Origin of the sequence: Marinobacter sp. CA1, from assembly GCF_020546665.1 — a bacterium.
Taxonomy (GTDB): Bacteria; Pseudomonadota; Gammaproteobacteria; order Pseudomonadales; family Oleiphilaceae; genus Marinobacter; species Marinobacter xestospongiae.
Window position 1 is genome coordinate 1,929,581 of record NZ_CP071785.1, and the last position, 230,686, is coordinate 2,160,266.

The 230,686-nt window shown below is 60.1% G+C and carries 205 protein-coding genes (2 of these 205 cut by a window edge); 96 read left to right on the forward strand and 109 right to left on the reverse strand.

From position 1 onward, the window contains the following. The 6 genes from J2887_RS08905 to ccoN all read right to left on the reverse strand — a co-directional run. Positions 1 to 197, reverse strand: partial view of a FixH family protein gene (locus J2887_RS08905; RefSeq protein ID WP_227175634.1) — the 5' portion only. The gene continues 322 nt to the left of window position 1, outside the view; the window shows 197 of its 519 coding nt (coding positions 1–197); its start codon is at positions 195 to 197; the stop codon falls past the left edge of the window. A gap of 96 nt (positions 198 to 293) precedes the next feature. Beyond that, positions 294 to 1,727 carry a cytochrome c oxidase accessory protein CcoG gene (ccoG, locus tag J2887_RS08910; protein WP_227175636.1) on the reverse strand — a complete coding sequence of 478 codons (1,434 nt, stop codon included), beginning with the start codon at positions 1,725 to 1,727 and terminating at the stop codon, positions 294 to 296. A 148-nt stretch (positions 1,728 to 1,875) separates the two neighbouring features. Continuing rightward, on the reverse strand, positions 1,876 to 2,766 hold the full coding sequence (gene ccoP / locus J2887_RS08915; RefSeq protein WP_227175637.1) for a cytochrome-c oxidase, cbb3-type subunit III: 891 nt from the start codon (positions 2,764 to 2,766) through the stop codon (positions 1,876 to 1,878). Then, positions 2,763 to 2,948: a cbb3-type cytochrome oxidase subunit 3 gene (locus tag J2887_RS08920; protein ID WP_227175639.1), complete on the reverse strand. Its 186-nt coding sequence runs from the start codon at positions 2,946 to 2,948 to the stop codon at positions 2,763 to 2,765. Before J2887_RS08920 ends, ccoP begins: the two co-directional genes overlap by 4 nt. A 5-nt stretch (positions 2,949 to 2,953) precedes the next feature. Then, a complete protein-coding gene (gene ccoO / locus J2887_RS08925) occupies positions 2,954 to 3,562 on the reverse strand; it encodes a cytochrome-c oxidase, cbb3-type subunit II (RefSeq protein ID WP_227175641.1) in 609 nt (202 codons plus the stop codon). Between the two features lie 17 nt (positions 3,563 to 3,579). Continuing rightward, a complete protein-coding gene (ccoN, locus tag J2887_RS08930) occupies positions 3,580 to 5,010 on the reverse strand; it encodes a cytochrome-c oxidase, cbb3-type subunit I (RefSeq protein WP_227175643.1) in 1,431 nt (476 codons plus the stop codon). A gap of 382 nt (positions 5,011 to 5,392) precedes the next feature. Between ccoN and J2887_RS08935 the strand changes: the two genes are divergently transcribed. Then, on the forward strand, positions 5,393 to 6,049 hold the full coding sequence (locus J2887_RS08935; RefSeq protein ID WP_227175645.1) for an alpha/beta fold hydrolase: 657 nt from the start codon (positions 5,393 to 5,395) through the stop codon (positions 6,047 to 6,049). Here the strand turns inward: J2887_RS08935 and J2887_RS08940 are convergent. Continuing rightward, complete coding sequence (locus tag J2887_RS08940) at positions 6,030 to 7,913, reverse strand: sensor domain-containing diguanylate cyclase (RefSeq protein WP_227175647.1); 1,884 nt, start codon at positions 7,911 to 7,913, stop codon at positions 6,030 to 6,032. The genes J2887_RS08935 and J2887_RS08940 overlap by 20 nt on opposite strands. Positions 7,914 to 8,006: 93 nt before the next feature. On the opposite strand from J2887_RS08940, the gene rlmM reads away from it, so the two are divergent. Next, positions 8,007 to 9,083, forward strand: a complete 1,077-nt coding sequence (rlmM, locus tag J2887_RS08945) for a 23S rRNA (cytidine(2498)-2'-O)-methyltransferase RlmM (RefSeq protein ID WP_227175649.1) — start codon at positions 8,007 to 8,009, stop codon at positions 9,081 to 9,083. 40 nt (positions 9,084 to 9,123) lie between these two features. Here rlmM and J2887_RS08950 read toward each other — a convergent pair whose 3' ends face one another. Beyond that, positions 9,124 to 9,408, reverse strand: coding sequence for an antibiotic biosynthesis monooxygenase family protein (locus J2887_RS08950; RefSeq protein WP_227175651.1), 285 nt, complete (start codon positions 9,406 to 9,408; stop codon positions 9,124 to 9,126). A 147-nt stretch (positions 9,409 to 9,555) separates the two neighbouring features. Between J2887_RS08950 and tusA the strand changes: the two genes are divergently transcribed. Then, complete coding sequence (tusA, locus tag J2887_RS08955) at positions 9,556 to 9,795, forward strand: sulfurtransferase TusA (RefSeq protein ID WP_227175652.1); 240 nt, start codon at positions 9,556 to 9,558, stop codon at positions 9,793 to 9,795. Positions 9,796 to 9,822: 27 nt separating this feature from the next. On the opposite strand, the gene dsbD is transcribed toward tusA, so the two are convergent. Further along, entirely contained in the window at positions 9,823 to 11,733 is a 1,911-nt protein-coding gene (gene dsbD, locus J2887_RS08960) for a protein-disulfide reductase DsbD (RefSeq protein WP_227175656.1), read from the reverse strand. Positions 11,734 to 11,939: 206 nt separating this feature from the next. On the opposite strand from dsbD, the gene J2887_RS08965 reads away from it, so the two are divergent. The 3 genes from J2887_RS08965 (at position 11,940) to pdxB (ending at position 15,060) form a co-directional block, all read left to right on the forward strand. Further along, positions 11,940 to 12,467: an elongation factor P hydroxylase gene (locus tag J2887_RS08965; RefSeq protein WP_416381903.1), complete on the forward strand. Its 528-nt coding sequence runs from the start codon at positions 11,940 to 11,942 to the stop codon at positions 12,465 to 12,467. A 77-nt stretch (positions 12,468 to 12,544) separates the two neighbouring features. Beyond that, complete coding sequence (locus J2887_RS08970; protein ID WP_227175658.1) at positions 12,545 to 13,894, forward strand: DEAD/DEAH box helicase; 1,350 nt, start codon at positions 12,545 to 12,547, stop codon at positions 13,892 to 13,894. A gap of 20 nt (positions 13,895 to 13,914) precedes the next feature. Then, positions 13,915 to 15,060 (forward strand): 4-phosphoerythronate dehydrogenase PdxB, encoded by a 1,146-nt coding sequence (pdxB, locus tag J2887_RS08975; RefSeq protein ID WP_227175659.1) that lies wholly within the window; start codon positions 13,915 to 13,917, stop codon positions 15,058 to 15,060. 41 nt (positions 15,061 to 15,101) lie between these two features. On the opposite strand, the gene J2887_RS08980 is transcribed toward pdxB, so the two are convergent. From J2887_RS08980 to J2887_RS08995, 4 genes are all read right to left on the reverse strand, one after another. Continuing rightward, positions 15,102 to 15,284 (reverse strand): PA1571 family protein, encoded by a 183-nt coding sequence (locus tag J2887_RS08980; protein WP_227175660.1) that lies wholly within the window; start codon positions 15,282 to 15,284, stop codon positions 15,102 to 15,104. A gap of 119 nt (positions 15,285 to 15,403) precedes the next feature. Continuing rightward, complete coding sequence (gene htpX, locus J2887_RS08985; protein WP_227176091.1) at positions 15,404 to 16,288, reverse strand: protease HtpX; 885 nt, start codon at positions 16,286 to 16,288, stop codon at positions 15,404 to 15,406. 134 nt (positions 16,289 to 16,422) lie between these two features. Continuing rightward, positions 16,423 to 16,884, reverse strand: coding sequence for a hypothetical protein (locus J2887_RS08990; RefSeq protein ID WP_227175661.1), 462 nt, complete (start codon positions 16,882 to 16,884; stop codon positions 16,423 to 16,425). A 10-nt stretch (positions 16,885 to 16,894) separates the two neighbouring features. Further along, positions 16,895 to 18,109, reverse strand: coding sequence for a pyridoxal phosphate-dependent aminotransferase (locus J2887_RS08995; RefSeq protein ID WP_227175662.1), 1,215 nt, complete (start codon positions 18,107 to 18,109; stop codon positions 16,895 to 16,897). Between the two features lie 252 nt (positions 18,110 to 18,361). Between J2887_RS08995 and J2887_RS09000 the strand changes: the two genes are divergently transcribed. Beyond that, the gene (locus tag J2887_RS09000; protein WP_227175663.1) at positions 18,362 to 18,847 is read left to right on the forward strand and encodes a glutathione peroxidase; all 486 of its coding nucleotides are present in this window, start codon (positions 18,362 to 18,364) and stop codon (positions 18,845 to 18,847) included. Positions 18,848 to 18,939: 92 nt separating this feature from the next. Next, positions 18,940 to 19,338 (forward strand): MarR family winged helix-turn-helix transcriptional regulator, encoded by a 399-nt coding sequence (locus tag J2887_RS09005; protein WP_227176092.1) that lies wholly within the window; start codon positions 18,940 to 18,942, stop codon positions 19,336 to 19,338. Here the strand turns inward: J2887_RS09005 and J2887_RS09010 are convergent. Then, entirely contained in the window at positions 19,298 to 21,604 is a 2,307-nt protein-coding gene (locus J2887_RS09010; RefSeq protein ID WP_227175664.1) for a hybrid sensor histidine kinase/response regulator, read from the reverse strand. The two genes, J2887_RS09005 and J2887_RS09010, sit on opposite strands and share 41 nt — an antisense overlap. A 51-nt stretch (positions 21,605 to 21,655) precedes the next feature. Then, complete coding sequence (locus J2887_RS09015) at positions 21,656 to 22,426, reverse strand: hypothetical protein (RefSeq protein WP_227175665.1); 771 nt, start codon at positions 22,424 to 22,426, stop codon at positions 21,656 to 21,658. A 251-nt stretch (positions 22,427 to 22,677) separates the two neighbouring features. Here J2887_RS09015 and J2887_RS09020 point away from each other — a divergent pair, with 251 nt between their 5' ends. Further along, on the forward strand, positions 22,678 to 23,673 hold the full coding sequence (locus J2887_RS09020) for a LysR family transcriptional regulator (RefSeq protein WP_227175666.1): 996 nt from the start codon (positions 22,678 to 22,680) through the stop codon (positions 23,671 to 23,673). An 18-nt stretch (positions 23,674 to 23,691) separates the two neighbouring features. On the opposite strand, the gene J2887_RS09025 is transcribed toward J2887_RS09020, so the two are convergent. The 8 genes from J2887_RS09025 to J2887_RS21765 all read right to left on the reverse strand — a co-directional run bounded on the left by J2887_RS09025 (position 23,692) and on the right by J2887_RS21765 (position 30,886). Then, a complete protein-coding gene (locus tag J2887_RS09025) occupies positions 23,692 to 24,657 on the reverse strand; it encodes a GNAT family N-acetyltransferase (protein WP_227175667.1) in 966 nt (321 codons plus the stop codon). Then, a complete protein-coding gene (locus J2887_RS09030) occupies positions 24,654 to 25,805 on the reverse strand; it encodes a cupin domain-containing protein (protein ID WP_227175668.1) in 1,152 nt (383 codons plus the stop codon). Before J2887_RS09030 ends, J2887_RS09025 begins: the two co-directional genes overlap by 4 nt. A 3-nt stretch (positions 25,806 to 25,808) precedes the next feature. Continuing rightward, a complete protein-coding gene (purB, locus tag J2887_RS09035) occupies positions 25,809 to 27,176 on the reverse strand; it encodes an adenylosuccinate lyase (protein ID WP_227175669.1) in 1,368 nt (455 codons plus the stop codon). A 79-nt stretch (positions 27,177 to 27,255) separates the two neighbouring features. After that, positions 27,256 to 27,897 carry a high frequency lysogenization protein HflD gene (gene hflD / locus J2887_RS09040; protein ID WP_227175670.1) on the reverse strand — a complete coding sequence of 214 codons (642 nt, stop codon included), beginning with the start codon at positions 27,895 to 27,897 and terminating at the stop codon, positions 27,256 to 27,258. Then, positions 27,894 to 29,036: a tRNA 2-thiouridine(34) synthase MnmA gene (gene mnmA / locus J2887_RS09045; RefSeq protein WP_227175671.1), complete on the reverse strand. Its 1,143-nt coding sequence runs from the start codon at positions 29,034 to 29,036 to the stop codon at positions 27,894 to 27,896. Before mnmA ends, hflD begins: the two co-directional genes overlap by 4 nt. Before the next feature lie 48 nt (positions 29,037 to 29,084). Then, a complete protein-coding gene (locus tag J2887_RS09050; protein ID WP_227175672.1) occupies positions 29,085 to 29,534 on the reverse strand; it encodes an NUDIX hydrolase in 450 nt (149 codons plus the stop codon). Continuing rightward, a complete protein-coding gene (locus J2887_RS09055) occupies positions 29,531 to 30,187 on the reverse strand; it encodes a pseudouridine synthase (RefSeq protein ID WP_227175673.1) in 657 nt (218 codons plus the stop codon). The genes J2887_RS09050 and J2887_RS09055 overlap by 4 nt, the downstream gene beginning before the upstream one ends. Positions 30,188 to 30,586: 399 nt before the next feature. After that, positions 30,587 to 30,886, reverse strand: a complete 300-nt coding sequence (locus tag J2887_RS21765) for a cold shock domain-containing protein (RefSeq protein WP_282450458.1) — start codon at positions 30,884 to 30,886, stop codon at positions 30,587 to 30,589. A 415-nt stretch (positions 30,887 to 31,301) separates the two neighbouring features. Here J2887_RS21765 and clpS point away from each other — a divergent pair, with 415 nt between their 5' ends. The 3 genes from clpS to J2887_RS09075 all read left to right on the forward strand — a co-directional run bounded on the left by clpS (position 31,302) and on the right by J2887_RS09075 (position 35,228). Next, positions 31,302 to 31,661, forward strand: a complete 360-nt coding sequence (gene clpS / locus J2887_RS09065) for an ATP-dependent Clp protease adapter ClpS (protein ID WP_227175674.1) — start codon at positions 31,302 to 31,304, stop codon at positions 31,659 to 31,661. A gap of 18 nt (positions 31,662 to 31,679) precedes the next feature. Further along, complete coding sequence (gene clpA, locus J2887_RS09070) at positions 31,680 to 33,950, forward strand: ATP-dependent Clp protease ATP-binding subunit ClpA (RefSeq protein WP_227175675.1); 2,271 nt, start codon at positions 31,680 to 31,682, stop codon at positions 33,948 to 33,950. Positions 33,951 to 34,196: 246 nt separating this feature from the next. Continuing rightward, the gene (locus tag J2887_RS09075) at positions 34,197 to 35,228 is read left to right on the forward strand and encodes a putative solute-binding protein (RefSeq protein ID WP_227175676.1); all 1,032 of its coding nucleotides are present in this window, start codon (positions 34,197 to 34,199) and stop codon (positions 35,226 to 35,228) included. 87 nt (positions 35,229 to 35,315) lie between these two features. On the opposite strand, the gene infA is transcribed toward J2887_RS09075, so the two are convergent. From infA to J2887_RS09120, 9 genes are all read right to left on the reverse strand, one after another. Then, the gene (gene infA, locus J2887_RS09080; protein WP_014421226.1) at positions 35,316 to 35,534 is read right to left on the reverse strand and encodes a translation initiation factor IF-1; all 219 of its coding nucleotides are present in this window, start codon (positions 35,532 to 35,534) and stop codon (positions 35,316 to 35,318) included. A 155-nt stretch (positions 35,535 to 35,689) separates the two neighbouring features. Further along, the gene (locus J2887_RS09085) at positions 35,690 to 36,406 is read right to left on the reverse strand and encodes an arginyltransferase (protein ID WP_227175677.1); all 717 of its coding nucleotides are present in this window, start codon (positions 36,404 to 36,406) and stop codon (positions 35,690 to 35,692) included. Next, on the reverse strand, positions 36,407 to 37,120 hold the full coding sequence (gene aat / locus J2887_RS09090; protein ID WP_227175678.1) for a leucyl/phenylalanyl-tRNA--protein transferase: 714 nt from the start codon (positions 37,118 to 37,120) through the stop codon (positions 36,407 to 36,409). An 80-nt stretch (positions 37,121 to 37,200) separates the two neighbouring features. Continuing rightward, a complete protein-coding gene (gene trxB / locus J2887_RS09095) occupies positions 37,201 to 38,154 on the reverse strand; it encodes a thioredoxin-disulfide reductase (protein WP_227175679.1) in 954 nt (317 codons plus the stop codon). 193 nt (positions 38,155 to 38,347) lie between these two features. After that, the gene (locus J2887_RS09100) at positions 38,348 to 39,259 is read right to left on the reverse strand and encodes an AAA family ATPase (protein WP_227175680.1); all 912 of its coding nucleotides are present in this window, start codon (positions 39,257 to 39,259) and stop codon (positions 38,348 to 38,350) included. Positions 39,260 to 39,311: 52 nt separating this feature from the next. Further along, positions 39,312 to 40,247 carry a carbon-nitrogen hydrolase gene (locus J2887_RS09105; protein WP_227175681.1) on the reverse strand — a complete coding sequence of 312 codons (936 nt, stop codon included), beginning with the start codon at positions 40,245 to 40,247 and terminating at the stop codon, positions 39,312 to 39,314. A 2-nt stretch (positions 40,248 to 40,249) separates the two neighbouring features. Continuing rightward, positions 40,250 to 41,293 (reverse strand): agmatine deiminase family protein, encoded by a 1,044-nt coding sequence (locus J2887_RS09110; RefSeq protein WP_227176093.1) that lies wholly within the window; start codon positions 41,291 to 41,293, stop codon positions 40,250 to 40,252. A 95-nt stretch (positions 41,294 to 41,388) separates the two neighbouring features. Further along, the gene (locus J2887_RS09115) at positions 41,389 to 41,700 is read right to left on the reverse strand and encodes a hypothetical protein (RefSeq protein WP_227175682.1); all 312 of its coding nucleotides are present in this window, start codon (positions 41,698 to 41,700) and stop codon (positions 41,389 to 41,391) included. Positions 41,701 to 41,734: 34 nt separating this feature from the next. Then, on the reverse strand, positions 41,735 to 42,310 hold the full coding sequence (locus tag J2887_RS09120) for a PilZ domain-containing protein (RefSeq protein ID WP_227175683.1): 576 nt from the start codon (positions 42,308 to 42,310) through the stop codon (positions 41,735 to 41,737). Positions 42,311 to 42,425: 115 nt separating this feature from the next. Between J2887_RS09120 and J2887_RS09125 the strand changes: the two genes are divergently transcribed. Further along, positions 42,426 to 43,667, forward strand: coding sequence for a lipoprotein-releasing ABC transporter permease subunit (locus J2887_RS09125; RefSeq protein WP_227175684.1), 1,242 nt, complete (start codon positions 42,426 to 42,428; stop codon positions 43,665 to 43,667). Further along, the gene (locus J2887_RS09130; RefSeq protein WP_227175685.1) at positions 43,660 to 44,370 is read left to right on the forward strand and encodes an ABC transporter ATP-binding protein; all 711 of its coding nucleotides are present in this window, start codon (positions 43,660 to 43,662) and stop codon (positions 44,368 to 44,370) included. Before J2887_RS09125 ends, J2887_RS09130 begins: the two co-directional genes overlap by 8 nt. A 25-nt stretch (positions 44,371 to 44,395) precedes the next feature. On the opposite strand, the gene J2887_RS09135 is transcribed toward J2887_RS09130, so the two are convergent. Beyond that, complete coding sequence (locus J2887_RS09135; RefSeq protein ID WP_227175686.1) at positions 44,396 to 44,914, reverse strand: DUF2062 domain-containing protein; 519 nt, start codon at positions 44,912 to 44,914, stop codon at positions 44,396 to 44,398. A gap of 106 nt (positions 44,915 to 45,020) precedes the next feature. Here J2887_RS09135 and J2887_RS09140 point away from each other — a divergent pair, with 106 nt between their 5' ends. From J2887_RS09140 to murB, 9 genes are all read left to right on the forward strand, one after another. After that, on the forward strand, positions 45,021 to 47,366 hold the full coding sequence (locus J2887_RS09140; RefSeq protein ID WP_227175687.1) for a DNA internalization-related competence protein ComEC/Rec2: 2,346 nt from the start codon (positions 45,021 to 45,023) through the stop codon (positions 47,364 to 47,366). A gap of 82 nt (positions 47,367 to 47,448) precedes the next feature. Then, positions 47,449 to 48,075 (forward strand): MotA/TolQ/ExbB proton channel family protein, encoded by a 627-nt coding sequence (locus J2887_RS09145; protein ID WP_227175688.1) that lies wholly within the window; start codon positions 47,449 to 47,451, stop codon positions 48,073 to 48,075. A 5-nt stretch (positions 48,076 to 48,080) separates the two neighbouring features. After that, on the forward strand, positions 48,081 to 48,503 hold the full coding sequence (locus J2887_RS09150) for an ExbD/TolR family protein (protein WP_227175689.1): 423 nt from the start codon (positions 48,081 to 48,083) through the stop codon (positions 48,501 to 48,503). Continuing rightward, the gene (gene msbA / locus J2887_RS09155) at positions 48,490 to 50,259 is read left to right on the forward strand and encodes a lipid A export permease/ATP-binding protein MsbA (RefSeq protein WP_227175690.1); all 1,770 of its coding nucleotides are present in this window, start codon (positions 48,490 to 48,492) and stop codon (positions 50,257 to 50,259) included. Before J2887_RS09150 ends, msbA begins: the two co-directional genes overlap by 14 nt. Continuing rightward, on the forward strand, positions 50,256 to 51,281 hold the full coding sequence (lpxK, locus tag J2887_RS09160) for a tetraacyldisaccharide 4'-kinase (RefSeq protein WP_227175691.1): 1,026 nt from the start codon (positions 50,256 to 50,258) through the stop codon (positions 51,279 to 51,281). The genes msbA and lpxK overlap by 4 nt, the downstream gene beginning before the upstream one ends. A 16-nt stretch (positions 51,282 to 51,297) precedes the next feature. Next, positions 51,298 to 51,486: a Trm112 family protein gene (locus J2887_RS09165; protein ID WP_227175692.1), complete on the forward strand. Its 189-nt coding sequence runs from the start codon at positions 51,298 to 51,300 to the stop codon at positions 51,484 to 51,486. Positions 51,487 to 51,517: 31 nt separating this feature from the next. Beyond that, positions 51,518 to 52,279, forward strand: coding sequence for a 3-deoxy-manno-octulosonate cytidylyltransferase (gene kdsB, locus J2887_RS09170; protein ID WP_227175693.1), 762 nt, complete (start codon positions 51,518 to 51,520; stop codon positions 52,277 to 52,279). A 52-nt stretch (positions 52,280 to 52,331) separates the two neighbouring features. Beyond that, positions 52,332 to 52,829 carry a low molecular weight protein-tyrosine-phosphatase gene (locus J2887_RS09175; RefSeq protein WP_227175694.1) on the forward strand — a complete coding sequence of 166 codons (498 nt, stop codon included), beginning with the start codon at positions 52,332 to 52,334 and terminating at the stop codon, positions 52,827 to 52,829. Beyond that, positions 52,826 to 53,857 (forward strand): UDP-N-acetylmuramate dehydrogenase, encoded by a 1,032-nt coding sequence (murB, locus tag J2887_RS09180; protein WP_227175695.1) that lies wholly within the window; start codon positions 52,826 to 52,828, stop codon positions 53,855 to 53,857. Before J2887_RS09175 ends, murB begins: the two co-directional genes overlap by 4 nt. A 90-nt stretch (positions 53,858 to 53,947) precedes the next feature. On the opposite strand, the gene J2887_RS09185 is transcribed toward murB, so the two are convergent. Continuing rightward, the gene (locus J2887_RS09185) at positions 53,948 to 55,684 is read right to left on the reverse strand and encodes a proline--tRNA ligase (RefSeq protein WP_227175696.1); all 1,737 of its coding nucleotides are present in this window, start codon (positions 55,682 to 55,684) and stop codon (positions 53,948 to 53,950) included. A 235-nt stretch (positions 55,685 to 55,919) separates the two neighbouring features. Here J2887_RS09185 and J2887_RS09190 point away from each other — a divergent pair, with 235 nt between their 5' ends. Both J2887_RS09190 and J2887_RS09195 read left to right on the forward strand, forming a co-directional pair. Then, positions 55,920 to 56,351: a PaaI family thioesterase gene (locus tag J2887_RS09190; RefSeq protein WP_228752869.1), complete on the forward strand. Its 432-nt coding sequence runs from the start codon at positions 55,920 to 55,922 to the stop codon at positions 56,349 to 56,351. A 10-nt stretch (positions 56,352 to 56,361) separates the two neighbouring features. Next, complete coding sequence (locus J2887_RS09195; RefSeq protein ID WP_227175698.1) at positions 56,362 to 56,979, forward strand: TetR/AcrR family transcriptional regulator; 618 nt, start codon at positions 56,362 to 56,364, stop codon at positions 56,977 to 56,979. Between the two features lie 36 nt (positions 56,980 to 57,015). Here the strand turns inward: J2887_RS09195 and J2887_RS09200 are convergent, their stop codons facing one another. Next, positions 57,016 to 57,513, reverse strand: a complete 498-nt coding sequence (locus J2887_RS09200) for an Lrp/AsnC family transcriptional regulator (protein ID WP_227175699.1) — start codon at positions 57,511 to 57,513, stop codon at positions 57,016 to 57,018. Positions 57,514 to 57,717: 204 nt separating this feature from the next. On the opposite strand from J2887_RS09200, the gene J2887_RS09205 reads away from it, so the two are divergent. Continuing rightward, positions 57,718 to 59,397 carry a 2-isopropylmalate synthase gene (locus tag J2887_RS09205; protein ID WP_227175700.1) on the forward strand — a complete coding sequence of 560 codons (1,680 nt, stop codon included), beginning with the start codon at positions 57,718 to 57,720 and terminating at the stop codon, positions 59,395 to 59,397. Between the two features lie 170 nt (positions 59,398 to 59,567). Here J2887_RS09205 and J2887_RS09210 read toward each other — a convergent pair whose 3' ends face one another. The 4 genes from J2887_RS09210 to xseA all read right to left on the reverse strand — a co-directional run bounded on the left by J2887_RS09210 (position 59,568) and on the right by xseA (position 65,137). Further along, positions 59,568 to 60,980: an IS1182 family transposase gene (locus J2887_RS09210; RefSeq protein ID WP_227172197.1), complete on the reverse strand. Its 1,413-nt coding sequence runs from the start codon at positions 60,978 to 60,980 to the stop codon at positions 59,568 to 59,570. A 145-nt stretch (positions 60,981 to 61,125) separates the two neighbouring features. After that, positions 61,126 to 61,335, reverse strand: a complete 210-nt coding sequence (locus J2887_RS09215; RefSeq protein WP_227175701.1) for a cold-shock protein — start codon at positions 61,333 to 61,335, stop codon at positions 61,126 to 61,128. A gap of 315 nt (positions 61,336 to 61,650) precedes the next feature. After that, entirely contained in the window at positions 61,651 to 63,525 is a 1,875-nt protein-coding gene (locus J2887_RS09220; protein ID WP_227175702.1) for a propionyl-CoA synthetase, read from the reverse strand. A 250-nt stretch (positions 63,526 to 63,775) separates the two neighbouring features. Further along, positions 63,776 to 65,137 (reverse strand): exodeoxyribonuclease VII large subunit, encoded by a 1,362-nt coding sequence (xseA, locus tag J2887_RS09225; RefSeq protein WP_227175703.1) that lies wholly within the window; start codon positions 65,135 to 65,137, stop codon positions 63,776 to 63,778. A gap of 216 nt (positions 65,138 to 65,353) precedes the next feature. On the opposite strand from xseA, the gene guaB reads away from it, so the two are divergent. The 6 genes from guaB (at position 65,354) to J2887_RS09255 (ending at position 74,181) form a co-directional block, all read left to right on the forward strand. Further along, positions 65,354 to 66,817, forward strand: coding sequence for an IMP dehydrogenase (gene guaB / locus J2887_RS09230; protein ID WP_227175704.1), 1,464 nt, complete (start codon positions 65,354 to 65,356; stop codon positions 66,815 to 66,817). An 80-nt stretch (positions 66,818 to 66,897) separates the two neighbouring features. Further along, a complete protein-coding gene (gene guaA / locus J2887_RS09235) occupies positions 66,898 to 68,475 on the forward strand; it encodes a glutamine-hydrolyzing GMP synthase (RefSeq protein WP_227175705.1) in 1,578 nt (525 codons plus the stop codon). A gap of 140 nt (positions 68,476 to 68,615) precedes the next feature. Then, positions 68,616 to 70,028 carry an IS1182 family transposase gene (locus tag J2887_RS09240; RefSeq protein WP_227175706.1) on the forward strand — a complete coding sequence of 471 codons (1,413 nt, stop codon included), beginning with the start codon at positions 68,616 to 68,618 and terminating at the stop codon, positions 70,026 to 70,028. Between the two features lie 118 nt (positions 70,029 to 70,146). Then, positions 70,147 to 70,614, forward strand: coding sequence for a hypothetical protein (locus tag J2887_RS09245; RefSeq protein ID WP_227175707.1), 468 nt, complete (start codon positions 70,147 to 70,149; stop codon positions 70,612 to 70,614). A gap of 201 nt (positions 70,615 to 70,815) precedes the next feature. After that, entirely contained in the window at positions 70,816 to 72,090 is a 1,275-nt protein-coding gene (locus tag J2887_RS09250) for an ATP-grasp domain-containing protein (RefSeq protein ID WP_227175708.1), read from the forward strand. 75 nt (positions 72,091 to 72,165) lie between these two features. Beyond that, entirely contained in the window at positions 72,166 to 74,181 is a 2,016-nt protein-coding gene (locus J2887_RS09255; protein WP_227175709.1) for a hypothetical protein, read from the forward strand. Between the two features lie 27 nt (positions 74,182 to 74,208). Here J2887_RS09255 and J2887_RS09260 read toward each other — a convergent pair whose 3' ends face one another. Together J2887_RS09260 and J2887_RS09265 are read right to left on the reverse strand one after the other, a co-directional pair. Then, on the reverse strand, positions 74,209 to 75,153 hold the full coding sequence (locus J2887_RS09260; protein ID WP_227175710.1) for a DUF4880 domain-containing protein: 945 nt from the start codon (positions 75,151 to 75,153) through the stop codon (positions 74,209 to 74,211). Then, positions 75,150 to 75,668 (reverse strand): sigma-70 family RNA polymerase sigma factor, encoded by a 519-nt coding sequence (locus J2887_RS09265; protein ID WP_227175711.1) that lies wholly within the window; start codon positions 75,666 to 75,668, stop codon positions 75,150 to 75,152. The genes J2887_RS09260 and J2887_RS09265 overlap by 4 nt, the downstream gene beginning before the upstream one ends. Before the next feature lie 246 nt (positions 75,669 to 75,914). Between J2887_RS09265 and J2887_RS09270 the strand changes: the two genes are divergently transcribed. From J2887_RS09270 to J2887_RS09285, 4 genes are all read left to right on the forward strand, one after another. Next, positions 75,915 to 77,069, forward strand: coding sequence for an efflux RND transporter periplasmic adaptor subunit (locus J2887_RS09270; protein ID WP_227175712.1), 1,155 nt, complete (start codon positions 75,915 to 75,917; stop codon positions 77,067 to 77,069). Further along, the gene (locus J2887_RS09275; RefSeq protein WP_227175713.1) at positions 77,066 to 79,012 is read left to right on the forward strand and encodes a MacB family efflux pump subunit; all 1,947 of its coding nucleotides are present in this window, start codon (positions 77,066 to 77,068) and stop codon (positions 79,010 to 79,012) included. The genes J2887_RS09270 and J2887_RS09275 overlap by 4 nt, the downstream gene beginning before the upstream one ends. Positions 79,013 to 79,015: 3 nt before the next feature. Beyond that, positions 79,016 to 80,413: an efflux transporter outer membrane subunit gene (locus J2887_RS09280; RefSeq protein WP_227175714.1), complete on the forward strand. Its 1,398-nt coding sequence runs from the start codon at positions 79,016 to 79,018 to the stop codon at positions 80,411 to 80,413. A gap of 228 nt (positions 80,414 to 80,641) precedes the next feature. Beyond that, a complete protein-coding gene (locus J2887_RS09285; protein ID WP_227175715.1) occupies positions 80,642 to 81,235 on the forward strand; it encodes a PEP-CTERM sorting domain-containing protein in 594 nt (197 codons plus the stop codon). Between the two features lie 101 nt (positions 81,236 to 81,336). Here J2887_RS09285 and J2887_RS09290 read toward each other — a convergent pair whose 3' ends face one another. Next, positions 81,337 to 83,229, reverse strand: coding sequence for a methyl-accepting chemotaxis protein (locus tag J2887_RS09290; RefSeq protein ID WP_227175716.1), 1,893 nt, complete (start codon positions 83,227 to 83,229; stop codon positions 81,337 to 81,339). Between the two features lie 217 nt (positions 83,230 to 83,446). Continuing rightward, positions 83,447 to 85,405, reverse strand: a complete 1,959-nt coding sequence (locus J2887_RS09295) for a sensor histidine kinase (protein WP_227175717.1) — start codon at positions 85,403 to 85,405, stop codon at positions 83,447 to 83,449. 293 nt (positions 85,406 to 85,698) lie between these two features. Between J2887_RS09295 and J2887_RS09300 the strand changes: the two genes are divergently transcribed. Then, positions 85,699 to 87,948: an EAL domain-containing protein gene (locus tag J2887_RS09300; RefSeq protein WP_227175718.1), complete on the forward strand. Its 2,250-nt coding sequence runs from the start codon at positions 85,699 to 85,701 to the stop codon at positions 87,946 to 87,948. Here the strand turns inward: J2887_RS09300 and J2887_RS09305 are convergent. The 3 genes from J2887_RS09305 to J2887_RS09315 are packed head-to-tail and all read right to left on the reverse strand — an operon-like array spanning position 87,929 to position 92,702. Then, a complete protein-coding gene (locus tag J2887_RS09305) occupies positions 87,929 to 89,491 on the reverse strand; it encodes an FGGY-family carbohydrate kinase (RefSeq protein WP_227175719.1) in 1,563 nt (520 codons plus the stop codon). The genes J2887_RS09300 and J2887_RS09305 overlap by 20 nt on opposite strands. Then, positions 89,488 to 91,092: a glycerol-3-phosphate dehydrogenase/oxidase gene (locus J2887_RS09310; protein WP_227175720.1), complete on the reverse strand. Its 1,605-nt coding sequence runs from the start codon at positions 91,090 to 91,092 to the stop codon at positions 89,488 to 89,490. The genes J2887_RS09305 and J2887_RS09310 overlap by 4 nt, the downstream gene beginning before the upstream one ends. Beyond that, on the reverse strand, positions 91,089 to 92,702 hold the full coding sequence (locus J2887_RS09315; RefSeq protein ID WP_227175721.1) for an FAD-binding oxidoreductase: 1,614 nt from the start codon (positions 92,700 to 92,702) through the stop codon (positions 91,089 to 91,091). Before J2887_RS09315 ends, J2887_RS09310 begins: the two co-directional genes overlap by 4 nt. A 177-nt stretch (positions 92,703 to 92,879) precedes the next feature. On the opposite strand from J2887_RS09315, the gene recC reads away from it, so the two are divergent. From recC to recD, 3 genes are read left to right on the forward strand one after another with little or no spacing between them, the layout of a single operon-like run. Continuing rightward, positions 92,880 to 96,464: an exodeoxyribonuclease V subunit gamma gene (gene recC, locus J2887_RS09320; RefSeq protein ID WP_227175722.1), complete on the forward strand. Its 3,585-nt coding sequence runs from the start codon at positions 92,880 to 92,882 to the stop codon at positions 96,462 to 96,464. Further along, positions 96,461 to 100,198, forward strand: coding sequence for an exodeoxyribonuclease V subunit beta (gene recB, locus J2887_RS09325; RefSeq protein WP_227175723.1), 3,738 nt, complete (start codon positions 96,461 to 96,463; stop codon positions 100,196 to 100,198). The genes recC and recB overlap by 4 nt, the downstream gene beginning before the upstream one ends. Then, the gene (recD, locus tag J2887_RS09330) at positions 100,195 to 102,405 is read left to right on the forward strand and encodes an exodeoxyribonuclease V subunit alpha (protein WP_227175724.1); all 2,211 of its coding nucleotides are present in this window, start codon (positions 100,195 to 100,197) and stop codon (positions 102,403 to 102,405) included. Before recB ends, recD begins: the two co-directional genes overlap by 4 nt. On the opposite strand, the gene J2887_RS09335 is transcribed toward recD, so the two are convergent. Both J2887_RS09335 and J2887_RS09340 read right to left on the reverse strand, forming a co-directional pair. Continuing rightward, positions 102,356 to 103,012, reverse strand: a complete 657-nt coding sequence (locus J2887_RS09335) for a transglutaminase-like cysteine peptidase (RefSeq protein WP_227175725.1) — start codon at positions 103,010 to 103,012, stop codon at positions 102,356 to 102,358. The genes recD and J2887_RS09335 overlap by 50 nt on opposite strands. 9 nt (positions 103,013 to 103,021) lie before the next feature. Next, a complete protein-coding gene (locus tag J2887_RS09340) occupies positions 103,022 to 103,687 on the reverse strand; it encodes a type II secretion system protein N (RefSeq protein WP_227175726.1) in 666 nt (221 codons plus the stop codon). 285 nt (positions 103,688 to 103,972) lie between these two features. On the opposite strand from J2887_RS09340, the gene gspE reads away from it, so the two are divergent. From gspE to gorA, 11 genes are all read left to right on the forward strand, one after another. Next, positions 103,973 to 105,475 (forward strand): type II secretion system ATPase GspE, encoded by a 1,503-nt coding sequence (gene gspE / locus J2887_RS09345; RefSeq protein WP_227175727.1) that lies wholly within the window; start codon positions 103,973 to 103,975, stop codon positions 105,473 to 105,475. Positions 105,476 to 105,481: 6 nt separating this feature from the next. Then, the gene (gspF, locus tag J2887_RS09350) at positions 105,482 to 106,693 is read left to right on the forward strand and encodes a type II secretion system inner membrane protein GspF (RefSeq protein ID WP_227175728.1); all 1,212 of its coding nucleotides are present in this window, start codon (positions 105,482 to 105,484) and stop codon (positions 106,691 to 106,693) included. Positions 106,694 to 106,761: 68 nt separating this feature from the next. Continuing rightward, the gene (gspG, locus tag J2887_RS09355) at positions 106,762 to 107,214 is read left to right on the forward strand and encodes a type II secretion system major pseudopilin GspG (RefSeq protein WP_227175729.1); all 453 of its coding nucleotides are present in this window, start codon (positions 106,762 to 106,764) and stop codon (positions 107,212 to 107,214) included. Between the two features lie 18 nt (positions 107,215 to 107,232). Continuing rightward, on the forward strand, positions 107,233 to 107,814 hold the full coding sequence (gene gspH / locus J2887_RS09360) for a type II secretion system minor pseudopilin GspH (RefSeq protein WP_416381904.1): 582 nt from the start codon (positions 107,233 to 107,235) through the stop codon (positions 107,812 to 107,814). Next, complete coding sequence (gene gspI, locus J2887_RS09365) at positions 107,814 to 108,215, forward strand: type II secretion system minor pseudopilin GspI (RefSeq protein WP_227175731.1); 402 nt, start codon at positions 107,814 to 107,816, stop codon at positions 108,213 to 108,215. The genes gspH and gspI overlap by 1 nt, the downstream gene beginning before the upstream one ends. Next, positions 108,215 to 108,985 (forward strand): type II secretion system minor pseudopilin GspJ, encoded by a 771-nt coding sequence (gspJ, locus tag J2887_RS09370; RefSeq protein ID WP_227175732.1) that lies wholly within the window; start codon positions 108,215 to 108,217, stop codon positions 108,983 to 108,985. Before gspI ends, gspJ begins: the two co-directional genes overlap by 1 nt. Continuing rightward, positions 108,982 to 109,980 (forward strand): type II secretion system minor pseudopilin GspK, encoded by a 999-nt coding sequence (gene gspK / locus J2887_RS09375; protein ID WP_227175733.1) that lies wholly within the window; start codon positions 108,982 to 108,984, stop codon positions 109,978 to 109,980. Before gspJ ends, gspK begins: the two co-directional genes overlap by 4 nt. Before the next feature lie 35 nt (positions 109,981 to 110,015). Next, the gene (gspL, locus tag J2887_RS09380) at positions 110,016 to 111,323 is read left to right on the forward strand and encodes a type II secretion system protein GspL (RefSeq protein ID WP_227175734.1); all 1,308 of its coding nucleotides are present in this window, start codon (positions 110,016 to 110,018) and stop codon (positions 111,321 to 111,323) included. A 3-nt stretch (positions 111,324 to 111,326) separates the two neighbouring features. Beyond that, positions 111,327 to 111,851: a type II secretion system protein GspM gene (gspM, locus tag J2887_RS09385; protein ID WP_227175735.1), complete on the forward strand. Its 525-nt coding sequence runs from the start codon at positions 111,327 to 111,329 to the stop codon at positions 111,849 to 111,851. An 89-nt stretch (positions 111,852 to 111,940) separates the two neighbouring features. Next, entirely contained in the window at positions 111,941 to 112,606 is a 666-nt protein-coding gene (locus J2887_RS09390; protein WP_227175736.1) for a GNAT family N-acetyltransferase, read from the forward strand. Positions 112,607 to 112,652: 46 nt separating this feature from the next. Next, the gene (gene gorA, locus J2887_RS09395) at positions 112,653 to 114,017 is read left to right on the forward strand and encodes a glutathione-disulfide reductase (protein WP_227175737.1); all 1,365 of its coding nucleotides are present in this window, start codon (positions 112,653 to 112,655) and stop codon (positions 114,015 to 114,017) included. Positions 114,018 to 114,024: 7 nt separating this feature from the next. Here the strand turns inward: gorA and J2887_RS09400 are convergent, their stop codons facing one another. The 3 genes from J2887_RS09400 to J2887_RS09410 all read right to left on the reverse strand — a co-directional run bounded on the left by J2887_RS09400 (position 114,025) and on the right by J2887_RS09410 (position 119,128). Continuing rightward, positions 114,025 to 115,974: an ATP-binding protein gene (locus tag J2887_RS09400; protein ID WP_227175738.1), complete on the reverse strand. Its 1,950-nt coding sequence runs from the start codon at positions 115,972 to 115,974 to the stop codon at positions 114,025 to 114,027. Next, the gene (locus tag J2887_RS09405; protein WP_227175739.1) at positions 115,971 to 116,924 is read right to left on the reverse strand and encodes an ABC transporter substrate-binding protein; all 954 of its coding nucleotides are present in this window, start codon (positions 116,922 to 116,924) and stop codon (positions 115,971 to 115,973) included. The genes J2887_RS09400 and J2887_RS09405 overlap by 4 nt, the downstream gene beginning before the upstream one ends. A gap of 95 nt (positions 116,925 to 117,019) precedes the next feature. After that, positions 117,020 to 119,128: a TonB-dependent receptor plug domain-containing protein gene (locus tag J2887_RS09410; RefSeq protein ID WP_227175740.1), complete on the reverse strand. Its 2,109-nt coding sequence runs from the start codon at positions 119,126 to 119,128 to the stop codon at positions 117,020 to 117,022. A 262-nt stretch (positions 119,129 to 119,390) separates the two neighbouring features. Here J2887_RS09410 and J2887_RS09415 point away from each other — a divergent pair, with 262 nt between their 5' ends. Beyond that, positions 119,391 to 120,095: a J domain-containing protein gene (locus tag J2887_RS09415; RefSeq protein WP_227175741.1), complete on the forward strand. Its 705-nt coding sequence runs from the start codon at positions 119,391 to 119,393 to the stop codon at positions 120,093 to 120,095. An 18-nt stretch (positions 120,096 to 120,113) separates the two neighbouring features. Here the strand turns inward: J2887_RS09415 and J2887_RS09420 are convergent, their stop codons facing one another. The 3 genes from J2887_RS09420 to J2887_RS09430 form a co-directional block, all read right to left on the reverse strand. Further along, positions 120,114 to 121,136, reverse strand: a complete 1,023-nt coding sequence (locus tag J2887_RS09420; RefSeq protein WP_227175742.1) for a bile acid:sodium symporter family protein — start codon at positions 121,134 to 121,136, stop codon at positions 120,114 to 120,116. Continuing rightward, the gene (locus J2887_RS09425; protein ID WP_227175743.1) at positions 121,133 to 121,828 is read right to left on the reverse strand and encodes a FadR/GntR family transcriptional regulator; all 696 of its coding nucleotides are present in this window, start codon (positions 121,826 to 121,828) and stop codon (positions 121,133 to 121,135) included. Before J2887_RS09425 ends, J2887_RS09420 begins: the two co-directional genes overlap by 4 nt. 100 nt (positions 121,829 to 121,928) lie before the next feature. Beyond that, entirely contained in the window at positions 121,929 to 122,843 is a 915-nt protein-coding gene (locus J2887_RS09430; RefSeq protein WP_227175744.1) for a pirin family protein, read from the reverse strand. 176 nt (positions 122,844 to 123,019) lie between these two features. Here J2887_RS09430 and J2887_RS09435 point away from each other — a divergent pair, with 176 nt between their 5' ends. After that, entirely contained in the window at positions 123,020 to 123,925 is a 906-nt protein-coding gene (locus J2887_RS09435; protein ID WP_227175745.1) for a pyridoxal-phosphate dependent enzyme, read from the forward strand. Between the two features lie 84 nt (positions 123,926 to 124,009). Here the strand turns inward: J2887_RS09435 and J2887_RS09440 are convergent, their stop codons facing one another. From J2887_RS09440 to J2887_RS09450, 3 genes are all read right to left on the reverse strand, one after another. Further along, positions 124,010 to 125,065 (reverse strand): NAD(P)-dependent alcohol dehydrogenase, encoded by a 1,056-nt coding sequence (locus J2887_RS09440; protein WP_227175746.1) that lies wholly within the window; start codon positions 125,063 to 125,065, stop codon positions 124,010 to 124,012. Between the two features lie 166 nt (positions 125,066 to 125,231). Then, positions 125,232 to 126,200 carry a beta-ketoacyl-ACP synthase III gene (locus J2887_RS09445; protein ID WP_227175747.1) on the reverse strand — a complete coding sequence of 323 codons (969 nt, stop codon included), beginning with the start codon at positions 126,198 to 126,200 and terminating at the stop codon, positions 125,232 to 125,234. A 141-nt stretch (positions 126,201 to 126,341) separates the two neighbouring features. Next, positions 126,342 to 126,818 (reverse strand): CZB domain-containing protein, encoded by a 477-nt coding sequence (locus J2887_RS09450; RefSeq protein ID WP_227175748.1) that lies wholly within the window; start codon positions 126,816 to 126,818, stop codon positions 126,342 to 126,344. 370 nt (positions 126,819 to 127,188) lie between these two features. Between J2887_RS09450 and trpS the strand changes: the two genes are divergently transcribed. Beyond that, positions 127,189 to 128,229 (forward strand): tryptophan--tRNA ligase, encoded by a 1,041-nt coding sequence (gene trpS, locus J2887_RS09455; protein WP_227175749.1) that lies wholly within the window; start codon positions 127,189 to 127,191, stop codon positions 128,227 to 128,229. Between the two features lie 144 nt (positions 128,230 to 128,373). After that, positions 128,374 to 129,069, forward strand: coding sequence for a crotonase/enoyl-CoA hydratase family protein (locus J2887_RS09460; protein WP_227175750.1), 696 nt, complete (start codon positions 128,374 to 128,376; stop codon positions 129,067 to 129,069). Between the two features lie 41 nt (positions 129,070 to 129,110). On the opposite strand, the gene J2887_RS09465 is transcribed toward J2887_RS09460, so the two are convergent. Genes J2887_RS09465 through J2887_RS09475 form a run of 3 tightly spaced genes read right to left on the reverse strand, consistent with a single transcriptional unit; the run spans position 129,111 to position 130,973 of the window. Next, positions 129,111 to 129,347, reverse strand: coding sequence for a cytoplasmic protein (locus J2887_RS09465; RefSeq protein ID WP_227175751.1), 237 nt, complete (start codon positions 129,345 to 129,347; stop codon positions 129,111 to 129,113). A gap of 10 nt (positions 129,348 to 129,357) precedes the next feature. Next, positions 129,358 to 130,101, reverse strand: coding sequence for a glutamine amidotransferase (locus tag J2887_RS09470; RefSeq protein WP_227175752.1), 744 nt, complete (start codon positions 130,099 to 130,101; stop codon positions 129,358 to 129,360). Then, complete coding sequence (locus tag J2887_RS09475) at positions 130,101 to 130,973, reverse strand: YggS family pyridoxal phosphate-dependent enzyme (protein WP_227175753.1); 873 nt, start codon at positions 130,971 to 130,973, stop codon at positions 130,101 to 130,103. Before J2887_RS09475 ends, J2887_RS09470 begins: the two co-directional genes overlap by 1 nt. Positions 130,974 to 131,155: 182 nt before the next feature. Between J2887_RS09475 and J2887_RS09480 the strand changes: the two genes are divergently transcribed. Next, positions 131,156 to 132,604: a PLP-dependent aminotransferase family protein gene (locus tag J2887_RS09480; protein WP_227175754.1), complete on the forward strand. Its 1,449-nt coding sequence runs from the start codon at positions 131,156 to 131,158 to the stop codon at positions 132,602 to 132,604. 21 nt (positions 132,605 to 132,625) lie between these two features. Here the strand turns inward: J2887_RS09480 and J2887_RS09485 are convergent, their stop codons facing one another. Next, positions 132,626 to 134,395, reverse strand: a complete 1,770-nt coding sequence (locus J2887_RS09485) for a monovalent cation:proton antiporter-2 (CPA2) family protein (protein WP_227175755.1) — start codon at positions 134,393 to 134,395, stop codon at positions 132,626 to 132,628. Positions 134,396 to 134,609: 214 nt separating this feature from the next. Between J2887_RS09485 and J2887_RS09490 the strand changes: the two genes are divergently transcribed. Then, positions 134,610 to 134,879, forward strand: a complete 270-nt coding sequence (locus J2887_RS09490) for a hypothetical protein (RefSeq protein ID WP_227175756.1) — start codon at positions 134,610 to 134,612, stop codon at positions 134,877 to 134,879. A 144-nt stretch (positions 134,880 to 135,023) separates the two neighbouring features. On the opposite strand, the gene J2887_RS09495 is transcribed toward J2887_RS09490, so the two are convergent. Continuing rightward, entirely contained in the window at positions 135,024 to 136,052 is a 1,029-nt protein-coding gene (locus tag J2887_RS09495; protein ID WP_227175757.1) for an IS630 family transposase, read from the reverse strand. A 101-nt stretch (positions 136,053 to 136,153) separates the two neighbouring features. Here J2887_RS09495 and J2887_RS09500 point away from each other — a divergent pair, with 101 nt between their 5' ends. Together J2887_RS09500 and J2887_RS09505 are read left to right on the forward strand one after the other, a co-directional pair. Then, a complete protein-coding gene (locus J2887_RS09500) occupies positions 136,154 to 136,648 on the forward strand; it encodes a hypothetical protein (RefSeq protein WP_227175758.1) in 495 nt (164 codons plus the stop codon). A 218-nt stretch (positions 136,649 to 136,866) separates the two neighbouring features. Continuing rightward, positions 136,867 to 137,088, forward strand: a complete 222-nt coding sequence (locus tag J2887_RS09505; protein ID WP_227175759.1) for a hypothetical protein — start codon at positions 136,867 to 136,869, stop codon at positions 137,086 to 137,088. A gap of 174 nt (positions 137,089 to 137,262) precedes the next feature. On the opposite strand, the gene J2887_RS09510 is transcribed toward J2887_RS09505, so the two are convergent. Next, positions 137,263 to 138,276, reverse strand: a complete 1,014-nt coding sequence (locus J2887_RS09510; RefSeq protein WP_227175760.1) for a carbon-nitrogen hydrolase family protein — start codon at positions 138,274 to 138,276, stop codon at positions 137,263 to 137,265. Between the two features lie 578 nt (positions 138,277 to 138,854). On the opposite strand from J2887_RS09510, the gene J2887_RS09515 reads away from it, so the two are divergent. Next, on the forward strand, positions 138,855 to 139,859 hold the full coding sequence (locus J2887_RS09515) for a hypothetical protein (protein ID WP_227175761.1): 1,005 nt from the start codon (positions 138,855 to 138,857) through the stop codon (positions 139,857 to 139,859). A 130-nt stretch (positions 139,860 to 139,989) separates the two neighbouring features. Here J2887_RS09515 and J2887_RS09520 read toward each other — a convergent pair whose 3' ends face one another. Further along, on the reverse strand, positions 139,990 to 140,517 hold the full coding sequence (locus J2887_RS09520) for a hypothetical protein (protein WP_227175762.1): 528 nt from the start codon (positions 140,515 to 140,517) through the stop codon (positions 139,990 to 139,992). Continuing rightward, positions 140,514 to 141,020, reverse strand: coding sequence for a GNAT family N-acetyltransferase (locus J2887_RS09525; protein WP_227175763.1), 507 nt, complete (start codon positions 141,018 to 141,020; stop codon positions 140,514 to 140,516). Before J2887_RS09525 ends, J2887_RS09520 begins: the two co-directional genes overlap by 4 nt. A gap of 194 nt (positions 141,021 to 141,214) precedes the next feature. Between J2887_RS09525 and J2887_RS09530 the strand changes: the two genes are divergently transcribed. The 5 genes from J2887_RS09530 (at position 141,215) to J2887_RS09550 (ending at position 146,537) form a co-directional block, all read left to right on the forward strand. Continuing rightward, positions 141,215 to 142,612 (forward strand): sodium/proline symporter, encoded by a 1,398-nt coding sequence (locus J2887_RS09530; RefSeq protein WP_227175764.1) that lies wholly within the window; start codon positions 141,215 to 141,217, stop codon positions 142,610 to 142,612. A gap of 6 nt (positions 142,613 to 142,618) precedes the next feature. Then, positions 142,619 to 143,077 carry a universal stress protein gene (locus J2887_RS09535; RefSeq protein ID WP_227175765.1) on the forward strand — a complete coding sequence of 153 codons (459 nt, stop codon included), beginning with the start codon at positions 142,619 to 142,621 and terminating at the stop codon, positions 143,075 to 143,077. Positions 143,078 to 143,166: 89 nt separating this feature from the next. Then, the gene (locus J2887_RS09540; protein WP_227175766.1) at positions 143,167 to 145,356 is read left to right on the forward strand and encodes an OsmC domain/YcaO domain-containing protein; all 2,190 of its coding nucleotides are present in this window, start codon (positions 143,167 to 143,169) and stop codon (positions 145,354 to 145,356) included. A 118-nt stretch (positions 145,357 to 145,474) separates the two neighbouring features. Further along, positions 145,475 to 145,888: a hypothetical protein gene (locus tag J2887_RS09545; protein WP_227175767.1), complete on the forward strand. Its 414-nt coding sequence runs from the start codon at positions 145,475 to 145,477 to the stop codon at positions 145,886 to 145,888. A 31-nt stretch (positions 145,889 to 145,919) separates the two neighbouring features. Beyond that, complete coding sequence (locus J2887_RS09550) at positions 145,920 to 146,537, forward strand: class I SAM-dependent methyltransferase (RefSeq protein ID WP_227175768.1); 618 nt, start codon at positions 145,920 to 145,922, stop codon at positions 146,535 to 146,537. Here the strand turns inward: J2887_RS09550 and J2887_RS09555 are convergent. The 8 genes from J2887_RS09555 to J2887_RS09590 form a co-directional block, all read right to left on the reverse strand. Then, positions 146,483 to 147,304 (reverse strand): alpha/beta fold hydrolase, encoded by an 822-nt coding sequence (locus tag J2887_RS09555; RefSeq protein WP_227175769.1) that lies wholly within the window; start codon positions 147,302 to 147,304, stop codon positions 146,483 to 146,485. The two genes, J2887_RS09550 and J2887_RS09555, sit on opposite strands and share 55 nt — an antisense overlap. Next, a complete protein-coding gene (locus J2887_RS09560; RefSeq protein ID WP_416381915.1) occupies positions 147,285 to 148,046 on the reverse strand; it encodes a response regulator in 762 nt (253 codons plus the stop codon). Before J2887_RS09560 ends, J2887_RS09555 begins: the two co-directional genes overlap by 20 nt. 17 nt (positions 148,047 to 148,063) lie before the next feature. After that, entirely contained in the window at positions 148,064 to 150,748 is a 2,685-nt protein-coding gene (locus tag J2887_RS09565) for a sensor histidine kinase (RefSeq protein ID WP_227175771.1), read from the reverse strand. Then, positions 150,745 to 151,347, reverse strand: coding sequence for a potassium-transporting ATPase subunit KdpC (kdpC, locus tag J2887_RS09570; protein WP_227175772.1), 603 nt, complete (start codon positions 151,345 to 151,347; stop codon positions 150,745 to 150,747). The genes J2887_RS09565 and kdpC overlap by 4 nt, the downstream gene beginning before the upstream one ends. A gap of 15 nt (positions 151,348 to 151,362) precedes the next feature. Further along, complete coding sequence (gene kdpB, locus J2887_RS09575; RefSeq protein WP_227175773.1) at positions 151,363 to 153,381, reverse strand: potassium-transporting ATPase subunit KdpB; 2,019 nt, start codon at positions 153,379 to 153,381, stop codon at positions 151,363 to 151,365. A gap of 12 nt (positions 153,382 to 153,393) precedes the next feature. Beyond that, a complete protein-coding gene (gene kdpA, locus J2887_RS09580) occupies positions 153,394 to 155,106 on the reverse strand; it encodes a potassium-transporting ATPase subunit KdpA (RefSeq protein WP_227175774.1) in 1,713 nt (570 codons plus the stop codon). A gap of 79 nt (positions 155,107 to 155,185) precedes the next feature. After that, positions 155,186 to 155,248, reverse strand: coding sequence for a potassium-transporting ATPase subunit F (locus J2887_RS21835; RefSeq protein ID WP_227176094.1), 63 nt, complete (start codon positions 155,246 to 155,248; stop codon positions 155,186 to 155,188). Positions 155,249 to 155,476: 228 nt separating this feature from the next. Further along, on the reverse strand, positions 155,477 to 155,650 hold the full coding sequence (locus J2887_RS09590) for a hypothetical protein (RefSeq protein ID WP_227175775.1): 174 nt from the start codon (positions 155,648 to 155,650) through the stop codon (positions 155,477 to 155,479). Between the two features lie 275 nt (positions 155,651 to 155,925). Between J2887_RS09590 and J2887_RS09595 the strand changes: the two genes are divergently transcribed. From J2887_RS09595 to J2887_RS09610, 4 genes are all read left to right on the forward strand, one after another. Next, positions 155,926 to 156,936 carry a lipid A deacylase LpxR family protein gene (locus tag J2887_RS09595; protein WP_227175776.1) on the forward strand — a complete coding sequence of 337 codons (1,011 nt, stop codon included), beginning with the start codon at positions 155,926 to 155,928 and terminating at the stop codon, positions 156,934 to 156,936. 158 nt (positions 156,937 to 157,094) lie between these two features. Then, positions 157,095 to 157,418 carry a thioredoxin gene (gene trxA, locus J2887_RS09600; RefSeq protein WP_227175777.1) on the forward strand — a complete coding sequence of 108 codons (324 nt, stop codon included), beginning with the start codon at positions 157,095 to 157,097 and terminating at the stop codon, positions 157,416 to 157,418. Positions 157,419 to 157,505: 87 nt separating this feature from the next. Then, positions 157,506 to 158,441, forward strand: coding sequence for a LysR family transcriptional regulator (locus J2887_RS09605; protein WP_227175778.1), 936 nt, complete (start codon positions 157,506 to 157,508; stop codon positions 158,439 to 158,441). A 113-nt stretch (positions 158,442 to 158,554) separates the two neighbouring features. Beyond that, complete coding sequence (locus J2887_RS09610) at positions 158,555 to 160,675, forward strand: TonB-dependent receptor (protein ID WP_227175779.1); 2,121 nt, start codon at positions 158,555 to 158,557, stop codon at positions 160,673 to 160,675. Positions 160,676 to 160,744: 69 nt separating this feature from the next. On the opposite strand, the gene J2887_RS09615 is transcribed toward J2887_RS09610, so the two are convergent. Continuing rightward, positions 160,745 to 162,127, reverse strand: coding sequence for an L-serine ammonia-lyase (locus J2887_RS09615; protein ID WP_227175780.1), 1,383 nt, complete (start codon positions 162,125 to 162,127; stop codon positions 160,745 to 160,747). A gap of 260 nt (positions 162,128 to 162,387) precedes the next feature. On the opposite strand from J2887_RS09615, the gene J2887_RS09620 reads away from it, so the two are divergent. Next, positions 162,388 to 164,343 carry a methyl-accepting chemotaxis protein gene (locus tag J2887_RS09620; RefSeq protein WP_227175781.1) on the forward strand — a complete coding sequence of 652 codons (1,956 nt, stop codon included), beginning with the start codon at positions 162,388 to 162,390 and terminating at the stop codon, positions 164,341 to 164,343. Here the strand turns inward: J2887_RS09620 and J2887_RS09625 are convergent. The 3 genes from J2887_RS09625 to J2887_RS09635 form a co-directional block, all read right to left on the reverse strand. After that, entirely contained in the window at positions 164,327 to 165,523 is a 1,197-nt protein-coding gene (locus tag J2887_RS09625; protein ID WP_227175782.1) for a benzoate/H(+) symporter BenE family transporter, read from the reverse strand. The genes J2887_RS09620 and J2887_RS09625 overlap by 17 nt on opposite strands. 64 nt (positions 165,524 to 165,587) lie before the next feature. Further along, positions 165,588 to 165,785, reverse strand: a complete 198-nt coding sequence (locus tag J2887_RS09630) for a tautomerase family protein (RefSeq protein ID WP_227175783.1) — start codon at positions 165,783 to 165,785, stop codon at positions 165,588 to 165,590. 12 nt (positions 165,786 to 165,797) lie between these two features. Next, entirely contained in the window at positions 165,798 to 166,406 is a 609-nt protein-coding gene (locus J2887_RS09635; protein ID WP_227175784.1) for a glutathione S-transferase family protein, read from the reverse strand. A 209-nt stretch (positions 166,407 to 166,615) separates the two neighbouring features. Between J2887_RS09635 and J2887_RS09640 the strand changes: the two genes are divergently transcribed. Further along, entirely contained in the window at positions 166,616 to 166,969 is a 354-nt protein-coding gene (locus tag J2887_RS09640) for a winged helix-turn-helix transcriptional regulator (RefSeq protein WP_227175785.1), read from the forward strand. 63 nt (positions 166,970 to 167,032) lie between these two features. On the opposite strand, the gene J2887_RS09645 is transcribed toward J2887_RS09640, so the two are convergent. Both J2887_RS09645 and J2887_RS09650 read right to left on the reverse strand, forming a co-directional pair. Further along, positions 167,033 to 168,364, reverse strand: coding sequence for a sensor histidine kinase (locus tag J2887_RS09645; RefSeq protein ID WP_227175786.1), 1,332 nt, complete (start codon positions 168,362 to 168,364; stop codon positions 167,033 to 167,035). Beyond that, positions 168,351 to 169,016, reverse strand: a complete 666-nt coding sequence (locus tag J2887_RS09650; RefSeq protein ID WP_227175787.1) for a response regulator transcription factor — start codon at positions 169,014 to 169,016, stop codon at positions 168,351 to 168,353. The genes J2887_RS09645 and J2887_RS09650 overlap by 14 nt, the downstream gene beginning before the upstream one ends. 161 nt (positions 169,017 to 169,177) lie before the next feature. On the opposite strand from J2887_RS09650, the gene J2887_RS09655 reads away from it, so the two are divergent. From J2887_RS09655 to J2887_RS09665, 3 genes are read left to right on the forward strand one after another with little or no spacing between them, the layout of a single operon-like run. Beyond that, positions 169,178 to 169,705: a cupredoxin domain-containing protein gene (locus J2887_RS09655; protein WP_227175788.1), complete on the forward strand. Its 528-nt coding sequence runs from the start codon at positions 169,178 to 169,180 to the stop codon at positions 169,703 to 169,705. 3 nt (positions 169,706 to 169,708) lie between these two features. After that, positions 169,709 to 171,439 carry a copper resistance system multicopper oxidase gene (locus J2887_RS09660; protein WP_227175789.1) on the forward strand — a complete coding sequence of 577 codons (1,731 nt, stop codon included), beginning with the start codon at positions 169,709 to 169,711 and terminating at the stop codon, positions 171,437 to 171,439. Beyond that, positions 171,436 to 172,176 carry a copper resistance protein B gene (locus J2887_RS09665; protein ID WP_227175790.1) on the forward strand — a complete coding sequence of 247 codons (741 nt, stop codon included), beginning with the start codon at positions 171,436 to 171,438 and terminating at the stop codon, positions 172,174 to 172,176. The genes J2887_RS09660 and J2887_RS09665 overlap by 4 nt, the downstream gene beginning before the upstream one ends. Positions 172,177 to 172,229: 53 nt before the next feature. On the opposite strand, the gene J2887_RS09670 is transcribed toward J2887_RS09665, so the two are convergent. Next, a complete protein-coding gene (locus J2887_RS09670) occupies positions 172,230 to 172,997 on the reverse strand; it encodes an SDR family oxidoreductase (protein ID WP_227175791.1) in 768 nt (255 codons plus the stop codon). A gap of 133 nt (positions 172,998 to 173,130) precedes the next feature. Here J2887_RS09670 and J2887_RS09675 point away from each other — a divergent pair, with 133 nt between their 5' ends. Then, a complete protein-coding gene (locus J2887_RS09675) occupies positions 173,131 to 174,042 on the forward strand; it encodes a LysR family transcriptional regulator (protein ID WP_227175792.1) in 912 nt (303 codons plus the stop codon). Positions 174,043 to 174,156: 114 nt separating this feature from the next. After that, complete coding sequence (locus tag J2887_RS09680; protein ID WP_227175793.1) at positions 174,157 to 175,302, forward strand: alcohol dehydrogenase catalytic domain-containing protein; 1,146 nt, start codon at positions 174,157 to 174,159, stop codon at positions 175,300 to 175,302. A 72-nt stretch (positions 175,303 to 175,374) separates the two neighbouring features. Here the strand turns inward: J2887_RS09680 and J2887_RS09685 are convergent, their stop codons facing one another. The 8 genes from J2887_RS09685 to J2887_RS09720 form a co-directional block, all read right to left on the reverse strand. Further along, positions 175,375 to 176,742 carry a hypothetical protein gene (locus tag J2887_RS09685; protein ID WP_227175794.1) on the reverse strand — a complete coding sequence of 456 codons (1,368 nt, stop codon included), beginning with the start codon at positions 176,740 to 176,742 and terminating at the stop codon, positions 175,375 to 175,377. An 82-nt stretch (positions 176,743 to 176,824) separates the two neighbouring features. Next, positions 176,825 to 177,979, reverse strand: a complete 1,155-nt coding sequence (locus J2887_RS09690; protein WP_228752871.1) for an iron-containing alcohol dehydrogenase — start codon at positions 177,977 to 177,979, stop codon at positions 176,825 to 176,827. 59 nt (positions 177,980 to 178,038) lie between these two features. Further along, a complete protein-coding gene (locus J2887_RS09695) occupies positions 178,039 to 179,481 on the reverse strand; it encodes an NAD-dependent succinate-semialdehyde dehydrogenase (protein WP_416381916.1) in 1,443 nt (480 codons plus the stop codon). 510 nt (positions 179,482 to 179,991) lie between these two features. Next, a complete protein-coding gene (locus tag J2887_RS09700) occupies positions 179,992 to 181,242 on the reverse strand; it encodes an ABC transporter substrate-binding protein (RefSeq protein WP_227175797.1) in 1,251 nt (416 codons plus the stop codon). A 5-nt stretch (positions 181,243 to 181,247) separates the two neighbouring features. After that, positions 181,248 to 182,591, reverse strand: coding sequence for a sigma-54-dependent transcriptional regulator (locus J2887_RS09705; protein ID WP_227175798.1), 1,344 nt, complete (start codon positions 182,589 to 182,591; stop codon positions 181,248 to 181,250). Continuing rightward, entirely contained in the window at positions 182,588 to 184,393 is a 1,806-nt protein-coding gene (locus tag J2887_RS09710) for a sensor histidine kinase (RefSeq protein WP_227175799.1), read from the reverse strand. Before J2887_RS09710 ends, J2887_RS09705 begins: the two co-directional genes overlap by 4 nt. 43 nt (positions 184,394 to 184,436) lie before the next feature. Continuing rightward, entirely contained in the window at positions 184,437 to 187,538 is a 3,102-nt protein-coding gene (locus tag J2887_RS09715; protein WP_227175800.1) for an efflux RND transporter permease subunit, read from the reverse strand. A gap of 10 nt (positions 187,539 to 187,548) precedes the next feature. After that, on the reverse strand, positions 187,549 to 188,685 hold the full coding sequence (locus J2887_RS09720; RefSeq protein ID WP_227175801.1) for an efflux RND transporter periplasmic adaptor subunit: 1,137 nt from the start codon (positions 188,683 to 188,685) through the stop codon (positions 187,549 to 187,551). Positions 188,686 to 188,868: 183 nt separating this feature from the next. Here J2887_RS09720 and J2887_RS09725 point away from each other — a divergent pair, with 183 nt between their 5' ends. Further along, complete coding sequence (locus tag J2887_RS09725; protein WP_227175802.1) at positions 188,869 to 189,525, forward strand: TetR/AcrR family transcriptional regulator; 657 nt, start codon at positions 188,869 to 188,871, stop codon at positions 189,523 to 189,525. Here the strand turns inward: J2887_RS09725 and J2887_RS09730 are convergent. Continuing rightward, positions 189,515 to 190,153, reverse strand: coding sequence for a DUF1826 domain-containing protein (locus tag J2887_RS09730; RefSeq protein ID WP_227175803.1), 639 nt, complete (start codon positions 190,151 to 190,153; stop codon positions 189,515 to 189,517). The genes J2887_RS09725 and J2887_RS09730 overlap by 11 nt on opposite strands. A 237-nt stretch (positions 190,154 to 190,390) precedes the next feature. Here J2887_RS09730 and J2887_RS09735 point away from each other — a divergent pair, with 237 nt between their 5' ends. Further along, the gene (locus tag J2887_RS09735; protein WP_228752852.1) at positions 190,391 to 190,798 is read left to right on the forward strand and encodes a TraR/DksA C4-type zinc finger protein; all 408 of its coding nucleotides are present in this window, start codon (positions 190,391 to 190,393) and stop codon (positions 190,796 to 190,798) included. 100 nt (positions 190,799 to 190,898) lie between these two features. Next, complete coding sequence (locus J2887_RS09740) at positions 190,899 to 192,356, forward strand: malate:quinone oxidoreductase (RefSeq protein ID WP_227175805.1); 1,458 nt, start codon at positions 190,899 to 190,901, stop codon at positions 192,354 to 192,356. 28 nt (positions 192,357 to 192,384) lie between these two features. Here J2887_RS09740 and J2887_RS09745 read toward each other — a convergent pair whose 3' ends face one another. Then, the gene (locus J2887_RS09745) at positions 192,385 to 193,569 is read right to left on the reverse strand and encodes an aromatic ring-hydroxylating oxygenase subunit alpha (RefSeq protein WP_227175806.1); all 1,185 of its coding nucleotides are present in this window, start codon (positions 193,567 to 193,569) and stop codon (positions 192,385 to 192,387) included. A 227-nt stretch (positions 193,570 to 193,796) separates the two neighbouring features. Here J2887_RS09745 and J2887_RS09750 point away from each other — a divergent pair, with 227 nt between their 5' ends. From J2887_RS09750 to J2887_RS09760, 3 genes are read left to right on the forward strand one after another with little or no spacing between them, the layout of a single operon-like run. Next, positions 193,797 to 194,801: an AraC family transcriptional regulator gene (locus J2887_RS09750; protein ID WP_227175807.1), complete on the forward strand. Its 1,005-nt coding sequence runs from the start codon at positions 193,797 to 193,799 to the stop codon at positions 194,799 to 194,801. Positions 194,802 to 194,848: 47 nt separating this feature from the next. Further along, a complete protein-coding gene (locus J2887_RS09755) occupies positions 194,849 to 195,166 on the forward strand; it encodes a hypothetical protein (protein ID WP_227175808.1) in 318 nt (105 codons plus the stop codon). A gap of 11 nt (positions 195,167 to 195,177) precedes the next feature. Continuing rightward, complete coding sequence (locus J2887_RS09760) at positions 195,178 to 196,002, forward strand: CPBP family intramembrane glutamic endopeptidase (RefSeq protein WP_227175809.1); 825 nt, start codon at positions 195,178 to 195,180, stop codon at positions 196,000 to 196,002. 1,153 nt (positions 196,003 to 197,155) lie between these two features. Here the strand turns inward: J2887_RS09760 and J2887_RS09765 are convergent. Beyond that, the gene (locus tag J2887_RS09765) at positions 197,156 to 198,295 is read right to left on the reverse strand and encodes an IS110 family transposase (RefSeq protein WP_227173627.1); all 1,140 of its coding nucleotides are present in this window, start codon (positions 198,293 to 198,295) and stop codon (positions 197,156 to 197,158) included. 127 nt (positions 198,296 to 198,422) lie between these two features. On the opposite strand from J2887_RS09765, the gene J2887_RS09770 reads away from it, so the two are divergent. Then, positions 198,423 to 198,830, forward strand: coding sequence for a hypothetical protein (locus tag J2887_RS09770; RefSeq protein ID WP_227175810.1), 408 nt, complete (start codon positions 198,423 to 198,425; stop codon positions 198,828 to 198,830). 35 nt (positions 198,831 to 198,865) lie between these two features. Here the strand turns inward: J2887_RS09770 and J2887_RS09775 are convergent, their stop codons facing one another. Next, a complete protein-coding gene (locus J2887_RS09775; RefSeq protein ID WP_227175811.1) occupies positions 198,866 to 199,858 on the reverse strand; it encodes an IS30 family transposase in 993 nt (330 codons plus the stop codon). A gap of 301 nt (positions 199,859 to 200,159) precedes the next feature. Between J2887_RS09775 and J2887_RS09780 the strand changes: the two genes are divergently transcribed. Continuing rightward, on the forward strand, positions 200,160 to 200,525 hold the full coding sequence (locus tag J2887_RS09780) for a hypothetical protein (RefSeq protein WP_227175812.1): 366 nt from the start codon (positions 200,160 to 200,162) through the stop codon (positions 200,523 to 200,525). Between the two features lie 568 nt (positions 200,526 to 201,093). Here J2887_RS09780 and J2887_RS09785 read toward each other — a convergent pair. The 4 genes from J2887_RS09785 to J2887_RS09800 form a co-directional block, all read right to left on the reverse strand. Continuing rightward, a complete protein-coding gene (locus J2887_RS09785; RefSeq protein ID WP_227175813.1) occupies positions 201,094 to 202,590 on the reverse strand; it encodes an SEL1-like repeat protein in 1,497 nt (498 codons plus the stop codon). 93 nt (positions 202,591 to 202,683) lie between these two features. Next, positions 202,684 to 204,021, reverse strand: a complete 1,338-nt coding sequence (locus J2887_RS09790; protein ID WP_227175814.1) for a peptidoglycan DD-metalloendopeptidase family protein — start codon at positions 204,019 to 204,021, stop codon at positions 202,684 to 202,686. A gap of 18 nt (positions 204,022 to 204,039) precedes the next feature. Next, positions 204,040 to 204,870, reverse strand: coding sequence for a metal ABC transporter permease (locus tag J2887_RS09795; RefSeq protein ID WP_227175815.1), 831 nt, complete (start codon positions 204,868 to 204,870; stop codon positions 204,040 to 204,042). Then, positions 204,870 to 205,598, reverse strand: a complete 729-nt coding sequence (locus J2887_RS09800; protein ID WP_227175816.1) for a metal ABC transporter ATP-binding protein — start codon at positions 205,596 to 205,598, stop codon at positions 204,870 to 204,872. The genes J2887_RS09795 and J2887_RS09800 overlap by 1 nt, the downstream gene beginning before the upstream one ends. 162 nt (positions 205,599 to 205,760) lie before the next feature. Between J2887_RS09800 and J2887_RS09805 the strand changes: the two genes are divergently transcribed. Then, the gene (locus tag J2887_RS09805) at positions 205,761 to 206,735 is read left to right on the forward strand and encodes a zinc ABC transporter substrate-binding protein (protein ID WP_227175817.1); all 975 of its coding nucleotides are present in this window, start codon (positions 205,761 to 205,763) and stop codon (positions 206,733 to 206,735) included. A 30-nt stretch (positions 206,736 to 206,765) separates the two neighbouring features. On the opposite strand, the gene J2887_RS09810 is transcribed toward J2887_RS09805, so the two are convergent. The 5 genes from J2887_RS09810 to J2887_RS09830 all read right to left on the reverse strand — a co-directional run bounded on the left by J2887_RS09810 (position 206,766) and on the right by J2887_RS09830 (position 213,243). Beyond that, complete coding sequence (locus J2887_RS09810) at positions 206,766 to 208,604, reverse strand: protein kinase domain-containing protein (RefSeq protein WP_227175818.1); 1,839 nt, start codon at positions 208,602 to 208,604, stop codon at positions 206,766 to 206,768. A gap of 9 nt (positions 208,605 to 208,613) precedes the next feature. Next, a complete protein-coding gene (locus J2887_RS09815) occupies positions 208,614 to 210,221 on the reverse strand; it encodes a dihydrolipoyllysine-residue acetyltransferase (RefSeq protein ID WP_227175819.1) in 1,608 nt (535 codons plus the stop codon). A 26-nt stretch (positions 210,222 to 210,247) separates the two neighbouring features. Further along, positions 210,248 to 211,225: an alpha-ketoacid dehydrogenase subunit beta gene (locus J2887_RS09820; RefSeq protein ID WP_227175820.1), complete on the reverse strand. Its 978-nt coding sequence runs from the start codon at positions 211,223 to 211,225 to the stop codon at positions 210,248 to 210,250. Position 211,226: 1 nt separating this feature from the next. Next, positions 211,227 to 212,411: a thiamine pyrophosphate-dependent dehydrogenase E1 component subunit alpha gene (locus J2887_RS09825; protein ID WP_227175821.1), complete on the reverse strand. Its 1,185-nt coding sequence runs from the start codon at positions 212,409 to 212,411 to the stop codon at positions 211,227 to 211,229. A 175-nt stretch (positions 212,412 to 212,586) separates the two neighbouring features. After that, positions 212,587 to 213,243, reverse strand: coding sequence for a TetR/AcrR family transcriptional regulator (locus J2887_RS09830; RefSeq protein ID WP_227175822.1), 657 nt, complete (start codon positions 213,241 to 213,243; stop codon positions 212,587 to 212,589). Between the two features lie 133 nt (positions 213,244 to 213,376). Between J2887_RS09830 and J2887_RS09835 the strand changes: the two genes are divergently transcribed. Continuing rightward, positions 213,377 to 214,231, forward strand: coding sequence for a crotonase/enoyl-CoA hydratase family protein (locus J2887_RS09835; RefSeq protein ID WP_227175823.1), 855 nt, complete (start codon positions 213,377 to 213,379; stop codon positions 214,229 to 214,231). Between the two features lie 203 nt (positions 214,232 to 214,434). Beyond that, a complete protein-coding gene (locus tag J2887_RS09840; RefSeq protein ID WP_227175824.1) occupies positions 214,435 to 215,166 on the forward strand; it encodes a substrate-binding periplasmic protein in 732 nt (243 codons plus the stop codon). Positions 215,167 to 215,359: 193 nt separating this feature from the next. On the opposite strand, the gene J2887_RS09845 is transcribed toward J2887_RS09840, so the two are convergent. Beyond that, positions 215,360 to 215,731, reverse strand: coding sequence for a winged helix-turn-helix transcriptional regulator (locus J2887_RS09845; protein WP_227175825.1), 372 nt, complete (start codon positions 215,729 to 215,731; stop codon positions 215,360 to 215,362). A gap of 104 nt (positions 215,732 to 215,835) precedes the next feature. Between J2887_RS09845 and J2887_RS09850 the strand changes: the two genes are divergently transcribed. From J2887_RS09850 to J2887_RS09870, 5 genes are all read left to right on the forward strand, one after another. Next, positions 215,836 to 216,420, forward strand: coding sequence for an NAD(P)H-dependent oxidoreductase (locus J2887_RS09850; protein ID WP_227175826.1), 585 nt, complete (start codon positions 215,836 to 215,838; stop codon positions 216,418 to 216,420). An 18-nt stretch (positions 216,421 to 216,438) separates the two neighbouring features. Then, positions 216,439 to 216,810: a hypothetical protein gene (locus J2887_RS09855; protein WP_227175827.1), complete on the forward strand. Its 372-nt coding sequence runs from the start codon at positions 216,439 to 216,441 to the stop codon at positions 216,808 to 216,810. A gap of 77 nt (positions 216,811 to 216,887) precedes the next feature. Beyond that, positions 216,888 to 217,445, forward strand: coding sequence for a carboxymuconolactone decarboxylase family protein (locus J2887_RS09860; protein ID WP_227175828.1), 558 nt, complete (start codon positions 216,888 to 216,890; stop codon positions 217,443 to 217,445). 14 nt (positions 217,446 to 217,459) lie between these two features. Beyond that, positions 217,460 to 218,596: a low temperature requirement protein A gene (locus J2887_RS09865; RefSeq protein WP_227175829.1), complete on the forward strand. Its 1,137-nt coding sequence runs from the start codon at positions 217,460 to 217,462 to the stop codon at positions 218,594 to 218,596. A 166-nt stretch (positions 218,597 to 218,762) separates the two neighbouring features. After that, positions 218,763 to 219,434 (forward strand): DsbA family oxidoreductase, encoded by a 672-nt coding sequence (locus J2887_RS09870; protein ID WP_227175830.1) that lies wholly within the window; start codon positions 218,763 to 218,765, stop codon positions 219,432 to 219,434. Positions 219,435 to 219,619: 185 nt separating this feature from the next. On the opposite strand, the gene J2887_RS09875 is transcribed toward J2887_RS09870, so the two are convergent. From J2887_RS09875 to J2887_RS09895, 5 genes are all read right to left on the reverse strand, one after another. After that, positions 219,620 to 220,156: a redoxin domain-containing protein gene (locus tag J2887_RS09875; protein ID WP_227175831.1), complete on the reverse strand. Its 537-nt coding sequence runs from the start codon at positions 220,154 to 220,156 to the stop codon at positions 219,620 to 219,622. Between the two features lie 34 nt (positions 220,157 to 220,190). Then, positions 220,191 to 221,003 (reverse strand): SDR family oxidoreductase, encoded by an 813-nt coding sequence (locus J2887_RS09880; protein WP_227175832.1) that lies wholly within the window; start codon positions 221,001 to 221,003, stop codon positions 220,191 to 220,193. 583 nt (positions 221,004 to 221,586) lie between these two features. Further along, entirely contained in the window at positions 221,587 to 222,363 is a 777-nt protein-coding gene (locus J2887_RS09885) for an oxidoreductase (protein ID WP_227175833.1), read from the reverse strand. Between the two features lie 9 nt (positions 222,364 to 222,372). Further along, on the reverse strand, positions 222,373 to 223,704 hold the full coding sequence (locus tag J2887_RS09890; RefSeq protein WP_227175834.1) for an aldehyde dehydrogenase family protein: 1,332 nt from the start codon (positions 223,702 to 223,704) through the stop codon (positions 222,373 to 222,375). Between the two features lie 7 nt (positions 223,705 to 223,711). Beyond that, positions 223,712 to 224,494, reverse strand: a complete 783-nt coding sequence (locus J2887_RS09895; RefSeq protein ID WP_227175835.1) for a CmcJ/NvfI family oxidoreductase — start codon at positions 224,492 to 224,494, stop codon at positions 223,712 to 223,714. Between the two features lie 97 nt (positions 224,495 to 224,591). Between J2887_RS09895 and J2887_RS09900 the strand changes: the two genes are divergently transcribed. From J2887_RS09900 to J2887_RS09915, 4 genes are all read left to right on the forward strand, one after another. Continuing rightward, positions 224,592 to 225,494 (forward strand): LysR family transcriptional regulator, encoded by a 903-nt coding sequence (locus J2887_RS09900; protein WP_227175836.1) that lies wholly within the window; start codon positions 224,592 to 224,594, stop codon positions 225,492 to 225,494. A 14-nt stretch (positions 225,495 to 225,508) separates the two neighbouring features. Further along, a complete protein-coding gene (locus tag J2887_RS09905) occupies positions 225,509 to 226,228 on the forward strand; it encodes an IclR family transcriptional regulator (RefSeq protein ID WP_227175837.1) in 720 nt (239 codons plus the stop codon). 81 nt (positions 226,229 to 226,309) lie between these two features. Continuing rightward, positions 226,310 to 226,714, forward strand: coding sequence for a GlcG/HbpS family heme-binding protein (locus tag J2887_RS09910; RefSeq protein ID WP_227175838.1), 405 nt, complete (start codon positions 226,310 to 226,312; stop codon positions 226,712 to 226,714). Continuing rightward, on the forward strand, positions 226,711 to 227,919 hold the full coding sequence (locus J2887_RS09915) for an MFS transporter (RefSeq protein ID WP_227175839.1): 1,209 nt from the start codon (positions 226,711 to 226,713) through the stop codon (positions 227,917 to 227,919). The genes J2887_RS09910 and J2887_RS09915 overlap by 4 nt, the downstream gene beginning before the upstream one ends. A gap of 79 nt (positions 227,920 to 227,998) precedes the next feature. On the opposite strand, the gene J2887_RS09920 is transcribed toward J2887_RS09915, so the two are convergent. Both J2887_RS09920 and J2887_RS09925 read right to left on the reverse strand, forming a co-directional pair. Continuing rightward, positions 227,999 to 229,252 carry a sugar phosphate nucleotidyltransferase gene (locus J2887_RS09920; protein ID WP_227175840.1) on the reverse strand — a complete coding sequence of 418 codons (1,254 nt, stop codon included), beginning with the start codon at positions 229,250 to 229,252 and terminating at the stop codon, positions 227,999 to 228,001. Between the two features lie 19 nt (positions 229,253 to 229,271). After that, a protein-coding gene (locus J2887_RS09925) for a WecB/TagA/CpsF family glycosyltransferase (protein WP_227175841.1) crosses the window boundary here: on the reverse strand, positions 229,272 to 230,686 show its 3' portion. Its footprint extends 76 nt past the window's final position; 1,415 of the gene's 1,491 nt are visible here — the last part of the coding sequence; its start codon lies off the right edge, out of view; it ends in the stop codon at positions 229,272 to 229,274.

The window sequence follows — 230,686 nt, forward strand, 5'->3', positions numbered from 1 at the left end:
GCCTTGGTGTCGCGGGCCAGTTCCAGGTTGATGCTTTTTCCCTCCTTCGAGTAGTCATCCGTCACCATGGCGTTTTCGCTGGTAATGGCCATGGTGATCATGAATATGCACCAGATGATGGCGGCGGCGGGGAAAAACAGCAGGAACCAGAGCCAGGGTTGGCGGTACCAGGGGGCGACTGGGGTGTCATTGCTCATAACGAATTCTCTGTAGTGACGCGTTTACCGGTAAAAATCAGGCCGCCGGCACTAAGGCCGGCGGCGGTGTGACCAGGATTCTACCGGAAGGTTCGATTACTGGCTGGGTCCAACGAACCGGCTCTCGGTTTCAATGGTCAGCGATTCGTCCGTGAGCGACCGCATGGTGAATGTGATGGTGCTGTTGGTGTCGTGGATGGATTCAGGGTCCACTTCCACGACCGCAGGCAGCGACAGGTGTTCACCACTGGCGACGTTAACTTGTGCCTTGCTGGTCAAGGTCAGGGTGTCCAGCCCGCTGACCGACAGTTGGTAGGTTTGGGGAACCTCCGACATATTGGCTATTTTCAGGGTATAGGAGTTCTCGATCAAACCCCGGCCGTTGTAATTGAACAGGGCCCCGCGATCACGCAGTACGTCGAGTTCCGCCGGTACCCGTGTGGACAGGGTAAAGATAATGGCGGAAACCATCAGCGAAAGCACAATGCCGTAACCGAAGGTCCGCGGACGGAGCAACTTGGAGGTTTTGCCTTCCAGCTCATTTTCGGTGGTATAACGGATGAGCCCGCGGGGGTAGTTCATTTTGTCCATGACGTTATCACAGGCGTCGATGCACAGGGCGCAGCCGATGCACTCGTACTGCAGGCCGTCGCGGATATCGATGCCAGTGGGACAGACCTGTACGCACAGGCCGCAATCGATGCAGTCGCCAAGCCCCAGTTCCTCTTTGGCCGCAGTTTTCTTGCGGCCGCCGCGGGGCTCGCCCCGGCTCGGATCGTAAGACACGATGCGGGTGTTGGGATCAAACATCACGGACTGGAAACGTGCGTACGGGCACATGTAGAGGCACACCTGCTCCCGCAGCCAGCCGGCGTTGAGGTAGGTGGCGACGGTGAAGAAGGCGACCCAGAAGTAGGCCCAGCCGTTGGCCTGCAGGGTAAACAGGTCTGCAATCAGCTCGCGGATGGGGTAGAAATAGCCCACAAACGTCAGGCCGGTTGCCAGGGCAATCAACAGCCATGCGGTGTGTTTCAGGCTTTTCTTGACCACCTTCTCACGGGAGTTCTCGGACTTGTCCAGCTTCATCCGCTTGTTGCGGCTGCCTTCAATCCGCTCTTCCACCCACATGAAAATGAAGGTCCAGACGGTTTGCGGGCAGGTGTAGCCGCACCAGACCCGGCCAAACAGCGTGGTAATGAAGAACAGCCCAAAGGCGCAGATGATCAGCATTCCCGAGAGCAGGAAGAAATCCTTCGGATAGAAGGTGGCGCCGTAGAGGTGGAACTCGCGGGCGGGCAGGTCGAAGTGGATCAGGGGCTGCCCGTCAATGGTGATCCAGCAGAACAGAAAATACATTCCCATCAACCCCATCAGGCTGAAGAAGCGTATTCGCTGGAACAGGCCCTTTACTTCTTTGACGTAAATTTTCTTACGTTCGGCGTATAAATCGACGGTCTCTGCTTTTTTCTTGTTGTTGTCGGAGGCATCAGTCGAAGGATCGATTTGCTTAACCGGAATCTGACTGCTCATCATGACCTCCCAATCAGGGGCATGCCTCTTTTGGGCATTCTGTGGAATCCTCTCAAGCCTGGGCCTGCGATCGCCGGACTCAGGGTTCAAAAGACTCGGAAGGAGGGGAGGGCGCTGCCCCTGGGATCAGGGACAGCGACCGTTAGCCTTAGTTCGACAGGCTGTAGACGTAAGCGCCCAGAATGTGGATCTGGTCTTCGCTCAGACGTCCTTTCTGGGCCGGCATCTGGTTCTGGCGACCGTAGAGCACGGTCTCCTCAATACGGTCATAGGTGCTACCGTAGAGCCAGGTATTGTCGGTCAGGTTGGGGGCGCCCATGGCCTGCATGCCTTTGGCATCCTGGCCGTGACAGGCGGCACAGGCTTGCATGAAGACCTGCTCGCCAGCCTTGGCGGCTTCCGGATCACGGGCGCGATCACTGAAGCTCAACACGTAGTTGACCACCTGGTCGACCTGCTCGGAGTCCATGTTCGGCATCATGCCCTTCGCTGGCATGGCGCCCTGGCGGCCGTGAGTCAGGGTCTGGACGATGGTGTCAGGATCGCCACCGTACAGCCAGTCGTCGTCGGTCAGGTTGGGGAAACCAACCGCGCCGCGGGCGGCGGAACCGTGACAGACTGCGCAGTTGTTGGCGAACAGACGCTGACCCATCTTCATGGCATCTTCGTTCTGGGCCAGTTCGACGATCGGGGTGCTGCCGTACTGGGCGTAGATCTCGCCGTACTTGGCTTCCGCGACCTGAACTTCCTTCTCCCACTGGTTGTGTTGCGTCCAGCCGAGCAGGCCCTTGAAGTTACCCAGGCCGGGGTAGAGCGCCAGGTAGCCAAGGCTGAAGACACAGGTGCCGACGAACAGGTAGAACCACCACTTCGGCAGAGGGTTGTCGTACTCTTCGATGCCATCGAAAGAATGGCCGGTGGTACGCTCGGTTTCGGTGTCGGTGGTCTGGCTCTTGCGTGTTGCCCAAAGCAGCCACCAGCACCCAAAGATGGTACCGAGCACGATCGCACTGATCCAGATGCTCCAGAAGGTACTCATTGTTTCTTCTCCGTTCTGTCTTTCTCAAGGGTACGGCGATCGATCTCATCATCGTCGAAGGGCAGGTGTGCCGCTTCGTCATTCGACTTCTTGCGGCGGGCGCTGTACGCCCACCAGCAGATGCCGAGGAAAGCGATCAAGACCAGCAACGTATGGATGCCGCGTACCTCGTTAATATCCATCGGGATCACCGTTTGGTTGAAATCACAGTGCCGAGCTGCTGCAGATAGGCGACCAGCGCTTCGATCTCGAACTTGCCTTGCACCTGGTCAGCCGCGTTGGCGATCTGCTCATCGGTGTAGGGCACGCCCAGAGTCTGCATGGTCGTCAGCTTGGCTGCAGTGCCTGTGTGGTCGACCTTGTTCTCAAACAGCCAGGGGAATGCCGGCATGTTGGATTCAGGTACCACGCTGCGCGGATCAAACAGGTGCATCCGCTGCCAGGCGTCGGAGTAACGACCGCCAACCCGGGCCAGGTCCGGACCAGTCCGCTTGGAGCCCCACAGGAAGGGACGCTCGTAGACGAACTCGCCAGCCACGGAGTAGTGGCCATAGCGCTCGGTCTCGGCACGGAACGGACGGATCTGCTGGGTATGGCAGACGTGACAGCCTTCACGGATGTAGATGTCACGGCCTTCCAGTTGCAGCGGCGTCAGCGGTTCCAGGCCAGCCACGGGCTCGTTGGTTTCCTTGAGGAAGAACAGGGGCACAACCTCGACCAGGAAGCCGCCGCTGATCACCAGTACGATCAGCAGGGCCATCAGGCCGACGTTCTTTTCAATAATGTCGTGTCTCATTGGTCTCTCTACTCCTCTCAGGCAACCTGGGCCGCAGCGTTATCCAGGGCAACCGCGTCTTTCTGCTTGATGGTCTTGCGTACGTTGTAGGCCATGACCAGCATGCCAGAGACGAAGATCACACCACCCAGCCAGCGCACGAAGTAACCCGGGTAGGAGGCTTCCAGGGACTCGACGAAGCTGTAAGTCAGAGTGCCGTCGGCGTTTACCGCGCGCCACATCAGACCCTGCATGATGCCGTTGACCCACATGGCAACGATGTACAGAACGGTGCCGACAGTGGCCAGCCAGAAGTGCAGGTTGATCAGGGCGGAGCTGTACATTTCACGAACGCCCCAAAGTTTCGGGATCAGGTGGTACATGGCACCGATACTGATCATCGCAACCCAACCCAGCGCACCGGAGTGTACGTGACCGATGGTCCAGTCAGTGTTGTGGGACAGGGCGTTGACGGTCTTGATAGCCATCATCGGGCCTTCGAAGGTAGACATACCGTAGAAGGACAGGGAAACCACCAGGAAGCGCAGGATCGGATCGGTACGCAGTTTGTGCCAGGCACCGGAGAGGGTCATCATGCCGTTGATCATGCCGCCCCAGCTCGGAGCCAGCAGAATCAGGGACATAACCATGCCTGCGGTCTGTGCCCAGTCAGGCAGGGCGCTGTAGTGCAGGTGGTGACCACCGGCCCAGACGTAAGTGGCAATCAAAGCCCAGAAGTGAACGATGGACAGACGGTAGGAGTAAACCGGACGGTTGGCTTGCTTGGGAACGAAGTAGTACATCATGCCCAGGAAGCCGGCGGTCAGGAAGAAGCCTACCGCATTGTGACCCCACCACCACTGGATCATGGCGTCGGTGACACCCGCGTAAGCGGAGTAAGACTTGAAAGCGCTGACCGGAAGCGCCAGGTTGTTACCAACGTGGAGTACCGCAACCGTGATGATGAAGGCTCCGTAGAACCAGTTGGCCACGTAGATGTGAGGCGCTTTGCGCTTCATCACCGTGCCGAAGAAGACCGCGGCATAGGCCACCCAGACCAGGGTGATCAGGATGTCGATCGGCCATTCCAGTTCGGCGTATTCCTTGGTGGAGGTCAGACCCTGGGGCAGGGTAATAACCGCCGCCACCATAACAGCCTGCCAGCCCCAGAACGTGAACTGTGCAAGGCCATCCGAGAACAGGCGTGCCTGACAGGTCCGCTGGACCACGTAGTAGGAAGTTGCAAACAACGCACAACCACCAAAGCCGTAGATTACAGCGTTGGTATGCAGCGGCCGTAGACGGCCGAAGTGGGTAAAGGGCAGATCCAGGTTAACAGAGGGCCAGACGAGTTGTGCTGCAATCAGCACACCCAGGCTCATCCCGATAATACCCCATACCACTGTCATGATGGCGAACTGTCTCACCACCTTGTAGTTGTATGTCAGGTTTGGATTTACTGTGCTCATAGCCTTACCAATGGGTTTAGAGTGGGGAAGTATGCGGGCGCAAGTATGGAGAAAGCATGACATCATTGCAATGACTCAGGTCAAGTCACGACAGGCTGCCAAAGGTCTCTCAAATCAGCCACATGGCCGAATATTGCCAACCGGTATCGGCAAAAATCCGGACCTGTGAAAGCACCCCCTGTATAGATGCACTACGGATTTAATCCGGTGATCTACAGGTTCGTTCTGGAGCCCATAAAAAAACGGCCCTAAGCCTTTGAAAACACAAAACAGCTCCATCTGGTCGAACCCGGTGGGCCGCCATGGGGCGCGTTTTCAAAAGCGGGGCGTTATTCTTAGGCTCCTTATTAGAACCCACATGATAGTCGCTAATGGAGGTCAGGTGAACTCTACTGAAGCATATACGACCCGCGGCCGTGGCCCGAACTGCCATGGTACGCTGCTGTTGGCTCACGGTGCTGGAGCACCCGCTGACTCCTCTTTTATGACTACGCTGGCTGAGGCGATGGCGGATCAGGGGGTTACCGTCGTGCGGTTCGATTTCCCGTATATGCAACGGCGCAAGGCCGATGGTCGCAAGCGGCCGCCGGATCGGGCAGAGAAGCTGCTGACGTTCTTCAGGGAGCAGGTTGACCTTGCTCGGGAGGTTTCGGAGGGCGGTCCATTGTTTATCGGGGGCAAGTCCATGGGTGGGCGGATGGCCAGCCTGTTGGCCAGCGAATCTGAGATGGAGGGCGCGTTCAGCGGAGCAATCGGTTTTGGCTATCCATTTCATCCTCCGGGCAAGCTGGATCGCTGGCGAACCGATCACTTCCCGGCGCTTTGGACGAAGCTGTGCATCATTCAGGGTACACGGGACCCGTTCGGCAAGTTGGACGAGGTGGTGGAACATCTTGGCCGGAATCTACCGCTGGTGTTGCATTGGCTCGATGGCGGTAACCACGATTTTCAACCGCTCAAGTCGTCCGGGCGAACGCAGCAGCAATTGATCGAAGAGGCAGCGAGCCACGCTGCCCGGTTTATTCGTGGCTGCGATTAGTTGCCCTGTCGATCGATGACGGTGTGTTATCGGCGACCGCCAGTTGGTTTCGGCCGGCAGCCTTGGCCTGGTACAGAGCGTCGTCGGCCCGCTGGAACAGTTGTGCCGGTGTCTCGTCGTCTTGCAGCACGGCGACGCCGGCGCTCAGTGTCAGTTGAATGTGCAAGCCTTCCCGCTGGCCGGCGGGGCAGGATGCCAGACGTTGCAGGAACTGGTTGGTCACCTGCTGAGCGCCGGCAAGGTTGGTGTCGGGAAGCAGCAGCGCGAACTCCTCCCCGCCAAAGCGGGCAACCACATCCTGGGGCCGGTGGACGGCGTGCTTCAGTTCATCTGCAATGTGGCGAAGGCAGAGATCACCCACCGCGTGGCCATAGTGGTCATTGATGCGCTTGAAGTGGTCCGCATCCAGCAGTACCAGTGCCAGGGGGCGATGGTGTCTGCGAGTCTCGCGTATCAGTTCGGCGAGGCGTCCGTCGAGGTAGCGGCGATTGTGCAGGCCGGTAAGACTGTCCCGGGTAGACAATGCTTCCAGTCGCTGATTGGCGGCCTCAAGGTCACGCATGGCTTCCTGCAGTTGGGTTGTTCGTTCGGCAACCTCCCGTTCCAGGCGCATCTTGGCACGGTTTTCCGCAAGCCAAAGGCGTTTTTGCATATCACGCCAGCGCTGCACAATGGCGTAGTTCAGCAGCAGTACCTGGCCGCCTATCGCACTTTGCATGATCATCTCGTGCTGCAGGAAATCCGGGATATAGCCAAACGCCGCGAGGGCATAGGTGAGGGTGCCAAGCACCATCAGCGACCAGGACAACACATACCATTTGGCGTGGCTGTGGCCCTGCCGCCAGCGAATAACGCCGATAAAAAACAGACTGAAGATCAGTGCCAGGGCTGCAACCGTTATAATGGCGATGGCGTGGTTGTAGGGCAGAACCAGAGCCAGCACCAGCAGAGCACAGGCGATGCCGGTCTGGGCGGTCATCAGCCGCGAGGTAAGCGGGCTTTGCCGACGCACCTGCAAAAAGGAGCGCCCGAACAGGTTGATCGCCAGGGCGCACAAAGCCATGGACAGGGGGATGGCGGTATTGGCCAGCCAGGGGCTACCGGGCCACAGGTGCTGGTAAGCAAACCCGCCCATGGCAAACAGGAAAAGCCCCAGGGATGCCATATAAAAGGCGTTGAAAAAGTAGTAGCGGGTACCGGAGCTGATAAACAGCAGCAGGTTAAACAGGGCGAAGATAATCAGGGCGCCGTAGAACAGCCCATGTGTGAGGGTCAGCGTGTTGCTCTGCGCCACCAGTTCGTCGGGGGTAAGTAGTGACAACGGTAGGTTCAGTGCGCCCTGGCTGCTCAGTCGGACGTAGAGCGTAGCGGCTTCGCCCGCGTTGAGGCTGATCGGTACCAGGTAGTAACGGTAGTTGATGCCCCGGGCGTCAAAGGGGCGCTGGTCACCGGTTTCAATGACTGAGCTGCCATTGGCTTTGTGCAGGGTGAAGGAGACATAATCCACCGGTGCATAGTCCAGTGCCAGGTACCAGAAGCCTGGGGTTGGGCCATCATTCCTCAGGTTCAGCCGAATCCAGTATTCCAGTTGTGAGCGGGGGAATGCCAACTGCTCACCATTGGACGCCTGCCACTGCAGTTGGGCGGGGAGTTGGGAGGGAGTGATCTGCCGCCAGTCGCCCAGATCTGTCGGTTGAGACAGATAGCAGGTATGGTACAGCAGCCGATCACGCTGGACAGGGTCGTTGACCGACAGCAGGGGGCAGGGCGTGCTCTGGTTCCCTGTCGATAAAGGGTGATTGCCGGCACTTTGGCCGGATACCAGGCAGAGGCTGAGCAGGACCAGCCCGCGTAGTAGGGTCATAGCGGAAATGCCGTCGAGCAAAAACGCGCAGCGTATCAGGCGACCGTCAGCTTGTTCTGTTGCGCAGTATTCAATTATCAACATAGGTATGTCATGGGCCGCTTAGTATTGTTTTGTCGACCGGGTTTCGAGACCGATGCCGGACGTGAATTGACGGACATGGCCGCCCAGCGCGGTTGTTACGGTTACTTCAGTGTAGGCCCTGCCGGCGGCATCGTGGAGTTCCATCTGTCCGGTGGGGAGCGGGCGTCGGATCTGATGGCGCGGGTGTCGATTGACGAGCTGGTGTTCACCCGGGACTGGATCGAGGTGTTGACCGTGCTGGAGTTGCCGGCGGAGGATCGTGTCGGCGCGGTGATTGAGGCCCTGCGCTTGCCGGATGTGGCACTGCCACCCTGTGGGCGGCTGGAAGTGCGCTTGCCCGAAGGCCACGACGATGGTGATCTGGGGCGGTTTGCCCGCAAGTGGGTGGCGCCGCTGTCCAAAGGGTTGCGTGGTGCCGGCCTGATGCCCGCCGACCAGGACAGTCATGGTGACTACCGTCTGGAGATTCTGCTAACCGGCTTTGACCAGGCATGGGTGGGCATCAGCCGTGCCGCCAATCGGTCCCGCTTTCTCGGCGGTATTCCGCGCCTGCGGTTGCCGGCGTCTGCCCCCAGCCGGTCTGCATTGAAGCTGGAAGAAGCCTGGAAGGTTTTCTTTCCTGAGGAGCAGGCGCTGTTCTACCTGGGGGGAGGCAAGAAAGCGGTGGATCTCGGGGCCGCCCCGGGAGGTTGGAGCTGGCAGCTGGTCCGCCAGGGCATGATGGTGACTGCCGTGGACAATGGTCCGATGCAGGCGGAGTTGATGGCCACCGGCCAGGTTCAACACGTTGAAGCCGACGGCTACACTTGGCGACCTAAGCGGGGTGTGGACTGGATGGTCTGCGACATCGTTGACCATCCACGGCGAACCGCCAAAATGGCCGTTTCCTGGATCGTGGACCGGATGTGCCGTTACACCATCTTCAATCTCAAATTGCCGATGAAGAAGCGCTACGACGAGTGGCTGATCTGCCGTGAGCTGATTGAAGAGGCGTTATCGGAAACCGAGTTGAACTGGTTCTTCAAAGCGAGCCATCTGTATCATGACCGTGAGGAGATCACCTGTTTCATCGAGCGGCGGGACTGATTGCCTGGGTGGCGACGGGGAGGAGCCCCCTGAGGGCTCCCTAGCTTTGCATCAGGATGGTAATCTTTTCGTCCTGATCCATCATCGGGATAATCTCCGCCAGTAGATCCTTGCGTTCGTCGGAGTGGTACCAGCGGTCCCAGTCGGCGACCGAACGCCAGTTGGCCAGGGTGAGGCGATGATTGGGGTCGGTGGCATCGACCAGGGTCTCCCCGGAAATAAAGCCCGAGGCTCCGACGGCGTGTTGCAGGATTCGGCGGGAGCGTTCTTCGTAGGCGTCTTCGAGCGATTCAGCGATGTGGCGTTCAATGATGACTCGTATCATGGGCGTACCTCAGGTCTGGCCAACAAAAAAGAACCTATACCTCTAACTTAGCACGGATTTTCTGCCTCAGCCCGGGAGCTTGGGCCAACCTGCCGGCGGTGGGTTGTGGGCATGACGGCTCGCTGGCAGATCAATGGGAGAACTCACTTGGAAACACCAGCCTTTGCCGCTGAACTCGATGCACGCGGACTGTTCTGTCCTGAGCCGGTCATGATGCTGCACAACCGTATCCTGGACGTCGCTGCCGGCGAGGTTCTGAGGGTAGTGGCCACGGACCCGTCGACCACCCGGGACATACCCCGCTTTTGCCAGTTCCTGAGCCACGAACTGGTGTTGCATCAGGAAGTGGGCGGGGAATATGTCTATTTCATCCGTCGGGGGCAGTAGTTGGTTCCTGATTCCAACCGCTGGCACCTAGCCCTGCCGGGCTAGGCGAACTTTCTGCAGGTGAGCCAGGAACTGGTCCCGGTCCATTTCACCCAGTACCCGCAAGGACTGGGACTCCTCGCCGCTGGCTTCGTAGAACAGGATCGCTGGCGGACCAAACAGCCCCAGTTCGTTCAGCAGAGCTTGCTGTGACGGAGTGTTGTCGGTCAGGTCAATCTGCAGCAGGGTGTAGTCCGCCATGGCGCGATGCACTGCGGGATCGCTGAACACTTCCCGCTCCATGACTTTGCAGGAGATACACCAGTCGGCGTAGAAATCCAGAATCACCGGGCGATCATTGGCTGCGGCCGAGGCCAGCGCCTGACGAATGGCATCGGGGTCTTCCATGCGCTGGAAGCTGGATTCGACCGGAGCTTCGATGGTGGTAGTCGCAGCGCTGGCGGTGAATGGCGACAGCGGCTTCAGGGGATCATGGGCGCCGGCCAAAGCGCCCGCCAGCAGTGCAATGCCATAGCTGAACAGGATCAGGCCGCAGCCTTTCCAGGTGCGCTGCCAACCGGCTTTGGCGCCATCGAAGGCCCCCAGTTGCACGCCTGTTACCGCTGCCAGAGCGCCCCACAGTGTCAACGTCAGCCAGGCTGGCACCAGTCGCTCGACCAGCCAGATGGCAACCGCCAGCAGCATGATGCCATAGAACGACTTCACCACATTCATCCAGGGCCCAGTTCCGGGCAACAGGCGGCGACCGCCGACGGCGACCAGAATCAGTGGCACACCCATGCCCAGGCCCAGCGCGAACAGCGCCAGCCCACCGACCACCGCGTCCTGGGTGGTGCTGATGTAGAGCAGGCTGCCAGCCAGAGGAGCCGATACGCAAGGTGAGACCACCAGGGCCGACAACGCGCCAATACCGAAGATGCTGGCGACCCGGGACCCGGTCAGACGATGGCTGGCCTGATTCAGACGATCGCGGATGACAGCAGGCAATTGCAGGTCGTAGAGGTTGAACATGGACAGTGCAAACAGCACAAACAGAGTGGCGAACACCCCGAGAACCCAAGGCGACTGCAGTTGCGCCTGCAGATTGAAGCTGGCGCCAAGCAGCCCCGTCACCACGCCGGCGGCGGCGTATGTCAGCGCCATCCCCAGCACATAGCTCAGTGACAACAGCAGGGCATGCAGGGTGGTCTGGGTGTTCTGGCTGGAGACCAGTGATGAGATGATCGGCACCATTGGCAGCACGCAGGGCGTGAAGGTCAGCCCCAGTCCCAATAGCAGGAACAGTCCGGCAATGGCCCACAGCGGCTGGTTGGCCAGTACGCTGGCGAGTCCGGCCGCCGATTCGGTATCGCTGGCGCTCGGTTGAGGGGGCGTGGGCACCGCTGTTGAGGCCGCGGTGCTGGTTGCGCCGCCGGGGTAGTAGAGCACGTCCTGTGTTTGCGGAGGATAGCACAGGCCGGCCTCGGCGCAGCCCTGGTAGCTGACCTTGAGGTTGGCTTCCTGCCGGCCCGCCGGCAGCGTGACCGGAACGGTCACCGTAATCGGCTGGTAGAAGACGGTGACCTCGCCGAAATACTCATCCTCGGTGGCGGTACCCGGCAGCGAGTAGCTCGGCTTGCCCAGAATCACACCATCCTCCACCGCCTGGATGCTGATTCGGTCCTTGTACAGATAGTGCTTGGGCGCGATGTCCCATTGCAGGGTGATAGCGCCTCTTTCGCTGGAAAACCCGAACGGCAGCGCTTGATCGACCGGGAGGAAATCCTGGTTGCTGGTTTCGAACAGGGACGAGCCTCCCAGATCCAGCGCCCGAACCGGCAGTGACGCCAGTAAAAGCATAAATGCCAGAGTCAGGGTGCGGGTGAGCGAATGGGTCAGCGTCCGAAAGCCGGTTGCTGTGGCGGTGCCTGTGTTGATTGAAGGAGTTGCCGGGGACATATCAGCTGCTTAGTCTGCCTGTTCCATGAATGTAGGGGCGTCAGGGTGGGCCTGCCCATGGGAATCGACCGGTGGACCCGGTGCCGGTCGGAAAGTTCCGCGCGGGGATTGTTGCGGGTTTCGGTGTTGCTGTCGAGGCACTGGTATTGTGTCGGTTAAAGTCGCACAATAGCCGTCGCATGAATCACCACCCGAACGATCTTATCATGCTGTTCAACGACCTGTTCCGGGAAACTTACCGGACAATCCTGGTCCGGGGCAGCGACGAACCCGAATACCTGCCGGCCACCGGCTCTGATCAGCCGGCCCAGGTTATCTTTGCCCATGGCTACTTCGCCAGTGCGCTCCATGAAATCAGTCACTGGTGTATTGCCGGCGAAGAACGTCGCAGACAGGTTGACTACGGCTACTGGTATTGCCCTGATGGGCGCACTGCCGAACAGCAACAGGCGTTCGAAAAAGTGGAGATCAAACCCCAGGCGCTTGAGTGGCTGTTTTCCGTGGCCGCCGGATTCCGCTTCCACATCAGTGTTGATAATCTGTCAGGAAATGGCGCCGCGGATGAGCTGGGGTTTCAGCGCAATGTAAGGGAACAGGCCAATCGCTACCTGATCCACGGCCTGCCTCGAAGGGGCGCGGCCTTTTTCGACACACTTTTGAACTTCTACGGTACCCGACCGAGGTTTGACGCCGCCTGGGCGGCGGCTCTTCCTGAGCGGTTGCGGGATACCTGAGACCCGACCTCCAACAGGCGCGGCCAACAGGCCGGCGCTGGCCCGGGTTCTCCCGACTGCAAGGTATTAGTACGCATATGACAACATCCAATCCGCAACCGGCCGCTGAGGCCAGTGTTGAACCTGAAACGACAACCCCGGCCAAACCCGGTAGCGATAAAGGCATTGCCTTCAAGGATCTCAAGCTCGATCAGCGCCTGCTGGATGCCATCACCGAAATCGGTTTCTCTCACTGTACCCCGATCCAGGCCGAAACCCTGCCGTTTACCCTGGCCTGTGAAGACCTGATCGGTCAGGCGCAAACCGGCACCGGCAAGACCGCCGCCTTCCTGATTACCGCGATCCAGAGCATGCTGGAAGTGCCCATCGACAAGAAAGATCGCTTCGCCTCCGAGCCCAGGGTGCTGGCGCTGGCACCCACCCGGGAGCTGGCAATGCAGATCGCCAAGGATGCCGAGCAGCTGTGCGCCCATACCGGCCACAATGTGGTGACGGTGGTGGGGGGTATGAACTACGACAAACAGCGGGATCAGCTGCAGAATGAGATCGTCGATATCCTGGTGGCGACGCCGGGACGGTTGATCGACTTTCTGGGGTCTCAGGATGTGTTCCTGGACCAGCTCGACCTGCTGATTCTGGACGAAGCAGACCGCATGCTGGACATGGGGTTCATCCCGGATGTGAAGCGCATCATCCGCAAATGTACGCCGAAGGAAGAGCGCCAGACCCTGCTGTTCAGTGCCACCTTCAACCAGGATGTGCTCAACCTGGCGTCGATGTGGACGCGAAATGCCGAGTTCGTCGAGATTGAGCCGGAGCAGAAGACTGCGGAGCGGGTCAAGCAGACCGTGTACCTGGTGTCGGAAGATGAGAAGCTCACCGTGCTGGTGAATTACTTCAAGCGGGATGGCGTTGACAAAGCCATTGTGTTTGCCAACCGCCGTGACCAGTGCCGGGATCTGGAAGAGAACCTGCGCAATCAGGGTGTGAAAGTGGCGATGATGTCGGGCGAGATTGCCCAGAACAAGCGCCTGAAAACACTGGACCAGTTCAAGCGTGGCGCGATCCAGGTGCTGGTCGCGACCGATGTCGCAGGCCGGGGGATTCACGTCGATGGGGTGACCCACGTGTTCAACTACAACCTGCCGGAGAACGCCGAGGACTACGTCCACCGCATTGGCCGCACGGGGCGGGCGGGGCAACACGGCATCTCCGTCAGTCTGGCGGGGGAGGACGATTCCTTCTCGTTGCCGGCGATTGAAACCTACATCAGTCAGAAGCTGACGGCGACCGTGCCGGAAGAGGATCTGACCACGCCACTGGAGAAGCCGCCGCTGGCGAAACGTCGAGGTCGTCGACCATCCGGAGGTCGCCCCTCGGGCGGGCGCTCGTCCGGTGGCCGTAACTCGCGTCCACGCAGGAACTGAGACCTAGGGAAGACCATCGCATGTTGATCGTAGCCGATGAGAATATTCCGTTACTCGACTCGTTTTTCGCCGAGGTCGGGGAGATCCGCCCGGTGGCCGGTCGGGCCATGACCGCCGACGATGTGCGGGATGCCGACATCCTGCTGGTGCGTTCGGTCACCCAGGTCAATGAGGCATTGCTCGCTGGCAGCCGGGTGAAGTTTGTCGGTACGGCAACCATCGGCACCGATCACGTTGATATTGACTGGTTGGCGTCCCAGGGCATTGCGTTCTGTGCCGCGCCAGGGTGCAACGCCAACAGTGTGGTGGAGTACGTGCTCAGTGTGATTTCCCTTCATGCCGAGCGGCGGGGTATGGCGAACTGGTCTGACCTGAGTGTGGGCATTGTCGGTGTTGGCAATGTTGGCGGTGAGCTGGCCCGCAAGCTGGAACGGCTGGGGTTCTCGGTCAAACGCTGTGATCCGCCCCGGGCGGAACAGGAGGAGGGGGAGTTTGACTCCCTGGAGGAAGCTCTGGCCTGTGATGTGGTGAGTCTCCACACGCCACTGACGGACCAGGGCAAGCACCCGACCTGGAAACTGATTGATCGAGCGCGTTTGAGCCTTCTGGCTGAGCATCAACTGTTGATCAACAGCGGCCGTGGCGAAGTCATTGATGGTGAGGCGTTGCTTGAGTGTCTGGATCGGAGTGAGGCGCCGACCGTGGTTCTGGATGTCTGGCCGAATGAGCCGCGGATTTCCGTTGAGCTTGCCAAGCGCGTATGGCTGGCAACGCCTCACATCGCGGGCTATAGCCTCGAAGGTAAAGTTCAGGGCACCGAGACCATCTACCGGGCTGTCTGCCGTTTCCTGGGTCTGCCTGCCCGCAAGAAAGCGGGGCAGTTCCTGCCCGAGCCGGCCATGAACAAACTGGCTTTCACCAGTTCCGCAGAGGCAGTGCCGGCGGCCTATACCGCGATCCGTGCCTGCTACGATCCACGCCGGGATGATGCCAATCTCCGCCGAGCCCTGGCGTTACCGGAGAGTGAGCGTGCGGTGGCATTCGACAACCTGCGCCGGGACTATCCGGTGCGGCGGGAATTCTCCAGCGTTAAAATCCAGCTCAAAGGCACCAGTAAATCCCTGCAGGACACCTTCAAGGGATTGGGCTTCAAGCTGAAGCTGTGATGGACGTTCCCGATACCGGGAGCGTTTCAGATCCCCGGCCCTCAGGCGCTTTTTCGGGGGCGGTGCAGGGTGGCCTCGGCCGATTGCAGGAGGGTTTCCAGTGCGCGCTGGACCATGCGATCAGTGATGGGCACTTCGCGTCCGTCTGACAACACCAGTGCCGCGCCATTCATCCAGGGTTCCGGATTCTGTTTCTGCTGTATCACCGTTTTGCCCTCTCTCATCGTGGTGTCTACCGACAACCTATCGAGGCAAGATGACGTTGTTATGACGGCATGACTGTTTTGACGGTTATGACGGGCGCCGGGCCGATGCCGCCGGGGCGGCAACGGCTCAGATGAGGTTACAGTTTGGCGTTCTGCAACGCCGCGATGCGTTCCTCCAGTGGCGGGTGCGTCATGAACAGGGCCGAGAGGCCGCCGCGCTGCCCCTTGTTGATGGCAAAGGCCTGGAGCGAATCCGGCATCTGGTCCGGTACTTCGCTGTCGCGTTTCAGCCGGTTGAGGGCGTTGATCATGGCCTGGCGTCCTGCCAGTTGTGCGCCCGCAATATCGGCCCGGAACTCCCGCCGTCTGGAGAACCAGAACACAATGGTGCTGGCGAGAATACCCAGTACCACCTCAGCAATCATGCTAACCACGAAAAAGCCAATACCGTGACCGCCTTCGTTGCGGAACACCACCCGGTCCACCACCGAGCCGATGACCCGGGCGGCGAAGATCACGAAGGTGTTCACCACTCCCTGAATCAGTGCCAGGGTCACCATGTCGCCATTGGCCACGTGGCCAATCTCGTGACCGAGAACGGCGCGAATCTCATCCTGATCCATGCGTTGCAACAAGCCCTGACTTACCGCCACCAAGGCCTGGTTGCGATTCCAGCCAGTGGCAAAGGCGTTGGCCTGACTGGCCGGAAAGATGGCAACTTCCGGCATGCCGATGCCGGCTTTGCGGGATAGCTCGGCGACGGTCTCTACCAGCCAGCGTTCGGCCGGTGAGCGGGGCTGTTCAATCACCTTGGCGCCGGTGCTCCATTTTGCCATGGGCTTTGAGATCAGCAGTGACACGATCGAGCCGGCAAAGCCGAACACGGCCGCAAACGCCAGCAAAGAGCCGTACTGAATGCCGTTGTGGGCCAGGTAGCTGTCGACCCCAAGCAGTTTCAGGGTGATGCTCGCCACCACGATGACCGCCAGGTTGGTCGCCAGGAACAACAGAATTCTCATCAGGATTTCCTCAATAGGACAGATCGTTTCTCTGACCGGATATCGGGGTCCGGGTTTCCGGCTTCAAGGGGCCTTACGGGAATTTAAGTAGTGTTTCGCAAGAGGGACAGGGAGCCGGGGAAGGGCTCCCGGAGGGGCTAGTGGCTGTCCTGGAAAAAAATAGCCTGCATCACCTGGCTGACCTGGGCGGAGTTACCGCCGCGGATGGTTTCGCGAATGATGTGGACGTGGGTGGAAAAATCCTCCCGCACGGACGGGGGGATGGATTCGTCCGCTACCTGTTGCGGGGCAAACCGGTCGATCAACTCGGCACTGGCCTGGGCGCTCAGCCGGGTGAAGGCCCTATGACTGAGTACCGCCTGATCCAGGGCTTCCTGGCGGATGGTGTCGACGTAGCGCACGTAGCCCTCTTCCGCCAACCACAAAAGGCTGCCGAAGCAGGCCATGTGGCGGCGGCTGTGAAGCCCGAATTCATCGGCCTGGTCCGGCCCGGCAATGTCTTCGACAAACAGGTTCACCCGTCGCGGGAAGGCATTGTAGAGCTGGACCAGCGCAATCGCGGTGTCTTTGTAGAATTCCTCGATGTGAATATCTGCCATGCCGAATCCGTTACTGGCTGTATTTGGACAGGAAGTTCGCCAGCCGCGTCATGGCATCTTCCAGCGCATCGGCCCGGGGCAGGAACACGACACGAAGGTGCTGCTTGTCGTCGACATTGAAGGCGGAACCCTGCACCAGCAGGATACGTTCCTGCAGCAGCAGGTCCAGGACCAGCTTCTCATCGTTGGCAATCGGGAACCGCTTCGGGTCCAGTTTCGGGAACAGGTAGAGCGCGCCCATCGGTTTGACGCAGCTGACGCCGGGAATGTCGTTGAGCATGCGCCAGGCGATTTCCCGTTGTTCGTAGAGCCGGCCACCAGGCACCACCAGATCGTTGATCGACTGGTAGCCGCCGAGGGCGGTCTGGATGGCGAGTTGTGCGGGTACGTTCGAACACAGCCGCATGTTGGACAGCATGTCGATGCCTTCGATCAGATCCTTGGCCCGGTGTTTGGCTCCGGAGATGATCATCCAGCCGGAACGATAGCCTGCAGCGCGGTAGTTCTTGGACAGGCCGTTGTAGGTGAAGAACAAGACGTCGTCGGCCAGCGAGGCGGGTGATACATGGACGGCGTCGTCATAGAGGATCTTGTCGTAGATCTCGTCACACAGCACGATCAGGTTGTGCTGGCGGGCCAGCTCGATCACCTGTTCCAGCAGCTCGCGGGAGTAGACCGCCCCGGTAGGGTTGTTGGGGTTGATCAGAACGATTGCCCGGCTGCGGGGAGTGATCTTTTTCTTGATATCGTCGATGTCCGGGAACCAGTTCTGGGACTCATCGCAGTGGTAGTGTACCGGTTTGCCGCTGGACAGGGTCACGGCTGCGGTCCAGAGCGGGTAGTCCGGCGCCGGAATCAGGACCTCATCACCAGTATTGAGCAGCGCCTGCATCGACATCACGATCAGCTCCGACACGCCGTTACCCAGGTAGATATCGTCAATATCGACCTTGTCGATGCCGCGCTGCTGGCAATAGTGCATCACCGCCTTGCGAGCGGAGAACAGCCCTTTGGACTCCACGTAGCCCTGGGCCTGGTGCATGTTGTAGATGACGTCCTGCTGGATTTCCTCCGGTACGTCCAGTTCGAAGGTGGCCGGGTTGCCAATGTTGAGTTTCAGTACCCGGTGGCCTTCTTCTTCCAGTCGACGCGCTTCACGCAGAACCACGCCACGAATTTCATAACAGACATTATCGAGCTTGGCGGATTTCTGGTAGTTCTGCATAGCGATCGGATTCCCGTTGCTGAGAGTGAAAGTATCTATTCTATCGGAGCGGAACAGCCCGGCAATAGGGGGATAGTGATCAATTGTGGCAAAAAAAGTACAGATGCCAGGAAGTTAACCGGAACAGTCGGCAAAACTGGCCCAAAATACATTGTGCGAAATATAATAGTGCATAATATGGGCGTGGAGTTGCCAGGTACCCCGGTTGTCTGTCGGAGCGTCTGACACATCAAAACCAACAAGGAGGCCGCCATGGGCGTCGCATCGATCTACGATATTGAAGTACAGGACATCAAGGGCCAGAGCCATGCCATGTCTGAGTTCGAAGGCAAGGTAATGCTGATCGTCAACACCGCCAGCAAGTGTGGTTTCACGCCCCAGTTTGAGGGACTGCAACAGTTGCATGATGCCCTGGCGGACCGGGGGCTGGTGGTACTGGGCTTTCCCTGCAACCAGTTCCGCAACCAGGACCCCGCCGATAACGACGCCATCAGTCAGTTCTGCAGCCTCAACTACGGTGTCGATTTTCCGATGATGGCGAAGATTGATGTCAATGGACCCGATGCCCACCCGCTGTACCGGTTCCTCAAATCCGAGGCCAAAGGTTTGTTGGGGTCGGAGCAGGTGAAGTGGAACTTCACCAAGTTCCTGGTTGACCGCAAGGGCCGGGTGGTTAACCGTTATGCGCCAACCACCAAGCCGGATGCCATTCGCCAGGACATTGAGAAGCTGCTGTGAGTGAGCCGCCAGTTACGCCCGAGGGGGTCGAGAACACCGTGCTGGCGCTTGATAATCAGCTCTGCTTTGCACTCTACGCCGCCAACCGGGCCATGACCTCGCTCTACCGGCCGCTGCTGGCGGAGCTGGGCCTGACCTACCCGCAATACCTGGTGATGCTGGTGCTTTGGGAGGCGGAAGCGGCAGGGCAGGAGGTGAGTGTCAGCTGGCTGGGCCAGCGTCTGCGGCTCGACAGCGGAACCCTGACGCCCTTGCTGAAACGTCTAGCGGCGGCGGACCTGGTGACCCGCCAGCGTTCCGGGGCGGATGAGCGTGTGGTGACCATTGCCCTGACCACCCAGGGACGAGACCTGAAAGCCCGGGCGAAGGATGTGCCGGTACGACTGCTGTGCCAGTCCGGCATGGCCCCGGAGCGGCTTCAGGCGTTGCGGGAGGAGCTGAAGACGTTACTCAGCCTGATGACGCATGGCGGCGCGTCCAGCGGCGAATGACGGCTTCCAGGTCTTCTCGGTTGTAGGGTTTGGAAATGTAATCGTTCATCCCCGCCGCCAGGCAGTCGTCTCGGTCACCCTGCATCACGTTCGCGGTGACCGCGACAATAGGCAGCTCCCGCCACGCCGGCACTTCCCGGATACGGCGGGTTGCGGTGTAGCCATCCATCACCGGCATCTGACAATCCATCAACACCAGATCAAAGCGTTGGGCTTCCAGGGTGCTCAAAGCGGCCTGGCCATTCTCCGCGACGGTCACCTGGTGCCCCAGCTTCTTGAGAATCGCGCTGGCGACCAGCTGGTTGACCTGGTTGTCCTCCACTAGCAACAACCTGAGTCCATGTCGGGATGGTTGGAGCTCTGGCCTTGCGGCTGGGCGGTGCTGCATCTGGGTGGGTTCACGTAGTCGCTTGCGCAGAACCTCCCGCTGCAGGGGAAGGGTGAGCGTGACCGGGTATTGCGTTGGTGGCAGGTTGCCACTGCGATCAAGCCAGATCACGCCAAGGCCCTCCCAGCTCTGGGCTGTCGCTCGGATGGTGCTGTCTTCCGGAGCGGCGAGAAGAATGCCGGTGCGGTGGACGAAATCATTGTGGACCGGAATGCCCCAGGCCAGCAGCTGGTTCTCAATGGCCGATTGATGGGGGTATCCTTCCGGGATCAGCAGTGTGACGCCCTGTTGGAGCAGATGTTCGGGGAAGTGTGTCTCCGGTTCAGCGGCTTCCTGGGCGGCCAGTGGCAGCTGTACGGTGAAGTGGGTGCCCTGGTTGGGCTCCGATTCCAGCTTGATATGGCCATGCATGCGCTCTACCAGCTGCCGACACAACGTAAGGCCAAGCCCGGTGCCACCGTATAGGCGAGTGGTGTCGTCATCGGCCTGGGAGAAGGGTGAGAAGATCCGGTCCAGGCCCTCGGCGGACATGCCAATCCCGGTGTCGATAATGTCCAGTTGTACTTTGCCTTTGCCCTGATGCGCACTGATGCGTACGCTACCGGTTTCGGTGAACTTGATGGCATTGGACAGCAGGTTGTTGATCACCTGGCGGGTGCGGGTGGGGTCGCCCAGAAACTGCTCGGCCAGCGCCGGCTCGATTTCCGCCACCAGGTCGATACCCTTGCGGCGTGCCTGCTCGGCATGCAGGGTGGCGCATTCCTCAATCAGCCGCCGAAGGTTGAAGGGGATAATCTCCAGGTTCAGCTTGCCGGCTTCGACCTTGGAGATATCGAGGATGTCGTTCAGCAGTCCCAGCAAGCTGGCACCGGCGTTATGGGCGATCTCCAGGCGATCCCGCTGACTGTGCTCCAGCTCTCCTTCCAGCGCCAGGTCCAGCATGCCTAGCACGCCGTTGAGCGGTGTGCGGATTTCGTGGCTCATATTAGCGAGGAAGCTGGCGCGGGACCGGGCCCGGCGGACAGCATCCTCCTTGGCCTTGATCAGCGCCCGGTTGCTGCGCTGGAGTGCTTCGTTCTTCTCGGATATCTCCCGGGTGCGGGCGTCCACTTCGGATTCCAGCTGGCTGGAGTAGTTCTTCATCGCGCTTTCGGCGGCCTTGAGCTGCGCCAGGCTGTGGTCGATGGTGTCCAGATGCTGGTTGATGATTGACACCATCAGACCGATCTCGTCCTCATTGTGCTTAGGCGGTACCGGCAGGCGGACCTTCTCCGGTGAGTCGGTGTCCACGCGCCCCAGGGCATTGACCACCCGCAACATCGGCTTGGTGAGCATGAAATAGAACACGAACAGCAGGATGACCGATAGCACCAGGCTTTTGATAAAACCACTGACCACGGTGTAGCCCGCGCGCTCGAGGAAACCCAGACCGTAGTGGTAGGTGTCGATGGTAATGGCAAGCTGGCCCAGGGGGATTTCGGCCAGTTGGGGAACGCTCAGGTCGCTGGCGTAGAAGCGGCTGGCTTCGAACAGACTGTCACTGAGCCAGCGGTACCCTGAATCCGGGCTGCTGCGGCTGGAGGCGGCCAGGGTGAAGCCTTCCGGGTCGATGATGCGGGCATCGATGATGGCGGGATGCTCCAGCAGGCCATCGAGCAGTTCCTCCGCCAGGCGAACATCCAGATTGTAGGCGATCTGGGAAGCCGGGCTGCGACTGATCTCCAGCAGCGCGCGAATATCCTCATCCATGGCCTCGCGGGCGTTGAAGTAGTCCAGGGTCACATGGGCAAGATTCAGCACCAGCCCCAACGCCATCGCCAGCAACACAGTGTTGCGGGTGAGGCGAAAGGAAAGGCGTTTGGTTAGCTGGGTGCTCAAAACCTGATCATTCCCTGTGCTCGACGTTCCATGGCACTGCGCGGGCCGGTATCAGTCGTAGTCGGTGCGTTTTTTCCAGCTGTCGTCGTCGAGGAAGGAGTCCCACTCTTTGTCCAGGCGGTGCTGCTCCTCGGTGCTTTGTTTGGTTTGACCCTCGGTGGCCATGCTCTCCAGTTCCTTGATCCGGGTGCGCAGGCTCTTGATAACCTTTGCGGCCATGGGGTTGTCTTTGGACTTACCCATCTCGGTACTGGCCATGTGGTACTCGTGGATGGCCTTGCGGAGTTCATTCTGGCGGATGTACTCCCGGGCCCGGAAAATGTGCAGGTCCGCATGGGTCTTGTGCACCAAAAACAGAACGTACTTGAGTTGTTTCTTTGCAATTTTGCCATCGACCTGACCGGCTTTATGCATGATTTCAATCAGTTTGAACAGGTTCTTCAACTGTTCTCTGATCTGCTTGGATTTGTCGGGAGAGTCAATCTTGACCGGTGGGCGCTTGTCCTGATCCGACTGGATTTTGGGCTTGAGCTGTTCCAGTTCCTGCAGCCATTCCTTTACCGGTTTCTCGGACTTCATTGCTACTAGCTGCTTGCAGGCGCTCTCCATCCGCTGCACCAGCAACAGTTTCAGTTCTTTGGTCAGATACTGTCCGGGCAGCTCATGGAACAGGGCATTGGCCCGTTTGTAGCTGTCCTCCAGGGCGGTCATCCTGCGGGCCCGTTCAATCCTCGCCCGTTCGCGCATTTGGGAAATGACGATGGCAACAATGGAAAGCGCGACGACACCGGCCAGGACAATAACGATGGTGGTGGTATCCATGGTGACTGACGATACTCCTGCAGTTGGCAACGTTGGCGGTGTCAGTGAAAGCAGGGCTTTCAAAGCGCCCCTCAACTTACCGGAAGATTAGCAGAAAAGACATTCCCGGTGGGGCTGGTGTCAGAGGATTTCGAAGCCTTATCATTGGCTGTTATCGCCATTCGCCATTTCATTTAGTTTGTGAATGGTTGAATATTGCATGAAATGGGCTGATTGCTCCGGGCCCGGGGCGGAAACCTGAGGTGTGTTAGATGAATATTTCCCGTGTTGACCTGAACCTGCTGGTGTATCTGGATGTGCTGCTGCGGGAGCGAAATGTCACCAAGGCGGCCAATCACCTGGGGATCACCCAGCCGGCGATGAGCAATGGTTTGCGGCGGTTGCGGGATCTGTTTGGTGATCCACTGCTGGTGCGCACCAGCGAAGGCATGACCGCGACGGAACGGGCAACGGAGTTGCAGCCTCTGGTGCGGGCAATACTGTCTGATATCGAGCAGGCGGTGCAGGAAAAGACACCATTCTCGGCGGCGGACAGTCAACGGGTGTTCCGCATCATGGCCAGTGACTACGCCGAGTCCTGCCTGATGCCGCGGGTGTTACGCCGTATCCGTCAGGAAGCGCCCCATGTCACGCTCGATGTGCTGACCCCAAGTGACGTCAGTTTTCTCGATGTCGAGCAAGGGCGGCTCGATATGGCTATTAACCGGTTCGACAAACTGCCTCAGTCGTTCCACCAGAAAACCCTCTGGACTGAACACTTCGCCTGCCTGATGAACGCCCGCAACCCGATCCTGCGGGAGCCGTTCACGTTGTCGACCTATCTCGATGCCAGTCACATCTGGGTCAGCAAGACCGGATTTGGCGTGGGTGTGGGGGTGAACCCGAAGGACGTCCAGCGCCTGGGTTGGGTGGATGAGGCACTGGATCTGATTGGTCACAAGCGCCAAATATCGGTGTTCACCCGTCACTATCAGGTGGCCATGCTGCTGGCCGAGCAGCACGATCTGATCGCCACCCTGCCGTGCCGGGCGGCGTGGCTGCAGAAGGACAACCCCAATCTGGTGGTCAAGGTGCCGCCCTTCGAGATCCCGGCCTTTGAGCTCAAGATGGCCTGGAGTCCGCTATTGCAGCACAACTCCGATCATCAGTGGCTGCGTCGCCTGATCATCGAAGTTGCCCAGGAAGTGGACACCGAATTCGCGCCGTTCGGACGGCAGTTTGAGGCCGAGGAGGAGGCCTCCGGGTAAGCGGAGGCGCTGACAGGGTCAGATTGACAGCTGACGGAATTCTTTGGACGGGGTGGCGTTCTCCCACATCCGCAGGAAGCTCTCGGACAGCAGCTTGTTGCGGCGGGCGCTGGCGAACTGGGCATAACCTTGGGGCTTGTCGAACTCGTGACGGACCAGCACGCCCTGGCGCTCGGCCAGCAGGAACGGGAAGTCTTCGATCGGATAATCCTGGTTGACCAGGCGCAGTTCGATCTTGCTGGGCAGGCGCTTCATCAGTTCGACAATCTGGTGACGTTTCTTGACCAGCGGCCGGTCGTCGTGGACCAGCAGGCGGATGTCACAGTGGCGATGCCCCCGTGCCAGCGCGGACACAATCTCGCGGAATCGCAGGCGGTCGTAGAGATCGTGCTCCAGCTCCCGGTCGTAGAGCCAGAGTTGCTTGCGGGCCTGATTGGCCAGGGTGTCGAGATTGGCCACCAGATCCGCCTCGGTACCGATCAGCCAGCGTTCCTCGTCCTGGCCCAGCACCATCGGTGTGGCGCGCTGACTCAGTTGGTCCGAGACCTGGCGGGGGGCCAGACAGCGCATGTCCACATGGGGGATGCCGACGTCGTCGTAGGGCTCCGAGCACACATGGAAGCCACAGCGCTGATAGAAGGGAATGGCGTACGCCTGCGCCGACAGGTACAGGTCCTGATACTGGTCGGCGGCTTCCTCGACCATGTGCTCCAGCAGGCGGGCGCCGACGCCCTGACCCCGGAATTCCGGCAGCACCGCCATGCGGCCGATGTGGGCGGTATCGGTCACCGACGGAAACAGCCGGGCGACGCCGGCGGGGCGGTTGTCGTGGCTGACCGCGAGGTAGTGATCGGCAATCTCGTCGGTATCATCCCACTCTTCGTCCGCCGGCACGCCCTGTTCGTCAATGAACACCTGCTGGCGTATCTCCCGCACGCTGCTGGGAGCCAGTTGCCAGCTGTATTTACGGACCCGGAAACTCATTCGAAATACAGGCTGCCCTGGTTGTAGAGTACCGTCACCAGATCGGCGAGGGCCTCATCGGCCAACAATCTGATCAGTGCCTCGCTGTCGATACGGGCGCCCTGGCACAACAGGGGTGCCAGGCTCTGGGCATCGCCTTTGAGCAGGTAGCGCTCGCCGTCCACGAACAGGGCGGTCTCGTCGTTGAGGGTATGGAACGCAAACCGTGAGCCTTCATTCCAGCGCAGTGGTGAGCCCTGCTTTAGGGTGGCCAGCACGGTGGCGGTATCCAGCGGCTCTTCCGCGGGCACCACAATGTCCAGGCTTTTTGGCGCTGTGGTGTACTGACCAAACCAGAGTGCCAGTTGACGCCGGTCACCGATGCGTTCGCGAATCAGCTGGTCGAGCTGATCAATAACGGCCGGCTGGATGGCGCCGGGATTGTCCTGGCGCTGAAGGTCCGGGTCAGTCAGGTGCTGGCTGGCATCGGTCTGGCTGCACAGGTGATCGGTGAAGCCGGTGAGAATGTCGTCAACCGTCGGTGCTCGAAAACCGACCGACAGGGTGATGCAGTCATTCCTGGCGACACCGTGATGGCCTACGCCTGGCGGCAGGTAGAGCATGTCGCCGGGCTCCAGCACCACGGTTTCCTCGCCTTCCCAGTGGCTGAGAATGCGCAGCGGTGTGCCTTCAACCCGCGGTGAGGTGTGGTCGCACTGGCCACCGAAGGTCCATTCGCGCTGACCCAGGCCCTGGATCAGGAAGACGTCGTACTGGTCGTAATGGGGACCGACACTGCCGCCCTTGGGGGCGTAACTGGCCATGATGTCATCCAGCCGCCAGTTGGGAATGAAGCGGAACGGCTCAAGCAGATCGGCAATCTCCGGAACCCAGTGGTCCAGACCCTGTACCAGCAGCGTCCAGTCCTGGCCGGGCAGGCTCTGGAAGCGGTCCGGCGCGAAGGGCCCGTTGTAGAGCTGCCAGGGCTTGCCGTCCTCGTTCTCGAGGATGATGCGTGATTCCACCGCTTCCTCGCAGGCCAGCCCCGCCAGTTCATCTGGCGATACCGGGCACTCGAACCCCGGCAGGGCCTGGCGGATCACCAGTGGCTTCTTCTGCCAGTAGTCCCGCAGGAACTCATCGACACTGAGACCGCCTAGTAGGTTCATGGGTCAGATGGCTCCCGCCTGATCGCTGGCATTGCCGATGTAGCTGGCGGGGGTCAGCGCCCGCAGTTCGGCCTTTGCCTGTTCTGGAATATCGAGGGTTTCCACGAACTGCTGGATCACCTCGGGGGTCATTGCCTTGCCGCGGGTCAGCGCCTTGAGCTTCTCGTAGGGCTTCTCGATGTTGTAGCGGCGCATCACTGTCTGGATCGGCTCGGCCAGTACTTCCCAGGCCTGGTTCAGGTCGTCGGCCAGCCGGGCCGGGTTCACTTCCAGCTTGCCGAGGCCTTTGAGGGTGGCCTCGTAGGCGATCAGGCTGTGGGCGAAGCCGACACCCAGGTTACGAAGTACGGTGGAGTCGGTGAGGTCGCGCTGCCAGCGTGAGATCGGCAGTTTGGCCGACAGGTGGCTGAACAGGGCGTTGGCGATGCCAAGGTTGCCCTCGGAGTTTTCAAAGTCGATGGGGTTGACCTTGTGGGGCATGGTGGAGGAGCCCACCTCGCCCTCGACCGTCTTCTGTTTGAAGTAGCCCAGCGAGATATAACCCCATACGTCCCGGTCGAGATCGATCAGGATGGTGTTGAAACGCGCCACGGCGTCGTAGAGTTCGGCGATGTAATCGTGGGGTTCAATCTGGGTGGTATACGGGTTCCAGCTCAGGCCCAGGCTCTCGACGAATTCCTTGGCGTTGGTCGCCCAATCAATGGTGGGGTAGGCGGACAGGTGGGCGTTGTAGTTGCCAACGGCACCGTTGATCTTGCCCAGTAGTTCGACATTCTGGATCTGCTTCAGCTGGCGGCGAAGACGATGCACCACGTTGGCCAGTTCCTTGCCAACCGTGGAGGGCGACGCGGTCTGTCCGTGGGTGCGGGACAGCATTGGCAGGTCAGCATGTTCGCGGGCCAGTTCGGCCAGCTTGTCGATCACCCGCTCAATCGCCGGCAGCAGGCCTTCGTGCAGCCCCTCGCGCAGCATCAGGGCGTGGGACAGGTTGTTGATGTCCTCGGAGGTGCAGGCAAAGTGCACAAACTCGGTGACCGCGTGCAGTTCGGGGACCTCGGCGATCTTTTCCTTGATGAAGTATTCCACCGCCTTGACGTCGTGGTTGGTGGTGCGTTCGATGTCCTTGATGCGTTCGGCGTCGGCGACACTGAACTCGTTCACCAGGGCGTCCAGGAACTGATGTCCCTGCTCGGAAAAGGCGGGGACCTCGTCGATGGCCGGGTGCTCGCTGAGTTTCTGCAGCCAGCGGATTTCGACGGTGACTCGGTTCCTGATCAAGCCGTATTCACTGAAAATGTTACGGAAGACGCTGACTTTGCTGCCATAGCGTCCGTCGACCGGTGAAATGGCGGTCAGGGCATTGAGTTCCATCGAAAACCTCACAAGTGATCAAAGATAACGAAACAGTTTGAATGGGGATGATTCATGGTACACCAGCTGGGGTGATGAATCAGTCGTAAACCGAGCGGTTCGCCTGTTCAGCCAGCAACCGGGCGCTGTGTACGGTCTTCCGCCGCGTGAATATCAGCTGCCAGCGGCGGCCGCCGGTTTGTCGCCACAGCACGGCAGCACGAATGCCGGCCAGCAGCAATGCGCGGATGCGGGCGGCGTTCTCATCCTGCTGCAGGATGGCGGGATCGCCGACCACCTGAATCCGCGGCTTCAGGGTGCTGATGGTGTCGCTGTAAATCGACGCCAGGTTGCTGACCAGGTTGCCGTGGGTGTAACCAAAGTGCTGGGCCGTGTGGCGAGCCTGATCGATTCGGCTGCCGATGATGTCGAGCATGTCGCGGTTGCGGTTCAGCCGGCTCTCAAGGTGAATCAGGTTGAGGGCGTACTTGAGGATCTCCAGATCCTGCGGCTTGCTCTGGTCGTTGAGCACGCTGGCCAGAGTTGCCAGGCCCTCACGAAGATCCTTCAGCTCGCCATAGACCGCCAGAGTGGAATTCGGGTCGGTTGCGAACAGGGAGCGGATGCAGGTCTCAAAGCTGGAGTCGGCGCACCGTCCGCTGTGGGCAATCTGCTGGACCAGGGCGGTGCACTGGAACACGCCGGCTAGTGCCAGGGTTTGATCCTGCCGGGACTGGCTCATTCTGCCGGCTCCGTTTCCGGGGCTTGCTGGTCGTCGCGCCAGGTCTGCTCGATCACGCCGCCGCCAAGGCAGTTGTCATCGATGTAGAACACCACGGATTGGCCCGGGGTCACCGCGCGTTGCGGATCATCGAACACCACGGTCACCCCCCCGTTCCGGTTCACGACAACGTCACAGTCCTGATCGGGCTGGCGATAGCGGGTCTTGGCCTTGCAGCGGAAAGTACCGGCCGGTGGTTCGCCCGCCACCCAGTCGATAGGGCCGCTGACCAGGCCTCGCGAGAACAGCAGCGGGTGGTGCTTGCCCTGTACTGCGATCAGTACGTTGCGGTCCAGATCCTTGCTGGCGACATACCAGGGATCGTCATTGAAATCTTTCAGGCCGCCAATCCCCAGTCCCTGGCGCTGACCGATGGTGTGGTACATCAGCCCCTGATGGCGGCCAATGACCTGACCGTCCGGAGTCTCGATGTTGCCCGGCTGGGCCGGCAGGTATTGCTGCAGGAAGTCCCGGAACTTGCGTTCACCGATGAAGCAGATACCGGTGGAGTCCTTCTTGTCATGGGTGACAAACGCCTGCTCTTCGGCAATGCGACGGACTTCCGGCTTCTCCAGCTCGCCCACGGGGAACAGCGTGCGGTTAATGCGTTCGCCGGAGACCGCATGGAGGAAATAGCTCTGGTCCTTGTTCGGGTCCAGACCCTTCAGCAGTTTTGCCGGCTGGTCATCGCTGGCGGCGGCGCGGCGACAGTAGTGGCCGGTGGCAATGTAGTCGGCCCCCAGGGTAATGGCGTAGTCGAGGAAGGCGCGAAACTTGACTTCCTTGTTGCACAGGATGTCCGGGTTCGGCGTGCGGCCGGCACCATACTCGGAGAGGAAATGCTCGAACACCCGGTCCCAGTACTCCGCCGCAAAACTGGCGGTGTGCAGGGTAATGCCAATCCGGTCGGCGACAGCCTGTGCATCGGCGAGGTCGGTCATGGCCGTGCAATACTCGGTGCCATCGTCCTCGTCCCAGTTTTTCATGAACAGGCCTTCGACCTGGTAGCCCTGGGATTTCAGCAGCCAGGCCGCTACGGACGAGTCTACGCCGCCGGACATGCCGACGATGACGCGGGTGTTTTCAGGTACTTGGGTCATGTCTGTGCCGATTTCGGTAAAGCCCGCCATTCTACCACTGATGCCCGCTTACGTCTGCGCATCGGCAATGATATCAAGCGGGAATCGCCGCCCCTCGCGGTAATCCTCTATGCATTGCAGAACCAGCGGGCTGCGCAGTTGCTGGTGGCGGTGATGGATCTCCTCCAGGCTCAGCCAGTGGGCGGCGATAATGTCGGCATCCAGTTCGTCGGTAAGTTTGCGCAGGCCCTTGGCCGCAAAGCAGAAACGGTAATAGGTCACCTGGTTGGCGGGTGCCTTGTAGACGTAAAACCCGATCAGCGCGGTCAGCTCAACTTCCCAGCCGGTTTCTTCCAGGGCTTCCCGCAGCGCGGCAGCGGGAATGGATTCGCCTTCTTCCACATGGCCTGCGGGCTGGTTGAAGACAATCTCGCCGTGACTGCGCTCCTCTACCAACAAAAACCGGCCCTGGTCATCTTCAACGACGACGGCCACGGTGGCATGGGGTGTCCAGGTCATGATTGTGGGTTTCCTTTCTGGCCGGGCTTTCGGCCCTGATGGCGTTTCTGGCCAAGCGGGTAGCGGCGGTTGTCCGCAGGGGAGGGCCGGCGATTGGGGGTGCTCTGGGGCAGGTGAACCACCTGGCTGTTGGTTTGTCCAGGCCCCAGCCCCTCCAGACTCCACTCGCCAATCCGGACCCGGATCAGTCGCAAGGTGGGGTGCCCCACAGCGGCAGTCATCCTGCGTACCTGTCGATTGCGTCCCTCGGTGAGGGTGAGTTCGAGCCAGGACGTTGGTTGCTGGGCGCGATCGCGAATGGGCGGGGTGCGGGGCCAGACGTCGGGGGAGGCGATGGCCGATACCTTGGCCGGACGGGTCAGCCCGTCCTTCAGGTGGACGCCTTGCGCCAGTTGCTCCAAGGCGTCTGCCGGCGGTTCTCCCTCCACCTGGACCCAGTAGGTCTTTGGCATTTTGTTGCGGGGAGAGGCAATACGGTGTTGCAGTTGTCCGTGATCGGTCAGCAACACCAGTCCCTCGGAGTCGTAATCCAGGCGGCCGGCCGGGTAGACATTGGGTGAATCGACATAATCCGCGAGGGTGGCTCGTCCCTGATCATCGGTAAACTGGCACATTACCTGAAAGGGTTTGTTAAGCAGTATGAGTCTGGCCATGATCCCTTTGCTGCATGTTGCAGCATCCGTGTGGTGCTGCGTGAGGAATGAAAAGCGTGGCGACACTATACCCCAGCTCATTGAATGGTAAAAAGGCGATCATTACGGAGGCTCAAGCGTCATCGCTGGTGCCCGGAGGTTGAATTAGCGGACTGGCCCTGCGCTGTCGGGGGAGGAGATGGAATACCAGAGTATTATGATAAATCGAAAAGTTATATGAAGTGCTGGACGAGCTTTTTGCGGGCCGCGCGAAGTACGCACCCGATGTGTTAGCCGAAAAGGCTGCAAAACCGCCGATCAGTGGGCTGGCTGCAACAGCGCCCATCCGCATTCAGCGCCGGCGAGTGGTCCGGTACCGGTATTGCCAGCAACCACTGCCAGAACCTGGGTCAGCCTTGGTCAGGCGTTGACTGCTCGCGGGTGATGGTGATCGGCGTCCTGATCCTGCGATTCGGATGCGGCCTGAGTCTCGCCATCCGCCTGCTTGGCAGGCTGATCAACCGGTACGATATTGACCGCGTGGATGCCTTTGTCACTTGGCTTCTTGTCGAAGGTGACGGCCTGACCCGCCTTCAGGGTCTTGTAGCCCTCCATCTGCACAGAGGAAAAATGTGCAAACAGATCATCGCTGCAGCCTTCTTCGATAATAAAGCCGTAGCCTTTGGCGTTGTTAAACCACTTCACTTTGCCTTTAGGCATTTTGAACTCCCCTGTTCCGTCATTCTGTGCCGTTATTTTTAGGTACCGCGCACCCGATCCAGCCAGTCCATTTTCCCCCTGAGCGCGTCCTTCGTTCTCTGCGGAAGGCCGGGAATCAGGGGCTCCAGATACCACTGCGGTGCGCAGGTTACATTATTTACTCGGCGTAACATATTTTTACATAGCAGGGGATACTCTCGTCCAATATTCGGTCATAGTCAATAGTCAAGGGGCAGGAATGACTGGTTGCGGAAGGCGTGTCAGCGTTATTATGCGGGTATTGATAACCAGCTCACGCTGTCTTCGAGACCATCATCCGGATCGGCCCGGGTGGCCGTATCTTGGCAGGTCTGCCTTGAAAAGCGCGTGAGGCGAATCCACCTACTATCAAGGCATCGATTTCCGGATACGAATCATGCGGACTATCCAAGATTCTCTACTAGTATTAAATCAGGGGGAGGACGAAGAACCTGGGCGTCAGGATGACCTCAGTGTCGCTCCCGAGAAACCCGCCCTTAAGCGCCCCGCGCGGTTTCGGGTGGTGCTGTTGAACGACGACTACACCCCGATGGACTTTGTGGTGGATGTGTTGATGAAGTTCTTCGGTATGAATGAGGAAAAGGCGACGCAGGTCATGCTGCTCGTCCATACACAGGGAAAGGCGGTGTGCGGGGTCTATACCCGTGACATCGCGGAAACCAAAGCTGCACAGGTGAACCAGTATTCCTCGGAATGCGAGCATCCGCTGCTGTGCGAGATTGAACGTGCGGACTGATAGACCTTGGGGTGGCCCATGCTGAGCAAAGACCTTGAACATACGCTGAATACGGCCTTTAAGAACGCCCGCGACAAGCGCCACGAGTTCATGACTGTGGAGCACCTGTTGCTTGCCCTGCTGGATAACGATTCGGCGGTCAATGTCCTCAAGGCGTGCGGTGCGGACCTGCAGCAGCTGCAGGACGAACTGGTCGAATTCGTCGACTCCACAACACCGCTGATTCCCAGCTCCGACAGTGAGCGGGAGACTCAGCCCACCCTGGGATTCCAGCGCGTGCTCCAGCGCGCGGTCTTCCATGTGCAGTCCTCTGGCAAGAAAGAGGTAACCGGCGCCAATGTGCTGGTGGCCATCTTCAGCGAGCAGGAAAGCCAGGCGGTGTATGTACTGAAGAAGCAGAACATCGCCCGAATCGACGTGGTTAACTACGTGTCCCATGGCATCTCCCGTGTCCAGGGCGCGGAAGACCAGGAGGGAGGTGAGCAGGGAACTCATGAGGAGTCCTCGGAGGAGGGCGGCTCCAACAAGCCTCTGGAGAGCTACGCCACTAACCTCAATGAGCAGGCGCGGCAAGGGCGTATTGATCCGCTCATTGGTCGCGAACATGAGGTGGAGCGGGTGGTCCAGATTCTGGCCCGCCGCCGCAAGAACAACCCGTTGCTGGTGGGTGAGGCTGGGGTTGGCAAGACTGCCATCGCCGAAGGTCTGGCCCGTCGCATCGTTGATGGCCAGGTGCCGGAGATTATCTCCGACGCGGTGGTTTATGCGCTGGACCTGGGGGCACTGCTGGCCGGCACCAAGTATCGGGGCGACTTTGAAAAGCGCCTCAAGGGCCTGCTGGCCGAACTCAAGAAAGAGAGTCACGCCATCCTGTTCATTGACGAGATCCACACCATCATTGGTGCCGGATCAGCGTCTGGCGGGGTTATGGATGCCTCCAACCTGCTCAAGCCAATGCTGAGTTCCGGGGAAATCCGCTGCATCGGTTCCACCACCTTTTCCGAATTCCGCGGCATCTTCGAAAAGGACAGCGCCCTGGCGCGGCGTTTCCAGAAGATCGATGTCAACGAGCCGAGTGTGGAGGATACTTATCAGATCCTCCGCGGCCTGAAGCCGCACTTCGAGAAGCATCACGATCTCAAGTACACCGACAAAGCCCTGCGGGTGGCGGCAGAGCTGGCGGATCGCTACATCAGCGACCGTCACCTGCCGGATAAGGCCATTGATGTAATTGATGAAGCCGGTGCCCGCCAGCGCCTGCAGCCTGCCACCAAGCGCAAGAAAGTGATTGGTGTGTCGGCGATTGAGGATGTGGTGGCGACCATTGCCCGCATTCCGCCGAAGAACGTGTCCACCTCCGACAAGGACCTGCTGCGCAATATGGAGCGGGACCTGAAGATGGTGGTGTTTGGCCAGGATCGGGCGATCGAGTCGCTGTCGACAGCGATCAAGCTGGCCCGTGCCGGCCTCAAGGCGCCGGAGAAGCCTGAAGGGGCGTTCCTGTTCGCCGGCCCGACCGGGGTCGGTAAGACCGAGGTGACCCGTCAGCTGGCCAAGGTGCTGGGCATTGAATTGGTGCGCTTCGACATGTCCGAGTACATGGAGCGGCATACCGTGTCCCGCCTGATCGGTGCGCCTCCCGGCTATGTTGGCTATGACCAGGGTGGTCTGCTGACCGAAGCGGTCAACAAGCATCCACACTGCGTGTTGCTGCTGGACGAGATCGAGAAGGCCCACCCGGAAGTGTTCAACCTGCTGCTGCAGGTGATGGACCACGGCACGCTGACGGACAACAACGGCCGCAAGGCTGACTTCCGTCACGTCATCCTTGTGATGACCACCAACGCCGGGGCGGAGAACATGGCCCGCCGTTCCATCGGTTTCAGTGAGCAGGATCACAGTACCGATGGCATGGAAGTCATCAGCAAAACCTTTACTCCGGAATTCCGCAACCGTTTGGATGGCATCATCCAGTTTGGCGATCTGGAGCAGGACACCATCACCTATGTGGTGGACAAGTTCCTCACCGAGCTGCAGGCCCAGCTCGACGAGAAACACGTGGTTCTGCACGTGGATGACGCAGCGAAGCGCTGGCTGGCAGAGAAAGGCTATGACGTCACCATGGGCGCCCGCCCAATGGCCCGTCTGATCCAGGACAAGATCAAGCGTCCGCTGGCAGAGCAGATCCTGTTTGGCAGCCTTTCCGAGAATGGGGGGGAGGTAAACGTTCACCTGGAAGGGGACGAGCTGGTCTTTGAGTACGAGGACGAGCCCGCCGAAGCCGTCTGATTCAACCTTCAGGCCTGTCAAAGCCGCGCCGGGAAACCGGGGCGGCTTTTTTTATGGCTGCAGCACTGCGGTTTGGCACTGGGGTTCCTTTCCCCCGGGGCTGGTGGTGGCCTGTTGACCGGTCAGCGTCATACGCCGGTTCCTGCTGTCAATTTCTTTCGTCGGACAATCTGCCAATGTGGGATCGATCCTGAGATCCCTTACACAATCCCCGAAACGCCTGACAACAATAAGGAGATAGGTCGAATGAGAGGGTTAATCCTGCTGGTGCTGCTGTTCGCGTGGCCCTCATTCTCAACCCCTGCGCTTGCCGTTGAGCGCAAGGAATTCTGTGTGTTCGACGTGGCTGGTGCCAATGGCTTTGTCTACAAGACCCTGGAAATCTACAAACGCCAGGCGGTAGCCAAAGGCGTACAGCTCCATATGCGCCCCTACAATAATGAGCAGAAGGCGGTTGAGGACTTCGAAGCCGGTGACTGCGACCTGGTCGCGGTCACCGACATGGGGGTGCGCCGCTACAACGATTTTACCGGCTCCATCAGCGCGATCGGTGCAGTTCCCCGGTACGAGGACCTCAAGGTGCTGATGTACATTCTGGCGAGTCCCCGGGTGGCCGACCACCTGGAGACTGAGGCCTATCAAATCCTGGGGGTAGCGCCGATGGGGGCTGCCTACCTGTTCGTCAATGATCGCCAGATCAATCATGTCGACGCCCTGAAAGGCAAGCGAATCACGGTGTTTGATGGTCATCACGACGCCCGCCACATGATCGAGTATGTGGGGGCTGAGCCCGTGGATGCGCGCATCTCCAATTTCCATACCCTGTTCAATCGGGGTGATGCCGACATCAGTTACGCACCAGGAGCGGCTTACGAGGTGCTGGAAATGTTTCGTGGCATGGGCGAGAGCGGTGGCATTGTCCGTTACCCGGTGGGACAGGTGACCATTCAATTGGTGGCCCGTAAGGGCGCGTTCGAGGAACGCTTTGTGCGCCAGTCGCGGCGGTTGATCAGTCGCTTGTACCCTGAAGCCATGCGGGTAATCCGCCAGTACGAAGACGCAATTCCGGAGTCCCGCTGGATCGACATTTCGACCGACGATGTGCGGGCCTACCAGGCCATGCTGCGTGGCGTGCGGCTGGATATGCAGTCATCGGAAGACGCGCAGGTTCAACTCGCAGCCCGCGCCTACAACGATGACATGATGACGATTTTGCGCAAGGTGCGTTGTTACACCAATCCCGGGGCGGACGAGTGTTCGGCCGTTGATAGGGAGTGACTGATCCTGGCCCGGCGATCCGTACTGGTCATCGGGCCAGAAACGTAAAAAGCCCCGCGAGCGGGGCTTTCGGAAGTCACTGAAGGCTTAACGGGCGCGGTAGACGATGCGGCCCTTGCTCAGGTCGTAAGGAGTCAGTTCGACCTTGACCTTGTCGCCGGTGAGGATGCGGATGTAGTTCTTGCGCATTTTGCCGGAGATGTGGGCGGTGACAACGTGACCGTTGCTCAGCTCAACCCGAAACATGGTGTTGGGAAGGGTGTCGATGATAACGCCTTCCATTTCAATGACATCTGACTTCGCCATTCAGTAGAAACCTCGTTTGGATGGACTTTCCGTAATTTGAAAATGGCGCAATTCTGCCTGAATTATAGTCGTTTGGCAAAGTCAGCCGGGACAAATCGATAAAAATAGCCATTTTGGCGTGTGTGGCCGCCGTTTTGAGGGCTTGGCGCGGGATGTTAGCGGGTCTCTGGCAGTTCCTGCCAATGGCCGTCCACCAGCGCCTCAATGGGGCGGAACCGGGTCTTGTAGTTCATCTTGCGGCATGCCTTGATCCAGTAGCCAAGGTAAAGGTAGGCCATGTCGCGGCGACGGACTTCCTCGAGCTGCCAGAGGATCGCAAAGCTGCCCAGGCTGCGCTGGTCCTGGTCTGGATCAAACACCGTGTAGATCGCCGAGAGGCCGTCTTCCAACGCATCAACCACCGCCAGTCCGATCAGTTGGTTGTCCAGTCGCATTTCCAGGAACCAGGTGTCCGTTGCACCTTCCACCAGAAAGGAGGTGAATTGCTCCCGAGAGGGTGGGTACATGTCACCGTCGGAATGACGCAGCCGGATGTAGCGTTCGTAAAGGCCGTAATACTCTTCCGAGTAGCGTCCGGGCACCAGTTCGCACTGCAGGTCGCTGTTGCGCTTCCATACCCGGCGCTGGCTGCGGTCCGCAACGAAACGTTCGGCGTTGAGGCGCACCGGTACACAGGCTGAGCAGGCCTCACAGTGTGGCCGGTAATAGTGGGAGCCGCTGCGGCGGAAGCCCAGGGTGGTGAGTTGGCTGTACAGCCGTTTGCTGATATCCGCCCGGGGGTCAACGAACATCGTCGTTGCCTCCCGGTCAGGCAGATAGCTGCAATCGTGTGGTGGTGTGGCGAAAAACGCCAGGGTTCTGAGATTGGTCATTCACACCTCCGGCCCCGGCCAGCGCCACTGGAAGTTCCAGTCCCCGTGGTCTGGCGGTCTGTCGACACTTGCTCCCAGTATAGATAAAAACGCCTGTCTTGAAATGCAGCGTGCGCCCATTCGTAACAGGTGTCCACTTTCAACCTGACAGTCCATGATCCGGTAGCCCCAGGCGCCGAGCTGATTGGCCAGGTGTACCATCAATACCTTGGAGGCGTTGGTTTGTGCCGAGAACATGGATTCGCCGAAGAAACAGCGCCCCAGGGCGATGCCATACATGCCGCCGGCCAGGTTTCCGTCGCGGTCCCAAGCCTCGATGGAGTGGGCGACGCCGAGGTCGTGCAGGCGCCGGTAGGCCTGGATCATGTCGCTGGTAATCCAAGTGCCTTCGCTGCGGCTGTGGGCGCATTGGCGGATGACAGCGTCAAAGTTGTGGTCGGCTGTGATGGAAAAGCGCTGTTGGTTCAGCGTTCGGCGCAGGCTGCGAGAAACATGAACTTCGTCGGGAAACAGCACGCAGCGCGGGTCCGGTGACCACCACAGGATCGGCTGTTCGTCGCTGTACCAGGGGAAGATGCCATTCCGGTAGGCCAGGATGAGACGCTGCGTGGACAGGTCGCCACCGAGGGCAAGCAGGCCATCGGGGTCATCCAGGGCCTGATCGGCGGGAGGGAACCACAGGTGGTCCGGGTCAATCCAGGGAAGTGAGGCCATCCGGTTCTTCAAGCGGGTTGCGTGGACGGGGCGATCTCAATGACCGGCCCCGTCTGACAGTGTAGTTGTTCCCGGGCGCCCTAGTCCTGCTGATCCAGGAAGCGTTCTGCGTCCAGGGCCGCCATGCAGCCGAAGCCGGCGGAAGTAACCGCCTGACGGTATACGTGGTCAGCCACATCGCCGGCGGCGAACACGCCCGGCACGCTGGTTTCGGTGGCCATGCCTTCAAGCCCGGAGCGAATCTTCAGGTAGCCGTTTTCCATATCGAGCTGATCAGTGAACAGGTCGGTGTTCGGCTTGTGGCCAATGGCAATGAAGACGCCCGCCAGATCGATGTCCTGGGTGCTGTCGTCCTTGGTGCTCTTGATGCGCATACCGGTGACACCGGTGTTGTCGCCAAGGACCTCGTCCAGGGTGTGATCCCAGACAATCTTGACGTTGCCGTTCTTGGCTTTCTCGAACAGTTTGTCCTGGAGGATTTTCTCGGCCCGCAGGGAGTCCCGGCGATGAACCAGAGTGACTTCCTCGGCGATGTTGGAGAGGTACAGCGCCTCTTCAACGGCGGTATTGCCGCCACCGATCACCGCGACTTTCTGTTTGCGGTAGAAGAAACCGTCACAGGTGGCGCAGGCGGATACACCCTGACCCTTAAACGCTTCTTCGGATTCCAGTCCCAGGTACATGGCGGAGGCGCCAGTGGCGATGATCAGGGCATCACAGGTGTACTCACCGCTGTCACCCTTGAGGCGGAAGGGGCGGCTGCGCAGGTCGGCTTCGTTGATGTAGTCATACACTACGTTGGTCTCGAACCGCTCGGCGTGCTTGAGCATGCGCTGCATCAGTTCCGGCCCCTGAACACCATCATTGTCGCCTGGCCAGTTGTCGACGTCGGTGGTGGTGGTGAGCTGGCCGCCCACTTCGATGCCGGTGATCAGGGTCGGGTTCAGGTTGGCGCGCGCGGCGTACACGGCGGCGGTATAGCCGGCCGGGCCGGAGCCCAGAATAATCAGGCGGGAATGCTTGGTTTCACTCATAGCGCATCTCTCGGTAACGGTACGTGCAAAGTCGTTGGTGGTCAGGGAGCCCCTGCATCAAACAGGTTGTGGGGGCGGGCTGACGTATTTAAAGGCGCCAGCCTACCATGTTCCTGTTCGGGCGCCAGTCGAATCCCCCAATCCTGCTGATTGCGGGTGACTATGGTGAGGGCTGTTGCGGTCAGGTTGGGGCCTAATCCAGCACCGACACGCTGGTCAGCAGTTCCCGTACCCGCTCGGTGCCCTTGCCGGCCTCTCCCTGTTCCAGTCGGTGCCCTGCGACCGCGGGGAACACCGCCTGAATGTCATCGGGCAGGACATGATGACGTCCTTCCATCAGTGCCCAGGCTTTGGCGGCACGCAGTAAGCCCAGCCCGGCTCTCGGCGATAGACCGTACATCAGTCCGGGTGTGCGCCGGCTCTGTTCCAGCAGGCGCTGAATGTAGTCCAGCAGCGCCGGGCTGGTGCTGACCCGCTCAACCCCGTCCTGCAGGGTCTTCAGATCGCGTTCGGTAAGGTGTGGGGTCATGCGATCGGTCAATGCACGACGATCCTCACCTTCCAGCAGCTCACGCTCGGCCCGCGGATCGGGATAGCCAAGGTGGAGGCGCATCAGGAAACGGTCAAGCTGGGACTCCGGTAGCGGGTAGGTACCCCCTTGTTCCACCGGATTCTGGGTGGCAATGACAAAGAAGGGCTTTGGCAGCGGCCGGGTTTCCCCTTCAATGGAGACCTGGCGCTCCTCCATGGCTTCCAGCAGTGCGCTCTGGGTGCGTGGCGAGGCGCGGTTGATTTCGTCCGCCAAAACCAGCTGGGCGAACACCGGGCCAGGATGAAACACCAGGGTGCCTGCCTCTTTGTCGTACATCGAAAAGCCCAGTACATCGGCGGGCAGCAGGTCGTTGGTGAACTGGATGCGCTGGTAGCTCAGTCCCAGTGCCTGGGCGAGGGCGTGGGACAGGGTGGTCTTGCCCATCCCGGGAATGTCTTCGATCAGCAGGTGACCACGGGCGAGCAGTCCGCAGAGTGCCAGGCGTACCTGATGCTCCTTGCCCAGCAGGATGTTGTTAAGTTCGCCCACAACACTGTCGATCAGTTTCTTCATGCCTTGAAGGGGTCCTTGTGGCTGGCTGGTTTAAGTGGCGGTGATGCCGGGATCAGTCCCGGACGCGCTTGAGCAGGTCGCCGTAGGCATCAATCCGTCGATCTCGCAGGTACGGCCAGATCCGGCGGATGGCTTCGCTGCGCTGTCGGTTGATGGTGGCGGTCAGAGCGGCCTCGTCGCTGTCCCCGGCACGGGCCAGAACTTCGCCCTGCGGTCCGCAGATGAAACTGTTACCCCAGAAGCGGATGCCGTCGCTGTGACCCGACGGATCGGGTTCAGTTCCCGTTCGGTTTGGCGCGATGACCGGCAGGTTGTTGGCGACCGCGTGTCCCCGTTGCACGGTGACCCAGGCGTCAAGCTGACGGCTGCGCTCGTCGTCATCGTCGGTCATGTCCCAGCCAATGGCGGTGGGGTAGATCAGCAGTTCCGCACCGGCCAGCGCCATCAGGCGGGCTGCTTCGGGGTACCACTGGTCCCAGCACACCAGCACGCCGAGGGTGCCGACGGAGGTGTGGATTGGCGTAAAGCCGTTGCGGCCATCATTGAACTCGGCATCGCCGGGAGTGAAATAGAACTTCTCGTAGAACCCCGGGTCGTCCGGTATGTGCATCTTGCGATACAGGCCGGCCAGACTGCCGTCGCGCTCAAAGACCAGTGCGGTGTTGTGGTAAACCCCGTTCATGCGGCGCTCGAACACCGACCCGACCAATACAATGCCGAGTTCCCGGGCCAGGGCGGACAGCCGCTCACTGGTTGGTCCGGGAATGGGTTCTGCCAACTCGAACACCGCAGTGTCCTCGGTCTGACAGAAGTACAGGGTGGCGTGCAGTTCCTGCAGAACCACCAGTTCCGCGCCGTCGGCAGCGGCCTGGCGGATCAGCCGTTCACTGGTGTCCAGGCTGGTGCTCTTGTCGGCACTGCAGGTCTGTTGGATGGCGGCGACGTGGAGTGATGCAGTGTTCTGGCTCGACGCAGTGGTCTGGATCATTGTCAGGCGACTCCGCCGGACGGCAGGTCGTCCGGAATTTGCATGGTTACGCAGTGCAGGCTGCCGTGCTGCCGGATCAGCGCCCGGCAATCAATCGGGACGACCTCTCGCTGCGGAAACAGGTCCGCCAGGGTCTTGATGGCGGTGCCATCCTGAGGTACGCCGTATACCGGCAGGAGCACCGCGTCATTGATGATCAGGAAGTTGGCGTAGGTCGCCGGCAGCCGGTTGCCGTCCTCGTCGTGAATCGGGTCGGGCCAGGGCAGGGGAGTCAGGCGATAGGGCTCGCCATTGCTCTGACGGAACTCGCGAAGATCTTCCTCCATTGCCTTGAGGGCCGGATAGTGCTCGTCGTCCGGGTCGTTGCAGGCAACGTAGCAAATGCTGTCTGGCGCACAGAACCGGGCCAGGGTATCGACGTGGCTGTCGGTGTCGTCACCGGCCAGATAGCCGTGGTTGAGCCAGAGAATGCGCTTGGCGCCCAGATGCTGACACAGCGCCTCTTCCAGGCCGGTGCGGTCCAGTGAGGGGTTGCGGGTAGGAGTCAGCAGACATTCGCTGGTGGTCAGCAGGGTACCGGCGCCATCCGATTCGATGGACCCGCCTTCCAGTACCAGGTCAATTGGTACCAGCGGCAGGTCGCCAAAGCCGCCGGCTTCGACCAGCCGCTGGTTCAGCTGATCGTCGTTGTGGTAGTCGAATTTGCCGCCCCAGGCGTTGAAGCGGAAATCCAGCAGTCTGGTCTGGCCGTCAACGACAACGGTAATGGGGCCGTGATCCCGCGCCCAGGTATCATCCGCAGGCGCTTCGATCACGGTTACCTTGCCGATCAGACCGTGGTCTGACCCGGCCTGACTCAGCTGATGTCGAAGCTCCTCAGCCCGTTGGCGGTCCTGACAGCTGATCAACAGATCCTGGCGTTGCAGAACAGCTCTGGCGATGGCCAGGAAAACCGAGTCTGCCTCTTCCAGCTGGGTCTGCCAGTCAGTTCCGGAATGGGGCCAGGTCAGCATGACGGCCCGTTGACGGGCCCACTCGGCAGGCATCAGGACAGATGTAGAGCTCAAGGTTTCGCGACCCCCGTGGGTTGTTCGTCAGAAAGTGGCCATTCTAGGCGCGGCGCCCGGCAATTTCATTACTGTTACTTGCTTTTGGGCTTAAGCACGGCGTGAATTACGTGATCGCCCTCAAAGTAGATGACCATGGTTGGATAGTGCCACTGACTGATCGGGGGATTGCCAACCGGGCCCCGTACCTGTCGCGGGTCGCCCAGACGGGAACGGACGTCGGCCTGGCTCTGCCCGGTGCGGGGCAGTTCTGCCTGGGCCCGGTCGGCCTGGTTCATGACCGGGACGACGACCTGATCGGCGGCAGCGCCGGTCGCCAGGGTGAGTCCGAACAGGGCTGAGAGCGCCAATACGGCGGGCCGGAAGGCAAGTGAAGGTTTGGTCATCGCGGTACTCCTTGGGTCAATGATATGTTTCCGTTCAGTTTTTCTGACGTTGTCGAACCTGCCAACGCATGACGTGGCGGGCAATCTGTTGGCGGTCACTGTCGTGGATGCTGGTGAATTCGGCGTGGACCCGCCAGTTGCCTGCGTCATCGGCTTTGGCGTCGACCACCTCGGCGATGGCCTGGGGGCGGAACAGCTCTGGTGGGAGTGTCATACGTACGGCCAGGCGGTCACCACGCTGATAGCTGGCGGTGGGCGTGACGAAGGCGATACCGCCCTCGCTCAGGGTCACCTGCTGCCACTGGTCCTGTTGCAACGGATTTTGTTCAAAGGCCATAATGCGCGCCAGCGTATCGAGCTTCCCATTCAGGGATTTGATCAGGGTTGTCATCAGGCGGTCCCGCTCCGCCAGGCTGGCCAGGTGCAGGCGTATGTCCTGATCCAGCCGTCTTAGCTCGGCTCTCAGGTCGTCCAGATGATCGCCATTGAAGGGATCGTTGGGCGTTGGGGTGTCGGCGTCCAAGCGGCGGATTTCCAGCCCAATCCTGTCTTCGATGCGAAAGTAGTCGCGTCGATCGGGCGGGTTAGCAGATGATGGCTCCAGGGCCATGATGTCTCCGTCAGTCACGTGTTTTTTGTTATGTTACACAAGTTTAGCAGCTTCCTGCCGGTCTGTGAGCCGTCAGCAGGTTTGGCCCACTGAAGGTTTAGGCAGACTCGCCCCCATGTTCAGACCCCTATCGCTCTATATCGGCTTGCGGTACACCGCCGCCAAGCGCCGTAATCACTTTATCTCGTTCATTTCCATGACTTCCATGATCGGCCTCATGCTGGGGGTGGCTGTCCTCATTATTGTGCTGTCGGTCATGAACGGTTTTGACCGGGAACTGAAGCAGCGCATCCTCGGCATGGTTCCCCACGCCGTCATTCGAGGCGATGGCCCGATTGATGACTGGATGGCAGTCGACCGGCAGGTGACGGATCATCCCCACGTGCTGGCTGCTGCGCCGTTCATCCAGGGGCAGGGCATGGTAACCGGCGGCGGCAACGTTCGCGGCGTCATGCTTAACGGTATCCTGCCGGATCAGGAACGGGAAGTCTCCATTATCGAAAACCACATGAAAGTTGGTGCTCTGGAAGACCTTCACAGTGGTGAGTTCGGCATCATTATCGGCCAGTTGATGGCCAGCAGTCTGCGGCTCCAGGTGGGCGACCGGGTCACGGTTGTGTTGCCGGAAGCCTCGGTGACCCCGGCCGGCGTGTTGCCGCGTCTCAAGCGGTTTACCGTTAAGGGGATATTCAGTGTGGGAGCGGAGCTGGATGCCAGTTACACCCTGATCCACATGGACGATGCCGCCAAGCTGATGCGCACCAATGGTCGGGCAGAAGGCGTACGGCTGCTGGTGGACGATCTGTTCAAGGCGCCGAAAGTGGCCGAGGAGGCTGCCATGCAGCTGAACGGCCGCTACTACATTTCCGATTGGACCCGCACCCACGGCAACCTCTTCCAGGCCATTCGCATGGAGAAAACCATGATCGGCCTGCTGCTTATGTTTATCGTGGCGGTCGCCGCGTTCAATATTGTCTCCACCCTGGTGATGGTGGTGACTGACAAGACCTCGGACATTGCCATTCTGCGGACCATGGGAGCCACCCCCGGCCGGATCATGCGGATCTTCATTGTCCAGGGGGCCGTCATCGGCATGGTGGGTACCCTTGTCGGTACTACTCTGGGTGTATTGGGCGCCTGGAACATCAGCGCCTTCATCAGTTGGCTGGAAGGGGTGCTGGGGCACCAGTTCCTGAATGCCAATGTCTATTTCATCAGCTACCTGCCGTCCCAGCTGCAGTGGTCTGACGTATTTGTTATCAGTGGCTGCGGGCTTGCCATGAGCCTGCTGGCAACCATCTATCCGGCATGGCGGGCGTCCCGTGTCGATCCTGCGGAGGCGCTGCGCTATGAGTAATTCGGCCAACGGAAACGGTTCGGCACCGGTCATTTACTGTGAGAAGATTACCCGCACCTACAGTGAGGGACCGACCGAGCTGACCATCTTCTCGGACATCTCGCTCACCGTCGATGCCGGCGAAACCGTCGCCATTGTTGGCAGCAGCGGGGCCGGCAAAACGACCCTGCTGAACCTGCTTGGTGGCCTGGACCGGCCATCTTCCGGGCACATCGCCATTTGTGGTGAGGAGATTCATCGCATGGGGGAAGCGGCCAGGGCCCGTTTCCGCAACCACCATCTGGGGTTTGTCTACCAGTTCCATCACCTGTTGCCGGAGTTCAGTGCCCGCGAAAACGTCATGCTGCCGTGTACCCTCGGCGGGCTGTCGGTAAAGCAGGCGGCCGCCAAGGCGGATGCATTGCTGGAACGGGTGGGCCTGAAGGAGCGGTTGGGGCACAAGCCCGGGGAGCTGTCTGGCGGTGAGCGTCAGCGCGTTGCCATCGCGCGGGCGCTGGTCAACGAGCCAAACTGTGTACTGATGGACGAGCCTACCGGTAACCTGGATGAGCAGACCGCCGGCGGCGTGCGGGAGCTGATCGAATCTCTGCGGGACCAGTTGGGAATTGCCTTTGTGATGGTCACCCACGACATGGGCATGGCGCGGAGTCTGGGGCGGGTCCTGCGGTTGGAGCAGGGTCGCCTGCATCCGGAGGCTGGCTAGGACGCGCCCGCCTTTGGCGCTGGCGTCAGCTGCTGCGTTCGAGTTGCCGCTGGCGCCAGCTGATCCGTACCCGGCGCCGCCACAGGTACTGGATCGCGAGATAGCACAACACGCTGGAAACGGTGGCGACAACCACGGAGCCGAAATACAGCGGAATGCCAATGTCGACCAGGCGCTCGCTGAGCCAGTCGATGGACAGCTGGAACTCGAAATCCAGCACCGGCCGGTCCAGTAACCAGGCCCCCACCTTGTAGTTGAAGTAGAACATGGGCGGCATGGTCAAGGGGTTGCTGATCCACACCAGGGCCACCGACAACGGCAGATTGGCATTCATCCAGATGGCACAGAAGGCAGCGGCCACCATCTGCAGCGGCATCGGAATACAGCACAGGAAAACCCCGACCAGCACTGCCCGGGCGACGCCGTGGCGATTGATGTGCCAGAGGTTGGGTTCATGCAGAATGTCACCCATGAAGTGCAACGCCTTGATAGACCGGATCTTGTCCGGCGTGGGCAGGTGGCGTTTCATGAACTTCTTGGGCATTGGGACGTTCTGCCTGTTGCTGTTTAGAGGCTGATGGAGTCCGGGGCCTGTGGCTGACCGGGCCTTTCAACGTCTGTTACGGACAAGGATTGTCCGGGGAGTCATTGTGCGGGCAGGGATTACCGCTTTTTCATGCGGCGTTATCTTACTGTATAGCGTCGGAACCATTCCAGCGCTTCCATGGCTTGTAAGTGGAATTGCGGTTGTCTGGGGCGTGGCCTGGTTCACATCCCGGGCGCTGATTGCCCGAATCGGGGTGCTGGCCGGCTGGTTGCTGTTGGGGTTGGCCTGGTCCGGTGGCTGGTCCCAGGAGCGTCTGGCGACGGTCCTGCCGGCTGCGCTGGAAGGGCGAGAGCTCACCGTTCTTGGCCATCTCTGCGAGCTACCTGCGCCTGGCAGCTACCACAGCGTACGCTTCAGCCTTTGTGTTCAGCAATGGGGGGCGTCGGTTTCCCCGAAACCTGAGGTGTTACCCAGCCGTCTGCGTCTGGCCTGGTATGGCGACAACGCCACGCTGAGTCTTCCTCACCAACTGCAACTGACGGTCGTACTCAAGCAGCCCCATGGTTCGCTCAATCCGGCCGGGTTTCGCTATCAGTCCTGGTTGTTCCGGCACGGTTATGGCGCAACCGGCACCGTGCGTTCGGTTGCCGCGGCGCCACAGCTCGAGTGCGATCTGAAGTGTCGATTCCACCGCTGGCGTGGCGGCATCGCCCGTGCCCTTGGGGCCGCGCTTGAGCCGGGCGACTATCGACGCCTGGCCAAGGCATTGCTGCTGGGGGATCGGGGTGAGCTGACTCCGGCGGACTGGCAGGTGCTGGAAGCCACCGGCACCATTCACCTGATGGCGATCTCCGGTCTGCATCTGGGCCTGATCGCGGCCGTCGTCGGCCTGCTGGTGCGCTGGTTGCTGCTGGCGCTGCCGCTGCACTGGCTGTCTCCCCGGCAACACCGGCTGCTGGTTGCCGCCTCAGTGGCTTCTGCCAGTCTGGCCTACAGCCTGCTGGCGGGGTTCACCGTACCGACCCGGCGGGCTCTGATCATGGTGCTGGTCGGCTGCTGGTTTCTGGTGCGGGTGCGGCAGACCGGGCTCTGGCTGGCCTGGGTGATCGCCCTGGGGCTGGTGTTGCTGCAGGACCCGTTCTCGCCGCTGGATCGCGGCTTCTGGTTATCCTTTTCGGCCGTAGCGGTGCTGATTCTGGTGTTTGCCCGACGGCAGCGTCCACCCGGGGTGCTGACCGCTTTGGTGCTGGCGCAGGTGGCGGTGTTTTTTATGTTGTGGCCGGTGCTGCTGTGGCTGGGGGAATCGCCGTCGCTGGTCGGCATGGCGGCCAACCTGTTGGCGATTCCCTGGCTGTCTTTGGTGGTGATGCCGGCGTTGTTGTTCTTGGGGCTGGTACTTTGGCTGTTTCCGGTGTCCTCAAGTTGGGCGGTGGCAGGCATTGATGCGGTATTGATGCCGCTCTGGTTGACGCTGGAGAGCATGGCCGCCTGGCCTGTTCCGGAGCTGCCGGAGGTCGGCTGGCCAGGGGCGTTGGGCCTGGCGTCAGTGGTGTTTGTCTGCCTGCTGCTGCCGGTAGGCCGGTTGCGGCTCGTTGGTGGCCTGATCATCGTGGTGTCGGTTGCGGCCGGGGCATGGCCTGGCCCTTCCCACAACCGCGCGGTGGCAACGCCTGAAGTGTGGATCTGGGATGTCGGGCAGGGCTTGTCGGTGCTGGTACGGCACCAGGATCAGGCGCTGTTGTACGACACCGGGCCGGCGACCCCGTCAGGGCTGTCAGCGGTCGATAGTGTGGTGCTGCCCAGTCTGCGCCGGTTGGGTGTTGCTCGATTGGATCGGTTGCTGCTCAGTCATGGTGACAGCGATCACGCCGGCGGGCTGCCTCAGTTGTTTGCGGGCATTGAGGTTGCTTCGGTTTACAGTGGCGAGCCGGCCCGGGTTGCCCGCCGCTTGCCCCCAGCGGCGCCGGCGGTACAGCGCTGTGAGGTGGGTCAGGTGTGGCAGGTCGGCGAGCTGGAAGTCGCATTCTGGCGGGCGCCGGGTGAGGTGGCGGGAAACGATGCATCCTGTGTGGCGACAGTGTCCTGGCAGAGGCAGCAAGTGGTGTTGCCGGGCGACATCACCACAGAGGTTGAGGCTCGTTGGCTGGCAGAAGGTGGTCCGGCGCCGGCCCGGTGGCGCGCGGTGGTGGCTCCTCACCACGGCAGTCGCACGTCTTCCGGCCCGGAATGGGTGAGCGCGCTGGCGCCGGAGCTGTTGGTGTTCAGTGCGGGTTATCGCCACCGCTTTGGCCATCCACATCCTCTGGTTGAGACCCGCTACCGGGAGGCGGGCAGCCGGGTGCTCAATACGGCCCATCACGGCGCCATCACCATACGCTTCTCAGCGTTCGGCCCGACGGTGGAATTCCAGCGGGCAGACGCGCCGTTCTGGCTGCGTCAGCAACTGTAAAATACCGTGACATTCCCGCTGTAGCCCACCTCCCCAGCTATGCTAAAGTAGCGCGGCTTGCAAACAATCAGGGAGATCAAGCGTGTTCGAGCTGTTAAAAGCCGGTGGCATCCTGATGGTGCCGATCGTTGCCTGTTCCATTCTGGCGCTGGCCATCATTCTGGAACGTTTCTGGACGTTGCGGGAGTCGCGCATCGCACCGGAGCACACCATCAACGAACTCTGGCGTTGGATCAAGAAGAAAGAGCTGAATAGCAAAAAGCTCAAGGTCCTGCAGGGATCGTCACCCCTTGGTCGCATCCTTGCGGGCGGCCTGATGAACGCCAAACATGGTCGCGAGATCATGAAGGAAAGCATCGAACACGAAGCCAGCCAGGTGATCCATGAGCTGGAGCGCTTCCTCAACCCACTGGGAACCGTCGCCACCATCACGCCGCTACTGGGTCTGCTGGGAACGGTCATCGGGATGATCAAGGTGTTCGCCGAAATCCAGGTTGCCGGTGTCGGCAATGCCGGCAATCTCGCCGGAGGTATCTCCGAAGCGCTGATCACCACCGCTGCCGGTCTCAGCGTCGCCATTCCCGCGCTGATCTGTCACCGCTACTTTATCCGCCGCGTGGACGCGCTGGTGGTCAATATGGAGCAGGAGGCGATCAAGCTGGTGGAAGTGGTCCACGGTGATCGCGAAATCGACGTCGAAGGAGCCTGAGCGTCGTGAAATTCCAACGTCAGCGCAGCCAGGAAGTCGGGGTCGACCTTACACCGTTGATCGACGTGGTGTTCCTGCTGCTGATCTTCTTCATGGTGTCCACCACCTTTACCCGGGAAAGTCACCTCAAGGTGGAGTTGCCTGAGGCCAACGGTGTAAAGGCGGAATCGGCTGTTGAACAGATTGATGTGGTGATCAATGCCCAGGGGCAATACACCCTGAACGATCGCGCCCTGGTCAACAACCGCCTGGAGACTCTGGAGCGTGCCGTGCGGGAACTGGCAGCCGGCGACAGCAGTCTGCCGTTCGTCATCACCGCGGATGCCAACACCGCCCACCAGTTCGTGGTGCGGGCGATGGATGTCGCGGGCCGTCTCGGCTTTGCCAAACTGAGCATTACCACCGAGCAGAGCAGTGAAGACAACTGATCCGGCGGAGACGTCGCAACCGGAATCGAACTGGCAGACCTACAAGCGGCTGCTGGCGTATGTCAAACCATTCTGGCTGGCATTCTCCATGGCCGTTATTGGTAACGTCATCTACGCGGCCGCCTCTACCGGGATGGCGGCCGCGATGGAATACGTCATCGAGGCCATTGAAAATCCCACCGACCAGAACCGTGTTCTGTTGACCCTGCTGATCGTGGGGGTCTTTGCGTTCCGTGGTCTGGGCACCTTCATGAGTCAGTACTTCATCAGCTATGTGGGGCGGAACGTGATTCACGCCCTGCGTATTGAACTGTTTGATCGTCTGCTGACCCTGCCATCCCGGTATTTCGACGACAACGCCTCCGGGCGCCTGGTGTCGAAGCTGACCTTCAATGTGGAGCAGGTGGCCGAGGCTACCACCAACGCGGTGACCATCACTCTGAGGGAAGGGCTGACCATTGTCGGGCTGCTGGGCTTCATGTTGTACACCAACTGGAAGCTGACCGCGGTGTTCCTGGTTGTCGGCCCGCTCATCGGCGCGGTGGTCAGCTACGCCAGTAAGCGGTTTCGTCGTCTCAGCCAGCGTATCCAGGGTTCGATGGGGGACATTACCCATGTCGCCTCAGAAAGCATCTCCGGGTACCGGGTCGTGCGCACCTTTGGCGGTGAGGATTACGAACGGGACCGGTTTCATCAGGTCAGTCGCCATAACCTGACCCAGAGCCTGAAAATGGCCTCCACCCAGGCCATCAGTGTGCCGGTAATCCAGGTACTGGTTGCCATCGCCATTGCCACCCTGGTGTGGCTGATGCTGGCGCCTGAGATTCGTGGCGCCATGAGCACCGGAGAGCTTATTGCCTTTATCACCGCGGCCACCACCATGGCCAAACCCATTCGGCAGGTGACGTCTGTGCACGCCAAGATCCAGAAAGGGGTGGCGGCGGCGCTGGATGTGTTCAGCACCATGGACGAAGAGACCGAGCGTGACCGGGGCACATTCGTGCCGGAGCGGGTAAAGGGTGACATCCGCTTTGATGGTGTCTGTTTCCGGTATCGCGATCAGCTTGATAACGTCCTGGAGCAGATCTCCCTGAGTATTCCGGCCGGCCAGAGTGTCGCGCTGGTGGGGCGCTCCGGCAGCGGCAAGTCCACACTGGTAAGCCTGTTGCCCCGGTTCTACGACTACCACGACGGCGATATTCTGATTGATGGCCATTCGCTGATGGATTTCCGCCTGGATGCGCTGCGGGCCCAGATCGCGCTGGTCACCCAGAATGTCGTGTTGTTCAACGACACCATTGCGGCCAACATTGCCTATGGCTCCCTCAAGGACTGCAGTCGAGAAGCGATTCGGGAGGCGGCTGCCAAGGCCCACGCCCTGGAATTCATCGACCGCATGCCGGATGGCCTGGACACGGTGATCGGTGACAATGGCGTGATGCTGTCCGGTGGTCAGCGTCAGCGACTGGCGATTGCCCGGGCCTTGCTCAAGGACGCACCGATCCTGATTCTGGACGAGGCCACCTCGGCCCTGGATACCGAATCCGAACGCCATATTCAGGAAGCTCTGGAAACCGTCATGCAGGGCCGGACCACTTTGGTCATCGCCCACCGCCTGTCAACCATCGAGAAGGCTGACCGGATACTGGTGATGGAGGCCGGACAGATCGTGGAATCCGGGGCACACGATGAGCTGCTGGCCGCCGGCGGTGCCTATGCCCAGTTGCATCAGAAACAGTTCAGCGAGGTGGAATGACGGCCCCCGTTGAGCGGCTGTGGTATGGCCAGGGCCGCCCGCTCTGGCCGCTGTGGCCGCTGGCCTGGCTCTATCGCTCCATTGCCCGTCGGCGGCGTCTGAACGCCCGGGGTGAGGGGGCCAATCCCTCCCTGTCGCAGCCGGTGATCGTGGTTGGCAACATCACGGCCGGCGGTACCGGCAAGTCGCCGTTGACGGCGTGGCTGGTGGCGTTCCTTCGTGATCAGGGCTGGTCCCCGGTGATCCTTACCCGCGGCTACGGCGGACGCAGCAAACACCATCCGCTGACGGTTCAGCCTGACAGTGATGTCCAGCTGGTGGGTGATGAGCCGTTGATGCTGGCGCAGCAGTGCGGTTGCCCGGTGGTGGTCGATCCCAAACGGTGCCGTGGCGGGCAATGGGCCATTGATCAGAAGCTCGGCGATATTCTGGTGTGTGACGACGGCCTGCAGCATTACGCCTTGCCCAGGGATCTGGAACTGGCGGTGTTCGATGGTGAGCGGGGTATGGGCAACGGTGCGCCGATTCCGGTCGGGCCGCTGCGGGAGCCGCCGGAGCGGCTGGCCACGGTGGATGCCGTGGTGACCAATGGCCATGCGCCCCTGCAGCTGGACCACCCCCATCAGTACTGCATGACCCTGGCGCCAACCCGGGTGCGTCATCTCCATTCCGGCCAGTGTCACGACGTCGCCTGGCTGGCGGGTAAACGGGTGCGCGCCGTCGCCGGCATTGGCAATCCCGAGCGCTTTTTCAACACCCTTCGCCATCTGGGCGCAAAGGTACGTGGCCAGCCATTTGGCGACCATCACCATTTTCACGCCGGGGATCTGGCGGTTGAGCCGGGCGAGGCTTTGCTGATGACCGCCAAGGACGCCGTCAAGTGCCGCCAGCTGGCGCCGGAGGAAAGCTGGGTGCTGGATGTCGAGGCCCAGTTGCCGGAGGCCTTCGGCGAGTTTCTGCTTCAACGGCTGGCAGGGTTGCAGGCTTGCACCTCTGGCACCAGAATTAACCCTTCCGATTAACCTGTGAGACATCAAGATGGACAAGAAACTGCTGGCGATGTTGGCCTGCCCGGTTTGTAAAGGCGACCTCAAGCTCGACTCCGACAAGCAGGAGCTGATCTGTTACAACGACGCTATGGCCTTTCCCATCCGTGAAGGCATCCCGGTGATGCTGGCGGTGGAGGCTCGTACCCTGACCACCGACGAGCGCCTTCACAAGGCCTGATTACCTGATCCACCACCGCGACGAATAAATCATGTCCTTTACTGTTGTCATTCCTGCCCGCTATGCCTCCACCCGCCTGCCGGGAAAACCGCTGGCGGATATTGCCGGCAAACCGATGATCCGTCACGTCCATGAGCGCGCCTGCGAAAGTGCTGCCGACCGGGTCGTGGTGGCGACTGACGATGATCGCATCCGTCAGGCCTGTGAGGCGTTTGGGGCCGAGGTGGTGATGACCTCCCCGGACCACGCCAGTGGTACCGATCGCCTGGCAGAAGTGGTGGCGACGCTGGGGCTGTCGCGGGAGCACCGGGTGGTGAATGTTCAGGGCGACGAGCCGCTGATTCCCGCCGCCCTGATTGATCAGGTCGCCGCTAATCTCGATGCCCATCCCGAGGCTACCATTGCGACCCTGTGCGAACCGATTGATGACGTCGCCAGTGTCTTCAATCCCAATGTGGTCAAAGTGGTGTTCGACCAAGTGGGCATGGCGGGCTATTTCAGTCGGGCGCCGATTCCCTGGGCCCGGGATCTTTGGGCGGCGGGGCAGGCGGGTGAGGCATTGCCCACAACCACCCGCTATTTCCGCCACATCGGCATCTATGGTTACCGGGTAGGGCTGTTGCAGGACTTTGTTACCTGGCCGCCGGCGCCAGCCGAGCAGACCGAGTCGCTGGAACAGCTGCGGGCACTGCACCATGGTTCCCGCATTCATGTCGAGGAGGCCGTGGAGCCACCGCCGGCGGGTGTTGATACCGAGGCGGATCTGGATCGCCTGCGGCGACAGATGGCGTGACGAACGACATCCGCCGTCAGCAACCAACAGGATAGGGAGCAGCAGAATCGTTATGGCAGCCAACCAGGAAGAAAACAGGGTATCGGTGTTGTTTGTGTGTCTGGGCAACATCTGCCGTTCGCCCACCGCTGAAGGCCTGTTTCGTGCCTGTGTGCAAAGGGCGGGGCTGGAGGACCGGATTGAAATCGACTCCTGTGGTACCGGCGGGTGGCACGTGGGTAAATCGCCGGATGAGCGTGCGACGGCTGCCGCGGCCCGCCGCGGCATCGATCTGACGCCCTTACGGGCCCGCCAGTTTAACGCCGGCGATCTCGATCGGTTCGATTTCATCCTGACCATGGATCGCCAGAATCTCGCGGACATCAAGGACTTCTGGCGCCAGAACGGTGGCACCGAGCCGGCGCTGTTTCTCGACTACGCGCCTGAAGCCTCCGTTCGCGAGGTGCCCGATCCCTACTACGGCGGTGACCAGGGGTTTGAACACGTTCTGGATCTCATTGAGGCGGCAAGCGACGGCTTGTTGGCGACGATCCGGGAGCAGCTCCGGTGAGCCTTTCGCCGGTGATCGAAGAACACGTCGAGTTATCTGCCTACAACACCCTGAAGGTGTCTGCTCGAGCACATCATTACACTGAGGCGGCCAGCGTTGACGAGCTACGGGTGGCCCTTGGCTGGGCGCATAACCAGGGGCTGGATACGCTGGTGCTGGGTGGTGGCAGCAATCTGGTGATTGCCGGTGATGTGTCCGCCCTGGTCATTCGGATGACCATTCGCGAGCGCAGCTGGTGTGATGTGGCGGGTGATGAGGCAACCCTGGTATTGGGCGCCGGAGAGAACTGGCACGAAGCGGTGCTGTACGCCGCCGCTGCCGGCTATCGGGGCATTGAGAATCTGGCGCTGATTCCCGGCACGGCCGGGGCCGCGCCCGTTCAGAACATCGGTGCCTACGGCGTTGAGCTGGCAGATACGCTGGTATCTCTTGCGGCGCTGGATACCCGCACGGAGGAAGTGGTTGAGCTGCAAGCCAGCGATTGCCGCTTCGGTTATCGGGACAGCCTGTTCAAGCAGCAGCCCGGTCGTTATATCATTCTGGAGATTCGTCTGCGGCTTGGTCGCAGTTATCCCTTCTCGTTGGCCTATGGTGAGCTGGCAAACTACTTCCCCGACCAGCCCGGGTCTGAGCCGTTGACACCCCTGGCGGTGGCCCATGGTGTCGAAGCCATTCGCCGTCGCAAGTTGCCTGATCCGTCGCAGCTTCCGAATGCTGGCAGTTTTTTCAAGAACCCCGTGGTTGATCGTGATACCTGGCAGCGCCTGCGGGCGTCTCATCCGCAGTTGGTTGCCTACCCGGCTGGTGATTCGATGAAGCTGGCCGCCGGCTGGCTGATTGATCAGTGCGGCTGGAAAGGGTACCGCAACACCCACGTGGGCGTGCACAATCACCAGGCTCTGGTGCTGGTCAATCATGGCGGCGGTTCCGGGCGTGATGTGCTGGAGCTGGCGGAAAGAATCCGCAGCGATGTGCGGGAGACATTTGGCGTCGATCTGGAAGTGGAGCCGAGGATCGTCTCGGCTTAAGACTCGCGGTGGGTCAGGCTGGTGCGGCCCGCCCGTGACGATGCGATGACTGGAGCAGCCCCCGACTATGCGGGGGCTGCGGTTTTGCGGTCAGTGGCTGTTGCGGGGCGCGGCGTTGGCAAGGAACGGCAGCGCCTCTTCCAGGTTCAGGTCCTGCTTGTCGGCATCGCGACGGCCCTTGTACTCCAACGTGCCGGCGGCGAGGCCGCGGTCGGAGACCACAAACCGGTGCGGGATGCCGGTCAGTTCCATGTCCGCGAACTTCACGCCCGGGCGTTCGTTGCGGTCGTCCAGCAGGACGTCGTAGCCGGCCTGGCGCAGCTGGTCATACAGCGTCTCTGCCGCTTCCATAACGGCGGGGGATTTGTGGGCGTTTAGGGTCACGATGGCCACCTCGAACGGCGCAATCGCTTCCGGCCAGATGATGCCGCGATCGTCGTGATTCTGCTCAATGGCGGCAGCCACGATCCGTGACACGCCAATGCCGTAGCAGCCCATTTCCAGCACCGCTTTCTTGCCATTCTCGTCCAGTACGGTGGCGTCCATCGCCTGGCTGTATTTGTTACCCAGCTTGAAGATGTGGCCGACCTCAATGCCGCGACGGATCTCCAGGGTGCCCTGGCCGTCAGGGCTGGGGTCGCCTTCTTCAACGTTGCGCAGATCTTCGACGCGGGGCAGTGGCAGATCGCGTTCCCAGTTAACGCCAGTCAGGTGGAATCCCTCACGGTTGGCGCCACAGACGAAATCCGCCAGATGGGCCGCGCTGCGATCAACAATCACGGGCAGATCCAGTTTGACCGGACCGATGGAGCCGGCCTTGCAACCAACCGCCTGCTCAATCTCTTCGTCACTGGCCATGGTCAGCGGAGACGCTACCCCGGGCAGGTTCTCGGCCTTGATCTCGTTGAGGGTGTGGTCGCCGCGCAGGACCAGGGCCACCAGGCCGCCGTCTTCACCTTCCTCTGTGGCTTCGGCCTTGACGATCAGCGTCTTGACGGTCTGGCTGGGCGCCAGGCTGAGGAACTGGGCCACGGCATCGATGGTGCGTTGCTCCGGGGTGGCCACTTCGGCCATCTCCGCGCCGGGAGCGGGTCGATCGCCAGTTGGGGCAACCGCTTCGGCCTTCTCGATATTGGCGGCGTAGTTGCTGCCGGTTGAGAATACGATGTCATCCTCACCAGAGGAGGCCAGCACGTGGAACTCGTGGGACGAGCTGCCGCCAATGGAACCGGAATCGGCCTGCACCGGGCGGTAATCCAGGCCCAGGCGATCAAAGATGGCGCAGTAGGTGCGGTGCATGACCTGGTAGGTCTCATCCAGCGACTCGGGTGTGATGTGGAAGGAGTAGGCATCCTTCATCAGGAACTCGCGGGCCCGCATCACGCCGAAACGGGGGCGGCGCTCATCACGGAACTTGGTCTGGATCTGATAGAAGTTCGCCGGCAGTTCCTTGTAGCTTTTCAGCTCATTGCGGACCAGATCGGTGATGACTTCTTCGTGGGTCGGACCAAAGCAGAAATCCCGGCCATGACGATCGTTGAGGCGCAGCAGTTCGCCACCGTATTGCTCCCAGCGGCCGGATTCCTGCCACAGTTCGGCCGGCTGTACCGCTGGCATCAACACTTCCTGGGCGCCACTGCGGTCCATTTCTTCCCGTACAATCCGCTCGACCTTGCGCAGCACGCGCAGCCCCATTGGCAGCCAGGTATACAGGCCCGCGGCCAGTTTGCGGGTCAGGCCGGCCCGTAGCATCAACTGGTGGCTGATAATCTCAGCGTCTGCGGGGGTTTCTTTGAGGGTGGCAATCAGGTAACGGCTTGCTCGCATCGTGTCTTCCGTATGCTTTGTGTTCGGGAAATGTCACCGGGTACCGGTGGAGCCGGTTTGCTTCAGCAGGGCAGCGTGTTGCCAACCCGGGTTGAAGCTATTCGACCAATGGCTAAGAGCCTTGGCAGACGGGGCCTCCAAACCGGTTACTGGTTCCTTTATTTGTCGATTCGTGGGGGGTATTGTACGGAGCCTGCGGGATAAGGTACAGACGACAGGAGTAGTGCCTATGGGATTGTCTGCGAACGAGGTTGAGTGCCTGATTCGTGAAGGTGTGCCAATGGCGGACGACATTGGTTTCAAGGTCGATGAAGTGAGAGATCATTTCGCGCGGACCCGGATTACCTTTACAGATCGTTTTGTACGGCCCGGTGGTACTATCTCGGGTCCTGTCCAGATGGCCCTGGCGGATGCGTCCATGTACGCGGCGGTTTTGGCCTCGTTGGGCAAGGTGGAAATGGCAGTGACCAGTAATCTGTCCATTAACTTCCTGCAAAAGCCCGCGCCCGGAGACTTGAGGGCTGAAGCAGTGGTTCTTCGCTTGGGACGACGTCTCGCTTTCTGCGAAGTTCGACTATTCTCAGGAGGAGGAGACGAAGAAAACAGCGAGGAGCAGCTGGTGGCCCACGTGACTGGCAGTTACGCACTGCCCGCCAAACGTGACTGACAGGTTGAGCATGACCGACGACAATATTGATGTAACACCCCGACGCAAACCCGTTCAGGCCCGGAGCCGCGAGCGGGTCAACAGTATTCTTAAACACGCCGCCGAAATTTTTACCGAAGTCGGGGTCGACAGCACCAGCATGTCGGCGATAGCCCGTCGTTCGGACATGTCCCTGGCGTCGCTGTACCGTTACTTTCCCAACAAGGCCGCGATCGTAAAGGCGATTGCCGAAACTCACGTCGAGAAGATGGAAGACGTGATGCGGGCGCGGCTGGCGGACACCGACATCTACGAAGTCATCGACGTGCTGGTGGACTTCTACTACGACTTCTACCGCAATGAGCCTGGCTATGCCGCCATCTGGAGTGGGGTTGAGGCCATGCCGGAGCTGCGGGAGCTGGATTTCCAGGAGCTTTACCACAACGCCCGCGATGTTGATGCCCGGCTCAAGCAGGTGTTTCCCCATCTTTCGGATACCCGCCGCTGGAATGCCAGTCTGTTGCTGCCCCGGTCCACGGGCTCCATGCTGCGACTGGCAGTCACTTTGCCGGAAACAGAGGCAACTCAGCTGGTTGCCGAGATCAAACGGATGGCCAGGGCATACCTCAAGGAACTGGCGACCGCCTGAGACGGAAGCGCCGAAGCCCCGGGCTGTCCGGGGTTTTCAGGTGGTGCCCAGATACCCCAGGGGTAGGGCGGTGCTGTCCAGCACCCGCCTCAATACGAAGCTGGAGTGGACACCGCTCACACCCTGAATCCGGGTAATCTGATTCAGCAGAAAGTGGTGGTAGTGGTCCATGTCCGGTACCACCACCTTGAGCATGTAGTCGGCATCCTGGCCGGTGATCAGATAACACTCCTGCACCTCGGGGTACCCGATAACCTTCTCTTCAAATGCCGCAAAGCGTTCCGGGGTGTGGCGATCCATACTGATCAGGATGATGGCGGTCAGCGTCAGCCCCAGCTTCTTGTGATCCAGCACCGTCACCCGCCGCAGTATGATACCGGCGTCTTCCAGCGCCTTGACCCGTCGCAGGCAGGGCGACGGTGACAGTCCCACCTGTTCGGCCAGCTGCTGGTTGTTGAGGGTGCCGTTCTGCTGCAGGGCTTCGAGAATGCGGCGGTCGGTGCGGTCAATCTTGACCAGATTCTTTGTATTCATGAGCAATTTTATTCTATCAAGATGCCATTGGCTGGAATATTGTTGCTACATCCTTGGCTAACTGCTGCCAAATAGCAAGCATCTGCCTGCCGCATTGACGTAACATGGTTCTCCTCATGGGAGATCCCCATCCGTCATGGTGTGCGGACTGCTTACCCGGGACCGCGCCCAACGACCGTATAACTGATACAAGGAATCATCGTCATGGCTTTTGATCATCGCAAATACTCAGCGTTTCCGGTTATTCGCAAGACTGACCGCCGCTGGCCGGACCAGGTTATTGAGAAATCGCCGCAATGGTGTGCGGTTGACCTGCGGGACGGCAATCAGGCGCTGGTCAAGCCCATGTCGGTGGCTCAGAAGCAGCGCCTGTTTGATTTGCTGGTCAAGCTCGGATTCAAGCACATTGAAATCGGCTTTCCCGCGGCCAGCCAGCCAGACTTCGATTTTTGCCGCAAGCTGATTGAGGAAGAGCGGATTCCGGAGGATGTGACGGTTCAGGTGCTGACCCAGGCCAGGGCGGAACTCATCGAGCGTACCTACGAGGCCCTCGAGGGCGCCAAGCGGGCGATTGTTCATGTCTACAACTCCACCTCCACTGTACAACGGGAGCAGGTGTTCGGCATGGACCGGGACGGCATCCGTGATATTGCTGTCAACGGTGCTCGTCTGGTGAAAGCGGGTGCGGAGCGGTATCCCGACACCGAGTGGACCTTCCAGTACTCCCCGGAGAGCTTCACTGGCACGGAGCTCGATTTCGCAGTCGAAGTTGTCGATGCAGTTAACGATATCTGGCGTCCGGATCAGGGCCAGCCGGTCATCATCAATTTGCCGGCCACCGTTGAGATGGCGACCCCCAACGTCTTCGCCGACCAGATCGAATGGATGTGTGACAACCTGCGCTATCGTGAGCACATCAGCATCAGCGTTCATACCCACAATGACCGCGGCTGCGGTGTGGCGGCAGCGGAGTTGGCGGTGATGGCAGGCGCTGACCGGGTTGAGGGAACCCTGATGGGCAATGGCGAGCGTACCGGCAACATGGACCTGGTGACCATGGCCATGAACCTGTACTCCCAGGGGATTGACCCTGAGGTGGATCTGTCCTGTATGTCGGAGATCACCGACGTGGTGGAGGCCTGCACCGAGATTGCCACTCACCCCCGCCACCCATACGCCGGCGAGCTGGTGTTTACGGCCTTCTCTGGCAGTCATCAGGACGCGATTCGCAAGTGTCTGGCCCGCCGCAGCGACAGTGATCCCTGGAATGTGGCGTACCTGCCCATTGATCCCAGCGATCTGGGGCGGCGTTATGAGGAAGTGGTGCGGATCAACAGCCAATCCGGCAAGGGTGGTGTGGCGTACGTGCTTGAGCGGGACTATGACATCACGCTGCCGCGCTGGTTGCAGATTGAATTCAGCAAGCTGGTGCAGCGGGAGGCCGAGGTGAACGGCGGTGAAATCGATTCTGACACCATTCACCGGTTGTTCAACGAGCACTACCTGCAGGTCGCGGACCGCTGGCGCCTGCAGTCCTACGATCTGCATCGAGGAGATGACGGCGTTCAGGCCCGTGTTGAGCTGGGGCAGGGCGATACGCTCCAGGGCCATGGTCTGGGCGCTGTGGAAGCCGTGGCTGCCGCCATCCGTCAGCACTATGGCGTTGAAATTGCCGTGGAGGCCTACGACGAGTTCGCGCTGAGTGAAGGCACCAGTGCCAACGCCATGGCCTGTATCCGGGTGTTGGCGGATGGTGAGCATCGCAGCGCAGCGGCGCTGGCAGAAGACACCACCTCGGCGACAATTCAGGCATTGCTGTCGGCGGTTTCCGGCCTTTTGGCCCAGGCAGCGGCGCGGCAGGAGGGTGAGGCGGTGGAAGCCTGAGACAAGGCCTTCTCCGACACCTTTGCAGACAATAAAAAAGCCGGCATCAGCCGGCTTCAGACTGCTGACAAACCCCGGTTTTCCGGGGTTTGTTGCATTTGGTCGTTCTGTTTTCAACCGACGGTCGCTTGAGTCAGCCTTCCTCGTCGATACTTCCTATCAACCAGTTTTTAAGCCCATGCCAGGATAGACGCCTGTAAGACCAGTGCTGCAAGCGATTTCAGCCCCAAAATACGCGCCAGGAGCTGCGCGATCTTCTTCATATTCTGGGCAGTCGCAGCCAACAGACATTGCTCGCGGACCTTTGACAGCCCTCGCAATCGAGCATAGCGATGGCCATGCAACTGCTTGGCATCCGCGAACGAGCGCTCCACCGTCTCTTGCCGTCGTTTGTATAGCGCCTTGCCCCAAGGCGTTAACCGGTTTTGGTCGACTCGTTCTTTGCTGTCCTGCCAAACATGGCGGGTGAGCACCTTGACGTGGTTAGCGCTGCGCGTGCACTGACCAAGTAGCGGGCAGTCTTTGCAGTGAACCGGGTTGGACTTGTACTCCCGGTAGCCCTGCCGGTTGGTGGTGGCGTAGATCAGCAACTGTCCCTCGGGGCAGCGATAGGTATTGGTTTCCGGGTCATAGGTGAAGGCGCGCTTGGGGAGATAGCCCTTGGGCTTGTTGGGGCGTCGGTAGCCCATCACGCCATAGATGCCCCGGTCTTCCAGGCCCTTGCAGAGACCCGCCGTGTAGTACCCCGCATCCAACCCCACACCCCAGACGTCAAAACCGAAGCGTTCTCGCTGGCGGTCCAACCGATCGAGGTAAGGCCGGCTGTCATGGAGATTGGCCGGGGTCGCGTAACTGTCTGTGATGATGGCATGACGCCCATCCACCGTCCGGTGGTCCAGATAGAAGAAGCCCTTGGGTTTCCCTTCCCGCACCATGTAACCGCTGTCCGAGTCGGTACGACTCACCTTGGTGTCCTTCATTTTGGGCGGCTGCTCGGACAACTTCGTTTTCAGCGGCTGCTTGCCATGAGCCTTGCGGTCGCTCTCGATCGCCTGCTCCAAACTCTCCAGGTAATCCACCACCTTCACTTCCGCCTGTGCCAGGTCGTACTTGTTCTTGTTGGCGTTGGCCTTGAGGTGGGTGCTGTCGGTGTAGAGCACTTCGCCACCAACCAGGCCGTACCTCATGGCCTGAAGCACGATCTCATCGAAGATCTCCTGATAGATGTGGCTGTCATGAAAGCGACGACGGCGGTTCTGGCTCAGCGTGGAGGCATCTGGCACCTTGTCGGTCAGGTTGAAACGCAGGAACCAGCGGTAGGCCACATTGACCTGAATCTCCCGCACCAGCTGCCGCTCACTGCGGATACCGAACAGGTAGCCCAGAAACAGCATCTTGAACAACACCACCGGATCAAGGGCCGGGCGGCCGTTGTTTGCGCAATACAGGTGCCGTACACGCTCACGAATGAACTCGAAATCAATGGCGTGATCGATTGAGCGAAGCAGATGGGTTTCAGGAACCAGGGACTCGAGACAGACCATCTCGAGTTCGTGTTGTTGTGGGGAGGGCTCTTTGAGCATGGGGCAGCCTCTGGAAAGTCGCTGACCCAATTACAACAAACCCCCGCTACCATGGCGAGGGTTTGTCAGCAGTCTGAAGCCGGCATCAGCCGGCTTTTTTATTGTCCATTACCCGTGAGGGGCATGGGGCAGAGTGCGCTCATCGTTAAACGACCGTTACGTTCTCTGCCTGGGGACCTTTCGGGCCCTGGGTAACGGTGAACTGCACCTGCTGGCCTTCAGCCAGGGTACGGAACCCGGATGAGTTGATTGCACTGTAATGAACAAATACGTCACTACCGCCTTCCTGTGCGATGAAACCGAAGCCCTTGGCCTCGTTGAACCACTTGACGTGGCCAGTTTTTGTATCTGACATCGATCTTTCCTGTATTTCCGAAATTGTGCCCTCACGGGACCATCCAATATCCCTTGCGGAATATCCTTTGCTGAGAAATCCAGGAGTACCGAGGAAGGAGCAACGCATAGCTGACAAGCGGGACGTTGAAGCGCATTCACACAGACTGCTGCATTTTCACAGCAAATTCAGTATAGACCTTGATCAAGGGGCGTCAACGCCTTTTTTGTCCTTTCTGGCAGGAATTTTAAGGATAAAAAACAAGGTGTTGTAACGCTTTTGTCACGAGCGGCCACCCGCCCGCTTAAATGCGGGCGGGGCCGGCGGTGAGCCACCTCAGGGGCTGAACTGGTGGCTGATCTCCTCCAGTATGGCCGGGTCGTCAATGGTGCTGGGCACCGAGTACTCTTCGCCGTCGGCGATCTGACGAATGACTCGCCGCAGAATCTTGCCGGAGCGGGTTTTGGGCAGGCGATCCACGACCATCGCCTGTTTGAAACAGGCGATGGCACCGATCCGGTCCCGCACCATTTCCACCAGCTCATCTTCCAGTTCTTCGTGGGCGATGGTGGCGCCGTCCTTGACCAGCACCAGGCCGATCGGAATCTGCCCCTTGAGTTCGTCACGGGCGCCTACCACGCAACATTCGGCGACCGCCGGGTGCGAGGCAATGATCTCTTCCATCTCGCCAGTCGAGAGGCGGTGACCGGCCACGTTGATGACGTCGTCGGTGCGGCCCATGATGAACACATAGCCTTCTTCATCGATGTAGCCGCCATCTCCGGAGGTGTAGAAGCCCGGCAGTGGCTCCAGATAGGTACGGCGGAATCGGTCATCATCTCCCCACACCGTGGACAGGCAACCCGGGGGCAGGGGAAGTTTGATGGCAACCTGGCCCTGTGTGCCAGCAGGCTGTGGTCGGCCCTCGGTGTCGACGATCTGAACATCGTAGCCGGGGGAGGGGAAGGTCGCGGAGCCGGGTTTGGTGGCGGCCATCTCGATGCCGGCCGGGTTGCAGCAGATCGCCCAGCCGGTCTCGGTTTGCCACCAGTGATCCAGTACCGGCAGCCGGGTATGTTCCCGCAGCCATTCATAGGTGGGTGGATCGAGCCGTTCCCCCGCCAGGAAGATCCGCTTCAGTGAGCTGATGTCGTAGCGGTTGAGCTGGTCGGCTTCCGGGTCCTCCTTGCGGACGGCTCTGAAGGCGGTGGGTGCGGTGAACAGCAGGTTGACCTTATGCTCCTGGCACACCCGCCAGAAGGCGCCGGCATCGGGGGTTTTCACCGGCTTGCCCTCGTAGAGCACGGTGGTGCAGCCAGCGAACAGGGGCGCATAAACGATGTAGCTGTGGCCGACCACCCAGCCGACATCCGATGCGGCCCAGTAGACGTCACCGGGTTTGGCGTCGTACACCAGTGACATGCTGTAGCGCATGGCGACCGCGTGGCCGCCATTTTCCCGTACCACGCCTTTCGGTTTGCCGGTGGTGCCCGAGGTGTAAAGGATATAGAGCGGATCACCGGAGCCCATGGCAACGGGGTCTGCCGGCGTGGCGCCGGCTTCTGCGGCTTGCCAGTCCAGGTCGCGGCCGGCTTCGAGGCTGGCGGTGGCTTGCGGGCGTTGCAGCACAATGCAGCATTCCGGCTTGTGCCGGGCTTGGCGGATGGCGTTGTCGACCAGCGGCTTGTATTCAATGACCCGGTTGACCTCAATGCCACAGGAGGCGGTAACAATGGCCTTGGGTGTGGCGTCATCAATACGGACGGCGAGTTCATTGGCGGCAAACCCACCAAAGACGACTGAGTGGATGGCGCCGATTCTGGCGCAGGCCAGCATGGCAATGGCGGCTTCCGGTACCATCGGCATGTACACGATGACCCGGTCACCCCTGCCAATTCCCTGGTTGATCAACGCGCCTGCAAACAGCGCCACCCGGTCTCGGAGTTCGGTGTAGGTAAAGGTTGCCCGGGTATCGGTGACCGGAGAATCGTAGATCAGTGCGACCTGATCGCCGCGGCCGGCACGAATATTTGCATCCAGCGCCAGATCGGAGCTGTTGAGCTGGCCATCGGGAAACCATTGGCCGTGGCCCTGTCCCCGGTCTTCCCAGATGATCTCCGGGCTCTTGATCCAGTCGATTTGGCTGGCCTGCTCCCGCCAGAAGTCCTCTCTCTGGCGAATGGAGCGATCAAACTCTGAACGATAGGTCATTCGTCCACCTCTATCCCCAAGCTGTTGTATTTGTTGTTGGCTGTGTTGGAGCGTCTGGACAGTGTCGGCGGTCGCTACAGATGCGACTCCCGCGTCGTGATGATGGGTATTGATGTGCCTGACTGTCTTCAGAGGCTCATTACCAGACTGTAGGCAGTTTCCTGGCGAGAACTACTAGACCATAGGCTAAGCCGGTGCCGGGGCGGGCCCGGAACCGGTTGTCAGGGGTGCGTCAGGGGAGGTCGCCGGGCTACTCCGACGCTTCCGGGGCGTGGGTTGCGGTGACCACGGCTGATACCGAGCCCTGGGCAAGGCGGGCGCGGATCTGATCACCGGGGCTGAGATCTCCGGGATTGCGAACGATCCGCTCCTGCGGGTCCTGGACGATAGCGTAGCCCCGGCCCAGCGTGGCCAGTGGGCTGACCACATGCAGAGTCTGGCCAAGGTGTCCGAGTCGATCCCGGGCGTGGTCCAGGCGCTGTCCAAAGGCCTGTCGCAATCGCTGGTTCAGTTGGTCGACGTCGCGATGCTTCTGGCTGACCTGTTGCAGTGGCGAGCGCCCCTTCAGGCGTTGCCCCAGGTTCTGCAGTCGTATCTGGTCCCGTTCTGCCCGTTGGCGGATGGCGCTCTGAAAGCGCAGTTCGAGTTCGTCCAGTCGCTGGGCCTTGTCTTGCAGTTCCCGCCGAGGGTCTCGCAACCGCGCTGCGAGGTGGGCCAGTTGCTGCCTTTGACGCTGGATGGTGCGACGGGCTGCGTGTTGCAGGCGTTGCTGGTGCTCGTCGAGTCGCATCAGCCACTGCTGCTGGTCGGGTGACACCTTCTCGGCGGCGGCAGATGGCGTCGGTGCTCTCAGGTCGGCGACAAAATCGGCGATGGTGACGTCGACTTCGTGGCCGACCGCACTCACCGTTGGAATCCGGCAGTTGGCCAGGGCACGGGCAACCCGCTCCTCGTTGAAGCACCAGAGATCTTCCAGCGAGCCGCCGCCGCGTCCGACGATCAGGACATCGGCCTGGTTATGGGCCTGGGCGGCGTTCAGGGCGGCGACGATGTCGTCGGTTGCGGCCTGACCCTGGACGGCGGTGGGGTAAAGCGTCACCGGTATTGCCGGGCACCGGCGGGCCAGTACCGTCAGGATGTCATGAATGGCAGCACCGGTGGGCGAGGTCACCACGCCTATGTGGCGGGGCGGAAACGGAATCGGACGTTTGCGGTCGGCGTCGAAGAGGCCTTCCTGGCTGAGCTTTGCCTTGAGGGCTTCAAAAGCCTGCTGCAGTGAGCCCTGGCCGGCCGGCTCCATGTGTTCGACAATGATCTGGAAGTCGCCGCGGTTCTCATACAGGCTGACCTTGCCGCGAAGGCGCACCTGGTCGCCTTCCAGCGGAATCTGCCGCAGTCGCTGGTTGAAGCCGCGGAACATGGCGCAGCGCACCTGGCAGCGACTGTCTTTCAAAGTAAAGTACCAGTGACCCGAGGAGGGGCGCGACAGGCTCGATAGCTCGCCTTCGATCCAGGCCTGCATAAAGCTGGTTTCCAGCAGGTGGCGGACCTGATGATTCAGTTCGCTGACGGTCAGCGCCCGTGGGCGGGTGGTGAGCGGTGGGGTGTCCATGACGGGCCTTATACGTGAATGCCGAAAATACAGGTGGCTAAAACTAACCGAAATTCAAAAAGATGCAATCAAGACTTCAAAGAAGGACGGTTTACTGTCCTCAGGAGCGGCTTTATAATAGATCGATTAAGGATTTTGCTTTGCAACACTGCGGGTGAATCCACCCTGTAGGCGGCAGTAAATCCTCAACTTAGCACGTTCAAAAGGCGGGTCCCAATGCTGCGAATTGCCGAAGAAGCCCTCACGTTTGATGATGTCCTGCTTGTTCCCGGACACTCCGAAGTTTTGCCCAAGGATGTCAGCCTGAAAACCCGGCTGACCAAGGACATTTCCCTCAACATCCCCCTGTTGTCTGCCGCGATGGATACCGTAACCGAGGCCGAACTGGCGATCGCCATGGCTCAGGAAGGCGGCATCGGCATCATGCACAAGAACATGTCTGTTGAGCAACAGGCAGCAGCGGTTCGCAAGGTCAAGAAATTTGAGAGCGGCGTGGTGAAAGACCCGATTACCGTGTCGCCCAGCACCACCGTTCGTGAACTGCTGGACATTACCACCGCCAACAACATCTCCGGGCTGCCGGTGGTGGATGGTCGTGACCTGGTGGGGATCGTCACCGGTCGCGATATCCGCTTCGAGAGCCGTCTCGACACGCCGGTGTCTGACATCATGACGCCGAAGGAAAAACTGGTCACTGTTCAGGAAGGCGGCGATCTTGAGGAAGTGAAAGAACTGCTTCACCGTCACCGTATTGAGAAAGTGTTGGTGGTGAACGACAGCTTCGAACTCCGCGGTCTGATCACCGTCAAGGATATCCAGAAGGCCAAGGACTACCCGCTGGCAGCCAAAGATGAGCAGGGCCGTCTCCGCGTCGGTGCCGCCGTCGGTACCGGTGGCGACACCGAAGCCCGGATCTCTGCGCTGGTGGAAGCCGGTGTTGATGTGATCGTTGTCGATACTGCCCATGGTCATTCCAAGGGCGTTATTGATCGGGTGCGTTGGGTCAAGCAGACCTATCCCCAGGTTCAGGTTATCGGTGGCAACATCGCCACTGCCGAAGCGGCAATTGCCCTTGCTGACGCCGGCGCTGACGCCGTCAAGGTTGGCATCGGTCCTGGCTCCATCTGCACCACCCGCATCGTGGCGGGCATTGGTGTGCCCCAGGTCACCGCAGTATCCAATGTTGCTGAAGCGCTGAAGGATCGCGGTGTACCGCTGATTGCTGATGGCGGTGTACGGTTCTCCGGTGACCTGGCCAAGGCCATCGCCGCCGGCGCGCACTGTGTCATGGTTGGCAGCCTGCTGGCCGGTACCGATGAGGCGCCGGGTGAAGTGGAGCTGTTCCAGGGCCGAAGCTACAAGGCCTACCGCGGTATGGGCTCCATCGGTGCCATGGGACAGGGCTCCAGTGACCGTTACTTCCAGGATGCCAGCGAAGGCGTCGAGAAGCTGGTGCCGGAAGGCATTGAAGGCCGGGTTGCCTGTAAGGGACCGATGCGCAACATCGTTCATCAGCTGATGGGCGGTCTGCGGGCCTCCATGGGCTATACCGGCAGCGCCGACATGGATGAGATGCGCACCAAGCCGCAGTTCGTTCGTATTACCAACGCCGGGATGCGGGAAAGCCACGTCCACGACGTGACCATTACCAAGGAAGCACCCAACTATCGCGTTGGCTGATCGCGACCGCCTAGGGCCGGCCCAGTGGGTCGGCCGTTTTCGTTTAACCGGTCGTTGACTTTACTTGCATTGAGGAACCCATGGCCCAGAACATTCATGACCACCGTATCCTGATTCTTGATTTTGGCTCCCAGTACACCCAGTTGATTGCCCGCCGCGTTCGGGAAATCGGTGTGTACTGTGAAATCCGTCCGTTCGACATTTCCGGTGACGAGCTCAATGAGTTCAATCCCAAGGGAATCATTCTGGCGGGTGGTCCGGAATCGGTCACGGAGCTGGGAGGCCCGCGTGCGCCGGAAGGCCTGTTTGAGCGTGGTATTCCAGTACTGGGCATCTGCTACGGCATGCAGACCATGGCCGAGCAACTCGGTGGCAAAGTGGCCAGCTCCGACAAGCGCGAGTTCGGCTATGCCCAGGTCAAGGTGCGTGCCGAAGGGCCGCTGCTGAAAGACATCAAAGACCACCTGACGGCAACCGGTGACGCCCTGCTGGACGTGTGGATGAGTCATGGCGACAAGGTCGTCACCATGCCTGAAGGCTTTGAGCTGCTGGCGTCCACCGAGAGCGCACCGATTGCCGCGATGCAGGATCTCAGCCGCAACCTGTACGGTGTCCAGTTCCACCCGGAAGTGACTCACACCCTGCAGGGCAAACGCATTCTGGAGCATTTCGCACTGAACATCTGTCAGTGTGAAGCTCTGTGGACTCCGGCCAAGATCGTTGATGATGCCGTTGCGCAGATCAAGCAGCAGGTGGGTGATGACAAGGTGTTGCTGGCACTGTCCGGCGGTGTGGACTCGTCGGTCACCGCGGCGCTGCTGCACAAGGCGATTGGCGACCAGCTGACCTGTGTGTTTGTCGACAATGGTCTGTTGCGCCTGAACGAAGGCGAGCAGGTGATGGACATGTTCGCCCGCAACATGGGTGTGAAAGTCATCAAGGTGGACGCTGAGGACCTGTTCCTGGGCAAGCTCAAGGGCGTGTCTGACCCCGAACAGAAGCGCAAGGTTATCGGCAACACCTTCATCGACGTGTTCGATGACGAAGCCGCCAAGATCACCGATGTGAACTGGCTTGCCCAGGGCACCATCTACCCGGACGTGATCGAGTCCGCCGCCTCCAAGACCGGCAAGGCGCATGTGATCAAATCCCACCACAACGTGGGCGGGCTGCCGGAAACCATGAAGATGAAGCTGGTTGAGCCGCTGCGGGAACTGTTCAAGGACGAAGTTCGCAAGATCGGCCTGGAGCTGGGCCTGCCGTACGACATGGTCTACCGTCACCCGTTCCCGGGACCGGGTCTGGGTGTACGTATCCTCGGTGAGGTGCACAAGGAGTACGCGGATATCCTGCGTCGCGCCGATGCCATCTTCATCGAGGAGCTGCATCGCGCGGACTACTACCACAAAACCAGCCAGGCGTTTGCTGTGTTCCTGCCGGTGAAGTCGGTCGGTGTGGTCGGCGACGCCCGTCGCTACGAGTACGTGGTGGCGCTGCGCGCGGTGGAAACCATCGACTTCATGACCGCTCGCTGGGCGCATCTGCCTTACGACCTGCTGGAGACCGTATCCAACCGCATCATCAACGAGATTAGCGGTGTGTCCCGGGTGACCTACGATGTGTCATCCAAGCCACCGGCAACGATTGAGTGGGAATGATCACACGTTAGGCAGTAGCCGGCAATAATCGCTAAATAGAAAAAGCCCATGTTTTCATGGGCTCAGACTGCTGACAAACCCTCGCCATGGTAGCGGGGGTTTGTTGTAATTGGGGTCAGCGACTTTCCAGAGGCTGCCCCATGCTCAAAGAGCCCTCCCCACAACAACACGAACTCGAGATGGTCTGTCTCGAGTCCCTGGTTCCTGAAACCCATCTGCTTCGCTTAATCGATCACGCCATTGATTTCGAGTTCATTCGTGAGCGTGTACGGCACCTGTATTGCGCGAACAACGGCCGCCCGGCCCTTGATCCGGTGGTGTTGTTCAAGATGCTGTTTCTGGGCTACCTGTTCGGTATCCGCAGTGAGCGGCAGCTGGTGCGGGAGATTCAGGTCAATGTGGCCTACCGCTGGTTCCTGCGTTTCAACCTGACCGACAAGGTGCCAGATGCCTCCACGCTGAGCCAGAACCGCCGTCGTCGCTTTCATGACAGCCACATCTATCAGGAGATCTTCGATGAGATCGTGCTTCAGGCCATGAGGTACGGCCTGGTTGGTGGCGAAGTGCTCTACACCGACAGCACCCACCTCAAGGCCAACGCCAACAAGAACAAGTACGACCTGGCACAGGCGGAAGTGAAGGTGGTGGATTACCTGGAGAGTCTGGAGCAGGCGATCGAGAGCGACCGCAAGGCTCATGGCAAGCAGCCGCTGAAAACGAAGCTGTCCGAGCAGCCGCCCAAAATGAAGGACACCAAGGTGAGTCGTACCGACTCGGACAGCGGTTACATGGTGCGGGAAGGGAAACCCAAGGGCTTCTTCTATCTGGACCACCGGACGGTGGATGGGCGTCATGCCATCATCACAGACAGTTACGCGACCCCGGCCAATCTCCATGACAGCCGGCCTTACCTCGATCGGTTGGACCGCCAGCGAGAACGCTTCGGTTTTGACGTCTGGGGTGTGGGGTTGGATGCGGGGTACTACACGGCGGGTCTCTGCAAGGGCCTGGAAGACCGGGGCATCTATGGCGTGATGGGCTACCGACGCCCCAACAAGCCCAAGGGCTATCTCCCCAAGCGCGCCTTCACCTATGACCCGGAAACCAATACCTATCGCTGCCCCGAGGGACAGTTGCTGATCTACGCCACCACCAACCGGCAGGGCTACCGGGAGTACAAGTCCAACCCGGTTCACTGCAAAGACTGCCCGCTACTTGGTCAGTGCACGCGCAGCGCTAACCACGTCAAGGTGCTCACCCGCCACGTTTGGCAGGACAGCAAAGAACGAGTCGACCAAAACCGGTTAACGCCTTGGGGCAAGGCGCTATACAAACGACGGCAAGAGACGGTGGAGCGCTCGTTCGCGGATGCCAAGCAGTTGCATGGCCATCGCTATGCTCGATTGCGAGGGCTGTCAAAGGTCCGCGAGCAATGTCTGTTGGCTGCGACTGCCCAGAATATGAAGAAGATCGCGCAGCTCCTGGCGCGTATTTTGGGGCTGAAATCGCTTGCAGCACTGGTCTTACAGGCGTCTATCCTGGCATGGGCTTAAAAACTGGTTGATAGGAAGTATCGACGAGGAAGGCTGACTCAAGCGACCGTCGGCTGAAAACAGAACGACCAAATGCAACAAACCCCGGAAAACCGGGGTTTGTCAGCAGTCTGAGCCCATGTTTTCATGGGCTTTTTTGTATCTGGCAGTATCGGGTAACCACTGGCCGTGGGGAGCAGGCCAAGAAGGGCTGTCGCTTGCCCGGTTTGGACCTCACGATATGAGACGGAGCATTCAGGTGAAATGGATAATCGCTTTTTTGTCAGTGTCCTTGATTGGGAGCAACCTGTTCTGGCTTGCTATTGTCGTGGATCAGGGTGTGACGTCGTCTTATCGTGACCAACAGATCCATGAACTGGATGAAACACGCAAGCAACTGATGGCGGCGTTGCCGGAGTTGGCTGGGCATCTCGGTAAGGAGGAGGTAGTCTCGATTTTCGGCAGGCACACTGAAGTGAATATCTATGAGAAATCAGGGTGTACCTGGGCTGGTTGGGTTGGTCTGAAATTCCACGAACGTGGCACGTTGCAGGCCGTCTTGCCGGTTTGGGATTACGGTGGTAACCCCTGCCTTGAAAGCTTTTGATTGGGCGGGGCTTGTCAGAGGCTCCTTAAAAGTTCTCTTATTTCTATAAAATATAAGCATCGCTGCGTGCTCCCTGCAACCCGCATGTTCCTTGGTATTGCGCTCCACAACGGACTGACCAGAATCTGGTTGCGAATTATCCAAACGCTGACTAAGCCTGTAGGGTGGTGTTAACCACAGTCGAAAAGGAGGTTTTGCGTAATGGCTCAGTACCAGGCAACACCAGATTCGCAGGGGGGCAGTCGGCAGCAGCGGCCGCGTGATCCGAGTAAGGGGTACGTTGCCCTGTTGGGATGGTCGTTGAACGCGGTGGAGGCGGCGGACCGTTTTGATCGCCGTTACGTGGTGGTGGCGCCCGAATGGGCGGAAGACTACTGCAAGGAGCACGACATTCCCTACGTGCCCTGGAATTTCGAACGCATCAATGACCGTTCCATGGAGATTGCCCAGACCCTCAAGGAGATGGGGGTGAATGTGGCGATTCCACTGTTCGAGGAAACGGTGGAATGGGCCGGTGCGATCAACTCCGTATTGCTGAACAACCCACGATTGCTGGGGCAGGCGATGCTGTTGCGGGACAAGGCGCTGATGAAACGTCGGGCCCAGTTGGGTGGCATTCGTGTTGGCATTTTCGAGGAAGCCCATGACAAAGAGGACGTGATACGCTTCCTCAAACGGGTTAACCAGACCCTGTTGAAACTCGATGGCGATCCCAATGATCCCATCCATCTCAAGGCCTTCGACAAGGCTGGCTGTCTCGGCCATCGGGTGATCCGCTCACCGGATGAGGTGGATGCCATTCCCGATGAAGAGTTCCCGGTGTTGATGGAGTCCCATCTGGATGGGTGGGAGTTTGCGGTCGAAGCCTGGATTCACCACGGCAAGATCCGCTTCCTGAATATTTCCGAATACGTCACCCTGGGGTATTCGGTGTTTGTGCCGGCATCACCTGAGCTGGAGAAATACCGCGACCAGATCCGTACCCAGATCGAAAAACTGATCAAGACCTTTGATATCGAATTCGGTTTCGTCCACCCGGAGTATTTCGTCACCAGCGATGGCGAAATGTACTTTGGCGAGGTGGCGTACCGTCCGCCCGGCTTCAAGGTGTTTGAGTTGCTGGAGCGGGCGTATGGCTTCAATGCCTACCAGGGTCTGATCCTGGCCTTTGATCCAAAGACCACGGAGGAGGAGATTACCGCGTTCTTTCCCCGCGAGGTGGTGGATGCCAAGGGCTATGCCGGGTGTTTCGGGGTTTACCCGCGGCGACGGGTGGTGAGCCGGCTGGAAATACCGGAAGAGACCGAGGACCACGACTACTTCGAGTCCCATGAGCTTACACCGCCACTTGAGGAAACCGTCACCAAGCGTACGGCGTTCGGTACCCATTGGGGGCTGGTGTACTTCTTCGGTGACGAGCCCCACACCCTGCGGGACCTGCTCAAGCACCAGGAGGACCTGGATTTCTATGTATAATGGCGGTGGCCGTGAGTTCGGCCGCCACTGCTGGCGCTGAGGATCGATCACACCAGCCCCTGTGCAAGGAGTCCAATGAGTACCATTGATACCGGTGATGGCAGTAACGATGCCAAGTTGGCCAAGCTCTCCAGCCAGCTGCTGGATGCCGTCCAGAGCTTGGCGGAGGCGCCTTCGTTCACCCGCGCCGCCAAGCTCCAGCGGTTGCTCGACCTTGGTCGCCGGCTGCTGCTGAACGATGGCGGCTGTGCGGTTCTGGAGCAGTATGCGCCGCAGCTGGAGCAGGCCGGCGTGTTCGCCGGGACCGACTGGGCTTACCCCCAGATCCTCATTCCTGCCCTCAGCGCCTCTTCTCTCAAGAGTGCCAACAGCGACACGGTGGTAATCGAAGCCCTGAGCGACCTGCGTTTGCTGGCGGTGGCGATGGGGGATTACAGCCACGTGTCGGTGTCGTCGGAGCAGGCCCACCATTTCCTGACCCAGGTGCTGGCAGTCAATCTGGACATGCTGTTCAGCCCGCCCACCGAGGCTGAACGCACCCAGCAGGGGCGGATGGCCCTGGCCAGCCGGGCGCTGGTCCGGTACCTGGCTGAGCGGGTTGGCTATGAGCACATCATTGACCGATTGATCGACGAAATCTGGCGCATCCTGCAGCAGCGCCCTATTCAGGTTGACGGCGTCAAACGCATGGTGACCCAGATCGCGGTCTGTCGCGCAGATCCGACGATCAACCTGGGGGCCAGCGGACATGGCGCTGATCGCCTGATCAGCGCTTTGTTTGCCCCGTCGTCAGCCTGCCGCGAGGACCCGGGGCTGGCGGTTTACCAGGAACGGCTGGAGGCAATGGATTCGGCGGCCCTGCAGTCCGAGGCGACCGGGTTCGCCCGTTCCATGCACGATACCGGGCTGGTATCGCCGTACCACGCCACGCTGCTCCGTTTCCTGCTGGATCAGAGCGATTACCTGATTGCCGAGGCCCTGGGGTTGTCCAGTACCGGTCGCGAATGCCTGTTGTGTTACGACCAGCTGGTGCGGGCGATGATCGAGTTCGGTATCTATCCGGAAACCGGGCAGGGGATCTACGGCCTGGCGCTGATGCTGGAACGGGGCATTCTGTATCAGCCTCCGGTGGCGCCCGCGCTGTGGCGGCAGATTGCGCTGCCGATTTCTGACTATTGTCGGCAGCGGCTGAGCCTGGTGTTTGGTAACAGTCCGTCGCCGGAGGTCCGGTTGATGGAAGGTGTGTTGTGTATGCTGGGGCTGCCGTTGGGCGTCGGCCAGGGCAACAACCCCACCTGTCAGTCGGCCCGGGCCCTGTCGATGTGGGCTTACAACGATCCCGATTATCTGTTGCAGATGGTGGTGTGGGCTGCCCGGGATGACGAGATTGTGATGCACTTTGAGGGACAGGCCATTTCTTCGCGGGAGAGTCAGTCCGGCGTGGCGACGGAGATGTCGCTGGATCTTGATCCGGTGTCCCTGGTGGTGGTGCCGCACCTGGACCGGATCTACGCCGAGATGGGACGCCGCTGTGCCGATCGCGAGGGCGATCCCCACCGCTGGATCAACCCGGAATTCCACGGCTGGTGGGCCGGTCGCGGGTTCCGCATCAACGTCGATGTTGCCACCGGCCTGCTGCAGGATCTGGAAGGGTTTCTCAGCCACTTCTATGCCTGCTACCACCCGTTCTACAACGGCAACCAGCCGGTGATCCATCCCCAGCCGGCAGGGATCGCCGTCACCGACAGCGCAGCCCGTTTCATTGGTTGGCATGCCATCACCATTGTGCGGGTGGCCCTCGACCCCGAGGAGCAGATGCGTGTGTACTTCTTCAATCCCAACAATGACAGTGGCCAGAACTGGGGCGATGGCATCCTGGTCAGCACCTCAGGCAAGGGCGAACGTTTCGGCGAGGCGTCACTGACCTTTGAGGAGTTCGCCTCCAGGCTGTACATCTTCCACTACGACCCGCTGGAGCGGGGCGTGCTGGCCAATGTGCCCGCCGAACAGCTACAGGCAGTGATCGACCGGATTCACCGCAGTTGGGGCGACAACCGCCTGCCCGCCAGTGGCTTGCAAGCTCAGGAGTAAATAGCGCTAGCGGCGGACAGACTGTGCTCAAACGGCCTCAATAAACGTCAGCAGTCCAGTCAACTGGCGCACCTGCACCGGCAACGTCTGGGGCAGGGCGGTCAGGGTGTGATCGAGCCGGGCCAGCTGGAAAGCGCCGGAGATCCGCAGGTGGGCAATGCCGGGGGCTAATCGCACATAGCCTCGCCGGTAGCGTTGCAGCTCCGCCACGAACTCGTCCAGCCTCAGGTTATCGGCTACCAGCACCCCACGGGTCCAGGCGTCGGCGTAGGGCTGGACTGGCGCCTGTTGGAGCAAACCGTTGGCGTTGTAGTCGTATCGAACACCCGGATCGGCGCTGATCACCGAGCTGGATTGGCCTGGTGCCAGTGTGGCGGTCCCGGTCAGAATGTTGAGGCGACAGTATTGGCTGTCCACGGCACGAACGTGTAAACGACAGGCGCTCTGTGGCCGAATGCTCCCCTGAGGAGTGGCGATAAGAAAATCTGGTTCGTCGCTGCCGACTGCGGTTTCAACCACAAGTTCCCCGGCCAGCAGCCGCAACTTCGGGGAGGTGCCATGCTCCTCAACCACCGCCCGGGTGTTGGTGTTCAGATGAACCTGAATACCGTTGGGCAGGCGCAGTTGCCGTTGTTCACCGTGGCCTGCGGTGAGGTAGCCCGGCTCCAGGTGGCGCCACCACTCCCGCTCTGTCACCTGGTAACCGAGTCCGCCGGCCGCGGCCATCACGGCGAGCGCCTTGAGAGCATCCCGCCGTTGCAGGCGTGGTCGTCCCAGTGTGGCATGCGCTACCGGTTTGGGCATCAGTCCGAGTTTCTGGCGGACCGCCTCGGCCTTGCTCCAGGCCTGCTCATGCCTGGGGTCGGCCTGGCGCCAACGCAGACAGTCTGCTTCGTCCTGCGCGGTGGCTTCACCGCTGCACAGCAAGCTGAGCCACTGCGCCGCCTCCCGGGCGACATCCCGATCGATCATGCCATCACCATGATGCATTCCTCGAACGCCGTTGCCATATAGCGCTTGACCGTACGCAGGTTGACGTCCAGTTGTTCGGCAATGGCGGCGTAGGTCAGCCCGTCGAGCTGGGACAGCAGGAATGCCTGGCGGACTTTGGGCTTCAGCCGATCAAGGATGGTATCCAGTTCGTACAGGGCCTCGCGAATCAGGTGCTGGGTTTCGGCAGAGGGGTAATGTCGTTCTGGCAGCGCGGCGAGAGCCTCCTGGTAGGCGGTTTCCAGGCTCTGGCGCCGATAATGGTCCTTTACCAGGCGGCCAGCCACCGTGGTGAGGTAGGCCCGGGGTTCGCGGATGTCCAGTGGCTTGTCGTGCCGCTGGCGATGGTTCAGCAGTTTGATGAAGGTGTCCTGGGCAAGGTCTGCCGCCTGCTGACGGCAGCCGAGCTTGTGACGTAGCCAGTTCAGAAGGTAGCCGTGGTGGCCGAGATAGAGTTCACCGATGGCATCGTGTGAGAGGGTGTGAGACGTCGACATACTTCACCATGAATGATAATGCGTATCATTTTATTCATTTACTTGTTACTTTCAACCAGTCGGCACACGGTTGCCGACAAACGTCCCGTCCGGTGTGCGAAGGGTAAATCTTTTGCAAAGCCGCGCGCCTAGACTGTTCCTGAGAACCGCTTTCATTTAGTTTGTAGTCCTGTCCACTGCGACCTGTCTGGCTTCTGGCCGTCGGGTTGTGGCGTCCATAGTTTTACCGGAGGTAGCAGTCACCGCATGTCCCCCACCACAGTCCGCCCCGGTCGTCGGCGGCGTTTACCCCTGTTGTTGATTCTGATAGCGGCTCTGGCCATTGCGTCGGTTGCCGGCTGGTTGTTGGCCGATGACGGCGAGTCCAAACACTCCTTACCCACGGCGAAGGCGGATCGTGGCGATGTCCAGGTGCTGGTCAGCGCCACCGGCGTGCTGGAACCCAACACCTACGTGGATGTCGGCGCGCAGGTGTCTGGCCAGCTGGATGTGATCCATGTGCGGGTCGGGGAGCGGGTAAAAGAAGGGGAGTTACTGGCGGAGATCGACCCAACCATCTACACCGCACGGGTGGATGCCACCCGCGCCCAACTGAGGAATCAGCAGGCCCAGCTGGAGGACCGCAAAGCCAGCCTGAAGCTGGCGCAGATACAGTACCGTCGCCAGGGCAATCTGATGGCGGAGGATGCCACTACCGAGGAAGCCCTGCAGAGTGCCGAGGCGGGCCTAGCGTCGGCGCGAGCTCAGGTGGCCATGTTGGAAGCGCAGATCGAGCAGACATCCTCCACCTTGCGGGCGGAGGAGGCCAACCTTGACTATGCCCGTATCTACGCGCCCATGGATGGCACAGTGGTGTCCATCTCCGCCCGCCAGGGGCAGGCACTGAACGCGGTCCAGCAGGCGCCAGTGTTGATGCGCATCGCCGATCTTCAGACCATGCGGGTGCGGGCCCAGGTGTCTGAGGCGGACATTGGCCGGCTTATGCCTGGCATGGCGGTGTATTTCACCACCCTGGGCAATCCGGACGACCGGATCGAAGGCACTCTGGACTATGTTGAGCCAACGCCAGAGGTCACCAACAACGTCGTGCTCTACAACGCGCTGTTTCGTGTTCCCAACAGCGAAGGCCGGCTGTTGCCGCAGATGACGGCGAAAGTGTTCTTTGTGGTGAAAGAGGCGCTGGATGTGGTGCGGGTTCCGGCGACGGCGATCCACAACGGCGAAGTGCAGCTCGCGACCGCAGCGGGCAGTGAGCCTCGCAAGGTCGAAGTCGGCATCAGCAACCGGGTCCACACTGAGGTTCGCCAGGGCCTGGCAGCGGGCGACGAGGTGCTGCTGAAAACACCGGGCCAGGCTGGAGCAGATGGGGATCGGCCCAGGTTCCGGGGAGTCTTGCGGTGACTGCGCCAGTACCATTGATCCGGCTGGAGGGCATCACCCGCACCTTTGGCGAAGGCGAACTGGCGGTGCCGGTGCTCAAGGGCATTGACCTGACCATTCACCCTGGTGAGTTCGTCGCCATCATGGGGCCTTCCGGTTCGGGAAAATCCACCCTGATGAACATCCTGGGATGCCTGGATGTGGCAGACAGCGGCACTTACACCTTCGATGGCCGGGATGTGTCCGCCATGGATCGGGACGAGCTTGCCCATCTGCGCCGGGAAGCCTTTGGCTTCGTGTTCCAGAGCTATCATCTGTTGCCCGGTGTGAGTGCGGTGGGCAACGTGGAAGTGCCGGCCATATACGCTGGTGTGGCGCCGGATCAGCGTCGGGCCCGGGCGGTTCACCTGCTTGAGGAACTGGGGCTGGCGGAGCGCTTGGCCAATACGCCGTCACAGTTGTCCGGCGGGCAACAACAACGGGTGTCGATTGCCCGGGCTTTGATGAACGGTGGCCAGATCATCCTCGCGGACGAGCCCACCGGTGCCCTGGACAGTGCCAGCGGGCGGGATGTGATGCGGTTACTGGCATCGCTGTCGGAGCGGGGCCACACGGTGATCCTGATTACCCATGATCCCGACGTAGCAGCGGTTGCCCATCGCCAGATCACCATTGCCGATGGCGAGATCACCGGCGACTCTGGCCTCGATGAACCATTACCCACGTCTTCCGCAGCCGGCGCCAAACCGCTCGCCAATCGGCGGACGTCCATGCTGGTGGACTGGCAGGAGGCGTTCCGCAGCGCCTTGCGTTCTCTGCGTTCCAATGTCTTCCGCACCGCGCTGACGCTGCTGGGCATTGTCATCGGGGTTGCCTCGGTGATCACCATGCTGGCGATCGGGGAGGGGGCCAAGAAGGATGTGGTGGATCGCATCAGCGCCATGGGCAGCAACCTGCTGCTGGTGCGACCCGGTGGCCCGGAGCAACGCCATGGTCGCTGGAATGTGACCACGTTGGTGCCTGGCGATTTCAAAGCAATCAACGAATTACCAGGGATTCTTGCTGCAGTACCTGAAGTAACGGGTACCCAGGTGATGCGGTACGGCAATCTCGATCATCAGGCCGAGATCAACGCCACCTCGCACCAGTTTGTGCAGGCCCGGCAGTGGCAGGTGGCCCGGGGCAGCTTTTTCACCGAGGCGGATGAGGACCGCTACGCCGCGGTGGCGGTGCTTGGGCAGTCGGTCGCCAAGGCCCTGTTTCCGGATCAGGACCCCCTGGGGCGTTACCTGATGGTGAACAATGTGCTGTTTCAGGTGATCGGGGTGATGACGGAGCGGGGCGCATCCCCGATGGGGCACGACCAGGACGATGTGGTGCTGGTACCGTACACCACCGGCAATCTGCGTATCTTCGGTCAGCAGCACCTGCGTAACGTGACGGTGGCGGTGTCTGACACTGGTCGTATGGACCAGGTCCAGGACAGCGTGCACCAGTTGCTGTTGGCCCGCCATGGCACCGAGGACTTCCAGATCTTCAACATGGCGTCGCTGATTGAGGCAGTGTCCGAGACCCAGAACACGCTCACCTGGCTGCTGGGTTCCATCGCGGCCATTTCCCTGTTGGTGGGTGGCATCGGGGTGATGAACATCATGCTGGTCAGTGTTACCGAGCGTACCCGGGAGATTGGCATCCGCATGGCAACCGGCGCCCGAAGCTGGCATATCCTGCAGCAGTTTCTGACCGAAGCGTGGCTGGTATCGTCCATCGGTGGTTTGATCGGGGTGGGGCTAGGGTTGACCGCGACCCAGGCGGTGGCGTCGTTCGATACGCCGGTGGCGGTCACCTGGGTGCCGGTGGTGCTGGCCTTCAGCTGTGCTTTCGCCACCGGATTGTTTTTCGGGTACCTGCCGGCCCACAAGGCCGCCAAGCTGGACCCGGTTCATGCATTGGCGTCGGAGTAGCCTGTGAAGTCGCTGTTGTCTGTTGTCGTGGTGTCCGCCGCGTTGGCATTGCCCGGGTGTGCCACCTTTGAACCCGAATCCGTCGAACCGCCGTTGCCCCTGCCGGAGCAGTGGCACCTCGGCGAAACTGACGCCACCCCTGCCATGGACACCCGGTGGTGGCAGGCGTTTGGTGACCCGGTCCTGGTATCGCTGGTGGAGCAGGCGCTGGAGCATAATCCCGATCTTGCGGCGACCGCCGAGGCGGTGATCCAGGCAGATCTGCAACTGCGCAATGCCGGGGCGTCGCTGCTGCCGGAGGTTGGAGGCAGTGGCAGCACGGGTAAGCAGATCAGCCGTCGGGATGGTACGACCAGCAATGCCGGCTCGACCCGGCTTGGGCTCGACATCAGCTATGAAGTGGACCTGTGGGGGCGATTAAGGGCCAGCGAGGCATCCGCCACGGCGACACTGGCGGCGACGCGCTATGACCTGTCTGGCGCCCGGCTGACGCTGGTGGCGTCGGTGGCTTCTATCTGGTTTCAGCTGCTGGACGCGCGGGAGCGGCTGCAGGTGGCGGAGCGCAATCTGGACATCGCCCGCCGCACCCTGACGCTGGTGGCCGCGCGCCATCGCCTGGGGGCCGCGGACCGGTCGGAGTTGGCCCGTCAGCGTACCGAAGTGCTGAGCCGGGAAAACGCCATCCCGCCCCTGCAGTACCAGGTCCAGGCCCGTGAGGCTGCGTTGCAGGTGCTGACAGGGCGAATGCCTTATCAGCAGGCCCTGCCGGAGGCCGGGTTGATGGCGGTGTCGGTGCCGGCCATTGCCAGTGGCCTGCCTGCCGAGGTGATTCGGCAGCGGCCCGACATTGCCGCTGTGGAGGCACGGCTGCAGGCGGCGTCTGCGGACGTCGCAGTGGCTCGCGCTGCCCTGTTGCCATCGCTGTCATTAAGCGGTGCGGTGACGTTGACCAACACCAGCCTGCTGAGCCTGGCGGACCCGGTAACGGGCGCCAATGGTCTGTTGAGCCTGGCCCAGACCCTGTTCGATGGAGGCCGCCGGGAGAATGCGGTGGCGTTGTCCCGGTCCCGCCAGGTGGCGTTACTGGCCCAGTATCGCAGTGCCTTGCTGACGGCGGTGCAGGAGGTGGGTGATGCTCAGGAGCGGGTGGCGCTGTATCAGGGGCAGGAACTGCGGCTGGAGGGCATTCGCGAACAGGCAGAAGAGGCCCTCCGGCTGACCGAGGTGCGCTATCGGGAGGGCGCCGATGATCTGCTGACGCTGTTGTCGGCCCAGGAATCGGTGTTCAGCGTTCGCAGCCAGCTCAGCCAGGCGCGCCTCGAGCGGTTGCAGGCGGCGGTGGATCTGTACAAAGCGCTGGGACGCTGGCCAGAGGCTCCAGAGGTGATAGCGGGAGGTTAGGGCGCCTGGAGCCGCGGGTTGCCTGTCGGCGTTGTACCCTCGTCGACGGGCTTTACAGTTTGATGAAACACACACCGTCGTGGCGCCTGTGAATCGCCGGTTTTATTGGCGTTTTTAGTGATTGGTCGTTTTCTTGCTGTGTTCGGGGCAACGCCTTGCCCAGGGACTGGAGGCATTGCAGGGCGGACACCCCATTCAGGTAGAAAGGGACTCACCATGGAAACAATAATGAAACGGGCACTGGGCGCACTGCTCCTGATCTCGGCATGTATAACAATCAACGCAGCCCAGGCTGCAGCCATCGATTTTCGTGATGGAGGCTGGAGTGGTGCCAACAACCAGTCCGGCCACACCTCCGGGGGCGTTAGCGCCAGCGCCCAGAAGCTTTTCCAGACATCGCTGCTGGGGGTTGGCATCAGCACGCTCAGTTGGTGGGCCGATGGTTCCGAACCTCCGGGATTTGAGCGCCTGACAATTGATCTGGGCGCCCAGCGCCAGGTCGACAGTTTTATCCTCAGCAATTTTTTCTCTGGCGAAACCAGCACTTTATGCGGCTGTACCTACGACGATCAGGTGTTTTTCCGTCTCGACAACGGGGCCTGGCAGAGTGTTACGGCGGATGATGCCCTGACCGGATTGTTCGATGTGACGGTTGCCCAGAGTTTCCGGGAAATCGAGTTGTATTCCCCGTATCACGAGTTCTCGGTGCAGCAGATATTGCTGGCGGAGGTGCCTGAACCGGCGGCGTTGATGCTGTTGTCCCTCGGCTTGATTGGCATGGGGCTTCGGCGTCGGAGAAAGCAGCTAGGGCAACTGTTATAAGTCGATAGACCTCCCTTGCGAAGTGATACAACGCCGTTGCGGTGATGCTGCAACGGCGTCAGTTTCTTTTACATGCCAATCAGGGTTCCTTAACGACCCTGCTATTGCTTGCTGATCTGTTCCAGCCGGTGAGCCTGTTCGGTGGATGCCGAGCTCATGTCTTTCAGCTCCGAGGCGTCCTGGGCGTTCTGTTCCGAGATGGTCCGGATACGTTCCGCCAGCTGGCTGATCTCCTCGGTCACGCTGGCCTGTTCCTCTGAGGCCGCGGCGATGCTGACCGTGCGCTCCTTGATGTTGTCAAACGCCGCCACGATTCCCTCGAAGCTCTCGCGAACTTTCTGGGCCCGCTCAACGGAGGACTCCGAGAGCCGGTGGCTGGATTCAATCACCTGGACACCCTGACGGGCAGCGTCCTGGAGCTGCTGGATCATGCCGTCGATCTCATTGGCGGATTCCTGGGTCTTGGCGGCCAGGGAGCGCACCTCGTCGGCGACCACAGCAAAACCCCGACCCTGTTCACCGGCCCGTGCCGCTTCAATTGCCGCGTTCAGGGCCAGCAGGTTGGTCTGTTCCGAAATGGCTTTGATCACCTCCAGTACCGACCCCACCTGCTGGGAATCCGAAGCCAGTTTGTCGATCACCGAGGAGGCTTCGCGAAGCGCCTCGGCCAACTGGGCGATTGCCTCACCGTTCTCGCTGACCGCGACCTGGCCTTCCTGTACCAGCTGCGACGCGTCCTCTGCCGTATCCGCTGCGTTGTTGGTGTTGCTCGCCACTTCCGAGGCGCTGGCGGACATCTGATTGATAGCGGAGGCCAGGGTGAGGTTTTCCTTCATCTGATCGCTGGCGCGGTCATTCAGGGTATGGCTCAGGGCCTGAAGGTTGTCCGCCCCATTTTTGACGCTGCTGGCCTCGGTGGCGACCCGGGCCAGGATGCTTTCCAGATGGGTGCCGTAGTCGTTGACCGCCGTTCTCAGCTCGCCCACTTCATCGGCGCGGGCGATGGTCAGCTTGCTGCCGTGCTGGCCCTCACTGAGGGCATCGATCTGCCGGGTTGTCTCCTGAATGCTCTTGATCAGGCTGCGGCCGAACAGCAGCACCACGGCGGCGAAGAGGGTAACAAGCGGCAGCAGGGTCAGGTAGAGGCCGGAACTGACACGCTGTAATGCCGACAACGCGGTCGATTCAGGAAGAATCATGGCCACTGTCCAGCCCTGCTGTTCCAGTTCGGACTGCACCAGCACCGCGCGATCCGAGCCGGTTACCTCGTCTGGCAGATAGGACGGTTCTGGCTCGCGCAGTGCGGTTTTGAGAGATGCCAGTCCGGGGTGCGACCGGATCGCATCGTCCAGAGTCTGCATGTTCAGGTTTTCTGAGCGAATGCCTGGAAACGAGACAATACGTCCGGTTTGATCGATGACCAGGCTGTAACCGCCGGTCATGTCGTTCTGGGTGGTCATCAGGTCATTGAGCCCGGACAGCATCAGATCAATGGTGGCAACACCCCAGAATTCGCCCTGTCGCCGGATTGCCGCAGTACAAGTGACCATCGGGGTGCCCGACACCGCATCTTCATAGGCTTCCGACCAGGCGCACTGGCCCGGTGCCAGGCTCCGTCCTGCGGTGTACCAGCCTTCGTTGTGGTAGCCGCTGCCCTGAGGGTCGTTGTAATCATCCAGCAGGTCCAGGCCTCCCTGGCCATTGCGGGCCCAGAACAGCGAATCCCGGCTTTTACCCGGTGTCAGCTTGCCCGGCTCCGGCCAGATGCCGCCACCGGCGATGGCGGCGTTGCCGTAGTGGTCGACCACCGGCGCCAATTCGCTGATGAATCGCTGTTTTTCCAGGGGGAGCGTTTCGGCCAGGGCGGCCAGGGTGCTTGTCAGTACCGCTGCTTCCGTGAGCGTCTTCTCGATTTCGCTTCGGCTGTTCTCCACGGCCTGGCCGGCATTGGCGATTGCCTGCTCCTCCAACTCGGGGTGAGCCACAAACGTCATAACCAGATAGATCGTCAGAAAAGAACCGGCAAGAAGGCTAATGCCCAATACTTTGATTTTTTGATTCAACGTCAAAATTTACATCCTCAAAATATTTGTACAGCGTAGACCTCCACGCCAGTATAGATACGAATCCGCCGCTTCGCTCAAGGTGCTTTGCTCAGTATTCTCCCTCTGAGCGCTGCTCGCCTTATGACTCTTGCTTATGGACTCCCGCTTACGACTCGTCCCGGTTCGGTGCGTTGACCGGTAGCGTGACGGTGAAGCAGCTTCCGCTTCCGGGGGGGCTGCTGATGTCAATCCGGCCGCCAAGCATGCCGGTCACCAGATTGAAGGTGATGTGCAGGCCGAGTCCGGATCCTCCCTGACCCAGCCGCGTTGTGTAGAACGGATCAAAAATGCGTTTCTGCAGCTCTTTCGGAATGCCGCAGCCATCGTCGCTTACACTCAGCGACAGCCAACCCGGTACTGCCGCCCGGGCGATGATTCGAATGGTTCCCGGGTCATCTTCGTTGAAGGCGTGAATCACCGCGTTGTTGATCAGGTTGATCAGCACCTGTGACAGTGAGCCCGGGTAGCTGTCCAACGAAAGCGAGGCCGGCACATCGATCTCGAGCCGATAGGGGGTGCGTTGCAGGGTGGGGCGCATCGACAGGTGCACTTCGTTGACCAGCTCCTGAAGCTCGAATACACGTCGATTGGAACTGGCCTGATCGACGGCGAGCTGTTTGAAGGCGCCGATCAGTTCCGCGGCCCGAGTCATGTTCCGTTCAATGATCTGAGCACCCTCATCAACGTCCTCGATGAAATGCTCCATGTCGCTGCGGGTGAGTTGTCCGGCCAGTTTTCTGGTGAAGTCCTGCTTCGCGTCCAGGATGGCCGTCGAGGACATCAGCGCGTTGCCGACCGGCGTATTGAGTTCATGGGCAATGCCGGACACCAGTGAGCCCAGGGACGCCAGCTTCTCACTTTGCACCAGTTCGTCCTGAACCTCCTCCAGATGTTTAAGCAGCGATTTCAGCTTGTCACCATAGGCGTTGACCGCCAGTCGCAGTTCGCCAATCTCGTTGAGCGGGCCGGTATCGAGTACGCGGGTGCTTTCACCTTCCGCCAGCTCCTGGACCTGCCCGGTGGTTTGCTGAATCTTCTGTAGCAGTTTACGCAGGCTGATAGCCGCCACGGTCCCCACCGCCGATAGCAGAGCGCCGATGGCCAGCATCAGGTACAGACCGGTGCTCTTGGCCGCTGCTGTCATCCGGCTTTTGGGAACCACTAGGCCGATGGCCCAGCCGGTTTGCGGGACGCTGATGAGGTGGACATAGGCGGCCTCTCCAAGGATGTCGTCGTTTGGCAGTTCGACCATATCGGTGTCCTGGAGGACGGTTGCACGCTCAAACGTTGCTTTGAGCCATGGGAGTTGTTGGCCAACGGCCGTTGTCGTCATCAGTGAGGTCGCTCTGTCATCCGACTGGATTACCGTGGGCGGGAAGCTGATCATTCGTCCGGCGTTGTCGATGGCAAACGCGTAGCCTTCGTTCTCTGCGCCGTACTGGGACAGGATGTCGGTGATGCCATCCAACCGCATGTCCACGGTGGCGACGCCAACGAAGCGGTCGTCGTACATGGGGATGGTGCAGGTGATCATCGGGGTGAGGGTGAAGGGATCGGTGTAGGCATTCGACCATTGGCAACGATCGGCGGGGGCGTCGCGTCCGGCCAGGTACCACACCCGGTTATGATAGCCGGCGCCATCGGGGTCGTTGTAGTCGTCTACAAACCGCATGGCGCCATTTGCACGACCCCAGAAAAAGCTCCGACGGGTGACTCCTTCTGCAAAGGTGCCCGGTTCCGGCCAGATACCACCACCGGCGATGGTGGCGTCACCGTGGTTGTCGATCACCCGGGGAAAGAGCTCTTTGAACAGGGCCTCATCCTTCGGCAACCGGGTGGCGGCAATGGCCAGGGTGCTGGTGAGAAACTCCGTCTGGCTCAGCTTGGCGCCAAGAAGTTCCACAATGCCCGCCTGGTTCAGCGCTATCTGTTGTTGTTGCTGTTGGGTCAGCTTGGGTTTCACGATCAATTCGACGACCATGAATATGAGGAGCAGGGCCATGACGAACACGAGGGAGAAACCAAGGTTTATCTTGTGGCGAATCATGAGTCGAGGCGTGGCCATTGGTTCCCCTGGCAGTGTCTTTATCGAACCGGTAAGGATTCCTGTTGTTCAGATTTTTCAGGGTCTTCACCAGCCGCTGGCTGAAGAATAGTCAAACCGGCGTCGGCCTGCTACGTTGACGTCCCAGGCCCGATCTGATGCCGGTTTCCGCCCTGCCAGCCCAGGTGTGCGGCCGTCGTAGCGGCCAGCCAGCGCCCTTGTAAAGGTGTTCATCTGACCTATGCTTAAAAGGGAGATGCTGTGTTAGGCTTAGGCTTTTCAGTGTGTTATCAGGGTCGTCGAGGATGTGAGGTATGGCAGAGAGTGGCGATGATCTGATGGTGTTTGCTGACGAAATAAAGTCAGAAGACACTAGGGCGTCAAAGCCATGGAAGATACTTGTTGTTGACGATGATCCCGATGTTCATGCAGCGACCAGGTTGGCGCTCAAAGGACTGACAGTCGAGGGCCGTTCACTCGACGTGATTGATGCCTATTCCGCATCTGAGGCACTTGCGATCCTGAAGCAGGATGGAGACTATTCCGTCGCCCTGATTGATGTCGTCATGGAAAGCGACGATGCCGGTCTCGGATTGGTTCAGGAAATACGAAACACCTTAAACAACCACAGTATTCGGCTGATCTTACGTACGGGGCAACCGGGCTTTGCGCCCGAGAGCGAAACCATACGCCGGTATGATATTAACGACTACAAGACCAAGTCAGAACTCACCAGGGTTCGGTTGTTTACCAGTATTGCGATCGCCATTCGCTCTTACTCCCAGATAAAGCAACTCGAAGCCAACCAGGATGGGCTGGAGCGGATTCTGGCAGCTGCTTCGGAGCTGGGACGGCTATCGGATATGGACCGATTCGCCGCAAGCCTGATCCGGCAGCTGTGCGATCTGTTGAAAGAGCCCCGGTCCGGCTTCGTTGTCTCCTGTTCCGGGGCAAAGGGCGCCGAGGCTTTTATTGTGTCCGCCGCCGGGCGATTCCACGACACCAAAGGTGGCTTGCTGGAGGACTTGCCAGACACCGGGGTGCGTCAGCAGGTCCAGCAGGTTCTCAGGGAGAAGCAGCCCCTGTTCCAGGCCGGGCTTGGTGTCTATTTTCCCGGCACCGACGGTCAGGCCATTGTCGCTTATGTGGATATTGACCACGCCCTTTCCACCGAAGAACAACGCCTGCTGGAGGTGTTTTGCAGCAACGTGGCGGTCGCTTTCGAAAACCTCCAGCTGTACCACTCCATTGAGCAGCTCGCCTACCAGGACCCACTGATTGGCCTGCCCAATCGCAACGGGTTTGTCGCCGAGATCGAGCAGCGAATCAGCCTGAATGCGCTGCAGCCCCAGGCGGTGGTGCTGGTGGACCTGGATAACTTTTCGTACATGAACAGCGTGCTGGACGAGGCGTTTGGCGACGACATCCTGCGAGCAGTTGTACAACGCATGCGGTCTCAGCTCGATCACAGTGATTTCATTGCCCGGGTGGGTGGGGATGTGTTCGGTGTGGTCGGCAATGCCTGCGATCTGACCCCGGAACGCATCGCCGGCATCTTTGCCGAACCTTTCACGCTGCATCAGAACGAACCGCTGCGGATTTCTGCCACCAGCGGCCTGATTCTCCTGAAGAGCGAGTTTCGCTGCGCCACCGAGATTCTCAAGAACGTCGGCGTGGCGCTGAAACACGCCAAGCATTTCTACCGCGGAAAAACCGTTCTGTTTGCCACCGAACTGGCGGATGCTGCCCGTGATCGCATGCATCTGCTAAGCCGGTTGCGAACGGCCTTTTCAAGAGAGCATCTGAAGCTGCATTTCCAGCCTTTTATCCGTTTGCGTGACGGTGCCGCCGTGGGAGCTGAGTGCCTGTTGCGCTGGGAGGTTGAACCGGGGCAGTTTATCTCACCGGATCAGTTTATCCCGCTGGCGGAGCAGGCGGGCATGATGGTCGCCCTGGGAGACTGGGTGACCAGCGGCGCGCTGCGCTGGCGCGCCGGCCTGCAGGGGCAGGTGGCGGATGACTTCCGGGTTGCCATCAATATGTCACTGATGCAGCTGCGGGAAGCGGATTTTGTGGAGAACTTGATTGGCAACGTTCAGCAGCATGGACTGAAAGGGCAGCACGTCGAGATCGAGTTAACCGAATCCATCGCTGCAGACGACGTGGACGGTATCATCCAGAAACTCACACAACTTCGGGATTTCGGCATCAGCATTGCCATGGACGATTTCGGGACCGGCTATTCATCCCTCAGCATCCTGAACCGGCTGCCGATTGACCGGCTCAAGATCGACCGCAGTTTTGTCAGCGGCGCGGCGGCCAGTCAGCCCCGATTCGATATGGCCCACACCATTATGGAAATCGCCGACAATTTCCAGATGAAGGTCATCGCCGAAGGGGTGGAAACCGAACACCAGCGGGATGTACTGAACGGCATGGGCTGTCAGGAAGGTCAGGGATTCCTGTTCTCCCAGGCCCTTGATGAGGTAGCGTTCAGCGACTGGCTGCTGTCAAAGACGCCGGCCCGGTCGGTTGCCGGACACATCACCGGGGGTAACCGGTGATGTCCTTGATCCGGTGGTACAGGGGCTGGAGCTGGCGATACATGTCCAGATAGACCTCGCGGTAGAGCCGGTCATACAGCTGGCTGGTTTCGGCGGCAGGCTCGAACACATCGCCGACCCGGGTCATTGCGGCAACGGCAGTCTCGAAATCCGGATGCAGTCCCAGGCCCACGGCCGCATCGATGGCGGCGCCGAGGCCGGACGTCTCGTAGGTGTGGGGGCGCTCTGCGGGCAGGCCGAACACGTCTGCCGTCAACTGCATGGCGGCATCACTCTGGGAGCCGCCGCCGGCAACTCGCAGTCGTCGAATCGCGACACCACTGCGTTTCTCGATACGTTCCTTGCCCTCACGTAAGGCGTAGGCCAGCCCCTCCAGGATTGCCCGGTAGATGTGCGCGCGGGTATGGACATCGCCAAAGCCGATGATGGAGCCTTTGGCCTCCGGACCCGGGTTGCGAACACCGGGAGACCAGTAGGGTTGCAGCATCAGCCCCATGGAACCGGCGGGAACGGAGCGCACCAGTTCGTCAAACAGGGCCTCTGGCTCGACGCCCTGCTGCTCGGCGATCTTCTGCTCACGCAGCCCGAACTCCCGCTTGAACCAGCTCACCATCCAGAAGCCGCGATAGATCATCACTTCCGTGGAGTAGTGTCCGGGCAACGCCGACGGGTAGGGAGGCATGAAGCGGATGGGCTCAACGTAACGCTGGCTGGTGGTGTTGATGGTAGCGGTGGTGCCGTAACTCATGCAGCCGATGTCCGGGGTCAGCCCGCCGGAGCCCAGAATCTCACAGGCCTTATCGGAGGCCGCCGCTACCACCGGTAGTCCCACCGGTACACCCAGGTGATAACCCGCTTCCGGTGTCAGGTGGCCAATGGGGGTGCCCGGTGGCACCAGTTCCGGCAGCATTGATCGGGTGATCGGCATGGTCTGCCACTTGAAGTCCCGGGGGGCGGCCCAGGTATGGCGCTTGTAGTCGAACGGCAGGTAGCCGACCTGGCTGCCGATGGAATCCTTGAATTCGCCGGTCAGCCGATAGTTGAGGTAACCGGAGAGCAGCAGATAGTGGGCCGTATCCTGCCAGATTTCGGGCTGGTTCTGGGCGATCCAATTGGCCTGGGTTTTCTCCCGGAAACGATCGATGGTGTCTTCCAGTCTCAACAGTTTGAACAGCCAGCCCCAGGGGCCAGTTACCGGTCCGTCGACCCGGGCGTGGCGCTGGTCCAGCCAGATGATGGCCGGTCTCAGGGGCTGCCCCTGGCGATCCAGGTTGACCACGGTGCCCCGTTGGGTGGTCACGGTGACTCCGGCGACTTGAGAGGGCGACACCTCGGTGCTGTCCCACAGCTGTTGGCAGGCCTTGCCGAGGTTGTCCCAGAAATACTCGGGTTGCTGCTCCGCCCAACCGGGCTGTTGGGAAAAGTAGGGTTCGATCTCCTGTTTGCCCTTGGCCACCAGGTTGCCCGCCAGATCAAACAGCAGCGCCCGCACGCTTTGGGTGCCGTTGTCGATCGCAAGAATGAGCGGATCGTTGTGGTTCATGGGGTCTGGCTCCGTTGCGCAGGCAGGGCATAGGCGTTTCTCCAGAGCGCAAGGTAGCGCTGAACCTCGGTGTTCCAGGTGTCGTCGTCCCAGCCAAGGCCGCCTGCGCAGTGTTCACGAATGGCTGGCAGCCAGGCCTGGGCCCCGTCGGGCAGGATCTGGCCGAGCCGGCTGCGGCGCAGCAACAGGTCATCCAGGTGGACTACATCGGCCTGAGCAGCAGCCCAGGTCAGTTCGCACCACAGGGTGTCGGTGTCGGCAATGTGGGTTGTTGCTCCGGCATCCAGAACCCCAGCCAGGGCAGGGCCATAGCTTCCGGTCAGTCGGCGCCAGGTCTGATGGCCGATGTGATCCGGTCGAGCCAGGGTTGGGGCCGGGCGAAACAGCGGAGCTGAGGCTGGGCGCCACTGCACGGCAGGCAGGTAGTCTTTGCCGTGGTTCAGGGTCTCGCGGGCAATCAGCCGGAAGGTGGTGAGCTTGCCGCCGGCCACGGTGACCAGGCCCTGCTGATCCCAGATGGCGTGCTCACGGTTTTCCTGGGATGCGGATTTGCCTTCACTGCGGCTGACCACCGGCCGCACACCGGCCCAGGTGGACAGGATGTCTGCTTCTTCAATGGCCCGACCCGGGAAAAGCTCATCAACGATCCGCAGCAGGTAGTCCACTTCCGCCTGGCTGATACCCGGCTCCTCGGTAAGCGGCGTCTCGTGGTCCAGGTCCGTGGTGCCCAGCACGGTGGCGCCCTGCCACGGGAAGGCAAACACCGGGCGGCGGTCCTGCGGGTGCAACAGCGATACGGAACAGGTCACCGGCAGGCGCGACCAGGGCACCACCAGGTGGCTGCCCCGCAGGGGGCGGATGCGCATAGGGGTTCCGTCGTTCCGTTGCAGCTCTCCCGCCCAGGCGCCGGTGGCGCTGATCACCAGCGGTGCCGAGATGGTGAGGACGGAGGCATCCTTGTTGTCGGCGCTGTTATCGCGGACCGTCAGGCCGGTCACCCGGCCGTCCTGATCCCGTAAAACCTGTTCGGCTCGCACGTAGTTGAGGCAGTGGGCGCCGGCGTGGCGAGCCTCGTCAATCACCCGTAACACCAGACGGGCATCGTCGGTCACGGCGTCGGTGAAGCCGCTGGCGGCCACCAGGGATTGCGGGTTGAGCCCTGGCACCCAGTTCAAGGTATCGGCCGGCGTGAGGCGACGGCGGGAGCGCACCCCCGCAATGCGGTCGTAGGCTCGCAGCAGCATGCCGAACAGCCGTGGACCGGGGAACTGGCGGCGGTAATGGGGCATGATGAACTGCAACGGCTCGATCAGCCCGGGTAATTCCGCCATCAGGCGCTGGCGTTCGTTGACCGCATCCCGGGTCAGTCCCAGCTGGCCGCTGCCAAGGTAACGGAGACCACCGTGTACCATTTTCGACGACCGTGAGGAGGTGCCCCAGGCAAAGTCCTGCTGCTCTATCAATAGCACCTTGAGTCCACTACCGGCCGCCTCTGCAGCGATGCCAGCACCGGTAATGCCGCCGCCGACCACCACCAGATCGTAGGCCGGGGTGTCGCTGGCAAACCGCGACAGCCAGTCCGCACGTTGCTGAGTATTCATTCCACTGAGTCCGTATCGGTGGCCAGCAAGGTGCCCGGGTTCAGCCGCTGTTGCGGATCGAAGGTGTGACACAGCCCCTGAATGGCCCGCATCCCCAGTGCCCCTTTTTCAACCGGCAGGTAAGGCGCGTGGTCTTTGCCAACGCCGTGCTGGTGACTGATGGTGCCGCGATTCTCGACGATCAGCTTGGAGGTGCTGTGCTTGAGGGCGTGCCAGCGGGCCAGGGTACCGGCGTAGTCGGTATCTGTGCGGAACACGTAGGTGGTGTAGATGCTGCAGCCCTGCGGGTAGAAATGGGACAGATGGGTGAACACATGAACCCGTTCGCCCAACTCCGCCAGGCCGCCGCGCAGGTTGTTCTCAATGGTCGCCAGCAGGTGGTCGACGTTGTCCCAGTCGGTGGCGGTTTCCAGGGTATCGACGGCGTACCCCATCTGCCACAGTGCTTCTCGCAGGTAAGGCATGGTGAAGCGTTTTTCGGCCCATTTGCCGCCCAGGTAGGTACCGGTGTAAACGCCCTCATGCTCGCCGCAGATCCGCCGGGTTTCCTTCAGCGCGGTGCGGCACTGTGGACGGGTGCCGGTGAGGCCGAAGGTCATCATGCATTTGCCGTCGCGGGCACCACGGAAAGACAGAAACGATTCCAGCATGCGGATCTGAGTCGGATGGCCGGCCAAAGCCAGCTGGGTTTCGGTTTCGGTGGCGTTGCTCAGCCGCAGCATCGACAGCTGGGTGCGGTTCTGTACCAGACTGCGGGCGGCAGTTCGGGCCTGTTCCCAGCTGGGGAAGAACACCACATGGAAGCTTTCCTGCGCCGGCAGCGGTGTCACCCGTACCTTCACCTCGGTGATGATGCCCAGCCGGCCCTCCGATCCCAGCACCATCTCGCGGATGTCCGGACCGGCACTGGAGGCGGGCAGGGTTGGCAGTGACAGGGTGCCTTGCAGCGTCTCCACTGAGCCGCCGGCAAACAGCTGTTCAATGCGCCCGTAACGCAGGGACTGCTGGCCACTGGACCGGCTGGCAACCCAGCCGCCGATGGTGGACAGCTCGAACGACTGCGGGAAGTGGCCGAGGGTGTAGCCCTTGGCCCGAAGCTGGGATTCCACCAGGGGGCCCGGGGTGCCGGCACCGAATGTAGCAATCTGGCTGTCAGGGTCCAGATCCAGCAGGCGGTCCATCTGTGCCAGACTGATGGTCAACACCGGGCGTTTGCCCGCTTGGGGGTTGATGTGGCCAGCGACGCTGGTGCCGCCACCATAGGGGATCACATCGATATCGTGCTGGTCGGCGTAGGCCAACAGGCTGCGGACGTCCTCGGGGCTGGTTGGGCAGGCGACGCCATCGGGAAAGCGTCCGAAGTCGCCACTGCGCATGGCCAGCCAGTCCGGCAGGCTCTGGCCTCGGGCATGGCGGACCCGGATGTCGGCGTCGGTGGCTACCAGTGGATGGTCGGGCAGGTGGCTGTCCGGCACCTGCTGGCAGACCGAGGCCAGGTCGGCGTCCGTCAGTGGCTCGGCAGCGCCAATGCGCTGTGAGAGAAAGTCGGTGCCCTGTGCGGGCAGCTCCAGGCTGAACTGATCGTCGCCCCATCCGTTCCATCGTCTCATGTTCGGTGACTCCGTGGTTGGCTTTGCTGCTGGCTCCCGTGTCTGTCATTACGGCAAGGCACGGATTCCCGGGGAAAAGATTGGATAGCAGGGATTGTAAAGGTATTCTCAGGGGACACATTATCGAATCGCGACAACCCCACTGGCCTTTTGCGTCACCCTGCCACAGGTATCTCCATGCTCGAACCATCCCGTCCCGCCGCGCCGGACGTTCCCACAGGTTTTCAGGTGATCCATGCCAACCGCCTCGAAGACCTGCGGGCCCTGGTGGTGGAGGTGCTGCGACGTTACCCGTTGGCACCGTTGGCGCAGGAAGTGTTTCTGGTGCATTCCAATGGCATCGCCCAGTGGCTCAAGCTGGCGCTGGCACGGGACCCGGACGACCCGCAGCTGCCAGGGCTGGGAATTGCGGCGGCGATGGACTTTCTGCTGCCGTCGCGATTCCTGTGGCAGGTGTACCGTGCCGTGCTGGGGTCGGATGCGGTTGCCACCCGTTCGTTCTACGACAAGGACCAGCTCACCTGGCGACTGTTCCGGCTGTTGCCGGTGTTGAAAGACGAGCCGGTGTTCGCACCGCTGGGCCGTTTCCTGGCTGGAGCTGAGCCGGAGCGTCGGCGTTTCCAGCTGGCCGAGCGAGTGGCGGATCTGTTCGACCAGTACCAGGTCTACCGCGCCGACTGGCTGGACTTGTGGCGTCAGGGGCGCGACGAGATTCTGGTGCGGGGGCAGCAGGTGAGGGAACTGGCGGACGATCAGCGCTGGCAGCCGGAACTCTGGCGCCGTCTGATGGCTGACATTGCCGATCAGGCTGAGTTCAGCACTGGGCTGGATGTCAGTCGGGCGGACGTCCACACCCGTTTTCTGGCCGCCGCGGAGTCGCTGACCCCGGCCACCCGACCCGCCGGAGTGCCCGCGCGGCTGGTGGTGTTTGGTGTGTCCTCGTTGCCACAGCAGACCCTCGAGGTGCTCAGCCGTCTGGGGCAGTGCAGCCAGGTGCTGCTGTGCATCCACAATCCCTGCCAGTTCTACTGGGCCGACATCATCGAAGACCGCGAGCTGCTACGGGCCCGTCACCACCGGGGTCAGCTGCGCCAGGGGATGCCGGCGGAGATGGACGACCACAACCTGCACCTGCACGCCCACCCGCTGCTGGCGGCCTGGGGCAAACAGGGGCGGGATTACATCCGGCTGCTCGACGAGTACGACGACCAGACCGGTTACCGCCAGTGGTTTGATCGCATTGACCTGTTTGAAAGCCCCATCGACAGCGCCGGTAATACCCTGCTGGCACAGCTGCAGGACGATATCTTTCAGCTCCGCCCGGTCCATGAGGCCACCCGTTCGGTGACGCCAGAGCAGGCACAGGACGGTTCCATCGTGTTTCACTGCGCACACAGTCCCCAGCGGGAAGTGGAGGTGCTTCACGACCAGTTGCTGGCGGCCTTCAGTGCCGATCCCGGCCTGAACCCCCAGGATGTGTTGGTGATGGTGCCGGACATCGACGCCTACGCGCCCCACATCCAGGCCGTGTTTGGCCAGCTGCCCCAGGACGACGACCGCTTCGTACCGTTTACCATTTCTGACCAGGGTCAGCGCCACCAGCTGCCAGCGCTGATTGCCCTGGAGCAGCTGCTGTCGCTGCCGGAAGCCCGCCTCGGGGTGAGCGACATACTGGATCTTCTGGACGTGCCGGCCCTGCGCCACCGTTTTGGCCTGCAGGAATCGGACCTGCCCCAGCTGCATGCCTGGATTCGCGGCGCCAACATACGCTGGGGGCTGGATGGCGGCCAGCGACAGGCCCTGGACCTGCCTGCGGGTATGGATCACAACACCTGGAGTTTCGGCCTACGGCGCATGTTGCTGGGATACGCCGTCGGCGATGGCGAGGCCTGGCAGGGTATAGAGCCCTACGGCGAGGTGGGTGGCCTGGAGAGCCGCCTTGCGGGCCAGCTTGATGCCTTGCTGGCGCAGTTGGACGGGCTTTGGCATGCGTTGGCCGAGGCTCACACTCCGTCAGCCTGGGCGCACCTGCTGCACGATCTGCGGAGCCGGTTTTTTGAGGACCTGGAGGAAGAGGACGCCCTGGTATTCGGCCGTTTGGACCAGGTGGTGGAAGACTGGGTGACCGCCTGTGACGATGCCGGCCTGACGGAGACGCCATTGCCGTTGGCCATCGTCCGTGAGGTGTGGCTTGGCGGCCTCGAGCAGGGCGGTCTGAGCCAGCGCTTTCTGGCCGGCAAGGTCAATTTCGCCACCCTGATGCCGATGCGGGCGATCCCGTTCCGCCATATCTGCTTGCTGGGAATGAACGATGGCGATTACCCCCGCAGTCAGCCGCCGATGGATTTCGACCTGATGGCGGAGGACTACCGCCCCGGCGACCGGTCGCGGCGGGAGGACGACCGCTACCTGTTCCTGGAAGCCATGCTGTCGGCCCGCGAGCGGCTGTATCTGAGCTGGGTGGGCCGCAGTGTCAACGACAACAGCGAGCGGCCGCCGTCGGTCCTGCTGGCCCAGCTGCGGGACCATCTGGATGCCATCCGGGTGTTGCAGGATGATGAAGGCCATCCCCTTGACGGACCTGGTCTGAGTGCAAGGCTGACCACCGAGCATCCGTTACAGCCGTTCAGTCGCCGCTACTTTCCTGCCGGGGGTGATGACGAGGCTGGTCTGTTCACCTTTGCCAGGGAATGGCACCAGGCGCACGGCGAGGAAGGGCAGGCAGAACCGGTCGACGAGGTCCCCCCGGGCCTGCCTCAGGGGCTGCTGGATGACCCCATCGACCTGGCCACCCTGGGGCGATTCCTCAAGGCGCCGGTGGATGGCTTCTTTCGCCACCGGCTGGGGGTGAACTTCAGCGAACTGGCGGAGGCGCCGCCGGATGAGGAACCCTTCGTGTTGGATGGGCTTGGTAACTGGGCCCTGAGCAATGAGCTGATCCAGCAGGTGGTGGCTGAGCCCTTGCCACCGGACATGGCAGAGCCGGAGGTTGAAGCCTGGTTGGCCGCTAACTTGGAGGCCTGTATCGCCCGCCAGACCGCCCGTGGTGACTACCCGGCCGGTGGCGTGGGTGAGCTTCTGCGCCAGCGTATCCAGGCCGATCTGCCAGCCCTTCACCGGCGCTACCATCAGCAGCTGGCGGGGTTTCCTGACGACGTCGAGCTGCAACCTGTTGCCGAACACTACGTGCTGGAAACGCCGGATGGCGAGGTCACCGTGGCGCTGGAGGACTGGGTTCAGGGGTTGCGGGCCGCGGATGCTCACAGCTGGGCCCGGGTAGCGTTGTCCAGCTCCAACCTGACGGACCGTCGCAAGCGCTATCGCTGGCAGCATTTCCTGCAGCCCTGGGTGCAGCATCTGTCTGTGAATCAACTTGAAGATGTAATGGTAACAACATGTTTATTAAGTAAAGCTGGCGACATCAATCTGATGCCTATGGCGGCAAGTGAGGCCCGCGGCTATCTGCAGTCCCTGGTTCGGGCGTGGCTGGCGTCGTTGCAGGCGCCGTTGCCGGTGGCGCCAATGACCGCGTTTGCCTGGCTCACCGGGCAACAGAAATCCGATGACAAGGCGCTGGCGGATGCCCGGGCCGCCTACGAAGGCAGTTTCGGCCAGTCGGGGGAAGTGGAGCGCTCGCCAGCGTTGCAGCGCGCCTACCCGAGTTTTGAGGCCCTGCTGGCCGACGGTCAGTTCCAGGGCTGGACGGAGACCCTGTACCGTCCCCTATGGCAGGCCATCAAACAGCCGGAGGGCCGCACATGAGCACGGCTCCTGCCACTGCCAAGATCACCGCGCTGGACCCGCTGGCGTTGCCGCTGTCGGGCAGCCGGCTGATAGAGGCCAGCGCCGGTACAGGTAAAACCTTCACCATCGCTCTGTTGTACGTGCGGGCGGTGCTCGGCCACGGTGAAGGCCCTGCGGAAAGCCGTCCGCTGACGCCCCGGGAACTGCTGGTTGTGACCTTCACCGAGGCCGCCACCAAGGAACTGCGCGACCGGATTCGGGCCCGACTGGCGGAGGCTGCGGATGTATTTCGCCAGCCAGAGCAGGCAGAGCCGTCGGCCGATCCGCTGTATCAGCTCCGGGCCAGCTACCCCGATCCGGAGCGCTGGCCGGCTCTGGCGCGGCGGCTGCAACTGGCGGCGGAAGCGATGGATGAAGCGTCAGTGCACACCATCCATGGCTGGTGTAACCGCATGCTCAAGGAGCACGCCTTCGACAGTGGCGGTCTGTTTAACCAGAACCTGGAGACCGATCAGAGCGAGCTGCTGGCGGAGGTGGCCAGGGACTACTGGCGCAGCTTTGTGAACGCGTTGTCCGCCGAGTCTGCGGCCATGTGGCTGCAGGTGGTGCCGTCCCCCGATGACCTCGCCAACGAATTGCTGGGATTGCTGCCCCTTAGGGACCAATTGCCCGAAATTGAGGATGGGCCCCAGAGTCTGCTGGATCAGGAGGTGGCGGCCCGCCGTGAGGTGTTCGACGCCGTGCGTCCCGGACTGGAAGAGGTTTGTGACCGGTTCCTGGCGCTGCTGGAAGACGCAAAGAAAACCAAGGCCTTTAATGGCACCAAGCTGCGACTGGCCAACGTCGGCAAATGGCTGGACGAGCTCAAGGACTGGGCCGGGCAGGGCGAGCTGGTGCCGCCTGCGCTCACCGAGGCGGCCTGGAACCGGCTGACGCCGGACGGGCTGGCGGATGCCTGGAAGCAGGGCCCGGTGCCGGATGATCACGAACTGGTGCGCCGGATTGGCCGGCTGGCTGAGGTGCGGGAGCGGCCGATTCCGGCCCGGGCACTGCTGTTGCATGCGTGCCACTGGGTGGCCGGTCGTCTTGAGCGGGAAAAGCAGCGGCGGGCGGAGATGGGATTTGACGACCTGCTGCACCGGCTGGACCGGGCGCTGCAGGGTGAGGGCGGCGCACGGCTGGCCGAGACCATCCGGCGCCAGTTCCCGTTGGCGATGATTGACGAGTTCCAGGACACCGACCCGGTACAGTATCGCATTTTCGATGCCGTCTACCGGATTGCGGACAACCATCCGGAAACCGGATTCCTGATGATTGGTGACCCCAAGCAGGCGATCTATGCCTTCCGTGGCGCCGATATCTTCACTTACCTGCGGGCGCGGCAGGCGACGGCAGGGCGCCATGTCACCCTGCCCAGGAACTTCCGCTCCGCGGTGGCGATGGTGACGGCGGCCAATCGGGTTTTTGATTACGCCGAAGCCCAGCATCCCCGAGGCGCCTTCCTGTTCCGCCAGGGTGACAGCAATCCGGTCCCGTTCCTGCCGGTAACCGCCCGGGGGCGGGAAGAAGTCCTGGAAATTGACGGAAAACCTGCCCCGACAATGACGTTCTGGACACGAGACGGTGACGACAACAAGGGCGATGCCCTGGCCGAGACTGCTGAAGCCTGTGCCTCGGAAATGGTACGCCTGCTCAACCTGGGCCGCCAGGGCCGGGCGGGCTTTCGGTCCGAGAACGACGCCCTGATTCCCCTGTGTTCCTCGGACATGGCGGTGCTGGTCAATACCGGCCGTGAGGCCACTCTGGTGCGCGACGCCCTGGACGCTCGTGGGGTCAAGAGCGTCTACCTGTCGGATCGGGCGTCGGTGCTGGAAACGCCCCAGGCGCGTGACCTGCTTTACTGGCTGGAAGCCTGTGCCGAGCCGGAACGGGATGCACTGGTGCGGGCGGCCCTGGCCACCGCCACCCTGGATCTGCCGTGGGCCACCCTGGACCAGTTGCGCAACAACGAGCTGGCGTGGGAGGCGGAGATTGAACACTTTCGTGAGCTGCACCGGATCTGGCGTCGCCAGGGCGTATTGCCAATGCTGCGGCGTCTGTTGAGCCGGTTCGGTGTGCCGTCGCGATGGCTGGCCAGAGCGGAGGGCGAACGGGTGTTGACGGACGTGCTGCATCTGGCGGAACTGCTGCAGCAGGAAAGCCAGCAGGTGGATGGCGAGCAGTCGCTGATCCGCCGTTACAGAGAGATGCTGGCGGGCCACCAACGCCGGGCCGAGGCCTTGCAGGTACGGCTGGAGAGCGATGCCGATCTGGTACAGGTGGTGACCGTGCACAAATCCAAGGGGCTGGAATACCCGCTGGTGTTCCTGCCGTTTGCCACCGCCTGTCGGCCCGCCAAGGGCGATCGCCTGCCGCTGCAGTGGCACGATGACCAGGGCCGGCGCCAGTTGTCGTTCGATGTCGACGACGAGCTGTTGCAGCGGGTGGACCAGGAGCGTCTGGGGGAAGACATCCGCAAACTCTACGTCGCCCTGACCCGGGCTCGTCACGCCACCTGGGTCGGCGCGCCGGCATTGAAGGGCGAAGAGAATCGTTCTGCGCTGGCCTACCTGGCGGGGCAAGCGGCGGGCGGGGATCTGGCCGCCGCCTTAAACGCCATGGCCCGGGACTGCCCGGAGATGGCCGTGGGCGCACTGCCAGCCATCGCCAACGACCATTACCAACCACCGCCGCCATCGCCGCTGGGGCCGCCGCGACATCCCACCCGACTGGCGCGGGAAGACTGGTGGATTGCCTCCTATTCCGCCATCCGCTACCGCGCCGGTGAGCGCCCGGGTGATGACCGGTTGCCACCGCTGCCGGAATCGGAAACCCCCCAGGCCGAGCGCCTGCGCGAAGATGCCGAGCCGGAGAACCAGACGCTGCCGCCACCGATCCGACAGCCCCGGGCGGACACCGACCGGCTGCACGGATTCTATCGGGGGGCCGGCCCCGGCACCTTCCTCCACGGACTGCTGGAGTGGTGCGCCCGGGAAGGGTTTGCCAATGCCGTGGCTGATGATGAGGGCCGTCGCCAGATGATTGACCGCCGTTGTCAGGCCCGCGACTGGCAGGCCTGGGCCGAGCCCCTGGATCGCTGGCTGGTTGACCTGCTGCAATCGCCGTTGCCGGTCGCCGTGGACGGTGACGATGCCGAGGTGCGCTTGAGTGACCTGGGTACCGCGATTCCGGAAATGGAATTCTGGTTTGCCAGTGACGATGTGGATGCTGCCGTCCTGGATCAGACTGTGCGACAGCACACCTTGCTGGGCGTGGCCCAGAACATCCGCCAACAGCGTCCGGCAGCGGACCACCTGCGCCTCAATGGCATGCTGAAGGGCTTCATCGATCTGGTGTTTGAGCACAATGGTCGGTTCTACGTGGCGGACTACAAATCCAACGTTCTTGGTATTGGCGATGCCGCCTACACCCGGGAGGCGATGGCCCTGGCGGTTGCGGAAAAGCGTTATGACCTGCAGTACACCCTGTACCTGCTGGCGCTGCATCGGCTACTCCAGCTCCGGTTGCCGGATTACGATTACGATCGCCACATTGGTGGCGCGGTCTACCTGTTCCTGCGGGGGAACCGGTCTGACAGCCGCGGGGTGTTTACCGAGCGGCCACCACGGCTGCTGATCGAGTCGCTGGACCGGATGTTCCGCCCGGCCAGGCCCTGCACCGATGGCGTCATGCGACAGGAGAGCCTGCTATGAGCGAGCAACGGATCGACGCCCGGGCTGTCCTCGGCCAGACCGAATCCCTGATGGCGGTGCTCGAGCAGTGGGTGGCCCTGGGTTGGCTACGTCCGCTGGATTCAGCCCTGGCGCGCTTTCTTGATGATGAGGCCAGCGCCGCCGGTCAGCCGGCATCGCCCCTGCTGTTACTGGCGGCGGCCCTGACCTCGCACCAGTTGGGCCGTGGTCACGTCTGTCTGGATCTGGCCCTGATGGCCCGAGAGGGCTTCAACGATGCCCTGTCGCTGCCGCCGGAAGACGATGACAATCCCCACCGACACTGGCTGCCTTCCGAGCTGCTGGCCGGCATTGGCGACCGCGACTGGGCCCAGGCGCTGGATCATCCATTGCTGGTGTCGGTGGATGACCAGGCCGACGGCCAGCGACCGCTGGTGCACCATGGCAGCCGTCTGTACCTGAAACGCTATTGGGATTACGAGCAGGGGGTATTCCAGCAACTGGCCACCCGGCTTCGCCCGCTGGCGACGCTGGAGGACCCCAACGGCTCCGGCGCCAGAGTGCTGGCGCAGGCGCTTGCGGCGCTGTTCCCGGGTACAGCGGCGGCGGTGGACTGGCAGCGGGTGGCCTGTGGCAATGCCGCCCGCCAGGGCTTCAGTGTCATTACCGGCGGTCCCGGCACCGGCAAGACCACCACCGTCGTCAAACTGCTGGCGGCGCTGCAGGCCGTAGCCATTGCCGGCGCGGATGGCAACGCTGCCGGTCGCGCCCTGCGCATCCGGTTGGCGGCGCCAACAGGCAAGGCCGCCGCCCGGCTCAACGAATCCATTGCCGGTGCGGTGTCAGGTCTGGACCTGACGGGGCTGCCCGAGGGCGAGGCGGTGCGGGAGACGATTCCCTCCGAGGTGACGACGCTGCATCGGTTGTTGGGCAGCATTCCCGGTTCGCGCAAGTTCCGGCACCATCGCGACAACCCGCTGTTGGTGGATGTGCTGGTGGTGGATGAGGCCTCCATGGTGGATCTGGAAATGATGGCCCGCACCCTGGAGGCACTGCCTGCTGGCGGTCGCCTGATCCTGCTCGGCGACAAGGATCAGCTGGCGTCGGTGGATGCCGGGGCGGTGCTGGGCGAGCTGTGTCAGCGGGCTCGGCAGGCCCGCTACACCCCGGCGACCGTGGCCTGGCTGCAGGCGGTGACTGGGGATCGGGTAGATCACGCATTGGTGGATGACAGCGGTTGCCGGCTGGATCAGGCCATTACCCTGTTGCGGCACAGTTACCGCTTCGATGCTGCCAGTGGTATTGGCCAGCTGGCGCGGGTGGTGAATGACCCGGAGCCGGGCAGCCCCGCCATGGCTCAGGCCCGACGCATACTGGATGCCGGCTATGCCGACCTGGCGTGGGTGCCCCTGGGCCAGGACACTGACGAAAGGATGGCACGGCACTGCATCAATGGTGGTGCCGAGCAGTTTCCCAACGACGGCCAGGGGCGGCCACAGCGCGATCAGCCGATGCCGCCACCGGATGGCTACCGCTACTACCTGGAGGTCATGCGCGACCAACAGCCGGCGGCTGAGGCGGGAATCACCGCCTGGGATGATTGGGCTGCCGGCGTGTTGGCGGCGTATGGTCGGTTCCAGCTGCTGTGCGCGCTCCGGCGAGGCCCTTTCGGAGTAGAGGGGCTCAACCCGTTGATCGCCAATGGCCTGCGGCAGGCCGGGTTGATCCGCTCCGCGGAAGGCTGGTTCCCCGGCCGGCCGGTACTGGTCACCCGCAACGATTACAGCCTGGGGCTGATGAACGGGGATATCGGTATTGCCCTGGAACTGCCGGCACGGCAGTGGGTTGCGGGCGAGGAACGGGTCGATCCGGCTCACCTGGTCACCCGGGTGGCGTTTCCGGCGATGGATGGCGGCGTTCGCTGGGTGCTGCCAAGCCGTCTGCAGGAGGTGGAAACCGTGTTTGCGATGACGGTGCACAAGTCCCAGGGCTCGGAGTTTGAGCACACCTGCCTGGTGTTGCCCGACCGGCTCAACCCGGTATTGACCCGGGAGCTGGTCTACACCGGCATCACCCGGGCCCGCAGTTGGTTCAGCCTGTTGCTGCCGGATCAGCAGGTGCTGGCCGAGGCCCTTGAGCGCCGGGTAACCCGCACCTCCGGGTTGGGTGAGTGGCTGCTCAGCGCATCGCGTCTAACAGACGTTCGTTCAGGTCCTGCCAGCGACTGAGGCGGCCGGCGTCGCCGATGCGCTGGTTGTCGCCGCCCATACGGTTCAGCCAAAGGCCTTCACCGTTGAAGCTGTAGACCGGCTCCAGGTCGGGCCGCTGGGAAGCCGGCCGGATGTCGTTGATCAGGTTGTCGAGAATCATCGGATCGGCATCCGGGGTCGGGTACCAGGCCAGCACCATATGGGCCTGGTTCAGTTCAAGAGCCTTGACGTAGGTGATGCGGAGCTGGTCGTCTGGCACCCCCATGGATTTGAGGGTGAGGTACTTGGCGATGGAGAAGTCTTCACAGTCGCCGCCGTTGGTCGCCAGCATCTCGATGGGGGTGGCCCAGTAGTCCTCCTCGCCCCAGTGCTTGATGTCGTTGACGAAACGGACCCGGTTGAAGAAGGAGTTGACCAGCTTGAGCTGGCGCTCAACCGAGCCGGACTGGGCCATGTCCTGTAGTCCCTGCCAGGTTTCCAGGCGGCCCCGGGCCTCGTCGCCGAATTCCTGCTGGACGTATTCCAGCACCCGGTTGCTGACCTCGAAGGCCGCCACGCTGGAGACCAGGACAAGCACGGGGAGCAGGGCGGTACGACTGGCTGTTGGCCTGATCCCTGTCCCCATGGCGTGACCTCAGTTGCTGTTGTTGCGCAGCCGTTGGCGAAGTTCTTCCAGACGCTGGCGGATCTCTGTTCGCCGCTGCTCCGATGCTGCCGGCGTGGTCACCACCGGTGGAGATGATGATGGCCCACTGGCTGTAGGGTAGCTGCTTGTCGGTGCTGAGTCCTGGCTGTCGCCGTTGTCGGAGGCGGTAACGTCCAGGCCTTCACTCTCGGTCAGTTCGGGAAACTTGAGGTTCTCCAGCCGGCCGGAACGATCAATGATGACACGGTTGGGGTGTACCGATCGCAAGGTAACGTTGCCGGGCAGTTCGCTGCCCACCAGGTAAGCGTCGGTATCGCCGCTGGCGTCTTCGATCAGGGCGCTGCCGGGGAAGTCGCCGTCGGCTGCCATCACACCGCGAAGCACCAGGCGCAGATTGGTGTCAGGCAGGTTCTCCGTTTCCTGCTCCCGGGGCTGGGCGGCGGGATTGGCGCTGCCAAACAGCTCGATCTCTGCCACACTGATATCAGGAATCTGGCTGACCGGTTCGCTGGCGACCGGGGCGCCCGCCGCCGTGCTCAGCGGCTGTTGCTCCTGTTGCCAGGTTTGGTAGCCCTGCCAGCCGAGGGCGGCCACCATGGCAATGGCCAGTAGCAACGTCAGCAGAAGTGGCAGGCGGGATGAAAGAGCAGACATTGGTATCCTTATCCGGTTTGCGCATGGGTGGCCGTGGCCAACGGGTGAGCTGGTCTCCTTAAACAGCAATCCCGGGCATTGGCGTCCCGCTCCGTGCGGGCACTCAGTAGAGTGTGACAGACATGCCAGAGATTTAATCCCAGGGTCACCAATTCGCAGTATAGTGTATAGAGTTATTCAGCGGTTCCATAACCTGTGTTAGCCTTTCTGAATTAATTGAATCGAAAGGAAAACTTCCAGGGAGCCGTTGAATGGGGACGTTTTCTACAGGCAGCGAGGAACATCTTGAACACTGATCTTGCCGATCCGGTCCACGAGGAACCTTTGGGTCGTCTTCCCTTTGCCTTCGCCAAACGCAATGGCGTTATCCTGACACGGGACGATCAGGGCGCGCCGCTGATTCTGGTGCGACCGGATGCCGTCCACTCCGCGGTTGCCGAAGCCAACCGCATCAGCGGTGGTTCCGCCCGTTTTCAGCCCATCGAGTCGGATCGCTTCGATGCCGCCCTGAACGCCGCCTACCAGAACGATTCTGCCGAAGCCATGCAGATGGTGGAAGGCATCGGCGACGACATGGATCTGGCTTCGCTGGCCGATTCTGTGCCGGAAACGGAAGACCTGCTGGAGCAGGAAGACGACGCGCCGATCATCCGCCTGATCAATGCCATCCTTACCGAGGCGGTCAAGACCAACGCCTCGGACGTGCACATCGAGACCTATGAGAAACGGCTGGTGGTGCGTTTCCGGGTGGATGGCGTACTGCGGGAAGTGGTCCAGCCCAAGCGGGCCCTGGCGCCGCTGCTAGTCTCCCGGATCAAGGTCATGTCGAAAATGGACATTGCCGAGAAACGGGTGCCCCAGGATGGCCGTATCGCCCTGCGGGTCGCCGGCCGAGAGGTGGATCTGCGGGTGTCGACCATGCCATCGGCCAACGGCGAGCGGGTGGTTCTGCGTCTGCTCGACAAGCAGGCGGGCAACATCAAGCTGGAATCCCTGGGGATGGCAGCTGGCGACTTGCAGACCCTGCGAAAGCTCATTTACCGACCCTACGGCATCATGCTGGTGACTGGGCCGACCGGTTCCGGTAAATCCACCAGCCTGTATGCCTCGCTGCTGGAGATCAACGACCGTAGCCGCAACATTCTTACGGTGGAAGACCCCATCGAATACAACCTGCCCGGTATCGGCCAGACTCAGGTCAACCAGAAGGTGGACATGACCTTCGCTCGCGGCCTGCGGGCAATCCTCCGTCAGGACCCGGATGTGGTGATGATCGGTGAGATCCGTGACCTGGAAACCGCCGAGATCTCCGTGCAGGCCAGTTTGACCGGTCACATGGTGCTGTCGACGTTGCATACCAACACCGCCGTTGGCGCCATCACCCGGTTGATGGATATGGGCATTGAGCCGTTCCTGATTTCCTCAAGTCTGGTGGGCATTGTCGCCCAGCGCCTGGTGCGGGTGCTGTGTGACTGCAAAGAGCCCACGGTGGCCACCGCCGAGCATTGTGAGTTCATGCAGCAGGACCCGGCGAATCCGCCCACCATCTATCGGCCCAAAGGCTGCGAGCACTGCAATCAGTTGGGTTATCGGGGCCGGATTGGTATCTACGAGGTGGTGGAAGTCACCGAGGAAATCCGCGGCCTGATCCACAAGCGCGCCGGCGAACTCGACCTGGAGCGCGAAGCCCGCAGAAACAGCCCCAGTATTCATGCCGATGGTGTCGACAAGATTCTCCGCGGCGTGACCTCGGTGGAAGAGGTACTTCGTGTGACCCATCGGAGCTGATGACCCATGCCAGCATTCGATTACAAGGCACTCGACGCCCGTGGCAAGCAGAAACAGGGCGTGCTGGAGGCAGACAGTGCCCGCGCGGTACGTCAGCAACTGCGCGAAAAAGGCATGGCGCCGCTGGAGGTGTCACCGGCTACCGAGAAGCAGACCAAGAGCAACCCCCTGAGCAGCCGGGGTGGCCTCAGTGCGGCGGATCTGGCCCTGGTGACGCGACAGCTGGCAACACTGATCCAGTCTGGTATCCCTATTGAGCAGGCGCTGAACGCCGCTGCCCAACAATCCCAGAAACCGCGCCTGAAAAGCATGATGATCGCCATCCGCGCCAAGGTGATGGAGGGCTATTCTCTGGCGGACAGCCTGGGCGAGTTTCCCCGGGCGTTTCCGCGGCTGTACCGCTCCACCGTTGCTGCCGGCGAGCACGCGGGCCACCTGGATCTGGTGCTGAACCGGTTGGCGGATCACACTGAGAGCCGTCAGGAGGCCCGTCAGAAGATTCAGTTGGCGGCGATCTACCCGATCATCCTCAGTTTTGTCGCCATCGGCATCGTGGTGTTCCTGCTGACCTACGTGGTGCCGGACATCATTGAAGTGTTCCTTAAACAGGGCCAGGAACTGCCGGCACTGACCCAGGTGATGCTGACGGTGTCCGAGTTCCTGTCCAGTTATGGCCTGTTTCTGGGCGTGGCGTTGGCGTTGGCTTTCGTGGGGTTCCGGCTGGCGCTGCGCAAGCCGGCAACCCGGATGCGTTTTCACCGCTCGCTGCTGAACATGCCGTTGCTGTCTGGCATGGTGCGAGGGGTGAATACGGCTCAGTACGCCAGTACCCTGAGCATTCTCACCACCAGTGGCGTGCCGCTGGTGGAGGCCATGCGGATTGCCGGCGAGGTGCTGTCCAACGACTTTCTGCGACAGGAACTGCGCGGTGCTGCCCAGAAAGTCAGCGAGGGCGGCTCCCTGCACCGGTCGCTGGACCAGACCGGCTATTTTCCGCCGATGATGCTGCACATGATCGCCAGTGGTGAGGCCAGTGGTGAACTCGACAGCATGCTGGAGCGGACCGCACGAATGCAGGAAAACACCCTGCAGGCGAAGATCGCCGCCATTGTTGGCCTGTTTGAGCCAATGATGCTGCTGGTGATGGGGGTGGTGGTGTTGATCATTGTATTGGCCATCATGCTGCCCATCCTCAATATGAGTAATCTGGTGGGCTAGTCCCGTCATCATCGGGACTCCGGACCCTTCTGAAGAACCCATCAATCCGACCTAAAGAGACTTGGAAAATGAACACACAGGTAACAGCAAAAGGACACGCCCAGGCGGGTTTTACCCTCATCGAGATCATGGTGGTGATGGTTATCCTCGGGTTGCTGGTGGCCATCGTCGCGCCCAATATCATGGGTCGCAGTGACCAGGCCAAGGTCACCGTCGCCGAGACCCAGTTGAGCAATATTGCCAACGCGCTCGATCTCTACCGCCTCGACAATAGCCACTACCCGTCTACCCAGCAGGGGCTGGAAGCACTGGTGAGCAAGCCCACGGGTAACCCGGAGCCGAAGAACTGGAACCCGGATGGTTACCTCAAGAGCACCCCGGAAGACCCTTGGGGCAATGACTATCAGTACATCAGTCCGGGCGTCGAAGGCCCCTATGACCTGTTCTCCTACGGCTCCGACGGCCAGGAAGGTGGTGACGGCGATGCCGCTGATATCAGCGTCTGGGCCAGTAAAGACTAAGGTTCTGGATCGCCTGGCATGGTACGGACACTGCCTGGACAATCGGCCGAGCCATCTGGCGCGAAGCTGACGGTATCCCGCCCGGCGTGCGCTCGGGGCTTCACCATGATTGAAATACTGGTGGTGCTGGTGGTTGTCGGTCTGCTGGCAGCGCTGGCCATCGTGAATCTTGGTGGTGGCAGTCAGTTGCGGGAGCTGAAAAATGAGGTCCAGGAACTGTACCTGCTGATGCAGACCGCCAGCGAACAGGCGGTGCTGAGCAACCAGGAGCTGGGTTTGGTCATGGAAGAGGAGGGCTACCGCTTTGTCCTCTACGACGACCTTAATGGTGAGTGGGTCGGCCAGCCAGAGCGGCTGTTCCGCCCCCGGCAGTGGCCTGAATGGCTGGTGGCCACCCTGCAGGCGGAAGGCGATGCCCCCAGGCTTGCCAGTGACGAGGACAAACTGAGGCCCGACCTGGTGTTTTTCTCCAGCGGAGAAACCACCCCGTTCGAGGCCGAGTTCACCCTGGGGAGCGACACCGACCACCGTCACCGCATTGAGTCCGATGGCCTCAATGGCCTCGACTGGCGGGCACCGGGTGATGAGGACGAACTTTGATGGGACCGTCTCCACCCCAGTCCCGGCCGCGGGTATCCGGTTTCACCCTGATTGAAGTGCTGGTGGCGTTGCTGGTCTTTGCGCTGATTGGCACGGCAGCCTCCCAGGTTGGCAGTCAGTACATTTCCAGTTACGAAACCGTTCGCGACCGTACCCTGGCAACCTGGGTGGCGGACAACCGCATGAATGAGCTGCGCCTGGAAGAAAGCTTTCCCGAGGTGTCTGAAAACACCGACGAACTGGATTTTGGTCCCTATCGCTGGCAGGTGCTGACGGCGGTTAAGGGTACCGCTGAGCCGAGTATCCGTCGGGTTGACATAACGGTGTCCCGCTTCAACCAGATCGAGAACGATTTCCGCTCCGTGCATACCCTGTCCGGATTCCTCTGGGAGCCGCAGTAATGGCCATTGTGCAATCGCCACGGCCGCGTCAGCCCGGGCAGGGCGGCTTTACCCTGATGGAAGTGCTGATTGCGGTGTCGATCACGGCGGTGATCGGCCTTGGCATCTGGCAGGTGCTGTCCGGCGTCATTACCTCTCGTGATCGGGTGGATGCGGTGGCGGACGAGTTTGATGGTCTGCAGCGTGCCCTGCTGCTGATGGAGCGGGACATCACCCAGGCGGTCAATCGGACCAGTCGCAATATCTACGGCGACACTGAACCGGCGCTGACCAGCCGCAACGAGCAGTTTGATCTGATTCTGACCCGCCAGGGCTGGCGTAACCCGCTGGGTACCCGGCGCTCGGAGTTGCAGCGGGTGGCCTATGAATACACCGGTGAGGAGTTGCGGCGGCGATTCTGGCTGACGGTTGACCTGGGCCAGGAAGACAACAGCCGTGACCAGTTGCTGCTGGAACAGGTCAAACAGGCGGAATTCGAGTTTCTCGACAGCAATAACAACTGGGTTGAGTCCTGGCCAACCCAGGAGATGCTCAACAACGCCATGACATCGGGGATGGCGGCGCTGTCGCTGCCTCGCGCCATCCGCATTCGCCTGGAGCACGAGCGTTTTGGCGACATTGAACGGCTGTTTGTGCTGCCGGAGTTTGATCAGGTGGCGGTGCAGCGGTTTATCCGCGATAGCCAGTCCTTCGGCGATGATGACGACGGTGACGACGGCGACGACGACGGCCGGGGCGATGACGGTACAGCCGCCGAGGGGGCGCAATGAGCCTGAACCGTCGATCCCAGCGGGGCATGGCCCTGATCATGGTGCTGCTGGCGATGGCGTTGGTGGTGATGCTGGCGGCGGGCATGACCCAGAAACAGAGTGTGCGGGTGTATCGGGCGACCCATTACCTGGCCCAGAACCAGGGGTTCAGTATTGCCCTGGGGGCGGAAGAGTTCGCCAAGCAGATTCTGTACAGGGACTACGAGCAGGACAAGGAAGACAGCCTGTTGGTGGACTCGCCGGACGAGGTCTGGGCCAAGCATTCCGCGATTTTACCGGTGGACGATATTGGTCTGGTGGAAGTGCAGATCGATGACCTTGGCGGTCGTATCAACCTGAACGATCTGGTTGAGGGCGGTGAGCAGGTCAATGACCTCACCCGTAAGCGATTGGAGCGGCTGTTGCAGGTGCTGGATATCCGCAACGTATCGGTGGATGCCCTGGTGGACTGGATCGACAGCAACGATCAGACCGTCTCCGCCCGCGGTGCGGAAGACGGTCATTATCTGGTGGCAAGTCCATCGTATCGGGCGGCAAATCAGCCCTTTACCAATGTCAGCGAATTGCGGTTGATCGATGGCATGACCGAAGAGGACTACCGTAAACTCCGGCCCCATGTGACGGCGTTGCCGGTGAGCGGGTTGGGTATCAATGTCAATCTGGCAACGGCGCCGGTGCTGCAGTCGCTTGATGAGCGCCTGACGCAGGCCCAGGCGGAGGCTATTCTTGCCAGAGTGGAAGAAGAAAGGTTCGAGGACATCAAGAACTTCCTCGCCTTGGATGAATTTGCCGGGATGGGGCTGAAATCGGACGGTCTGGGCCTCACTACCCGTTTCTTCGACGTTGCGGCGCGGATCACTTACGATGACCGGGAAGTCAATCTGGTCAGCACACTCTATCGTGGCCCGGATGGCAGAATGCAGGTGGTTCGCCGTGACAGTGGCCAGAAAAACCGAATCACAAAAGAGCCGTTCACCGTACCGGACGGCGGATAACACACCGTGCAGCGGGATTAAGGACAACCAACACCATGAGCTATCGTCTTTACGTGCAGCCACTGTGGCCCACGGAAACGCCTGAGGGTGAACTGCCCGAGCGGGTGTTCCATTGGGCGCTGCTGGATGCCGGCGGTGAGATTCAGGCCCGCGGCCAGGGTGATCGCCGGGAGACCATTGAGCAGACCCTGTCTCAGAATGCCCTTGAGAACGTTAACATGGTCGGGGTGGTGCCGGGCGATGAGGTGTTGTTCTGCGTTGCCGACATTCCTGCCAAACAGGCCCGGTATATTCGCCAGGCCCTGCCATTCGCCGTGGAGGAACAACTGGCGCAGGATGTTGACTCGATGCATCTGGCGCTCGGCGAGAACTCGGAACGGGGGTATCAGGTTGCGGCCATTGACCGCCATGCCATGACCAACTGGCAGGCCCTGTTCCGCGGCTGGGCCCACACCCGACTTACGGCGATCTATGCCGATGCGGCCATGCTGCCGGTGGAGAATGAGGGCGGCTGGACCATCTGCCTGGATGGCGATCGCGCCATGGTGGCCAACAACAGCGGCGAGTGGCTGCGCATCCATGCGGCCAACCTGGCGATGTTTATCCAGACCCTGGCATTGCCGAGGGAGGACGAGGTGATCTCGGAGGTTGCCGTTACCCTGTACGGGTCGCCTGCGGACCTGGAGCAGCACCAGGCGCTGGAGGGCGCGGTGGCTTCACAGGGCGCCATCAGCCTGCGCCAGGAAGTGCTGGAGATCTCACCGATCGAGCTGTTGGCCCATGCCCATATCCGCCATCGCTGCCGGCCCATCAATCTTTGTGAAGGCGCCTTCTCCCTTAACGGCGGCAGCTCCGGGGCCCTCAAGCCCTGGCGCCCGCTGATTGCCGTGGCCTGCACCTGGTTTGTGCTGCAGGTGGGGCTGGAAGTGGGGCTGGGAATCTACAAGCAGCAGCAGGCTGATAAATTGCAGGACCAGGCGATGGCGGTCTATCGGGAGGCCTTCCCCCAGGATCGTCGGACCACCGCGAACAATGTCCGACGAGTGATTCAGGGGCAGCTGAGACAGCGGGATTCCCAGGGGCAGGCGCTGGATTTCCTGGCCCTGGTGAAACACGCCGGTCATCAGTACGCCACCTTGCCGGGACGGAGTCAGGTGTCTTTCAGTGCCATGAACTACACCGAATCCCGGGGTGAGCTGGTGGTGGATCTGCGGGCCGACAGCTTCGACAAGCTCAACGCGCTGCGCAGTGGACTGGTCCAGCGGGGCCTGGAGGCCGACATCGGTTCGGTGGTGAACGAAGCCAGCGGTGCCCGTGGCCGCCTGACGATTTCTGGAGGCTAAGTGGTGTTGCAGAAACTGAAACGAAACCCCGCCATCGGCAAGTTGGTGGCGCAGTACGACCAGCTGCCGAAGCGGGATCAGCAGGCGTTGCTGGTGATGAGTGTGGCAATCCTGCTGGCAGTACTGTATTTCGCCATCTGGCGACCGGCGGTCGGCTTTCACCAGCGGGCGGAGTCGTCCCGCGAGAATGCCGCGGAACTGCTGGCCTGGATGAATGCCAACCGCACGTCTATTCAGGCCCTGGCCGAGGGCGGCGGTGGCGGTACCACAGCATCGTCGATTACCGATGGGCGGGCGCTGATGTCTACGGTCACCCGCAGTGCCGGCGAGAGCGGGCTGTCGCTGAACCGATTTGAGCCCAGTGGCGATAGCGCTATCCGGGTGTGGCTGGAGAATGTGTCGTTTCAGAAAGTGGCGGCCTGGCTGGAGCAGTTGTCGGGCCAGCATGGCATTATTGTGGATCAGGCCTCATTCGACCGGGAAGACGCTCCCGGTATGGTCTCGGTACGTCTGACGTTGAAGATATAGTGGAGCCGATCGCAGGGCCTTGCGAATGCCAGGGCCTGTGAATACTCCGGGGGAGCAACGGATAATTACGGCGGTGAGGGGAGAGAGTGATGGCAACGGCCACTCAGGATAACAAGAACAACCCGCAACCGGTGGTAGTCAGGCTGGACGCAACGGCACTCAATGAGGCCAAGTCGATCCTGTTTCAGGCCTATCGCCATGAACCCACGTTCCAGTATCTGTTCGATCATCGTCGCCCGGGTTATGAACAACGGGTGCGGGCCACCGTACGTGAGCTGATCGGTCTTTATTTCGATCTGGACCAGGAAGCCATCGGCGTGATGGTCAATGAAACCTTGGTGGCGGTGGCGTTCATCGGTGAGCCGGAGTTGCGGCTGAATCTGGCCAATCAACTGAGCTGGCGACTGCGGATGGTGCTGACCACCGGTTTTGCCTGTACCCGCCGCTACCTGGATTACCATGACCGCATTCGCCAGTTGCTACCCCAACCTCAGGCCCATCAGTTGCCCCTGATGGGCGTGCATCCCAAATACCAGAACCGCGGCTACGGTCGGCTGCTGCTGGAAACCGTCCAGCGCCTGTGTGCCGATAACCCCCGTGGTAGCGGCTTGGTGCTGGATACCGGCAACAGCAAATATCTGCATTTCTACGAATCTGAAGGTTTCCGCAGTCTTGGCAAGATCCAGCTGGGGAACTTTGAGGATCACGTCCTGTATCGTGATGTGGATGGGCACTCTGCCGCTCACCCTGTTTGATCCCAATCACTGAACAGCGGTCCGCTTGCCGCTTTGAGGAGAGGTTGTGTCTGAGCTCCAGGAATTCGATCTGATCATCATTGGTGCCGGGTCCGGCGGTGTTCGCCTGGCTCGCATGTCGGCCCAGCGTGGCGCCCGGGTGGCGGTGGTGGAAGCCCGCTACCTTGGTGGCACCTGTGTGAACGTCGGCTGTGTTCCCAAGAAATTGTTTGTCTATGGCTCCCATGTCCATGAAGACCTGGAAGACGCCGCGGGTTATGGCTGGTCTGTCCCCTCCGATCAGGTCAGCTTCGACTGGCCGACCCTGGTGGCCAACAAAAATACGGAAATTGAGCGGCTCAATGGCATTTACGGTCGTATGCTCGATAACGCCGGCGTCACCGTTATCCAGGGGACCGCTTCCATGGTGGACGCCCACACGGTAGCGGTGGGGGATGACCGCTATCGCGCCAGACACATCACCATTGCCACTGGCAGCTGGCCGGTGGTGCCCGACATTCCCGGCAAGGAATGCATCCTCACCTCCAATGAGATGTTCTACCTGCCACAATTGCCGCGACAGGCGGTGGTCTGGGGTGGCGGTTACATCGCGGTTGAGTTTGCCGGCATTCTCGCCGGCCTGGGCGTGGAAACCACACTGCTGTACCGGGGCGAGCTGTTCCTGCGGGGGTTTGATGACGACGTCCGCAAGTTCACCGCCACCGAAATGCGCAAGAAAGGTATCCAGCTCAGGTTTGGTGCCACCATCGAGTCGGTGGAATCGGAAGGTGCCCATTACAACGTGCGCCTGTCCGACGGTTCGACCATGACCACCGGCCTGGTGATGGCGGCTACAGGGCGTCGGGCCCTGACCGATGGTCTGGGGCTGGAAGCGCTGGGGGTAGCGATGACGCCGTCTGGCCACATTGAGGTGGACGACCACTTCCAGACGTCAGTGCCAAGCATTACCGCCCTGGGCGACGTGATCGGCACCCCCCAGTTGACCCCGGTGGCCCTGGCCCAGGGGATGGTGCTGTCCCGCCGCTTGTTCGGTGACGGCGGTGGTGAGATGGACTATGCTGCTATTCCCACGGCGGTGTTCTGTCAGCCCAACATTGGTACCGTTGGTCTGACGGAAGCGGAAGCCCGCGAACAGGGCCAGGACGTGAAGATCTTCCGTTCAGAGTTTCGCCCGATGAAGCATACCCTGAGTGGCCGTGACGAACGCTGCCTGATGAAGCTGGTGGTGGATGCCGACAACGACGTGGTCCTCGGCGCCCACATGGTCGGGCCGGACGCCGGCGAGATCACCCAGGGCATCGCGGTAGCGATCAAGGCCGGGGCGACCAAGGCTCAATTCGATGCCACCATCGGCATTCACCCAACCTCGGCCGAAGAGTTCGTCACCATGCGCGAGCCAGTCGCTTCCTAGCAAATCCCTAGAACCGAATCCACCGGCTCAGTACTGTCCGCAGTTTGTCCTTGCGAACCGGTTTGGACAGGTAATCGTTCATTCCGGCCTCGCGGCAGGCGCTCTCGGTTCCTGGCAGGGCGTCTGCGGTCAGCGCAATGATTGGAATGGCGAGCTGACCGCTGTCCCTCTCCCAGTCACGAATGGTGCGGGTGGCTTCAAAGCCATCCATCACCGGCATGTGGCAATCCATCAGGATCACTTCGTAGTCGAACTGGGAGGAGCGTACCCGGTCCAGAGCATCCTTGCCGTTGCTGACGGCGTCAGTCTCAAAGCCCAGACGGGTCAACAGCGCCGTGGCAACCCGCTGGTTAACCGGGTTGTCTTCCACCACCAGGGCACGGGTACTGCGATTGGGTGAGCCAGGGTCCGCGGGCTTGGGTTCTGGCCGCCTGTCCTGATCGTCGGTGACCTCTTCACGGAGTTCAAATGGCACCTCGAAGGAAAATGACGAGCCGGTGCCCAGGTCAGTTTCTACCTTGACGTGCCCACCCATCAGTTCCACCAGCTTCTGCACCAGGGCCAGACCGATGCCGGTACCGCCGTGTGTGCGGCTGTGGGAATTGTCCAGCTGCTCAAAGGTCTTGAAGATCTCTTTCATGCGGTCGGTGGGGATGCCGGAGCCGGAATCCCGAACGGTGCATTGCAGCACCATGCACTGTTCCTCCAGGTAGTGCCATTCCGCAATGACGGTAATGGAGCCCTGGTCGGTGAACTTGATGGCGTTGTCCAACAAGCCGGCCAGTACCTGCCGAAGGCGGGGGGCGTCACCCTTGACCTGGGACCGCCCGGGCCAGTTACCGGTCAGTTGCAGGGACAGCTGCAGGCCTTGCTGCTCCGAGGCGTGGCGGTAGGTGGCCACGCAGTTTTCGATCACTTGGCGGAGGTCAAAATCGTGATAGTCCAGGGCCAGTTTGCCCCGATCCATTCGCGAGATATCGAGGATGTCACTGATGATGGTCAGCAGGTCTTCGGTGGCATGGCGAGCGGTGCCAAGATAGTCCTGTTGCCGTGGGTTGAGTTCGTCCTCGGCAATCAGTTCAATCATCCCCAGTACGCCATTGAGGGGCGTCCGCAGCTCGTGGCTCATGGTGGCCAGGAACTCGGACTTGGCCCGGTTGGCGCTTTCGGCCCGTTCCCGTGCCGTTTCCGAGACTTCCAGGGTCTGGTCCCGGGAAGCCTTGAGTGATGCCATATGGCGAGCCAGGGCGTTGAGGTTCTGCTCCAGTTCCAGCACATCGCTGGTCTGGTTGGCGCGATCCACCGGGGCTTCCCGGTAGTCTCCGGTCATCAGTGTGTTGATGCGTTCGGCCATCAGGTGAATCGGGTGCACCAGGCTGTGCAGGGTGCGTCTGACCAGTAACAGCGTAAAGGCGAGCAGTGACAGGCCGACAATCACCGAGGACCATACGATGTCCTTCTGGCGGGCGACCAGAGCCTGCTCGGAGACGCCGACCTCCACGGTGCCCAGGCGGATCACTCCGGAGGTGAAGCCGTAGACGGGTTCAAACCAGTCGGCGTCGTCGTCTTCCTTCATGTCGAGGGGGCGCTGGAGAATGTCGGCAGTGAACACGTCGTTGGTGGCGCCGACACCCTCTGCCGGCGAGTCACCAACCTCGCCGACCACCCGGTCGGTTACGTCGGTCACCCGAATCCATTTGACGTGGCTGCGTTTGAACGTCTGGGTGAGGATCTGCTCCAGCAGCTGGGTGTTGCCGGACACCACCGCGTACTCTACTGCCGGCGCCAGATTGTCCGCGAGGATTTGGCTGCTGTTGTAAAGCTCCTTGCGGGCATCATCCAGCCGTGCCGACGTGAAAAACACCAACAGTACCAGGAACATCACCAGGGCCGGCATGACGCCAAGCACCATCAGCCGGTGGGTCAGGGATTTTGGGGTGCCTTTGCGGAAATTCATGGATTGTCGCTCCCTGCGTCGTTCTGCAACAGAGCGTTGATTCCCTGCGCCAGTTCATCGGTGTCCGGTACCGGTATGTTCAAAGAGCGGGCCACTTGGCGGTTGACGTCGATCTCGAACCGTTCGGGGTGCCCCGGTGGTGCCAGGGAACCGTCGTCCAGAAACTGCCGCACCCGCTCTGCGGCGATCGCGGTGACGGTCTCCAGTGAGGTGTAGCTGGACGCCAGAACCCCGGCACGGACAAAGGCCCGTCCTGGGCCGATGACGATCCGGTTGCGACGGTACGCCGTCAACAGGATGTGTTTGATGGTGCGGGCGTTATAGATTGCCGAGTCTGGCACCGCCAGCAGAAAATCACCGAACGACAGCGCACGGGCGAGAGTGGCGATCAGGGCGTCTTCGCCCTGCACCGGGAACACCCGGGCTTCCAGCTCGAAACGCGCCAGTTCTTCCAGCAACGGATCGTAGCGTGCCTCTTCGCCGGCCTGAACCAGCAGGGCCACCTGGTTGCCCTGGGGCAGGATCAGCTTACCTAGCAGTGCCTGGCGGATCAGGGGCGGGTTGTGATAGATCGCCGACAGGGTGGTGTGTTCACGCCCCAGATAAGCCGCGACTTGGTTCTCATCCACCATCAGGGCCAGAGTGGCAGGCCGTGGCGACTGTTGCTGGACCTGGGACAGGGCATTGCTGCCCAGAGCGACCACCAGCAGATCGGGGTGGGACAGGCTGAACGCTTCTGTGTAGGTGCGCACCTTGACCCGGCTGCCCAACTGGTTCTGCAGCAGGTCCATGAACCGGAGGTTGAAGGCGGTGTTGTCGGAACCTGCGACCAGAACCGTACGGAAGAACTGCGCTGACGGCTCTGGCGCCTGGGCCCGTGCGGCTGACGACAACCCCAGCACGCTGGCCACCAGCAGAAGACAGAACAGCGTAACCAGCCTGCCTGTCACGGCAGAAAACCATCCCGGTATTTGGTTGTTGCTATTACTCATCACCTACCCTGGTAAACTGCCTGCCCCAATCCGGCTGCCGGCATGAATACAACCTAGAATCGCACTCCGGCTTCCACAAACACCTGATGATCGTTACTCAGAATGTTGTTTCGGCTCAGTGGGGGAATGCCGTGCAGATAGTGCTGAAAAATCACGGCTACATCGTAGTTGATTCTAGGGGTATATACGTTTTTTACCAGACGCAGATCGACTCGCTGGAAGTCGCCCCGGCGTAACTGGTCTGCCATGTAGAACGCCAGCGCCGAGGAGATGTCGAAACCAAAACGCTGTACCCAGACAAAACTGCCGGAGTGTTCGGCGGTCAGTCGGCTTTCCAGATCAATGAAACGCTGGGCATCACTGGCGACAACCGGCCCGCCGGTGTACTCACCGTCCTGATCCATGTAGGCGTACGTCAGGCGGAACTGGGTGTCCGGGTACTCCAGTGAGGCTTCCAGCTCAACCCCTTGCTGATCCAGCGCCACGTTGTTGGCGAGGTTCCAGTCATCCACGCTGATGTCGCCGCTGATGATGTCCCGAAGGTGGTCGTAGAAGTACTTGATCTCGGTGGACAGCAGCCCGCCGCCAGCACGGAACTGGCCAAAGTAGCTGATCTCCCGGGAAATAATTCGCTCTTCCCGTAAGGTGCCGGAAGCCTGCAGCTGAGGGCCAACCCGGGTCCCCTCGAGGGCCGAGGCAGCATCGGGGGTGACGTGGCTGACCCGGTAGCCCCAGTCGGCATCCTGTTCGAACGCATCGGGTGAACGCACCGCCTTGGAGTAGACGAACCGCAGGGTCTGGTCGTCTGCCAGCTGGAAGTTGGCGGCAATCCGGGGGGAGAACACGTCATCTTCCAGGGTGGTGGAATCTTCCCAGTTGCCCCCGACGTTGAAGGTCAGCCAGTTGACCGGGGTGTATTCAATGTTGGCGAACACCCGCGACTGGTAGTTGGCACCTTCGCCGTTGAAGTAGGTGTCGGAGTCGAAACTGTCCTTGCGGTAGCCCAGGCCGGACACCATGCGCAGGTCCGGCGACAGCATCAGGGTATCCTGCAGCTCGAACTCCTGGCGCGATTCAAAGATGTCCTGATTGACGTCGGCGCAGAAACCGGCGCCAGGGGGACAGGCGCGCCAGCGCTGCCGGCGGTTGTAGTCCTGGTAGCTGGCCTGGATATGAAGGAAATGACGATCCGACTGAATATAGTTCCAGCGCGCCTGCAGGTAATAGTCGCGGACATCAATGTCCGGGTGCTGTTGGGCGCCGAATTCATCGCCGATGCGGCGGATGTCTTCCTCATCCTCGCCGTCGGTGGCTCCGGCACGCAGCTCCAGAGAGTGGCGGGCGCTCAACGAGGCGTGGGCGTCGTAGTTGAAGAAGTCCAGGTTGTAGCCATCATGGAACGGCACGACCCGCAGGCTGTCATTGTCGATCTGGCTATCGTAGCCATCCTCTTCCGCTCGCTGATAGGACAGGCGCCAATTGTAGCGGTCGCTGCTATGGCCTACCGAGCCGAAGACCTTGCGGTGGCCGCGACTGCCGTAGCTGGTGCGGATATTGACGCCCTGGGTGTCTTCCGGAGAGCGGGTAATGATGTTGATGGTGCCCAGGAAGGCGTTGATGCCGTACGCGGCGGCATTGGGGCCGCGGCTGATCTCGATCCGTTCAATGTTCTCCAATGCCACCGGCATGGTGTTCCAGTCGACCCCGGCCAGGTTGGGCTGGTAGGCGGTCCGGCCATCGATCTGTACCTGCAGGCGGCGCTGATCGTAAGCGACGGTCCCGTGGTAACTGGCAACCGGGCTGTTGCTGCCGACATGGCCCATGGTCATGCCGGGCACCAGCCGGAATACTTCCACCAGATTGAGGATGCCCAGATCGCGAATCAGCTCTCCCTGAATGATGGTGGTGGTGCCCGGAACCCGTGACTTGGGCTGGCGCAGTTTGGTGGTGGTAAGCACCTGGGGCACGGGTTCTTCCAGCAGAAAACCATAGTCGGGCTGGAAGGTATCGGAGACGTCCAGTGCGGCGACTATTCGTTCCGGTGGCAGGGCGCTGTCCTGGGCTCTCTCATCCACCGCATGGGCGGGGTAGGGGAGGGCGGTGATGACCAGGCCAGCGATCAGGCCAGGTTGTTTTCGGGCGGTGCTTGTAAGGGATATCATAGGCGTTCTTTTTTTAACCGCAGTTTTACAGGGCATCTGAGGGACAGTCTGAACCGGGCAGCGAATGTCCGACGGATGAATCGGGAGCTTACTGGGTGTTATTCTGTGACGCTGTTATAACTGGTTGATGAACAATGCCTGGAACCGGCACGTCATGCTCTGATCGTTTCGGTTATAAAGGTTACGTGATTGTTAGGTGCGATGATAAGCCACCGTACCTTGGCTTGTCTTCCTTTGCTCATTTTTTCAGGAGTGGTCGTTGATGAATTGTTGGGACGTGCTTGGTATTGAACCGACCCGGGACCCCGGCCAGATTCAGGCAGCCTATAGCCAGCAGGCCAAGTTTGCCTCCCGTCAGGATATGGAGAGTCTGGAGCAGGCCCGTCGCGACGCCTTGGCTCAGGCCGGTGTGGCGCCAGACACGATGCAGGCATCGGAACAATCTGACCAGTCCGCACCGGGTGCGGCGACAGACAATACGCGGCCGGTCCCGGAAACAACGCCATCCGGAATGAGCGAGGGACTGTCGGCGTCTGATCACCAGGTGGTTCGGGAAGTGGTTATCCAGATCAAGGCGCTGCTCAACGACAGTGGCCGTAGCCAGGATGCGGCTATCTGGAAAGCGGTATTGGCGGAACCTCCAGCCGATCGCCAGGCACTGCGGGATGAGATCGCCCGTCAACTGGAATCGCAACTGCGGCCCATGGCTGGTCAGGGCGGGCTGGCATTGCCGGTGGCGGAATTCCTTGGTCGCTGGTTCGGGTGGTCGGAGCTGGAAGAGCTGCGGAACCCGGCGGAGCCGGAACCGGGAATGACAGACAATCCGGCTTATGCTCGCCCGGAGGACGCCGAGGCCGGCGAATCCTCCGGGGGGCAACCCACCACCAGTTTCTGGCCGGCGGTGATTGGCTGGGTCGTGGGGCTGGTGGTGCTGACCAGCCTGTTCAGTCAACTGACCGGCTCCTGAATCGGCTCGACTGAACACTCAGGCACGGGAGCCGTCGGCGGGACGGCTGTCTGGACAGAGTGACTCCGCTGCCTGAGCCGCCTCGATCCGGCGTCGGTAACGTTCGGCCAGAATAGCGCCGACAATGACCTGGATCTGGTTGTAACACATGATCGGCAGCACGATCATGCCAAAACCGGGATGGCCGGAGAACAGCACCTTGGCCATTGGCAGTCCCGACGCCAGGCTCTTTTTGGACCCGCAGAACACCACCGCCGCTTCGTCTTCCAGGCTCAGTCCGCACAGCTTTACCACTCGTCTTGCCACCACGATCAGCAGCCCAAGCAGACCCAGGCAGAAGCCGATGGTGAGCAGGATGGCGGTCAGCGGAAGCTGTTGCCAGAGCCCGCTGACCACAGAATGGGAGAACGCCGAGTAGACGATCAGCCAGATCACGCACTGATCATAGCGAGCCGTCAGGTGCTCGTGGCGGGCCAGCAGGCCTCCCAGCCAGGGCCGCAGGGCATGGCCGATGGCGAACGGCGCCAGCAGTTGCAGCACAATGTCCTGCAGCGCCTGCCAGACCGAAAATCCGCCGGCACTGGTGGTGCTCACCAACACGATCAGCAGGAACGGCGTCAGCATCATGCCGAAGACGTTAGAGGCCGCGGCGCTGCATATCGCGGCCGGGACATTGCCACGAGCCATGGCGGTGTAGGCAATGGACGACGATACCGCTGACGGCAGCACCCCCAGGTACAGAAAGCCCAGGCCCAGGTCCGCCGGAATCCAGGTGGGGGCCAGGGCATTGATGGGCAACACCGCCAGCGGAAAGAACACGAACGTCAGGCTGGTGATCAGCAGGTGCAATCGCCAGTGACTGGCGCCGGCAATAACCTGCTCCCTCGACAGCGCGGCGCCGTGCAGAAAGAACAGCAGCGCCACCGCGAGGGTGCCGGCGGTGGCCAGTACGCTGGCGGCATCGCCGCGAACCGGTACCACCGTGGCCAGCACAATGGCGCCCAGCAACAGCAGGGTGAAGCGGTCAATGGGCAGTTTCATGGCACGTTCTCTCCGTTGGTGCTGGCCAGGGCATCCAGGCTGGGCTGCAGCAGGGCTCTGGCCCGTGCTGCGGCTTGTTCAGGGTCCTGACGTCGAACCGCTGCGAGTAGCAGTTCGTGGGCTTCCTGGGAGGGTTCGGGCAGGGTCTTGTCCAGTTCGGTCTGTTGGATTGTGCGGCTGATGGCGTGGGCAAAGTAGCCGTACAGTTCTGTCAGGGCGGAGTTATGGGATGCCTCGGCAAGCGCATGATGAAACCGCTCGTCGTGATGGATTCGCGCGTCCAGGTTGTCGCCGGCGGCGGCCCGCTGATCCAGGGTTTCGGATAGCAGTTTCAGTTCGTCGCCGGTACGGCGCAGGGCGGCCAGACGGGCAGCCTCGGTTTCCAGCATCAGACGAACTTCCAGTTGGTCCCTGAGCTGAGCGCGGTCTATGCGTCGGAGGGTTTCTCCGGCATCGCGATTCGCCCGCACGTAGGTGCCGTCGCCCTGGCGGGTTTCCAGCATGCCTACATGAACCAGAACCCGCACCGCCTCCCGCACGGTGTTACGGCTGATGCCCAGGGACTCGGACAGTTCCGATTCCACCGGCAGCCGGTCTCCGACCTGCCACTCACCCTGTTCAATGGCGCCACGCAGGGTTTCAATGGCGTGATCCACCAGGGACCCGCGCCGGATTCTGGTGAGGTTGGTCATGATTGGTCATCCTTTAATCGGTTGATCCAATCATCCTATGAATTTGCGTTGGTCGCAACCCTGCGCCGACTGCGGTCGTCCAGCGTGGGTTACGAGGGTCTCAATCTGGCAGGGGAATACTCTCCTTGTCATCGCCAGGGACTTTGGGGAAGCGCCCCTCGCGCCAGTCTTCGCGGGCCTGTTGAATGCGTTCAGGGCGGCTGGAGACAAAGTTCCAGTCGATGTAGCGCCGCTCAAAGCGCTCCCCGCCAATGATGGCGATGCGGGTGTCCGTTGTTGCTTCAACTTCCAGTCCGGCCCGACCATCAAAACAGGCCATGGCAAACTCGGGGATCACGGTTTCCCGTGCTTTCAGGCCGCCTCGGGCGACGTACACTGCGCGTTCCTCGGCATCTGGCAACGTCAGCACCTGGCCCTTGAGCAGGTGAGCTTCAACGTAGAGTGTTTCGGCGAAGGTCTTGACTGGCGAAGTGGCGCCATAGGCGGTTCCCATCATCACTCGCACCGGAACCCCATTGACCGTCAGCGCGGGTACTTCGTCGTCGGTGTAGTGATAGAAAGCCGGCGCCATTTCCTCCAGATGCTCGGGCAGTGCCAGCCACAGTTGCAGGCCATGGAGACGGTGTGCGGACGCGGTGATCTGCGGGCGCTCCCGCTCGGAATGGACAATCCCGTGGCCAGCGACCATCAGGTTGATATCGCCCGGGCGGATGGCCTGCAGGCTGCCCAGGGAATCCCGGTGCAGGATCTCGCCGGAGAACAGGTAGGTCACAGTGGCAATGCCGATGTGAGGGTGAGGGCGGACATTGAGGCCTTCGCCCGCCGGAAAGCTGGCAGGTCCCATATGGTCAAAGAATACCCAGGGCCCAACCATCTTGCGTTTGGCGCTGGGGAGTACCCGTCGTACCGAAAAGCCTCCAAGGTCCCGTTCGCGGGGCTCGATCATCAGTTCCACCGCGTCACAGGCCTCAACAAAATCGCATTCGTGCTCGCACTGACTGCTCAGGTTGCTCATGGATTGTCCTCGACTGGATGGTTGTCCCGCTGCTACAACAATCGATCAACCGCAGGAAATGGCTTGTATCAAGAGCTTGAGGGTATGATTGGCAGTTTCCTAAAAGCTTAGTCCATTCTGAAAAGAACAAAGAATCTGCGTGCCCGTCCGGCGCCCCAGGGAAAGGAGTAAAAAACATGTACACCGATCCAGCTCACCCGATTGCATTACGTACCCCGTTGGTTCCCAGTTTCCCCATGTCCTCGCCGCAGGGGCCCCGAATCTGGCTGAAGCTCGAAGCATTGCAGCCGTCGGGCTCGTTCAAGCTGCGGGGAATGGCGCGCAAGGCGGTTCGGGCCAAGGCCCAGGGCGCGACCCTGTTTGTCAGTTCCTCCGGCGGCAATGCCGGCCTGGCGGTGGCCTTTGCCGGCCAGCAGCTCGGGGTGGCGGTCTCGGTGTTCGTGCCCGAGACGACGCCGGCGGCAACGGTGGCGCGGTTGCGTGGCTACGGTGCCGACGTCACGGTAACGGGGCAGTTCTGGCATGACGCTCACGCCAAGGCCCAGGTGGCCGCCGATCAACCGGGGGCGGTGATGTTTCACCCGTTCGATGACCCGGAGATCTGGCCCGGCTACGGCGATATCCTTGCAGAGACTCTGGCCGACGGTGTTACTCCGGATCTGGTGATCTGCAGCGTGGGCGGCGGTGGGCTGATGTCCGGACTGCTGGAAGGGCTGGAGCGGACCGGATTGCAGGACGTGCCGCTGCTGGCGGTTGAGACCGTCGGTGCTGATGCCCTGCACCAGTCAAGATTGGCGGGTGAACAGGTCACCCTGCCCAGTATTACCTCGCGGGCCAAGTCACTGGCTGCACCGCGAGTGTGTGATCGGGCCTATCAAGCCCTGTCGGAACGCCTGGTGTTTACTGCCACGGTGACGGACGAACAGGCGGAAAGCGCCTGCCAGCGCTTTCTCAATGAGCATCGACTGAAAGTCGAGATGGCCTGCGGTGCGGCCCTGGCGGCGGTTTACGATCAGGCCCATGAGCAGATTGCTGCCAGCAAGGACATTCTGGTGGTGGTGTGCGGTGGCGTGAATGATTGATGATTGTTGAGGGCGTCGCGGTAACTGATGTGGTAGTCGAACAGGGGCCCGCGACGGCGCCCCTGTTATCTCAGACGGCTCTATTCAAGCGTCGTTGAGTGACTTCATGTCGATCACAAAACGGTACTTCACGTCGCCTCGTTTCATCCGTTCGTAGGCTTCGTGGATGTTCGCCATGTCCAGCATCTCAATGTCGCAACGGATGTCGTGCTCGGCACAGAAATCCAGAACTTCCTGGGTTTCCGGCATGCCACCGATCAGCGATCCGGCCAGGACCCGGCGTTTGCCCACCAGGTGGGCGGCGTGGATGGCGTGGTCGATCGGTTCCAGCAAGCCCACGATGATGTGAGTGCCGTCGAACTTGAGGCACTGCAGGTAGGGGTTGAAGTCGTGCTGCACGGGGATGGTGTCGAGCATGAAATCGAACTGTTCCCGGGCGGCTTTCATCTGCGCCGGATCGGTGGAGATGATGACATGATCAGCGCCCTGTTTCCGGGCTTCCTCCACCTTGCCGGCGGAGCGGGTAAACAGGGTCACTTCAGCACCCAGGGCCTTGGCAAACTTGACCCCCATATGACCCAGGCCGCCCATGCCGATAACGCCCACCCGGTCGCCGGCTTTGACGCCGTAATGCCGCAGGGGTGAATAGGTGGTGATGCCAGCGCAGAGAATCGGTGCGGCATTCGCCGGGTCCAGGGTGTCGGGGATTCTCACCACGAAGCGCTCACTTGCCACCACGCGGTTCGAATAGCCGCCAAAGGTGACGGTGCCGTCGTGACGGTCGATGCCGTTGTAGGTGCCGGTGGAACCTTCCAGGCAGTACTGTTCCATGCCCGATTCGCAGGCCTCGCACTGGCGGCAGGAATCCACCAGGCAACCAACCCCCACGATGTCGCCGGGTTGATACTGGCGGACGTCCGCGCCGACGGCGGTGACCCGGCCAACAATCTCGTGGCCCGGCACGACCGGGTAGCGGGTGATGCCCCAGTCGTTCTCAACGAAGTGGATATCGCTGTGGCAGACGCCGCAATAGTCGATCTCAATGGCGACGTCATCAGGCCGCAGTTCGCGGCGCTCGAAATCGATGGGGGACAGCCCGGAGGTGGGGCTGTGGGCGGCGTAACCTCGTGCTTGTGCCATGGAGAGACTTCCTCGAATCAGAAACGGATGAATGGTGGACTCGGTACACAGTGTGCGACGAATTGGCCGTTGGAACCATTCATTTTACGAACCATCGGGAGCGATGGCGCAGTCCGGAGGGACGCGGACGTTCTGTTCGGGGAAGCCTGTTGTCAGCGTAGCCTTGCTATAGCCGCAGCAGCGCTGCGCCCCAGGTAAAGCCACCGCCGAAGGCCTCCAGCAGCACCACGTCGTTGCGCTGGATTCGGCCATCGCGCACAGCGGCATCCAGGGCCAGGGGGATGGATGCCGCGGAGGTATTGCCATGCTGGTCAACCGTGACAACGACCCGGTCCATCGTCATGTTGAGCTTGCGGGCGGTGGCGGAGATGATGCGGAGGTTGGCCTGGTGCGGTACCAGCCAGTCGATCTCCGATTTGTCCATGTTGTTGGCTGCCAGGGTCTCATCGACAATCTGGCCGAGGGTGTTGACGGCGATCTTGAAGACCTCGTTGCCCTTCATTTCCACGTAGCCATGACCGGCCTTGAACTGGTCTGTGCCATCGGCAATGCCACAGGGAACGTGCAGCAGTTCTTCGTACTGGCCATCGGCGTGCAGGTGGGTGGAGAGAATGCCGGTCTCTTCACTGGCTTCCAGCACCACGGCACCGGCACCATCGCCAAACAGCACGCAGGTGCCCCGGTCTTCCCAGTTGATGATCCGCGAGAACACCTCGGAGCCGACCACCAGTGCACGTTTGCTGGTACCGGTGGCGACGAACTTCTCGGCGGTGGCCAGGGCATAGACGAAACCGCTGCATACCGCCTGGATGTCAAAGGCGGGACAGCCGTGAATGTCCAGCCGACGCTGGAGGATGCAGGCACTGCTGGGGAAAATCTTGTCTGGCGTTGAGGTGGCGAACACGATCAGATCAATATCGTCTGGTGTCAGACCGGCTGCCTCAATGGCGCGCCGGGCGGCGTGTTCCGCCAGGTCCACCGTGGTCTGGCCGGGCAGGGCAATGTGGCGCTGTTCGATGCCGGTGCGCTCGCGAATCCACTGGTCGGTGGTGTCGACGGTGCGTTCCAGGTCCTTGTTGGTTACCACATTGTCCGGCAGGTAGGACCCCGTGCCGGTAATACGTGCGTAGGTCATGCAAGCGTGATCCGGGATGGCAATGAATGGGTGTTGCGGGACGCATTGCGTGGTGCTGGTTAGCGTCCCTATGTATTTCCCCATCCTATACCGGCGGCTTGCTGGACCGTTATTAGCTCTTTGTTGTAAGCGGGCGGCTCCTTAGGCCTCGGCGGTGTAGAACAGGCGCTCGATTTCGGCATCCGACAGCGCCAGCACATCCGACTCGAGCTGCTCCAGATGCTTGAGGATCACCTGGGAGACTGCCTCGAGATCGGCAAAGCGGGCGCGGGCCTTTTCGGTGCGGGCGTTCTTCTGGGTTGAGCTGCGCCCCAGCAGGCGGCCAAAGAAGCCCGGGCTGGCCTGGTTGTCATCGTCAAACAGCAGTTTGAAGATCTCCATATACATGTCGTGGAGGTCCAGGTGAGGCTGCTCAATGTTTCGGTAGCTCTCAAGCCCTGACAACGCGGCGCCGGCGCCGTAGTACCAGCGACCGAACCGGCAGTCGGTGCCAACGACGGGTACGTGATCTTTCAGCACCTCCATGCCGGAGATCAGGGCACTGGCGTATCGTACCCAGCGGATGTGGCCCTGGCGGGCAGCCCTCAGCTCCTGGACGATGACGGTTTTCTGGCTCATGGAGTGATCCTTTTGTTGTAAAGCGGCAAGCCGGTTCAAACGGCTCCGGCAATCTATCGACGGACTGTGTCAGCCTCAAGACAGCGGAACAGGAAGCCACAAAAAAGTAATAATCAGTTACGTTTAGTCGCCGTTATTGGATCGTTGTTGAGATTAGCTGAGGGGAGGCTGGGAGCGTTGTCTTTCAGGCAAAAGGTGGTACTATCTGCCGCCATGAATACACGGACCCCATTCGTTTCTTCCCAGTTTTCGTGGTGGCGCGGCTCTCTCCCAGGGCGGTGCTGAATCCTTGTGTTCGAACCGCCGGCAGGCGGTCCTCTGAATCTGATCAGCGATTGCCTCCGGCGAAACCCAGTTTCAGGAGGCAACCATGCAGGAAAATCCCACCCCGGCTGACAGCAGCCAGCGCCAGACCGTTCTTACCGGCGATCGTCCCACCGGCCAGCTTCACCTCGGCCACTTCATCGGGTCTCTGCGTCAGCGGGTCCGGCTTCAGGACGAGTGCAACCAGACCATCCTGGTGGCCAACCTTCAGGGTCTGACCGATAACGCCAATGATCCCGGCAAGATCGCCTCCAACATCCTGGAAGTGGTTGCGGATTACCTGGCGGTGGGCATCGACCCGGCCAAGACCACCATCTGCCTGCAGTCCGAACTGCCGGCGTTGGCGGAGCTGACCATGTACTACTCCAATCTGGTGACCATCAGCCGGCTTGAGCGCAATCCCACGGTGAAGAGTGAGATCCAGAGCCGGGCCTTCGGCCGGTCCATTCCGGCGGGTTTCCTGACCTATCCCATCAGCCAGGCGGCCGACATCACCGCGTTCGACGCCACCCTGGTGCCCGTGGGGGATGACCAGCTGCCGATGATCGAGCAGACCAACGAAGTGGTGCGCAAGGTCAACAGTGTGGCCGGCAAAGATGTGCTGTTGGAATGCAAACCGCTGCTGAGCAACGTGTCCCGCCTGCCGAGCGTGGATGGCAAGGGCAAGATGTCCAAGTCCGCCGGCAACACCATCATGCTGGATTCCACCGACAAGGAGATCAGCAAGGCGGTGAAAGCCATGTACACCGATCCCAACCACCTCACCATCGACTCGCCAGGGCAGGTTGAGGGCAACGTGGTCTTTACCTATCTGGACGCGTTTCACCCAGACCCGGCCTACATAACCGAACTCAAGGCGCACTATCAGCGTGGTGGTCTCGGCGATGGCCATACCAAGAAGATCCTGGAGGAGTGTCTGCAGGAGCTGATTCGTCCGATTCGTGAACAACGCCAGATCTACGCAGCTGACAAGGCCCAGTTGCTGGCCATTCTCAAAGAGGGCACCGAGCGGGCCCGGGAGGTCACGGGGCGGACGCTGGATCGGGTTAAAGCAGGCTTCGGTCTGGACCTGTTTCAGCGCGGATAAAACCGGTCCTGATGCGGCAAGATCCCGGAAAATCGGTGATTTTGCCGTTATCTGACGGTAGACTGTGGCCTCCGCCGGCCCTGCCCGGCGGCCCACTTCACAGGCCGTAGGCCGATAAAAGGCATGACAAGGGGAGAGAACCCGGTGACACAACTCGTTGACTACCAGCTGGCGGACGGCATCGCCACCATCACCATCACCAACGGCAAGGCGAACGCCCTCAGCCACGAGGTGTTTGAGGCACTGAACCAGGCGCTGGATCAGGCGGAGCAGGACAAGGCCGTGGTGATCCTGGCCGGTCAGGCTGGCATTTTCTCCGGCGGTTATGACCTCAAGGAAATGCAGAAGGGCCCCAAGGAGGCCGCCGCCCTGGTGAACGTTGGGTCCACGTTCACTCGCCGTCTGTCAGCGTTCCCGCTGCCAGTGATCGCGGCCTGCGGTGGCCATGCCATTGCCAAGGGTGCCTTTATCCTGTTGTCGGTGGACTATCGGCTGGGTGTGGAAGGCCCGTTCAAGCTGGGTCTGAACGAAGTGGCCATTGGCATGACCATGCACCACGCCGGCATTGAGATTGCCCGCCATCGCCTGACTCCGGCGCATTTCCACCGTTCGGTGATGAATGCGGAGATTTTCGATCCACAAGGCGCTGTACAAGCCGGCTTCCTGGACCGGGTGGTTCCGGCGGATCAATTGATGGAGCAGGCCCTGGCAACCGCTGCCCAGTTCCGCCAACTGAACCTCAAGGCCCATGGCCAGACCAAACTCAAGGCCCGAGCTGGCTACCTGGAAACTCTGGACAACGCCATCGCCCAGGACAACAAACATCTTGGCCTGATGTAAGCCCGCAACGCGTCGGGCACTAGGCTAGTTGCCCGACTTCCCTACAGCGAGTCGATGGCGTAGAACACCGGCTCGCTGCTGATGACCTTGACCCCCTTCGGTCCGGTGCTCAGCAGCCGCTGTTCGTCCTGGGCCTGCTCCAGTTGCCAGCGCATGCTGCCGGCCTGCTCCAGGCATTGAACTATATGTCTGACCGCCTCCCGGGCGGCCGGGGTATCGGTCTGAAAGTGTCCTAGAAAGACCTCGTTGTGCCAGATCGCCAGGCGATAATGGTGCATATTCTCCCTCCTAGACGGCAGTGGTGGTTCTGGGTAACGGCGTGTGGCGGACCGTCGCTGGTTCCAGCTGGTCAAGCCAGTCCCCGATAACCTGGCGACCCGCCGCTGGCAGCGCATGAACTGCCTTGTGCGCCTGGCGGCGCAGGCTGCACGGATCGATTCCGGCACTGGCCAGCTCGGCACAATGGCCCACCAGCCAGCGCTCCATCAGCCCGACATCTGCCTCCAGATGGAATTGCAGCCCTAACACCTGCCGTCCAATCGCGAAGGCCTGGTTGATGGCCGTGCGAGTGTGGGCCAGCCGGGTACCGCCGGGTGGAATGTCGAACTGGTCGCCGTGCCAGTGCAGTACCGGTAGGCCCTCCAGTGCTGCCAGTGGGGAGCGTCGGCCCTGGCGGGTAAGGGTCAGGGTGGCGAACCCAATCTCTTTCTCTGGCATGGCGTACACGCTGCTTCCCAGCGCCCGGGCAATAAGCTGCGCGCCCAGGCAGATACCGAGGAGGGGCTTGCCCAGGGCCAGGCGCCGGCGGATCAGTGCCAGCTCGTCACACAGAAATGGGTACTGGTGATCGTCCATGGCGCCGACCGGCCCGCCCAGCACGACCAGCAGGTCTGCCGCTGCGGGATCAACCTGTGTCAGATCGTCGGTGGTGGCGTCCAGGTACTCGACGCGGTAACCATAATCCGCAAACAGCGGTTCCAGGACACCGAGATCCTCAAACGCCAGGTGTTGCAATGCGAGTAGTGTTTTCATCAATGGCATTCCTTTTTAACGGCTGGAGTGGGGGAGAGGGTTGGCCACTTGGCGGATGTCGCGATGGCTTGGGCAGAGTCTGAGCTCGGCCAGTAATAGGCGTCGGGCAGGTGGCGGGCACCAAAGATCGCCTGGCCAACCCGAACCACAGTGGCACCTTCTTCAATGGCCAGCTCATAGTCACCGGACATCCCCATGGACAGCTCATCCAGAGCCACATTGGCGGAGGCGTCCTGTCGGAGCTGATCCCGCAGTTGCCTCAATCGGGCGAAGCAGGGGCGTACCCGGGCAGAGTCATCACTGAAGATGGCCAGTGTCATCAGCCCCCGCACCCTGAGGGCGCTGTAGCTGGAGAGGGCTCGGATGAAGGCAGCGGTGTCCTGTGGCGGCAGGCCGTACTTGCTGTCTTCGCCAGAGCTATTGACCTGGACGAACACATCGAGTCCGCGACCTTCCAGTTGCAGACGCCGATCCAGCACTTCGGCCAGTCGCAGACTGTCGAGCGCCTGGAACTCGGTTGCAAAGCGGGCGACGTGCTTGGCCTTGTTGGTCTGCAGATGGCCAATAACGGACCATTGCAGATCCGGCAGGTCTGACAGGATTTGCGTCTTTCCCAGGGCTTCCTGCACCTTGTTTTCACCAAGCAGACGACAGCCCGCCTGGTACGCCAACCGAATCCGGGCCTCATCCACCGTTTTGCTCACCGGCAACAGGCGAACGCTGCCAGGGTCGCGACCACTGCGTGCACAGGCGCTGGCCATGCGCTGGCGGACCTGGTCCAGGTTGTAGCGCATTTGCACCAGGGTTTTTGCCTTGGGGTATGGCTCGGTGTCAGGAGCTGGCTGGCTCCTTTGGGTACATCGTACGGTCATGGCGGCGTGTTTCCTGCTTGATCTGGGATCTGAGGCGGTTTGACTTTTAAACTGCAAACCCTTAACCGCCGACAGAGTACCTCTGTATCTGGACCATAATTAACATCCAGTTTTAATATCCTTCATGGTCCAGATAGCGAATCAGAGTCATAATTGAGGCTCTCTCCACAGGACATCCGCTCATGCTCCGACCCTGGAACGCCCAGCTTTGGCTGGAACACACGCCGGGACGCTCTCTCCACGCACGGTTGGTGAACCAGATTGTTCGCGATATTCAGGCCGGACGGTTGCTGCCAGGCAGCTCCATGCCGGGCAGTCGGGCGCTGGCCAGTCAGTTGGGGGTGAACCGGAAAACCGTGCAGCTGGTGTACGAAGAGCTGGAAGCCCAGGGCTGGCTGTATTCCCAGCCAAGACGGGGGACCTTCGTGGCGGCGGTGCTGCCGGAGCATGGGCTGTCGGAGCAGGATCAGGTCCTGGTGCTCGATAACAGTAGAAAGGGCCGCCCTGCCCGGGGTCTGGCCACCCGGGCATCACATGGGGTGCAGCACACAGAAGTGGTGCACAGGTACGCCAACGATGGCACCCCCGACGTGCGGCTGCTGCCGTTTGAGCCGCTGTCCAGGGCTTACCGACGAGCGCTGCTGAGAGCTATCCGCCAGGACTACCTGGACTACGGCGACCCGAGAGGGACGCCGGAACTGCGGCAGGCCATCCTGGGCATGCTGGCGATGGATCGTTTTATGCCAGTGGTGCCGGAGGAAATCTGCGTAGTGCGGGGTAGCCAGATGGGCATCTTCCTCAGTGCCCGGGCGCTGGACCCCGCCAAAGGCGTGATTGTGGTCGAGGCGTTGTGCTACCCACCGGCCCGGGCGGCGTTTGCATCGACAGGCTTTGAGGTCGTGGCCTGTCCGATCGATGAACACGGGCTGGATACCACGGCACTGGAGCGTCTGCTGTCCCGTTACCCGGTCGCGGCTGTGTTTACCACGCCCCACCACCAGTATCCCACTACGGTCACCCTGTCGATGGAGCGTCGACTTGCTCTGCTGCAGTTGTCCCGTCAGCACCGGTTTGCGGTGATCGAAGACGACTATGACCACGAGTTCCACTACGAAAGCCGTCCGATTCCTCCCCTTGCGAGCCTGCCGGGATCGGAGAACGTGATCCACATTGGTTCCCTGTCCAAGGTGTTTGCGCCTGGCCTGCGGCTGGGTTATCTGGTGGCGGATTCGGCGTTTGTCGACCGGGTGGCGGAGGAGATCCTGCTGGTGGACCGGCAGGGAAATGCGGTAACGGAGCTGGCACTGGCGGATCTGATGGAGGGCGGCGAGGTCCGCAAGCACATCCGTAAGGCGCGGCGGCAGTATCGGCAGCGTCGGGATTGCGCCGCGGAGGGCCTGACGCGGCAGTTTGGGGGGCAGATTGCGTTTGCTCTACCGGCAGGCGGTATGGCCCTGTGGGTGAACGTCGGGTCGTTGGTTACCTCAACGGCGATACCGAGACTGCAGGCGGCCGGCTTTCATGCCGCTGCCGGGGCTGACGGTATGGTGCATATTCGCTTTGGATTTGGTGCTCTTTCTGAGGCCGAAATCTCCCAGGCTATCGCGGCATTGGCTCGGGAGATTACCTGAATGACGAACCTGAAGGCTCCCTCAATCTGGCTTTCCCTGGTCTCCAGACAACAGCGACACCAGTGCGGCCCGGCCGCGGCTATTGGTTTCGATAAGCTTCTCCCGATCATGCCGGTGCTCCACCTGTTCTTCCAGCAGGGCTTCGTCGAATGCCCGGAAATTACGTGTAAGCTCAAGCGCGGTTGACTCTGGAATTCCTAGTTGGGTCAGTGTCATAGCGGCTCCTTTTAATGCTGAGTCAAAGGTTTCACGAATCACCAGAGTGACGCCTTTGGCCCTCAGTTCGTAGGCATGGTAACGGTCCCGGGCGCGAGCAATGATCTGCACATCCGGAAAATGCTGTTGCACCAGCTCCACCACCCGCAATGAGTCCTCGGCCTGGTCAATCGCCAATACCAGAACTTGAGCGTGGTCGAGACCGGCGGTTCGCAACAGGTCCAGGCGGGTCACATCCCCAAAAAACACATCGTTGCCGTAGCGCCGAAGCAGGTTGATCTCATCCGGGTTGGAGTCCAGCGCCGTGAAGGGGATCTGACGACCCACCAGAATCCGCGCGGTAATCTGGCCAAAGCGACCGAGACCGGCGATAACCACCTTGGGGGGCTGATCTTCCGAGGGCGCCTCGCCTTCGACCGCGGTGACGCCCGGCCCCGCGGACGGAAACAGCTTCTTGGCCAGCTTCAGCAACAGCGGCGTGGTGGCCATGGACAAGGCTACCACCAGATTCAGTTGGCCAATCACCGGTGCCGACAGCAGCCCCAGGGCACCCGCCTGAGTGAGCAGGACAAACGCAAACTCGCCGCCCTGGCTAAGCAGAATGCCAAAGCGGACAGTGCCGGCCCAGGGCACCTTGCGGAGTCGGCTGATCAGGACCAGTACCAGGCTCTTGGCGGCGAGGAGGGCGATCAGGTACAGCGCGATGGTACCGGGTGCCGCTATCAGCAGACGAAGATCCATCGTCATGCCGATAGCCAGGAAGAACAGCCCCAGCAGGAGGCCCTTGAAGGGCTGGATGTCCGTCTCAAGCTGCTCCCGATAAGGCGAGTTGGCGAGCAGAACGCCGGCAACGAAGGCTCCCAGTCCCATGGACAGCCCCAGGTATCCCATCAGCCCTGCGGAGCCCAGCACCAGTAGCAGGGCGCTGGCCGTCATTACATCGCGATTGCGAAGCCGAGCCAGCCATCCCAGCCATGGATTGAGCAGGAAACGGCCTGCAAAAGCCATCGCAATCAGGGCGGCAATACCGGCCAACAGTTGGGGACTGTTTTCGGCATCCTGGCTGCCTGCCAGTACCGGCAGCAGGAGGATGATTGGAATTACCGCCAGGTCCTGAAACAGTAGAATCGAGAATGCAGCGCGACCCTGAGGCGTGCCCAGTTGATTGGTTTCAACCAGCATCTGCACTACGAAAGCCGTGGACGACAGTGCCAGGATGGCTCCTATGGCCAAGCCCTCGCGCTCGCTGAAGCCCATCAGCCAGAACGCGAGCGCCAACACCGCCGCACTGAGGAGCACCTGGGAGGCCCCGAGACCTAGCAGTCGACGGCGCTGGGCCCAGAGATGTGCCGGCTCAAGCTCCAGACCCACCAGAAACAGCATAAGGACGACCCCAAGCTCCGAAAAGTGCAACACCGACTCCGCTCCGCTGATCCAGCCAAACCCCAGTGGCCCCACCAGGATGCCGGCTGCGAGGTAGCCCAGCACGCTGCCCAGACCAAGGCGTTGAAACAGGGGCAACAACACCAGGGCGGCGGCGAGTAGAATCAGGGCTTGGGCAAAGATCGTCTCCATCAACGTCTCCAGTAACGGCGGTTTTCAGATATGGGCGGGCAAAGGTGGCTGAAAAAAGCTTAGTGGTTCCAAGGAGCTTTGACGATTGGAGGATGTGCATACCCGGTGTCCCGGGAGGCAACAAGCAGGTACGCTTAAGCTTTTCTGCCAGACCGGCTGATTTGGCCGGAGGCCAACCGGATGGCAGGGCCTCAGAAATACAGGGAGTGTTGCATTGATCGAACTAGGCCTTATTGCATTGGCGGCTTTGATGTACAGCGAGCTGGCCGCGATCCGACGAAGACAGCGCTGGATACTGAAGAAAATTGACCGCCTGCTCGATACCAGCGGTGTGGATCAGGATGAACTGCTTTCCCCGGAACTGCGGACAGCGATGGCGTCGGGGCGCCGATTGAAAGCGATCAAACGGTATCGGGAAGAAACCGGTGCATCGCTAACGGAAGCCAAGGTGTTTATTGATCGGTATGGCAAGTTTCGGGAGTGAGGTTTGGTTGGCCATGCGACAGGTGGATCGGGCAGAGCAGTACCGGCGTGACTCCGCCCGGTGCGGGATTTTATGGAGTTGGCAGCGGAATGGCAGGTAGGCCTCTCTAATGCCATTACTAATCCGAAACAAAGTAAGCGAACATCACGCAGAGATATAAGCCAGCTCCGGATGCCCGAAAAATGACTTCAAGAGCTTTGGTAATTTCTGCAATCGCCGTAGTTGCCGATAAACGATAGCTCGGAGTTGCTCCTTGTTGTTGATGACTTTCTTGCCCACATGGTGATACTTGATGTAGCCCCAGACAGACTCGTCCGGGTTCAGTTCGGGGGAGTAAGGCGGCAAGAAAAACAACCTGAGCCTGCCATCAAGATTGTCCACGTACTCTCTGACCTTGCGGGCATGATGGACTGGGTGGTTGTCCAAAATCAGGAACACGGGCCTGTCAGCATCCCGAACCAAAGCTTTGAGAAAACCGATAAACACCTCGGCATTCATGGTGCCCTGCAGCGTTTTAAAGCGCAGCTCTCCACGAGGCGAAATGGCAGAAATCAGGTTTAGGCTGAAGCGGCTTCCAGTCCCTCGTATGAGGGGAGTTTCGCCCGCAGGGGCCCAGGTTGTGCCACTGTGATAATCAGAGCGAATGGTGGCCTCATCTCCGAAGAAGATGGTGGCTCCTGCCTCCTTGGCCTCTTTTTGAATCTCTGGATAGGTTTCTTTCTTCCATTGTTCCACTGCTTTCGGATTTTGCTGGTAGGCCCTATGCAGCGGTTTCTGAGGTGTCAAACCGAGGTTCCGGAGTAGGCGTCCAACAGACACATCGCTCAGGCGTACATTGAACTCCCGGCGGATCAGTTCACGCACGCGAGCCCGGGTCCACAAGGCAAACTCGAACTTCAACTGATCCGGCGTGAACGAGGTGATCCAGGTGTAGAGTTCACGAATTTGGTCTCCGGTCAGCTTCTTTGGTCGGCCTGAAATCTGCTTCGCCTTGAGGGCGTCAAAGCCACCTTCACGATAGGCCGCCAGCCACTCATAGATCCGCGCCCGGCTCATGCCCAGAGCCTTGATGACCACTTCAGGGCTCTCTCCATCCATCACACGTTGAACGGCGCGAATGCGGAGGGCTTCCAGTGTCTTGTGGTCGAGTTTACGGCCGTCGTCGTGGCGCATGATAGGAGATATCCGATAAGCTTGGCGAATAGGGACTGCATTATAAATGATGTTCGCTTACTTTCGTACTCATTAGTAATATTACTTGAAGGAATAGGTTGATGGATACTGATGGACTGAAGCGTTTTCTTGGCCGGCCTGTAACTGACAATGAGATGGAAAGCTACCTGTTTGCTCAGGGTATTGACGTCAGTAAAGAGCTAATACTGAAATCTGGTGATTATACTGCCCACATAGAAAGGCCGAAAAAGGGGTTTTCGCTGGTCTTTACTGATGAAGCAATGTTTTTTAATAAAGAAAATCAGCCTATCGGGGAAGGGCCTCTCTACTTAGAAGGAATGTTTTTATATGCTGAAGGAAAGGGTGGATACTCTCAGTATAAAGGTGAGTTGCCAGGTGGTATTAAATTCCGTGATCATAGGAGCGATGTATTAACTAAACTGGGAGAGCCGAATTGGCAGAGAAAGCGCCGTGTTGATGATAGCATTGTCGCAGAGAAGTGGGGATTATCAGGCTTAATCGTTCATGTTACGTACTCGAGAGATAGTCATTGTCCAGTTGTTGTTTATTTAGGGGTTCCGAGTATAAAATCATGATATACCTGTGGTGACATGGCCCGCTATAGATCAGTGTATCATGAATTTTCTGGTGAGTTTCTTGGGAGTTTTGTTAGGAAACTTAAAAGTCCGAAATTTACTAATTTGCTTATTGAGTATTTTGCACTTCAGTAGCCTAGTAGTACTGTTATTGAAATTCGGGATTTTCGTTTGAATGTCTGTTTTGCTTTTTGATCTGTCTGGTTGGAGATAGTTTTTTGAATTATCTAGCTATCATTGGATTTTTTATTTCTGGATTAGGGTTGCTTGTAGTAACGGTTAAAGCCTTTAAAACCAGTGTGGCTTGGGGGTTAGGGTGTCTTTTGGTTCCGCCGGTCATATTTCCTTACATGCTTGTTCATCCCAAAGAAAGTGTAAAGCCATTTCTTTTAATTTCCTTTGGTATGGCGTTGATTGTGTTATCTGGATCGAGCTCTTGAGGCCATGCCGGGAATCAGGTATAGAAGCCTTGTTCGTAAATAAATTTTTAGCAAACCAATGATTCTCGCCAAGCCCTAGAAACAAATGTAAAGCCGACGTTATTATCCAAAGACTGCTGAAAATCGATTGATTGTAATTTGAAATGTGAGCCACGCTTGGCATTTTTGCGGTTTTTAGCTGAGATCTTTAACGTTCTTCTGGTACCAGCGTCTGCCGAAGAAGCCGTCCAGGTGCCACGATAATGTGGGGAGTAAGCCCCGCGGCCGAAGCCAGAACCGTTGCGGTACAGGCAATTGGCTGCCGACATAGCCCGGAGTAATCCTGGCTGTGATGATACCCTCGCCCTCATCCTTGCTCAGGTGCGCCAGCAGTTGTCCGTGCCCGTCGACAATGGCGGTGTGGCCTTCCAGGATGCCGTGGTAGGTGAGCCAGGGTATTCCCGGAAAGCGGGATTGGATTCGGTTGCAGTGAGAGGCGTGGATCACTGGGGCGCCGATGAGCTGGGCGGTCAACTGCACACTGGCAAGCAGGTTCTCTGCGTTTTTGGCTTCCATCCTGCGAGTCAGCCACGTCGGCCAATCATTGGGCAGGCTCCACCAGTGTGATCCGCCGATCAGCACATCCACCTTGCCTTGCAGGCGACGAGCTGTCTGGCTGCGCATGAATTCCCAGCAAACAGCGGTGCCCACCCGGACATCACCAATGCGTCCGAGTTCGCCGTTGTCATCTGAATCCCCGGCTTCATAGAACGCGTTCTCCCACATGGTGGGCAAATCTTTGTCATGTTTGCCCAGTCGTTCGCCGTTGCTGAAACACACGTAACGATTGCGGACACCGCCCCGGGCCACTCGGCACATAAAGGAACCGCCAATCACCACGGCATGGCGTGTGGAGAACTCCCGCAGGAACCTGGCCGACGGACCGTCTTCGCTTTCGATTGCGGCCACCAACCCTGGATCAAAGCACACGCCGGTATTGAAGAACTCCGGCAGGGCAATCCACTGGGCACCCTGTTTGACCGCCTGTTCTGCCAGGCGCTGGCAGGCTTCTAGGTTGTGTTGCGTATCACCTACGCGGGTATCCAACTGAATGGCGGCAGCGGTGATAGTTGGTGGTGTCGAATTTGCCCTGTTTTTTACTGTCATCATGGTCATTGCGAACCGCCTTTGTATACGGGCCCCTGCCATAGAGCAAACTCGAATGTCACCCGGTTCGGCGTCAATGTTACGAATGCGGGGGTTTCCAATGCTTCGAGTTCGTTAATCAGAGGCTCCATAAAATTCTGAGAATATCCAAGACTAACGCAAATAAGTGTCAGGTTACCTTACAGATAAAAAAAATTCTGTGACTCTCTGTTCATTAATTTCCATGTAAAACATGGCGTTATGATCTTGGGTCCATAAATTGCTTGTAGGATATAGGGTGCGTTTATCGAACCTCTTGGTCATATAACTTAGATAAATGCCGGTTTCACAATTACGGAAGATGACTTATGCATGGAGCGTCGCTGGCACCTGCCATGAAATTTTCCTATCCGGTACCAGGATTTTTACCTGATCTAGATATTAATCTGTTGTGTGCTGGGTGAATAATATTAAATAATTATTTAATTGTAGTGATTTAGATTTGGTTTTCATTTTTAACTGCTGCATTTTGTTTTATTGGTGAGGCCGGCTTTCTGTTTTTAATGCTGAATATTTTTAATTGGAAAGAATTATGAAATTGCCGTCTATGCGGTGATATATCATATCAACGAAGGGGCGAAATGAAGATGACACTTTTGTTCAGAATGTTGCTGTGTGTTTTGGTGATCTCGCTGACTGCCTGTGGTGGTGGAAGTGGCAGCAATAGTGATACCGATGGCGGCAGTGGGGGAGACGACGGCACCGGTGCCAGCGATGGCGGCGATCAGGGTGATGGCGGTTCAACGCCTGTACAGGGCAGTACCATGATCACCCTGGGCGGAGCAGACACCAGTTCACTGGGGAGCACCGCTGAAGTCAGTTTCTATGCATTCCGAGAGAATCTCGCCGGTTCCAATCTCTTTCTTTCTGCCACCAGCAGCGGGAGCGCTATGAACTTCGTGCGGCTTGGCTTGGGAGAACTGTCGGCGTCGGACGTGGACCCGAATGCGTTTGCAGCAGATCAGGCGAATGCCGTGGTGTTTAATATCACAGACATTGGGGTTTCTATACGCATAAATATAAACAGTGTGGCCTATCTGTATAGTGCTACCTGTCTTTCAGGATGTACCGGCGTTGACTTTGATACAGCATCTCGGACGTTAGAGTTGGATAATGTCGTACTCGCTCCCACCATAGGCGGGGATTCGAACAGCCAGGCGACCAGCGATCTAACGTTGGACGGAACGATTGTTTGGACCGAGGCTGACGAAGATCCTACAGCACCAGCCTTTGATTCCGATCTTGGCGGGGCCCCTGATCGTACTTCCGATTTGACTCTGGCTGATATTACTGGTGTTTGGGATAGCGGTGCGGGAAATGATGAGGTCTATACGGTATTCAAAGGTGATGGCACGTATGTATCCTATGACTATATGGGTGATGCGGTCGATATGGGTTCGAATTGCTATGAAATAGAAAGCGACACCCTTACCGATCTGGGTAACGGTCAGTTCCGTCTTGGTGATAGCAGGTTTGGTACCTTCTACTTTTCCGGAGATGCACTCGCTTTCGAGGCGCCTGAAGGGACCTATTTCCTGGAAAGAACGACGCTACTCGAATCGGACTTCTCGCCGCTCTGCAATTAACTAAACGCGACTACTAACAGGACTACAGGGTAACGAGTGAGAGCCTGCCATCCTCCAGCAGCCAATTGTTTGGGGGATGGCCCCTTGGTGTCATCCAATCCGGTGAACGCTGTGGACCATCTCGCCTGGGTTAGGGATGGATATCGACTTCGGCATCTTCCAGCAACGGAAAATACGTCTCGCGATCGGACAGTTTAAGCAGGACCGTCAGGGTGACAGTGCTGACCGAATCGGGCAGATCTCCAACGTCTGCATTCACCGTGAAATCGAACCGCTCCGGGGCCTGATGGGCGAGCGTGTCCTGGAGGTGTTGAAAATTGCTGACGGCGTCGTCTGCCAGCTTAAAGGTGTATTCCGTTTGGCCTGGCGTTGGGGAGAACAGCGACTCCCGCGACGGGATTACTGTTTCGGAGAGCAGGTCCAGAGGGAACTGGTACGTAGTGGCGCCTTTGTTTGTATCGATCTTCAGCGCCAGGTCGGTACGATCAACCATCAGTTTCGCCGGCTCTTCAAGCTGGATTCTGGCGCTGATTTCTGTCGGCGCCAACGCCAGGAAGTCCTGTTGATCGAACGTGCCCAGTTTTGCCAGTGTGCCCAGGGGGACGCTGCTGCAACTGCTGATGAGAATGGAGAGAACCGTCAGGAGTACTTTCTTCAACGAGGATTTCCTTCGTGCAGCCGTTTGCCCAAAATGCTGACACTGTACTCTTTGTCGTCCATCTCGGCGACGTCTGGCAGGCATCCCCATTCGGTGAAGCCGCAGGACAGCAACAGTTTGAGGCTCGGAAGGTTGTGGGAGAATACATAACCCACCAGGGTCGACAAGCCAAGCTCGGGAGCCAACGCCAAAGCTGCCTGCACCATTTTTGTGCCAAGCTGTTTGCCCTGACTCTCCGGCGCCAGGTAGATGCTCAGTTCGGCCGTGTGGCGATAGGCCGGCCTGCCATAGAAGTCCTCAAAGCTGATCCAACCCACGATCTGATTGTCTTCCTCATGAACCAGCAGTGGTCGACGGGCGGGGCGATGTGCCTGAAACCATTCCAGTCGCGACGCCACCGTCACTGGCTCGGTATCGGCAGTGGATCGCCGGGAGGCAATGGATGCATTGTAGATTTCGACGATCCTCGGTAGATCCGACTCGTGTGCATGCCTCAGTTCCATTGGGATGTGCTCCTTCTGGTCCGGATTGAACGAATGCTGTTGCTGGTTAGCCCGGATCACCATGCAGGAACAGTACCGTTATTTCAGCCCTGAACTCAGGGCTAACTACATGTCAGGCTTATTGATCTGTAGCAGGGGAAGGTCGGGTGTCATGCACTAGACTGCACAAACAGTCTCTTTGGCAGCCGGTTCCCATGAGCGCAACGGCCTACAGTTTCAGTGTGGTATTGGTGGTGTTCCTGATCATTGGCGTGTCATCGATCCGCAAGAAACACCACGACGTCAATGACTATCTGACCGCTGGCTACAGCACCGCGCCCTGGCTGATTGGCCTGTCCTCCGTGGCCACCAATAACTCCGGTTACATGTTCATTGGCCTGGTGGGCTACACCTGGGTTGCCGGTGTCTCGGCGTTCTGGATCGCGTTGGGCTGGCTGGTGGGGGATTGGTTGGCGTGGCGCGGATTCCATCAGCGTTTGCGACGCTATTCGGAAGATCACCCGGTCAACACCATTCCGGCGCTGACAGCGCTGAACCCGGCCACCGCGTCGAGCCCCCTTCGGGTGGTGTCGGCAGTGATCACCCTGCTGTTCTTGGCGGTCTATGCCGCGGCGCAACTCAAAGCTGGCAGCAAGGCGTTGCATGTGATGTTCAGCTGGCCGGAGTGGTTGGGGGCTATGCTGGGGGCGTTGGTGGTGGTGCTGTACTCCTTTGCGGGCGGCATCCGGGCTTCCATCTGGACAGACGTGGCCCAGTCTTTCGTCATGCTGTTCGGGATGGTGGCGCTGTTTGTGGCTGGCCTTCTCGCCGTTGGTTGGCCCTGGCAATTGGGGGCAGCGCTGACGGCGGTTGATCCGGCACTGACGCGCTGGACGCCGGATGGCCTTTTATTTGGTCTGGTGCCATTTGTGCTGGGCTGGGTGGCAGCGGGCCTGGGCGCGATTGGCCAGCCCCACATTCTGGTACGCACCATCGCGTTGCGCAGTCCGGAGGATGTGCCGGCGGCCCGTCGGGTCTACTTTGCCTGGTATCTGCCGTTTGCGGTGTTGACCGTGACGGTGGGGCTGTACGCCAGGGTTCTGCTGGACGGTTCGCTGATCGATCCGGAAATGACCCTGCCGTTAATGGCCCAGCAGTTTCTGCCAGAGGTGCTCACGGGCATTGTGCTGGCCGCCATCTTCGCAGCCACGCTGTCCACCGCCGATTCGATGCTGCTGTCGTGCTCTGCGGCGATCAGCCAGGACCTGATTCCCCGCTTCGGGCAGTCCTACGTCCGTACCAAGCTCGGTACCCTGGCGGTGACTCTGGTGGTGCTGGCCATCGCGCTGGCCGCACCGGCCAATGTCTTTACCCTGGTGGTCTTCGCCTGGTCGTCTCTGGGGGGTACGCTGGGTCCGGTTATTCTGCTGCGGATTGTACATGCGCCGCTGAATCGGCCGACCGCCATGGCGATGATGGCGGCCAGCATGGTCACCCTGATTACCTGGCAGGCGCTGGGGTATTCCGAGTCCATATACGAGCTGCTGCCGACATTGCTGGTGGCGTTTCTGGTCTACGGGCTGATGTTCCCGTTCCAACGGAAGGAGGCCTGAGCGAGTATGCCGCTGGAAACTGATGGCAAACTGACGGTGATGTACGCCTGCGATCCCTATCGCGACGTGAACACGCTCGATCCCGGAGGCCGCTTCCTCAGTCCGGACAACGCCCGTCTGGTGGTGGTGATGGTGTGCGAGGTGCCGGAGGAGAACCTTTCCTGGTTCCGCAAACGCCTGATGCCACCCCATCAGCTGGTGCGCCAGGTGGCGGCGCAGGAAGGCGAATTGCAGGAGCGGATGTTTCAGGTGGTGTCGCACCTGGAGGCCCAGGGCTACGAGGTGGATTCCAGAGTCCGGCGGGGCCAGGGGATTGGTGAGGTGCTGGTGGCGGTCGCAGAGGAACTGAACGTTGATCTGATTGTTGCTGAACGGCGCCGCCAGAGCGCCTGGCAGCGCATGCTCGTTGGCAGCGTCACCGACTACCTGAACCGGCACGCCCGGCAGTCACTCTTGATCCTGTAATTGGCCAAGACGACGGCCGCCAAAAACTGGATAATGGCGACGGGCCATGCCCATGGCGCGCCACATTTTCCAACCCTGGTACCCTCGGAATGCAGATCAACGTCAACTTTCTGGACAACCTCAGACTTGAAGCCAAGTTTGACGACTTCACCGTTATCACCGACCAGCCCATCCGCTACAAGGGCGACGGCTCGGCACCCAGCCCCTTTGACTACTTCCTGGCGTCCTCGGCGCTGTGTGCGGCGTACTTCGTGCGGGTGTACTGTCTGGCTCGCAACATTCCGACCGACAATATCCGGCTGTCCCAGAACAACATCGTCGATCCGGAGAATCGCTACAACCAGATCTTCAAGATCCAGGTAGAGCTGCCGGAGGACATTTCCGACAAGGATCGCCAGGGCATCCTGCGCTCCATTGATCGCTGTACCGTAAAGAAAGTGGTGCAGACCGGTCCGGCCTTCGAGATCGAAACCGTCGAAAACCTCGATGAAGACGCCCAGGCTCTGCTGATGGCGGCGCCCAAGGCGGGTGAGGGCACCTACATCGAAGGCAAGGACCTGCCGCTGGAAGAGACCATCGCCAACATGACCGGCATCCTCGCGGAGCTGGGCATGAAGATCGAGATTGCCTCCTGGCGCAACATTGTCCCTCACGTCTGGTCGCTGCACATCCGTGATGCGGCCTCGCCCATGTGCTTTACCAACGGCAAGGGAGCCACCAAGGAAAGCGCCCTGTGTTCGGCCCTGGGTGAGTTCATTGAGCGCCTGAACTGCAATTTCTTCTACAACGACCAGTTCTTCGGCGAAGAGATCGCCAACAGCGCGTTCGTGCACTACCCGAACGAACAGTGGTTCCAGCCCGGGCCGGATGACGCTCTGCCTGAGGAGATCCTTGATGACCATTGCCGGGCCATCTACGATCCTGACGGTGATCTGGCTGGCTCTCATCTGATTGATACCAACTCCGGTCGCCGTGACCGCGGCATCTGTTCGTTGCCGTTTGTGCGCCAGTCTGATGGTGAGACCGTGTTCTTTCCCTCCAACCTGATCGAGAACCTGTTCCTCAGCAACGGCATGAGTGCTGGTAATACGCTGTTTGAAGCCCAGGTTCAGTGCCTGTCGGAGATCTTCGAGCGGGCGGTGAAGAAGCAGATCATCGAGGGTGAAATCACCCTGCCAGACGTGCCGCAGGAGGTCCTGGCCAAGTATCCCGACATTCTCGAAGGCATTGAGGCACTGGAGAAGCAGGGCTTCCCGGTGTTGGTGAAGGATGCGTCGCTGGGCGGCCAGTTCCCGGTGATGTGCGTCACCCTGATGAATCCTCGCACCGGTGGTGTGTTTGCCTCTTTTGGGGCGCACCCGAGCTTCGAGGTGGCGCTTGAGCGCAGCCTGACTGAACTGCTGCAGGGCCGCAGTTTTGAAGGTCTGAACGACGTTCCGCCACCAACCTTCAACAGTCTGGCGGTGTCTGAGCCCAACAACTACGTTGAGCACTTTATCGATTCTACCGGCGTGGTGTCGTGGCGCTTCTTCAGTGCCCGGTCTGACTACGAATTCAGTGAATGGGATTTCTCCGGTTCCAATGAGGAAGAGGCCGCCACCCTGTTTGGCATCCTCGAGTCGCTGGAAAAGGAAGTCTATGTGGCGGTCTATCAGGACCTCGGTGCGCCGGTTTGCCGGATTCTGGTGCCGGGTTACTCCGAGGTTTACCCGGTGGAAGACCTGATCATGGACAACACCAACATGGCGCTGGATTACCGGGAGGATATCCTCAACCTCCACTCCCTCAGTGATGATCAGCTGGCCGATCTGGCCGAGCGTCTGGAAGGCAGCCAGTTGGACAACTACATGACGATCATCACCCTGATCGGCGTGGAGTTTGATGAGAACACGGTCTGGGGACAGCTGACCATCCTGGAGCTGAAGCTGCTGATTTGTCTGGCCCTGCAATGGCACGAAGAAGCGCTGGAGTTTGTCGAGACCTTCCTGCAGTTCAATGACAACACCGTGGAACGGGGACTGTTCTATCGAGCGATACAGGCAGTGCTGGAGATTACCCTGGATGAGGAGCTGGAGCTCGACGACTACCGCTACAACCTGGGACGGATGTTCGGTGAGGACACCATGGCGGCGGTGGTCGGTTCTGTGGACGGCAGTGTCCGCTTCCATGGCCTGACCCCGACAAACATGCAGCTCGAAGGTCTGGACAAGCACCTGAGACTGATTGAAAGCTACAAGAAGCTGCACGCGGCCCGCGCCGCAAGGGCCGGATTGGAGTAACTTCCGGCCGGCAGGACTCAGTCGCTTTGGTTCAGCCGACAGGGTGCGGTCGACAAGTGTGGATCGAAAAGGTTGGGCACATTAAGGGTTCAGTGCGATCTCTAGGGAAGGAAAAGGCGTGAAAGCAGTCATACAACAGGAGCCAACAGGCTGCGGTATCGCCGCCAGCGCCGCGCTGGCCGGCGTTACCTATGACGAGGCGAGGGCGGTGGCCAGCAGCCTGGGTATCCGGGCGGCGGATCAGACCCTGTGGTCGGAGACACACCATGTTCGTTGTCTTCTGGATGCAATGGGTATTGCTGTGAGCCCCGTTGAACAGCCGTTCGAATCCTGGGATGCACTGCCCGATCGGGCGCTGTTGTCCATCAAGTGGCGCCGGGAAGCCGGACGTCCGTTCTGGCACTGGGTGGTGTTCGTCAGAGATGAACAGGGCGCCCGAGTGCTTGATTCCAAGAAGGCCTTGGTGAACAACACCCGTCGGGACTTTGGGCGGATGCGGCCGAAATGGTCTATTGCTGTACTCGATCAGTAGGGCTTTCCCGAAACCCCGGAGGGAGGGGCTGATGAAGGAATCCAAAGCGTTCTGGGACAAGGCGGCCGCCCGCTACGCCCGTAGCCCCGTCAAGGATGAGGCCAGCTATCAGAAAAAACTGGCCAAAACCCGGGAGTACCTGCAGCCAGACTGGTCGGTGCTGGAGTTCGGTTGCGGCACGGGGAGTACAGCGCTGGCACACGCTCCCTTTGTTCGTGAGATTGTGGCCACCGATATCTCGGACGCGATGATTGAGATCGCAACCGCAAAGGCCACAGAGGCCGGCATCACCAACGTTCATTTTCAGCAGGGCACGCTCAATCATCCAGACCTGACGCCGAACCGTTTCGATGCCGTACTCGGGCTCAACATTCTGCATCTGCTGGAAGACTTGCCCGGCGTGCTGGCAACGATCCACCGGTTACTCAAATCCGGCGGTGTCTTTGTGTCGAGCACGGCCCTGGTCAGCGAGATCAATCCGGTGTGGCGTCTGGCCATCCCGGTGATGCAGCGTGTGGGGCTGGCGCCTTACGTCAATCGACTGGGCCGCCAGGATCTGCTGCAGGCGCTGGCAACCGCGGGGTTCGAGGTTGACTACGATTGGCAGCCGGGTAAGGAATCGGTGTTTATTGTCGCCAGGAAGGTCTGAATCACATCCAGTACCGCGTCTGGGGCGCTGCGGTGGGGAAAGTGGCCGCAGGCCGGAATGACCCGGGCCTTTGCCTGGGGGGTGTGAGCTTCAAAGCGCTCGGGGTGAAGTGTGGAGCCATACTCATCCGCGTCTCCGTGCAGCGCTAGGGTGGGGCACTGGACCTGTTGCATGGCTGGCGCCAGGTCCCACTGTCGAAACGCGTCCGAGCACCAGGTGTCAACCCAGGCCCGCAGCACCCAGTGAGCCTTGCTGCCGTGGTATTTCCCCAGCCGCTCCATCTGTTCGGCAGCTTCAAAGGCAGCTTCTGAGGCCCGGATACCCTCCCGTGTTCGATCTTCCACACAGGTCAGTGCGGAGATAGCCACCAGCGCCTTGCAGCGCAACGGATACCGGGCGGCGCAGGTGGTGGCCATGGCGCCACCGACGCTGTGGCCCAGGGCAATAAACGCCTCAAGCCCCAGTGTTTCGCTCAGGCATGCAAACGCCGCGTCGGCCTCTCGGTCGATGAAATCCAGTGGCAACACGCCAGGGTGCGGGTCGGATCGGCCAAACCCCAGGCGATCGTAGGCAATCACGGTACGGCCGCTGATGGTGGCCAGTCGATCGGGAAAGTCCCGCCAGAGTTCGACGCAACCAAGGGAGTCGTGGAACAGTACGATCGGAGCGGCGGATGCCTGCGAGCTCCCATCGGGACGCCACTGCTTGTAGTACAACTGGCCGGTATCGCCAAGGTCCAGCCAGTGTTCAGAAATGTTCAGTGCCATCACTGCGGCTCCGAGCCGGTGGGTGGGAGTTGCCATCGTCCATCCTACCGACAAACCGATAACCGACTCCAGGCTCGGTCTGGATATACCGCTGTTCTGTCGGATCGTCGCCGAGTTTCTGTCGCAGTCGGCGAATCACGATCCGCAGGTAATGGGTATCCTGGGTATGGGTTGGTCCCCAGATGTCTTTCAGGAGCTGGGATTGTGTCACGATGCGCCCGGCGGCCAGCAGCAGTACCTTAAGCACCGCGAACTCCTTGGGCGTGAGATGAACATCGTCGCCGGCCAGGGTCAGCGTGCGAAAGGCCAGGTCGATACAGAGATCACCGTCATCGAAGCGGGCCGGCTGGTCCGCGTGAGAGGCATTGGACCGTTCCCGGGTTCGCAACTGACTACGGACCCTGGCGAGCAGCTCCTCAACCCCAAAGGGCTTGGTAACGTAATCGTTGGCGCCCAGATCCAGCGCCTGGACTTTGTCCTGTTCTCGGTCCCGTACTGACAGCACGATCACCGGCACGGTGGACCATTCCCGCAGGGATTGCAGCACGGTGGCTCCATCCACATCTGGCAGCCCAAGATCCAGAATGACCAGATCCGGCGAATGACGGGCACAGAGTCCCAGACCCTCTTCCCCTGTGCAGGCTTCAACAACCTGGTATCCCTCGGTCTTGAGGCTGATGCGGAGGAAGTGGCGGATCTGGGGTTCGTCGTCCACCACCAGGACACGGGGCGGTTCGAACAAACGGGCAGTCTGAATCATCAGATAGGTCCCTGGCTGTTTTCGTCAGCGGGCGATTCTACAACAGGCAAGGCGATATCGATGCGGGTGCCACGTCCATTCAGGCCCTCCAGTGCGGCAATGTCACCGCCATGAGCGGCCACCATGCCGTGGCAGATTGCCAGCCCGAGGCCGCTGCCATATGGCCCCCGATCACCATCGCCGCCGGTAAAAAACATGTCAAAGACCTGGCGACGTTGCGCCGGAGGAATGCCCGGACCTTCGTCCGCGACACTCAGTTTGATGCGCTCACCGGCCTGATCAAGCCAGGCTTTGATGCTGACGGTGGATTGCGGAGGGGCGAACTTCGCGGCGTTTTCGAGGACATTAACGATGGCCTGCTCCAGGAGCGCGGGATGGACGAACAGCAACGGCAGGTCGTCAGCGATCTGTCGTTCGATGTGGAGATTAGGGAACAGATCCCGGGTTCGTCGCAAGGCGGAGGACAGGATGTCGGTCAGAGCGATCCAGTCCCGTTCAATCTTCAGCGTGCCATGCCCCAGCCGGGTCATGTCCAGCAGATTGCGGATGTAGCGGTCGAGCCGTTGGCCTTCCGACAGTATCGATTCCAACAGACTTTGCCGGTCTTCCGGTGCGAGCTTTGCGGACAGGCTCTGCAAGGTGCTTGCGGAGCCAATCATGGTGGCCAGTGGCGTCCGCAGGTCATGGGAGATTGACGACAGCAGCGCGGAGCGAAGTCGTTCGGTTTCCTCTGCGATGCGGGCAGCAGAGAGATTGATTGCCAGCTCGGTTCGGAACCAGGCCAGAGCGATCTGATGGGTGTAGGTTTCCACCGCAAGGCCGCGGTATTGCTCGGCATCAAGGTTTTTGGTGTCGATGCCGAGCACCGCAAACACCTGGCCATCCGCTTCAATCGGTTCAAATCGCCAGTTCAGGCTGCTCAGCGTGTCTGAGAAGGCCCCACTGGGCTGGCCATTGCCAAGACTCCAGGCTGCCGCGGATTTCGCTGCGGTATCGAGTGGTTCTGAATGGTCCCTTTCCGCCACTACCGTTGGCTGGTCCTGGTCAGATTGGCGATGGATGATAATCACGGGCTGTTTCAGCTGTTGCTGAAGGGCGGTGACGGCTTCCAGCTGAACCGATTGAATGTCCGGCGCTGCCGCCAGTCGACGGGTGAAGGCAAGGTGTTCCCGGGCCTGGTCGTTGGACTGTCGCAGCAGCTGTATCTGTTGCTGAAGCCTGGCGGCGAGTTTGCCACCAATCAAGGCAATGATCAGAAAGAACACGACGGTCAGGGACTCATCGGTTTCGGTCATGTTGAAGGTGAGCTGGGGTTCGGTAAAAAAGAAGTTGTAGGTCAGGAAGCTGGTTAGCGCGGTGAACAGCGCCGGACGGGTGCCAGTGCGGGCGGCGACCCAGAGCACGGCCGTCAGGAACACCAGCGACAGGTTGCCCAGCGGTAACAGGTGTTGCAGCGCCAGAGAGACCGCCGTTGCCGATCCAACGCAAAGCAGCGCCCACAGATAGTCCCGCCAGTGTACTGACCTGGCATCGGCACGTCGGACACCGTGTCGCCTTTGCCTGCGTGGTACTGGAACGAAGGTGACCTCGAAGGCTTCGGCCTGCCGGATCAGGCGCCGGCTGGTGGATCGACGAAATCGCCACCACTGGTTATGGGACCGCCCCAGTATCAGAGTTGTCACCTGATGATGACGGGCATAGGCGAGCAGTTCCTCGGCGACATCATGACCCCGAAGTGTCCTGGTTTCGGCGCCGAGTCGAACGGCCAGATCAAACACCCGACCAAGCCGATCCCGCTCATCGACCGTGCGCCGGCCATTGTCGACCGTCACCACCGTCCAGGGAGCTTTGCGACGCTCAGACAGGCGCCGTCCGGCGCGGACCAGTGCTTCGCCCTGACCTGAACCGTCGACGGCCACCAGCATTCGGGCGCGGATGTGCCAGGGTTCTGCAATGCCCCGTGACTGCATGGTATCCCGAAGATCGGCATCCAGTCGCTCGGCCATGGCCTGAACCGCCAATTCCCGCAGTGCCGACAGGTTGGCCGGTGAGAAATAGCCGTCCAGCGCGGCCCTGGCTTGCTCGGGCAGGTAGACCTTGCCCTGCCGGAGCCGGGTGATCAGCTCGGAAGGCGTCAGATCCACCAACACGCAATCCCGCGCCCGGCTCAGAAGAGCGTCGGGCACGGTTTCCCGCATCTGCACGCCGGTAATGCTGGCGACCACATCAGACAGGCTTTCCAGGTGCTGGATGTTGACGGCAGTCCACACCGCAATGCCATTGGCCAGCAGTTCCTCAATATCCTGGTAACGCCAGGAGTGGCGGGTACCGGGAATGTTGCGGTGCGCCAGCTCATCGACGATAAGAACGTCCGGCTGGCGTGCCAGGGCGGCATCCAGATCGAATTCCTCAAAACGCTTGCCGGCATGACTGAGCGTCTGTGGTGGCAGCTGTTCCAGGCCCGCCCGCAGTGCCTCGGTGTCAGAACGTCCGTGGCTTTCAATGGCGCCGAGCACGACGTCCACTCCCTGGCGGCGGAGTTCATGGGCGCTCTGCAACATCTGGTAGGTCTTGCCAACCCCGGGGGCGGCGCCGAGGAAGACCTTCAATCCACCGGAATCGGTCTGGGCCTGGCACCTCAGGAGTGCATCTGGATCGGGGCGATGCTCGGCGCCGCTGCTCATTGCATGGATTTCCTTGCGTCAAGGTCGAGGTTGAACTGAAGAACATGGACCCGGGGTTGACCAAACAGCCACAGCTCAGGGCCTTCGGTGTGCTGTTCGATCAGTGAGTGCACTTCCGCGACCGGCATCTTGCGGGCCTGGGCAATACGCTCTGCCTGGAGGTGGGCGGATTCCGGAGAAATGTGTGGATCAAGGCCGGACCCGGAAGCCGTTAGCATATCCACCGGAATGTCTTTGGCAAGTACGTTGTAACGAGTCTGGAGCGCCTGCGATGCCTGTTCGGCCCGTTCCCGAAGATCGGGATTGCTGACGGCAAGATTGCTGCCTCCGGCGGAGAAGGGGTCATACCCGGCAGCCGAGGGCCTGCCATGGAGGTAATGGTCCGACTGGAACGACTGGCCTGCGAACTTGGAGCCGACCACTGCGCCATTGTCCGTCAGCAGACTGCCGGTGGCCTGTTCAGGGAAAAGCAGATTGCCCAGTGCGGTGACCGTCAGCGGGTAGACTCCGCCGCAAAGGAGGATCATAACCAGAGCCGTCCTGAGTGAGGTCAGTGCTGGCAGAGAGGGTGCGCGTTCAGCCGGGATGGATCGTGACATGATAGAGCTCCTTGTTTACTGGATGGCCGTCAACAGCAGATCGATGGCTTTGATGGCGGGGAAGGGCAGCAATAATCCGCCCAAACCGAACACCAGTAGATTGCGGCGTAACAGCTGGCTGGCGGAGCTCGGCCGGAAACGAACCCCCTTGAGCGCGAATGGAATCAGCGCCGGGATGACCAGGGCGTTGAACAGCGTGGCGGCCAGCACCGCGTTCATCGGGTTGGACAGGTTGAGCAGGTTCAGCGCGCCCAGTGCAGGCAGGGTTCCAACGAACAGCGCCGGCAGGATGGCAAAGTACTTGGCAACATCGTTGGCCAGGGAGAAGGTGGTCAGCGAGCCACGAGTAATCAGGAGTTGCTTGCCGATTTCGACTACCTCCAGCAGTTTGCCGGGGTCTGAATCCAGGTCCACCATATTGCCCGCTTCGCGAGCCGCCTGGGTGCCTGAGTTCATTGCCAGCCCCAGATCCGCCTGGGCGAGGGCGGGTGCGTCATTGGTACCGTCGCCCATCATCGCCACCAAGCGACCCTGCTGTTGCTCCTGTCGAATGATGGCTAGCTTCTGCTCGGGCGTTGCCTCTGCGATGAAGTCATCCACGCCGGCCTCTGCGGCGATGGCGGCGGCGGTGACCGGGTTGTCCCCGGTAATCATCACGGTTCTGACGCCCATTTCACGAAGTGCGGCAAAGCGTTCCCGGATACCGGATTTGACGACGTCCGACAACGCGATTACGCCCAGTACCCGGCCTCCCTCTGCCACCACCAACGGTGTGGCGCCCAGTTTGGCTACCTGTTCGACCAGGTGATCGGTTTCTGCCGGGTAGTCGCCGCCGCCGGCAGTCACAAAGCGCCGAATCGCGTCGGTAGCGCCTTTACGAAGTTGGCGGCCGTTGCCAAGATCAACGCCCGAGATCCGTGTGGTTGCTGAGAACTCGATGTACTGGGCATCCGGTTCAGCGTGGACGGTGCAGCCCTGGGCCCTCGCCAGCGCCACGGTGGATTTGCCCTCGGGTGTGGGGTCGGCCAGGGATGTGAGCAAGGCGGCTTCCCGCAAGGCTTCAGCGCTGACACCCGCGAGCGGTTCGAACGCGGTGGCCTGGCGGTCCCCGAGGGTAATGGTGCCCGTTTTGTCCAGCAGCAAGGTGTCGATGGAACCGGCGACTTCCACGGCTTTACCCGATTTTGCGATGACGTTGGCGCGCATAGCCCGGTCCATGCCGGCGATGCCAATGGCTGGCAGCAAGCCGCCAATCGTGGTCGGGATCAGGCAGACCAGCAGGGCCACCAGGACCGAGAAAGAAGGCTGGGCGCCCAGGAACCCGGCCAGTGGCACCAGGCTCACGACCACAATGAGGAACACCAGGGTCATGGCGGCAAGCAGCACGGAAAGCGCCAGTTCGCTGGGTGTTTTCTGGCGTTGGGCGCCCTCCACCAGAGCGATCATCCGGTCCAGCAGGGAATGTCCCGGATCAACCCGGACCTCGACCACGATTTCGTCAGACAGGACTCGGGTACCGGCACTGACGCCACTGTTGTCGGTGCCGGCCTCCCTCAGTACGGGGGCGGATTCGCCGGTGACCGCGGATTCGTTGATGGTCGCCGCCCCCTCAATGATTTCACCGTCCGCCGGTATCAACGTTTCGGGGGCGACCCGGACGCGGTCTCCCCGTCGCAGGGCGGTGGCGGCAACCAACTCCTCGCCGTGAGCGGTAAGGCGATTGGCCTGAAGATCAGTCCGGGTCGCTTTCAAGGCGCCCGCCTGGGCCTTCCCGCGGGCTTCGGCGACGGATTCAGCGGCATTGGCGAACAGCACGGTAAACAACAGAATGGCGGCGATGACGGCATCCAGAGCGTACGGTTGCCCCTGCACGGCATGGGTTACCGCCAACAGTGCAGTCACCACGGTGCCCAGGGCGACGATCAGCATCACCGGATTGTGGGCCAGGTGACGGGGTGACAGACGCCGTAGCGACTCGGTTATCAGGTAGCCGGCCTCCAGCTTGAGGCCCGCAAATGGGATGTTTTGTGACATGACAGTCTCCAATCAGGACAGGCTGGCGAGGAATTCAGCGATGGGGCCGAGCATCAGCACCGGCAGGAAGCTCAAAAGGGTAAACATCAGGAGGACCGCCAGAGTCATCAGGCCGAATGTGGGTGTATCGATACTCAGGCTGCCACGTCCCTGGGGGGCGCTGCGTTTGGCGGCCAACGATGCGGCAATGGCCAATGGCGCGAGGATCGGCAGGAAGCGGCCCAATGCCAGGTTGATGGCGCAGGTCACGTTCCACCAGACACTGTCGTCTGCCAGTCCTTCAAAACCGGAGCCGTTGTTGGCAAACGCGGAGGTGTACTCATAGATCACCTGGCTGATGCCATGCGGGCCGGGATTGGAGTGCCCGGTCAAAGAGGGGAAGGCAACGGTGATTGCGCTGAAACCCAGCACGAGCAGGGGTTGCAGCAGCAATGTCAGGCAGACGAGCTTGATCTCCCGGGTTTCCAGTGCCCTGCCGGCCAGCTCCGGGGCGCGACCAATCATCAGTGAACCGAGGAAGGCGGCGAGCAACAGGAACAGCAGGAAACCGATCAGACCAACACCCACACCGCCAAAGATCACATTCATGAACATGTTGGCCATGGGCACCATGCCGCCGATGGGGTTGAAGCTGTCGTGCATCCCATTCACCGAGCCGTTGGAGGTTTGGGTCGTCCAACTGGCCCACAGTGCGGTGGCGGGAGCACCGAATCGGACCTCCTTGCCTTCGAGGTTGGGGCCTGGGGCCGCCAGTCCGGAAAGCGCCGGGTTGGGTTGTTGCTCGGACCACACGGCGAGCGCTGTCAGTGAGACCGATAACGCCAGCATCACCATCAGGATCACTCTGGCAAGCCGACGTCGACCGGTCAGGTAACCAAAAGCGATCACTAGGGCAACCGGGATCAGGTACAGGGCGATTGTTTCAATGAGATTGGCGATCGGTGTCGGGTTCTCCAGAGGAACGCTGGCATTGGGCCCGTACCAGCCACCACCATTGGTGCCGAGTTGCTTGATGGCAACCATGGCCGCCACGGGACCCACCGGGATGCGCTGTTCGCTGACGCCGGCAGCCGGGTCCAGCGGTTGCACCGTCTGGGCACCCTTAAACGTGCTGGGTACGCCCTGGGAGACCAGTAGCAGTGCGGTAACGGTGGCCAGCGGCAGCAGTACCCGCACGATTGCCCGGGTGATATCCCGATAGAAGTTACCGACGGATACGGCACCGTCATCTGTCCGCTCCACCGGACGGTCTGGCCGTTGAAACAGGGTGCGGCTGATGGCCATGAGCGCCGCCATTCCTGCCGCGGGGGTGAGCACCTGAAGCGTGACAATACCCAGGGTGTGGGCGAGATAGCTGAGCTGCGCCTGGCCGGCATAGTGTTGCTGGTTGGTGTTGGTGAGAAAGGACACGGCGGTATGCAGCGCCAGGTCCCACTTCATCCCGATTATGTTATCAGGATTGAAGAACAGGCCTCCCTGTGCCAGCAACAGCGCAAATATGAGAAGGCCCAGCAGCAGGTGCAGTCCCAGCAGCGATCGACCGTACCGCTGCCAGCTCATGGGCGTGGTGGGATCGACGCCAAAGAGCCGGTACAGGGTATGCTCGATCGGCCCAAACAGACGATGTCCGGTTCCGCCACCGGGGCCATAGACGCCAGCAATGTATCGCCCCAGTGGCCAGGCCAGCAGGAACGTCAGGACGTAGGTTGCAATCACCAGGGTCATAGCCGTTCCCCCAGTTCGATAAATCCGAAACACAGGGCAAACAGCGCGAGAAGAACCAGAATTCCCAGCAAGGCCATGATCAGAACCTCTCCGGGTAGAGCAAGGCGGTGAGCAGATAGCCGCCGACCGCTATGGATGTCATTAGAAGGAAAAGGGACACGCTCTTTCTCCATCAGTGAGTGTGTCGCCATGGTGAAAGGGCTGGCCGTAAAATATCGATGGCGATAATCGGCGTGGAGCGTAAAAAAAGCGTTAAAGATGCAAGCCGCCCGGGTGGGAAGGTCAACCTTTGAGCTGGTTGATTGGGGCAACTAGGCGGTGGCCCGGGAATGCCGTTCCTGGCATTCCCGGAACTGTGATTGCAGAGGGATCAGGCTTTGTCAGTTCTCACTTCGCCCCGATGGACCACCTGGCCGCTGTAAGGGCTCGGCTGGGGGGCTTCGGTACGGGCCTCGTCTGATTTGCGGTCGGCCAGGCTGGCGTTGGCTTGCAGTGAGGCGATGGACATCAGGGTCATGAGGCTAATCAGGGCAATCTTGCGCATAACGGTTTCTCCAGTCTTTCGGGGGATGAGAGGCTCCCGGTGTGAGTGCCCCTCGAGTTGCAGCCAGTATCCCCATGCCGACGTCGGAGGAATAATTGCCTGTCCGTATGTCTCGTATCATCTCCGGTGATGAGTTGTGGCTCGAGACTCATCATTTTTCATGATGTATTGAATCCTGTCTTTCAATTGGTTCCAGCTATCACCGCTGTTTGAGAATGCTCCCAGCTTTTCGGCGTCCGGCTATCAGGGCGTTGGCTTTCTGGGAGGAACATACGATGAGGTGGATTGCTGTCGCGGGTTTTGTGATGACGGCATGGGGGGCGTCCGCGCTGGCAGTGCCGCCTGCGACGCTTGCCATTTCCACGGACAACGATCTGTTCTCTCCCACAAGCACCGATCGGGATTTCACTGCGGGACTGGCGGTGACCTACTCCAGCCCCAGTGCGCCCGCGTGGGGAAGCATGGCATCGGCGGCTCTGACCGGGCTGGATGGGTTGCTGGCCACCGATCTGGCGGTCAAACCTTTGGCCTATTCCCTGGAGTTGGGCGCTTATGGCTTCACCCCGGAGAAAATCGAGGCCGCCAACATACAGTTTGATGACCGGCCCTACAGCAGCCTGGTTTACGCCTCAATCAGCCACAGTTACCAGCGCCCCGAAAGCCGCGATGGCTGGACCACCTCGCTGACTCTGGGAGCGCTGGGGCTGAATCTGTTCGAAGCTGGCCAGAATGCCATACATCCTATTGTTGGCAGTGATACCGCCGAAGGCTGGGATCACCAGGTTGCGGACGGCGGCGAGCCAACCCTGCGTTATTCGGCGGCCTATCATCACTACCTGGGCTATGCCCCGGACAGCCAGTTCAAACTCACCGGCTATGGCTCGGTTGGCTATCTTACCGAAGCCGGTATTGCGCTGGTGTTTCGTGAGGGGCTGATTTCCTCTCCGGATAATCGTTTCAACCCGGAGTTGAGCACCTATGGCGAGCGTGGCCCGGCCCTGGCAGCCGGTCCTGCCTCAGAGAGCTATTTCTGGGGTGGCCTGGCGCTCAAGGCCCGGGCCTATAACGCCTTCCTCCAGGGGCAGTTCCGCGACAGTGCCCACACTCTGGCTACGGCTGATCTCCATACTGTGCTGGCAGAGGCATGGGCGGGGTACACCTATTCCCTGACGGATGAGCTCAAGCTGAGCTATGTGCTGCGGGTCCAGAGTTCGGAGATCAAGCGGGGGCAGGGGGACCGAACCCTGGCCTGGGGAGGCCTGGTGCTGAGTCGGTCCTTGCGGTAGCGGAACCAGCGGACGGGTCCCGCCTTATTCATCACTACAGGAAATGTACGCCATATCGCCAGGCAATTGGTTCTGACACGACGCAGTGGAGACAATCAGCCTGGGATACAACCACTCACACCCGACAATTCCCCGAAAAACACAAAGGAGAACCAGTCATGACTGCAATCAACGCCGTAACCGATGCCAGCTTTGACCAACAGGTGCTGGCCAGTGACAAACCGGTACTGGTGGACTTCTGGGCGCCCTGGTGTGGCCCCTGCAAGACCATCGCCCCGATGCTGGAAGAGCTGGTGGATGAGTTTGCCGATCAGCTGACCATCGTTAAAGTGAATGTGGACGAGAACCCGGACATTGCAGGGCGCATGGGGATTCGCAGTATTCCCACCCTGTCCCTGTTTGAGGAGGGGGCGGTCATTGCCCAGCAGACCGGCGCCGGCTCGCTGGGGCAGCTTCGGACGTTCATCAAGGGTAACATCTGATCCGCAGTGGCCACGGGAGACCGTGGCCTCAGTGTATGATGTGACCATCATCGCCACCGATCTCCAGACGATACGGGTAATTCGACTTTGAAGAACCAGGAACTGCAGCTGCTGTATATTTTTGACGCCATCATGACCGAGCGCTCCGTCACCCGTGCCGCCGAGCGGCTGTCGATGACTCAACCTGCGGTGTCCAATGCGATCTCGCGGATGCGTCAGATCTGGAATGATCCTCTGTTTGTGCGCAAGGGCCGCAACATCGAGCCCACCTCTCACGCGCTCAGTTTGTGGGACCAGGTCAGTCGGCCGATGCACGACCTTTCCAACGCGGTCAGCGCGACCCAGTTCGACCCGGCTACGGCCAAGCGCAAGTTCCGAATTGCGGTGACGGATGTGTCGGTGGAGTTGATCTGGCGTCAGCTGGTTCGGCGTCTGGAGGAAGAGGCACCCGGAGTGGATCTGCACGCTGTGCCCTATACCCCGGAGCGCTCTCATGATCTGTTGCGGGAAGCCCACGTGGACCTGGCCGTGGGCCTGTTGACCCAGCATGATCACAGCCTGCGCAGCACCTGGTTGTTTGACGGAGGCTTTCGTCTGGCCATGCGGGCCAATCACCCGTTGGCAGGGCGGCCAATCACGTTGCAGGAGTTTCTGGATGCCCGGCACCTGCTGGTGACGATGTCTGGCGAAGCCCACGGCTTTGTCGACAACTACCTCGATCAGAAAGGCCTGAGCCGCCGGATTGCGGCAACCGTCAATCACTTCTCCATCGTGCCCCAGCTGTTGCGGGAGTCGGACCTGATCGTCGCTATTCCGGAACTGATCAGTCAGGATTGCGGCTTCGTCCATGGCCTGTGGATGGGAGAGTTGCCTTTCAATGTCGATCCTTCCAGCCTGTACCTGATCTGGCACGCCCGCCATGATCGGGACCCCGGAGTCACCTGGATGCGGGAACTGGTCGGAAACCTGTTGCGGGAACGCTGGGCGGAAGTGATGGCCACGGAGCCTTGCAGCCACATCTGATAGAGCGGTCACCATCTCCCAATAAATAATAGTGAGTCGCATTTGCAAACATGTATGCGACTCTTTAGCATGCGGGCGGTTTCCCATGCACTCTTCGAACGACGAGAAGCCGTATGAACCGCTCGCAAACCGTTTCCCTGCTGTTGGCCTCCGGGCTCACGGCCATTATGCCTGCCACCGCACTGGCCGATGCAAATGGCCAGAACGCGACCAATGCCCTGGACGCGCTGGTCATCTCCGCCTCTCGCAACCAGGCGAGGGCAGATCAGACGCCCCAGAAAACCACCGTCATTACCCGCCAGCAGCTGCAGCAGCAACTGGCCATCACCAACGATCCGGGCCAGGTGCTGAGCAACCTGATTCCATCGTACTCGCCGGGTCGCCAGAAGCTGTCCAATGCCGGAGAGACGTTCCGGGGGCGTTCCGCCCTGTTTCTGGTAGACGGGGTACCCCAGAGCAACCCGCTGCGGGACAGCGCACGGGACAGTTACACCATTGACCTGAGCATGGTCGAGCGGATTGAGGTGATCCACGGTGCCAGCGCTGAGCACGGTTTGGGAGCGACCGGTGGCATCATCAACTTTGTCACCCGCAAGCCGGAGGGTGGGCGGGTCAATCAGTCGCTCTCCGCCAGTGTAACGACCGACGACGGTGTGGATTCTGATGGCCAGGGCTACAGGCTGAACTATCGGGTCAGTGGCCAGCGTGGGGACTGGGAATACCTGGCCGGAGCAACCCTGCAGGAGCGGGGCGTGTTCTATGATGGCCGGGATGAGATTGTCGGTATTGCCTATCCGGGCGAGGTGCAGAACTCCAGCAGCTACGACCTGCTTGCCAAGGTCGGCTACTGGCTGGATGACGATCAGAACATTGAGTTTTTCGTCAACCGCTTTGAGCTGGAAGGCAATGGCGACTATGTGCCGGTCCAGGGTGATCGCGCCAATGGTGTGCCCACCACAGCCCGGCGAGGCAATCCGGATGGTGATGCCGGTTACAATGAAGTGATGACTGCGCGGCTGTCCTACACCCATGATGACTGGCTCGGCAATCGGGTGGATTCCCAGCTCTACAGCCAGACCTTCCGTGCCCAGTTCGGCACCACACCATACTTTCCGTACCTCGATAGCAATGACCAGCCGCAGCTGGACCAGACCCGGAACGAATCCGATAAGCTCGGCGGCAAGTTCACCCTGGCCCGGGACGGTCTGCTGGAAGACCGCCTGACCCTGACGACTGGTCTGGACCTTTTGCAGGACGAAACCCGCCAGATGCTGGTAGAAACCGGCCGAACCTATGTTCCCAAATCCCGGTTTCGCAACCTGGCGCTGTTCCTGCAGGGCGACCTTGAGGTCACCCGGGGCCTGACCCTGCACGCAGGCGCCCGGCATGAGCGCGCCAAGCTCAAGGTCGACACCTACAGCACCATCGATCGCAGTAACGTTACCCAGGACAAGGTCACCGTGGACGGTGGCAACCCGGATTTCGACGAGACCCTGCTCAATGCCGGGGTGGTCTACCAGATCAACGACTGGGCTCAGGTGTACGGTAACTATTCCGAAGGGTTTGGCATGCCGGATGTTGGCCGGGTACTGCGCGGCATCAGCGAGCCTGGGCAGGACGTGGATTCCCTGCTGCAATTGCAGCCCATCGTCACCGACAATCGGGAGGTCGGCACCCGCTTCAACTGGGATCGCTATCGCCTGGAGATCAGCTACTACGAGTCTGATTCCGACTACGGTGAGCGCCTGACCGAAGTGGACGGTGTCTGGGTCGGAAACCGGGAAAAGACCGAGATCAAGGGGGCGGAAGTCACCGCTGAGGCCGACCTCAATGATGCCCACGCCCTGGCGCTTTCCTACACCTACGCCTCCGGCAAATCGGATACCGATGGCGACGGCTCGGTGGACACCAAACTCACCGGCATCAACATCGCGCCTGAGACCGTCAAACTGCGCTGGTCCGCCCAATGGAGCCAGGTGCTCTCAAGCCAGTTGCAGCTGAGCCACTACCGCGATCGCAACGTTGATGGCGATAACCTGGATTTCGATGGCTACAGCCTGGTGGACGGCGCAGTGACCTATCGAAGCGGCCTCGGCCGCCTGTCGCTGGGTATCGAGAACCTGCTCGATGAGGACTACATCACCTACTACTCCCAGGCCGCCCGCGCCAGTGACGATTACTACTTCACCGGCAGGGGGCGCACCCTCACCCTGGGCTACCAGCTCGACTTCTGAGCGGGTTCTGGCCTGTTCGCGGTGGTGGGTTACCGACAATCCTTTGAATCCAATGGTGGCCGGCGGTCATCAGCACTCGGTGACGTTGACCGCCAGGCCGCCGTGGGCGGTTTCCTTGTACTTGTCGAGCATGTCCGCGCCGGTGTCACGCATGGTGCGGATGACCTTGTCGAGGGACACCACATGGTCGCCATTGCCCCGCAGGGCCAGCAGGGCGGCGTTGATGGCCTGGACCGCACCCACGGCGTTGCGTTCGATGCAGGGGATTTGCACCAGGCCGCCCACAGGATCACAGGTCAGCCCCAGGTGATGCTCCATACCGATCTCCGCGGCGTTCTCGACCTGTCGCGGGCTGCCGCCGGTAACGGCGGCAAGTCCGGCGGCGGCCATGGCGCAGGCCGAGCCGATTTCCCCCTGGCAACCCACTTCCGCGCCGGAGATGGACGCGTTCTCCTTGAACAGGATTGCAATGGCGGCAGCGGTGAGCAGGAAGCGGACCACGCCGTCCTCATCGGCCCCCGGACACCAGTGCCAATAGTAATGCAGCACCGCCGGTACGATGCCGGCGGCGCCATTGGTGGGGGCGGTGACCATGCGTCCACCACCGGCATTTTCTTCGTTGACGGCGAGCGCATAGAGATTGACCCAGTCCAGGGCACTCAGGGACGGTGCAATCAAAGCCTGCTGCTCCAGGGAAGTGAGCTTGGTGTGAAGAGCGGCGGCCCGTCGCTGGATACCCAGTCCGCCGGGTAGGCAGCCCTGCGCGCGAATGCCGTTGTGGACGCAATCCTGCATCACCTGCCAGATCGCCAGAATGCCGTTGCGAATGTGGTCCGGGGCGCGCCAGGTCTGCTCGTTGGCCAGCATGACTTCAGCCATGGACAGCCCGTGGCGCTGGCAGTGTGCCAGCAGCTCTGTCGCGGTGGTGAAGGGGAAAGGCAAGTCGCTGCGGTCGTCCACCAGCCGGTCGTCGCCGGCGGCCTCTTCCTCCACCACAAAGCCACCGCCGATGGAGTAGAGCGTGCGTTGTTCCAGCGGCCGGTGATCGTCGCCGTAGGCGGTGAAGCGCAGTCCGTTGGCGTGAAAGGGCAGGGTTGTTTCCGGACGGAAGTGGAGGTCTCGCGCCCTATCGAATTCGATGGCGACTTCACCATTCAGCTTAAGTTGCCGGTGGTGATCGATCTCTCCGGCCCGCACTGGAACCCGGGCCGGATCGACCGAGTCGGGCAGATGCCCCTCCAGCCCCATCAGCACCGCCGGCCCGGTTCCGTGACCTGGCCCGGTGGCGCCCAGGGAGCCGTAGAGGTCGATGGTGATGCGGCGCACGCCCGAAAGTTGCGCGCTTTGCGCCAGTATCTGAACAAAGCGGTGGGCCGCGGCCATTGGCCCCACGGTGTGGGAGCTGGATGGGCCGATGCCGATTTTCAGCATGTCGAACAGGCTGATTGCCATGGCGGTGCCCCGGTTGGGTTGGTTGGGTGATGGCCATTTTGATGCAGCAGACAGGGCATAGCATAGCGCCCGCGGGCCCGATTTTCGTGCCCCGAGGCGACGCCAACCTGGTGATATGCGACAGAAACGAGACGGATCGGACAGGATTTATGCGCCATCGGGGGGCATGCTCGCCCGGCACCGTCTAAGCTACTTGAAAACGGATGTTCCATAACCTACGGATGGCAAAATTTATTGCACATCGATGGAATACTGAATCCATGACAATCCGAACCCGCTTCCTTGCTGTATTGCTGGCCGGTGTAACATTGCCCACCGTTGTGATTGCCGTGCTGGCGCTCTACCAGTTCCGGGCCAACATCCTCGCCAACTACCAGTCCACCAGTCTGGCTGAGATGAGACAGATCGAGCGGGGGTTCGCCTTCTACCTCGACGGTCTCTCGTCCAGTGCCGAATTCTTTGCCAATACCGACGCCATCCGCCAACTGGACGACACCGTTACCCGCTTCGTTGACTCGGTGGATAACGATGCGGCGCCCGCCAATGTCAGTGCCGTCGAGCAACGGGCGTTCCGTTTGATGGATGACTTCGGACAGTCCCGGGAAGATCTGGCCTACGTGTTCGTGGGGTTGAGCAATGGCAGCTACATCCAATGGCCCGCCGGCGGGGTGCCAGACAACTACGATCCACGGGTACGGCCCTGGTACCAGACTGGTCAGTCCGGAAATGGTGAGCCGGTGCGGGTGCCTGCCTACGCCGACGCCAACACCGGCGCGCCATTGCTGGACTATGTGGTGGAATTTGAGACCGAGAGCGGCCTGACCGGTGTGATGGGGATCGACGTAACCCTGAAGCGGCTGACCGATCTGATCGGCAATGTCCGCCTGGGGGAATCCGGCTATCTGGTGCTGATCGAAGACACCGGTACCGTGCTGGCCGATCCCCGCAACCCGGATAACAACTTCAAGCCCGTTAACAGCCTGGAGACCCTTTACAGCGAGCTGGATACGTCCTCCGGGTTGAAGGAAGTGGAGTGGCAGGGCGAGCACTGGTTCGTCAATCAGTTCACCTCGCCAACCAGCGGCTGGACGTTTGTGGGGGTGGTGCCATCCCGCGAGGTGCTGGGCAAGGTATCGCAGACCCAGCAGTTTATTTTCTGGATCAGCATCGCCCTGGTGGTGCTGTTCGCCGGCCTGGGCTACTGGATCAGCGCGGTGATCTCACGGCCGATCCTGGCAGTGACCGATGGTCTCAATGAGGCGGCCAGCGGCGAAGGGGATCTGACCAAGCGTCTGCGCCAGGACCGAGAGGACGAGACAGGCCAGATGGCGCGGGCGTTCAATGGCTTCTCGACGGTCATTCATGACTTGATTGTGGCAATAAAGGGGCGGGCCAGGGCAGTGGCGGATGAAGCAAAAACTGCCACAGAAGTTTCCCGGCATATTGAGTCCATCGCCTCGGCCCAGTCTGAGTCCCTTGAGCAGATCTCCACCGCCAGTAATGAGATGGTGGCCACCGCCAACGAGGTGGCGCTGAACTGTAACGACACCGCCGAGTCGGCGGACCGTTGCCTCGCCGAGGTGGGCAATGGCACCGAGCAGATCACCCAGACCCAGAACAGTGTGCACCAGCTCGCTGCCACCCTCACGGAAGCCAACAACGCCATGGGGGAGCTGGCGGAGGAGAATAAGAACATCACCACCATCCTGGACACCATTCGCACCATTGCCGAACAGACCAACCTGCTGGCGCTGAATGCCGCCATTGAGTCTGCCCGTGCCGGTGAGCACGGCCGCGGCTTCGCGGTGGTGGCGGATGAGGTCCGCGAGCTGTCTCAGAAAACGGCCCAGTCCACCCAGGAGATTGACACCCTGCTGTCAGCCCTGAACGAACGCACCGTCACTGTATCCAGCAAACTGGCGGGCAGCGCGGAGCATTCCGACGCCACGGTGCGTACCGCCCAGGAAGCTGCCGACACCTTCCTGACCATTCAGGAACAGGTCAGCCGCATCCGCGACATGGCGACGCAGATTGCCGCCGCTACGGAAGAGCAGCATTCGGTGGCAGAGGACATCAGCAAGAACGTGACCGGGGCCTACAACGAGGCCTCCCGCGCCCGCGATGTGGCCGTGAGTGCCAACAAGACGGCGTCGTCGCTGAGTGATCTCTCTGATGAACTGGCGGATCTGGTCCGGCAGTTCAAGACCGCGGAGTAGCTGACAGCGTGTGCTGTTGCGGGCGGGCATTGAGAACCAGCAGAGTCAGGCCTCCGGCTACCATGCCCCAGAACGCAGCGCCCACGCCAAACAGCGTCAGGTCCGATGCGGTCACCAGAAAGGTGATCACCGCCGCGTCCCGGTGGGATACCCGCTCGAGAGCTGTTGCCAGGCTACCGGCAAAGGTACTGACCAGGGCCAGACCGGCAATGGCGAGTATCAGGGCCGTCGGCAGAGCAGCAAACAGGGCCCCGACAGTGGCGCCGAAGATGCCGGTCAGCAGGTAGAAAATCCCGGCCGACACCCCGGCAACATAGCGTTTCCGGGGATCCTCGTGCGCTTCCGGTCCGGAACAGATCGCTGCGGTAATGGTGGCCAGGTTGAGCGCAAAGCATCCAAACGGGGCCAGCACGGTGGTTGTGGCGCCGGTCCAGCCCACCAGGCTCGATACCGGAGGGCGGTAGCCCGCGGTTTTCAGCACCGCCAGGCCCGGGGCGTTCTGCGATGCCATGGTCACCGCAAACAGTGGCAGAGCAATCCCGAAAAAGGCTTCGAGGCTGAACGTGGGTGCCACGAACACCGGCGAGGCCAGCGCCAGGGTTAGGTCATCGGTCGCTATTGTGCCCTTGGCAGAGGCGATCGCCAGGCCAATCAGCAGTGGAGCCAGGGCGGCGTAGCGCGGCAGCAGCCGGCGGGTGATCAGGTAGGCCAGGAACATCCCGAACACCAGGGTGAAGGATGACTCCATGGCGACAAAGGCATCCAACCCAAACTGCAGCAGGATGCCCGCCAGCATGCCGGCGGCGATCGCCATGGGGATTCGGTCCATCAGGCGTTCGAACCAGCCCATAAATCCCGCCAGGGTCATCAGCAGGCCAGAGATCATGAAGGCGCCGATGGCTTCGTTCATGGTGGTGCCGGACGCACTGCTGAGCAACATGGCGGCACCGGAGGTGGACCAGGCGGTGGCAATGGGCATCCGGTAGCGGAGCGACAGGGCGATTCCGGTGACCGCCATGCCGATGCCCAGCGCGAGCATCCACGAGGCGACCTGTTCCGGTGTGGCTCCCAACCCCTGGGCCGCCTGGAACACAATGGCGGCCGAACTGGTGAAACCCACCAGAACCGTAATAAAGCCGGCATTGATGGCCGATAAAGACACGTCCCTGACCTGTCGCATACAGGTTCCTCTTCGTTGCAGGTTGAATAGCGAGCCAGCCGGGCGGCTGGCTCAGTCGTTGGGTTTACTCCGGTTGCCGCCGGGAAACCGGCAGCCCTGCGACGCCCCAGTTGTCAGTGGCAACTTCATCAATCACCACAAACGTTTTTTCCGGAGCCTTGTTCAGTACGTCTTGCAAGAGCTGGGTGGTACCGGCAATCAGTCGGGCTTTCTGCTCGGAGGTGACACCGGTGTCTGTGACACGAATATGGACAAAAGGCATGGGCTTGGCTCCTTATGGGTTGGATGTCGCATTTTCCCGCCGCACGGCTTCTGCGAACGACGGCAGGCTGGTGACGCCTGCAATCATCCGTTCAGCCCGTGGCCCGAGGGGAATGGTGACCGGAAAGTTTGGCCCCCAACTGGCGTACACCGTAAGCAGCAGATCGACGATGTTGGGTTCGTTACCGCCCATGTAGGGGGTATCGGCAAGCCGGTCTTCAACGATCTGCCACAGGTTGGTCAGGGCGGTGGCTGCGCCGTCGAACGCTGTGGCTTTCTGATCCGGCTCGGTGACTGTGGCGTCAATGAAGAACAGGCGACCATAGGCCGGATGCACGGTGGCGTTGGCAAACATCAGATCCTGCAGGAACTGGTAGCGCTGCTTGTGGTCGCCGGGCAGCATCTGGCTCTGATGTTTCTCCAGCAGATACTGGATGATCACGGCGCCTTCGCGGAGCGTCAGGTCGCCATCCACCAGAACCGGCACCTGACCGGTCGGGTTGATGTCGCTGTAACGGTCGACGGTGGTCCTGTCGATGAGCTTGACCGGCTGGTCCAGCTCGATCAGCAGGGTGAGGATGGCCCGTGAGCAGGCGCCTGGCAGGTAGTAAAGAGTATACATGGGGTGACTCCCTGGTTTGGTCTGTGGGTGTGCCAGGGATAATAGAGCTATCGAGTTACCAAAGTATACTAGATATACCAATGTAACATCATTCTGTGGTTACCCCCTGGTAACCTGTTGCGTTATAGTTACCCAAAGTAACTCTTGCATCATGCAGGCTGGTGAGCCCCGGCAAACTGGCAATCTGCGGACCTTTGAGGACAATCCCGATGCTGCCAAGACGAAAAAACCAGGTTGAAGAACCGCCGGAACAGTGTCCGCTTGGCGAATGCCTGAGTGTGATTGGCGGAACCTGGACACCGAACATCATCTGGTACCTGAGCGAGCATCCCAGGCGTTTCAGTGAATTGAAGGACGACATACCCGGCATATCCGCCAAGATGCTGACGTCGCGACTGCGCAAGCTCGAGGCTGACGGCGTGGTTGAGCGGCGGGTGGAACCGACTTCACCGCCCAGCGTGGAATACCGGCTTACCGATCTCGGTCAGGAACTGAAGCCCGCGATTGATGCGATTGTGAGCGTTGGGCACCGATTGAAGGAACGCCGGGCAGAGGGCGACTGACCCGTCTGGTCATTGTGTTGACCGAACGGTCCTTTGAGTGACCTGAGTGCCTGGCAGGGTGGCCTAAGGTGTGCCCGGAAGTTGAATGGCGGCCATCAGGCCGCCGCCAGGTGCAAGTGAGAAAGTGACCTCGCCGGCGTAGCGGGCGACGATGTCGTTGACGATGGCCAGCCCCAGGCCGTGGCCTGGGGTTTGCTCATCCAGCCGCAGGCCTCGGGTTCCCAGGCTGTCCAGGGCGCCAACGCTGACGCCCGGACCATCATCGGCGACGGTGATTAGCAACGATCCGTGGTGGCGAGCCAACGTCAGCTCAACCCCGGTCTGAGCCCATTTGCCGCCGTTGTCCAGCAAGTTACCAATGAGTTCGTTGAGATCCTGTTCTTCGATTTGCCAGCGGTCGTCGTCGCCAAGGGTAGTGGAGAGCTCGAAGCGTTTGTCGGGGTATAGCCGGCCCATCATCCAAAGAAGATCCCGAGACTGTTTGACCGGCAGGGCGCTCTTGCCAACCTGGGGACCGGCAAACCGGCTACGGCGCATTTCACTTTCCAGTTGCCGGTCCAGCTCACTAAGCTTGAAAGCCATCTCCCGGCGAAGGTCGGTATCGAGTGGTCGATCGGTGTCTTCCAGCAGTTGCCGCACCGCGGCTATGGGTGTTTTCAGGCTGTGAGACAGATTGGCGAGGGCTTCCCGGGAACGGGTCAATCGCTGGTCGAGAGAATCCAGTAACTGATTGAGCTGCAGCACCAGTGGTCGGAACTCCTGGGGCGCCGAGCCATCGATCCGCGAGCGTTGTCCTGCCTGGAGCAGCTTCAGTTCAGCCTGAAGCTGGCTGACGGGTCGCATGGACAGGGTAATGCCCAGCCAGATGATGATCGCCAGCAACAGAATCAGCGTAATGGACACAATGGCAGTCCAGGTATGTAACGCTGACTGGCTGTCTTTGAGGGCCGCCATGTCCTCCGCAACGAGAACCGTAATGGCTGCGCCATTGAGCTGGAACGTGCGCCGGAAGGCCAGCAGGTCGACCGGTTCACCATCGGGGCTGAGCCGAATGGCGCCCTGCTGGCGTGACTGCAGTAGCGGCGTGAGTACCGACTGCCAGGAGGTGGGCGAGATCAGGATTTGTGTCGGCGTCTGTATCGCGAACGCGTGGTGGAAGACCTCCTCGAAATAGTCGCCGGTCCGCAGGGCGTCTATGGCACCGTTGACATTGCGGATCTGGTGCTCGAGAAAGGTCACCTCGTCCTGTAGCCGGTTCTCAACAAACTCCCGGGACATCCGGTCCAGTAACAGGCCGTGTATCACCCAGGCCAACGCCATAAGCCCGATGCCCGCAGGCAGCAGCACAGCCAGCAGGGCGCCGCGTATCGAGCGCGGACGTTTAATTCTGGTCATCGAACACATACCCCTGACCGCGGCGGGTGACTATGGCGCCGGCGCCCACCAGCTTTCTCAGGCGCCGGATGTAGGCCTCAATGACGTTCTCGCTGGGACTGTCGCTGAGGTTGTACAACTGCTCCATTAGCTGCTCTTTGGAAAAGACCCGGCCGGGGCGACTCATCAGGCATCGCAGCAGCCGATACTCGGTGCCGGTCAGGCTGTGATTGCTGCCGTCCTGCAAGGTCAGGCTCTGTCGATTCTCATCCAGCTCCAGTCCACCGGCCTTCACCACTGAGAGACCGCGCCCCTCGCTTCGTCGCACGATGGCGTTAAGACGGGCGATCAGTTCCTCGGTCTGGAATGGTTTGGCGAGGTAGTCATCCGCGCCCGCCTTCAGACCATTCACTTTGTCCTGCCAGTCGCCCCGGGCAGTGAGGATCAACACCGGAAAGCCGTCGCCGGCCCGCCGCCAGGCCCGCAGCACGTCCAAACCGTTGCCGTCAGGCAAGCCCAGATCCAGAACCACGACCCGATAGTCCTCCTGTTTGCCCAGTACCAGCGCTTCACGGGCGGTGTGGCTGACATCGACGCTGAACCCCGCACCCTCGAGCTGGCCGGTAAGCCCGTTGGCCAGCAGGGAATCGTCTTCCACAAGCAGCAGTCGCATAAAGGCCCCCATTAGTTCGTTAGCGCAACCAGCCCGACAGTATGGCTGCGGAAGCTGAATCCAGCCTGAACGCAAGCGCAGGGTTGTTTTCAGCAAGAGTTCAGTTTGGTGCGCGATGGTATCGGGGTTGTAACGCAAATGTCCTTCCAGGAGAAGACGGAATGAGAGCAATCACGCTGTTTGCCGCCACGCTGGCGATGTCAATTTCAACCGCCGCCCAGGCGGGCGGTAGCCACGGAGGTGGCCATGGGGCGGCTACGGGACAGCCTGGCCAGGCAGATGCCGTCAGCCGAACGATCAATGTGGTCATGCATGACAACTATTACGAACCGGAGTCAGTCAGCGTCAGTCCCGGCGAGACGGTGAAGTTTGTGGTCGAAAACCGGGGAAGGTTGGTGCACGAGTTCAACCTTGGCACCCCAGCCATGCATGAGGCCCATCAGAAAGAAATGCAGATGATGGTGGCGCATGGCGTGATTCAGGGAGGCTCCATCAACCACGAAAGGATGAATATGGATATGGGGAACGGCCATTCCATGAAGCACGATGACCCCAACAGTGTTCTGCTTGAGCCCGGTGAGAGTGCCGAGGTGATCTGGACGTTTCCGGATGACGTCAGTCTTGAGTTCGCCTGCAATGTGCCTGGGCACTACCAGGCCGGGATGTACGGTGAGGTGACGTCGGAGTAAGCCATGACCAGATTCTCATTGCTGGCAGGGCTGTTTGCCCTGATTGTGCCGCCGCTGGCCTTGGCCGGCGAGTACGACCTGACGGTCGACCGGGTCAAGATCGACACCGGTGAGTTTGTGAAAGAGGGTATCGGCTACAACGGCGCCTCGCCTGGGCCGGTACTGCGATTCAGGGAAGGTGAGGAAGTCACCATCAACGTCACCAATAACCTGGATGAGATGACGTCGATCCATTGGCATGGACTGATCCTGCCTTTTACCCAGGACGGGGTTCCGGGGATCAGTTTTCCGGGTATTCCAGCCGGTGAAACTTTTACCTATCGGTTTCCCGCTGTTCAGAGCGGTACTTACTGGTTCCACAGTCACTCCGGCTTTCAGGAGCCGGATGGGGCCTTTGGTGCGATTGTCATCGAGCCTGAGGCCAGGGAGCCGTTTCGCTATGACCGTGAGTACGTGGTGCAGCTGACCGACAAGCATCCCCACTCCGGAGATCGCATCATGCGCAACCTGAAAACCTCGGCGGATTACTACAATCGCCAGCAGCAGACCGTTGGCGAGTTCTTCTCGGACATCTCTGAACGGGGGTTTATGACGACTCTGCGGGATCGCCTCGCCTGGGGTGATATGCGAATGATGAAAGCCGATGTCGAGGACGTTCAGGGCTTTGTTGGAATGATCAACGGCAAGGGGCCGGAGCAAAACTGGACCGGGCTGTTCGAGCCCGGCGAACGTGTTCGCCTTAGGTTCATTAACTCCTCAGCCATGACCTACTTCGATGTACGCATTCCAGGGTTGGAGATGACGGTGGTGCAGGCTGATGGCAACAACGTTCAGCCGGTGACGGTAGAGGAATTCCGCATTGGGGTTGCCGAGACCTACGACGTTATCGTGCGTCCCCGGGACGCCCAGGCCTACACCATCTTTGCCGAATCCATGGGCCGATCCGGCTACGCCAGAGCCACCCTTGCGCCGGAATCCGGCATGCAGGCGCCAGTGCCGGCCTTGCGTGAGCCAGCCCGCTTGACCATGGCCGACATGGGCGGTTCGCACGATATGAGCCATGGTGATGGCGCCAATATGGCCGACATGGACCATTCGGGCATGGAAGGGATGGACCATGGCAACATGGCGGCCATGGGTCACGGTGAGATGAATCATGGCGAGATGAATCACGGTGACATGGCGATGATGAATGGCAACGCCCGTGATCCTTTCTACGCACCAGGCAGCGGCCTGACACCAACGGCAGCCAGCGGTGGTAAGTTCCTGTCTTATGCTGACCTGCGGGCGCAACAGCCTCTCTACGAAGATCGTGAGCCAACCCGGGAAGTCGAGTTACGACTGACCGGCAACATGGAGCGCTACAGCTGGAGCATCAACGGTGTCAAATACGAAGATGCAGACCCCATTCGTCTGCGGTATGGCGAACGCGTCCGCTTCAAGTTTGTGAACGAGACCATGATGACTCACCCCATGCACCTCCATGGTATGTGGTCGATCCTGGACGTGGGCGCTGATCAGTGGAATCCCGTCAAGCACACCATCAATGTTCAACCGGGCACCACCGTGTATATGGAGACAGAAGTAGACGCCGCTGGCCAATGGGCCTTCCATTGCCACCTGTCGTATCACGCCGCCGCCGGCATGTTCCGTAAGGTCATTGTTGAAGGTGGCCCCGAGTCCATGTCATCAGCGCTAGACAGCGTAAACACTACGGCCGGAGGTGATTCATGAAACGGTTGGTACTGGTAACGCTTCTGGCGAGCAGTGTGCTGTCGCCAGTTGTCTCTGCGCAGCAACTGATGGAAGACACCACCGAACGGAAACAGGCGTTGCGGGTGTGGGGGGCTCAGTTCGAGGAGCTCGAATACCGATACAGCGACGATGATGAAGAGCTGGGCGTCTGGAAGGCGGACCTGTTTTACGGCACCGATGAGCTCAAGGCTCGCTGGCTGTCCAACGGGGAATACGCGATTGATGAGCAGGCCTACCATACCCTCGAGAACCAGTTGGTTGGGCAGGTGCCGGTGTCGGAGTTTTTCGATGCCAAGGCGGGTATCCGATTTGATACCCCTGAGGGGCCAGATCGGACCTACGTCGTTGTTGGGCTATCCGGCTTGGCACCCCAGTGGTTTGAGATCGATGCCAGTCTATACGCCAGTCAGGACGGCGATGTATCGGCGGAGCTCGATGCGGAGTACGAACTGCTGATCACCAACCACTGGATTCTGGTCGCCTCCGTTGACGCTTCTGTCGCCTTCAGTGAGGACCGGGAGATTGGTGTGGGCAAAGGCCTGGTGTCCACAGAGACCGGGCTGAAGCTGAGCTACGATCTGATTGATCGATCCTTCTCGCCCTACATTGGCGTGGTTCATGAACGCAAGTATGGCGATACCGCCGATCTTGCCAGGGACCAGAGCAGCGGCATAGAGGATTGGTTTGCGGTTGTTGGGGCCAGGCTTTCATTTTGATCCGTGGCAGTCCTGGGCCCGTCAGACCTACCGGGCCCAGGTTTTAAAAGACGTTATCGGGTCACAAAGCCTCCGTTGATAAAGAGAATCTGCCCGGTTATCCAGCGAGCCTGCTCCGACACCAGAAATTCGACGGCCGGAACCACGTCGTCAATAGTGCCAAGTCGATTCGCGACGCTGGCAGCGCTCAGGTAGGCCACGGTCTGATCAGACTCCTGATCATGAAAGAATGGCGTGTCGATCGGTCCGGGTGCAACGACGTTGACGGTGATGCCCCGGTGGCCAATTTCTTTGGCCAGCGCCCGGGTAAAGTCCTCGAGGGGGGCTTTGGAGCCTGCATAGACGCCATAGCCGCCTGTGAAGGCGCCGACCAGCGAGGTGCTCATATTGATGATACGACCGTTGTCTGCCAGACATCGGGCAGCTTGCTGCATCACCAGGAATGCCCCTTTGGTATTGGTCCGAAAACACCGGTCAAAGTCCTCCGGGCTATAATCCATAAATGGTTTCTTGATGATCATGCCGGCGTTGTTGATGACGATGTCGAGCCTGCCAAAGGTTTCAACTGTCTGCTCAAACACAGAGTTCACCTGCTCTGGCTCGGCCAGGTCGCCCTGAATGATCAGCGCCCGGGCACCGTTCTGTTTCACCAGTCGCGCGGTTTCGTTGGCGTCACTCGCTGAGTTGTCGCTGTGATAGTGCACGGCAACATCGGCGCCCTGGGCGGAAAGAGCTTCCGCAAAAGCGCGACCCATGTTTCTGGCGGCTCCGGTAATCAGCACGACTTTTCCCTGCAGGCCAGGGTGCTTTGACGATGTCATGATTGGTCTCCTGTATGCGTGAGTGCGCCCCATCAGGGGGATACCGGAGATGTTATTGATTGCGTTATTGTTGAGGTAGCTGGTTTTAAAGCAACGTATGGTTGCGTAATTTGCAATAAGCTGGGAGTGGCGTATGGCCCATGAGCAGGTGTTTCTCCGGGTTGTGGAGGCGGGTAGCCTGAAGGCAGCAGCGGAGCAGTTAAACACTGCGCCGTCGTCCGTCAGTCGTCGGATTGCAGCACTGGAACAGAGCCTTGGTGTCAAGCTTTTGCAACGTTCCACCCGGCGATCAGTGCCGACAGAAGCCGGCCAGCGCTATTATCAGGGATTGCGTTCATTGGTGGCTGAGAAGGAAGCCCTGGAGGCGCAGATTCGCCGGCAGACGGACACCCCCAGCGGCCTGCTAAGAGTCGCTGCACCCCAGGAGTTCGGTGCGACTTTTGTGGTTCCGGTGATTACTGAGCTGCAGAACCGTTACCCGGAACTGGCCGTTGAGTTGATCCTGGGCAGTCGGTTCGAGGATCTGGCCTCCCAGGATATTGATGTCGCTATTCGCGTCGGGCAACTGCCGGATTCCGGGCTGATCTGTCGTCGGCTCGGTGATGTGCCCCGGGTGCTCGTAGCCGCCAGCACCTTTTTCAATGATCGGGCTCTGCCTGTGAGCCCGGATGATCTGAAAGCCCTGGACTTCATCTTCTACGGTCGAGAGTCCGCACGTCGGCCGATTGCACTCACCGGGCCTGAAGGTCGGGTGGATGTTATGGTAAACGGGCGCTTGTGCGTCAATCACCTGGCGACGATTCGGGATCTGGTCTCTGAGGGGCGGGGCGTACATCTCGGGCCGGTCTGGACTTTTCGTGAAGGCCTCAGCAACGGCAGCTTGGTTGCCCTGTTGCCGGACTTCCAGCTCGAGGCGTTTCCCCTTCACGCCCTGTACAAACAGACGCCCTACGTGCCGGCCAAGATTCGCCAGTTCATTGATCGGATGGTGCTTGCCTGTACGCCTGAGGCATTGGGAGACAGCCGCGGCATGGAGCATGGGTGAGCTTCCCTTGGGCGAGTCCCGATCAGGTTTGCTATGGTCTTGAGATCAGGGAGTGTTGCTGATGAACTCCTTGGCCAAACCACCAAGAGAAGGGGCCTCAGGATGGGCAAGCAGATGATTCCGCAAACCATGACAGCGATGGTGCTGACCGGCCACGGCGATGTGGACAAGCTGGTGTACCAGGCCGACGTGCCGACACCGCGTCCGGGCCCTGGTGAGGTGCTGGTGAAGGTGACGGCCACCGCCAAAAACAACACCGACCGCAAGGCCCGGGAGGGGTTGTACCCGACCAAGGACAAGGGGGAGGTTACGTCCTTTGCCATGGGTGGCGAGCCCACGCTGACGTTTCCCCGAATCCAGGGTGCGGACATCGTGGGCCGGGTGGCTGCCGTGGGTGAGGGCGTCGATGAGGCCCGCGTCGGTGAGCGGGGCTTGCTGGATTTCAATATCTACGCCGATGAGCGCCGGGACATCAACCTGACACCGGACTACTACGGTCACGGCGCCGATGGAGGTTTTGCCGAGTATGTGGCGGTGCCGGCGGATCAGTTCCATCACGTCCCCAATCCGGACCTGGATGACGCCGAGCTTGCCGCCATGGGCATGTGTTCCTACCAGACCGCGTATCACATGATGACCTCCGCCCGCATCAAGGCCGGCGAGCGGGTGTTGGTCACCGGCGCCAGCGGTGGTGTGGGCACCGCGCTGATCCAGCTGTGCCGGATTGTGGGCGCGATTCCCTATGCCCTGAGCCAACAGAGCAAGGCTGAAGCGCTCAAGGCCCTGGGGGCCGAAGCGGTGCTGGACCGTTCCGACATGGGCCGGTTTGAGGAACGGGTAAAAGCGATGACCGGCGGGGCGCCCTTGGACGCGGTGATGGATCTGGCTGGCGGTGACATGACCGACCGGTTCATCGATGCGATGATCTTCGATATGAATGCCCGCAGCGACTATCCCCGTCTCAGCATCGCCGGGGCCAGCGCCGGCAACGTTTCTGAGATCATGTGGACGCGGATCTATCTTTACCAGGTGCAGATCTTCGGGGTGTCCCATGGTACCCGGGAAGAAGCGGAACAACTGGTGGCGTGGATTCGCAGCGGCCAGCTCAAACCCGTGCTGCATGCGGCCTTCCGTTTGTCGGAATTGCATGAGGCGGAGCGCTATTTCGTGAATCGCGGTAGCGACTACCTGGGCAAGATTGTGATCGTACCGGATTCAGAATGGGAGGCCCATGGCAAGGCCCATGGGCTGACAGCCTGACACTGTCGTGATCCAGGAAGTCTGAAGAGACAGTGCGCTGGCGGAGTGTGTTCCTGCCAGCGCACCATTGGTTTACGCTTCCTGGTCCTTCACGAACGTGTTGTCGGTTTCTCCCTTGAAGAAATCCCGTCCATACACCAGCAGGCACAACACCACACCCACCGCAAACGCCCAGGTGGCGCCCCGGGTAGCCAATACCGCGGCGACAATACCGGCGATGCCCAGGTCACGCTGGGACCGGGCTTCCATAACCCCGATCCGTACCGATACATAGCCCTGGATCAGCAGAGTCAGCGCCAGGGCGATGCCGAGAATCGGCTGCACCAGGCTGACAATGGGCATGAACAGCAGGCCGGTGTTGGTGCCCCAGCGGAACGAGCCGGCGCCACCAATAATGGAGTACATGGCTTTCTTGCCCTGGGTAAAACGCTCCACGATCACCACGTGCATGGCGGCCCACAGCGGACCGCACATGGTTACGTCCGGGCCGAGGATCGACATGGCTGAGTTGCGGGCGCCAAAGGCCATGTGGGCGCGATCAGGATCGTAGTCGATCTTCTCATCGGGACGCTCATGATCGGCCTCATCGAGGATGGCCTTGCTCTGCAGCACGTCGCCAAACAACACGATGTAGGCCGCCAGAACTGTGGGAATGGCGGTCAGGAACATTTCGATGGGCGGGAAACCCAGACCGAAGACGGTGTACTCCTGCCACAGGGTGACAAAGTCCGGGTTGGAGAAGCCCCACTTGATGTCCGGCCAGGAGGCTTCACCAAAGGTCGGAGCGATAATAATCGCCAGTGCGATGATCGGGAAGATGCCCAGTTTGCCGATCATGCCAAACAGCGCATTCTCCCGTTTCAAACGGGCGAAGTGACGGGAGAAGATTACGTAGAAGGCGATCCCCACGGCCAGTGAGATGGTGATGGGGTAGGTATCAAAGCGGCCATCCACCTTGAACACAGTGATCACTGCGGCAACGCCAGCACCAATGATCACCCCGGACTTGATTGCCTGGGGTATGGCGCCAACCACCCGGTGAGCAAGTCCACTGGCGCCGATGCCAATGGCGAACAGGCCGAGTAGCAGCTGGAATGACACTAGCGCATGTATTCGCTCCGGCCCCTCCGGGAAGGTGGCGCAATAGGCCATCAGCAACGGGATCGCGGGGGTGATCCAGCCGGGAACGACCGGATCGCCAACCAGGTGGTGCAGCAGGTAGAGGATGCCGTTCATGATCACCACAGCCAATGCCACCTCGAAGGGCATGCCCAGCAGTTCGGTCATCAGGGGGATGGCCGCCAGGTCGACAGCGCACATCAGCAGGCCCTGGAAGTAGTCCGGCCACTCAATACGATAGTGAACAAACGGCAGCCGCACCTTGAATGGCCCAACGCCCCAATAGGGCGTTTCCTGCCCGTCTACGCGTGTATATTTCATTGTTGTAACTCTTTTATATTCAGTTAGATAATTTCAGTTTTTAATGCTTTGGATTAACTTATATTCGGCGTGTTCCCGTGAGTCAGTAGGCTTCCCGATAGAGCGCCAGGGCGTCGGCTTCGGTGACCTCCACCGGGTTGTTCATCAGCAGCCGCGTTTGCAGCATCGCGTCCCGTGCCAGGGTCGGTAAGCTGTCCTCAGGCACCGCCACATCCCGTAGCCGTTGCGGCGCGCCAGAGTCGTTCATCAGCTCCTGCATATGGTCGACGAACCTGGTGGCGCGGGCGTTGACGTCCTCGTCCGACGGGCCGAACAGAACGTCCGCCAGTTCCGCATACAGCGGCGCAGCGGCCTTCATGTTGAAGCGCAGTACCGGCCCGAGCATCAGCGCGTTGGTCAGGCCGTGGGGCAGGTGGAAGTGGCCGCCCAGTGGGTAGGCCAGGGCATGAACTGCGGCTACCGGACTGTTGGAGAACGCCTGACCCGCCAGGTTGGACCCCAGCAACATGGCCTCCCTGGCCGAACGGTCGCCGCCCTCCCGGCAGGCGGGTACCAGGTTATTGGCGAGCAGCTTCAGTGCTTCCCGCGCCAGGGCATCGGAGAGCGGGTTCTTGCGGTTAACCGAGGTGTACGCCTCAATGGCGTGGACCATGGCGTCGATCCCGGTGGCGGCGGTGGCGCTGGCCGGCAGTCCTACGGTCAGTTCGGCGTCCAGCAGCACGCGATCAGCGTAGAGTTGCCGGGACACCACGCCCATTTTGGTGGTTTCACCAGTCGTAAGAATGGTGATGTTGGTGACTTCCGAGCCGGTGCCGGAGGTGGTCGGAATCTGTACCAGCGGCGTGCGCGCACCGGTGACGTTGCCAATACCATACATGTCCGCCAGCGGCTGGTCGGAGGTCAGCATGACTGCCACCAGTTTGGCGATGTCCATGGACGAACCGCCGCCAAAGCCCAGCACCACATCGGCGCCTGCCGTCTTGCCGCGTTCGGCGCACTCCGTCACCACGGCTTCGGGCGGATCGGCGACCACGTCGTCGAACACGGTGACCTGGAAGCCCGCATCGGCCAGGGACGCCTTGGCTGGCTCCAGCAGACCGTTCTGGTGGAGAAACTTGTCGGTGACGATCAGCAGATTGCGCTGGGGGAACCAGTCACCCAGAATCTCTCCCAGCCGACCGGCGGCGCCCCATTCCATGTGCATGGCACCCGGTGTGTCGAACGTGAATGGCTTGATACCTTCTGGCATGTTTTTCTCCTGTTTATCCGACGGATTGAGTTGCTCTGTGGGGCGCATCAGAACGCGCTGCAGATGTACTTGAGTTCAAGGTATTCATCGATGCCGTATCTGGAACCTTCACGGCCAAGCCCGGACTGCTTCATGCCGCCGAAAGGCGCGACTTCGTTGGAGATCAGGCCGGTGTTGTGGCCGACCATGCCGTACTCCAGGGCTTCTGCCACCCGCACGGAACGGCCGTGATCGCGGGTGTAGAAATAGGCGGCGAGGCCGAAGATGGTGTCGTTGGCCATGGCGATGGCGTCTTCTTCGGTATCGAACACGAACAGCGGAGCCATCGGGCCAAAGGTCTCTTCCCTGGCGACTTTCATGGCGGGTGTCACGCCGGTCAGGATGGCGGGTGTCAGGAACAGCCCGCCCAGACGTTCGCCGCCATGGAGCAGGGTGGCGCCTTTCTCGACCGCATCGGCGATGTGTTCTTCCACCTTGCGGATGGCTTTCTCTTCGATCATCGGGCCAATGTCGACGCCGTCTTCGGTGCCGTTTCCGACGTTCAGGGCGCGCACCGCGGTGGCTAGCTTGTCGGCAAAGGCGTCATAGACCCCACGCTGTACCAGAATCCGGTTGGCGCACACGCAGGTCTGGCCGGCGTTACGGTATTTGGAGGCGATGGCGCCCTGGACCGCTTTATCCAGATCCGCATCGTCGAAGACGATGAACGGTGCGTTGCCGCCCAGTTCCAGCGACAGTTTTTTGATTGTCGGTGCGCATTGCGCCATCAACAGCCGGCCCACTTCGGTGGAGCCGGTGAATGACAGCTTGGCCACGTTTTCACTGTCGGTGAGTACCTGGCCGATCTTGCTGGCTGGCCCGGTGACGATCTGCAGGACCCCGGCCGGAACGCCCGCCCGCTGGGCCAGTTCGCCAAGGGCCAACGCGGTCAGTGGCGTAAGATCTGCCGGCCGCACAATCATCGAGCAGCCAGCCGCCAGGGCCGGTGCCGCCTTGCGGGTAATCATCGCGGCCGGGAAGTTCCAGGGGGTGATGGCGGCGGTCACCCCGATGGGCTGGCGCAGCACGGTCAGGCGTTGATCGGCATGGGGCGCAGGGATGGTGTCACCGTAAAGGCGCTTGGCTTCCTCGGCAAACCACTCGATGAACGAGGCTGCGTAAGCAATCTCGCCACGGGCTTCAGCCAGTGGCTTGCCCTGTTCGGTGGTCATGATCAGCGCCAGATCGTCGACATGCTCCAGCATCAGTTCAAACCACTGACGCAGAATCGCGGAACGGTCCTTGGCAGTGCGTTTGGCCCACGCCGCCTGCGCAACCCGGGACGCATCGATAATGGCGGGGATTTCATCCGGCCCGAAGCTGGGAACCGTGCCAACAGTGTCGCCATTGGCCGGGTTGATGACGGCAAAGGTTTCCTGGGAGCGGGATTCCAGCCACTGCCCGTTCACCAGGCAGTGGTTCTTGAGTAGCGATGGGTCTTTCAATGGGATCATTGCAGGCTCCTGTTTTTGTATGACAGTTGGGGTGAATGACGATTCGTTGCAGCGATCTGGTACGGCGCTCAGACACGACAGTTAGGCACCGCCTGTGTTCATCGGACCACACAGGCGGGCAGCCTGGTCGCGGCAATGCTCACCACCATGGGCTGCCCGGTGGTGCCTCCGACGATGACAGCGGTGTCAGATTGGCAATAACGGTAGGAAGATCGTTGGCAGTGCTTTCATCGGGAACGGCCTCGTTACGTTGTTGTAGGTGGCTGATAGCGCGCTCAAAGCTCGGTGCATTAGCGGTATAGCAACCGCAGTGCCAGTTCCCTGATATTTCCTAGCTAATTGAAATTAAAGGCGTAACTGTCTTTCTGGAAAGAAAGAAAAATGATGGCGTGAGCGGTATCCGCTCAGGTTGCGCTGCGCATTGAGCGCTTTTCGCTCCGACGGCCATTGGCTGCGAACCGCGCCTTGCAGCTACAGCCCTCAGATCGCGCAGAGGCGATGTCGGAGTTAATCAGAGGTGGGGGAGTTCGATGACGGGTAGTGTATGTACCAGTCGTTCAGCAGCTTGCTGGCCGGAGGCAGGCCATCATCGGCGGTGCTGGTGCCGATAGAGATCACCTGCTGCAGCTGGTGGGTGTCCGGGTCCATGAACGAGGTGAACCCGGGCGGGTCCTCGGGCAGTTTCAGTTGCAGATGCTCAAGCGCCCGCTGAACGTCGGCGTCACTGGCGTCGGTCCCGGCGGTCTGAATGGCCTCGGCAATGGCCAGGATGCCGGCGTAGGCGCCTTCGGCGGCATAAGAGGGGTAACGGCCGCTGAGCTCGTGAAAGCGCTGTACAAACCAGCGGTTGTACGCGGTTTGCGGCCAGTTGTTGTGGTGGCGGGCGGAGAGAATCAGTCCGGAGGGCATGTTCTCACCCAGGGCTGCCAGCACTTCGTAGTTGCCGCCGGTGTCGAAGTTGGCGACCCGTGTGCGGTGGAACAGCGGAGTCTGGTTGGCCTGCTGCACAAAGGCCACCAGATCGCCGCCCCACAGGGCATTCACCACCAGGTCGACCGGCTGTTCGGTGAGCGCGTGAATGTAGGGGGCATAGTTGGGCTCGTACAGCCGTGGCCACAGCACGGTCACGATCTCGAAGTCGACGCCCTGATCTGTCAGGGCGTCCCGGAGGTCCCGCCACATGCGGTAGCCATAGTCGTAATCCGGGCCTAGGTAGGACAGCCGCAGTGGCCGGTTGTCGGGGAGCGGAAAACGATCCCGGATGTAGGCCGCTGCCGCGGTCATGGACTGATGAATGTTGTTGTTGACGCGGAAGTAATAGGGCGACACCGGCGCTTCCGTCAATCTGGTGGAGGCGTGGTCGGTGCCAATGAAGAATGCACGCTCCGACTCTGCGACCTGGGAGACGGCCCAGGCGATGGAGGAATTGACGACACCGCACAGGAAGCGGGCATTGTCCTCACGGACAAACGCCCGTACCAGGCGCACGGCCCGGGAAACCCGGGAGCGGCTGTCTTCCACCATGATGTGCAGACTGGGGTAGGTTGTCTCCTGCTGTTCAAGCCATTCCAGCGCCAGCCGGATGCCGACCAGGCTGTCCTTGCCGTAAAGACCGCCCCGACCGTCGAGCGGAAACAGGCAGCCGACCTGTACGTCGGCCTCAGCAGCGGGGACGCCCAGGGTAACCCGCGCCTCGACTCGGGCACAGACCAGCATCAGAGACAGCAGGACAGCGGACAGAAACCGGGGCAATGCCATGGCGACTAGGCCTCGATGCCCAGGCGCTGAATCCGCCGTTTAAGGGCATGGCGGGAGATGCCCAGACGTTCGGCGGCTTCGCCCTTGCGCCAGTCGGTTTCCCTCAGGGCCTGGAGTATCAGTTCTTTCTCGCGGGCCTCCACCGCGTCGGCGTAACGGGCGGCCGGCGTCGTGGTGGTGTCGTGGTGGTGGAACTCGTCGGGCAGGCGGTCTGGGGTGATTTCGCGGCCAGGGTGCAGGATGGTCATCCGCTCCACCAGGTTGCGCAGCTCCCGTACGTTTCCAGGCCAGTGATAGCCCTGCAGACGGCGAACCACCTCCGGGTGCCAGCGTGGTGGCTCGGACGCCTCCTGGGCCGCAAAGCGCTCGCCGAAGTAGTTCAGCAGCAGGTCGATGTCCTCCGGTCGTCCGGCCAGGCCTGGCGCGTCGATGGGGAGGATGTTGAGGCGGTAGTAGAGATCTGCACGGAAGTTGCCGGCTTCGGACTCGGCTTTGAGGTCCCGATTGGTGGCGGCAATCACCAGCACCTCCGCCTGGAACTCGCGACTGGCCCCGACCGGCCGGTAGCTGCGATTCTCCAGGAAACTGAGCAGCTTTGCCTGCAGTGGCAGCGGCAGTTCACCGATTTCATCCAGGAACAGGGTGCCGCTGTCGGCCAGGGCGATCAGTCCCGCCCGGCTCTGGGTAGCGCCGGTATAGGCACCTTTCTCGGCACCGAACAGCTCAGCTTCAATCAGTTGCTCCGGCAACGCAGCGCAGTTGACTTCGATAAACGGTGCTTCCTGCATCCGGAAGTCGTGCACACTGCGGGCTATCAGCGCCTTGCCGGTACCTGAGGGCCCGGAGATCAACACGGTTCGGGTGTTGCTCTGGCCAACCTGCTCAATGGTGCGCTTGAGCTGCCGGACCGGATCACTGAATCCGACGATCCGGTCGGCGTGTGATTGCCGCTGGCGCAGGTAGGTCAGTTCCCGCTTGATGCGGAAACGCTCACTGGACCGCCGGATCAACAGCACCAACTCGTCCCAGTCGAACGGCTTGGTGATGTAGTCCACCGCGCCATCTTTCACCGCCTTGACGGCAGCCCGGGTGTCGCCGTGGGCGGAGATCATGATCACCGGCAGTTCCGGGTAGTCGGACTTGAGTTCGGCCAGGACTTCCAGGCCGGAGATGTCCGGCAAGCCCAGATCCAGCAACACCACATCCGGGCGCTCGGTGTCGATGGCCTTGATGCCGTCTGCGCCGGTGTGGGCGCCAGCCACGGACATTGCCTGGTCTTCCAGCGCAAACCGGATGCTGCGGACCAGGTTGTGTTCGTCATCTATCACCAGGACGCGGACGGCGCTCATGCTTCCAACTCCATACCTTCACCGATCGGGAATCGAATACTAACAGTTGCTCCCTGGCCTGGCGTGCTCTCAATGGTCAGACGGCCGCCGTTCTTGACGGCCAGGGTGTGGCAGATCGCCAGCCCCAGGCCAGTGCCGGTACTCTTGGTGGTGAAGAACGGCTCGATGACCCGTTGGCGCTGGTGCTCTGGAATACCGGGACCGTTGTCGCGCACCGAGAGCATGAGGCTCTGGTCGATGGCTTCGGCATCCAGCCAGACCTGACCGCCGTGGGGCAGCGCCTGCAGGGCATTGAGCACCAGGTTCATCAGCATCTGGCGTAACTGGCCGGCGTCGGCATGCACCGTAAGGTTGGCCGGGCAGTTTACCGTGAGCGTCACATTCTGGCGGCGGGCGGACGCTGTCACCAGCGCGGTCAGGCCGTCGAACAGTTGCCGTACCAGAATGGGTTCTGCCTGTGGTTCCCTGGGCCGGGCGAAGTTCAGCAGGTTACCGATAACCTCGTTAACCCGTTGAACCTCGTCCTCCAGCATTGCCAGCATCTCACGGTGACTGGCGTTGGGTTCCCGTTTGATCAGGGCCTGCAGGGTCGTCAGCATGGTGGTGAGTGGATTGCGGATGTCGTGAGCCAGTCCGGCGGCCAGCTTGCCAAGGGAGGCCTGTCGATCGACCTCCAGGGTGGAGCGAATGACCTGCTTGAGCTGGTGCCGCATGCGTTCGATGGATTCCGCAAGAGCTTTGACCTCGCGGCTGGAGGATTGCGCCACCGGGGTTTCCAGGTCGCCATTGGCGACGTGTTCAACGCTCTCAATCAGTGCGTCCATCTGCCGTTTCAGCCGGCGGGAGATCACCAGGTGAATGATCAGCAGGAAACTGGCAGTGCCGGTGACCAGCAGGATCAGCACGTAGCGCATGCGCGCGCTGGACGGCTCAACCAGGGCCCGGGTCTGTTCCAGCTCCAGGTGCCAGCCAGGCAGCAGTGGGTAGCTGCCAACGAGGGTTTCCGGGCTGGATACCAGCTGGCCAACGGTGTCGTAGGTGCGGCCATCCGGCAGGCTAAGGCGGGGCCGGATTACACCGTCGACCTGCAAACTGCCGGCGATGGCCGCGAGGGAATTGAACCGCACAATCAGTCCGATTGCAGGCGTGTGGTCGCGGGTGCCGGTGCCGCTTTGATTGACGGTCCCGCCATTGAGCGCAACCGATTGCTTCATCAGCAGTACCGGTGGCCGATCCCAGGACGGGGGCTCCGGTCCGATCAACTGGGCACCCTCGAAATCGATGGCGGGGGTGGCCTTCATCCGGTCATAGCGTTCCCGGGTCAGGGCACCATCGGGAAAGGTCCAGACCAGGTTCTGGTCGGCATCGAAGAACGCCACGCCGTAGAGCGCCTTTTGTTCCGCTTGCAGAATCAGCAGGTCCCGCAGGGTGGGGGATAGCTGGTCACTGCCGCCCTCCGTGAAGATACCCGGGGTATCGAACTGGTCGACCAGCGCCGCCAGTTCGTAGCGTCGTTCGTTCAGGTAGACCTGAAACTCGTTCTTGGTGGCTGCGGTGCGGGTGGCCAGTCGCTCGTCCGTCAGTCGCGAGACCAGTTCAGAAAAGTAGCTGTCGTAAAGCGCCGCAAACGACAGCAATGGCACCAGCGCCGCCAGCAGCGACACCCACAGGTAGCGGGACGACATGGAGTAACGCCGGAACCGGGGCCGTTCCGCCGCCTGGCCCGGGGGCGGAGACTGTAGCGGCGAAGACAGTGGCGGCGCAGACAACGGCGGACCCGGTTGGATGCAGTGTTTGGTCAATGGTGAGGTTTCCTGACGAGGGATTCCTGAAATCGGCGACGGTTTATGACGGCTCGCGATCTGCGTGTCCGGGTATGCGGATACCGAAGAACAGACAGTACAGGGCCGGTGCCACACCCAGGGTCAGAATGGTTCCGACCGCAAGGCCAAATGCCATGCTGGAAGCCATGCCATAGAACAGCACGTCTTTGCCGAGAATCAGTGGCAACAGGCCAACGATGGTGGTGATGGTTGTCATCAGAATGGGCCGCAGACGCCGAACGCTGGCGCTGATAACAATATCAGAATCCGGCCGCCGGCTCTGCCGTCGTTCGATATCGATCCGGTCGATCAGCATGATGGCATTGTTCACGATGATGCCCGCCAGGGCCAGCATTCCGAGAATCACCATGAAACCAAACTGGGCCTGCATGATCCGCAGCCCCATACCAACGCCGATGATTACCAGCGGAATGGTGAGCACGACAATCAGCGGTCGCCGGTAGCCATTGAACTGGGCGACCAGCAGCAGTACCGAAAGCCCAAGGCAGAGTGGAAAGCCGGCAAACAGCGCCGCGCGGCCAACCTGAGAGTCTTTGACGATGCCGTCGAACTCCACCACGTGGCCGGGGGCCAGATGCTGGTTCAGGGTATCGAGTTTGGGCTGCAGTATCGGCGCCATGTCCTCCGGCGAGAGCGTCAGGTTGCGTGCCTCCACCGTCACCGTGCGGACCAGATCCTCCCGATGAATGAATCCGAAACCAGGCTGCGTATTGATGCTGGCAATCTGCGCCAGTGGCACCGCGTCTGCCGAGCCCTGGGGAAACACCGGAGCGGTTTTCAGCCGACCGGGGTCCTGGCGCTCGCCGGCAATCGCCCGGGCGACAATGGCAAACACCTCATCTCCCTCGCGGAACTGTGCCATCGTTCGACCACTGACGTAGCTGGTGAGGGAGTTGCCAATGTCTTCGGACGTAACACCAGCGCGCTGCGCCAGGTGTTGGTCGACCTCCACATTCAACCGTGTAACCGGGTTGTACCAGTTGCTCCAGACATCGATGGTGCCGGGTATCGATGTCAGCATGTCTTCGATGACCTGCGACTGCGCCACGATGTAATCGGCATCCGGACCCTTGACCTGGATCTGGATGACGTTGGGGTCAGACGGCCCCAGGAACATGCCGGAGATTCGTGCCTCGACATCCGCGAATCCATGCCTGAAGTCATCACGAAGACGGGGAATGGCAGCCGAAGCGGCGTCCCGGTTGCGGGCATTGATCACGATAAACCCCGCATTCGCAGCCGGTTCCAATGGTGCCAGCGAGAGCACGAAGCGGGGGCCGCCGAAGCCGGCATAGGCGGCAAAGTCCTCCAGTTCCGGGTAGCGTTCGTTATCGGCAATCAGACGCATCATCGCCTGCAGGCGGTCGTTGGTGGTGCGGGTCGTTACCCCCGCGGGCAGGTTGACGTAGACCAGGATCTGGGCGCGGTCGCTGTCCGGAAAAAACTTGGCTGGGGTGGCCTTTACCAGATAGGCGCCAAGGGGCAACAGGGCAAACATCGCAAGCACAAAGGCCAGCCGGTGCCGGAGAATCCGGGTCAGCACACCGGCGTAGGCCATCTCAACGCGGTTGAACAGGCCCGGGGCCGGCGTTGCTGTTTTCGCCGGGACCTTGATGAACAGGTAACACAGGGTCGGGGTCACGGTCAGCGCCAGTACCCAGGACGACAACAGGGAGATAAGAATGACCAGTGAGATGTTGCGGGTGTACTCGCCGGAGGCGTGTTCCGCCATCATCAGCGGCAGGAACACCAGGATGGTGGTCAGCGACGAGGAGAGCAGGGGCAGGGCCAGTTCACGGCCGGTCTGGGTCAGCGCCTGCTGGCGGTTGCTGCCTTCCATCAGAAGCCGTTTGAAGTGTTCCGCAACGACCACGCCATTGTCCACCAGCAGGCCCAGGGCGATGACCAGTGTCGCCAGGCTCATGCGTTCCAGACTCATTCCAAGGAACGCCATCATTGCCAGCGTGATCAGCATAACGGCGGGAATGATGGCGCCGACGATCAGTCCGGTACGCACGCCAAGGAACAGCACCACAAACGCCAACACGATGGCGAGGGTCTGAACCACGCTGGAGGATACGCCGTAGACCGCGTTCTCCACCTGATCCGCCTGCCAGGTGATGACATCCAGATCCAGGCCAACGGGCAGCGTTGCGGCCAGTTGCTCCAGCAGCACCTGCGCCCGCTCGGAGTAATCCAGTACGCTCTGGTCCGGTTGCATGATGATGGACAGGACCACCGCCGGCTTGCCGTTGAAATAGGCCCGCCGTGGTGCCGGATCGGCATAGCCGCGAGTGACGTTGGCAATTTCCCCGAGGCGGATCACCGAGTCCGCTTCTGTTGCGTCTTCCGGGCTGTCGTCAGGCACCGCAATCAACACCTGCTCAATATCGGCAATCGTCCGGAACTCGCCGCTCGGGACCAGGGAAAAGGCCCGGTCGCCGGAATCCAGCAGCGCGCCGTGCTGGAGGCTGTTGCGGGATTGCAGAGCGTCGGCAATGGCATCCGGTGGAATGCCCAGTTCGGCGAGACGGGCACCGGAGACCTCAATGAAGATGCGCTGCTCAACCGTGCCGATGATCTCGATTTTGCGGGTACCGGTGAGGGTGCGGATCACCTCCCGGCTGTGTTCGGCAAAGTCATGGAGTTCCGCAAGGCTGTAATCGCTACCGGTCAGCGCCAGGGTGATGATGCCAACATCGCCAAAGCTGTCGTTGACCCTGGGCGGGTGGGTCCCCTCCGGCAGGGCTGGCGTGGCATCGGTGACCGCTTCTTCCACCTCGTCCCACACCTGATCCAGTTCATCGAGCCGGTCATAGGCCTTGGCGTAAATGATGGACTGGCCGTCCGATGACACCGAACGCAGTTCTTCCACCCCGGTGACACCGAGGATGGCTTCTTCCAGGGGGCGGGTGATCAGGGCTTCGACCCGGTCCGCGCGAAGCCCTGGCAGGCTGGTTGAAACAATCGCCTCGCGAATGGTGATCTTGGGGTCTTCCCGCGCCGGTAATGAGAAAAAGCTCAGGGCGCCATAGAGCATGAGCGCCAGCACGGACAACAGCACCACCGGACGGAATCGGAACGCGGCTTCGGTAAGGTTCATCCGTCATTCCTCACTGGTTGTATCGCGCAATGCCAACACCCGCTGTAAGGACGGTCTGGCCGGTTTGCAGCAGGTTAACGCCTTTCTGGACCACCAGCTCACCGGGTTCCAGCCCGGAGAGCACTTCAATGTGCTGACCGCCAAGCTCACCCAGCACCACCTCCCGGGCGGCGAGCTGCGACTGCCCGTTAACCTGCTCAACCACAAAGACCCGCCCGATTCGCTGGCCGGCCGGGATATAGGCCGTTACCGGAATCAACAGGGGCGTCGCATCAGGGTGTTGGTCCCAGGTGGCCTCAATGGTCTCTCCAGGGCGCAGGGAGATATCGTCGGTTGCCAGCGTGAGGGTGATTGGAAACAGCCCGGCCCGGTTGGCCTGGGAGCCAATCCGGGCGACAACGCCAGTGGTTGATCGTCCGTGATTCAGCACCGAGACCGCCAGGGTCTGGCCAGTATCCAGCGCCTCCCGGACCGGACCGGGAACGTGAATGGTCGCTTCAAGGCCGTCTCGCTCGCCAATCAGGTGGAGAATCGGCTGGCCTGCGGCGACAAACTCGGCCGGCTCCGCCAGTCGCTCGGTGACCTCGCCCCGAAACGGCGCCAGGAGTGTTGCGTCTTCCAGTCGGTCCTGTGCCTGTGCAACCTCGGCCTTGAGCGCGTCGACCTGTGCCTGTGCCCGCTCAAACCGGGCCCGGGTCTGGTCAATGGCGGAGCGTGAGGTGGCGCCGGTGTCTGCCAACGCCAGCCGACGCCGGTAGTCCAGTTCGGCCTCCCGCCGGTCGGCCTCAGCGTTGGCCAGGTTGGCGCGGCGGGCCCTCAGGTCCAGTCGCAGGGCCTCGTCATCCAGGGTGGCAAGGGGCTGGTGGCGCTCAACGGTGTCACCCAGGTCCACGTCCAGAGACCGGATCATGCCGCCGGTTTCGAATGCCAGTACAGAACGACGGCGGGCCTGCACGGTGCCACTGAACGTCATCAGCCTGTCGGCGGCGACGTCGGCCGGGCTGACCATCACCGTGCGTGCGACCGGCATCTTGGGTTCCGGCGGTGGCGAGCAGGCCATCAACAGCAGGCCGCCGGCGGCAGCCAGGGTAAAGCCAAGCCGCCGGCCGGCCAGGTTGAACAGTATCGAAGGAGTGAGCGTCGGCATAACGATGTCCGGGTTGGGGCGCCAATGGCCTTTTTGGTCAGCGGCTCCAGGTTGGATTACATAAAATGACTGATGAGTCATAATATGACTGACTGGTCAGTTGACGCAATACCGATGGACTCGATATAAGCACTTCTGCATCAGCAAGAAACCGGCACCGACATCTGCCAGGAGAAGCAGCCAATGAATTCTGATAACGAGGACAAGCCCTTAACGCGCTCCCAGCGCCGCCGCCGTGAGGATCTGGTGAGAGCCGCGCTAAAGGTCTTTGACGAACACGGCTTCGAGGCAGCCCGTATGGACGACGTTGCCCGGGAGGCCGAGGTGGCCAAGGGAACGGTGTACCTCTACTTCAAGAACAAGGAAGACCTGTTTCAGGGCATGGTTCGGGATGTGGTGGGGCCGGCGCTGGACTCCGTCCGACAGGCGGCCACCCTGGCGAGCTGGCCACCGACAGAGCGCCTGGAGCAATTGGTCCGCTCGCTGGGCCGTTTTCTGGGGACCGGAGATTTTCGCACCATCCTGCGACTGATGATCGCCGAGGGGCCAAAGCATGAAAATCTCCGGCAATTCTATTATTCCAATATCGTTGAACCCGGTACGGCGGCCATTCGGCAATGCCTGCAGGATGGCGAGGCCAGCGGGGAGTTCCGCCAGGGCTCAGGGCAGGTGGCGCCGCAGGTTCTGGCGGGAGCGCCAATGATCGCCGCGATCTGGCAGATCCTGTTTGCTGATTATGCTCCCCTGGACACCGAGAGGCTGCTGGACGACCACCTGAAAACCGTTCTGGGAGGATTGCAGGTGACGGCAGGACAGTCGTCAGCCGCCATCACTCACTGAGCCAGTCGAGACCAATCAACAGCCGGGGATCACCCCGCCCGCAAGGTGAGCGGTGCACCACACCGTGACCTTCGTTGCCGATCCAGGCCTCACCCTTGAGCAGTGCCACCGCGCCGGTAGGGACATGGCGAATCTCCGCGGCGCTGGCGGTCTGGTCCGGCAGCCGCCCCGTGTCCCGGTGGCGAACCACACAGGACTCCGGCAGCCACTCCGTACCCGGCCCCAGATACGTGCTCAGTAGCCGCACCGGAACCCGGTCGGTGTGGAACCGGGGGCACATCGGCCGTTGCAGGGCGTGAAGCCGAACGCCAACCGCCGCAGGTTCAAACAGGCAGCGGAACATCTCGATCAGGTGATCAAGGTCGGCCAGGAAGGCGCCGGCGCCGGGAAGGTTGGCCGCCCAGGCCGGCAGCAGCTCGTGCGCGGACTCTCCGGGGCCGACGCTGATAAAGCGCTCCAGGCTGTCGGAGTGCGCCAGTAACGCATCGGCGAACGAATGCAGGGGCGCATCCAGACGGCGTTGCCAGATGGCCAGGTTCACGGTATTGCGAAAAATCTCAGTCAGGCAGTCGGCAGCTTCGCTTTCAACTGCAGATGGGGGATGGGGGGCTTTCAACAGGGCTGTCACAGGGGGTCTCCAGGAGGCTGGACGGTGGGTTTGTGGTGAGTTTGTTGCTGTCGGTGTTCGGCGAGTACTCAGCCGTTTCTCGGCAAACATGAGTGTTATGTTATAACATTGTTTTCCGGGTAGAGATCAACTCTGTGTCGATCAAACAGCCAATCGCCTGAAAAACCCGGTATTATCTGCCGACTCAAAACAACGCCGGTTACGGCCAAGAACAAACTATCTGACGGAATGAATGGAATGCTGACGAAGGAAGAACTGCTGGAAGCCCCAGAGGTGGATTACATGAACGAGGCGCAAATCGCCTTCTTCAAGGCCACACTGGAGCAACTGCGCCAGGACACCATGGACAGCATCGAGGCTGCCAAACAGACCCTGGCGAACCCGCCCGAACACAACGACGATGCCGACCGTGCCGCCTACGAGGAGGAGTCTCGGCTGGCTTTGCGCATTGTGGATCGCGAGCGCAAACTGCTGCCCAAGATCGAGGCCGCCATGCGCCGCATCGCCACCGGCGACTTTGGTTATTGCCTGGAATCCGGTGAGCCGATCGGCATCCCACGGCTGCTGCTCCGGCCCACCGCCGAGCTCTGCGCCGAGGTCAAGGCCATCAACGAGCGGCGTGAGAGCGCCTACCGGGACGCCTGACCCGGAACAGTGTGGACCAGCCCCTGATTTCCCGCGTATGCCTAAGCGTGCTAGGTTCTAGCTTGTTAAAAATGGAAAAAACGATGGGTAGGAAGACGTTATGAAAGTGATCGTCATTGGCGCGGGTATCATGGGCACCACGTTTGCGGTGTTGGCGAAGGAGCTGGCACCGGAACTGGACGTTACTATTCTGGAACGCCTGGAAGGCCCTGGCGCCGGTAACTCCTGGGTGTTCAACAACGCCGGCACCGGGCACGAGGCAAACTGCGAGCTGAACTACACCCCGGTGGACGAAGAGGTCATCTCGGTCGAGAAGGCATTGAAGATTCATGCCCAGTTCAATGTCGCCAAACAGTTCTGGGCCTATCTGGTCAACAAAGGCGCAATCCAGGACCCCAAGACGTTCATCAACCAGACCAAACACTGCACCATCGTTTCCGAATCCGCGATTGAAGAACTGCGACTGCGCTTCAAGGAAATGTCTGCCCATCATTTCTTTGAGCACATGCAGTACTCCGAGGACTTTGATGAGATTGAGCGCTGGCTGCCGTACCTCATGGAAGGCCGCCCGCGCCATGAAAAGATGGCCGCCACCGTCATTGAAACCGGCACCGATGTGAACTTCGGGGCGCTGACGGAGCAGATGGCGAACTACGCCGTGAACGAGCTTGGCGTCAAGATCGAGTACGGCACCCACGTCAAACGCGTACACCGAAGCCCGGCGGGCAGCTGGCTGGTGGAAACCGAGCGTATGGGCAACGCGGTTCAGTACAAGGCCGATGTATTGTTTGTCGGTGCCGGGGGCGGCGCCTTCCCACTTCTGAAAAAGAGCCACCTGCCATTCCGCGCCCGCTTCAGTGGCTTTCCGGTAGGAGGGCGGTTCCTGCAGGCGGCCATCACCAGGGAGCAGGCCGACCAGTACCGGGCCAAGACCTACGGCAAGGCCAAAGTGGGCGCGCCGCCCATGTCTGTGCCACACCTGGATCTGCGGGTGGCGAACGGTCAGCACTATCTGCTGTTCGGGCCGTTTGCGTCCTTCAAGCCGGTTCTGGAAAAAGGCCGTGGCTTCATCGACTACCTCCGGTCCATGCGATTACACGATCTGCCGGGCCTGCTGAACGTGGCCCTGGAGCACTTCCCGCTAGTGAAGTATCTGGTCTCTGAAACCTTTAAAGGCGAGAGTAGCATGCTGGCGGAGCTGGAGAATTTCGCGCCGGGCATCAGCCGCAAGTTTGACTGGAAAGCGGTGGAAGCCGGCCAGCGGGTGCAGATCATCAAGGACGGCGACCTGCAGATGGGCACCGAGATCATCGTGTCCAGCGACAAGACTTACGGCACCTTGCTGGGGGCATCTCCCGGCGCATCGGTGTCGCCGGAAGTCATGCTGCGATGCCTCGAACAGCTGCTACCCGCCGTGGTAGCCGGGGACGAGGCCAGGCAGAAGCTCAAAGACATCTTCCCCGAAGACAGCCTCGACACACTCAGCCACAACCCCGAACGCTACCGGGAGATCCGCGACGCGGTAAACCAGACGCTGGGGATTGTGGCGCCGGTTTAGCGCTGGTTTTACGACAGCCACGGGCGTCTCATTTGGCAGACTTGCAGGTCTGCCGGGCCGCTTCCAACCTGTCCTCAACCCAGCGATTGTAGGCCTCCAGGGCGCCTTCATTACGCCCGAAGGTCAGGGACTGGTTGGCGCCGCTGGTCAGTCCCGCCTGAATTGATTCGCCCAGTTCAAAATCCTCGTCCAGCGTGGCGATGGAGATGGCCATGTTGCGTTGCCAATGGCTCAGGGCCTCCTCACTCAGCGCGGCCGGCGGTGTCGGGATCAGCGATGTGATCACGATGTCGGTTTCATCGGCGCTCACCGGAATCATCTGAATCCAATCGACATGGGCTTTCTGGACCAGCAGTGTGGTCTGTGGCGCCAGCCCGTAGACAATGTGGGCGATGTCCCTGAGTCGGGCTTCCCCCAGTGAATCGAGGGTAACGTCCCGCAGCCTCTCCGTGGGCATGACGACCCGAAAATGCGCGCCCATTTGATCAGTAACGCAGGTGTTGCTCAGAAAATACGGACCGATGCTGTTCTTGTGCGCGAACTTGAAGTGATAGGTTTCCAATCCACCCTCGGTCACGATCTTCCAGTTGCAACGCCAGCGTCGGCGATGCTGTTTGAATACGTGGAGCTGATCCAACCCCAGCCAGGTGAGGTCGCCTTCCACAGGGGCCAGGTGCTGCTTGAGCTGCTGTTCCGCATCCGCCTGGGTTTCGGCGGCCGGGCACAGCCAGATGAACCCGTGCGTTTCCACGCAGGGTATGTTGCTGAGACCGTGAGCCTGCTTGTCCAGACCAGGAAAGCAGGTCTGCTCGAAGGGGACTGAGACCAGCGCCCCATCTGAGCCGTAGCGCCACGCGTGGTAGGGGCAGGAAAAGGCCTTGGCACAGCCGGAGGCCCGGGATTCGACCCTGGCGCCACGGTGCCGGCAGACGTTGTGAAAGGCGTTGACCTTGCCGTCGCCGCCGCGGGTGAACAGGACTGCACCTGTGTGTGTCTCCAGGGACCGGAAATAGTGTGGCCCCGGCAGTTCGCTGCTGTGCAGGTAGGCCAGCGGAAGTTGTTGGTGGATGGTCTGCATCTCACGCTCAAACCGGTCTGGATCGATATAGCGTTCGACCGGCGAGGCGTGGCTTGCCGACGCCAGGGTCGTGGTTTTCTCTTGCAACAATTCAAGACAGCGTTCTAACAGGCGTTGTTCGTCTGATCGATGCACGGGTAGGGGCCTCCGGCCATGGTGGTCTGGATGGTTCCGGACGGCTGTTGGCATTGCCGTCCCTGGTCTGATCAACCTACCGTCTGCCTCGCCAGGACGGCAGGTTCAAATCCTGCCGCCGGCTTGTCCATTTCTTGCGTTCTCCGATAGATTGTATCGATAGATCGGCAATCCTTGGTTGGATAACGCGAATGGTCGCTCCATTGAACTCCCTGCAAGAACACTTGATGACGCAAACCATCCCAATGCCTTTCCTGGGGGATGTATTGGAAGGCATCGGGGTGCGGTCGCCTGTTGCACAGCGTCTCCTGTCGGAATGGCAACTGACTGATCGGCAACTGACAGTGAGCGGGCACCGGGTGTCCAAACTCGAGTACAGCGGGTTCGTTAAACGTGTGATGTTTGAAACCGAAGACCTGTTCCTGGGGTTTCTGGACAAACCGCTACCCAGGCGGGCCTTTGGGGTGTTTGCGATGGGCGCTGTGGGATGCCGTTCTCTGCGGGCACTGGTGGACTATGGCAACCTGTACTTTTCAATGTTCACGGACCAGTTCCACTGGGAGATCGTGCGCCAGGCGGGCACGGTGGCCCTGGTGCTCAAGTTTGATGAGCGCAGAAACCTCAGTTACCGGTTTATCTATCAAAGCATGCTGCTGATCTGGCTGCGACTGATCAGCTGGTTCATTGGTGAGGAACTGAAACCCAGAATTCTGGCGTTCCGTTTTCCGGAACAGTCCATCGATAGCCATTTGCGTTACCTGTTCGGCGAGCGCCTGACGTTTTCTGCCGACGATAACCGGATTGTGTTTGATGAGGCAGCGATCGATGTGCCGTTCTCCGCAACGCAGGACGAGGTGTTGAGGATGCTGAAAGACAATCACAACATGATGCTGGTGCGAAACACGGCGGAGCCGTTCACCAGGCAAACCCGACGGCTGCTGGTGCTCCACCGGGAGACGGGCTGGCTTAAGCAGGCGGACATCGCCCATTCGCTGGGCCTCTCTGAGAATCTGTACTGGCGAAAACTGAAGAAAGAGGGCGCCACGTACAGTGGCATTTTGGGCAACCTGAAGCGGGATTTCGCACTTCGCCTGCTGGCTGATCCCAACCTGGCCATGGAGGCGATCGCACAGCAGTTACATTTTTCGGAACTGAGTGCCTTCAACAAAGCCTTCAGAAAATGGACCGGATCGACACCGGGGCAGTATCGCACCCAGTTGCTGGCTGACTGACACTTGCAGAAGCTGCCGTTTGTTCACTGGAAGAATGGATCAATAAGATGAACAAGTTATCGCAATCGTTATTCAACGAAGACATTCCCAACTGGCGAAAACTGGGCGTTTTCATCCTCCAGGTTGCCACCATCCTGTTTGGTGTCATCCACTTTGTGGCGTACTTCCAACCGGGTGATGGTTCCAGGGAACTGTATGGCTATTTCAGCGCCATGGTTGCGATGACGGCGGTGGTACAGCTTATCGCAGGCTGGTTTGCGTACAGACATAGAGTGCCAAGTTATCTCTGGCTAGCCTGCGCGGTCTGGATCATCCTGACGGTGTTCTGGCAAGGGCTGGTGGTCGTGTTGTTGTCAGTGAGCTAGGAAACGAAATCATGCACCACAAACCCCAGGGTGTGCCGGATAACCACCCGAACCCAGGCAAACCCATCCTGAACGGCGGCTCGCCAAACCGGGATGTCTCTGTCGGTGACTTTCCGTTCTACCACGGCCAGCCGATCACCCTCAATTCCGGCCAATGGATGCTGGTGCTGGCAGCGGTTGCCGTGGGCTTCGCCTGTCTCACAGCGCCGATTCCGGTACTGATCTCGCCGACGGGTATCGTGATCCGTACCGTATTGTTCGCGGTGGTTCCTCTTGTGGCATTGCGTTGTGTGGCTGGCCCGCATTGGAAAGCGCTGTTTCGCCCTGTACGTGGTGTGGATATCGGGTGGATGCTTGCCTTTGCGATTCTCAACCTGATCGTGAGCAGCCTGGTCGGCATTCTGGTGATGAAGCTGTTCGGGGCTGATGTAAATGTCGCGGTTGGCGGCCTGGCAAACCAGGCAGCCGCTGACCAGATGGTCTTCTTCCTGCGCTCTGTTCCACAGCTGTTGGGCGAGGAGATTCTGACCATACTGCCGTTTCTGGCCATCCTTTACTGGATGCACAACCGCCTGGGACTGAGCCGTAGTATCTCGGTGCTTATCGCCTGGGTGGTCTCTGCGGTGATATTCGGTTTGGCACACCTGCCGTCCTACAACTGGAATTGGCTCCAGTGCATCCTGATTATTGGCAGTGCACGACTCGTATTGACCCTGGCCTACATCAAAACCAGGAATCTGTGGGTCTCCACCGGTGCCCACATAATCAATGACTGGGCCATCTTCGGGTTCGTTATCATCGCCTCGGCGTCAGGGTTCTCCCAGGCAGGGCCTTAATCAGAAGCTCCTCAAAGGATGTGAGGAACAGCGCATTGAATACGGGTCGACGTCTCCCCCGATGCTCTGGCTGGTCTGGCCAACGGCTACAAAATGTCCCTTATTCGAATACTTCGCGCGCAATCACAGGTTCTTGCCTCTTGCCAATTGTGGGAGAGCATAGCAGTCTAGCTGACTGATTAAATGTCGGTTAAGGGGCCAAGGAGTGGCGAAATCACGGTAAAAGGCAAAACCCCGGATACGTGTTCTTTGATGGTTGTCCATGTTGGCACTCCAAGCTGGGCTGTGTTCCGTACAGTTGTCGGGATATTATGGCGTTTGACACATTTTGCCCAAAACGGACCTAGATAAACCCTCTTTAAGTGCTTGATAGATTGGTGATTGGCGTATAGGTTTGATGGAGAAATGTGGCGGGATATCACGTCTGGTGACGTGTTTAAACACGTCATGAGCCGTTGAATCAATGTTAAAAGTTTAGATGAGCGATACAGCAGATAGAGTTTTTCGCCTTTGGGCGAGAGGTCTTTGCATATTTACCGTAGTTGTTGCGATCGTGATGTTTTCCTATGCCGCCACAGAGAATAATTTGGCTGCAAGGGTCGCAGACGTCGCCGTAGTTCTGTGGTCTTTCTACCTTGGCTTGGGCGTTTACGTATTTTTGCCAGCGTTCATCTGGACTATGGCCAGGGATTGGGTTCGCCTTACCCTGTATTTTTTCGTTGTGATTCCAGTTGGGGCGTTGGTGTACTTCAAGCTGGCCTGATCGAGAAATTTTAACAAGGCGCTGTAGTACGCGGCCGATGGCCGCCGGACGCCCTTTTCATTGCGGCTTCGCCTCCATTACAAGGGCGCCGCTAAGCTCAGCGTTGATATGACTCCCCACGTCAAGAGGCAAACACCGGTCCAGGCCCGTTTTTCAGAGCTACATTCCCGCGGTAAAGGGCGGGTCAGGACAGACGCTGAGGCCAGTAATCGTCGACGGTTTTCATGCTGATATCCGTGGGTTCTCACCACCTTACTTTTCCGTCGTGAAGCCGGTCCTCCGTCTATGAGCGAGCGTCTGGTCTGAGTCGTCAGCCAGGCTTCCTAACGCGCGTCGAGGGTTGCTTCACACTCCGCGGCCTGAAGCGCCTGTCCTGTCCCATAATCGTTGTCATAGCATCAACCTTGGATCGGGTTTGGCGATCACCACTTCCCGGGCAATCGCCCAGATGTGACCGACCAGTTCTCTGGCAATGGCGGCCACGACCACGTTTCGATGTTTGCCGCGCTGCATCAGCGATCGATAGCGTCGACAGAGTCGGACCTGAGCATCCCAGGCCTTTTCCACAATGGCCTTGGGCAAGTCTTCCTGGCGCTGCTGCAAGATCCGGGAGGTTTTGGCCGGGTATCGATAGGCATGGGCTGCTTCGATCAGCATGCGTCTTGCCCGTTTGTTGCCGGCACAGGTCAGTGGCCCGATCCGACGGCGGCTGCCACTGGATCGTTCGCTGGGCGTTAGACCAACGTATGCCATCAGCTTCCTGGGGTTGTCGAAGCGCTGGAGATCCCCCAGTTCAGCGACAACGCTGGTAGCGACCAGCAACTGAACACCCCGTAGCGCCTGGACGGCTTTGACCAGTGGGTAGAACCGCCATCGCCGCACCTGGTAGCTGAGTTCGTTATCGAGCCGTTCGAGACGCTTGTGGCGTTCGACAATGGTGTAGAGCATTTCCCGGAACACGGTGTTCTGGGACGGCGTGGGCATGACCAGTTCGGAGAGCCAGCGCAGGTGTGCGGCCGACCAGTTGGCTGAACCGGTGTAGCGGATATCCTGTCGCAACAGGAACGCCTTGAGCTGGCTCTTGGCGTTTTTGAGATCCCACATGGCAGTTTCCCGGGCTCGGGAAAGATCGCGGATGGCCTCATCTTCCGGTTCCGGCACATAAATGGGATCAATGTCGCCGTTGCGCAGCAACTGGGCCAGTTGCATACAATCGCGCTTGTCGGTTTTGACCTGTTGGCCGGGCTTCTTCGGGATCATGGATGGCGCCACCACGAAGCAGGGATAGTCCCAGCTTGAGAGCAATCGATAGAGCCAGTAACCGCAAGGGCCGGCTTCATACACGAACTGAAGCTGGCAGCCTGGATGTCGGGACTCGAACTGCCGGACCATCTTTCGGATGGCGTAGTGCTGGGTGCCAATGGTGCCCACGTAAGTGACTGGATCGGTTCGGGAATCTGTGGCGTAGGCCACGGCAATGGTGTCTTTGTGCGTATCCAGTCCGATGAACAGTGTGCTATGTTTTTTCATGGTGCTGCCCCCAATTTTACGCATGAGAACACGTAAATTATGGCTCTGGCTGAGGCTAACCCACGAAGCGGGGGCAGCCCTCTAGTGGGGAGTCATAATGTCTAGGCGTCCATAAAAGGAGAGATGAGTGCCAATTTCAGATGTTGTATTCCTCGAAGGAAATGACCCTGAGGAAGTAGTGAATAGCGAAGATCCCTATTCATATGGAAAGTGGTTTAACGCAAAGAATATCGACACGATCCCGCTATCCTTGCTTGGTGAATTTCTAGGTGTCTCTTCATATAAGGAGCTAATGAAAGGGTTTCAGCCCGTTCACCCACCAGAGGGGGAGGCTTTTGTTTTATCATTCCCTAAAGCGCTCCAAGATAGAATCAGGAGCCTGAATGATGATGAAATATCGGAAGTAATAAACCCATGGTCAAGGATTGAAGAATTTCACGACGCTCCTGAGGAGTCACTTAGACAGTATTTGGCAGGTTTGCGAGACTTTCTGAATGAGAACTCAGGTTACGCGAATCTTTTCCTATCGATCTAGGCGTCAGCGCCTAACAAGTGACTGTGGTCCTGAAGTCAAACAATAAGTGCAGCACCACTCGTTGGTAGTGCCCCGGAATATTCTCCCCAGAACACCTCCGCCGGTGTGCGGTACCCCAGCCGTTTTCTGGGGCGATTATTGATCTCATCGACCACCCGATTCAGGGCTCGCTGACTGACCGCTGAGAAGTCGGTTCCCTTCGGATAGTACTGCCGTATCAAGCCGTTGGTATTCTCATTGGTCCCACGCTGTCCTGAGCAATAGGGATCACAGAAGTACGTCGCCATGCTCAAGGCTTTGGCCATTCTCTGGTGGTCTGCGAACTCACTGCCATTGTCCAGCGTCAGGGTGCTGACGGCGCCGCGAATCGGCGTCATCAAGCGGATGATCGCATTCGTCGTCAGGTCGGCTGTGACACGCGCCAACCGGCCTGCCAGCAAGTATCCGCTACGACGTTCCACGAGCGTTACGATGCCTGACTGCTTGTGGCCGTGCAGAACCGTGTCTCCTTCCCAGTGGCCCACTTCCAGACGCTGGTCTATCTCGGCAGGTCGATGCTCTATACCCGTTCGATTCGGGATCTTGCCCAGTCCCGCATGCTTGGCCAGATCTCGTTGAGCGCGGCGCCTCCTGGAGTGCCGGCCGTAGGTCCAGAGCTTGCCGCCGTTGGCGCGGTCCCGGAGGATCAGGTCGTAGATCCACTGGCGGCTGACTCGGAACGACCCCAGGCGCGCCATCAGGCCTGCGATCTGATCCGGACTCCAGCGCTTTCGGATCAGTCGGCTGACCCAGTCAATCAATGACGAAGCCCGCTTGTGGGCTTTATTGGCCTGCCGTCGCCGCTGGTCACTGCGCTGCTGTGCCAAGGCAGCCTGGTAACCCCCTGCGGTCGCGTTGCGGCGTAGCTCCCGACAGACGGTGCTGCTGTGGCAGCCCAGAATCGTGGCAATCTGTCGTTGGCTCTTGCCTACCACACGCAGGGCAGAAATCTGGTATCGTTGTTCTTGGGTCAGTTGTCGGTATCCCATCACTGCTTCACTTTGGTCGGTAAAGCGAATGAGGGTACCGGCAGCGACCCTCCTTCCTCTACCTCGTTATCTCAAAGTGCTGCGGTTATTGTCTGACATCAGGCGTTGAGGCTGTAGAAATAAGGTCAGGGGATCTTTCTGATCCCAGGCTGGTCAAGGAACAAACTGAAAATAGCTCCCATTCTTAATAGACTGGAGCTTTGATCATCGAAAGCGCATCTGGATTTTAAATAGTAACGTCATCAAAAAAGGGGCGAGGGATTTTCTACAGCCTCGCTAACCAACGAGAAGAGTAATCAATATGTTTAAATATGCCATAATATTTCTGTTGGTGATTGTTTTATGTGGGTGCTTTCTTGCTTTTGACAGGATTGTTTATTCAAAAGAAATTGATCCAACAGGAAATTACACAGCTATTGTTTCTTATGAAGCGTATTTGTCATTTGTTGCGATGTCGCCAGGTTCTTCAGGTGATAAAGCCGGGTTTGTGAAAATTATTAATAATAACGGCGACAACCTGGGAGAAATGCCAGTTGAAATGCTGCAATTATCCAGAGTGATGTGGAGCAAAAACGGTGCAAGAGTTCCGATGATTGGTGAATGGGATTTCAAGAAAGGCACTTGTTACTATTGGTCCAAAGATGGCAGCACTAAAATTTTATGTTAAGCCGCTGCTTAATATGAAATTTAAGCCTTAGAATCGGTGCATGGAGCTTCCCGAAGATTACCTGTTTTCATTGGTTACCCGGAAACGCTTGCCTGCATTATAAGTCAAAAAGGAAGATGTTTTGATTCTGAATTTAACTCAAATTTGGCAATACCTTAATGTTGGCCTTTGGGTATTAGGAGTGGTCGTAGGTACTTATGCTGTTCACTCTTTAGCCAAGCAAAAGGTTGATCACGTAACACGATCCACTGTCGTTGGTTTTCTGCTGTCCGTATTTCAGCCATTGGTTCTCATACAGATCGTACTTCTGATTAGAAAACCTCAGAAATTATAGCGTGGAAGTTCCGGAGGGTGCCTTTGCGGTTACCTATGATATCTCAATTTAGGGAGCCTCTGATCAACTACGCTGCGCTTCGTTAGTGCCCATTACTCTGGCGTCTAGGCAAAAAGGAAGCTTCGTGCTTGCACTGCTTGCACTTTCAAGCAAGCCCACACGACTCAAATAGCTTCGGGGAAAAGACTCTGAAGATTCGCTCCTGGCGACCTGGTCCTTTGTCGATTTGTGGTCTCACTGACAAATTTCCTCTATTACGTTTTCAATATCCTCGCTGTAGTTCTCTGGATTATCGGTATCGCAATAAACCGTGCCTGTTTCACCGCCTCCGGAGTAGGTAGCCAGACGCTCCCAGAAACCTACACATTGATCGCCGTCGCCGCCGTCCTGGCTGTCATAGCAGGTTATCTCGTTGGAGCAGCCAGAAGAGGTGCAGGTGCTGTAGTCCGTTGTGATCTCACAAGCGCCTATCCGGCTTCGTGCTTTATCTTTGCATGATCCGGAAGAAACTGTTGGAGAGTCGTCATCCGAGAATGCATCGATCAACGCGATTCCGCCAATAACAGCTGCAGCTGCGGTTAGCCAATCCGCGAGCTCTGTCTGATTCTCAGCTCGCCTTTCATTCCGGTTGGAGCGAGATCGATTAAGACGGGCGAGCTCGTTTCGGGCATCTGAGATACATTGGGAGGCTTCCCTGACTCCGTTCCCATCAGCCCTTTGACACCACCTTTGAGCCTGTTGCGGGTTCCTGGCCACACCGGTCCCCCGCAAATACGATACGCCCACCATATACTGGGCCGGCCCGTACTCGTCCTCAGCTGCTTGCCTGAACCAACGGAAGGCGAGGCGAGGTCGTTGGGCTACCCCCTGCCCATTACGGTAAAGGATACCCATATTATGCATGGCAACCCGGTGCCCCTGTCCCGCAGCGTTCTCGTACCACTGTGCCGCTTTTCGGAAGTCTTTCCTGATTCCGTTTCCGTGGTAGTAATGGTTTGCGAGGGTGTATTGGGCATCTACATGACCCAGAGCGGCAGCTTTTAAGTACCATTGGAAGGCGGCTTGACTGTTTCTTTCGACCCCCCATCCGTTTGTGTGGATCAGCCCCATGTTGTACTGGGCGGAAGCGTCGCCTTTTTCCGCGGCCATCCTGGTAAACCGACGACCCTCCTGATAATTCTGTGGTCCGCCAGTACCACTGACCATGTATTTTCCGATCATCACCTGTGCTGCTGTATGGCCTTCCAAAGCGGCTTTCTTGAAATGACCGCGGGCGAGCTCGTAATTTTCCCGGTTTTCATAAACAATCCCGAGACTATAAGAGGCCTGAGGAACGTCTTTCTCGGCCGCCTCCCTGAACAATGTGATGGCCTTTTCGGGGTCTTTGGGCACCCCTCGGCCTTGCAGGTACAGATAGCCGAGGTTATTGGTCGACCTGGCAAAGCCCAACTGATGTGCTCGCCGATAATAGTCTGCTGCTAGAGCGTAATTCTGGTTAACCCCCTGTCCTAAATCGTGGTGGCGCCCGAGATAGTGAAGTGCTTCTGCATGGTCATGGCTACCGGCCTCCGAGAACTGTTTGTACGATTCCTCATAACGGCCCGCTTCATAGTGAACCCTTCCGGCTTGCACCAACTCGTCATAACGAGATGTCCAACTGCAGCCGTGAAACAGCAGGACACCAAGGCACAGGCTTAAAACAGAGGTCGCGATAGTTGAAATCCTTTTCATACGATCAGTTCCTATCGGTTAACTATCTGTTAATTTAGCATCAAGCTTTGTCGAGGCAAGGGAGTTTGACGGCTTTGTGTTGCAAGCGTCATCTCACTCAAACAGTGATGGTGCCTCTGAAAGCAGAAGTTCCGACCGGCTTGCGGCGTGCGTCATCACCGCCATCTGTTGTTCCGCCTTCTCAGCGAAACGAGCTGCTTCGGCTGCGGGAACCGAGGCTGCGGTGGGGATGTTCGCCGTCAGCGGGTTCACCGGGCGGCCCTTGATGTGGAACTCGAAATGCAGGTGGGGGCCGGTGCTTCGGCCGGTATTGCCAGAGCGGGCAATCTGCTGGCCGCGGCGGATCTGGGCACCGGTGCCCACCAGTACCTTACTGAGGTGCAGGTAACGGGTGGTGTGGGAGCCCCCGTGATCGATGTCGATGTATTTGCCGGCGTAAGGGTGATTGCCGACCCGTCGGACGATGCCATCGCCGGTGCTGAGGACCGGTGTTCCGATTGGCGTTGCCAGGTCCACGCCGTTGTGGGGGCGGCGACGTCCGGTGACCGGGTGTAGGCGGTTCCGGTTAAACGGCGAGCTGACCCGGTAGCGCTTCGAGGTGGGCCAGCGCAGAAACGCCGGCGATACGCTGTCGCCGTTCTCATCGTAGTAGTTGCCGTCGTCGAACCGGAACGCGTACAGCGTTGTGTTCCTGCGGTTGAGTGCGATGGCGTCCAGGCGGGTGTTGCCGGTGCTGTCCGGGCCGATCAGTTCATGGCCAACCATGACGCTGAAGGTATCGCCAACCCGCAGATCCCGGCTGAAATCGAGTTTGCTGCCCAGTAATTGGTCGATCAGCAGCACCTGGGCCCGGGTCAGCCCGGAACGGACGGCGGACGCATAGAAGCTGCCGTTAATCCTGCCGCGAATCACTTCGGAGACCCAGCGGGTGTCCGCCTCATACTTCCGGTATTCGAAGCTACCGTCCGACTGTTTGGTGTAAGCGACTTTTCGGGCAGGGTCCAGGCGGAGTTCGAGGGCAGCAAAGTTGCCGTCAGGGTCAAACGCCAGGGTAAGCTCGGTGCCGGGTCTCAGGGTTTCCAGATCCAGGTACTCGGTGTCTGCTTTGATGATCTGTCGCAGATCGCTCAAAGGCACGTTGCTTGACTGGAAGATCTCGCTCAGGGTGTCTCCCGGCTGAACCGTTCGGGCGAGTGTGTTGTCGCCGGGCTGCCCATCGTGCTGCTCGTCTGGTTGAGCGGGCGGGGTGACGTCCTCCGGGGAGCCTGTATTGCTGTCTGTGGCGGTTTCGGTCGCGGCCTCTGCGACCGGTGCTGCCTGGGTCAGCGCGGGAGAGGTTGGGGCTGCCAACAGGCTGACCAGAAGGATAATGGCGCCCAATCCGGCAATCAGAAGTTTGTGGCGCAGCGAGAAAGCTCGCGGTTGGGTCATGGGTACAACAACTCCTGATCAATCAAATGCCTGTCGTTCATCCGACAGCAATGTTCTGATTCTCTGCACCGTCGCCTGGAGCCCATTAAGGACAACAAACAGAAAAGCGACGACACACACGATAGTGGGGCCGGTCGGGGAGTCAAACCGATACGAGACAGCAAGTCCCGCCACGCTGGCACAGGCCCCGATTATCGCCGCCATCAATGCCATGGCTTCCGGCGTGCGGGATAGCTTGCGCGCGGTTGCTGCCGGAATGATGAGCATGGCGGCAATCAACAGCACGCCAACGACCTTTATGGCGACCGCGACCACGATGGCAAGGGCAATCAACAATATGAGTTGCTCCCGTCGAGGGGATATACCGCTGGCCCGGGCGAGGTCCGGACTGAGCGTCGACAGCAGCAGAGCGGACCAGCGATAGCCTACCATAGCCAGCACCAGGATCGCGCCACCCCAGATAATGGCGAGATCCGTTTTGCCGACGGCCAGGATATCGCCGAACAGGTACGCCATCAGGTCAATACGAACCCCGGACAGAAACGAGACGCACACCAGGCCGATGGCGAGGGAAGAGTGGGCCATTACCCCCAGCAGCGTATCCATCGCGTAACCCCGGCCGCTCAGGGTAGATACGGTGACGGCCATGGCAAGAGAGATCGCGAGCACGCCGGTAAAGATTGGTGTCGACAGCGTCAGCGAGAGGGCAACACCAAGCATGGCGGCGTGAGCGGTTGCATCGCCAAAGAAGGCCATGCGCCGCCAGACCACAAAGCAGCCTAACGGCGCGGCCGCGAGTGCGACGCCAATGCCGGCGAGTGCCGCCCGGTACAGGAAATCGTTCAGCATCAGACTGCCTCCGGCATCGAGTGGCGGCGGTCATGCTCACGGTGCTGATACAGCGCCAGGGTGTCATCATCCTCATCCTGACCAAACAGTGAACGGAATGCCGTTGAGGTACCGACAGTATCCGGCTTGCCTTCGCAACAGATGTGGCCGTTGAGGCAGATAACCCGTTCGGACCGGCGCATGACCACCCGCAGATCGTGACTCACCAGAATCACAGCGCAGTCGTACTGTTGCCGGATACTGGCAATCTGATGATAGAACGCTGAGGTGCCCCGGCGATCAAGGCCCTGGGTAGGTTCATCCAGCAGCAGTAGATCAGGCTTGTCGAGCAGGGCTCTTGCCAGCACCACTCTCTGCAACTGGCCGCCCGACAGCGCCAACAGCTGATGATCGAGAAGCTGCTGTGCTCCGGCGCTGCTTACCACCGCCTGTAGCTCCTCCCGGGAGCGTCGGCGGGGCAGCTGCAGAAACCGCCGAACCGTCAGTGGCAGGGTTTCATCGATGTGCAGTCGTTGCGGAACATAGCCAATCCTCAGGCCCGGTGAGCGCAGTATTTCTCCCTGACAGGGGAGCAGTGCGCCGATCAGTGTTCGCATCAGCGTCGACTTGCCGGAGCCGTTGGGGCCAATGATGGTGACGATTTCTCCCCGCTGAACGCTCATCGTGATGGCTGACAGGATCGGTGTTTTGCCAATCCTGACGGACAGGTTGCGGGTTTCGATCAACATCTGAGTATCCTTTTGTCGAGCTCTTTGTCCGGTTCACCTTCGGGTTCCCAAAACAAAGGCAATGTTATAACATAACGTTTACATCAAGAGCCAGTTTGCAGTCAGGCTCACGCCGGACTTTTCACAATTGCCCTACCAATCAGCCATTCCAGGAGAGATACGATGTTCCGACGCCAGTTGTTAGCAGGTATTGCCGTACTGTTTTTACCGGCCGTCGGTTGGAGTGCGCCTCCCAGGGTTGCGGTGGACATTGCACCCCTTCACTCAATCGTCAGCCAGGTGATGGATGGCGTCGCCGAGCCGGACCTGCTGATCCAGCCAGAGGCTTCCCCCCACAGCTACTCCCTGCGCCCATCCGAGGCGGAGGCACTCTCCCGGGCCGACGTGGTTTTCTGGATAAGCAGTGATTTGACGCCCTGGCTGGAGAGCGCGCTGAAGACGCTTGCGGAGTCGGCTGACAAGGTTGAATTGCTGGCATTGGATACAACCATCACCCGCCATTTCAGGGAAGGGGCGACCTTTGAGGCTCATGAGCATGGGCAAGACGAATCCGGTGGCGACCACCACGATTCAGGGCATCACTCAGGTGATCACGGCAGCGACGAAGGCCATCATCACGGCGAGCATGATCCCCACGCCTGGCTTGATCCGATCAATGCCGCTGTCTGGGCTGGTGAGATTGCCCGGGTACTCGCTGCCGAAGACCCGGCTAACGCCAGGCTATACCGTGACAATGCCCGTGACCTTGGTGCCTCACTGGCGGAGCTGACGGCCTCGCTGGATCGGCGTGCACAGGATCTGGAGGGTATCCGGTTTATCGTGTTCCACGATGCCTACCAGTATTTCGAACGTCGATTCGGGCTGGCTGCGGCCGGGGCGATATCACTGTCAGACGCTACCGATCCCGGCCCGGCGCGGATTCGGGAAATCCAGACACTGGTATCGAACCTTGGCGTCACGTGCGCCTTCACTGAGCCACAGTACAACCCCGGCCTGATCGATACCGTGTTCGAAGGTTCCAATGTCACCACGATAGGGGTTATGGACCCGTTGGGCGCTGATATTGAGATCGGCAAGGGCCATTACGCGGCGGTGCTGACAGCGCTGATGGGCAGTCTCGAGCATTGTCAGCACTGACCCTGCACTGAACAGACGCATCCGGTGTGTTCAGGCCTGCGAGGCCCGCGGATTGCGCGGGTAGTAACTTTCCGGCAGGCGCTCGATGTGAGGGAAGAAGCGGGTGTCCTTGTAGGGCATCTTCATGAACCCGGAAATGCCCAGGCCGCTGATCTCTTCGACCGCCGAGAGGATGACGTCGAGCAGGCGGCGAAACTCCGGTTCCCGCTCCGGATCGAGCAGCCGGTAGTGGCTGTGGATCTTCAGGTGCCGGGGCAGGGCCTCGAAGATGATCATGCCGGTGTGGTGAATGTTGTTGAGGGCCTCCAGCGCGGAAATGATGGTGTCCGGCAGGACCAGGAATTCCTCCGGGTCTGGGCCGTCCTCAAAGTAGGAGTGAACCCGGGTTTCATCTTCCACTTCCGGCGCGGCACTGACTTCGTAGTGCAGGCGCATGCCCGGGTCTACCACGAACGGCTGGTCGGCGTTGTCCCGGTCAACGTGCAGGGTGTTGCGGGCGTTGAACAGGCAGCTCTTGAATATGCCTTTGCGATAGATCGCCTGGGCCAGATTGACCATGTTGTTCACTGCCCGCACAAACGCCGGCTTCAGGGCCGGGTCGTGCAGGTTCAGGGAGGTGTCGACGTAGACGCCGTCGGTTTCCCAGCGCACCGCCAGGCCACCCTCGATCGGGTAGCGGCCCAATCGACTCACCGCAGCAAGAAAGGCCTTCTCGGTTTCGCCCATGCCCTGCATGAAGTTCTTGTAGTAACGATCGAGCTGAACGTCGTTGACGTCGCTCAGGGTTTCCGGGGCGCCTTCCTCCCGCAGAAAGGACTTTCGCGAGCTGTAGACCACGGTGTCGATTTCCTGGTCTGAGGCTCGTACCCACACCGGAACCAGCGGGGCTACCGGTGGTGTTGGCAAGTCGATCATCACCGTCTTGGCCAGCCGGGGCATTTCGGCCAGGTAGTAGTCGCCGGCCTGGCGACGGGTCTCCGGGTCGTCCGCCAACATGCCATCGAGCATGCGGGCGAACTCCATCGGCAGGCCCAGGGAAGTGGCCGGAATGGCCTGGTGTCCGAACCGGCACGACTGTCCGGAGGCGAGCGCGTAGAGGGTGCCGGCGGCGCCCTGTTCATCAAAACGGGGCGAGGAAAGGCCACCGTTGAGTTGTTCGGTGCCAATGAAGTAAACGTCGCCAAGCCGGGCATTGGTCTGCTGGAGGTTGTCTGACATCAGTTCCATGACGTTGGCGGTGACGAACTGCTGGTTGGCATCCAGCTGGGCAAATACCGATGACCCCCAGTCGATCAACGCGATGTTCTCGGTTTCGGCATCGAACACCAGATTGGAGGGCTTGATGTCGCCGTGCACGATGGGGCGACCGGATAGGCCGTTCTCCCGTCGCAGGTTGCGCAGAATATCGGCCAACTGGTCGGCGATGCGAATGATCAGCCGGGGTGTCAGCCGGCCTTCGCGGAGGGAGACTTCTTCCAGGTTGAGACCTGCCGCCCGTTCCATCACCAGTATCGGCTGGTTACGGGCACGCTGGTAGGAGATCAGCCTGGGCACTCGCGGGTGGTGAACCTGTTCGAGAATGTGGGCCTCATCCTCCAGGCGATCCTGAAGGTGTTGCGGCAGGTTGATACGGGTGAACTTGAACACATGCTCCAGTTCGGTGCCATCATCCCGGACAAGGCGGCCAGCGAACACAAAGCCATAGGCGCCCTTGCCGATGAGCTCGATGTCCCGGTAGCCCAACTGGCGGAGCTGGGTAGCGCAGAGCGCCACCCAGTCCTTGAGCTTCTTGGCATCGTCGTGGCTGAGCAGGTAGATCGACTGCTCTTCCGGGATGTAGAACTGCTGCAGTTGAGTGTTCTGCACCATGGTTGGCAATCAACCCATGTGGAGCAGCATGGACTGCGGCGATTCCAGGTAGCTCTTCCAGAGATTGCAGAAGCGGGCAATGGTGCCGCCATCAATGATGCGATGGTCGCCGCCCCAGCTGACGGTCATGATCGCCCGTTCCACCACCTGGCCGTTGGCATCGAACCGTGGCAGTTTCTGGGTCCGACCAAGCGCCACAATCGCCACTTCCGGGGCATTGATGATCGGAGCGGCATAGGTGCCACCGAGCGCGCCAATGTTGGAAATGGAGATGGTGCCGCCTTTGAGGTCATCCGGGCTTACCCGGCCGGAGCGGGCCGCTTCGGTCAGTCGGGCGACTTCATCGGCCACTTCCAGCAGAGTCAGGCTTTCCACTCCCTTGACGTTGGGCACGATCAGCCCAGCCTTGCCATCCACCGCCATACCAATGTTGCACTGGGGCAGGTAGTGGATTTCGGTGGCCTCCTCGTTCAACTGGCTGTTGAGGATCGGGTACTCCTGCACCGCCAGAGCCATCGCCTTCATGATGAACGGCATCAGGGTGAGACGGGAACCACGGGCTTCGGCCTCGGGTTTCAGCTCCGCCCGCAGCTTCAGCAGGTCGGTAACGTCAATATCCTCACAGAAGTTGAAGTGAGGGATGGTGCTGGCCGAGTTCACCATGCTGCGCGCCATGGCGGCTTTCATGCCGCGAATCGGCTCCACCCGAACCTCCTGATCGGCCGCATGACTACGACGGCTACGACGGCTGCGATTGGCGGTTGCGGGCTGGGTGGCTGAGCTCTCTTTCTGCTCTGGCGCCGGTTGTGAGGCTTTCTCGAGGTGCGCCATCACATCGGATTTCAGTACCCGGCCGTCTTTGCCTGAGCCGGCAATATCCGCCAGATTGAGGTTGTTTTCCCGCACCATACGACGCACCGCCGGCCCGGCCGGAATCCGGTGGCGGGCGGGGCCGGTTGTCGGGGTGGTGGCTGCCGGTTTGGCGGCAGGCGCCGGTTCCGGACTGGTGGTCGGCTTGGCGCTGGCGCCTTCTTCCCGTTCGCGGGGGATGAAGGCAAACAGCGGCGAGTGTACCTGTGCCATGGCCTGTTTTTCGTGGTACAGCTTGGTGATCCGGCCGGCCTTGGGCGCAGTAATTTCAACCATGGCCTTGTCGGTCATGACTTCCACGACCGGCTGGTCTTCTTCGATCTCATCGCCTTCGGCCACCAGCCATTCAACGACTTCGCACTCCACGATGCCTTCGCCTATGTCGGGCAGGATGAAGTCCTCGGGGCTGTCGTCGCCGCTATCTGCGGATGGTTGGAGCGCCGGAGCGGCCTCGGTTGCTGCCGCTTTGGTTTCCGTCGCCGCTTGCGCTTGGCCTTCTCCGGCATCGCTGTCAGCTTCCACCAGCTCGAACAGTGGTGCGTGGACCTTCGCGATGTCTCCTTCCTTGTAGTAAAGGCGGGTCACCCGGCCTTTGTAGGGCGCTGGAATTTCGACCAGGGCTTTGTCGGTCATCACTTCCGCCACCGGCTGGTCTTCTTCAATCAGATCGCCTTCGCTGACCAGCCATTTGACCAGTTCACACTCCACGATACCTTCACCGATATCGGGCAGAATAAAATCACTCATCGTTGTTCTCCTGTCCTGATATCCGCCTAGAATTCAACGCTTGCCTTGATGGCCTCATAGACCTTCAACTGGTTGGGCAGGTGCTCTTTCTCCAGCACCAGCGGGAAGGGGGTGTCGATCCCGGTGACCCGTGCGATGGGCGATTCCAGATACAGGAAGCAGCGCTCCTGGATGGTGGCGGCAATCTCACCGGCGAACCCACCGGTCAGCGGGGCTTCGTGGGAAATCACCAGGCGGCCGGTTTTCAGCACCGAGTTGGCCACGGTTTCCACATCCCAGGGCATGATGGTGCGCAGATCGATCACTTCGCAGGATATGCCGTCTTTTTCCGCCCGTTCGACCGCGTGCTCAATCACTTCCATTTGCGCACCCCAGCCCAGCAGGGTGATGTCGGTACCTTCCTTGATGACCTCGGCCTTGCCCAGTGGCAGGCGGTAATCTTCGTCCGGCACCTCGCCGACGGACGCCCGATACAGCCGTTTGGGTTCAAAGAACAGCGTCGGGTTGGGATCATGGATGGCACCCAGCAGCAGGCCCTTGGCCTGGTGAGGGTTCCGGGGCACCACAATCTTGAGGCCCGGGGTATGGGCGAAGTAGGCTTCCGGTGACTGGGAGTGGTAGAGACCACCGGCAATGCCGCCGCCGTACGGGGTACGAATGGTCAGGCCGCCAACGTTGAAGAGGTTGCCGGAGCGGTAGCGGAATTTGGCCGACTCGTTCACGATCTGGTCAAACGCCGGGAAGATATAGTCCGCGAACTGAATCTCGGCCACCGGCACGGAGCCCTGTGCCGCGAGGCCGTTGGCGAAGCCGATGATGCCCTGTTCCACCAGCGGGGTGTTGAAGCACCGGGCCTTGCCGTATTTTTGCTGCAGGTTACTGGTGGCGCGGAATACGCCGCCAAACACACCCACGTCTTCACCAAAGCACAGCACTTTATCGTTGGCGGCCATCGCCGTGTCCAGGGCGCTGTTGATGGCTTGAAGCATGTTCATCTTGGTCATCTCAGGCCCCTCCCTTCGCGTGCTCAGCGCTCTTTGGATACTCATCCGGGTACTTGCGGATGTGCGCTTTCACTTTCTCGAACTGCTCCGCCAGGTGAGGCGGTACCTCGTCATAAACATCGGTGACCAGCGTGTCGAGTGGGGGCGGTGGCCGTTTCTGTGCCCGCTTCATGGTTTCGAGCACTTCCCGGCGCATGGTTTCCTGAAGATCTTTCTCTTCGTCTTCACTCCACCATTTCTTGCTTTCGAGCCAGAGGCGCATGCGCAGGATGGGGTCCTTCTCGCGCCAGACGGCTTCTTCGTCCTTGCTGCGGTAACCGGAGGGATCATCGGAAGACGAGTGGGCGGCCAGCCGATAGCTCATGGCCTCAATCAGCACCGGACGGTTGTCTTCCACCGCCAGTCTGCGAGCTTCCTGGGTAGCCTGGTACATGGCCAGGATGTCGTTACCGTCTACCCGGATAACGTCCATCTTGTAGCCGTAGGCCCGGGGGGCGACACCGTCGGCGGCAAACTGTTCAGCCGCCGGTGTCGAGATGGCGTAGCCGTTGTTACGGCACAGGAAAATCACCGGGACACGGTGAACCGCCGCCATGTTCAGTGCGGCGTGGAAGTCGCCTTCCGAAGCGGCGCCTTCACCGAAATAGGTGATGGTGCACTGACCGTCGCCGGCCATCTTCTGGCCGTAGGCGTAGCCGGTGGCCTGGGGAATCTGGGTAGCCAGAGGCGAGGAGATGGTCATGTAGTTCAGCTTGGCAGAGCCATAGTGAACCGGCATCTGGCGACCTTTGCCATAGTCCATCTCGTTACCGAAGAGCTGGTTCATGAATTCATCAATGGTGAATCCACGATAGGCGAGGGCGCCCTGCTCACGGTACTGGGCCATGATCATGTCGCCATCATCCAGTGCCGCGGCGCTACCGACAACGGCGGCTTCCTCGCCCGTGCACTGCATGTAGAAGCTCAGACGGCCCTGACGCTGAGCGGCAAGCATGCGCTCGTCAAGAATCCGGGTCGTGACCATGGCCCGGTAGATTCGCAGCGCCTTGTCCTTGTCGAGGTCCGGCGCCTTGGCGCTCTTGTAGAGCTTGCCGTCCTGCTTCAGTAGTTTAAAGGTGGGAATGCTGAACTCCGCACCATCGGTAAACACAGGGGAATAAACAACTTTTGATTTTGTTGTTGTCATAATCCTCTTCCTGGGGTAGTGGCCTGAGGAACCAAACACTCCTTGTGGGAGTGTAGTTAATGTCTTGGCAGACAGCCTGAAAGGATCTGGTAAGACCCTCTCAGGACCGAATCAGGTTTACCTTAACGTAAACTGACGATCCGAGGGTAGACCTGTTGGACTATTTTCTAAGTCGTCAATCGTCAGATACCCGCAGAGAGGGGACACCTGAGCGCCCGAACACGTGCTCAAACCCCTGAAAACTGGTTTCCACGAGCCGTTCGCTGCTCATTCCTTCCGGGAAGCCAACGACCTTATGGATGACCAGGGACGCAAGCCCGTGGCTGTGTGACCAGGCTGCCAGCGATGCCTGGCGCACGGTTCGGGACTCCAGCGGCTCGTTGAGCGAGGCCGCGATAATCTTCTGAAGCTCACCAAAGGCTTCTAGTCGGGCCTTTTCAAATCCCTCATCGCTGGCATCAAGGCCTATCTCGGGGCCAAACATGAGCTGATAGAGCGCCGGGTTGGCTCTGGCGAACTCAAGGTAGGCCAGGCTGGCATTCTGCAATCGCCTGCGGTGGTCTCCTTGCTGTTCAATCTGCTGGTCGTTGTCGAGCAGTGCCTGTTGCAGTTCACGAAACCCGAGAGTAGCCAGGCGCGAGAGCAGGGCCGCCCGATTGCTGAAATGATGATAGGCCGCCGTGGCACTGACGCCGAGCTTCTCCGAAATGGCGCGGATGGAGAGCTTCGCCGGCCCTACGGTTTCCAGCATAGAGCGGGCTTCGGCCATCAGCCGTTCCGACAGGTTGCCCACATGGTATGACGTACGTTTTCTGGCGCTGGGCTTTGTCATGTTGCTGAACCTTTGCTGGCGATTTCGGGGTACCGGGCATCGTAGCACGCCGACAACTTTGCACTGATAAGATTGTGGTTCAATCTTTGCGGTGATAAGTTCGGACTCATTCAAACACGAAGGAGAGCCCGCCATGACCGCCAACAATGATTACAACTGCTTTACGGTCACTGTTGAAAATCGCATCGCTCATGTACGCCTGAATCGGCCGGATGAGCTGAACACCATGAACAAGGCGTTCTGGCTCGAGCTGCCACAGTGCATCCGGGCTATCGAAGTGGAGAGTGATGCCCGGGTTATCGTGATTTCGTCCACCGGCAAGCACTTTTCTGCGGGCATGGATCTGTCGGTATTCAGCGATCCGTCGGCCGTCCCCATGAACGGAGACCCGGGGCGCATGGCCGAGAACCTGCGCCGGGTGGTGTTGCAGCTTCAGGACAGCCTGAGTTCCCTGGAGCGGGCCAGAATTCCTGTGCTCGTGGCGATTCAGGGTGGCTGCATTGGTGGCGCGCTGGATCTGGTGTGTGCCGCCGATAGCCGCTACTGTACCCGGGATGCGTTCTTCACCATCAAGGAAACCGAACTGGGGATGACGGCGGATGTGGGCACATTGCAACGGCTGCCCAAACTGATGCCCCAGGGACTGGTTCGGGAGCTGGCCTATACCGGTCGGAAATTCAGTGCCGACGAGGCCCGTGAGCAGGGACTGGTCAATCGGGTGTTTGACGACGCCGAGAACATGATGGAAGGCGTCATGAAAATCGCCGCTGATATTGCCGCGAATTCGCCTTTGGCGGTAACCGGATGCAAGGAAATGCTCAACTACAGCCGTGACCACACTGTGGCGGACAGCCTCAACTACGTCGCAACCTGGCAGGCCGGCATGTTCCGCCCAAACGACATGATGCTGACCTTCCAGGCCAAGGCCCAGAAACAGACGGCTGAGTATCCGGACCTGTTTGCTGTTAAGTCGTTGTTTGAGGGGTGATGGTCTGAAGGATGCCCGATCTGTTCAGCTCATGGTCTGGCACCACCCAGCGTTTTGAGGTGCTGTCCCTACGAGGTTGAACTAAAGTAATAGAGCAGGGTGGCGCTCAGGCGAGCGATGTGATGTCGCGATCAGGGCTGTCACCCGAGAAAACCATTCCCGGGACATGGACGCCAACCAGCGACTGGTAAAAGGTGCTTCCTATGTTCAGTGCTCGCCATTTGATATTTGCCTTTCTGGCCCTGTTCCTGAGCCTTGCCGAGGCGGAAACCATCACCGCGACCCAGGACCCCTGGCCGCCCTTTGTTCAGGCGGAGGGCCCGCCGGGTCTGTCTGTTGAACTGGTGCGCGCCGCGTTCGAGCACGAAGGTTACGAATTCAAGATGACCATCATGCCGTGGGCCCGGGCGATCTATCAGGTCCGCAATGGCAACGTCGATGTGTTGGTTGCCACCTGGTACACCCTGGAGCGAACCGCCTACCTGCGCTACAGCGAACCTTACATGCAGAGCCAGCTCAAGTTCATCAAACGGGCGGGCGATGATTTTGAGTTTCATGGTCTGGCCAGCCTGACGGGCAAGTCGGTTGGTGTGGCTCGCGATTATGGCTATGGGGATGAGTTCTCCAACGCCCCCAATTTCACCCGTCCGGAAACCAATAACACCGTTCTGAACCTGTTAAAGCTGCAGGCCGGCCGTATCGACCTGACTCTGGAAGATGAGCTGGTCGCCCTGGCAACGATGAGAAAAGAAGGTATCGACCCCGATCAATTCGAGTTCACCGACAATGCGTTGTCCGTAAAGGATCTGCACGTGACCAGTGGCATTGCCAATGCCCGCAGTGAGGAGATCATCGCCGCGTTCAACCGCGGACTGGCGGCCATTCGCGACAATGGCACCATGGCGGAACTGAAGAGAAAATACGGTGTTGAGTGAGTCTGGGCGTGCGGTTCTCACGGACCCGGATCAAACCCACAATCCCTGTAGCCGAACGTCTAAATATTTCGACAATGCATCATCAATCAATAAAGCTATAAAATATCAATAGCTTATGGGTGCATTGGCTTTGTCGGCCATTGTATTGAGCCGTGTTCGGGTACAAAGTTTCGCATTAGTAAGCGTACAAAAATCAGTCAATGTCGTGCGTTTCTGACCAAACGCGAAGATCGTCCAAGATACCTAAGGCGCTCGCGCCGAATTCGGTTAACTCGTAGGTTACTGCAACCGGGCGGTCATTAATCACCTTCCTTTCGACCATGCCGCGGTTCTCGAGCTCTTTCAGGCGCTGATCAATCATCTTTTTACTGGCGCCTCCCAGCATACGACTCAAATCGTTGAAGCGAACCGGTCCATCCTTTAGGTGGAAGATAATCGACCCGGTCCATTTTCCGCCGATCAGCCTCATTCCCTTTTCGATGGCGCAAGGCTCCAGACAAACATTGACGACAGTTTTCTTGCCAGAACTACTGGTTTCTACGAAGGTTTTTCCAAACTTCCCCATGTCCCCGCCTAGGTTACCAAAAGTAAACTAATTGATGTGATTAACCAGGTAACCATAATATACCTGTGCATCAAAAATCACCAGCTGAACATGAGGCTTCTGCTATGAGCAACATCTTGATCATCAATGCGCACCACAAGTACCCGTTCGCTGAAGGGCGACTCAATGGCACCTTGACCCAGATGGCCGACGAACTACTCAGAGCAAAAGGTCATGAAACCCGGGTCGTTGAGATCGACGCGGGCTGGGATGTCGAAAAAGAACTCGAAAACCACCAGTGGGCGGACGTAGTGATTCTGCAAACGCCCATCAACTGGATGGGGGTTCCCTGGACATTCAAGAAGTACATGGATGAGGTATACACCGCCGGTATGGGGGGAGCGCTTTGTAATGGCGACGGCCGCACCGCTGAAGCGCCCAAGGAGAACTATGGCGCAGGCGGAACGCTGACCGGCAGGAAATACATGATGTCGGTGACCTTTAATGCGCCGGAAGAATCGTTCAACGACGAGAACGAGTATCTGTTCCAGGGCAAGAGTGTGGATGATCTGCTTTTCCCCATGCACATGAACTTCCGATTCTTTGGTATGGACGCGTTGCCAACGTTCGCATGCTACGACGTGATGAAGAATGCCGATGTCGAGAACGATTTTGATCGTTTCAGAGCTCATCTTGAAGCTTCGTTTTAAGGCCAAGTGGAGGTCGATATGAATTCTTTGAAATCCATTGTCGCTGCAGGCGCATTGGCATTCGCAATGAGCGGTCAGGCCGTTGCTGAAGAATACGGCTTGGCCCACATCGCGTCACCAGACCAGTACCAGGTGTTGCTGGAAAATGAACAGGTTCTGGTCCTGAAGATGGTTCTCGAGCCGGGAGAGGCCGATCTCGTTCATCGCCATCACAACGAAACGGTGTACTTCCAGAGTGGTGGCACCTTGTCCATTGCCAGCCCTGATGGCGAGGCAATGGAGGTCGAGGTTCCGGATGGCCACGTCATGTGGCATGAGGCGTGGGCTCATCAGGTGACCAATGTTGGTGACACTCAAGTGGTGGCGATCATCGTTGAAGCCAAGCACTGAGACCGCAGAGCGAACCTGGGGGCATCGAGCCAGGTTCGCTACATCTCATTGAAAACGCATAGGATCGAGAGGCCTGTATGTTTACCTACCATGACATTGAGTCCGCCCCAGAAGAATCGAAAGTGCTCATGAAGCGGATGCTGGCTGGTGGCGCGATGGTTCCCAACCTGAACAAAATCCTGGCGGAAGCACCGGCGACCTACCAAGCCTACAACACCATCTTCGGGTTGTTCATGAGGGATACGACTCTCTCACCCCTGGAGCAGCAAGTCGTCTTCATGACGGCCAACTTCGAAAACAACTGCCATTACTGTGTCCCGGGTCATACCTGGATGATGCATGCAGCCAAGATGCCGGAGGACGTGATTGAAGCCTTGCGCGAAGGCACCGAGATTCCAGATCCGAAACTACAGGCCCTTCACGATTACGCCAAGGCTCTGCTGGATAATCGTGGACATATCGGGGACGACCGATTGAACGCGTTTCTTGACGCCGGCTTTACCCGTCGACAAGCGCTTGAGGTTCTGACCGGGTTGGCAGCCAAGCTGATCTCCAACTTTACCAATGCGATTGCTCATACCGAGCCGGATAACGCGTTCAGGAAGTACGCCTGGACTCACCCATCCGAGCGCTGACAGGGGAGCTTGCTGTGATTAATTCGCTATACCTGTCGAAAGGGCGACACGCCACCTGGCTGGAGCTGTTTTTTGATCTGGTGTTTGTGGCCGTTATCGGGGTGGTCACCCACGATCTGGCCCATACCCACGATGGCCACATAGGCTTTGAACAAATTATCCGCTTCCCACTGGTGTTCATTCCGGTGTGGTGGATCTGGATGACCCATACGGTGTATGCCAACCGGTTCGACGACGACAGTCGCGGCCACCGGTTGTTCAGTCTGGCCATCATGGCGCTACTGGTGGTCTTGTCCACGCAGGTGACGGTAAGCCACGAGAGCGGCTTCATCTCCCTGGCTCTGCTGTACAGCGCCATCCGATTGATCCAGGCCTACCAGTACCTTGACGTTCACCGCCAATCCGACGGTGAAAAGCCGTTTGTGCGAGGGCTGAGCGCTTCAATTGCCACTGGTGCCCTGGTGAGCGCCGCCTCTGCGCTGTTCGACGGTCCGGAGCGCTTCGCGTTGTTCTACGGCGGTATTGTGGTCGATATGATCTGGCAGTCTTCGATGCGCAAACAAATTGAGTCAACACCGGTTGATTTACCGCATTTGGTCGAGCGCATGGGGCTGCTGGCCATTATCATCCTGGGCGAATCTGTCATTGCCATGGTGGCGTCACTGGAGAATGTGCATTGGGATGTCTTTGATGTCTGGGCCGCGGTGACCGGTTTTCTGCTCATTGGGGCCATCTGGTGGATCTACTTCGACAGTTTTCCTTTGTTGGAGCGTGCGCAACGGCTAACCACGGGATACGTTCTGATCTTCTCGCACCTCTTCCTGTGCATGGGGCTGCTGATCCTGGCCAATATGATCAGGCACGCGATCCTGGGCGACCTGGATCGGCCGACTTTCGGATTGTTTGCCGTTACCGGCCTGAGCCTGTTCTATCTGGGCAAGCAGATTCCCTACTGGTATGCGTTCCCGCCATGGCGCCAGGCGATCATCTCCAACACCCTGGTGTGTGTCGGCATAACCATTGCCAGCAGTTTTCTGCCAAAAATCGAATATTCGCTGTTCGGCATGATGATCGGCATGTTGGCGTATGTGTACCTCACGTTTCGACGGATTCTCTCTGTCAACGTGGAAAGCTATCTGGCACCGCATTAAAGGTTAAAGCCTGAAATAGGTAACGGTGACCCGTTCCCTCCGGGGAGCGAGTCCTATGAGCCTGTCTTCCAGGGCGGGTCGATCGTCAACATTGATGAGGCCTTGCCAGCACAGTGACGCCTTGCAACAACGGTGACACCGCATCGATAGAAAAGGGGGAGTTAGAATGTCGAGTCAATCGGATGTACGAAAAATAGACATCGATCTGGTGTCGGATGTGGTCTGTCCCTGGTGTGTGATCGGCTATCACCAGCTGGCGGAGGCCGCCCGCCGAAGCGGCATTGAGATCAACGTGACCTGGCAGCCGTTTGAGCTGAACCCGCACATGGCGCCGGAGGGCGAAAATCTCAGGGAGCATCTGGCGAACAAGTACGGCACTACGCCGTCAGAGTCTCGTGCGGCGCGCGAGCGGCTGACGGCCATGGGAGCAGAGCTGGGTTTTCGCTTCAACTACGCGGATGACATGCGAATGGTCAACACCTTCCGCGCGCATCAGCTGATCCACTGGGCTGAAACCAAAGGCAAGGGCGGCGCGGCCAACCTGGCGCTGTTTGAAGCGTTTTTTACTGAAAGGCGCGACCTCAACGATATCGGTGTCCTCTGTCAGGTCGCTGAATCGCTGGGTCTTGATGCCCGCGAAGCCCACGAGATGCTCGAACGGGAAACCTGCGCGGCGGCGGTCCGGGAGCAGCAGGCGTTCTGGCAGCAGCAAGGTATTAGCGGTGTGCCGGCGATGATTTTCAATCGTCGCTATCTGGTAACCGGCGCACAAGGAGTGGAACGCTATATGGAAATGCTGAAGACACTGGCAGCCGAAACTAACTCGGAAGAAGCTTAAAACTCCAGCCCGTCGCGGCCGATGCCGGCGCCAAGACATTCCATGGGGCATATTTCGTGGTCCTGTACCTTAGATACGAAGCGGGCCCGCGCCATGAACACCTTGGCCAAGCTTGCCAATGTGGATGCCTGCGCTAATCGAGCACAGGCATCCACAGGTTTTCCCTGGTCTTCAGCTATGTGACGTTAATCTTGGTAGGAAAAGGTGCCCCGAATCGGGTAGTCATTCTTACGAATCCACTCCAGGCCGGAGACAAGGTTTTCCAGGTCGGGGCGAACAAATGGATTGTTCGAAATATCGACGACCTGGAGCGTACCTTTCTCGTTGATGATGTACAGACCGGGTTCCGCAAACGGGTGATCCGTTTCCTGGTCTGAACGGGGGTGCGAGATGTAAAGCCCGAGAGATTTCATTTCTTCCAGGGTGAGGCCATAGAACAGCGGGAAGTTTACGTCCAGCCGACTGGTATGCTCCTCTAGCTGCGCTTTGCTATCCCCGGATACCGCTACCAGATCAATACCGATCTCGTCCAGGCGCGGCTTGTAACCCGCCAACTCATTCAGGAATCGAGTACACAGAGGGCAGTGTCTGCCGCGATACACGATGACCATCTGCCAGTCTTTTCCTTCCAAAGGTTTGCTCAGATCTCGGGTCGCGCCTTCAAGGGTAGACTTGCTTATGGAAGGAAAGGGCGCTCCAGCTTCGAATTTGAACGTGGTCATAAAATCTGTCTCCTGTCGTGGTAATGGCAGTTTCTTACGCTTTTCCGTTCATCGGTTGGGTCCAAAGACTGTCCTGATACTGCTTAACATCTTCGATGAAACGCTCGGGATACACGTTGCGGAACTTGTGATCGTCTTGCGGGATCAGTTCGATCATGTAGTCAATCATCGGCTGCGGATCGAGCTGAAGGTCTGGTCCAGCCATTTGCGCCTGCATCTCGCGCAACGGGCCTTCATCGCTGAAGTTCACGCCTGGCTCGAACCACTGATCGACCGTGTCGTACATGCGGTCGTTGAAGCCGGTGCGGAACGGGCCGGGGTTAATGGTTGAAACCTGGACGCCGGTGCCTTCCAGCTCAAGCCGCATGAGCTGTGCAATCGCCTCCAGCGCGTGTTTTGACGCGACATAGGGCGCAAGATAGGGCAGGATCCAAAAGCCCGCGATCGACGATGTGAAGATGATCTTTCCGCTGCCGCGCTTGACGAAGAAGGCTGCAAAGCGCTGTGCCAGCTCTAGCGTGGTGAAGACATTCACCTCGAAGACCTGGCGGATGCGATCGACCGGCACTTCCGCTACCGGGCCAGTCTGCCCGGTGGCCGCATTGAGCACCGCAATATCGACTTCCTCGCCATATTTGCGCAGCACCGTATCGTGATCATTGGGTTGGAGGTAGTCGAGCTTCTCGACCACGAGATCGACACCTGCAGCATCGGCATCCGCGCGCAATTGGGTGACCTGGGGCCAGTTTTCGACCGTGGCGATCACCTTGTGACCAGCCTGAGCAAGACCGATGGCGGTTCCTTTACCGAGCCCTGTCGCGGCACCGGTTATGAGTATGGTTTTCATCACTTTTTCTCCTTTGATTAAATGGTTTGAATGAAGAAAGCTGTACACGGTGATTTCCGATGTTGGTTGGCTTCTCTCATTCTGTGGTAACTAGGGAGCCTCTGATTAACTCCGGATCACCTCTGGCCTTCAGAGCGGTTCACACTCAAGGCGCGGCTTTGCAGGAAGGCTGGCTGCCTTTCAAAAAGTCGCAACACCGAGTGTGGATCGCTCAGAACGCCCCGAAGGGCGCGTTCTGAGGGCCGCATCTGCGGCGTTGCGGCCCTTGCCAAGGGCTGCGGCCATTACCTGCGGACCGCGCCTTGCAGCTGCAGCCCTCAGATCGCGCAGAGGCGATTCGGAGTTAATCAGAGGCTCCCTAGGCATTAACGGACCTTTTCTTCATTATCGGGACGAAGGGAATATTTGAAACTAGTCACCATTTGGTGACCGCCACGTCCCCGAATTGCACTGGATCTGAAAAGGTTCGATAAAACAGACGCCTACAATTTCCTTGCTTATAACAACTAACCTGGAAGAAAAACTTCATATAAAAAACCGTCAGTGCGCCCTCCGTTTTAGGGTTTACCGGGAACGCCCGCGGCTATCGTTCAAACAACAAGTCGGTACGGATGATGTATTTAGTGCCCGAGGTGATCTCCGCTGAACTGTGCAGACAGTGCAGGGGATGGTGGCCATGGGGAAAACACAGCACCCCGCCGGCAGGCGTTCGTACGTCGATCTCGCGCACGTTGTCGCTTCGCCGGGCCGGTTTGGTGGGATCGTCCGCATCGACGAGGAAGCGGGTGGCGCCGCCCTCGAAGTCGTCGCTGAGCAGAATCAGAAACGTCATCTGGCTGAACCGGTCCGGGAAGGCATCCGCAATCAGCCGGGCTTCAGCAACCTTGGAGCCGGGCCAGGCACCGTCGATGTGAAACTTGAAGAAGTCTCCCTCGCGGTAACGATAGAAACGGAAGCGCCGGTTGATGCCCATAGGCTGCTTGTTGCCGAAGAGATCCAGGTTGTGGACTACGGCATCGCGCACCCGCTGCCAGATCAGGCGATCGGTCGCCTCGTCCACAACCCAGGTGACGTTGTCATTGTGGCGAACTTCCCGGGGTAGTGAGACCGCGGCGTCCTTCAGGTAGCCCAGGTCTTCGGTAAGCTTGATGAGGCGTTCACACTCCTCACGGCTAAAGACATTCAGCAGTTGATAGGCACCGGGTACCTCCGGAATTTCCCGCCGTGACACCGCAGAGGCATCACGGCTTTCGTCCAGTTCAGCTGGGTTCGGCACGCGATTGGCCCAAGTCGGTAGCGACGGGTTTTCGGCGCCCGGCTCGCGGGCAACGACATAAAACGAATCCTGATGCTGTTCCATGATCACCTCTTAAAAGTTCATGACCCGTACTTGGGCGAACTGGCGATGGCCGGCGGCTGAGCCGTGGAAGCCAAAACCACTCTGTTTGGCGCCTACCCAGGGGCTGCCGCCGGCTCCACCGTTCACTGAAACCATTCCTGCCTCAAGGGCCTCTGCCACGGCTGCGGCGTCACGACCACCGAAGACCACCGCGCCCAGGCCGTAGATGGAGTCGTTGGCACGGGCGATGGCGTCTTCGATGGCATCGAACTCCGCCATGGCAACGACAGGGCCAAAGGTCTCTTCGCGCTCAAGGAGCATGTCGGGGGTCATGCCATCGACAACCGTGGGTTGAATGAATGGTGCTGGGTAGTCGGCCTTGCCGAGCAGAAAACGTGCGCCTTTTGCTTCCGCATCTCTGAGATGTTGAAGCACAAGCTGATGCTGGGTAGCGTTGGCAATCGGGCCTATATTCACGCCCCGTTGATCCCATGGGCCGACCTGGTAAGCCGATGCGGCGGCAACCACCTGGCGCCTGAATTCCTCGGCGACGGAGCGGTCGACGTACACGCGCTCGGTCGACGTGCACATTTGCCCGGCATTCTCGAACGAGCTGGCGACGGCAAATCGCGCAGCAGCTGACAGATTGGCATCTTTCATGACAATCAGCGGGTCGTTGCCGCCCAGTTCCATCACCAGGCGTTTAACGCCATCTGCAGCGTCCGCCATGATGCTGCGACCGGTGGCCATCGACCCGGTAAAGGCGATCATATTGATGTCAGATTTCACCAGCGCCTGGCCGACGTCGCCGTGGCCATGGGCAATCTGAATCAGATTAGCGGGCAGATGGTCCTGCAGTGCGCGAACGAACAGATCGGCAACCAGCGGCGTGTGTTCCGAGGGTTTCAGAATGACGCTGTTGCCGGCCATCAGTGCAGGGATCAGCAAGTTGTTGGCCATGGCCAATGGGTAGTTCCAGGGTGAAATGACAGCAACAACCCCAAGCGGCCGATACTGGATACGGCTGCGGCCTTCGCCTTGTTCGGTTTGCAGGGCAGAGGCGGCCTCCTCAATGAAATAGGGGGCACTTTGTACGGTACCGGCGACCTCGTAGGTCGCGCGTCGTGCGTCCTTGCCCATTTCCAGGCTGATCAGGCGGGAAAGTTGATTCTGGTCAGGCGCCAGCGCCTCGTAGGCAGCCCTCAAGCGGGTTGCACGCTCTTCAAAGGATAGCTGGCGCCAGTTCGTCTGCGCGATCCGGCTCTGGTCCACAATCTCTGTCAGCTCGGACCGGGAGGTGATTGGCACCTGTCCGACCGGCTCCCGGTTCAACGGGTTCAATGACACAAGAAATTCGCTCATGGCTTCCTCAGTTAAAGGCGATGACTCGCACTTCCAGGCTGTTTCTGTTGCGGGCGCTGGCCGATGTGTCCGCGGGGTCGGTTGCGGCGTGTGGGGTGCCAAAGATGCCCTCGGGAGATTGTGAATCGAACACTTTCAGCAACAGGGCCTCGCCGGGTTCCATATCTGACAGGTAGTACCAGCGATGATCCGGGTTGTAGGAAATTCCGGCTATCTCACCGATGCGATCGGGGTAAACCAGTTTGATGCGATGAAAGTCATCCGCAGCCACGGTGTTGATGTCCAGGACGGCCAATGGTGATTCCTCGACACGGTGGCCGACGGGCATCCACAGGTTCACCAACCGGTAAGGGCGGTCACGAAGTTCTGGTCGTTGCTCGGTTTCTTCGAGCATACGGTGGAGCGCAGACTTCTCGGTATAGTCGTTGTGAACAGTCTTCACCGGCGCCCGATTATGGATGGTTTGGTCCTGACGATTGGTTGACCGGTAGGTGTGGTCAAAGATCAGTACCTCGCTGGCCTTGAGTCGGTCACGGAGGTAATCGATCACCTGCGGGTACAGCTGCTCCCGAATGGCGTCATCATTCTGGTAGTCGTCAAAGTCAAAGGCGACCCGGATTGCTTCGAAGCCCTGGTCGTCCAGGTTGAAGTCATTGGCCTGGCTACGAATGTCCGTGACTTCAATGTGTCGGGGGTCGACAGATTGAGTGAGCTCGGAGGCACCAGGACCCTTGTATCGCTGGTCGTACTCCAGGTCGCCGACGGGCTGGACGTAGTTGATGCTGAACATGGCTCCTCCTTGCGGGTAGGGTTGCTGGATTCTTGGTTTGCCAGCTTAGGGAGTAGCCGATAGGATTTGAAACAAGGGTTTGATGTAAGAGATACAAGTGAACGCTTTAAACCGGGTCGACCTTAAACAGTTGCGAACGCTCCAGTGCCTGCTTCGCGAACGCAACCTGTCTCGAGTGGCGGATCAGCTAGGGGTGACTCAGCAGGCAGTCAGCGATCAGCTGAAAAAGCTCCGCGCCACCTTCAATGATCGCCTGTTTATCCGCAGCGGCAATGGCGTTACTCCAACGGCCTATGCCCGAACGCTGGGGCCGAAGCTGGACGTCATCCTGAATGCCGTTGGCGAGTTACTGGAGCAGGACGAGTTCAACCCGGCAACAACCACGCGCACCTTCACCATCAGCTCCACCGATCTGGAGCAGAAAACCATCCTGCCGTTTCTGATGCAGCGCCTGAGACAAGAAGCGCCGGGCCTCAGGCTGGCCGTGAAAAAACTCGAACTGGATGAGATGGCAAGCGACCTGCTGGATGGCGCCGTGGATCTGGTGTTGACCAATCCCAAGTTTGCACCGCCGAGTTATCCGTCGTTAACCCTTTATTCTGAGCGCTATGTCTGTGTGGCAGGGAAGGCCAATGAGGCGGTTCGCAGCATTATGTCGGTTGCCGAGATCGCTGAGATGCCTCAGGTCGTGGTGTCGCCTTCGCGGGGAGATTTTACCGGCGCCGTCCATCGCTGGTTTGAAGACCAGGGGCATCCGCGCCAAGCCATGCTTTCGGTGCCAACTTTCACTGCGGCCAAAGCAACGATTTCTGAAACTGACCTTATAGGCTTTATCCCGTCGCGACTCCTGCCTGACGACTCATTGCAGCCGATTGAGCTGAATGCCGAGATTCCCGGATTCGACGTGATCGCCGTGTGGCACCAGCGCTCATCGCAGGATCCTCTGAATATCTGGATACGGGATTTGCTGGTTCAGGTTTCGAATGGCTATTGGTCTTAAGGGATACAGGAAGCATGATCGACGAAAACAAGCGCATTCAGTCGGTGGAACGCGCGTTGTTGTTACTCGAGGCTCTGGCCGCCGAAGGCGGAGAGGCCCGGCTGACCGATCTTGCCGAAAGGGTGGGGCTCAACAAAAGTACCCTCCATGGGCTGCTCAATACCTTGGCTGCCATGGGGTATGTTACCCGACATGGCACACGCTACGGGCTAGGGTTGAGGATCCGTGAAATCGCCCAGCCCCTGGCTGATCAGGATCTTGAACTCAAGGAACGGTTCGCGCCGGCTCTTGAGGGTCTTGCCAAACGGTGTGGCGAAACCTGTTATCTCGCCGTGCCTTGCGGTTCCAGGGAATATCTGTATGTAGATGCCATCGAAGGCGCCGGCAGTCTGCGGTTCGGCAGCCCCAGGGGCCGTCGGGAAGGGCTTACGACTTCGGCCATCGGCAAGGTGTTCCTGGCTTTTAATCCTGATTTGCTTCGCAGCCTGCGACGCGCGGACAAGGTCGGCGCAGCACTCGAAACGGAACTTAAAGAGATCGCCGAAGTAGGCTACGCACTGGATCTCGAGCAGGCCGAACCCGGTCTGAATTGCCTGGCGATCCCGCTGCGGCGTCACGGCCGTGTAGAAGCCGCACTCGGGGTTGCCGGCTCCTCGAAAATTCTTGATGAACCGACGCTGAACCGATTAGCGAGACAGGTGTTCAAGGAAATGTTCGACATTATCAAACTATAGGCGGTAAACAGGCCACCCCCCTTATCCCGCGTTCAGATTGTCGGAATAATCAGCAGCTCACACACATCACGGAGCTGCACTATGTTCGACTCAATCACCGATACTCACGTTCAAGCTGTTATCAACCGGGCCTGCGAGCGCGCGGCCGAGCAGGGCTTTGCCATCAGCGTGGCGGTTACCGACACTTCAGGCCTCCTGAAAGGATTCGTTCGTATGGAAAACGCCGTCCCTGGCACCATCGACGTGGCCACCAAGAAAGCAAGAACCGCCGCGCTTTTCCGTGCCGATAGCAATGCACTCGGTGCGGAAGCCCACCCAGGCGGCTCCATCTACACCATCGAGAATACCAACGGCGGGCTGATCAGTTTTGGTGGCGGCCTGGTGTTGCACGAGGAGAACGAAAAGATCGTTGGTGCGGTTGGTGTTGCTGGCGCCACGGTGGAGGATGATCAAACCATTGCACTTTATGCAGCGGGGCGGATATGAGCAAAAGTGAACGAATGCATCCCGGTGTCTGGGCGCTGGCGGTAACCGCCTTCGCAATTGGCGTTGCCGAATTTATCGTTGTTGGTGTGTTGCCGGCAATTGCAGACGATTTGGGCGTGACGGTCGCGACAGCCGGAAGCCTGGTGGGCCTTTATGCGCTGGCACTTGCCGTCGGTACCCCCATTCTGGTTATCGCCGCTGGGCGGGTACCCAGAAAGGCGCTTCTGTTCGCGTTGGTGTCGGTGTTTTTGGCCGGCAACCTGATCTCAGCCTTCGCCAGCTCTTATGAGATTTTGCTGGCAGGCCGGATTCTCACTGCGGTCGCTCACGGCAGCTTTTTTGCCATTGGTGCAACGGTGGCTGCGCGCTTGTCGCCCCCAGGGCAGGCCAGCCGTGCAATAGCGGCCATGTTTGCCGGGCTCACGCTTGCGATGGTGATTGGCGTGCCGATGGGTAGCCTGATTGGCAATGAACTCGGATGGCGCTTGCCCTTTTTCGGCGTGGTGGCGCTAGCCGCTGTCGGACTACTGGCTATCGCGTTGTGGGTACCCAAACAGCCGCACGAGGCTGATGTGTCTGCTGCGCAGCAGCTCAAGGCCTTAAAAACGCTGCCAGTTCTGGTGATGATGTCGATCACGATTTTGGGCTTTGGAGCCAGCTTTGCCGCGTTTACGTTCATAACACCGATTCTGACGGACGAAACCGGGTTTTCATCCGGAACCGCCAGTCTTCTGCTGATTGTCTTTGGTGTTGCGACCCTGGTGGGCAATCTCATGGGAGGGCGCTGGGCTGCGCACTATGGCTGGGCCCGAACACTCCGAATCATGCTGGCTGGCGTGGCGGTTGTCATGGTTGCAATGGCGCTTGGTATGTCCAATCAGTATGTCATGGTGCCGCTGCTGTTCGCTTGGGGTGTCCTGGCTTTCGGCATGTCGCCGGGGTTCCAGACTGGCATGCTCGAAACCGCCGAGCGCTGGTCGCCAAAAGCGGTGGCTTTTACCTCGGCTTTAAATATTTCGGCATTCAACCTGGGTATTACCCTAGGTGAACATTCCGGTAGCGCCTTGGTTGAGCAAGGTCTGATCGGCCTCACGCCCTGGGCGGGGCTTGCACTGGCCGCCCTGGCACAGTTGCCCTTGTTCTGGTTGGCGGCTCGGCATCGCCGTTCGGGGACAGTAAATAATCCGGCAATGGCATCAGCCTGAGTTCTGACCGGGCAGGGCCGCAGCGGTCCTTGCCCGGTGTAAGGGATACCTATTTCATTCGAATGAGCTAAATCAGGAATCATTGAACCACTACAGAGCGACGAAAGTAAGCGCAGGTTAGCCGCGCGACAACACTGATCGATAACGGTCTATTCGATTCAATCTCAGCTAAAGATATGACCGTGGGACTGGCGTTGGAACCAAACTGAAGCTCTGCGGGGCTGATGGCACCTTCCGGGACGGCCAGATAGGCTTCAGTCCACGGCATGTTGGGAGAGATGTCAGGGGCGGTCGTTCTGGGACGACCGAACAATCGGATTTCGCCTTTACAGGCTCTCGCTAACCGCCGTTGTGTGCATCGCCGGTGCTCAGGGGTAGGATTGAAGAAGCCAACTCCGCAATGAGTCAGCAACAACAGGACAGCTGCGAGCGCCTGTTGGAATACGATTAACACGAATGAGGTGTTAATGGGATTGGCGTTTGATGACACGAAAAAAGGGTCTTCCACATCCAGGCAGACTCCCAAGTCCACACGCATAACTCGGGAATGATCCACGATGCAGTTGCTTAATTGCATGCCACTGCCCACAAAGGAGCCGTTCATAATAACAGCGTTCTCGAGGGCCGCGCCGCGTGAGATTAAGCAGCTGCTACCGATGGCATTATTGCCGTTCAAGCGCGCCCCAATTTCAACTCGACTGTAGTCGCCGAGGGTCGTTGTTCCGGATTCAATGCTGGAATGGTGTAGGTCGCTTTGAGCGCCTGGCTGGATGAGTTCCACGGCACTGGCGCTCTCATTGGTTGCCAGGTAATGATAGTCCTTGAGGCTCTTAATCAAGTGGTGGGCCTCGCCGCTGAACTCAGCTGTGTTGCTGCTTGGTGGCCATGCCAGGGGGTCTAGGTTCTGATTCACGTGATGTTCACTGATCCAGTCGTATAGCTCACGCTTAAACTCCGAGGTGTCCGACTGTCCGTCCGGTGCCTTCGTCAGCAAATCCAGAGACCGATAGATATCTCCCCGGAGGACTACAACACCGGAATCCAAGCGTGAACCAATTCGCTTTCTGACATTGGCTGGGTGCTCCCCAGCGCGTGCTCGAAGATATTTGATGACGAGGCTCCAACGCGCACCGGACTCGAAATAGCTGCGCAGTTCAAAGTCATTGTCACCGGTTACTAGCCAGATTTCGTCAATCCCTGCCGCCTGACAAAGAATAAGGGTGTTTTCCAGCACCGGGCGGCCTGCAATGGGCAGCATGGCCGGTGAGTAGTTTTCGTTCAGTGGGTTGAGTTCACGACCATCGCGATCAGCAAATACTAGGGCTTGTTTCATGGTTTATCCCTCTGTCATGTTAGCTTGCACCTCGTCCAGCCAGCACGGCGGGAACGGTTTTAATCATCAGCTTTAGGTCGAGCCAGAATGATCGGCGGTTTCGGTAATCCACATCCAGCGCGGCCTGCTCTGAAAACGACAGGTTGTTTCTGCCGGCAACTACCCATTCGGAGGTCAAGCCGGGTTTGATGTCCAGGCGCATTCTCTGGCTGAGTTCGTACTTCGCGATTTCTGCATACAGTCCGGGACGGGGCCCGACGATGGACATTTCATTGCGCAACACATTGAAGAACTGAGGTAGTTCATCGATGGAAAGCTTGCGAATGATTCTGCCCACGCGGGTCACACGAGGGTCGTTGCGGATCTTGAAGGTAACGCCGTCGTCGATCTCATTCAGAGCTTCAAGCTCGGCACGGCGGGCCTCGGCATCCTCTGCCATAGAGCGGAACTTCCACAGCTTGAAGGGGCGGCCGCGAACGCCGGCTCTGACCTGGCCGAAAAATACCGGGCCCGGGCTCTCAATCTTGATGGCCGCTGCGACCATGAGAAACAGCGGTAACAGAGCCAGTAACGCGCAACTTGAAAGAACAATGTCCGAAAGCCGCTTTGCCTTTTCCGACCCGGCAATCTCGAACCGGTACCGTGCCTTAGATAGCTGGCTTCGAAGCGCAAGAAACTTCCGGTTCCACGGAGTAGTCAAATGATCCGGTAACAGGGCGATCCAGCGTTTGATCTGGACTTCACGCTTTACACGACGGATATAAATTGGATTACCCAGAAAATACCGGCGCCACATGCGGCGTGGCTCTTGGAGAAACCGCCATAACCACTCAGTACCTGCCTCGCGCATCCACAGGGGCGCCCGAGGAATACGGCCACTGTAGAAATCAAACAATCCGCCTACAGCAATATTCAGCCGGGTGTGTAATCGCGATTGAACTCGCTTGAGCCAAAGCTCCTGCATGGGGACACCCATGGCGACGATCAGGAGTTTGGCGCCGCTGCAATTGATATTGTCGATGATGGCGTCTTCGTCCTCGAGGCTGAAATAACCATGTTGAACGCCTGCGATCTGAAGATCGCTGTATTGCTCAGCGGCCCATTGCGCGACCTTGTCGGCCACTCCAGGACGGGCTCCAAGGAGAAAAACCGGCGTGCCGTTGGAGGCGGCAATTTCGCATATGTGGGGAAACAGGTCGGTGCCGTTCAGGTTAGCGACCAACTCGCCGCCGTGGAGTTTGCAGCCCTTCTCAACACCGCTGCCATCAGGAAACACGAGCTCAGCTTCTGTCAATGCGCGGTAGTAATCCGCATTTTCGTGGCTAACATTCAGGCAATGGGCATTTATGAAGAAGAGGTTGGTGGACTCCTGGGCATGTAGCGCAGCAAATATCCGCTCTTTAGCGCTTTCAAGATCAATGTTAGCAAACGGTA

Coding starts and splice junctions, on each gene's coding strand:
- ccoG (WP_227175636.1), bottom strand. CDS start 1,727: ATGAGCAGTCAGATTCCGGTTAAGCAAATCGATCCTTCGACTGATGCC.
- ccoP (WP_227175637.1), bottom strand. CDS start 2,766: ATGAGTACCTTCTGGAGCATCTGGATCAGTGCGATCGTGCTCGGTACC.
- J2887_RS08920 (WP_227175639.1), bottom strand. CDS start 2,948: ATGGATATTAACGAGGTACGCGGCATCCATACGTTGCTGGTCTTGATC.
- ccoO (WP_227175641.1), bottom strand. CDS start 3,562: ATGAGACACGACATTATTGAAAAGAACGTCGGCCTGATGGCCCTGCTG.
- ccoN (WP_227175643.1), bottom strand. CDS start 5,010: ATGAGCACAGTAAATCCAAACCTGACATACAACTACAAGGTGGTGAGA.
- J2887_RS08940 (WP_227175647.1), bottom strand. CDS start 7,913: ATGACCCTACTACGCGGGCTGGTCCTGCTCAGCCTCTGCCTGGTATCC.
- rlmM (WP_227175649.1), top strand. CDS start 8,007: ATGGGCCGCTTAGTATTGTTTTGTCGACCGGGTTTCGAGACCGATGCC.
- J2887_RS08950 (WP_227175651.1), bottom strand. CDS start 9,408: ATGATACGAGTCATCATTGAACGCCACATCGCTGAATCGCTCGAAGAC.
- dsbD (WP_227175656.1), bottom strand. CDS start 11,733: ATGTCCCCGGCAACTCCTTCAATCAACACAGGCACCGCCACAGCAACC.
- J2887_RS08965 (WP_416381903.1), top strand. CDS start 11,940: ATGCTGTTCAACGACCTGTTCCGGGAAACTTACCGGACAATCCTGGTC.
- J2887_RS08970 (WP_227175658.1), top strand. CDS start 12,545: ATGACAACATCCAATCCGCAACCGGCCGCTGAGGCCAGTGTTGAACCT.
- pdxB (WP_227175659.1), top strand. CDS start 13,915: ATGTTGATCGTAGCCGATGAGAATATTCCGTTACTCGACTCGTTTTTC.
- J2887_RS08980 (WP_227175660.1), bottom strand. CDS start 15,284: ATGAGAGAGGGCAAAACGGTGATACAGCAGAAACAGAATCCGGAACCC.
- J2887_RS08990 (WP_227175661.1), bottom strand. CDS start 16,884: ATGGCAGATATTCACATCGAGGAATTCTACAAAGACACCGCGATTGCG.
- J2887_RS08995 (WP_227175662.1), bottom strand. CDS start 18,109: ATGCAGAACTACCAGAAATCCGCCAAGCTCGATAATGTCTGTTATGAA.
- J2887_RS09000 (WP_227175663.1), top strand. CDS start 18,362: ATGGGCGTCGCATCGATCTACGATATTGAAGTACAGGACATCAAGGGC.
- J2887_RS09005 (WP_227176092.1), top strand. CDS start 18,940: ATGACCTCGCTCTACCGGCCGCTGCTGGCGGAGCTGGGCCTGACCTAC.
- J2887_RS09015 (WP_227175665.1), bottom strand. CDS start 22,426: ATGGATACCACCACCATCGTTATTGTCCTGGCCGGTGTCGTCGCGCTT.
- J2887_RS09020 (WP_227175666.1), top strand. CDS start 22,678: ATGAATATTTCCCGTGTTGACCTGAACCTGCTGGTGTATCTGGATGTG.
- J2887_RS09025 (WP_227175667.1), bottom strand. CDS start 24,657: ATGAGTTTCCGGGTCCGTAAATACAGCTGGCAACTGGCTCCCAGCAGC.
- J2887_RS09030 (WP_227175668.1), bottom strand. CDS start 25,805: ATGAACCTACTAGGCGGTCTCAGTGTCGATGAGTTCCTGCGGGACTAC.
- purB (WP_227175669.1), bottom strand. CDS start 27,176: ATGGAACTCAATGCCCTGACCGCCATTTCACCGGTCGACGGACGCTAT.
- hflD (WP_227175670.1), bottom strand. CDS start 27,897: ATGAGCCAGTCCCGGCAGGATCAAACCCTGGCACTAGCCGGCGTGTTC.
- mnmA (WP_227175671.1), bottom strand. CDS start 29,036: ATGACCCAAGTACCTGAAAACACCCGCGTCATCGTCGGCATGTCCGGC.
- J2887_RS09050 (WP_227175672.1), bottom strand. CDS start 29,534: ATGACCTGGACACCCCATGCCACCGTGGCCGTCGTCGTTGAAGATGAC.
- J2887_RS09055 (WP_227175673.1), bottom strand. CDS start 30,187: ATGGCCAGACTCATACTGCTTAACAAACCCTTTCAGGTAATGTGCCAG.
- J2887_RS21765 (WP_282450458.1), bottom strand. CDS start 30,886: ATGCCTAAAGGCAAAGTGAAGTGGTTTAACAACGCCAAAGGCTACGGC.
- clpS (WP_227175674.1), top strand. CDS start 31,302: ATGCGGACTATCCAAGATTCTCTACTAGTATTAAATCAGGGGGAGGAC.
- clpA (WP_227175675.1), top strand. CDS start 31,680: ATGCTGAGCAAAGACCTTGAACATACGCTGAATACGGCCTTTAAGAAC.
- J2887_RS09075 (WP_227175676.1), top strand. CDS start 34,197: ATGAGAGGGTTAATCCTGCTGGTGCTGCTGTTCGCGTGGCCCTCATTC.
- infA (WP_014421226.1), bottom strand. CDS start 35,534: ATGGCGAAGTCAGATGTCATTGAAATGGAAGGCGTTATCATCGACACC.
- J2887_RS09085 (WP_227175677.1), bottom strand. CDS start 36,406: ATGACCAATCTCAGAACCCTGGCGTTTTTCGCCACACCACCACACGAT.
- aat (WP_227175678.1), bottom strand. CDS start 37,120: ATGGCCTCACTTCCCTGGATTGACCCGGACCACCTGTGGTTCCCTCCC.
- trxB (WP_227175679.1), bottom strand. CDS start 38,154: ATGAGTGAAACCAAGCATTCCCGCCTGATTATTCTGGGCTCCGGCCCG.
- J2887_RS09100 (WP_227175680.1), bottom strand. CDS start 39,259: ATGAAGAAACTGATCGACAGTGTTGTGGGCGAACTTAACAACATCCTG.
- J2887_RS09105 (WP_227175681.1), bottom strand. CDS start 40,247: ATGATCCAGACCACTGCGTCGAGCCAGAACACTGCATCACTCCACGTC.
- J2887_RS09110 (WP_227176093.1), bottom strand. CDS start 41,293: ATGCCTGCCGAGTGGGCCCGTCAACGGGCCGTCATGCTGACCTGGCCC.
- J2887_RS09115 (WP_227175682.1), bottom strand. CDS start 41,700: ATGACCAAACCTTCACTTGCCTTCCGGCCCGCCGTATTGGCGCTCTCA.
- J2887_RS09120 (WP_227175683.1), bottom strand. CDS start 42,310: ATGGCCCTGGAGCCATCATCTGCTAACCCGCCCGATCGACGCGACTAC.
- J2887_RS09125 (WP_227175684.1), top strand. CDS start 42,426: ATGTTCAGACCCCTATCGCTCTATATCGGCTTGCGGTACACCGCCGCC.
- J2887_RS09130 (WP_227175685.1), top strand. CDS start 43,660: ATGAGTAATTCGGCCAACGGAAACGGTTCGGCACCGGTCATTTACTGT.
- J2887_RS09135 (WP_227175686.1), bottom strand. CDS start 44,914: ATGCCCAAGAAGTTCATGAAACGCCACCTGCCCACGCCGGACAAGATC.
- lpxK (WP_227175691.1), top strand. CDS start 50,256: ATGACGGCCCCCGTTGAGCGGCTGTGGTATGGCCAGGGCCGCCCGCTC.
- J2887_RS09165 (WP_227175692.1), top strand. CDS start 51,298: ATGGACAAGAAACTGCTGGCGATGTTGGCCTGCCCGGTTTGTAAAGGC.
- kdsB (WP_227175693.1), top strand. CDS start 51,518: ATGTCCTTTACTGTTGTCATTCCTGCCCGCTATGCCTCCACCCGCCTG.
- J2887_RS09175 (WP_227175694.1), top strand. CDS start 52,332: ATGGCAGCCAACCAGGAAGAAAACAGGGTATCGGTGTTGTTTGTGTGT.
- J2887_RS09185 (WP_227175696.1), bottom strand. CDS start 55,684: ATGCGAGCAAGCCGTTACCTGATTGCCACCCTCAAAGAAACCCCCGCA.
- J2887_RS09195 (WP_227175698.1), top strand. CDS start 56,362: ATGACCGACGACAATATTGATGTAACACCCCGACGCAAACCCGTTCAG.
- J2887_RS09200 (WP_227175699.1), bottom strand. CDS start 57,513: ATGAATACAAAGAATCTGGTCAAGATTGACCGCACCGACCGCCGCATT.
- J2887_RS09205 (WP_227175700.1), top strand. CDS start 57,718: ATGGCTTTTGATCATCGCAAATACTCAGCGTTTCCGGTTATTCGCAAG.
- J2887_RS09210 (WP_227172197.1), bottom strand. CDS start 60,980: ATGCTCAAAGAGCCCTCCCCACAACAACACGAACTCGAGATGGTCTGT.
- J2887_RS09215 (WP_227175701.1), bottom strand. CDS start 61,335: ATGTCAGATACAAAAACTGGCCACGTCAAGTGGTTCAACGAGGCCAAG.
- J2887_RS09220 (WP_227175702.1), bottom strand. CDS start 63,525: ATGACCTATCGTTCAGAGTTTGATCGCTCCATTCGCCAGAGAGAGGAC.
- xseA (WP_227175703.1), bottom strand. CDS start 65,137: ATGGACACCCCACCGCTCACCACCCGCCCACGGGCGCTGACCGTCAGC.
- guaB (WP_227175704.1), top strand. CDS start 65,354: ATGCTGCGAATTGCCGAAGAAGCCCTCACGTTTGATGATGTCCTGCTT.
- guaA (WP_227175705.1), top strand. CDS start 66,898: ATGGCCCAGAACATTCATGACCACCGTATCCTGATTCTTGATTTTGGC.
- J2887_RS09240 (WP_227175706.1), top strand. CDS start 68,616: ATGCTCAAAGAGCCCTCCCCACAACAACACGAACTCGAGATGGTCTGT.
- J2887_RS09245 (WP_227175707.1), top strand. CDS start 70,147: ATGTTTTCATGGGCTTTTTTGTATCTGGCAGTATCGGGTAACCACTGG.
- J2887_RS09250 (WP_227175708.1), top strand. CDS start 70,816: ATGGCTCAGTACCAGGCAACACCAGATTCGCAGGGGGGCAGTCGGCAG.
- J2887_RS09255 (WP_227175709.1), top strand. CDS start 72,166: ATGAGTACCATTGATACCGGTGATGGCAGTAACGATGCCAAGTTGGCC.
- J2887_RS09260 (WP_227175710.1), bottom strand. CDS start 75,153: ATGATCGATCGGGATGTCGCCCGGGAGGCGGCGCAGTGGCTCAGCTTG.
- J2887_RS09265 (WP_227175711.1), bottom strand. CDS start 75,668: ATGTCGACGTCTCACACCCTCTCACACGATGCCATCGGTGAACTCTAT.
- J2887_RS09270 (WP_227175712.1), top strand. CDS start 75,915: ATGTCCCCCACCACAGTCCGCCCCGGTCGTCGGCGGCGTTTACCCCTG.
- J2887_RS09285 (WP_227175715.1), top strand. CDS start 80,642: ATGAAACGGGCACTGGGCGCACTGCTCCTGATCTCGGCATGTATAACA.
- J2887_RS09290 (WP_227175716.1), bottom strand. CDS start 83,229: ATGACGTTTGTGGCTCACCCCGAGTTGGAGGAGCAGGCAATCGCCAAT.
- J2887_RS09295 (WP_227175717.1), bottom strand. CDS start 85,405: ATGGCCACGCCTCGACTCATGATTCGCCACAAGATAAACCTTGGTTTC.
- J2887_RS09300 (WP_227175718.1), top strand. CDS start 85,699: ATGGCAGAGAGTGGCGATGATCTGATGGTGTTTGCTGACGAAATAAAG.
- J2887_RS09305 (WP_227175719.1), bottom strand. CDS start 89,491: ATGAACCACAACGATCCGCTCATTCTTGCGATCGACAACGGCACCCAA.
- J2887_RS09310 (WP_227175720.1), bottom strand. CDS start 91,092: ATGAATACTCAGCAACGTGCGGACTGGCTGTCGCGGTTTGCCAGCGAC.
- J2887_RS09315 (WP_227175721.1), bottom strand. CDS start 92,702: ATGAGACGATGGAACGGATGGGGCGACGATCAGTTCAGCCTGGAGCTG.
- recC (WP_227175722.1), top strand. CDS start 92,880: ATGCTCGAACCATCCCGTCCCGCCGCGCCGGACGTTCCCACAGGTTTT.
- recB (WP_227175723.1), top strand. CDS start 96,461: ATGAGCACGGCTCCTGCCACTGCCAAGATCACCGCGCTGGACCCGCTG.
- recD (WP_227175724.1), top strand. CDS start 100,195: ATGAGCGAGCAACGGATCGACGCCCGGGCTGTCCTCGGCCAGACCGAA.
- J2887_RS09335 (WP_227175725.1), bottom strand. CDS start 103,012: ATGGGGACAGGGATCAGGCCAACAGCCAGTCGTACCGCCCTGCTCCCC.
- J2887_RS09340 (WP_227175726.1), bottom strand. CDS start 103,687: ATGTCTGCTCTTTCATCCCGCCTGCCACTTCTGCTGACGTTGCTACTG.
- gspF (WP_227175728.1), top strand. CDS start 105,482: ATGCCAGCATTCGATTACAAGGCACTCGACGCCCGTGGCAAGCAGAAA.
- gspG (WP_227175729.1), top strand. CDS start 106,762: ATGAACACACAGGTAACAGCAAAAGGACACGCCCAGGCGGGTTTTACC.
- gspH (WP_416381904.1), top strand. CDS start 107,233: ATGGTACGGACACTGCCTGGACAATCGGCCGAGCCATCTGGCGCGAAG.
- gspI (WP_227175731.1), top strand. CDS start 107,814: ATGGGACCGTCTCCACCCCAGTCCCGGCCGCGGGTATCCGGTTTCACC.
- gspJ (WP_227175732.1), top strand. CDS start 108,215: ATGGCCATTGTGCAATCGCCACGGCCGCGTCAGCCCGGGCAGGGCGGC.
- gspK (WP_227175733.1), top strand. CDS start 108,982: ATGAGCCTGAACCGTCGATCCCAGCGGGGCATGGCCCTGATCATGGTG.
- gspL (WP_227175734.1), top strand. CDS start 110,016: ATGAGCTATCGTCTTTACGTGCAGCCACTGTGGCCCACGGAAACGCCT.
- J2887_RS09390 (WP_227175736.1), top strand. CDS start 111,941: ATGGCAACGGCCACTCAGGATAACAAGAACAACCCGCAACCGGTGGTA.
- J2887_RS09400 (WP_227175738.1), bottom strand. CDS start 115,974: ATGAATTTCCGCAAAGGCACCCCAAAATCCCTGACCCACCGGCTGATG.
- J2887_RS09410 (WP_227175740.1), bottom strand. CDS start 119,128: ATGATATCCCTTACAAGCACCGCCCGAAAACAACCTGGCCTGATCGCT.
- J2887_RS09415 (WP_227175741.1), top strand. CDS start 119,391: ATGAATTGTTGGGACGTGCTTGGTATTGAACCGACCCGGGACCCCGGC.
- J2887_RS09420 (WP_227175742.1), bottom strand. CDS start 121,136: ATGAAACTGCCCATTGACCGCTTCACCCTGCTGTTGCTGGGCGCCATT.
- J2887_RS09425 (WP_227175743.1), bottom strand. CDS start 121,828: ATGACCAACCTCACCAGAATCCGGCGCGGGTCCCTGGTGGATCACGCC.
- J2887_RS09430 (WP_227175744.1), bottom strand. CDS start 122,843: ATGAGCAACCTGAGCAGTCAGTGCGAGCACGAATGCGATTTTGTTGAG.
- J2887_RS09435 (WP_227175745.1), top strand. CDS start 123,020: ATGTACACCGATCCAGCTCACCCGATTGCATTACGTACCCCGTTGGTT.
- J2887_RS09440 (WP_227175746.1), bottom strand. CDS start 125,065: ATGGCACAAGCACGAGGTTACGCCGCCCACAGCCCCACCTCCGGGCTG.
- J2887_RS09445 (WP_227175747.1), bottom strand. CDS start 126,200: ATGACCTACGCACGTATTACCGGCACGGGGTCCTACCTGCCGGACAAT.
- J2887_RS09450 (WP_227175748.1), bottom strand. CDS start 126,818: ATGAGCCAGAAAACCGTCATCGTCCAGGAGCTGAGGGCTGCCCGCCAG.
- trpS (WP_227175749.1), top strand. CDS start 127,189: ATGCAGGAAAATCCCACCCCGGCTGACAGCAGCCAGCGCCAGACCGTT.
- J2887_RS09465 (WP_227175751.1), bottom strand. CDS start 129,347: ATGCACCATTATCGCCTGGCGATCTGGCACAACGAGGTCTTTCTAGGA.
- J2887_RS09470 (WP_227175752.1), bottom strand. CDS start 130,101: ATGAAAACACTACTCGCATTGCAACACCTGGCGTTTGAGGATCTCGGT.
- J2887_RS09475 (WP_227175753.1), bottom strand. CDS start 130,973: ATGACCGTACGATGTACCCAAAGGAGCCAGCCAGCTCCTGACACCGAG.
- J2887_RS09480 (WP_227175754.1), top strand. CDS start 131,156: ATGCTCCGACCCTGGAACGCCCAGCTTTGGCTGGAACACACGCCGGGA.
- J2887_RS09485 (WP_227175755.1), bottom strand. CDS start 134,395: ATGGAGACGATCTTTGCCCAAGCCCTGATTCTACTCGCCGCCGCCCTG.
- J2887_RS09495 (WP_227175757.1), bottom strand. CDS start 136,052: ATGCGCCACGACGACGGCCGTAAACTCGACCACAAGACACTGGAAGCC.
- J2887_RS09500 (WP_227175758.1), top strand. CDS start 136,154: ATGGATACTGATGGACTGAAGCGTTTTCTTGGCCGGCCTGTAACTGAC.
- J2887_RS09510 (WP_227175760.1), bottom strand. CDS start 138,276: ATGGCAGGGGCCCGTATACAAAGGCGGTTCGCAATGACCATGATGACA.
- J2887_RS09515 (WP_227175761.1), top strand. CDS start 138,855: ATGAAGATGACACTTTTGTTCAGAATGTTGCTGTGTGTTTTGGTGATC.
- J2887_RS09525 (WP_227175763.1), bottom strand. CDS start 141,020: ATGGAACTGAGGCATGCACACGAGTCGGATCTACCGAGGATCGTCGAA.
- J2887_RS09530 (WP_227175764.1), top strand. CDS start 141,215: ATGAGCGCAACGGCCTACAGTTTCAGTGTGGTATTGGTGGTGTTCCTG.
- J2887_RS09535 (WP_227175765.1), top strand. CDS start 142,619: ATGCCGCTGGAAACTGATGGCAAACTGACGGTGATGTACGCCTGCGAT.
- J2887_RS09540 (WP_227175766.1), top strand. CDS start 143,167: ATGCAGATCAACGTCAACTTTCTGGACAACCTCAGACTTGAAGCCAAG.
- J2887_RS09550 (WP_227175768.1), top strand. CDS start 145,920: ATGAAGGAATCCAAAGCGTTCTGGGACAAGGCGGCCGCCCGCTACGCC.
- J2887_RS09555 (WP_227175769.1), bottom strand. CDS start 147,304: ATGGCACTGAACATTTCTGAACACTGGCTGGACCTTGGCGATACCGGC.
- J2887_RS09565 (WP_227175771.1), bottom strand. CDS start 150,748: ATGAGCAGCGGCGCCGAGCATCGCCCCGATCCAGATGCACTCCTGAGG.
- kdpC (WP_227175772.1), bottom strand. CDS start 151,347: ATGTCACGATCCATCCCGGCTGAACGCGCACCCTCTCTGCCAGCACTG.
- kdpB (WP_227175773.1), bottom strand. CDS start 153,381: ATGTCACAAAACATCCCATTTGCGGGCCTCAAGCTGGAGGCCGGCTAC.
- kdpA (WP_227175774.1), bottom strand. CDS start 155,106: ATGACCCTGGTGATTGCAACCTACGTCCTGACGTTCCTGCTGGCCTGG.
- J2887_RS09590 (WP_227175775.1), bottom strand. CDS start 155,650: ATGCGCAAGATTGCCCTGATTAGCCTCATGACCCTGATGTCCATCGCC.
- J2887_RS09595 (WP_227175776.1), top strand. CDS start 155,926: ATGAGGTGGATTGCTGTCGCGGGTTTTGTGATGACGGCATGGGGGGCG.
- trxA (WP_227175777.1), top strand. CDS start 157,095: ATGACTGCAATCAACGCCGTAACCGATGCCAGCTTTGACCAACAGGTG.
- J2887_RS09610 (WP_227175779.1), top strand. CDS start 158,555: ATGAACCGCTCGCAAACCGTTTCCCTGCTGTTGGCCTCCGGGCTCACG.
- J2887_RS09615 (WP_227175780.1), bottom strand. CDS start 162,127: ATGGCAATCAGCCTGTTCGACATGCTGAAAATCGGCATCGGCCCATCC.
- J2887_RS09620 (WP_227175781.1), top strand. CDS start 162,388: ATGACAATCCGAACCCGCTTCCTTGCTGTATTGCTGGCCGGTGTAACA.
- J2887_RS09625 (WP_227175782.1), bottom strand. CDS start 165,523: ATGCGACAGGTCAGGGACGTGTCTTTATCGGCCATCAATGCCGGCTTT.
- J2887_RS09630 (WP_227175783.1), bottom strand. CDS start 165,785: ATGCCTTTTGTCCATATTCGTGTCACAGACACCGGTGTCACCTCCGAG.
- J2887_RS09635 (WP_227175784.1), bottom strand. CDS start 166,406: ATGTATACTCTTTACTACCTGCCAGGCGCCTGCTCACGGGCCATCCTC.
- J2887_RS09640 (WP_227175785.1), top strand. CDS start 166,616: ATGCTGCCAAGACGAAAAAACCAGGTTGAAGAACCGCCGGAACAGTGT.
- J2887_RS09645 (WP_227175786.1), bottom strand. CDS start 168,364: ATGACCAGAATTAAACGTCCGCGCTCGATACGCGGCGCCCTGCTGGCT.
- J2887_RS09650 (WP_227175787.1), bottom strand. CDS start 169,016: ATGCGACTGCTGCTTGTGGAAGACGATTCCCTGCTGGCCAACGGGCTT.
- J2887_RS09655 (WP_227175788.1), top strand. CDS start 169,178: ATGAGAGCAATCACGCTGTTTGCCGCCACGCTGGCGATGTCAATTTCA.
- J2887_RS09660 (WP_227175789.1), top strand. CDS start 169,709: ATGACCAGATTCTCATTGCTGGCAGGGCTGTTTGCCCTGATTGTGCCG.
- J2887_RS09665 (WP_227175790.1), top strand. CDS start 171,436: ATGAAACGGTTGGTACTGGTAACGCTTCTGGCGAGCAGTGTGCTGTCG.
- J2887_RS09670 (WP_227175791.1), bottom strand. CDS start 172,997: ATGACATCGTCAAAGCACCCTGGCCTGCAGGGAAAAGTCGTGCTGATT.
- J2887_RS09675 (WP_227175792.1), top strand. CDS start 173,131: ATGGCCCATGAGCAGGTGTTTCTCCGGGTTGTGGAGGCGGGTAGCCTG.
- J2887_RS09680 (WP_227175793.1), top strand. CDS start 174,157: ATGATTCCGCAAACCATGACAGCGATGGTGCTGACCGGCCACGGCGAT.
- J2887_RS09685 (WP_227175794.1), bottom strand. CDS start 176,742: ATGAAATATACACGCGTAGACGGGCAGGAAACGCCCTATTGGGGCGTT.
- J2887_RS09700 (WP_227175797.1), bottom strand. CDS start 181,242: ATGGCATTGCCCCGGTTTCTGTCCGCTGTCCTGCTGTCTCTGATGCTG.
- J2887_RS09705 (WP_227175798.1), bottom strand. CDS start 182,591: ATGAGCGCCGTCCGCGTCCTGGTGATAGATGACGAACACAACCTGGTC.
- J2887_RS09715 (WP_227175800.1), bottom strand. CDS start 187,538: ATGAACCTTACCGAAGCCGCGTTCCGATTCCGTCCGGTGGTGCTGTTG.
- J2887_RS09720 (WP_227175801.1), bottom strand. CDS start 188,685: ATGCCGACGCTCACTCCTTCGATACTGTTCAACCTGGCCGGCCGGCGG.
- J2887_RS09725 (WP_227175802.1), top strand. CDS start 188,869: ATGAATTCTGATAACGAGGACAAGCCCTTAACGCGCTCCCAGCGCCGC.
- J2887_RS09735 (WP_228752852.1), top strand. CDS start 190,391: ATGCTGACGAAGGAAGAACTGCTGGAAGCCCCAGAGGTGGATTACATG.
- J2887_RS09740 (WP_227175805.1), top strand. CDS start 190,899: ATGAAAGTGATCGTCATTGGCGCGGGTATCATGGGCACCACGTTTGCG.
- J2887_RS09750 (WP_227175807.1), top strand. CDS start 193,797: ATGACGCAAACCATCCCAATGCCTTTCCTGGGGGATGTATTGGAAGGC.
- J2887_RS09755 (WP_227175808.1), top strand. CDS start 194,849: ATGAACAAGTTATCGCAATCGTTATTCAACGAAGACATTCCCAACTGG.
- J2887_RS09760 (WP_227175809.1), top strand. CDS start 195,178: ATGCACCACAAACCCCAGGGTGTGCCGGATAACCACCCGAACCCAGGC.
- J2887_RS09765 (WP_227173627.1), bottom strand. CDS start 198,295: ATGAAAAAACATAGCACACTGTTCATCGGACTGGATACGCACAAAGAC.
- J2887_RS09775 (WP_227175811.1), bottom strand. CDS start 199,858: ATGGGATACCGACAACTGACCCAAGAACAACGATACCAGATTTCTGCC.
- J2887_RS09780 (WP_227175812.1), top strand. CDS start 200,160: ATGTTTAAATATGCCATAATATTTCTGTTGGTGATTGTTTTATGTGGG.
- J2887_RS09785 (WP_227175813.1), bottom strand. CDS start 202,590: ATGAAAAGGATTTCAACTATCGCGACCTCTGTTTTAAGCCTGTGCCTT.
- J2887_RS09790 (WP_227175814.1), bottom strand. CDS start 204,021: ATGACCCAACCGCGAGCTTTCTCGCTGCGCCACAAACTTCTGATTGCC.
- J2887_RS09795 (WP_227175815.1), bottom strand. CDS start 204,870: ATGCTGAACGATTTCCTGTACCGGGCGGCACTCGCCGGCATTGGCGTC.
- J2887_RS09800 (WP_227175816.1), bottom strand. CDS start 205,598: ATGTTGATCGAAACCCGCAACCTGTCCGTCAGGATTGGCAAAACACCG.
- J2887_RS09805 (WP_227175817.1), top strand. CDS start 205,761: ATGTTCCGACGCCAGTTGTTAGCAGGTATTGCCGTACTGTTTTTACCG.
- J2887_RS09810 (WP_227175818.1), bottom strand. CDS start 208,604: ATGGTGCAGAACACTCAACTGCAGCAGTTCTACATCCCGGAAGAGCAG.
- J2887_RS09815 (WP_227175819.1), bottom strand. CDS start 210,221: ATGAGTGATTTTATTCTGCCCGATATCGGTGAAGGTATCGTGGAGTGT.
- J2887_RS09820 (WP_227175820.1), bottom strand. CDS start 211,225: ATGACCAAGATGAACATGCTTCAAGCCATCAACAGCGCCCTGGACACG.
- J2887_RS09825 (WP_227175821.1), bottom strand. CDS start 212,411: ATGACAACAACAAAATCAAAAGTTGTTTATTCCCCTGTGTTTACCGAT.
- J2887_RS09830 (WP_227175822.1), bottom strand. CDS start 213,243: ATGACAAAGCCCAGCGCCAGAAAACGTACGTCATACCATGTGGGCAAC.
- J2887_RS09835 (WP_227175823.1), top strand. CDS start 213,377: ATGACCGCCAACAATGATTACAACTGCTTTACGGTCACTGTTGAAAAT.
- J2887_RS09840 (WP_227175824.1), top strand. CDS start 214,435: ATGTTCAGTGCTCGCCATTTGATATTTGCCTTTCTGGCCCTGTTCCTG.
- J2887_RS09845 (WP_227175825.1), bottom strand. CDS start 215,731: ATGGGGAAGTTTGGAAAAACCTTCGTAGAAACCAGTAGTTCTGGCAAG.
- J2887_RS09850 (WP_227175826.1), top strand. CDS start 215,836: ATGAGCAACATCTTGATCATCAATGCGCACCACAAGTACCCGTTCGCT.
- J2887_RS09855 (WP_227175827.1), top strand. CDS start 216,439: ATGAATTCTTTGAAATCCATTGTCGCTGCAGGCGCATTGGCATTCGCA.
- J2887_RS09860 (WP_227175828.1), top strand. CDS start 216,888: ATGTTTACCTACCATGACATTGAGTCCGCCCCAGAAGAATCGAAAGTG.
- J2887_RS09870 (WP_227175830.1), top strand. CDS start 218,763: ATGTCGAGTCAATCGGATGTACGAAAAATAGACATCGATCTGGTGTCG.
- J2887_RS09875 (WP_227175831.1), bottom strand. CDS start 220,156: ATGACCACGTTCAAATTCGAAGCTGGAGCGCCCTTTCCTTCCATAAGC.
- J2887_RS09880 (WP_227175832.1), bottom strand. CDS start 221,003: ATGAAAACCATACTCATAACCGGTGCCGCGACAGGGCTCGGTAAAGGA.
- J2887_RS09885 (WP_227175833.1), bottom strand. CDS start 222,363: ATGGAACAGCATCAGGATTCGTTTTATGTCGTTGCCCGCGAGCCGGGC.
- J2887_RS09890 (WP_227175834.1), bottom strand. CDS start 223,704: ATGAGCGAATTTCTTGTGTCATTGAACCCGTTGAACCGGGAGCCGGTC.
- J2887_RS09895 (WP_227175835.1), bottom strand. CDS start 224,494: ATGTTCAGCATCAACTACGTCCAGCCCGTCGGCGACCTGGAGTACGAC.
- J2887_RS09905 (WP_227175837.1), top strand. CDS start 225,509: ATGATCGACGAAAACAAGCGCATTCAGTCGGTGGAACGCGCGTTGTTG.
- J2887_RS09910 (WP_227175838.1), top strand. CDS start 226,310: ATGTTCGACTCAATCACCGATACTCACGTTCAAGCTGTTATCAACCGG.
- J2887_RS09915 (WP_227175839.1), top strand. CDS start 226,711: ATGAGCAAAAGTGAACGAATGCATCCCGGTGTCTGGGCGCTGGCGGTA.
- J2887_RS09920 (WP_227175840.1), bottom strand. CDS start 229,252: ATGAAACAAGCCCTAGTATTTGCTGATCGCGATGGTCGTGAACTCAAC.